Here is a 230,686-nt window from a genome sequence, read left to right on the forward strand (position 1 = left end):
CTTGTGTTCCAGGTTGAAAGGTTCATAACGGGCTGCTTTCTCGCGTGCAATTTGCAAAAGCTCGAAATCGGTTTCTTCGCCTTTTATAAAATCTATAAGTTTATGGCCTATAACTTCCTCGTTTTTAAAACCAAAAATTTTTTCCAAGGCTTCATTAATCCAAGTAACTTTGCCGTTCTCATCACAAATAGATACCCCTGCGTTGGTTTTACTCGCAACCAAAGATAAAAGCTCCAAACGCTTTTCAGATTCCTTGCGTTTGGTAATATCTAAAAGAATGGAAACTACGCTGTCCAACTTTCCTTCGTCATCTAAAACCACAGAATGGTGTAGAGACAGCCAAACTTTTTCGCCGCTTTTTTTGTAAGCCAGCAACTCTACCGATGCGAAATGTTTATTGCGGAGTTCTTCTCTGCTTTGCTCTATGTCGTCTATGCTGGTCTCAGGGCCGGCTAAAATATCACTTAAACGTTTATTGGCAACATCATCTGAGGTGTAGCCGGTAATTTTGGTGAAAGCGTGGTTTACCCACACAGCTTCTAGTTTGTGGTTGCTAATTACTATGCCGTTGTTAATTTTGCCGGCAATGGTAGAAAGCTGGTTTAGGCTTTTGTTGTTCTGGCGCTCTTGGGTAATATCTCTGCCAATTACAAACCAGCGCCTTTCTTTTGTTAAAACCTTCCAGCTAATCCACTTCGGGTCGCCGTTATTGCTGCTAACCCGGGTGTCTACATCAAAACTTTTTTTGCCATTTTTTAAACATGAAGTAGCCAGGGCTAGCACGCGTTTCATGTCTTCGGCATCTACAAACTTTGCAACGTTTAAGCCCTTGCATTCTTGCGGCGTAACTCCGAAAATAAGTTCTGCCGCATCGTTAATTTTTTGGATTCGCAACGCATCGTCCAAAATGCAAACTACACTGGTAGTAGCATTAAAAAAGGTCCTGCTGTCTTCAGCGCTTTGGTCCACCTGCCTGCGCTCTATCTTAAATTTACGTAGATCTAAAAGGTTTAACGCTTGTTTAGCTAAAATGCCGAAACTCCTTATCTGATCTGTATTTAGCGTTTTGCTTTGAGTATCTAAAACACAAAGTGTTCCTAACACAAGGCCATCTGCGGCTATAAGCGGAAAACCCGCATAAAAATTGAGGTTTTGCTGCAGTGCTTTTTCCACGCCTTTAACCTGCGGATGGTGGTCCAGGTTGCTGATTTGGACAAACGTTTCTTCGCTAACCGTGTTATAGCAGATACTATGCGCTAACAGATCTTGATTGGCAGGATAGTTTTTGGTGTATCTGATATTTTGCCATCCGTCATCAATGATTGAAAGGTAGGCAGCGCTACAGCCGGTTATGAAACAGGCTAAGGTTAAAATATCATCAAATTCTTCGTTAGAAGACGGTTCATATAATCCAAAACCATCCATAACTTGGCTAGGATGATTTTGGGTCATATGATGTTCTTCGAAGAAGTTCAAGTCGGTTTATTTATATAAAGGGAATTTTCCCATTAGTTCGTTCACTTGTTTACGTGTGCTAGCTAAGAAAGTTTCATCTTTGTGATTAACAATCACAGAATCAATTAATTCTACAATTTGTTCCATTTCTTTTTCTTTTAAACCACGCGTGGTTATTGCCGCAGTACCTAATCTGATACCAGAAGTTACAAAAGGCGATTTTTTATCAAACGGAACCATGTTTTTGTTAACGGTGATGTCGGCTTTTCCTAAAGCTTCTTCGGCCAATTTACCGCTAATATCTTTATTAGTCAAATCAATAAGCATCAAGTGGTTGTCGGTGCCACCAGAGATGATTTTGTAGCCCTTTGCCACCAACGCATTGGCCATTGCAGCTGCGTTCTTCTTCACCTGCTCAATGTAGGTTTTGTACTCGTCGCTTAAAGCTTCGCCAAAAGCAATTGCTTTAGCGGCAATAATGTGCTCTAACGGGCCTCCTTGAGTGCCAGGGAATACTGCGCCGTCTAAAATAGCCGACATCATTTTTGTTTCGCCTTTAGGCGTTTTTAAGCCCCATGGGTTTTCAAAATCTTTACCCATCATAATTAAACCGCCGCGCGGCCCTCTAAGTGTCTTGTGTGTGGTGGTAGTTACAATGTGGCAGTGCGGCAGCGGGTTTTTAAGCAAACCTTTAGCAATTAAGCCCGATGGATGCGAAATATCTGCCAATACCAAGGCGCCAATCTTATCGGCAACAGCGCGGATAAATTCGTAATCCCACTCGCGCGAGTAAGCCGAAGCACCACAGATAATTACTTTAGGTTTCTCGCGTAAAGCAACTTCTTCTAGCTGTTTGTAATTAATTAAGCCGGTTTCTTCTTCTACACCGTAAAAAAAAGGTTGGTATAATTTCCCAGAAAAGTTAACCGGAGAGCCGTGGGTTAAGTGGCCACCGTGTGATAAATCAAACCCTAAAATTTTGTCGCCAGCATTTGCAATAGCTAATAAAACGGCAGCGTTTGCTTGTGCGCCAGAGTGTGGTTGCACATTTGCCCATGCAGCACCAAATAATTCTTTTGCTCTTTCAATTGCGATGTTTTCAATGTCATCAACCACTTCGCAACCGCCGTAATATCTTTTTCCGGGTAAACCCTCGGCATATTTATTGGTTAAAACAGAACCCGCTGCCTCCATAACTTGCTTGCTCACGAAATTTTCTGAGGCAATTAGCTCGATACCGTTTTCTTGTCTTTCTTGTTCCTTTTGGATGAGATCAAAAATTAATTTGTCTTTTTTCATGTATTTATGAGATTATTTGATAATATTACAGCCTGATTCTGTGTATTTGTGCTATTACCCAGAATTTTAAGGGCCTAAATTAGTTATTTTTTATCGCAAAATTTGAAGAAAAACTTACATGGATAGTATTAAGTTCGTCATTATTGGCGCAGGTAATATTGGTAAAAAATATGTTGCCTTGTTAGATGGTTTTAGAGATGCCGAGTTGATTGCTGCGGTGGATGTTGACTTCTCTAAACATAAGACCATCAGTAAATTAATTCCGTTTTTTACTTCCGTTGATGATTTTTTAAAGGCAAATATCCCAGCGGATGTGGTTTGCGTTTGCAGCCCTAACGGATTGCATCCTGAGCATACCATAGCGTGTTTACAAGCCGGTTACCATGTAGTTTGCGAAAAGCCTGTTGCCTTAAAGCGAACCGACGTTTTACAGATGGTTGAGGCCGAGAAAGCATCTGGTAAAAAGGTTTTTGCGGTGATGCAGAACCGTTATAGCCCCGTTGCTGTTTGGTTAAAGAAACTGATGGAAGACAGGATGTTAGGCGACATCCGTTTATTGCAAATTAACTGTTTTTGGAACCGCAATGAAAAATATTATGCTGATGCGCCTTGGCGTGCAACTAAAGATTTGGGCGGGGGACCATTGTATTCGCAATTTAGCCACTTTATAGATCTGTTAATCTGGCTATGCGGAAAACCCGAGCAAGTTAACAGCGATTTATTTACCCTTAACCCAGCTGTAAAAACCGAATTTAACGACAGCGGTTTAATACGCTTTAACCTGCCAAACGGCGGTATCGGAGTTTTTAACTTTACTACCGCCAGCTATCAAACTAATTTAGAAAGCAGTTTAACTATCATCGGCTCGGAAGGAAACGTTAAGGTCGGGGGGCAATACATGGAAAAACTGGAGTCCGTAAATCTAAAAGATAGCTTTGAAATACCGGTTTTCAATCAGGTAACGCAGGCTAATAACTATCATTACTATCAGGGTTCTGCAGATAAACACGATGTTTTTTTAGCCCGAGTAATAGATTGCATCCAAAACGGCAAAAATCCCGAAATAGGTTTGGAAGATGAGCTAAACGTAATCGGTTTTATTGAACAGGCACTTCTTTCTCCTGCAACCAAAAATTATTATAACCCAGGCCAATCTGTATTTTAACCAGCTCTTGTTGTAAAAGCTCCAGCATCGCTAAAAAATTGTACACAAACTGTACGCGGTCTTTAGAAATGGCGAGCATGGCTTTAAAGTCGAGCTTTTTGTTGATTTCCAGTAAGTTAGTGATTTTTGATTTTTGTTCCTCAATAGTATAAGGATATTGCTCTACGGTGTGTTTAACTTCCTTCGCTCTAATCTCATACTGCCCCATTATCTTATGATAGGTTTTCAATAACTTATATAAATCAAAGGAAGTTAAATCTTCGCTGTGCTCTACATTGGCTAAAAGTTGCGTTACATCTTCTGCAATATTCCCACGTTTTAAGCGGTAAAAACGTTCATCTTCTAAAGCTTTAAATGTTTCAGAAGCTTCCTTAAAACGCTTATATTCCAGAAGGCGGTTTACCAAATCTTGCTTAGGATCAATTTCTTCACCGGCCTCATTAAGCTCTGGACGCGGTAAAAGCATTTTTGCCTTGATGCGCATCAAGGTGGCCGCAACAAAAATAAATTCGCTGGCCAATTCGATATTTAAAGCGTTTAAGCGGTGCAGGTAATTGAGAAAGTCATCTGTAATTTGCGCTATCGGAATGTTGTAAATATCCAGTTCATCGCGTTCGATAAAAAACAGCAGCAAGTCAAAAGGCCCTTCAAAAATGGGGAGTTTAATCGCAAAATCTTCTGGCTGTTCGGTTGTCATTGGTTTAGCGCTTGCTTATCTCATCTAAACTTAAAGAAACCAATTTTTTAGTTTTTAGCCAAGTTACTGCGGCCACAACCAAAGTCATGCTGCCACCAAAAACAATAGCTGGCACGGTACGCATCAATTTAGCGGTAAGGCCAGATTCGAATTGGCCAATCTCATTAGACGAGCCGATAAACATCGAATTAACCGCCGAAACTCGGCCACGCATATCATCGGGCGTAAGAAGTTGCAGAATAGTGGATCGGATAATTACGCTAACGCTGTCAAAAGCTCCTTCCAAAAATAAGAAGAAGAGGGTGACATAAAAATTAGTGGACAGCCCGTAACAGATGATGGAAATTCCAAATCCGGAAACGGCAAACAGCAAATTGCGCCAAGGTTTTCCCATGGGCGAAAAGCGTGTCATCAATAACATGGTGAGTACTGCGCCAACCGCCGGCGCGGCTCTTAAAATACCAAATTCCGTAGCACCAACGTGCAACACTTCTTTAGCAATTACCGGAATTAAAGCTACGGCACCTCCAAAAAAAACGGAAAACAAATCTAAGCTGAGCGCACCCAACAGCATTTTGGTTTTAAAAACAAAACGCAAGCCTTCTGATAAGCTTTGCCAGATACTTGTGGTTCGCACGTAAGTTGCAGGTCTGCTTTTAATGCGGAAACTGGCAACAAGCGCTATTGAAAGGCAAATTAAAATAAATATGAAGGTATTGTGGATGCCTGCAAAGCCGTAAAGCAAGCCCCCAATTGCCGGACCTGCGATAGATGCGGTTTGCCAGGCAGAGCTGTTCCAGGTGGATGAATTTCCGTAATGCTCGCGCGGGATCATCATCGCCATTAGCGAAAAGGAAGTGGGCGCGTAAAACCCGCGGGCTATTCCATTTACAAAAATCATCAAATAGATGATGTTGATGAGCGACGATTGGCCCACACTGTTGGTTACCGCGGGCAAAGTGGCCACGAACATCACCGTTGACGAAAACAAAATGAGCGCGACAACTTTGTTTAACAAGGTTTTTTTGTTGGATTTATCTGCAACATAACCGCCGTAAAGCGCAATGCCTATGGCAGGGATGGCTTCTGCCAGCCCTACTAAACCTAAAGAAAAAGGATCGCGCGTGAGGTTGTAAATGTACCAGCCAATAACTACGCCCTGCACCTGATAGCCGATGGTTAAAAAAAAGCGCATGAACAAGAACGAACGGAATTCGGGGTAACGTAACGCGATGTAAGGATCGGGTTTTGTGGGTGTAAAAGCTTCGCTCAAAATTTAATGATAGGAGGGCACAAAAAACGGAATTTATCGGTTAGTGTGCAAGCAAAATAGGTTTAAGTTTTTGGGTATGAGAACAAAAAACCCCGAAATCCTCGGGGTTATATTTAAAATATGGCTTTAGCAATTTCGTAGGTCTGCTCTGGCTTGCCCATAGTATAAAAATGCAATACCGGAACCCCAAACTCCACCAATTCTTTACATTGTTGAATCATAAACTCGGTGCCCACCTTTTTAACTTCTTTTTGGTTTTTGCAGGCATGCACGGCCTCGCTCAGCTCTTCGGGCAAATCAATATGGAAGCTTTTAGGCAAAGCCACCAATTGTCCCATGGCGCTAATTGGTTTTAAGCCGGGGATAATTGGCACATCGATACCGTTCTCTCTACATTTGTTTACAAAATCGAAATATTTTTGGTTATCAAAAAACATTTGGGTCACAATAAATTCGGCACCTAAATCGACTTTCTTTTTCAGATAACTGAAATCTGTTTTCAGGTTTGGCGATTCAAAATGTTTTTCGGGATACCCGGCCACACCGATACAAAAATCACTGTTATGCTCTGATGATACATCCTCATGCAAAAACTTTCCCGAGTTATGGTCTTTAATGTGCTGCACCAAGTCTGTTGCGTAGCAATGCCCGCCCGGCGTTGGCACAAAAGAGGCATCTGTACGGCGTGCATCGCCACGGAGCGCCAAAACATTATCGATACCCAAAAACTGTAAATCTATTAAAGCGTTTTCTGTTTCTTCTTTGGTAAAACCGCCGCAAAGCAGGTGAGGCACGGCATCAACCTTGTATTTATTCATAATTGCGGCGCAAATAGCGATGGTACCCGGACGTTTGCGGTACGATACTTTTTCTAAAAGACCGTTTTCTTTTTCTTTATAGATGTAGTCTTCACGAGACGAGGTTACATCAATAAACGGAGGTTTAAACTCCATCAAAGGATCTATGGCATCGTAAATTCCTTGTATGCTTTGGCCTTTTATCGGCGGCAACAGCTCAAAAGAGAAAAGCGTTTTCCCTTTTGCGTTTTTTATATGGTCGGTGATTTTCATTTTAGTTTGTTCGGTGTTAGGTGTCCGATTGTCAGTTGTTTAGTTTGTTGGCAACTTAGTTTTTAAGAAGCGAATGTAGCCGTTAATAAGTTTGCCCAAATTCTCAAGTTGTAACAATAAGTTGTCGGTTTCGGATTCTTTAATGAGTTTCAAATCAAAGGCAATAAACAGTTGGGTTTCTAACTCAAATAATGAACCTTTAGCGATATTTAAAAATTGTAGTGTTTCTTTTCTAATAATGGTAAATTGTTTGATCAATAAACGATTTATTTAGACGGCACTAATCGTGGTCAAATCTAATAAAATTGTGCGCCCTTACATCTAACCGCCTAACCCCTGACCAACTAGTACCCTAAGTTCGGGCTCATCCATCGCTCCGTAGTTTCTACGTCCATGTTTTTGCGCTGGGCATAATCTTCAATTTGATCTTTGTTGATTTTGCCTAAGCCAAAGTAGCGCGACTCTGGGTTGGCAAAGTAAAAGCCGCTTACTGCTGCGGTCGGGTACATGGCAAAACTTTCTGTAATTTTTAAACCGATTTCTTCTTCTGCATTCAGCAACTGCCAAAGGGTAGCTTTTTCGGTATGGTCCGGGCAAGCGGGGTAACCCGGTGCCGGACGTATGCCTTGGTATTTTTCTTTGATCAGTTCATCATTGCTCAAGGTTTCTTCACCGGCATAGCCCCAATATTCTTTACGCACCATCTCGTGCAGTTTTTCTGCAAAAGCTTCAGCTAAACGGTCGGCTAGGGCTTTGGTCATGATGCTGTTGTAATCATCAAAAGATTTTTGGAATTCGGCTACCAATTCATCTGTACCTATGCCGGCAGTAACCGCAAACGCGCCAAAATAGTCTTGTATACCACTTTCTTTAGGAGCGATAAAATCCGAAAGGGCATAATAAACTTCTCCTGCCGGTTTTTCTGCCTGTTGGCGAAGGGTGTGTATTATGACCTGGGATTTGAGATTTGAGATTTGAGACTCATTGATCGCCCGCTGTTGAACGCTGAGTGCCGAGTTCTCAACGTCTAACAGGATATCATCTCCTACAGAGTTTGCTGGCCAAAAGCCAAATACGGCGCTGGCTTTCAGTAGCTTTTCATCAACAATGCGTTTCAGCAATACCTGGGCATCGTTAAACAGTTTCTTAGCTTCGGTTCCAACAAACTCGTCTTCAAAAATGCGCGGGTACGATCCGCGGAGTTCCCACGTATGGAAAAACGGCGTCCAGTCGATGTATGGAAGCAGTTCCTCTAACGGATAATCCTCAATTACTTTGGTTCCAAAAAACTGAGGTTTTACCGGTTTAAGGTTCTCTAAATTTATCTGATATTTGTTTGCGCGCGCTTCTGCAATGGGTAAAAAGTTTTTAGCAACCTTCTTTTTGTTATAGTTGTCGCGCGTTTTTTCGTACTCTTCTTTAAAGTTTTTAATGTATGCTTCTTTAGTGTCTTTCGCTAAAAGCTGACTGCAAACGCCCACACTTCTGGATGCGTCTAAAACGTGAATTACCGACCCGCTATAATGTGGATCTACTTTAACAGCAGTGTGAATCCTAGAAGTGGTTGCGCCGCCAATTAGCAAAGGAATGGTAAAACCTTCGCGTTCCATTTCTTTGGCAAAATGTACCATTTCATCTAAAGAAGGCGTTATTAAACCGCTTAGGCCAATAATGTCAACATTGTGTTTGCGCGCTTCTTCCACAATCCGGTTGGGCGGAACCATCACACCCAAATCTATCACCTCAAAATTGTTGCAGGCCAAAACCACGCTCACAATATTTTTGCCGATGTCGTGCACGTCGCCTTTTACTGTAGCCATCAATATTTTTCCGGCACTGCTGCTGCCTTCAATTTTTCCGGCTTCAATATAAGGCATCAAAATAGCTACGGCCTTTTTCATTACACGGGCAGATTTTACAACCTGCGGTAAAAACATTTTTCCGGCACCAAATAAATCGCCCACCACATTCATCCCGTCCATTAAAGGGCCTTCAATAACTTCTATCGGTTGCGGATATAGCAGTCGCGCTTCTTCTACATCGGTATCTATATAATCTACGATACCTTTAACCAAAGCGTGCGAAAGCCGTTCTTGCACCGTTCCGCGACGCCATTCCTCATCTTTAACCTGTACTTTACCCTTGTTTTTTACGGTTTCAGCGTAATCCACCAAAATCTCGGTAGCATCCGGCCTACGGTTTAGCAATACGTCTTCAACTTTCTCAAGCAGTTCTTTTGGGATTTCCTCGTAAACTTCCAACATTCCGGCGTTTACAATTCCCATATCCAAACCAGCTTTAATGGCGTGGTAAAGAAAAGCCGAGTGCATAGCCTCGCGCACGGTATTATTACCCCTAAAAGAGAAAGAAATGTTTGATACCCCGCCGCTCACTTTCGCGTGTGGCAAGTTGTCTTTAATCCATTTTGTGGCGGCAATAAAATCAACGGCGTAGTTATTATGCTCTTCTAATCCCGTGGCAACGGTTAAAATATTTGGGTCAAAAATGATGTCTTGTGGCGGGAACTGCACCTCGTTTACCAAAATATCGTAAGAACGTTTGCAAATTTCTTTCCGGCGTTCTAAATTATCGGCCTGGCCTTTCTCATCAAAAGCCATCACCACGGTAGCCGCCCCGTACTGTTTAATTTTGCGGGCGTAAGCTTTAAAATTTTCTTCGCCTTCTTTTAAAGATATGGAGTTTACAATGCCTTTACCCTGCATACAGCGCAAACCCGCTTCAATTACAGACCATTTAGAGGAGTCGACCATGATGGGTAGTTTGGCAATATCCGGCTCTGATGCGATGAGGTTCAAAAATTTGGTCATCGCAGCCTCAGAATCCAACATTCCTTCGTCCATGTTTACGTCTATCACCTGCGCGCCGCCCTCTACTTGCTGGCGGGCAATGGAAAGGGCAGCATCAAAATCGCCACTTAATATAAGCTTGGCAAATTTAGGAGAGCCGGTAACGTTGGTACGCTCGCCCACGTTTACAAACATGGTATCGGGCTTTATGATGAAGGCTTCTAAGCCAGATAAACGCATGTGAGGTTCCACCTGCGGCACTTTCCTTGGCGGATATTTGGCGGCGATGGCAGCCATAGCGCCAATATGTTCTGGGGTTGTACCGCAACAGCCACCAATGATATTTACAAAGCCCGAGGCGATAAAATCTTCTACCAGACCAGCCGTTTGCGATGCGGTTTCGTCATACTCGCCAAATTCATTCGGTAAACCCGCGTTAGGATAAGCAGACACAAACATATCTGCCTTTTCGGATAGCTCGGCGATATGCGGACGCATTTCTTTGGCGCCTAAAGCACAGTTAAGACCTATGGACAGTAAATCGCCGTGGCGCATGGAATTTAAAAATGCTTCCACGGTTTGGCCGGATAGGGTACGTCCGGAAGCATCTGTGATGGTGCCGGAGATCATGATGGGAAGTGTCACCCTTGGCTCTTCTTTGGATGATAATGATGCTTGGCTTTGTGGATATACTGATGAAGAAAGTAGCTTTGGTAACTCCTCTCCGTTCTTCAATTTTTCGTTCAGCTCCTGCTCGTAACGTTTAATGGCAAAAATGGCAACCTTGGCGTTCAGCGTGTCAAAAATGGTTTCTACCAATAATAAATCGGCACCACCGTCAACCAATCCGCGGATTTGCTCATAATACGCTTCCTCTAAACCCTCAAACGTAATGGCGCGGAAACCGGGGTCGTTTACATCTGGCGACATGGAAAGCGTGCGGTTGGTAGGGCCAATGGCGCCGGCTACAAAACGCGGTTTTTCCGGGTTTTTAGCGGTAAACTCTTCTGCTACTTCTTTGGCTATGCGTGCACCTTCGTAGCTCAGTTCGTACGAAAGCTCTTCCATCTCATAATCGGCCATGGAAATTCTTTGCGTGCTAAAGGTGTTGGTTTCGATAATATCGGCTCCAGCAGCTAAATATTCGGCATGGACAGCTTTGATTACCTCCGGACGGGTGATGTTTAGCAAATCGTTATTGCCCTTTACGTCAACAGGATGGTTTTTAAACCGTTCTCCACGAAAATCCTCCTCGCTTAATTTATAGCGCTGTATCATGGTGCCCATTGCACCGTCTATCACTAAAATCCTTTTTTCCAGTTCTTTTCTGATGTCCATTTTTTTAAGATATGAGATGTGAGATAGGAAACACTAGACGTTTAAACGTGCTACATAAAAGTGTATATCTTTCCCGCATCTGTTTGTAAATTCGAAACGAAAAGTATTGATTTGTGCGCTCACTAGGCCTCAAATCTCCTGTCTATCATCTCAAATCTGTTACTGTTTGCTCTAGAAAAAGTCGGGGTAGGGTGTTTAATGCAGACTTTGACTTATCTTTTCCAGCATACTGCCGGATAGAATGTAGCACCTTGTTTGCGAACAGGTTGCTAAGACTTCGCTGGGTCTAATCCCTCCATCTTTCTCTATAAGCGCTGCAAAAGTCATCATATTTTTAATCAAAAGCAAATGTTAAGCACCTTGGCTCACACGTCTACAGGCCTTATTTAGAATTATTTTAAATAATTTTTGAAAGTTTACATTTCGCTTATATCTTTGCCGTATAAAGATTTAGTCTAAATAAGCAGATGACATTTAGAAAAATAAACAACTGGTTGCACCTCTGGCTCGGCTTAATTTCGGGGATTATCGTGCTGATTGTATGCGTAACTGGCTGTATCTGGGTTTTTAACGATGAAATTACCGCCTTGTTAAACCCGAAAACACGGATTGAGAAGCAGGATAAGCAAGTGTTGATGCCGTCGCAATTAGGTGCTATCGCACAAAAACAATATCCAGGTCAAAAACTGTCATACGTTACTTACCAACAAGGGCGTACAGCGCATATTGCCGTAGGCGCAAGAAGGGGCGGATCAAGTTTGGAAGTTAATCCGTACACCGGCGAGGTGGTGAGTACGAAAGATGTTAAAAAGGGCGATTTTGATTTCTTCCGCTTTATTTTAAACGGGCACCGTTTTTTATGGATGCCTTATAGTATAGGCAGGCCCATTGTTAATTACGGAACCCTGGTTTTTGTGGTAATGTTAATTACTGGGTTAATTTGGTGGTATCCTAAAAAATGGAACAAAAAAACGAGAGAGAAGAGCTTCAAGATTAAATGGAACGGTTCTTTTAAACGGGTTAACCTGGATTTGCATAACGTATTGGGTTTTTACTCTTTGCTGTTTTGTTTAGCCATTGCGCTTACCGGGATGGTTTACGGCATTCAGTGGTATAGCAAAGGTTTGTACTGGGTAACTTCTGGGGGGCAGTCTTTAGGAGAATACGGCAATTTACGGTCCGATTCTTTGCAAGCCAACAAACATTATACTCCAGAGCAGGCTATTGATAAGGCCTTTATGCTTGCGATGAAAGAGAACCCAAGCTCGGAAGGTTTTTATTACACCTTTCCGGATACATCAGATGCAAAATCAACCATTTACATTTCAGTTTACCCAAGTGCGGGGCAGTTTTACAATAGCCAGATTTACCAGTTTGATCAGCATACTTTAGAACGCCTAAAAGGCGATAGCCCAGTTTACGATATTTCTTACCAAGAAGCAGGTTTTGGCTCCAAGTTGCGTAAAATGAATTACGATATCCACGTAGGCAGCATTTTAGGGTTTCCGGGCAAAGTATTGGCCTTTTTGGTAACCTTAATTGGGGCATCTTTGCCCGTAACCGGTTTTATTATTTGGTGGAACAGAAAATTTGGCAAAAAGAAAACAGCTAAAAAAAGGAATGATGACTATTTGGGCAATGGAAACCGCATCCAAATTAAAGAAGTGAAAAAATTTGTACCGAAAAAAGCGGAGAAGAAAACAGCAGAAGAAGTGCCGGTACTGATGCAAACCTCAACTAACATATCATAACATAATGAACTACTTAAAATCACTACTGATTGTATTGTTAACAGCAATGGGCACAAACCAAGTTTTTGCTCACGCTTTATGGATAGAAACCGACGTGAACGGCAAGCTGAACGCCAAACACGAGGTAAAGATATTTTATGGCGAGTATGTAGCTAACGAGCGCGACTCGGTGCAAAAATGGTATTCTGATGTGAGAGACTTTACACTATGGTTAACCACGCCAAAAAACGAAAAAATTAAGTTAGAAACTAAAGCAGGTGCCAATTATTACGGCGCCAACTTTACGCCAACGCAAGAAGGCGTGTACCTGTTAACCGTGGTGCACGAAGCTAAAGAACTGGGTGGTACCACCAAATACGAGTTTTCTTCTGTAGCGCCGGTTGCAGTAGGTAAAAACGCCGTAATTTCCGGCAGCGCAATTGCCAACCCATTACATGCAATAGCTACAGAGGCCAAAGTTTATAAGGTAAACAGTGCTGTAAAAGTTAATGCTTATTTAAACGGAACCGCCGCGCAGGGCAAAACCGTTACTGTTTTTTCGCCCGAAGGTTGGAGCAAAGACTTTACAGTAAGCGCAGATGGCACCATTGAATTTTTGCCGCTGTGGCCGGGCCGTTATGTGCTTGAAGCAAGCAATTACGAAGAGAAAAGCGGTCAGCATAATGGCAAAGCATATACCGCTGCTTGGCAGGGCGCCACTTCTTCTTTTGTGGTAAGCAAATAACAATGAAACTAAGTCCTGTTTGCTCTTAGCTGGTTGCTTAGAGCATTCAGGCGCTAATGTCAAAAAAGCCGTACGGCGGCAACCGTACAGCTTTTTAACCGCTGAGAAGCGGCTTCTTTCAACGTCAATCAAAAGTAAATGCAATTTAAAAAATTTTTGTTGCTAGGGATATTGTGTTCCGTCTTCTCTGCAACTTTTTCGCAAAACAAAAGCGCAACAATTACCGGCAAAGTTTTAGATGAAGATGGCATTGCGCTACCCGGTGCAATTGTTAAACTCCAAGAGAAGGCAATAACCTTAACTACAGATGCAGACGGTGCTTTTACGCTAAAAAATCTAATTGCAGGAAATTACCAGCTAAATGTTTCGTCTGTTGGGATGCTTCCGCAACAGAAGCAGGTGACTGTGAAAGAGGGAAGTACCGTAAACGTGAAATTTGTGCTAAAGGCCAATGTACAAAATCTGCAATCGGTTAAAGTGTATGGCCGTACCGCATCGCAAGAAGTAAATCGTCAAGCTTTTGCAGTTACTGCCATAGATGCAAAAAAACTTTACAACACAACCCTTGATATCTCGGGCGCCTTAGACCGTGTTTCGGGTGTGCGTGTGAGAGAATCTGGTGGCGTTGGTTCTAATTTTAACCTGTCTTTGAACGGGTTTTCTGGAAATAATATCAAATATTTTATCGATGGGATACCGATGGATAATTTTGGTTCATCGTTCCAGATCAACAATATTCCGGTTAACATCGCCGAAAGGATTGAAGTTTATAAAGGGGTGGTACCCATGTGGTTAGGTTCTGATGCCTTAGGCGGAGCGATAAATATCGTGACCGGAGATAGATATAGAAATTATGTAGATGCTTCTTATTCTTACGGGTCTTTTAACACGCATCGAAGCGTTGTAAATGCAGCTGTAACTTCTAAAGGCGGTTTAACAGTTCAATTAAATGCCTTCCAAAATTACTCCGACAATAATTATAAAGTGCAGGTAGAGGCTTCTGACATCAACACTGGGGCATACTCGCCAAAGGCTACAATTCGTCGTTTCCACGATACCTATCACAACGAAGCACTAATCGTAAACGCGGGTGTTGTAGATAAGAGTTTTGCGGATAAACTTTTACTCGGGATTACGCTAGGGCAAAATTATAAGGAGATACAAACGGGGGCGCGTATGGTTAGCGTATTTGGGGGTTGGCACCGCCGTGGAAATACCATTATGCCAAGCCTGAAGTACAAAAAAGATAATTTGGTAAAAGGCTTAAATGTTACGCTTAACGCGAATTATAACTTGGGTACAGAACAAAACATCGACACCATGAACGTACGTTTTGATTGGTATGGCAACAGCATCCCAAACGGTACCAGCGGCGAACGCTCACGCACCTTGTATAAGTATAAAAATAATAACGGCTTGGTTACTGCAATGGCCAATTATAAAATTAGCGAAAGGCAGTCGCTAGCTTTAAGCAATGTTTTTAGCACTTTTGCCAGAGAGGGGAGCGATGCTGCAAATCCAAGTAACAACAATTTAGAGAGGCCTAACAAAACCAATAAAAACGTATTGGGTTTAGGTTATAATTACGATGTGAAAGATGTTTGGTCCGTTACCGTTTTTGGCAAACACTACCTGCAAAATACATCGGTAAAAGGTGGCCCTACTGCTACAACAAGTAAAGTTGGATATGGTACCGCGGTAAGCTATTTTGTAAAGCCAAACCTTCAGCTAAAATCATCATATGAACATACTAACCGTTTGCCAGATGCTATTGAGTTTTTTGGTGATTTAGAAAACCAAGAAGGTAATTTAGATTTAAAACCGCAAGCCAGCGACAATTTCAACATAGGTATTATGTACGATTTTGCGCTAAATGACAACCACCATTTTTCTGTTACTGGCAACGGAGCGTTAAGGCACGCAAAAGATTTTATTTATACCCGCCTCAACAATAACCAAAGCAAGTTTATAGCAGACAACCGAGATGGGGTAAGCACTTGGGGGGCAGATGCGGAGCTTCGTTATTCGTACAAAAACTGGTTGAATGCCGGCGCTACTGTTACTTATCAATATTTAAGAAATCTGCAAAAATATGAGATTGACCAAACTACCGGCAAGTATTATACGAGTGTAAGCCTCCTATACCTCAATCAAATGCCAAACATCCCTTTCCTGTTTGGCAATGTGGATGCCTCTGCTACGCTGAGAGATTTGGGGCAAAAAGGAAACAGCTTTACAGTGGGGACCAATTTGTTGTATGTACATGATTTTTGGCTGTATTGGCCGGCTTACGGAACCTCTAAAGGTAAGTATGGCATTCCTTTACAAATAGCTTTAGATGCCAACGCGGTTTATAGCTTTCATAACGGACGTTACAACCTAGGGTTAGAGGTGAAAAACATTACCGATGCTTTGATGTATGATAATTTTAGCCTCCAAAAACCTAGCCGAGGTTTCTACCTGAATTTTAGATATTTCATTAATAAACAATAATTAACAACAATAAATCAATATAATTTCACATGAAAACTACTTTCTCAAAAGCTATCGCAGCTGTTGCAATAACTGCAACCTTGGCTTCTTGTTCTAAAGATGACGGGCCTAAAAACCCCGGCAATTTTATATTAGCCGTTACGCCTGCAGCCTCTACCGGCGTAGCAGATTATCTGGTAACCGCGGGTAGTTTAGATACCGGAAAAGTTTCTATAATAGGTAACGGTCTTGAACAGGACGGAACTTATCGTTACTATTTGACAACAAACAACAAATTTTACAGCATGTTGTACGGGCAAGGTAATCCAGGAGCGGTAACTGCTTACAGCATTCAACAAGGCAGTTTAGTTAAGCTCACAAATTTCCAAACTGAAACTGTGCAGGCTTTTGCCCCTGTTAATAACGATATCTTGCTAACAAAGGTTCCGCGCTCAATTGGTGCAGATAGCACAGTTTACACCTATTACCAAGTTAATACTAGCACAAACACCATTGGTAAACGTGGAACCTTAGATGCCTTGGCTCCGGCAAACAATGGCGAAATAGCACATTTTAGCTGGTTGCAACAGGTGGGCAATAAAGTGTTTGCGCCATTTTTCCCAATTAAAAACAACAGTTTCGACTCAGATTTTCACGATCAGGCTTGGATCGCGGTTTACTCGTACCCAGACATGAAGTTGGAGAAAACCATTAAAGATGACCGTACAAGTTTTATAGGACGTTATTTTGTAAATGGTTTAGGCGTTGTAGAAAATGGGGATGTTTATGCGTTCTCTAGCTCGGTTTCTACTACTTCTGATTTAGTAGGAGATAAAAACGTTAAAAGGTTTACAGATACTAAACCTTCTGCTATCACTAGGATTAAAGCAGGTTCAACAGAGTTTGATAAGAGTTACTACTTCGATTTTGAAGCAAAATCCGGAAATTATTATATCACAAATTGGTTGTATATAGGCGGCGGAAAGTTTGTGGCTCATATCCAGCCAAAAGCAAAAAAAGGCGCTTATACTGCCGGTAGCGAATTAGCGATTGTTGATGTAAACGCCCAGAGCGTAACAAAAGTAACTGGTTTGCCTAAATTGGAAGACATTAGCGGGCTAACCACCAACAACTACACACCCAAAGACGGCAGAACCGCCTATATTGGCGTTAACCTAGCAAATACAAAATGCTATGTGTACAAAATTGATGCTTCTACGGCAACTGCAACGCAAGGTGTTGAAGTTATCGGAGGCAAAATTACTGCGGTACAACACCTAGACTAATCTTTAATCCCCGCAATGGCTTTTAAGCCATTGCGGGGTTTTTCTCCGCCGGACCCTTCATCTACCCGTGAATTATGTGCAACAAAGTAACGCTCAGCAAAAAAGGAGCGGCCCACATCAGCTACTGTGCGCAATGTAAACACATTTATATCTGGCACCGCAATTTGATGCTTACGTTTTCTGATGCGCAGTTCCGTTCCTTTAAAAAATATACCGAAAGTCCGGATTTTAACGAAAGCTTTTACCGTTTCCCGGATGGCGAAAGCAGGTTGATTTTGCATACCCCAAACGCCGACATTTGCTTCGCTTTTACCGAAGACGAATGGACAGATTTTTACGCTGCCATGGAAGAGGCAGAATATATGTGTGGCGTTTACCGATTGATTTATTGAGTGGCTTATAGCTCATAAGTTTGTTTGGGTGTTAGTTTTCGAGGTACAGTTGTTGTATTTTGCTAAACTAGTATGGATCTTTTTTCGAACACAGATACGCAAAACTTATTGCCTTATGACGGGGCACTTACCTATTACGGGCAAATTATGAGCCTTTCACAGGCTAATAATTTCTTATCGCATCTGTTGGCAGAAGTTCCTTGGAAAAACGATGAAGTGGTGATTTATGGCAAGCACATCGTTACCAAAAGACAAATTGCCTGGTATGCAGATGAATTGGCTACATATACCTACTCCAATACCGAAAAAATGGCTTTGCCATGGTCGCCCACTTTGTTAAGCCTTAAAAGCATGGTAGAGGATATTACTGCAAAATCGTTCAACTCTTGCCTGTTAAACCTTTACCATAACGGCGAAGAAGGCATGTCTTGGCATAGTGATGACGAGAAAAAACTGGGCAAAAACACCGCCATAGCTTCTTTAAGTTTTGGCGCCGAGCGGAAGTTTGTTTTTAAGCACAAAAAAACCAAAGAAAAAGTAGAGTTATTATTGCCTAACGGCAGTTTATTATTGATGCACGGCGAAACGCAAAGTCATTGGTTGCACAGCTTGCCTGTAAGCAAAAAAGTGAAGTTGCCGCGTGTTAACCTAACTTTCCGTACAATTATTAGTGCTACAACGTAACGTTTTTTGCGCCACAAACGTCTTATATTTGAAGCATTCTTTTAAGGCGCATGAAAATTTATCGTATCCTAGTTTTTTTTTCGGCAATACTCATTTTGCAGGCTTGTAGCAGCGGAAAAAAATCTTTGCAAAGTGGCAATTACGATCAGGCTGTGTACACGGCTATCAATCGTTTAAAAAGCAATCCTACAAAAAGTAAAGCGCTAGAAACCCTAAAAAAAGGTTACGATTTTGCGCTTAAAAGACATCTTAATCGTATTGCTGATGCAAAATTGAGCGACGATGTTTTTAAATGGGAGCAGGTGCTGGCAGAGTACCGGTCCATCAACAATTTGGCAAATGCCATTGGCGATTGTCCTGCTTGTTTGGCTTTAATCCCAAATCCCGAAAAATATATTGAGGAACAAAACGACGCTAAGTATTTTGCCGCTTTGGCGCGATATAATGAAGGACTAAGGTTGTTGGAGCTAAAAAATAGGGCCGATGCCCGCGATGCTTATTACCATTTTGAAACGGCGGACCAGCTTGTGCCGGGCTTTAAAGATGCAAAGTTAAAAATGGACGATGCTTATTGGGCTGCTGTAATAAGGGTACGGGTAGAGCCGGTGCAGGTTAACTCGCGCCTATACAAATTGAGCAACGAGTATTTCCAAAATAAGATAGATGAGTACCTAAAAAATTACGAGGCAAAAAGTTTTGTGCGCTTTTACAGTCCGGCCGAAGCGCGTATGGCTAAAGTAAAGTTTGACCAAGTGCTGCAACTCAGTTTTGATGATTTTTTGGTTGGGCAAACCTACGTGAAAGAGCGGATAGAGGATATCAAAAAAGACAATGTGAAAATTGGCGAAACGCGCGACTCTGTACGTAAAGCAATTTACGGCACCGTTACCGGCAAGCTCACCACTTTCGAAAAAACCATTACCTCTACCGGTTTGCTTGATTTTAGGGTTATTGATTTGGCTAGCAATAAGGTGATCCGCCAAGATAAACTGCCCGGTACTTATGTTTGGACAGATACCTGGGGCGCCTATCGTGGCGATGAACGCGCTTTAACAGAAAACGATAAAATCCTGCTCAGCCGCCGCGAAAGCAGACCACCATCTCCACAAGATTTATTTTTAGCCTTCACCAAACCTATTTACGATCAGTTGGTGCAACGCATCCACAGCTTTTACCGCGCTTACAATTAGTTTGTAATGGAATTGTAGCTTGTTGCCTATTTGTGTTTGCTTAAGCGTAGCATTTTTATCTTTGCGCCATGTCCAACACTTTGTACCAGCCTTTTAAAAAAATGACGTTTGATAACGCTCATTGTTTTTTAAGCGGAGAGGCGCTGTCCGCTCAGCAACAAGTTAACGTATTTCCTAAATGGCTTACAGATAGCTATAATTTAAGTGATGTGCCTTTTAAAATGCTGGACGAAAGCATGGTAACCTATGCGGCTATCACTTTGCCTTGCAGTGATGCGGTTCGCCAAAAGTTAGATGATTTAGAAAACACCATCCAAACCGCTTTTGAAGCGGGTTATCAAGCTGTAAAAAACCTAGACCCCGATTTGCTTTTTTTATGGGCGGCTAAAACTGTTTATGGCGTTATCTTTAAAGAAATACAGGTTGCAATTAGGCAGCAGCATACCTATGCCGAAGGCTTTAACATGTCGCAAGGCTTAATCCACAAGTTTTCTATGTTGCATACCATGTTGCAACAGTTAAACCACGAGCTTGTTTTCGAGAATTTTAAGCCTTATAGTTTGTTCTTATGCCCAGTAAAAAATGCCGAAAATGAATTCGCTTATCGCGATGAAATAAACACCCTAAGTTTTTCTTTACGGATAAAGGATTTTGGTTTGTTGCTTTGTTTGCAAGATAACGGCGCCAACAAAGTTTACCATCAAGATTTATGGGCTAAAATTGAAGGCAAAACCTTGCATCCAATTCAGTTTGAAGAACTTTGCGCCAAAGTGTTTTATTCGGCTTACCTATTTAACCGCTTGCCAGAGTATCAGGTAATCACTACGGATGACGCCATTTATTTAGAAACTATGCCACTGCGAGGCATGAGTGCCAAGCCTATTTTTGATGATTGGCAATTTAAAACTTACGGACAGGTGGCCGAGAATTTTTGGAAGCGCTGGGGATTTTTGCTCTTGGAAATCATCAAAAACCCTGATAAGCCAATGAGTTTTTTGTTAGATGACGATGGCAAGTTTAAACCCGCAGAAAGTATTGATTTGCCTTTAGCCTGAGCATTAGTTTAGATTTACGAAGTTTTTGAGACTTCGTAAATCTTAAAACGCGTCAAGCCTTAGCTTCTAATTTTACGCCTCAAACGTTTCTAATAATTTTGAATGATTGAATTTTGAATGAGTGAATATTGTTTCACCTTCTTACACCTTCAACCTCAAGCCTTTAACCTTACACCTTCAACCTCAAACCTTCCGCCTCTAACGCAGTTTCTCATTATCCCGATGCCTCTTGGCGTCCCGTACCGATTTTTTTTCTAAGTTTTTTTGCAAAGCATCTGTTAAATCGATGCCGGTTTGGTTCGCCAAACAAATTAAAACAAACAGTACATCGGCCATTTCATCGGGCAAATTCACTGCTTCATCAGACTTTTTGAACGACTGCTCGCCATATTTGCGCGCCATAATGCGGGCAACTTCGCCCACTTCTTCCATTAATATCGCGGTGTTGGTAAGCTCGTTAAAATAGCGGACGCCCGTGGTTTTTATCCACTCGTCAACCAGGTTTTGTGCTTCTTTTAAAGTCATTCTTTGTTTTTTGTGTCAATAGTGATGGTTACTGGGCCATCATTTACAAGGCTAATTTTCATGTCGGCACCAAAGATGCCAGTCGCAATTTTTCGGTTTAAGTGCTGTTCTAAAATAGCAATGGCTTTTTGGTACAAAGGCACGGCAATATCAGGCTTAGCGGCGTTTATAAAAGATGGCCTGTTGCCTTTTTTGGTTTGTGCAAATAAGGTAAACTGAGAAATCAGCAGAATATTACCGCCTACATCCAACACAGATTTATTCATTAAACCAGCTTCATCACTAAAAACGCGCAGGTTAACAATTTTCTGCATTAGCCAATCCAAATCGCTTTGGTCATCATCATTAGCAATACCCAACAGCACTAAAAAACCGTGTTTAATTTGTCCGCTTATTTCTCCGTTAACTGTGCATTTTGCTTCACTTACTCGCTGTATAACTGCTCTCATTAAAATAAAGATAAAACCAAAATATTAAATGTAGGGGTGAAATTTGCGCTAACGATTGAAACGGCATCCTTTTTTTGTCTTTCGGATGCGCGCTGGGTAAAAAAAGATACAGTGGAAAGCGTGTAAAAGCGCCCTAAATTTTTAAAAGAAACAATAAAGCGGATTAGCCAACCACGTGATACAGGCAAACACGGAAGTACCAAACCACTTAAACAAAAATAGGCCGCCCGATAAACGTGCAGCCTATTCAGCTTTTAAAACCACGGGTTACAAAGATTTAGAAAACGCTAAAATATGCTCAACCACAGCAGCCGACGGATTTTTTATCAATTGATCCAAAGCGGGTTTCAATTCATCTAAAAATTCAATCTCGTGGCGCAACAAGGCCTCGCCAGTATTTCTGAGTTCTCCGTTGCTATCTACAACCGGATTTAAAGTAGGAGTAATGGTTTCCATCATAAGCTTTTTTAACGTTTTGTTTAAGATAGAAACGCTAACTCCTACGGCTTAGTATTTAGTGGTGTAACAAAAACACTTACGCTTTTAGCAGTTGTTCTTTGTTGGTCATCATTTTCCGCAAATTGTTTAGCGCATAACGCATGCGCCCCAGCGCGGTATTAATGCTTACGTTGGTCAGCTCGGCAATATCTTTAAAGCTAAGCTCGCCGTAGTGGCGCATAATTAGCACTTCTTTTTGTTCTGATGGCAGGTAATGGATGAGTTTTTTTAAATCATCGTGCGTTTGTTGCTTCACCATTTTTTCTTCCATACTCTCGTCATGGATGCCCAAAACGTCAAAAATATCAAAGCCATCAGAGTTGGTGATGGTTGGGTTGCGCTTCTCTTTCCTAAAATGGTCAATCACTAAGTTGTGGCCAATGCGCAATACCCAAGGCAAAAACTTACCCTCTTCGTTATATTTTCCGGCTTTTAGCGTACGGATCACTTTGATAAAAGTATCCTGAAAAATATCTTCTGCTAGATATTCGTCTTTTACCAAAAGGTAAATGGAAGTGTAAATTCTGGATTGGTGACGGTTGATAAGTTCGGAGAGCGAAGCCTCGTTTCCCTGAATATAAAGGTGCACCAACTCTTGGTCGGTTTTTTCTTGAAAGCTCATAATAGATCCCTACTTTAAATTGTGAGTTTTAATAATTTATGTTAAGTAGTTTTCTATCTATATGCTTCCTTTTTAAATTCTCAATTTTGCCAAATGAAATGATAATTTTTAAAATTATCAACATAAATATAATGTTTAAACGGCAAATAAATTAATTAGCCAAAACAAAATAACATTACTATGATGCAGGTTTTATCCATATTCCATAAAGCCTTTGCATAATATACGAAAAATAATATCAAAAAGATTCAATAAGCGCCTGTGTTTGCCCTGTCTCATTTTATGGCCTTATGCCTAAAATTCTTAGGATTAGCCGTATTTTTGCAAATCCTTTTTTTTAAAGGTTTTTGATTTAGCAAGAGAATTGCAGAGAGACAAAGAATGAAAGAAGCAGCAGATCCGCAACACCATATATTAATTAAAGGCGCCCGGGTGCACAACCTCAAAAATATTGATGTTGATATTCCCAAAAACAAGCTGGTGGTAATCACCGGCATGTCCGGCTCCGGAAAATCATCCATAGCTTTTGATACCCTTTATGCCGAGGGGCAAAGGCGTTACGTAGAAAGTTTGTCGTCTTATGCGAGGCAGTTTTTGGGTAGGATGAACAAGCCTGATGTGGATTATATTAAAGGCATTGCGCCCGCCATCGCTATTGAGCAAAAGGTAATCACCTCTAATCCGCGATCAACGGTGGGCACATCCACAGAAATTTACGATTATCTAAAATTACTGTTTAGCCGCATTGGTAAAACTATTTCGCCTATCTCTGGCCAGCAGGTCAAAAAAGATTCGGTGAGCGATGTGGTCAACTATATTTCGGCATTGCCAGAAGACAGCGTAGTTACCGTTTTATGCCCGCTTTATCCGCACAACAACCGGACGCTTAAAGAAGAGCTTGCCGTGCTGTTGCAAAAAGGTTTTTCGCGGATTGTGATAGACCATCAGATACGCAAGGTTGAAGATATTCTGGAAGACACCAGCGTTGAAAACGTAGAGATTAAAGACGAGCATAAGCTTTTGATATTGGTGGACCGCATTGTCACCAATGAAGAAGATGAAACTTTAAGCCGTATGGCCGACTCGGCGCAGACTGCTTTTTTTGAGGGTAAAGGCGATTGTTATGTGGAGTTTGAAGGCGAACGCAAGCATTTTTCGGACAGGTTTGAGCTGGATGGGATGCGTTTTGAAGAGCCCACACCAAACTTCTTCAGCTTCAACAATCCATACGGAGCATGCCCTAAATGCGAGGGCTTTGGTAAAGTGCTGGGTATTGACGAAGATTTGGTAATTCCCGACAAGTCAAAATCTGTTTACGATGGCGCGATAGCGCCTTGGCGTGGCGAAAAAATGCGCGAGTGGTTGGATGAGCTGGTTAAACATTCGGCGAAATTCAACTTCCCCATCCATAGGCCGGTGAGCCAGCTAAGCGCCGCAGAACGCAAACTGCTGTGGACAGGCAATAAATATTTCAAAGGTTTAGATGCTTTTTTTGTTTACCTGGAAGAGCAAACGTATAAAATACAGTATCGGGTAATGTTATCGCGCTACCGCGGAAAAACAAATTGCCCCGATTGTTTTGGCAGCCGTTTACGGCCGGATGCGGCTTACGTCAAAGTTGCCGGCCAATCTATCACCGATTTGGTGTTGATGCCCTTGAAAGAACTGTTGCCGTTTTTCCAGAATTTAGCACTAGATGAGCGCGACCAAAAAATAGCCAAAAGATTGTTGCTAGAGATTAGCAACCGCATTTTGTTTTTAAACGAGGTAGGTTTGGGATATTTAACGCTTAATCGCTTATCCAACACCTTATCTGGTGGCGAATCGCAACGGATTAATTTAGCCACTTCATTAGGAAGCTCTTTGGTGGGCTCGGTATATGTTTTGGACGAACCTAGCATTGGTTTGCACCCCAAAGATACCAACCGCTTAATTGGCGTCTTAAAATCATTACGCGACGTTGGCAACACCGTTTTAGTGGTAGAGCACGAAGAAGAGATGATGCAGGCTGCCGACCATTTGATAGATATTGGTCCCGAAGCTGGAACTTTAGGTGGCGAGCTGATTTTTGCCGGTACTTACGATCAGATTTTGAACGATAAAAACAGTCTTACCGGCAAATATTTAAGCGGCCAAGAAAAAATCGAAGTGCCTGCAAAACGCAGAAAGCCGATAGATTTTATAACCGTAAAAGGCGCGCGGGAAAACAACTTAAAACATATTGATGTTAAATTCCCGTTGAACGTACTTTGTGCGGTAACCGGGGTTTCTGGCTCGGGAAAAACATCTTTGGTTAAACGGATTTTACTGCCGGCGCTACAAAAGTCTCTGGGCAATTACTCGGGCGAGCAAACCGGCGCTTATGACGGTATTGACGGAGCCATCGGTGAAATTACCGGAGTAGAAATGGTGGACCAAAACCCGATTGGCCGTTCGTCGCGCTCCAATCCGGTTACTTATGTTAAAGCTTGGGACGAGATCCGCTCGCTATACGCCGGACAGCCATCCGCGAAAGCGGCCGGATTAAAACCTGCAGCTTTTTCTTTTAACGTAGAGGGCGGCCGTTGCGAAGTTTGCCAAGGTGAAGGCGAGGTTAAAATTGAAATGCAGTTTATGGCAGATATATTTTTGCCTTGCGAAGCCTGCAACGGAAAGCGCTTTAAACAGCACGTGCTTGACGTTACTTACAGAGACAAAAGCGTGGCAGATGTGCTGGAGATGACGATAGATGAAGCGCTGCGGTTTTTTGCTGATGAGCCTAAAATCGCCTCTAAATTACAGCCTTTGGCTGATGTTGGCTTGGGTTATGTACACTTGGGCCAATCGTCAAACACGCTCTCGGGCGGTGAAGCGCAACGTATAAAACTGGCGTCTTTTTTAATTAAAGGCAACAATAGCTCTAAAACATTATTTATTTTTGACGAGCCCACTACCGGTCTTCATTTCCACGACATTAAAAAGCTTTTAAAATCTTTTGAAGCTTTAATTGCCCAAGGAAACACCATTATTGTGATTGAGCATAACATGGATGTTGTCAAATGCGCCGATTGGGTGATAGACATTGGCCCCGAAGGCGGAAACGAAGGCGGTGATTTGGTTTTTGAAGGAACACCCGAGGGATTGGCTAGTTGTGAAACTTCTGCTACAGGGAAGTATTTAGGGGAGAAATTATGATAGAGTTCATTAAGCTCATTGTTTATTGCAAATCGGAAAAGGAGTTCAGTAGTTCATTCTAATGTGGAAACTCATTAAGCATATAGAGCAGGATTTAGTTTTTTATAGTAGAATAAGACTAATGAGCCAATGTCTGATGAAACATAAACTTGTAACTAATGCCTAATCCAAATTAATTCGAGTTATGAGCTTCAATACCCTAGAGGATTTAGAAGTGTATAAGCGTGCTTTTGCGTTGTTAGATTTGATTTGGCAGGAAGTAAGTTCGTGGAAATATTTCTTTGCCAGAGATACAATAGAAAGGCAGTTAGTTAGGGCAGCAGATTCTATTGATGCAAATATTGCAGAGGGTTACGGTAGGTTCCATTTTAAAGAGAATAAAAACTTTTGTTATTACAGTCGGGGCTCATTGTTAGAAACAAAAGGCTTTATAAAAAAGTGCAAGGTGAGAGGTTTTATATCGTCAGAAAAAGCTGACTTTATATTGGATGAGCTAACACAAATTCACAAAATGTTAAACGCATACATTGCTTACATTGGTAGGCAAAAAAATGAGCTGTAGCTAATAATTAAACAATAATGGCTAATAAAGACTGAATTACCGGCTAACAATAACTAAAAACTACCAACCAATGAACTAGTGAATTAACATGGACAATGAACTAATCGCGGGTGAACTACTGACTATTGACCGATGAACTTAAATGGCCATTGAACTAATTACTAATGAACAAATGAACTGAATCAACTAACATATGAAAGAAGAATCCAAATTAATCCGCACCCAGGCAAAACGCTCAGAAAACCGCGAGCATGCGGTACCACTTTACCTTACCTCAAGTTTTATTTTTGATGATGCCGAGCAGGGCAGAGCTGTGTTTGCAGGCGAAGAAGAAGGGAATATTTATTCGCGCTACTCAAACCCCAACACTACCGAGCTAATTGATAAGATTTGTATGATGGAGGGTGCGGAAGACGGCTTGGTTTTTTCATCGGGTATGGCAGCGGTGTTTGCATCTTTTGCGGCTTTGCTAAAATCCGGAGATCATGTGGTGGCTTTCCGTTCCATTTTTGGTTCAACGCACCAGTTGTTAACTACGCTTTTCCCACGGTGGGGCATTACCCATACTTATGTTGATGCTTCTAAGCCCGAGGATTTAGAAAAAGCCATACAACCAAATACCAAAATGATCTTTTTGGAAACGCCATCTAATCCCGGTTTAGAGCTGGTAGATTTGGAGTGGCTTTGCAAAATAAAAGAGAAGCATCCGCAGCTTATTATTAGCGTAGATAATTGCTTTGCTACACCTTACCTGCAAAAGCCTATTGCTTACGGTGTAGATTTGGTGAGCCACTCGGCCACAAAATATATGGATGGGCAAGGTCGTGTTTTAGGTGGTGCCGTTTGTGGCCGTGCAGATTTAATTAAGGAGATGATGTTTTTTATCCGCCACACTGGGCCGGCAATGTCTGCCTTTAACGCGTGGCTTATCTCTAAAAGTTTGGAAACCCTGCCGGTACGTATGGATCGCCATTGTGCCAGCGCTTTAAGAGTTGCCCAAGTGTTAGAAGAAAGTCAGGATGTTTTGGAGGTCAGATATCCGCATTTGCCATCGCATCCGCAGTACGAGCTGGCTAAGCGCCAGATGAAGCAGGGTGGCGGTATTGTTACCTTTGTGATTGATGGGGGAGTTGAGCGCGCTCAACGCTTTTTGGATTGCTTAGAGATGTTTTTAATAACTTCTAATCTGGGCGACAGCAGAAGCATTGCCACGCATCCGGCTTCAACCACGCACTCCAAACTCGGTGAAGAAGAACGCCAAAACATCGGTATTTATCCCGGCTCCATCCGTTTATCCATCGGTTTAGAAAATATTGACGATATTGTGGAAGATGTGGTGAGGGCGTTGGAGAAATCGAGAAATTAGGTAATAGGTTTGAGGTTTAGGGTTTAAAGTGTGCCGGTTTTTAACGCTTTTGGGGCGTTCAAAGCCTTGATACTTGCTACTTTTGTTTTACTACTCAATACTAAAAAATATGAAAGTACAATTAAACAGATTAAATGATGCCGTGCATTTTGAAGCAAGCGGCATGGAAAATATTAAGGTACAGATAGACGGTTCAAAAGAAATTGGTGGCCAGGGTTTAGGTGCTCGCCCAATGGAACTGGTGTTAATGGCTCTGGGCTCTTGCAGTTCTTTGGATTTAATTAGCATTTTAAAGAAGCAAAGACAAGAGATTAGCGATTTTTCTGTAGAAGTTGACGGGCAGCGCAGAGACGAAGTGCCATCGATATTCACAAAAATTCATATCTTATTCCGCTTAAAAGGTAAGATAGATGAAGCCAAATGTGCAAAAGCTGCCGAATTAGCAGTTAAAAAATATTGCTCGGTGCATGATATGCTGGTTGCTGGCGGTGTGGAGATTACTTATTCTTTTGAAATAAGTTAAGGTTGAAGGATTAAGGTTTAAAGCGTAAGGCTGAAACTGAATTGAAGCGGTCAAAAGTGTTATTTTCCCGATCTAATGGATACTCAGAGAAATATAATATTCCATAAAAAATATTTTATTGAGTTTTATCTAGAACAACCAGAGAAAGTTCAGCAGAAAATTGAGTACGTTTTCAAAGTTTTTCGAACAGTGCAACAGGTACCGAGAAAGTTCCTTGAACACATTACAGGAACCGACGGGCTCTAGGAAATTAGAGTTGAAATGAACAGCAATATCTATCGGATATTTTGCTGTTTTGATAAGGGAGAAATAATTATATTATTTAACGCTTTTCAAAAGAAATCACAAAAGACGCCAAAAAGAGAAATTGAACTGGCTTTGAAGTTGAAAGATGAATATTTTAGTTCTAAAAGATATGGCAGAGAATATACAAGCGATAAAAGATGTCAATAATTTTGATGAATTGTTGGACGTAAAATATGGTAAAATAGGTACTACAGAGCGCGATACTTTTGAAGAAGGCGCACAATATTTTGTAATAAGCGAGATGTTAAAAGCAGCTCGTAAAGAAGCAAACATGACGCAAGAACAGCTAGCAACAAAAATTGGAGCAAATAGCCAATATATTTCTGAAATTGAAGAAGGAAGATGCGATATTCAAATATCGGCATTATACCGAATTTTTGAATTTGGACTAGGTAAAAAAATAAATCTTCTGTTTGGTTAACAATACTTTATTAGCGCGATCAAAATCCACTCATTCAAAATTGTTTAACGTTTGTTATCAAAAAAAACAAAATACGCCATAAGGGCATTAATGGCATTGGCAAAATCCTATGGCGGAGAGCCAATGAACATACTTTCCATTTCCCAGAGCGAACGTATCCCGAAAAAATTTCTGGAGCAAATACTGCTGGAGATGCGGAATGCAGGCTTTTTGTTTAGCAAAAAAGGCGCAGGCGGGGGCTATTCTTTATTAAAAGATCCGGCAGAAATTAATTTGGTGCACGTAATGCGCCTAACAGGCGGGCCAATTGCGCAACTATCTTGTGTAAGCCTAAATTTTTACCAAAGATGTGATGAGTGCCGCGATGAGGAATCTTGCGGTATTCGTGATGCTTTTCAGCATGTGCGAGACGCCACGCTAAAAATATTAACCGAAACCAGCATTGCCGACCTAATTTTGAAGGAAAAAGAGTTAGGCGATAAGTTCAAGCTTTAGTCTTATCACTGCTTTTGCTAGGATAAGAACTCAAGACATTCAAAGGTTAAAAAGCAGACTTCCGAAGTTTTAGAAACTTCGGAAGTCTATCTCAACCGTGTATAGCAGGGAATATCTTAATACTTTTTACTTACATCTTTATACTTTTAATGGATGCCTCTCAGCAATCTGTTCCATCTAATTTTACTAAAGAAAGATCCGTTTTCGTCCCAGCTCATCCAAATAAACAAGGCTTTGCCCACAATATGGTCCTCGGGTACAAAACCCCAATAGCGCGAATCTAAGGAGTTGTGGCGGTTGTCGCCCATCATCCAATAATAATTCATTTTAAAGGTGTACGAGTCCGTTTTTTGCCCGTTTATTTTAATTTCGGTGCCGTTAACGTCTAAAGTATTGCCTTCATAAACTGTAATTGCCCTTTTGTACAAAGGCAAAGTTAGGCTATCCAGTTTTACTGTCCAGCCTTCTTTGGGCACTATGATTGGCCCAAAATTATCTTGGTTCCATTGGTAATGCGGATCATTAGGGAAAACCTGTTGCTCAAAGCTTCCGGCTTGCGCAATTATCGGCGTTACCACTTTTACGTTAGAAAAAGCCTTGATTTTTTCTACCTCACCCTTTGGCATGTTAACTACGTATTCGTCGTTATTCACACGCTCAACATCGGCTTTTATGTTTTTTAAAGTTAGCGGATTAAACTCTGTACCGTCGGTTTTAACGTAATATGGTGTTTGGCTCATTTCGGGCAAATCGGCAGGTTTGCCGTTTACATAAACAACTGCATCTACAATTTTTAAAGTATCGCCGCCAATGGCCAAACAGCGTTTAATATAATTCTCGCGCTTATCCACCGGCCTATTTAGCGGCGGGTCGGCATCCATCGGATAATTAAATACGACCACATCATTACGTTGTACGTCACCAAATCCCGGTAAACGGTAATAGGGCAATTTTATGCCGTCCCAATAAGCTTTTGTACCGGTGATAGGCATGGTGTGGTGTGCAAAAGGGAAAGCAACCGGCGTGATAGGCGTGCGTGCGCCATAGCTCATTTTACTTACAAACAAAAAGTCGCCCACCAACAAAGAGCGCTCCATTGATGCCGTTGGAATGGTATAAGCTTCAATAAACAAGCCCCTAATAATCGTGGCCGCAATTACCGCAAAAACAATAGCGTCTAGCCATTCGCGGCTGGCGCTCTTCTTTTTCTTGTTTTTGTCTTTATTTTTTTTCCAGAATTTCCAGTTCATCTGCGTTTACCTTAAAGGTTAAAATTGTACATCTCTTTTACAGAGAAAAAGCCTGTTTTGCCTTTTAGCCACTCGGCTGCTAACACCGCGCCCAAAGCAAAACCTTGGCGGCCGTGTGCCACATGTTTAAATTCAATACGGTCAACATCCGAATCGTAAATTACCGCATGTGTGCCCGGCACCTCGCCCTCGCGGTATGAAGCAATGATTAGAGCATCGGGTTTTTGGTTTGTTACTGCTGCATCGGCATTTACATCCACCCATTCGGTTTTAGCCTTAAATTCGCCCAAAATATCTTCTGCAATGGTGATGGCCGTTCCGCTTGGCGAATCCAGTTTATGTACGTGGTGTATTTCTTCCATTGCCACATCGTACTGATCGGCAAAGTTGTTCATCATCTTCGCCAGCAACTGGTTCACCTTAAAAAAGATATTTACGCCAACGCTAAAATTAGAACCGTACATCAGGGCTGAGTTTGCGGTGATGCAATCATCCTTAACTTTTTGCAAATGTCCATACCAGCCCGTTGTGCCCACAACCAACGGAACACCGGCTTTTATACAGGTTTCGATATTGTTTAAAACGGTGTTGGGCGTGCTAAATTCTATCGCAACATCCGCTTTGCGCAGATTTTCAACGGTTAGCTCATCCGCATTATGCTGGTCTATAATTAAAACAATTTCATGATTGCGGTCTAAAGCAATAGCCTCAATCATTTTTCCCATTTTTCCGTATCCGAGAAGGGCGAGTTTCATTTATTTAAATTTTAGGTTTAAAGTTAAAGCCGGCATTGGGGCATAGCCACCGCCATTTGCATAAACAGGCGCGTAAACGCTAGGTTTTATTTTTAAAGATAAATCGTCGCTTACGTCAAAAGTTGCCAACTTTGCATCTATATAGGCATCTACCATTTGTAAAAGGTAAAAACCAAATGTACTATATAAAGTTAAATCGCGGTTGCGACGGTAAAAATCTTTTGCGTTGTAAATCTGATCGTCTGATATGCCTTTGTAACGCTCGTATTTGAAGCGCGAATCTAAAGGAAGGTTTTGATTGGCTTTACGGAACTGGCTTTCCGTTAATAGCTCTTTATAATAACGCTGGTTAAACTCGTAAACTAAGCCCAAACCTACAAAGCCGCCATAAACTAAAGGTACTTTCCACCACTTGCGGTTGCGTATTTGGCCCCAGCCGGGCAATATGGCCGAGCGTAATACCGCCTTACGTGGATTCTGAAGCTCAGAAGTGTCGCGGAATAAAAGGCCGACCTCTTTTGTGAAATCCCGGGCTTTGTCTTTGAAACCGATCTCTTTGGCGGCGTCTTTTACGGTGATAGTATCTTTTGTGGGTTTGTTGTTATTGCGGATGGTGTCCATTTGCTGGGCGTTAACCCGCAAAAACATCAAAAAAAAGGCACAAAAAACAACAAGCCTGAACATTTACCAATCCAAAAGTTCCAGAATTCGGTTTAAATCATCGTCAGACAAAAATGGGATTTCGATACTTCCTTTACCACCGTTTTGTACTTTCATTTTAATTTTAGTAGCAAATTTAGATGAAAGGTCGTCTTGTATTTTCTGGTACTGGAAAGAGATAGGAGCCGTTTTTTTATCTTTTCCATCTGGTTTTGCTGTGCCGTTTTTAATCTGGCGCACCAACTCTTCCACTTTCCTTACGGATAAATCTTTATCCAATATTTCTTGGAAGATGTAAATCTGCGCATCTGCATCGGCAACGTTAATTAAAGCACGGGCGTGGCCCATAGAAATCTTATTGTCGCGGATGGCAGCCTGTATGGTTGGCGGCAATTTTAGCAGACGCAGATAGTTGGTTACGGTAGATCGGTTTTTAGAAACACGGTCGCCCAGCTCTTCTTGGTTAATGTTGCACTCGTCAATCATCCGTTGGAAGCTTAAGGCCACCTCGATGGCGTTTAAGTTTTCGCGCTGGATGTTCTCTATCAAAGCCATCTCCAGCATCTGCTGGTCATTAGCGGTGCGGATGTATGCCGGAATTTCGGTGATGCCTGCAAATTTTGAAGCGCGCAACCTACGCTCGCCAGAAATTAACTGATAACTGTTACCGCCCATTTGCCTTACGGTGATGGGTTGGATGAGTCCCTGTAACCGTATAGATTCGGCAAGCTCTTTTAAAGCTTCTTCATCAAACTCAAACCTAGGTTGGTAAGGGTTTACCTCTACCTGGTTTATTTTGATGTGGCTAATGCTACCTAAAGCACCTGCCGATGTGGCCGCGCCGTTAGCATCGTGCCCAGTATTGCTTTGTCCTTTATCACGCCCCATATCGGGCGAATCGCTAAGCAAAGCACCTAAACCTTTTCCTAAACCAAACTTTCTGTCTTTGCTCATTTCTTCAATACCTTGGTATGATCATCGGGATTTTCTGTGCCGAGGTCGTTTTTATAGATAATTTCTCTCGCCAGGTTAAGGTAGTTGATGGCACCTTTTGAGTTTGCATCGTGCATAATTACAGAAACACCAAAGCTTGGCGCCTCGCTTAACCGGGTGTTACGCGCAATTATGGTGTTAAAAACCAAATCTTCAAAATGCGAACGTACCTCTTCAACCACTTGGTTAGATAGGCGCAGGCGCACATCGTACATGGTTAATAAAATACCTTCAATCTGTAAAGAAGGGTTTAAGCGGTTTTGAACAATTTTGATGGTGTTTAACAATTTGCCCAAACCTTCTAAGGCAAAATACTCGCACTGTACAGGTATAATTACCGAATGGGCCGCGGTTAAAGCGTTAATGGTGATTAAACCCAACGACGGCGAGCAATCGATAATGATGAAGTCGTAATCGTCTTTTACTTGGTCAAGCACGGCTTTCATCTTGTACTCGCGCTCGTGCAGGTTAATCATCTCAATCTCGGCACCTACCAAATCAATATGTGCAGGCAATAAATCTAAATTTGGTGTATCCGTTTTTTGGATAGCTTCTTTGGCGGTAACATCGTTTATGATGCACTCATAAACACTGTGCTTTATGGTGCGCGGATCAAAGCCGATACCCGAGGTTGAGTTTGCCTGAGGGTCGGCATCAACAATCAAAGTTTTAAACTCTAAAACGGCTAAGCTTGCAGCTAAATTTATGGAAGTAGTTGTTTTACCTACTCCTCCTTTTTGGTTGGCTATTGCTATGATTTTACTCATCTAAAAATAATCTCCGTTTTGAAACTTTTATTTGATTCGCTGTTTATAAAAAAATATCCGTTTTTTGTGGTTTAACGCAAAATTCAGCCTTTTTAACAGGGCTGCAAGATACAAATTTAAACAATATCTATTTCCACAGCTTATCGCAATTTATAAACAAATAAACATGACAATTATTGTTTCAGGCACCAACAGACCCAATAGTAACAGCGCGAAAATCTCAAAATATTATCAAAAAATTTTAGCCGAAAAGGGTTTGAAAACTGAGATTATTTACCTTACGGATTTGCCCGAGACGATGATCAATACCGAGCGTTTCAAACAGAATTACGAAGCTTTTAAGCCTTTTCAAGAACGGGTTAGTGCCGCCGATAAATTTATTTTTGTGGTGCCAGAGTATAATGGCAGTTTCCCAGGAATTTTAAAGCTTTTTTTAGATTGCTGTAAGTTTCCCGAGTCTTTTTACGATAAAAAAGTTGCTTTGGTGGGCCACTCTACCGGGCGTTATGGAAACATTAGGGGCATTGACCATTTAACCGGAATTTGTAATTATATGCATCTGCATGTTTTGCCCATGAAAATCCATATCCCGTCCGTTCATCAAGAGCTAAACGAAAGCGGAGAGCTGTTTAAAGAGGATACCCTAAAGTTTACGCACGAGCAGATGGACAAGTTCATCGCTTTTTAAAACAAAAAGAATTAGAATTTGGCAATCTCTGCTAAAATTGCCCGCTCTTTACCATCAGGCTTGCCACAGTAAAAATAATAGCTATTCAATTTTTCTTTGCAGGATGAAAGGGAAAATTGTTTATCGGTATTGCTTTGCAAGCGGATGGACTTGCTTAATGGAGCGCTAAACACCAAAGCAAAGTGTTTGTTGGTAAGTAACAAAGGTTGTTTCCGAAAGTTTTTGCAACGGTTTTTTGAGAATTTAATCTTTTGATTGCCGATTTGAAAAGTTGTGTCATCATTAGCAAAGCCAAGTGCAAACTTGAAACCTTTAGCAGGATTTTTAATTAGATAAGGGTCGCTTTTTAAAACAATAGCCTGATGAGGTTTTTGCATAAACTTTACAGCTAAATCTGCCTTGTTAATGATGACCCATAGCGAATCTGTTTCGAAAAAAACCGCGTCTAAATTCTGTGTAACGCGCAGGTTTAACGTTGTTTCTGTTTGTTTTTTTTGGATTGGGGAGGTGGCAATTGAATAATCAATTCTGATTAGGTTTGGATGACAAGCTGTTACGGCTAAGTTGCCGCTATCGCTACTTAAAAAAAGCGTATTGCCAAGCAATTCTTTTTGGTTGTAAATGGGGATAAGATAGTTGCTTTGCGCTTTTGCGTTTTGGAATAATCCTAACAAAAACCACAGCGCAAACAAGCTCCTAAGCATCTTTTTTTATCTGTAAAGTTTGGTTGCCAAAGTTGTGGTAAACCGTGTTAGACGGGAAAGCAAAATCGGCACCGTTTGCCAGCACAATTTCCATGATTTTAAAGTTAATCTCTTCTTTTATATTCATGTAAATGGCATAATCCACAATCTCTATATAGTATAATACCTGCACGTACAAAGCAAAATCGCCAAATCCGTCAAAATGAATATGCGTATCGGAATTGGTTTCAGGACGTTGGTTAATATAGGCTTTAATTTCTTTGGTGATTTTTTGTAAAACGGGCGCCGGCGTTCCGTAAAGCAAGCCCAAGCTAAGTTTTACACGGCGCAGGTTGCGCAAGGTGAGGTTCTCCAAGGGGCCCTCAATCATTTTTTTGTTGGGGATAATTACCAGCGTTTTATCCACTGTACGTACAATGGTGCTTCTGAAGCCAACTTTTTCAACCACGGCATCGTAACCTAGTACGTGTACAAAGTCGCCTACGACGAAGGGTTTATCTGCGAAAATGGTGAAGGAGCCTAGTAAATTTTGCAAAGTATCTTGTGCGGCTAAGGCAATTGCAATACCGCCAATGCCCAAACCGGCAATTATAGCGGCAATATTCATGTTAAAAACCGCGCCCAGTACCACAAACACGCCTATAATAATGACAATGATTTTAGTAAGCTCTTTTAAAAAAGGCACCATTTGGTCGTCTGTTTTTGATTCGGTAAAGCTGGCTTTATAGGCGTAAACGTGCGATACGAAATCAATCATCCGCAATAAAATACGGAATGCGGAAACAATAATGAGAAACAGAAATACCTTATCAATAAGCTGTATTAGGCGAATGGCATAGCTGGCTTTGCCAATGTTTCGCCTAAAAATTACCTCATGTAAGGGGTAGTTTAATTGGTTGAGGGCAGCGTACAGCACAACTACGGTAATCAGTAGCTCTATAGGTTTTAACAGCAGTTCTAAAAATTTTTCAACCTTTATCTCCTTTGAAAAACGCTGGAAAAAAATGAACAAAAGGCGCCCTAAATATTTTGATATTAGGCGTTTTAACAAAAGTCCGCCCAATAAAATGATTCCGAAAAGCAGATATGCTTTAATGGAATTTCCAAAAAAAGTTTGGTTTAAAATGCTAAAGTCCATTGTGCCCAATTTAAAAATAATAGGTTAGAGGCTGTTAAAATTTTGGCAAAAAAAAACCTCCCGAAAGTCGGAAGGTTTTGTATAATGTGTAAAAAGCTTAAACTCTTCTGGTTTTGATACGAGCCGCTTTACCAGTACGTTCGCGTAGGTAGAACAATTTAGCTCTACGAACTTTACCGTAGCTGTTTACTTCAATTTTTTCGATGTTAGGAGAGTTTACAGGGAAAATACGCTCAACCCCGATACCGCTAGAAATTTTACGAACAGTAAAAGTTTCAGTAGCATTAGCGCTATTTCTTTGGATCACTACGCCTTGGTAAACCTGAACACGTTCTTTGTTTCCTTCGCGGATTTTATAGTGAACACTTACTGTATCTCCAGCTTTAAATGCAGGGAAGTTTGATTTTACGATAGCCTGCTCTTCTACAAATTTTACTAAATCCATGACTTTTGCGATTTTTGCTACATGCCAATTGCATACAGCCCCCTAAATTTGGGAGTGCAATATTAGCTATTAATTTTTACAAATTAAAACGAATTTTAAAATAAGTTTTTTCATTTAGATTTTAACGCTTTTGGGGCAGATGGCGGTGATTTTAAAGTTTTAGGATATAATTATTCTTACTCCAGCAAATCTGGTCTTCGTTCTTGTGTCCGTTTTAGGGATTGCTCGTGACGCCAGTTTTCTATTTTGGCTTGGTCGCCACTTAAAAGTACATCGGGCACTTTATGGCCTTTCCAATCTGCGGGGCGCGAGTACACCGGGGCATCCAGCAAACCTCCTTGGAACGAATCGGACAGTGCAGATGTTTCATCATTTAACACACCTGGGATTAACCGAACAACGGCATCTACTACAATAGCGGCTGGAAGCTCGCCTCCGGAAAGCACATAATCGCCCACAGAAATTTCCCGTGTAACGTAAATATCGCGTATACGCTGGTCAATTCCTTTGTAATGGCCGCACAAAATCATGATGTTGCCTTTTAAAGCCAGTTCATTGGCCATATCCTGATTCAGAGTTGTTCCGTCTGGACTCATGAAAATAATCTCGTCGTAAACCCGTTCGGCTTTTAGTTTTTCTATACAGCTGGCAAATGGCTCAATTTGCATTACCATACCACTGCCGCCGCCGTAAGGATAATCGTCCACGCTTTTTTGCTTGTTGGTACTATAATCCCGCAAATTGTGGACTATAATTTCGGCTTTGCCTTTTTTTTGCGCCCTTTGTAAAATGGAGTGTGCAAAAGGACTTTCTAGCAAACCGGGCAGTACGGTTATAATATCAAAACGCATTTTTTGTTTGTTTTATGTTTGAGGATGGGAATTAGTTAAAAGATTTTTGATTTCTTATTTTGCGGAATAAATATCTTATTACAACGAAATCGAAAAAAATAATAGTGCACTCCCTTTAATCCATTAATCTTTTTGCCCAAACCGATAAAAGCGCTAATTTGTTCGGAAATTAAAAACCACGGTTACTATATCAAATCGCATTTTCGTTGTTTTTTTGCCAGTCTGATAAGGTTAAAGCGTATTCAACGTGGTGGCTTAAGGCTCCGTTTTCTTCTTTAGTAAATTCGCGGATAAATTGTGCGCCTAGCTTTTCTACCGCCTTGCGCGAGCGGAAATTGCCCGGTGCTACATGAAAAAGAACACGTTTAAAACCGTTGGAAAAGGCATAGTCTAACATCAAAGTTTTTATAGCTCTGTTGGTTCCGTTTGCCCAATAGGCGCGGCTGATAAACGTGTAGCCAATGCATACCTCACTTTTTTCGATGTCTTCATCATAAAAGCGTGTAGAGCCGATAGCCGTACCTTTTGTTTTATCCAAAATAAGGAAAGCTTTTCCGGAAGCTATGGCTTTATCAAAAAGTTTGGCAAAAACTTCGCGCTTGTACCTGTCCCAAGCGGGGTGCTGTTCCCATAACAAGGGATCCGATGCTACAGCGTACAAACTTTCAAAATCCGAAAGCTGCAAGGGCCGCAATTCTACCGTATCGTTACTTAAATGATGTGGTTGCCAATTGATTTCTTCCATTTAGCTATTCATGTATAAATCCAATAAACCGTCGGGCAAATTAAAGCGGATGAAGCGTTTATCAATATTTATTTCTGCAATAAAAGTTTCATTTAATGGGATAAGTACCTCTTTTTCTTGAATGTTTATCGTAGCTAAAAACTGTTGCGGGTATTCTTGCACATTCAAAATTTGACCCAAAGCACCAGCTTGCTCATCCTCGGCAGTAAAACCCAATAAATCCGTAAACAGAAACTCACCCTTTTTCCTTTTAGGTTTTAGGCGGTTGGGCAGGTAAATCTTTTTTTTGGTGATGGTGCTTGCCTGGTCTATATGTTCAATGTCTTCAAAATTGAAGTAGCCAATCATCGGCATCGGTATTTTATAATTGCTTACAAAATAAGGCACCAGCTTATGGTTCATCTCAATAAACACCGAACTGATTTTTAGTTTTTCCGGTTCGGGATAGGAAAAAGAAACCTGCACTTCGCCTTTTAAACCCCGTGTTTTGCTGATGTAGCCAATCTCAAAGCAATCTTCAATTTTCATGGGCGCAAAAATAGGCTTTTTTTATTCGTTGAATTTTAGTTTGTCAGGCTTCAGTTGGTTCGGCGTTCGAAGCTTACCGTTTAATCCCTAACCAACCAAACTAACAAACGAACCTATCGGTCCAAAGCATCGTTCACTAACTGCTCAAACTGCTCAAAAAGCTGCGCTTTATGGATTGCAGGGTAAACCTGTGTCATTAATATGGCTATAGATTTGCGTTCGGGATCTATCCAAAAAGTGGTGTTAAAAATACCGCCCCAGCTTAATTTGCCCGCTTTAGCACCGTTTTTTGCGCCGGCGGCCGTGGTTATTTCAAAACCCAGCCCAAATTTGTTTTGCCCTACATTTAATTCGCCAATTTGGTTGCTGGTCATTTGTGCAACGGTTTCTGGCTTTAGAATTTGTTTTCCGTTAAAACTGCCTTTATTTAAAATCATTTGCAAAAATTTGGCATAGTCTTCAACGGTAGAGCTTAAGCCCGAGCCGCCCGAGAAATAAGTACGTGCGCCAGCGATTGGGAAGTTTACGTTGTAGCCGTCCGTAATTGGGGCAACACGCTCTAAACGTCCGCTAGGTAATTCTTTATAAAGCACCGCCAACCTAAAGCGCTTTTCGGCAGGCAAAAAGAAATGGGTATCTGCCATGCCTAAGGGTTTTAAAATACGGTCGGTCACGTATTCGTCTAATTTTTTTCCGCTTGCAACCTCTATCACAGCGCCTAGAACATCGATGCCCAAGCCGTAATAAAATTTAGAATCTGGCTGTACGCCTAAGGGCAATTTCCCCAGAGCCTTCATCTTATCCAATACAAAAATGCTATCGGCGGAAGCTAAATCCGGAATTTTGTTTTTCTGGTAAATCAGTTTTAAACGTTTATCTGCAAAGCCGTAGCCAATACCAGAAGTGTGCGTCATCAAATCTTCAATGGTAATTTCTTTATTTGCCGGAACTGTGGTATAGCTGGTATCTTTTTCGTTGAATGAAGCCAAAACTTGCGCATTTGCAAATTCGGGGATGTATTTAGACACTTTGTCCGAGAGGTTGAGTTTGCCGTCTTCCACCAAAGTCATGGCAGCCGCAGTAACAATGGGCTTAGTCATCGAGGCAATGCGGAACTCGGTTGTTGGGCGCATCAGCGCTTTATATTCGCGGTCTCTAAAGCCAAAGCCTTTATCGTAAATCACTTTACCATTTACGGCAACCAGCGCGGTAGCACCTGCCATCCAATTATTAATTAGGGCAGTGGCCAGTAAGCTGTCAATACGGTCCAGGTTTTTTTCCTCGATCCCTAATTTTTTTAGGTTGCTGGCGGCCGTTAGCCCGTTGCTGGTTTTTTGGCTGCAGCCAGCTAACATAATCAAAGGCAACAAGGCCCATGCTAAAGCTTTTTTGTTAAAGTTTACGATGTTCATCTATTTTTCTTTACGTTCTTTTCGTCTTTTTACGCGCTCTTCCCGGCGTTTCTCGCGTTCCAATTTGGATTGCTTGTACTTATCTGCACGCTTTTTTAAATTGTCTTCTTTATCTTTTGTGATGCCTACGCTTGTTTTTAAGCCTTCAAAAACGGTCTTCCACATCAGGTTAAAAAACGAAGCGTCATGAGGTCTTTGGTACGATGGATGCGCCACCCTTAGTGGTTCATCGCCGTCAGGATTGGCATTTTTTACCAGCAAAGCATTGGCTAAAAAAGAAATTATTCCCGACTTTTTCAAGTGGTCTTCATCGTCTTTTTTCATCACTGCAATTTTAAGATCCTTATACTTCATCACTAAAGTTCCGCTTGCGCCGTTTACATTTCCTTTAATGTCGAAATCTAAACTTTGCAGCTCGCCACTTTTGGTGGCCAACATAGCCAAAGGCTTTGTAAGCGGGTTTAAGGTGTTAAAGCTCATGGCGCCCAATGTACCTTTATAAGAAAAAGCGCCTTTTGGATCTATCAGATTGAAAGCAATATGGATGTCTAAACGGCCTTCGCCCATTACACGCGCTTGTAAAAACGCATCGGCAGTAACATCTTTTTTAAGGTAAAGAGAATCGTTGGTGACGTGGAAAATACGCCCGTGCAGTTGTTTAAAGTAAACAGTGCCCTTTGCGTCTGTTTTTGGATTGTACTCGGCGTAAGCCACCTGCGTATTTTTGATGGTCACCGTATCTGCAATTACATCCCATTTTAAACGGCGCAAAGCCAAATGCGGATAGTTGACACCTTTGTCAATCAATTTAGGTGGCTTGGCCCGGCTCATAAAAACATCAAAATTTCCGTTTTGCAAAACCACGTTTTTGGTTTTGATGCGCCGGTTATCTACCAGTTCGTTAAAATTGAGCTGGTTAACCAAAACCGAATCAAAATATAGCTTATAGCGCTCTTGCTGGCGTTTAAACTGTGCAGCAAAGGCCATTTCGCCCAAACGAGGGGCAAGCTCCATACCGGCAATGGCTAACTGTTTTTTCTTTGACGATACAAAAGCGTGCTTAATTTTTATGAAGTAAAGCGAATCTGCCGTTGGGTAGCTGTAATTGTTTATTTCGGCAATAATGTCTTTGGCGTTAAAAATCCGCGTGGTATCGGTATGCGAAAGCGAATCGACCAAAATATCGTTAACACGGATGTTCATCTGGTCAAACTCGGTAATCTTTGGCTCTTTGTACGATTGGTCAATGTAGCGGAACTTTACATCGGTTAAAAACAGACTGTTGATTTTCAGCTCTTTTAAACTCTTTTTAATGCGTTCGTAAGGGCTTCTGTTGTCTTTAGGCTTCGATTTTTTATTGGCAATTTTAGTATAAAAAACGTCCAGTTCGGGGTTTTGGATAGTGATGTTTTTAATGTCGAGCTTTTTTTGCTGATAAACCTTTATGGGTTTCACGTTTTTAAGCGATAGCTTAAATATTTTTAAAGAGAAAAGGTTTTCGGGCGCATCGCCGCTGGCTTTCATTTTTTCGTAAACATTTAAATTAGGAATCAGCTGAATGCTGTCTACCGTAGCATTGCCGCTTAAAATGTTCACCTGTATATCAGAAAATTTTACGGTATAAAGGCTGTCGCTGGCATCTATCAAAGCATTTTGGATGGCATCGGTTAGCAAAGGTTTCCACTTTTTATTCACGTACCACGCGGCCGCAGCTAGCAATAAAATAATGATAGCCGCAACTACGGTAACCCACTTTAGTACACGATGTTTTTTTTTCGGTGTAGCGGTTTCTGTCATAAAGAATGATTTAGGGCAATAAAATCAATTACTATGCTACATTTTGGGGTGCACCAATAAATAAGCGCTAAACTGAACGTTTTCGGGTTGCTTGTTTGCTGTGCGGAAATAGCCGCTTAGCTGCTCAAACCGTAGTTTAAAAAGGTAATTCCCGCTCACTTTTTCTAATTGCATTTGTGCGTTGGGCACTTTGATAAATCCTTCTGTACTGGCGTTAAGCGCTTGGTTTTGATGCAGTTTTTGCAATAACTGTGCTACTGGAAAGCTGACGATGGCTTTGCCGTTTTCACTTAAAACCAACTGGTTTCTCTTATTTAAAGCCAGCTGAAACTTTTGTTTTTGCAGGTCGAAAGTTTTGCGCTCCGTTGTGTTTAGTGATGATGAGTTCACCTCAACCAATTTAATGGCCCCCTGTAAATCAACTTCGCCCGCTTGCGCATTGCTATAGTTTCTTTGGTATTGCATCCACAAATCTGTTTCTGCTGTTTTACTGATTTTTAGTTCGGTTAAAACCGTGTCCTCTAATTTTTGTTGTGCATCCCAATGGGCTAATTTTTTGTTTTTGAGTTTTTCTTGTTGCTGTTGCTCCAAACGGTTTAAGTCCATCTTCACAAAGGGCTGCAAGGTTTTTGCGCCATAGTTTTCATTAAGGTAACGCACCAAATTTCTTATTTCTACGTCGCGTTCTTTAGTAACTGGCAAACTCAGTTGCTTTGCTAGGCGCGCCGTTTGTGAGGCCTTTGAAACCGACTTGATGCCCCAGGGACCAAGCATGGCACACACAGAAACGATCAACAAACTGATGGGGATTATCCGGATGTGGTCGCGCCCTTTTATCAAAAAGTAAAGCGTGACAAAAGCAAGCCACAGGGCCAAAACAATTAATATATATCGGCTTTCTGTTATGCCATAATCTGCCACACGTTTCCAAATAGCTACCGATAAAAGCAACAAAAGAGGCAACATCAGCACGTAAAAACTTTTGCTGTAAAATTGTATCCACTTGTTTTCTTCTTGCTTGCGGATGGGGTGCACCAACAAAATAGATAGCATCCCGAAAACGGCATATCCCAAAACTAAAATTGCCACCGAGCTGTTGGGCAAGCTCCATTGCAAAAGGATTTTAACTTCGTACGCCAATAAAATCAATAAGTATATACTGGCCAGCGGGATTAAAACGTATTGGGTAAATATTTTTAAGGCCTTTGGGTAAGAAGGGTCCTGATTGAGCGGCGCAAGAGGTTGCGGAATACCTGCCAAGAAAAATATCGTGTTAAACAAACCTACAATGATAATCCATAAACGCAGGTAAATTTCGCTGTCCCATTTGATGTTGAAGAGCGTGTGGATACTTAACAGCGCGATGCTTAAACCGGCAAAAAGTACCGCACTGTAGAGTGCCGATGTGGCAAAGCGCAAGAAAAAAGTTTTGTTAAGTTGCCAAAAACCTACTTCGGTGTTGCTGCGGTTAAAAGCGGCCAAGGCTACCAATAGATGCACCGCGAAGCCAATGATGAGGAGCACGAAAACATCCGCCTGTTTTTGGTTAGGTGCTAATAAAAGGTAAATGAGCGCTAACAGAACAAGAATTATCACATGACTTAGGTAAAATTTAGCTTTCGGTAGCGGGTGCGTTTCTGCATATAAAGCCAAGGCTAGCGACATGGCCATGCCGAAATTTCCGAGATAAATAAATTTTATTAGTTGTTGTGCTGTTTCATCATCGCGCCAAGCGTAAGTTAACGCAAAGGCGGCTAAGGTGCCAATTAGTGCATAACAGATGGGAAAGAAAAAGCGCTTGTAAACCTGTGTAAAGGAAAGCCAAAGCTGGTTTAAGGAAGGAAATTTCATGGCGGTAATTTCCTTTAAAGATAAATTTAATTTACCAACAATTTATAGCCCCTGCCGTGCACATTTATAATTTCAACGTTGGGGTCTTCTTTTAAATATTTGCGCAACTTGCTTAAAAACACGTCCATACTGCGGCCGTTAAAGTAATTGTCATCGTGCCATATCTGCAGTAAAGCTTCCTCGCGGGTAAGCACATCGTTTTTCTTTAAGCACAAAAGGCGCAAAAGCTCGGCTTCTTTGGTGCTCACTTTTTGTTGCTGGCCGTTGTGGCTAATTTGTTGGCTTTGGTAATCAAAGGTGTAGGTGCCAATTTCGAAAAAAGTTGGTTTGGCTTCTTCGGTCTGGTTTTGTTGACCGCTGCGTTTTAAAAGGGCATTGATACGCAATAAAAGCTCCTCAATGCGGAACGGCTTGGTGATATAATCATCGCCACCTAAAGTAAACGCTTCGGTTTTATCTTCCATCATTCCTTTGGCCGTAGCAAATATGATGGGTACGTTAGGGTTTGCGTTGCGGATGTCTTTTGCCAAACTAAAGCCGTCTTTTTTTGGCATCATCACATCTAAAATGCAAATGTCAAAGCTTTTTTCTAAAAATGCTTTCAAACCCTCTTCGCCATTGGTGCATAGTTGTACTTCAAACTTTCCTTTTAAATCTAAATAATCTTCTAAAAGCATCCCCAAATTGGGGTCGTCTTCTACTAAAAGCACTCTTTTTTTTGTCATCTTTTAAATTTACTGATGCGAATTTTAAGCTAAGGGAAATTTGAGTTCAAATTCCGAACCTTTATCTTTTTCACTTTTTACGCTAATGCTGCCCTTCATTTTTTTTACCACGCTGTTAACATAGCTTAATCCTAGCCCAAAGCCTTTTACGTCGTGCAGGTTTCCGGTTGGGATACGGTAAAACTGCTCAAAAATTTTCTTCAGCTGTTCTTTGCTCATCCCTATGCCGGTGTCTTTAATTTTAATCAATAGCGAATTTCCATCGTTCAGCGTGCTGATGTCTATTTTAGACGATTCGGGACTGTACTTGTTGGCATTGTCTATCAAATTAAAAATAACGTTGCTCAGGTGCAACTCATCGCCCAGTATCACCGAGTTTTGGGCATTTAAATTTAGCGTTACGGTAGTGCCTTTTTTATGTAATTGCAGCTCCATGCTGTCTACCACGGCACTAATTAAATCGTTAACTTGTTGTGGCGAGTGCTCTAGTTTAATGTTTTCTTTTTCGATTTTAGCGATGTTCAATACCCGCTCTATATGGTTGCCTAAGCGTACGTTTTCATCGTAAATTACGCCCGCCAACTTATTCACCCTTGCGGTATTGCTGTTAATCTCGGGGTCTTTCAAAGCTTCACTGGCAATCATAATGGTGGCCACTGGGGTTTTAAACTCGTGGGTCATGTTGTTGATGAAATCGGTTTTCATTTCGGAAACTTTTTTCTGCCTTAAAATAGAGGAAATGGTGTAAATGAAACTACCGGCCAGCACCAAAAGCAAGCTTACTGATGAGAGCAATATAGAGCCCATATTTCGCAAGATGACGCTGTTTTTTTGCGGAAAGCTGACCATCAAATAGCCACCATCGCGCAACATATCTTTAGTGAATAGGGCGGTTTTGTAGGTGTTTTGTGGCAAAAACTGATTATTTTTTTGCGATGCGTTTGAAAAAATGATAGAATCGGCCTGTACAGAGCCTATGCGGTAGGTATAGTTTAAGTTAACGCCATTGTTTGCCAATTCTGTTGCCAAAAGCGAATCGATATTTTGTGCTTCAACCCTTTGGCGCAAAGGCACATTTACCTGTTGCATTTCTGACGCGATATCTTCAAATACACTGCTTTTATCTTTCACACGCTCTACCGAATCCAGGTAATTAGTTAATCTTTTGGCCTGTTTTTCATTTTGTTGCTGCCGCGATGCTAACTTAAGCTCACGCTCAGAAATGCCTGTTAAAAAATTTGGTTTTGGGATGGTTTTAAGCACCGTGCCTAAAATTGGGTCCTGCACCACATAGCGCCTAACCGTATCTACAACCGCGTTTCCCCTGCTAACCAAGCGAAGTTGAGGTTGGGCGGGCTGTGTTTCAACCAATGATTGTCTTTGGATGGTGTGTACATTTCCGTATTCGTCAATCACCTCATCAACATCAACTCTTAGGTTAAACCGCGGACTTTGGTTTTCTGCCTGCACTGGGCCGTTATAAACCAGTTTGTACGGATAGCGCGAGCGGATTAAGCTATCGCGCAAGCGGAAAATGCTATCGGATTTTGCTTGGTTTGCCTTCATTTTTTGTACAAAGGCAATGGTTGAGCTTTCTTGCGGACTTAGTTTTTGGTTGTTGGTTTTTCGGCTTTGCGCGATGCGCCTTTTGCGCGCAAGTTCTTCGTTGCGTTTATGGGCTAAATCTGCCTTGTGCGCCAAAAAAAGCAAGGCTTCTTTTTTCTCCAGCTTCTCCGAAACATTTTTTAAAGCCTCGTTCACAGACTGGTCAAAAAGCTGGGTTTTTAGCTCGTAAGATTCGCGGATGAAGTAAAACTGCATAGCCATCACCCCAACCAAAGCAAAACTCATCAAAGCCATTATCAGTACAATACTCTGTCTCTTCATCTCTTAACAAATATAAGTGTGTAGCTTTTAAGCCTTGTTGCTTTAACACAATTTAACATTCCTTAACAATAATTAAGTTTTATCCCTCGCACAATGCCTTACCTTTGAGACAATCACAGCGCACACCCCCGCGCATAAATTTATAATTGGTGATTAGTTTAGTTTTGGTTTAGAAAAGGTGTTAAGCAATTAGCACCTTTTTTATTTTACCAATATCTTAAAGTTAAGGGTTTATTTTAGGATAGATGAGACGTGGCGTTTGTTGGCGCTGTTTGGCGTTAATTGGCGTCCGTTGGCATGTTTGCGCCTTGAAAATTGAAATTGCTTTGTTCGCTAGTTCTTCGCTAATTGTCCGTACCTCCTTCGCAAAACCGGTGCTTTTTGCCAACAAGTAGCGAAGAAGGTACGAAAGAGGTGCGGAGGATGAATTCTGTAACAGCCGTGTAATTGTCGGTGTTGAATTTCCGTATTTGCCCTTAAATGACTTCAAAAATTTGCAAAATGTTGACATATAGGATAACTTTGAGTAATGACTCGGACAATAGTTTTTTATGGCCATTATTTTATTGACTTCTATCAGCAGCAGAATCAAAAAGTAAAGGATAAAATTCAATACGTCTTGGAATTGATTAAGCAGGTTGACCGAGTGCCAGAAAAGTTTTTAAAACATTTAACAGGAACTGAAGGCTTATATGAAATCCGAATTGAATATCAGTCCAATATTTATAGGATTTTTTGTTGTTTTGATGATGGACACCTGGTTGTTTTATTTAATGGTTTCGAGAAGAAAAGTAGGAAAACACCCGCCGCAGAAATAACTAAAGCGGAAAAAATCAGAATGGATTACTTTAAAAAGAAAAGCAATGGACAGGTATAAAAATGTAAAAACATTCGACGAATTGATTGAGTTGGAACACGGTAAAATAGGGAGCTCCAAGCGCAATAAGTATGAAGAAAATTCTCAGATGTTTATTATGAGTGAGATGCTGAAAACAGCGCGTAAGGAAGCTAAGTTGACGCAAGAACAATTGGCAGAAAGAGTTGGGACAAAAAAAAGTTATATTTCTAGGCTTGAGAACGGAAAGGGAAACATTCAACTTGCTACTTTAATTAGAATTTTTGAACAGGGATTGAACCGGAAAATTGGATTAACCTTTTTATAATGGTTTGAGCTCACATAATATCGAAGCTATGATATTCGATTGGTGAGTTTGCTTAATTGAAACCCCAAAGTGCACAAAGACCACAGAGGACGCTCTGTTTTCCCTTCGCAATCTCAGTTTCTGCACTGAAAATTGGTTGAAAATTAAACCACAAAGACACAAAGAACACGGGGCATTTAGCAATTTTAAAGCTTCGAGCCTCTTTGTGTTTTCTGCGGTTAACTAAATTGAAAAATTAACCACAAGGGCACAAAGAACGTGGGGCATTAGTAAGTTGTAACTCCGGTTCTCTGTGTTCACTGCGGTTAACTGAATTAAAAATCGACCACAAAGGCACGAAAATCCACTTTCCGCGCGCTCCAATGGTTTGCAATTACCAAAACCTTATAGCTCGCCTCTAATCCCAAGCTCTAGCCCGCGCAGTTCTGCCAAGCCCTTTAAACGCCCAATTATCGAATAGCCGGGATAGGTATTCCGCTTAAAATCGTCCAAAATTAAGTGTCCGTGGTCCGGGCGCATCGGGATGTTAATTGTTCCCGCTCCGCTTGCCAAGCGTCTTTTTTGCTCTTCAACAACAGCCTTCATGATTTGGTACATGCTATTGCTGCCTTCCAGATGTGGTGCTTCGTAGAAACTTCCGTCGGCCTCGCGCTCTACGTTGCGCAAATGCAGGAAGTGGATTTTATTGCCAAACCGAGCGATCATCTCAGGAAGCTGATTAGCAGGATTTGCGCCCAAAGAGCCGGTACAAAAAGTGATGCCGTTACTGTCGGAATCGATTGCATCCAAAATAAACTGCAAATCAGCTGCATCACAAACGATACGGGGCAAACCCAAGATGGGGAATGGGGGATCATCTGGGTGGATGCACATTTTGACCCCTTCCTGCTCTGCCGTAGGGATAATCGCTCTTAAAAAATAAGCAAGATTTTCGCGGAGCTCGCTTTTCCCGATTTGGCTGTACTTTTTTAAATGCTCCTGAAACTCGGGGATAGTGAAAACTTCATCTGTGCCGGGAAGGCCAGCCATAATGGTTTCTGTTAAGGTCTGTTTTTCTTCCTTACTTAACCCATCTAAGTACTGCTTGGCTTTTTGTTGCACCTCTTGGTTAAATTCTTCAAAGGCTTCGGGTCTTTGCAAAATATAAAGGTCAAAGGCTGCCAATGCAATAGCATCGTATCGGAGGGCTACAGCCTTATCTGGCAAGCTATAACGCAAATGTGTGCGTGTCCAATCTAGCACAGGCATAAAATTATAGCACACTACTTTAATCCCTGCTTGGGCTAAGTTTTTTAAAGTGCTTTTATAATGTTCGATGTACAAATCGCGCTCTGGAGCGCCGGTTTTAATGCTTTCGTGGATGTTTACACTTTCTACCACGCTCCAGGTTAGGCCGGCATCTTCAATCAGTTTTTTTCGTGCTAAAATATCTTGCCTGGTCCATACCTCTCCGCAAGGTATCTGATGTAAAGCGGTAACAATGCCGGTAGCGCCGGTCTGCTTTATATCGGCCAAGCTCACTTCATCCGCGGGGCCAAACCATCTAAATGTTTGTTCTAATTTTTGCATCATGTTAAAATTGGTTAAGGAGCAGCTAATGTAAGCGCTTTGTAGAGAATTAGGAAACTGGGGTATTACAGAAAATGAGAGGAGCAGGGTAAGAAAAACAGAAAGAATTTTCACCCCGCAAGCTCTGAACCCACGTTTTACAAATTTGCCCCTCTCTATAAATGAGATTATCCCCCTCGGTTTTATACAAAAGCCTCTAGTTTTGGGCAAAGCCAATAAACAAAAGGCTTTTTAATAACCAATTTTGTTAACCAAAACTTGTTTCGATAGTTTACTTGCGAAACATAAAAAAAACAATAACCTAAACATGATTAAAGCTGAAGAATAAACCGAAGACACTATGGGCGCTGCCCATATCCAAACCCTAAAACAACCAATTAAACTATTTTAAAATGATGATGAAAAAATACTTCTTTCATGGCATTGCCGGGCACACATGCGTGCCAGCCTTGCTGTTGTTACTATTTCTAATCTCCCCTTTCTGCGTGCAGGCACAAAACCGCACCGTGTCGGGTAAGGTTACAGATGCCGATTCTTCTGGCCCGCTCATCGGCGTAAGCGTTAAAGTAAAAGGGCAAAGCATGGGAACCGTAACAGACGTTAATGGTAATTATAGCATAAGTGTTGGAGACAACGCTGTGCTTGAGTTTAGTTATTTGGGCTACACCACCCAAAGCATAAACGTGGCAGGTAAAAACACAGTATCTGTAAAATTAACCGCAGACGATAAAGCCTTAAACGAGGTGGTAGTTGTTGGTTACGGTACACAGAAGCGCTCTGATATTACCGGATCCGTAGCTTCTGTACCGAAAGAGAGGCTCTCCAAGTTGCCGGTAAATAACGTAATGCAAGCCATTCAAGGCGCGGTTGCCAATGTTACGGTTTCACAGGCCTCATCTATCCCTGGCGATGCACCCTCGGCCCAAGTAAGAGGGCGTAATTCTATTAAAGCTACATCAGAGCCTTACGTGGTGGTAGACGGAATTCCGCTTACAAAAACAGACGGCTCCATCAATGACATTAACCCTAACGACATCGCATCGGTAGAAATACTTAAAGATCCATCGGCGGTGGCTATTTACGGTGTTAACGGCTCAAACGGGGTAATCCTAATCACTACAAAAAGGGGCACAACGGGCAAGCCCTCTGTAAAGTATTCTGGCTATGCCGGTGCAGAGGAAGCGGCACACATTTTAGAACCGGTATCCGGAGAGGAATTGCTTAACCGTTATGCGGAGTATGCACGTATAACCAAAACTAGCCTTTATAACGGTGGCCCAGTACGTAACCAGTTTGAGTTTGATAATTACAAAAATGGCGTTACAACCGATTGGTTAGATGCTGTTATGCAAACCGGAAACATCCAAAACCATAACGTAAGTTTATCTGGCGGAAGCGAAAATGCCAAATATTATGTGTCTACAGATTATCTAGGGCAAAATGGTATTGTTAAGGGTTACAATTATAAACGTTACTCTTTTAGGGCTAACACAGATTTTAAAGCAACAAAATATCTTTCTATTGGAACTTCAACGTTTTTTGTTGCGCATAACAAAGACGGTGGCCGCGCCAATTTATTGCAAGCCCTGGCCATGAGCCCTTATGCCAAAATGTATAATGACGACGGCACTTTAACACAGTACCCGATGTATTCGGAGCAATTATGGTCCAATCCTTTATTGCCAACTACCACAAACCCCGAAAGAAGACAGTTTAACGTTTCTTTAAACGGGTATGCCGAGGCCGATTTTGGGCAGATAGCTGATCCTTTGCAAGGCTTAAAGTATAAATTTAATGGGGGATATTCTTATGTGCCTGTAAGGGAAAATACTTATGAAGGTAAATCAGTCTACAACCTAAACGGCTTTGGGCGCATCATTAACAGAGAAACGCAAACCTATACCATGGAGCATATCTTAACTTATACCAAAGATATCGCGCAGCATCATTTTGATTTTACCGGTTTATATGCCTTAAAAAGTAAACATTGGCAAGAGAATGTGGCTAGCGGCCAGATATTTCCTAACGATGAGTTGGGCTGGGGGAATTTAGAATCGGCTACTACGCAAACCGTTTCTTCCGAGTCGGATTTGTATCGCACCATTTCGCAAATGGGTCGTTTAAACTATTCATTTGACAGCCGTTACCTATTCACTTTTACCGTACGCAGAGATGGTTCTTCGGTATTTGGGGCAAATCATAAATATGGCGTTTTCCCTTCTGCCGCTGTGGCGTGGAACATCCACAACGAAGCTTTTATGAAGCCCTACGAGAGTGTGCTTAACAATTTAAAACTGCGTTTATCTTATGGTATATCCGGTAACGAAGCCGTACCGATATACAGAACTCTAGCATTAATGAATTCGGGTTCTTTAACCATGGGCGGTAAATCTAACACCACGTTAAGAGTGAGGTCCAATATGGGTAACGATGATTTGCGATGGGAAAAAACTACCGGCTTTAATACCGGACTTGATTTTGGCCTTTGGAATAACCGGATTGACGGGAGTATAGATTTTTATAAATCGCACACCAATGATTTATTGCTAGACCAAAGTTTGCCTCGATTAACTGGCTACCAAACCGTTTTAACTAACATTGGCGAGGTAGAAAACACAGGTTTAGATGTTACTTTAAACAGCCGTAACATCAGCAAAAAAGATTTTAGCTGGTCCACCACCGTAGTTTTCTCGACCAATAAAAATAAGATAGTTGATCTTTACGGTAACGGCAAAAGCGATTTAGGTAACCGCTGGTTTATAGGCCAACCTATTGGGGTAATTTATGACTATACCAAAGTGGGTATTTGGCAAGAGGACGAAATTACGTCGGGCGCTAATTCAACTTGGGATGCCGCAGCGCAAGCAGGGGATTTAAAATTGGCAGACATCAGCGGTCCAGACGGCAAGCCAGATGGTAAGGTTGATGATAACGACCGCTCTATCTTAGGCCAAACTTCACCTAAATGGACCGGCGGTTTAACAAATACCTTCACCTATAAAGATTTTGCTTTAAGCATTTTCATCAATACCGTGCAGGGTGCATTGCGCAACAACCCACAAATCGGAGGAGCTTCTGATGAAATGGGACGCAGAAGCACCCCTGCGGCTTTAGGCTACTGGACCCCGGCAAACAAAAGCAACGAGTGGCGTTCTTTAGGTAACCACTCTAACAGTCACGGTTACGGTTTCCCAGAAAGTGCCAGTTACACCCGTTTAAAAGACATCACTTTAAGCTATACGCTAAACCAAAAATTAGTAGAAAAAATTGGAGTTTCTGGCGCACAGGTGTTCGCAAGCGGACGCAACCTTTACACCTGGACAAATTGGCTGGGTTGGGATCCGGAAGCACGGGATATTACAAGAGGAAGCGATAACGATAACATCAACTACCCAATGGTACGCAGCTTTATTTTTGGTCTTAACTTAACCTTTTAGTCTCATGAAATTCAACAGAAAAATAAATTACATCATGCTAGCGCTAGGTTTGTTAACTGTAGGTGCTTGCAAAGACAGCTTTTTAGATGAAAAACCCTACTCTGCCTACCGCGCTGGAGGAAACGATCCATCAACCATAGATAACCAGTTGTTAGGCTTGCACCATACGTTCGCCGAGCTATGGGGGTATAGCGGGCGCCAAGGCTTTTTGGCCTGTTGGCAAATAGGAATGGATATCACCAGTGCCGGCTCTACCGAGGGTGTAGAAAACCCGTTTTATCAATACAAAGATTTGAACCCAGAAAATGGTGGGGTAAACTATTTGTGGCAAAAGTGTTATGAGTTTATCAACAATGCCAATATTATTATTGAATCTGTGGGCGATAGCAACCCGAAAGCGGCCGCAGAAGCTCGGTTTTTCAGGGCTTATGCTTACAACATTTTAGTTACCCTGTGGGGTGATGTTCCTTTGCTAACTGTGCCTATCAAAGTGCCAACTTTTGATATTGAGCGCAAAGCAGTTGTGGATATTGATAAGGTAATTGAAGAGGATTTGACTTTTGCGATGGCGAACTTGCCAGATGTAGGCGCTGCAAAAACAGAATCGCGCATTAACAAAGATATGGCGAGGCAGTTAGCAGCAGAAGCTTTTTTACGGATGGGTATGCGCGATGCAAGCTATTATGCAAAAGCAGAAAGCGCAGCAACAGACATCATCGGCGGCAACAAATACAAGTTAATTGAAGCGCGGTACGGCAAATACCTTGCAGAAGGCGGCGATTATTACCGAGATATGTTCCGTCAAGGCAACATGAGGCGTTCTCAAGGTAATACCGAAGCCATCTGGACTTTTGAACTGGAATACAACCGCACCGTTAACGGAGGCACCATTGACAATCCGCAACACCGTAGGGTTTGGCAACCTGCCTACCATAAATGGGACGGTATGGTGAATGCCGACTCGCTTGGAGGGCGCGGTAACGGACGTTTGCGACTGAGCAACTTTATGAAATACACCGTTTGGACGGGTTTAAGTGGCGATATCAGAAACAGCAATTACAACATCCGCCGCACTACAAATTACAACCGTCCAGGTTTTAGCGCCGAGATTGGTATTGATGCAGACGGTTTCCGTGTAGCTAAAGATGCTTCCAATGCGGTTGTTGTGAAAACGATAAAAACAGGCGATAAGGTAGTACCTTTCCGTTCGGATAGTTTAGAAGTTTGGTACCCTTACCCAACAAAATGGGGCGGTTATGATCCTACCGATGATTTTGGCTATGCCTTAGTGAAAGATTGGCCGGTAATGCGTTTAGGTGAAACTTACTTGTTAAGAGCCGAAGCCCGTTTCCGTCAAAACAAACTGCAAGATGCCGCTGATGACATCAACGTGCTGAGAGACCGCGCTTTTAAAACGGCCCGGGCAAATAGCGGAAACGCAAATCTGGGTAAAGTAAATTCATCAGACATCACCCTAAACTTTATTTTGGATGAACGCGCACGTGAGCTGATTGCTGAAGAAAACCGACGGATGACCTTGGTGCGTACCGGGACCTTAAAATCTCGTATTGCAATGAATGGCGACACACAGCCTACTACAAAAGTGACCACAGGTTTCTCGGATTATAATGCCTTGTTGCCAATACCGTTGTCAGAAATTCAGTTGAACAATAAAAATGGCGATTTCTTAAAACAGAATCCAGGTTACCCGGGCGCAAAATAATTGCTAAAGGAAACATAAAAACACTATTAGTTGGTTTAGTTAGAAATGCTTGGAAACCATCCCCCCGGTTTCCTGGCTTTCTTATTTAATCTGCAACCTGAAAATTATTTTATCTTAGCACATCTTAAACCATTTAAGCCTAAAAAACTAAAAAATCAGATCCTAAATATGCAAACAGCCAAAAAGAACAAATTAACCGTTTTAGCCTTGCTCTGCGCTTTAAGCCTCGGCAACCTTAAAACGGCATTTGCTCAAAACAACGAGTGGGAAAACCCCACTATTTTAGACCACAACAAAGAAAAACCGCATGCTACCTTTATGCTTTTTGACAGCCAAAAAGATGTGGTGGCAGACGATTATAGTAAATCGCCGTATTACAAATTGCTTAACGGAAACTGGAAATTCACTTACGTAGATCAGTACAAAAACCGTAACCAAGAGTTTTACAAAACAGATTTAAACGATGCCAACTGGAGTAATATCCCAGTTCCGTCTAACTGGGAGTTGGAAGGTTTCGGAACTCCTATTTATACCAACATCGTTTACCCTTTTCCGAAAAATCCGCCTTTTATTGGCGAAAATAACCCGGTTGGCACTTACCGTATGCACTTTACCGTGCCAGCAAATTGGGATAACCGCGAAGTGCTGCTACATTTTGGTTCTATTACCGGTTACGCGCAGGTGTACGTAAATGGAAAGAAGGCGGGAATGACGAAAGCGTCTAAAACACCTGCCGAGTTTAATATCACATCCCTACTGCAAAAAGGCGACAACCAACTGGCGGTACAAGTGTTTCGTTGGCACGATGGAAGCTATCTGGAAGATCAAGATTTTTGGCGTTTAAGCGGTATCGAGCGCGACGTTTATTTGGTGGCATTGCCAAAAGTTACGGTTTGGGATTTCTTTGCCAAAGCAGAGCTGGATGCGCAGTACAAAAACGGAGTGCTAAACACTACCGTTGATGTACGCAAATTCGCCGGTGCCGGTAATCAAAGCGTAAATCTGGAACTCAGTGTGTTAGATGCCAGCGGTAAAACGGTTTTAAGCCAGCAAAAATCGGCCATAGCCAACAATGAAATTACCCAGCTTTCTTTTACAGGAAACGTAAATAATGTAAACAAATGGAGTGCAGAAACACCTTATCTGTACGATTTAATTTTAAAACTTAGCGACCAAAGCGGTAAGGTATTGTCCTTAACAGGCTCAAAAATCGGTTTCCGCAAGGTAGAAATCATCAATTCGCGCTTGTTGGTAAACGGCGTCCCGGTTTTGATAAAAGGGGCTAACCGTCACGAGCACGACGCCGTTAAAGGGCATGTCCCGGTTAAAGAAACTTTAATCCGCGATATGGAGCTAATGAAACAGTTTAACCTTAACGCTATCCGCACCAGCCATTATCCTAATGATCCTATAACGCTAAAGTTGGCCGATAAATACGGTTTTTACTTGGTAGATGAAGCAAACATAGAAACCCATGCAATGGGAGCTACTTTGCAAGGCAATTTTGACAAATCTAAACACCCGGCTTATTTGCCACAATGGGCGCCGGCACACATGGACCGCATCACCCGTATGTTAGAGCGCGATAAAAATCACCCTTCGGTAATTATTTGGTCTATGGGGAACGAGTGCGGAAACGGACAAGTTTTCCATGACGCTTACAAGTGGATAAAAGAACGAGATAAAAGTCGTGTTGTGATGTTTGAGCAGGCAGGCGAAGAAGAAAACACCGATATTGTAGGGCCAATGTATCCGGGCATCGGCAGTATGCAGAACTATGCTAACTCCAACAAAACCCGTCCCTACATCATGTGCGAGTATTCGCACGCTATGGGCAACAGCAACGGTAATTTTAAAGAATATTGGGATATCATCACCAACAGTAAAAATATGCAGGGCGGTTTTATCTGGGATTGGGTTGACCAAGGCTTAAAAACACAGACCGCAGACGGCCGTACTTTTTATGCTTACGGTGGCGATTTAGGAGGCTACTTATTGCAAAATGACGAAAACTTTTGTGCTAACGGCTTAATATCTGCCAATCAGGTGCCGCACCCGGGGCTGTACGAAGTGAAGAAGATTTACCAGAACGTTATTTTTACCGCTAAAGACCTCCAAAAAGGGATAATTACCTTGACCAACCGTTTTGATTTTACCAACCTTAACCAATACAATTTCCGTTGGGAGTTGCTAAGCAATGGCGAAAAAATAAAAGAAGGTATTTTTAAATTGGATTTGGCGCCACATCAGCAAAAAGATGTGAAGTTGAACGTTCCGGCATTGAAACTTGCGCCAGGCACAGAAATTTTCTTGAACATATATGCGTATAACAACAAAGCCACAGACTTGATGCCCGCAAACCACGAAGTTGCCCGCGAGCAGTTTAAGTTTGCAAATGACTTTTACGCCTTTGATCAAAAAACCGGCGGTAAATTGCAGGTAAATACAGACGGTGAGAAAGTTACCTTTAGCTCGGGCGCAACAAAAGGTGAGTTTAATACTAAAACAGGGGCGTTTACCCGTTACGAGAACGGCAAATCTTATATAGGCCAATTCCCAGAGCCGTATTTTTGGCGCGCGCCAACCGATAATGATTTTGGCAATAGAATGCCGGAAAGGTTAGGGGTTTGGAGAACTGCGCATGCCCGCAAAACAATTAAAAATGTGGAAGTTGGCCAGCAAAATGCAGATGGTTTGCCAATAAAAGTAAGCTATCTGTTAGAAAATATTGCTGTGCCTTACACGGTTGATTATGTTATCCAGAACGATGGCTCTGTAAAAGTAACGGCATCCATAGATATGACAGGCCGAGATTTGCCAGAGTTGCCCCGTTTTGGTATGCGGATGGATTTTCCGGCAAACTACCAGAATTTGAGCTATTACGGCCGTGGCCCGTGGGAAAATTACAGCGACCGTAAAACCGCCGCTTTTGTAGGTTTATACCAGGATAAGGTGGCCAAGCAGTTCACCTGGACCTACATCCGCCCGCAAGAAGCAGGTTATAAAACAGACGCGCGCTGGGTGAAACTCACTGATGATCAAAACCGCGGTATTTTAGTGAAAGGCTACCAGCCGATTAGCTTTAGTGCTTTGGATGTACGTACAGAAGAGCTAGACCCCGGCACCAACAAAAAACAGCAACATCCAACAGATATTAAAAAAGCGAATGCTACTATTTTACATATCGATTTAAACCAACGGGGCGTGGGTGGCGATAACAGCTGGGGCGCCTATCCGCACAGGCAGTATCGCCTAGAGGCACCAAAATACAGCTATACCTACAGCATTAAGCTGATAGATTAAGTTAAAGCTTTAAAGCCCATCCACAGAAAACGGATGGGCTTTTTTATGCGATTTTTGTAAATAATGTTTAAATGGCTTTGACAGTTATTTAAAGAGATTTATATTCCTCTTTGATATTTCATCATGCATTGAGCTGGCGAACATGAGGCGTTCTTGATTTTACAATTTACGCGGGTTAATGAGGTTTAATCCTCTGATATTGGCAAAATCTTTTTCGTTTGCCGTGATAAGCGTATAACCGTAAGCAATGGTGGTAGCGGCAATAATAGCGTCGGGTGTTTTTATCTTCCTGCCTCTGCGCAACGCTACACAGTGGGCAATTACATTCGGGCCGATATCGATTATATTGCTATCAGCAATAAATTCTTTTACAATTCTGGCAGTGGTTTCGTCGGTGTCCCAGCAAAGGAGTTCTATCTGCGAAATTACCGAAAGGTTGGGCGTTGCATCAATAACCGAATCCAAAAATTCAATACCTGAAAAAGATAGTGAGGCAGACAGATAATGAGAAACAATATTGGTGTCGATTAGATATTGTTCCATTCGCTGCGCATTTGCTGAATATGCTCATTAAGGTTTTGTCCTTGTTCTTTACTGAGAATGCCCTTATATTTTTCAGAAAGCGTTGCTTTAGCCGGAGCAATATTTTCTTTCAGTACTTTTATTAAACGCAATTCTTCCAGTTCGTGTAGTAAGCCTATGGCTTTTTCGTTGGTAAGCTGTATAAGCATCGTGTTATCCATAAAATAAAATTGTTTAAGTGTTTGGGTTTTCGCTCGCTCATTTTAGATGTAGCACTGTTCATTTTATATCATAAAAGTCCTCATCTTTTAGTAAATGCCTTGTAACAAAACATTATTATGCAATTTAATGCAAAAACCGTGCATCGACAAGGACTATTGCTTACGATAGTTTGTAACGGATTATAGTCTAAAGCCCATCCACAAAAAACGGATGGGCTTTTTTATGCGATTTTTAGCTGTAATGATGACAATTATTGCTACTTTAGTTTGCAACCAAAACCTTTATGTATCTTCCGAAAAAAAGTCAGTTAGTACTGCTCTTATTTTTGTTTTTCCCTTTATGGCTGTGGGCGCAGCAAATCCTAAACGTGCAAAGTTTAGGTATCCAAAACGGCCTTTCTAATAACTCTGTACGTGTAGTTTTTCAAGATCAAAACGGCTTTATGTGGTTTGGTACGCATGATGGCCTCAACCGTTTTGACGGCTACGATTTTGAAATTTTTCGCAACAGCATACACGATACAACTTCTATCCCGCATAACTTTATTTACTCCATTGCCGAGGGTAAAAAAGGCGAGCTTTATATTGGTACGGGGCAGGGCATCAGTTTGTACAAACCTTTGTACAATACCTTTTCGCCCGTTTTTATAAAGCCCTATTATGGCGGCGCATCGTACAAAATCCAAAATTCCATTAACTGCATAAAAACAGATGCGCAACAAAATATATTTATTGGCACCAACGGACTGGGTTTTTTAATAAAAGAGGCCGGGAAAAAGGAGTGCACACAGATTCCGCTGGTTAACGGGAAAAATATTTCTACCGGCTACAATGTGGCAGCAATAAGTTTTGATGCGCAACAACAGATTTGGGTTTTTATTGCCGATGTTGGATTGTTTCAATATGAAAAAAGATCCAAAAAACTAGTACAAATTAGCAATGCGCACCGTGATGTTTCGGCGATGATTGCAGACGGAAACGGCAATTTGTGGCTTGGCGCCGAGTCGGGTTTGTACCGTTTTGATATTAAAAACGGCCAATGGTCCCGGCCAAGTAAAAACAGCATTTTAAGCAATAACATTTCGAGTCTGCTTCTGGATAAAACGGGAAAACTATGGCTGGGTTTGCCAGGAAAGGGACTGGCAATTTTAAACCTACAAACAGATTCATTAGCGTTCATTGGCGGTGGCCACACCCAGCCCAGCTTAAGCAGCCAATCTGTAAGCCATATTTTTGAGGATAAAGAAGGGCGTAAATGGGTGGCAACACTAAACGGAGGGGTTAACATCATCCAACCCAAACAATCCAAATTCCGCACGGTTGCCAACAATCCCTTTAGCGAAAACAGCCTTACCGCAAATTTCGCTTCCACATTTTTTGAAGATGCGCAAGGGCAACTGTGGATAGGTACAGAAAGCAATGGTTTTAGCATCTGGAACCGGCAAGGCAACAGCTTTAAAAACTACCGGTACCAAGCGGGTAAAAATTCACTCAGCAACAATTGGGTCACCTCTATCAAAGAAGATTATCTGGGCAATAAATGGATAGGTACGTTTGGCGGCGGTATCAACAAATTTGATCCGCTAAGCGGTACTTTCAAACCTTATACTTGCTACAATCCATCAGCCAACTTTGTTAACCGAAACGTATTGCAACTGTTAGAAGATAAAAACCATGATTTATGGGCTTCTACTTACGGCTCGGGGCGCTTGTACCGCTTTAACCGGCAGTTGGATCGCTTTGAGGTGTTTGATCAAAGCTTGACGGAAATTTATTTTTTAACAGAAAGCAAGGGCGATTTGTTAGGCGGTAATGCCAGCCATCTGGTTAAAATAGATCCAAAAAACCGTAAGCACCAATTTTTCGACATCGGAAAACCTGTACGCGCCATCCACCGGGATACCGACGGAAAACTTTGGTTGGGCACAGAGGGCGGTGGCTTGTTGCAGTTTGATTTGGCAAAAGGCAAGGTGGTGAAACGTTATTCTACGGATGACGGTTTGGCAAATAACTCTATCCTAAGCATATTAGAAGATAGCCACCACAATTTGTGGATGAGCACCTTTAACGGCCTTATAAAATTTAACACCCGCAACAACAAAATAAACAATTACTATCAAGAAGACGGTTTGCAAAGCAATCAGTTTTTTTACCGCTCGGCAGAGAAATTACGCAGCGGCGAGATGGTTTTTGGTGGCGTTAGGGGATTTAACATTTTTTACCCGGATAGCATTAAAGCCGGCAGAAGCTTACAACCTTTGGTGGTTACGGGGATAAAGGTGAACGGCAAGCTTATTAGTGCCCAAAGCAATTATGTGGTTGCTACCGAGGCAGATAAAATAGAGAAGCTGCGCGTTCCTTATGATGATGCGGTAATTTCTGTAAACTTTGCAGCCTTGAATTATACCTCACCCGGTTCAATAGAATACGCCTATTATTTAGAAGGTTGGGATAAAAGCTGGAATTACGTGGGCAAGCAGCGTTCGGCAAATTACACCAGTTTGCACGAGGGGCATTATACCCTCCACATTAAATCAACCAATGCGGCAGGGCTTTGGAGCAATAACGAAAAGCTTTTGCACATTACCGTTTTACCGCCTTGGTGGCGCACCTGGTGGGCTTACCTTGTTTATGCGCTAATCATATTTTTAACCATACGCAAGTTTGTGCTATACCAGCGCGATAAGGAACGCCTAAACTTTGAGGTACAATTGGCCGCCAGCAAAATGGCGCAAGAAAAAGAACTGCACGATAAAAAGCTCTCGTTTTTTACCCATATCTCTCACGAGTTCCGGACACCTTTAACGCTCATCATCAACCCCATCAAAGAATTTTTAAACAGCAAAACCGGTCAGGTAGAAACCCGCGAGTTAATTGTGGTTTACCGCAACGCCAGGCGTTTGCTAAGTTTGGTGGATCAGCTTTTGCATTTCCAAAAAGCCAATCCCGATAAGTTGAAACTAAGCCGTTTTGATGCGCTGAATCTTTTTAAAGAGATATACCTGTGTTTTACGCAGCAGGCCAAATCTAAGAACATCGGGTTTGATTTTATCGCAAATGAAGAGCAAATTGAAGTAATAGCGGATAAGGAAAAATTAGAAATCGCCGTTTTTAACCTGCTCTCAAATGCATTTAAATACACACCGTCGGGTAAATCCATCAAAATCTCCATATCCCATGATCAAAATTGGGTGCAGGTAGCTGTAGCTGATACCGGCGCAGGCATATCCCCGGAAACGGGCGAAAAAATATTTAGCCGTTTTTACCAAGTTGGCGAAAAGGAAAACCATGCGGGAGGCTTTGGTATTGGACTGTATGTAGTGAAAGAGATTATGGAGAGCCATAAGGGCAAAGTAAGCTACGAGAGTGAGCTAGGCAAAGGTTCTACTTTTTCATTAAGTTTTCCTCAATACGCAGCGTTACCTGCCGATGAGCTTGTAACCGCAGAAGAAAGTTTGCCCTTGCATGTAGAAGAGCGGATGGAAGTAGAAACAGACGCAGAGCTTGCGACTGTGCAAACAGAGAAAAGCATTGCCCCCGCCCCAGAAGCGGATGTGGTGAGCGAGAAAAGCAGTATTTTATTGGTAGATGATAATGAGGAGATCCGCAATTACATCCGCAATATTTTTGAAAACGATTACCAGGTGATGGAGGCCAGCAGTGCCGAACTTGCTTTTGAAATGATAGAAACCGAGCTGCCGAATTTGGTAATTACGGATGTGGTAATGGGCGAAATGAGTGGGGTTGATTTATGCCAGCGCATTAAAGAGGATGCTGCGCTAATGCACGTGCCGGTAATTTTGCTCACCTCTGGCAGCACCGCCGAGCTAAAGCTGAAAGGCATTGAAAGCGGTGCCGATGATTTTATTACCAAACCCTTTGAGAAAGAGATTTTAGTGGCGCGCGTAGCCAATCTGTTGCGCAGCAGAAGCAATTTACACCAGCATTTTTATAACCAGATTACGCTTAAGGCGGATGATTATTCTGTTTCGCCAGATTTGAAGAAGTTTTTGGAAACCTGCATTGCCATAGTAGAAAGGCATTTAGACGATAAGGATTTTAACGTGAAACAGCTGGCAGATGAGCTGGATATGAGCCACTCTGCTTTGTACAAAAAAGTAAAGCTCATTTCGGGCAAATCTGTTAACGAATTTATCCGCTTTATCCGTTTGCGTAAAGTTGCACAGCTTTTTATTGATACCGATTGTAAGGTGAATGAAGGGGCTTATCAGGCTGGCTTTAATGATATCCGCTATTTTAGAGAACAATTTGCCAAAGTTTTCGGCATGAACCCTTCTGATTATATCAAAAACTATCGGAAGGTGGCGGGCACTTCCTACAAACTGGGCGATAAATTTAAGCAGGAGAAGGTTTAGGTGCCATCGAGGTGCATACTGGCCCATACTGGTCGTAGCGTCCTGCCACCGCTTTTCTATAATGTTTTTAATATTTGCCTAATCGGGATAAAGTATGCAATCGTACTTAGGAAATTTGGTGGTAGCGAGACACTACGACCAGCTGGTACAAAAATCCACAGACCCTATTTTATTTTAGCCTAACCATCTAGTAAAGTCTCCAAATCCGAATTTACCGCTCAATATTGCAAAACCTACCCCCCTTTAAATTTAAATCTTATGCACAATTTGCAGGCACAAATAAACCGTTGTGCTAAATTATGCGAAACAGGACTTCCGCATTTTTACTTTTAATTTGTATTGCCGCAAGCACCACTTTTGCTCAGCAACAAGCTATTGTGCCGGCGCAACCTTGGGCAGATACCGACGGCGTACCTATCAATGCCCACGGCGGCGGTGTTATTTTACAGAAAGGGAAGTATTATTGGTTTGGCGAAAAACGTGGAAGGTCCGCCTCTGAGGGTGTATCCGTTTATTCGTCCAAAGATTTGGTTAGCTGGAACAACGAAGGTTTGGCTTTGGCATTAAGAGACAACCCCAACAGCGACATTACCAAAGGTGCCATCATTGAACGTCCTAAGGTCATTTACAATCCCAAAACCAAAAAATACGTGATGTGGTTCCATCTGGAGTTAAAAGGCCAGGGCTATAAAGCAGCGCGTGCGGGCGTGGCCGTTAGTGATGCTATTACCGGTCCTTTCCAATTTATCGAAAGTTTTAGGCCAAACGACAATATGTCGCGCGATATGACTTTGTTTGTAGATGATGATGGCAGCGCTTACCACCTTTATTCATCCAACGAAAACTACGATTTACGCGTGGCGAAACTCACCGATGATTTTTTGCGCCCCACCACCCAAGATTCACTTCTGTTCAGTAAGCATCGTGAGGCGCCTGCAATTTTTAAGGTTGGCAAACAGTATTACCTTATTACTAGCGCTTGCACCGGCTGGGCGCCAAATAAAGCCAGCTTGCATAAAGCAAATTCCATATTTGGTCCTTGGGAATACGCAGGCGACCCGTTGCACGGCCCTCTGGCAGAAATTACTTACGGCGGTCAATCGACTTTTGTATTGCCAATAACCCAAAACAAGTTCGTTTTTATGGCAGATAAATGGAACCCGCAAGATTTAAAAAATAGCACTTACATCTGGTTGCCTTTACAGGTAAATGCTGAAGGTGAAGTTGCTGTGCATTGGAAAGAAAAATGGTCGCCGGCAGATCTGTAAATTTTGCATATTATTGGAAATGACTGCTATCAAAAAAGAAATATATTTCGCTTCAAAACTCGGCTTATTGCTTGGTTTGCTTTTTGCTTTTTCATTACCATCGCTGGCGCAAAATACTTGGGCTTATGGCAAAGAGAAAGTCGGGGCAACAGCTTTTAAAACACCGCTGAACCATCAAATAAGTCCGTTTACAGGAATGAGTCGCACGCATTGGAAAGAAGCCGGCGAATATCTGCTTTCGGGCGCGTTTTCTTATATCCGCCAGTTAGATGACCCAATGGAATTTCCAAAACAGCCCGGCAAAAGTTACCCTAAAGATGATTTGCCAAACGCCACCGAAAAACTGGAGGGCCTGTGCCGCACGCTTTTTATTGCCGTCCCTTTGCTCAAAGAAAACCCAGATTTAAAACTGCACAACATCGCGGTAGCCACTTATTATCGTCACCAAATTTCACATCTGCTTAATGCCAACAGCGATATTTATGTGCCACATCTGAAAAAAAATGGCGGACCCAGCCAAACCTTGGTAGAGTTTGGGGGTTTAGCGGTTTCTTTATTTGCCGCGCCAGAAATTTTATGGGATCCTTTGCCTCAAGCCACAAAAGATTCTTTGGCAGCCACCATGCTCAGCTACGGTAACGGTCCCACCATCGCCATGAACTGGCGTTTCTTCAACATTTTTATCCTCAGCTTTTTTCATAGCCGGGGCTACGCCATCCGCGAAGATTACCTGGATAAGTTGTTAAAAGAAACTTTAGCCGATTATCGCGGCCAGGGTTGGTATAACGATAGCCCTTATTACGATTATTACAGTATGTGGGCTTTTCAGATGTACGGGACGCTATGGTCGCAGTTTTACGGAAATAAATACAAACCCGCTATGGCTTCGGCTTTTGCCGAGAACTTAAATGCGTTAAGCGATAATTATCCCTTGCTATTTGGGCGTAATGGCGAGATGATCATGTGGGGGCGCAGCATAGCCTATCGTATGGCGGCCGCAGTGCCTTTTCCGATGATGGGTTTTTTGAATAGCCCCAATTTAAATTATGGCTGGATGCGACGGATAGCCTCGGGCACCATCTTACAATTTCTGCAAAACCCAGATTGGTTAAAAGATGAAGTGCCAACGCTAGGTTTTTATGGCGCTTTTGAACCGGGCATACAGCCTTACAGCTGTCGTGGTAGCGCTTTTTGGCTCGGAAAACTGTTTTTGGGATTGCTGGTGCCGGCAAATAATGCTTTTTGGACGGCTACCGAGAATGAAGGCGAGTGGGAAAAATTTAGTAGCAACAAGGCATATAACAAATATTTAGAAGGGTCAAACATCCTCATTACAGATTACCCGGCGATAGGCGCGGCGGAAGTTAGGGCTTGGTGTTACAGTAAAGACGTCGGCTATTATCAAGGTACCGAAAACTATAATCGCTTAGCTTACAACAGCGCTTTTCCTTGGCAGGCGGATGGAAAAAACGGCGAGGTGGCCATGAACTACGTTTTCAAAAACAACAATAAATGGGAAGCTCTGCGCATGTTTAAGTTTAACCGTTACCAAAACGGCGTCTATTACCGCAACGCGGTTTTAGCTTCGGATACCAGTGTAGCTATCAATCTGGCAGATATTACTTTACCTAACGGGATATTGCGGGTGGACCGCTACGCCGGAACTAAAACTATAGAAGCCCGTTTGGGGCATTATGCTTTGCCACAGCTGGATAAACCTATCGTGGAAAGTGTAAGAAAGGTGAAAGGCAAATTGGTAAAAATTATAGATAACGGAATTTACCAACTGGCTTTTGTGCCCATTGCAGGCTGGCAAAACAGCGAATTTGTTACCGCCGAAGGTTTACATCCGGTGAAAGATAAAAGTTGCACCATTAACGGCACAGCCGGTTTTTCCGGGACAAAAAAAGCAGTTTATGCAGTTGCCATGCTCTGGAAAAAATCTGGCGAACGATGGTCGGGTAAAGAATTATCGCCGGTTAAAGCTTTTAAGGTTTTGCCGGATGGCGATGTGGAGCTAACCGTAAATTCCGAGCGTAAAACCATTAGCTATCATCCCTAAAATACCTCAGAAAAATGATTAAATATTCTTTAAGCTGTTTGATGGTGTTATTTCTGAGCTTCAACGCACAGGCACAAAAAAATAAGAAAGAAGCCGATGGGCCTGCGCAACGGAAATACCTATTGCAGGCCATGCTTAAAATTGCCGACCCCGTGTTAGAGGCGCTAAGCAAAAACGAGCTAAAAAAGGCCATGTCGGTAGAAGCTGCGCCGGGAAAAGAAGCCGACCGTAGAACGGTAACTTATTTAGAGGCTTTCGGAAGGCTTTTGGGCGGTATGGCGCCTTGGTTAGAGCTAGGCGCAGATGACACCGAGGAAGGTCAAATTAGGCAGAAATATATTTTGTTGGCGCGCACCTGCATTAAAAACGCCACCGACCCTGCATCTCCCGATTTCATGAATTTTACAAAAGGTGGCCAGCCGGTGGTGGATGCGGCCTTTTTTGCGCACGCTTTACTCCGTGCGCCGCAACAGCTTTGGGAGCCTTTAGATGCAGCAACCAAAGCAAATGTGATAAATGCTTTAAAGTCGACCCGCGTAATTACGCCCTATTATAGCAACTGGTTGCTGTTTAGTGCCATGGTAGAAACCGCTATTTATAAATTTGACAGCGGAGCCGATTTTATGCGGATAGATTATGCGGTAAAATCGCACCAGAATTGGTATTTGGGCGACGGTACTTACGGCGATGGACCCGATTTTCATTGGGATTACTATAATAGCTTCGTTATCCAGCCCATGTTGTTAGACATTACGCGCATAGCCCTGAAAAATCCTAAGTTATACCAACAATTTCAATCGCGTGCCAGCCGTTATGCAGAAATTCAGGAACGCTTAATATCGCCGGAAGGCACTTATCCGCCTATCGGTCGTTCTTTAACCTACCGCTTTGGTGCTTTCCAGCTGCTGGCGCAGGTGGCTCTGCAAAAAAACTTGCCACAAAATATTTCTCCAGAGCAGGTGCGCTGTGCTTTGTACGCCGTAATTAAAAAGCAAATAGAAGCGCCCCACACTTTTGATGATGGAGGTTGGCTCACCATTGGCATGTACGGCCACCAGCCCGGTTTGGGCGAGGTTTACATCTCTACCGGAAGCCTTTACTTATGCGCACAGGCATTTTTGGTTTTGGGCTTGTCCGCTGATGACGCTTTTTGGACCAAACCAAACGCCGCCTGGACGCAAAAAAAATTATGGCAGGGCTTAGCTGTGCCTATTGATCATGCTTTACCTAATTAACTGATACACCTACATGAAGTTTACGAGTGTTTTTGCGCTTATTGCGCTAGTTCTTTTTTCCGGATGTGGCACCACGCGCAGCAAAACATCTGCAAATACCAAAGAGGATGTTTTGGGCATCATCAACAAGGTGAATACGCATTGGCAACAAAATAATGCGCCCCGAAACGCTTTTTGGGACGAAGCCGCTTACCAAACTGCCAACATGGAAGCCTATTTTGTTACAGGAAACCCCGAGTATAAAGCTTACGCAGAACGCTGGGCGCAAAAAAACAATTGGAAAGGCGCAACATCCAACAACAAGGCCGAGTGGAAATATTCATACGGCGAAAAGCCAGCTTATGTGCTTTTTGGCGATTGGCAGGTGTGTTTCCAAACCTATATCGATCTGTATAATTTAGATGAAGTTAAAGATTCGAAAAAAATAGCCCGCGCTTTAGAGGTAATGCAATACCAAATGAGCACGTCTAACAATGATTATTGGTGGTGGGCCGATGGTTTGTACATGGCCATGCCCGTAATGACCAAACTTTACAAACTGACCGGTGATAAGCATTACTTGGATAAAATGTACGAGTATTTTGTTTTTGCTGATGATTTGATGTTTGATAAAGAAGCGCACTTGTACTATCGAGATGGAAAATACATTTATCCCAAACATAAAACAGACCGTGGTTTTAAAGATTTTTGGGCCCGTGGAGATGGCTGGGTATTTGCCGGTTTAGCCAAAGTTTTGGCCGATTTGCCTAAAGACTATCAACACTACGATTTGTTTTTAACGCGCTTTAAACAAATGGCCAAAGCGCTTTCTGCTACCCAACAAGCTGAAGGTTATTGGACGCGTAGCATATTGGATCCTCAACAAGCGCCAGGGCCAGAAACCAGCGGAACCGCGTTTATTGCTTATGGCTACTTGTGGGGAATGAACAACGGCATACTAGATAAAGCAACTTACAAGCCGGTAAGCCAAAAAGCGTGGAAGTATTTAACAGAGGTAGCTTTACAGCCCGATGGTGATATAGGTTATGTACAGCCGATAGGCGAAAAAGCCATTCCCGGACAAGTTGTTGATCAAAATTCTACCTCCAATTTTGGCGTAGGAGCCTTTTTGCTGGCTGCTTGCGAGATGTACCGCTCTTTATAAAGCAGCACAAATTTAGGAGATTGGTTTTGATAATTAAAAGCGATTTGTATCTTCAAATTTAATTTAGTGTCATGCGTACACTTTATTTTGAGAGCGGTGCAAATCTGCTTGTTTAAAATTAAAACTTCTTACAACCAATGAAATCTAAAATCCTACGTATGGTGCTGGCGCTAATGGTATGCGCATGGCTAAATCCTGTTTTAGCCCAACAAAAAGCCGCGATACCTACAGAAAAAGACATGAGCGCCTATCTGATGGTTTACTTCAAAGATGATAGCCACAGCCTGTACTTTGCGCTTAGCAAGGATGGTTACACTTTTACAGATGTAAATAACGGAACGCCCATTATTGCCGGAGATACCATTGCCGAGCAAAAAGGCGTACGCGATCCTTATATCATGCGTGGACCCGACGGTTACTTTTATATGGCGATGACAGACTTGCACATTTTTGCCAAACAAAAAGGCTTGCGCGATACCGAGTGGGAGCGCGACGGAAAAGAGTTTGGTTGGGGCAACAACAAAAACCTGGTGCTGATGAAATCAAAGGATTTAATTCACTGGACACATTCTTTACTGCGCGTAGATAAAGCTTTCCCCGGCTGGCAACACATCGGCTGTGCTTGGGCGCCAGAATTAATTTATGATGAGCAAGCCGGCAAAATCATGGTGTATTTTACCATCCGTTTCCGCAACGGTAACACCCAGTTGTATTACGCTTACCTTAACAAGGATTTTAACGCATTAGAAACAGAACCTAAACTGCTGTTTCAGCACCCTAAAGCCAATATTCAATACTTAGATGCGGATATTACCAAAGTTGGCGATAAATTCCACATGTTTTACGTTTCGCAAGAGAATCCGGCAGGCATCAAACAAGCGGTTTCCAACTCCTTAACATCCGGTTACCTGTATGATGATAAATGGTACGATCCGGAACCGAAATCATGCGAAGCACCTAACGTTTGGAAACGCATTGGCCAAGATAAATGGGTTTTGATGTACGATATTTTTAGCATCCATCCGCATAACTTCGGCTTTAGCGAAACCACAGATTTTAAAAACTTCACCAATTTGGGCCGTTTTAACGAAGGCGTAATGAAAACCACCAATTTCAGTTCTCCAAAACATGGGGCGGTAATCCATCTCACCAAAAAAGAAGCGGAAAACGTGGCTAAAAACTGGAATTTAAAGATGAAATTTTAAATGCCCGCTATGCTCAAAAAAAACAATATCCTGTTGTTAATTGCGCTATGTGTAAATATTTCTGTCATCGCACAAAGCAAGTCGCGCTGGTTTTCAGAAAGCCGGCCCCTAGATTCTATCATCCTCAGCGACCCCTGCATCTTAGCTGATCAGCAAACGCGGACCTATTACATGACGGGCACAGGCGGCCAGCTTTGGAAGAGTAAAGATTTAAAACGCTGGGCGGGTCCGTATCAGGTAATCCAAACAGACAGCAGCTCGTGGATGGGCAAAAACCCGATGGTTTGGGCGGCAGAACTGCACCAGTATAAAGGCAAATATTATTACTTCGCCACCTTTACCAATAAAAACATCAAGATTGATAGCGTTAGGGGGAACGTAATTGAGCGCAGAGCCTGCCACGTTTTAGTAAGCGATAAAGCGGAAGGACCATACCTGCCTATGAAAGACAAAACCTACCTGCCCGCAAATATGCCAACTTTAGACGGCACTTTTTGGGTGGATGAAGACCAACAGCCCTATATGGTTTTTTGCCATGAGTGGCTGCAGAACTGGAACGGTACAGTAGAAAAAATTAGGCTAAAGCCCGATTTGAGCGGTACCCTTGGCAACGCCAAATTGCTTTTTAAAGCGAGTGATTCGCCTGGGAGCCGCGAGCGTACCAGCAAAGGCGACACTACTTTTAACAAAGTTACGGATGGGCCTTGGCTGTTTAAAACGCAAACTGGCAAGTTGGGCATGTTATGGACCAGTTGGATTTTTAACCTTTATACGCAAGGCGTGGCTTACTCGCAAAGTGGCACTTTAGACGGCCCTTGGGTACAGGAAAAAGAACCCATAACGCCGCCAAATTTTGGGCACGGAATGTTGTTCAAAACGTTTGACGGAAAACTTCTAATGTCTGTCCACAGCCATAAGAAAATTGACGGCCGTACCATCCGTATTCCGCATTTATTTGAGGTGGACGACTCGGGCGATAAGCTTGTATTTTTGAAACAGTACTTTAAGCCATAACTTTTATCCGCTCACTTAGCCTATATATTTTAACTGCACCATGAACATCCATAAATCGGTTTTAGCCCTAACAGTACTAAGTTTATTTTCGCTTACGCGGATAAATGCGCAACAAAAAACCGAACCTAAATACGAGGGTTACCTGTTTGCTTATTTTGAAGGTTCTGGCGATGGCTTTGCCCGCGAGCAACTTCGTTTTGGCGTAAGCGCCGATGCTAAAAACTGGTTTGCGTTAAATAACAACCAGCCCATCATCAAATCGTCCGAAATTTCGCAAACTGGCGGCATCCGCGATCCGCATATTTTACGCAGCCAGGACGGCAAACGCTTTTTAATTACCGCAACAGATATGTTTGTGGCAAAAAACGGGTGGGACAACAATCCGGGAATTGTGATGCTCAGCTCGCCAGATCTAATCAACTGGAAACACAGTATTATTGATTTAGAAAAGCAATATCCCAAAAACTTTTCGGGTTTAAAGTGGGTCTGGGCGCCGCAAACCATTTACGACCCGCAAGCTAAAAAGTACCTGGTATATTTTACGGTGCGCTACTATAAAAACGAAAAACTCGATTTTTATTCGGCGTATGCCAATAAAGATTTTACCGGCTTTGAAAAAGAACCTAAACTGATGTTTAGCGCTAAGTATGGTGCAATAGATGGCGATATTGTTTATAAAGACGGGCTTTACCATTTGTTTTTTAAAGGCAATACCAAAGATGAGAGCGGTAAAGAATTTAAAAATGGCATTCAGCAGGCGACCAGCAAGTCATTAAAAGGTCCTTGGAAAGAGGATTTTAAATATATGGATGCTTATGCAGGCACAAAAACAAACGTAGAAGGATCCAGCGTTTTTAAGCTGAACGATAGCGACGATTATATTTTAATGTACGATTTATACTCGAGCCAGCGCTACGAATTTCAGCGCAGTAAAGATCTGTTCAACTTTACAGAAAAGCCCGAATCATTCACCAAAAACTTTTCTCCGCGCCACGGCAGCGTCATCGGCATCACAAAAGAAGAAGCCCGGCGCCTGCAAGCAAAATGGGGCGGCGTGCCGGGCGAGTTGCTTTCGCCAAGTAAGCCCGGTGATCGCTACCGTTTCCAATCGGCGGGCAATCCCATCATTACCCACGAGTTTACTGCCGATCCGGCAGCTTTTGTTGAAGGCGATTCTTTGTGGTTGTACACCGGACACGATTTTGCGGGCAACCAAAAAGCTTATCGGATGAAAGATTGGTTAGTTTTTTCGAGCAAGGATCTAAAAACATGGACGCAGTACCCCGTGCCCTTAACAATAACAGATTTTGAATGGGCAAAAAGCGGCGATGCCTACGCCGGGCAGGTTATCAAACGCAACAACAAATATTATTGGTACATCAGCACCAATTGGAGCGGTATTGGCGTTGCCGTTGCCGATAGGCCAGAAGGACCTTTTAAAGACGCCTTGGGCAAGCCATTGCTCACCAACAAAGACTGTTTCGCATCTACCCACAGTTGGGCCTGTATTGATCCTAGCGTTTTTATTGATGATGACGGGCAGGCTTGGCTGTTTTGGGGCAACCGCGAGTGTTATTACGCCAAGCTAAAAGATAACATGATTGAAATTGACGGGGAGGTAAAGCAAATTAAGTTTCCAAACGAAGTCAATTTTACCGAAGCGCCTTGGGTTCATAAAAAAGACGGTACCTATTACCTTTCTTATGCTACCGGTTTTCCAGAAAAGATAGCTTATTCAACCGCAAAAAATATCGAAGGACCGTACCAGTATCAGGGCATTTTAAATGAAGTAGCCGGTAACAGTAATACCAACCATCAAGCTATCGTAGAATTAAACGGCCAGTCCTATTTTATTTACCATAATGGCGCGCTGCAAAATGGTGGCAGCGGTTATAGCCGTTCCGTTTGTATCGATAAGCTGGAATATCTGCCAAACGGTTTAATGAAGCGGGTACAAATGACTACCGAAGGGATAAATACGGCCAAGCCCTAAGCGCTTTTAGCGGTTTTTGAAACGCTATTCATGGTTTATTGATACGCTTTTCCTGTGTTCTCATGCGTTTAAACTGTACTTTTGAGGTTTCGGGGTTCCGATTATTTTACAACCAATAGAAAAATCAGATGTTCAAAAAATTGAGGTTTAAAACGTTTTTAAGCGTTTGCGTGTTAAGTTTTGTAACTGCTTTAAGCTTTGGGCAAACCGGCAGGGCAAAGTACAACTTTAACCCGGCTTGGAAGTTTGTTAAAGGGGATGTAGAAGGTGCGCAGGCGCTTAACTTTGATGACAGCAAATGGCAAGCTGTTACCCTTCCGAGTGCTTGGAACGAGGATTCGGCTTTTAAAGTTTTGATTAACAATTTGCCAACCGGTATTGCTTGGTATCGCAAACACTTTAAACTGCCAAAAGGTTCCGAAAACAAAAAAGTATTTATAGAGTTTGAAGGTTTACGCCAGGCCGGTGAAGTTTATTTAAATGGTGAATTTATCGGTCGCCATGAAGACGGAATTATGGCTTTCGGCTTTGATTTGAGCAATAAGCTGAACTACAAAGGCGATAACGTCATCGCCGTAAGGGTAGACAACTCTTGGGATTACCGCGAGAAAGCTACCAACAGCCGCTTTCAGTGGAGCGATAGAAACTTTAACGCCAACTACGGTGGCATCAACAAAAATGTTTGGCTGCACATCACCAATAAGCTATATCAAACTTTGCCTTTATATTCCGATTTACAGACTACCGGCGTGTATGTTTATGCCCAGGATTTTAACATTGATGCTAAAACAGCCACGGTGCATGTAGAAAGCGAAGTAAAAAATGAAACCGGCAAAGCCCAAACTTTTGGTTTTGAGGTAGAAGTGAAAGATGCAGACGGAAAAGTGGTGAAAACGTTTAAAGGCGAGAATCAAAACATCGCGGCGGGCGCAACAGCAACTGTAAAAGCATTGGCACCCATGCAAAATTTAAACTTCTGGAGCTGGGGCTACGGTTATTTATACACGGTAACCGCTAAATTAACCCAAAACGGCAAAGTTACAGATGAAGTGCCGGTAGTTACCGGATTCCGCAAAACCGCATTCAAAAACGGGATGGTTTATTTAAACGATAGGGTTTTGTTGATGAAAGGTTACGCCCAAAGGACCACCAATGAGTGGCCTGCGGTAGGGCAATCTGTACCGGCTTGGCTTAGCGATTACAGCAACCATTTAATGGTAGAAAGCAATGCTAACTTGGTGCGCTGGATGCACATTACGCCATGGAAGCAAGATGTAGAATCATGCGATAGGGTAGGTTTAATACAAGCCATGCCTGCCGGCGATTCTGAGGCCGATGTTACCGGTGTAAGATGGGAACAACGCGTTAAAGTGATGCGCGACGCTACAATTTACAACCGCAATGCGCCAAGCATTTTATTCTACGAAAGCGGTAACGAATCTATTTCCGAGGCACACATGGCAGAAATGAAGGCCATCCGCGATAAGTATGATCCACATGGCGGTCGTGCGGCTGGTTCGCGCGAGATGCTGGACAGCAAAGTTGCCGAGTACGGCGGCGAAATGTTATACATTAACAAAAGCGCTAACATCCCAATGTGGGCTACAGAATATTCCCGAGATGAAGGCTTGCGCAAATATTGGGACGAGTTCTCGCCCCCATACCATAAAGACGGCGACGGTCCATTGTACAAAAACGAATCTGCAGCGGTTTATAACCGCAACCAAGACAGTCACGCCATAGAAGATATTGTGAGGTGGTACGATTTCTGGCGCGAACGACCTGGGACAGGTAAAAGAGTGAGCGCTGGTGGCGTAAACATTATTTTTTCCGACTCTAACACGCACCACCGTGGTGCCGAAAACTACCGCCGCAGCGGCGAGGTGGATGCTATGCGTATCCCTAAAGATGGGTTTTATGCACACCAAGTAATGTGGGACGGTTGGGTAGATGTGGAGCATTTCCGTGCGCACATTATGGGCCACTGGAATTACAAGGCCGGTGTAGTAAAAAATATTTATGTGGTGGCTTCTGGCGAAAAAACAGAGCTTTTTATCAATGGAAAATCAAAAGGCTTTGGCGAGCGCAGCAGCGATTTCTTGTTCACTTTCAAAAACATTGCTTGGGAACCGGGCACTATTAAAGCCGTAACTTACAGCAAAGACGGAAAAGTTTTAGCCGAAGACGAAATTAAAACTGCCGGCGAACCTGTGGCTTTAAAACTAACGGCTATGACGCATCCAGACGGTGTAAAAGCAGATGGATCCGATTTAATTCTAGCGCAGGTAGAAGTGGTGGATAAAGACGGCAACAGATGCCCTACTGCCTTGAACATGATAAACTTTGACCTTAGTGGCGAGGCAACGTGGAGGGGCGGTATTGCGCAGGGCCCGGATAATTATATTTTATCTAAAAATCTACCGGTAGAAGGTGGCGTAAACCGTGTATTTATTCGCTCAAGCACAAACGCGGGTAACATCAAGCTATTTGCAAAATCAGAAGGATTACAGAGTGCCGAACTTAACTTCAAATCGGTGCCGGTAAAAGTAACGGACGGCTTGGCTACTGTTTTCCCTGCCGATGGTTTAAAAGGTAAACTGGAGCGCGGACCAACGCCTGCTGGCCCGTCTTACAAAAACATCAGAAAAACGCTGGAGATAGCTGATATAACGGCAGGATCAAACCAAAGCGAAGCTAGATTAAGCATAGATGATAACGAGCTGAGTGCTTGGGGTAATGACGGCAACTTAAATACCGCATGGATAAGCTATCAGTTCAAAGATGCCGCCCGTATTGATGGCGTGCAGTTGAAATTGAATAATTTTAGAACACGCACTTACCCTATTAAAATAAGTGTAGACGGCAATACGGTTTACGAAGGCGTAACCGCAAGAAGTTTAGGGTATATTGATATTCCTGTAAAATCTACCGTAGGCAAAAGCCTTAAAATAGAGCTGAAGGCCCTTAACTCTGGCAAAGACGACTCTAACATCCAAGAAGAAATGGGCGGCAAAAAGCTGGACGACGGTATAGGTGGAGATGATGCCAATAAAAAAGGTGTATTAAAGATTATTGAAGCAGAGGTTTACCAGAATTTGTAAACTGTAGTTTCAGTGTTGGCTGATAATCCCTCCAATGGTTTTGGAGGGATTTTTTAATGTTATGTTTCTTTAATTCTGTAAATTCAGCACACAAAACTTAAATAAAGTGTGACTTTGAAGTGTCCATTACTTTTTTTCTTAGTTCCATGGTTGTGGTTTAGCGTGGCTTTTGCACAGCAACCCAAACTTAAATTTGAACACATTACATCTGACGATGGTTTGCCTCAAAATACCGTGCATGGAATTGTCAAAGACAGATACGGATTTATGTGGTTTGGCACCTGGGGGGGGCTGTGCCGCTACGACGGATACAATTTTAGGGTTTATAAGCAAGATTCGGATAATCCAAAATCCATCAGCAGCAACCGGATTGACAATTTGTTGAAGGATGAAAAAGGCAATATTTGGATTTTAACCTTTGATTCAAAACATTTATGCCGCTACAATTATGAACAAGATAATTTTGATCGTATTACGTTAGAAGACGCTCCGCTAAGTATATCTAGCAAGATAAGTAGGCGTAAGCATTACGAAACTATAAATTACCAGTGGCAAAATACAAAGTGGCATTTTAATACACGTACAAACGAACTATTACAGACCGATTTACTCACTGGCGTTACCAAAAATTACAAGAGCAACCAAACTGATCCTTTGGCTTTGGCAGATGATTACGTGACGGACATGTATTTAGATAATACCGATATATTATGGTTAGGTACTTTTAGTAACGGTATTGAAAAAGCCAATCTGCGCGCTAAATCTTTCAATTATATTTACAGAGAGCCTTCTAAGCCAAATTCTATCGTGGATAATAATATCCGCGCTATTTGCGAAGATCAGGGCGGTAAAGTTTGGATTGGCACACGAGATAAAGGTATCTCGGTAATTTATGCAGACGAGGTACGTAATTATACTTTTGCTAACGGTTTGCCAGATAACCAAATACGTCGGATATTTTGTGACAACAAAGGCACGATATGGGTGGGGACTAAAACCGGAGTCGCGTTTTTTAACGAAAAAACAAATGCATTTACCGCTCTTCAGCAAATAAACACATCTGTATTTGGCATGGCACAGGCGCCAGACGGTAAAATTATTTTTGCCACCTGGCAAGGTGTTTACGCTTATGATAAAGTTACCAAACAGCTTGAACTAATTGGTGCAAGCAATGTTTTAAATAGCATACGCGTAAGAGTAGTTTTGTTTGATAAGCAACAACGCTTGTGGGTTGGTACAGAAGGAGGTGGAGCCAGCTTGCTGACATACAATCATGGCAAATTAAAGCTGTTAAGGCATTTTATCCATGAAAGCAAAAATAAAAATAGCATTAGCGAAAACCGGATAAACTCTATTTACGAAGACAGCACAGGGAAAATATGGATTGGCACCGGCAACGGTTTAGACTGTTATGACCCATCCGCAAAAACAATCAAATCTATCTCGGGCGAAAATGGTTTGGCAGATAAAACCATTGCCGGCATATTAGAAGATGATCAGGGCTTTTTGTGGGTGAGCCATAAAAAAGGGATATCGCGCATAAGGTTGAACAACGTGGCCATACACAATTTTACCAAGCAAGACGGTTTACAAGGCAATGAATTTTCTGACGGTGCCGCCTATAAAAGTAAGCTGAAGCCATTAATATACTTTGGGGGCAACAATGGCTACAATGCTTTTAATCCTAAACTAATTGTGGCAGACTCTTCCCTTCCCCAAACTGTTTTGGTTGATTTACGGATCCTTAATCACCAAATTAATGTACACGAAAAGTTTGACGACCGAATAATTTTAAAAAAGCCCCTTTACCTCAGCAAAAAAATTGAGCTTACTGCTGCCGATAAAAGTTTTGCAATAGAGTTTGCAGGTTTACATTTCAGCAATCCACAGGCGAACAAATACAAATATATGTTAGAAGGATTTGATAAAGATTGGATTAGCGCTGATGCAGATCGACGCATCGCTAGCTACTCGAACCTAAATCCTGGTACCTATGTATTTAAAGTTATTTCGGCAAATAACGACGGTATATGGAACACTAAGCCAGCCGTTTTGCAAATCGTGGTAAATCCACCATTTTACCTAAGTATTTGGGCTTATGTTGTTTATACAGCTGTGGCAATTGCAATATTTGCTTTGTATCATTTTTACAGTACCAAGTATAACCGCTTGCAAACCGAATTACGTTACGAGCAGTTGATGCACGAGAAAGAGAACGAGTTAAACTTAAACAAGCAACGTTTCTTCACCAATATATCTCATGAAATAAAAACACCGCTTTCGCTGATTTTAGCACCAATTGAAAATGTTTTCCGCCGTTATGCCAGTCATACAGAACTGTTGTCGCAAATGGAGCTTATCAAAACCAATGCTACAAGTTTGTTAAAACTGGTAAACCAGCTGTTGGATTTTGAGAGATTAAATTCTGGACACGCATCTGTAAATTTAAAATTCGGCTGTGTTACAGATTTCTTAAAAAATCGGACAAACGCATTTAAAACATTGGTAGAAGAGAAGAATATCTGCCTAACTTTTACTGCAACCGAAACAATTAATTGCCTCTTTGATGATGACAAGCTCGAGAAAATATTCAACAACCTCTTATCTAATGCTGTTAAGTTTACCGATAAAAACGGAGAGATAAGCGTAAACATAATTTCTGCCGACGGGGATTTTAAAATAGAGGTAAAAAATACAGGTGCAATTATACCAGCTGCAAAGCTTGAACATGTTTTTGAGCCGTTTTATCAGGCCGGGGATCAAGCAAGTGGTGGCACCGGAATAGGTTTGGCCTATTGCAAAACGCTGGTTGAAGCTTTAGGGGGGCGTATTTGGGTGCAAAGCAAAAGTATAGAAGGAACGTACGGCAATACCATATTTACCGTGTTGTTGCCCCAAACACAGCGTGATGCTAGTGCTTTAAAAGAGGAGGAACCGTTATCGGATGTGTTTGAACCAGAGGTTTTAGAGGATCTAGAGGTTCAAAATTTACCGAACCCTCTGGTTGACGCTAAAATATTTATAAACGGCCGGTTGCCCATTGTTTTGATTGTTGAAGATAACCCCGAATTGCGCCAGTACCTCTGCGAGCATTTTAAATCTTTTTACAGAGTACTATCTGCCGAGAACGGTTTAGAAGGGCTTGAGGCAGCAAAGAAAGATATTCCGGATTTGGTGATTTCTGATGTGATGATGCCGGAAATGGACGGTACAGACTTTTGCGCGGCGCTCAAATCAGACCAAAAAACAGCGCATATCCCGCTTATATTGTTAACCGCTAAATCGCTAAAGGCAGATTTGTTACTGGGATTAGAAATGGGCGCAGATGATTATCTTACCAAACCTTTTGAATTGAGTGTGTTAGAGGCTAAAGTGAGAAATCTGCTTCTCTCGAGAGAAAAACTTAAAAATACCTACCGTAAAAAAATAGAACTAAAGGTTGACGCAAGCCTACCTCAATCAGCAGATGATAAACTGATTGCTAAAGTGATGGAATTTATCGATGCTAATTTAGACAATACCGACCTCTACGTAGATGAAATTTGCAAAAATATAGGCATCAGCCGGTCCCAATTGTACCGAAAAATTAAATCTTTTACCGGTTTAAGCATAGCCGAGGTAATTAAAGAGATGCGTTTGAAAAAAGCAAAAATTTTGCTGGTGGAAAATAAATTTAATGTTAACGAAGTGGCATACATGGTGGGTTTTTCCGACGCGGACTATTTCAGGAAGTGTTTTAAAGCCGAGTTTGGACTGTCTCCTTCAGAATTTGCCAAGCAAAGCTAAAATGAAACCATTTACACGTTCCTATTTGAACCAAATTTCATGTTGTTTTGGTTTAAATATTATGATTCTTTAGGTTTTGCCAGCGTATTTTGTGTTGGTTTTCTTCTACAATAGTTACAAAATATCATGTGTAAATCTGTTTACTGTATAATCTTTTTTTTTCTAGTTTCGGCAAATTCGGTTTTCGCGCAATTATCCGGCGGTGATAAAAATTTACATCTTTATCTTTTGATTGGCCAGTCTAATATGGCTGGAAGAGGTGTGGTTGATGCCGAAAGCAAAGAAGTAAATCCTCGGATTTTAATGCTGGATTCATTGGGCCAATGGGTGCCGGCGACAGACCCCATGCATTTTGATAATTTAAAGTTAGTTGGCGTTGGACCTGGAATTGCTTTTGCAAAGGAAATGTTAGCAAATAATTCAAATATAAAAATTGGTTTGATCCCCTGTGCTTGGGGAGGTTCTCCAATTAAAGTATGGAGGCCGGGTGCAAAATATTTTAAAGCACGCCCTTATGATGATGCCATAACTAGAACCAAGCTGGCAATGTCGCAAGGTGTATTGAAGGGGATATTATGGCATCAAGGTGAATCAGACAATGATTCGTTGAAGTCTTCACGATATATGGCAAGTATTGAGCAATTGATTCAACATTTGAGAGAGGATTTAGAAATGCCAAAAATACCTTTTATCGCCGGTGAAATCGGATATTTCAATAAACGTGATTTTATCAATCCCGTAATTAATCAGTTGCCAAATAAAGTAAACCAAACTGCGGTTGTTTCTGCCGTCGGCTTAACGGATAAAGGAGATAGGTTACATTTCGATACACCATCAGCCCGTGAACTGGGTAAGCGATATGCCATTGCCATGAACCAGCTCCAGAAAATACAGAGATAACAATTCTTATGAAAAAACTATTATTCCTACTATCAGTAACAGTTTGTTGTTGGTTGAAAACCAGCGCACAAACAAAAGTTGGCCCGCCTTTAGTCGTACTCACTTTTGATGATGCCGAAGTGAGTCATTATCAAATTGTAGCGCCAATACTTAAAAAATTTGGCTTTCCGGCTACGTTTATGGTTTGCGAGATGCCTTGGAAAACGCCGGCAGATTCAGTTTTGTATATGAATTGGAAGCAGATTGCCAGTTTATATAAGATGGGTTTTGAAATCGGGAACCATACCGGGCATCACAAGAATATGACAAAATTGGATAGAGCAGGGATGATTGCGGAAGTGTCCTATATCGAACAAAAATGTAAGGAAAATGGCATCCCAAAACCTATTTCTTTCGCTTACCCGGGTAATCGTTCCGATTCCCTTTCTCAGGTGGTACTTAAAGAAATGGGTTATAAATACATTAGGGCAGGGAATAGCCAATATCTAAATCTGGCCGAGCCTACTTATGTGCTACCTAGCTTTACGATGGCATCTACAGAGAAACTAAAAATCCGTAGCCTAAACGCTTTAAAAAACCTAAAAGACGGTGAGGCACTAATTTTTACCATTCACGGTGTTCCGGATATTGCACATCCTGATTATACTACTGATCCCGAGTTTTTAGAAGAACTTCTGCAATATATTAAATCGCATGACTATCAAGTAATAGCCATGAAAGATTTGGATAAGTATTTATAACAAAATGAAATTGATAAAAGACATAGCTTATCGGGTATTTTTGCAAGCTACTTTGAGAGATGATTAAAACAACATAGTGCTTAGCGCACAATCTAAAGAATCGGAATCGGTTAAACTGATTTTGAAATTGAACCAATAATTTATTTTTAAAATGTATTGTATGATGTATCTAAGAAAATTAGCAGTATTTTCTTTGACTCTTTTTATAGGATTGCTTAATGTACAGGCTCAAACTATCAAACCACCTATTATGGGATGGAGTAGTTGGAATCACTATCATATTAATATCGATGAAAGCATCATAAAAGGACAGGCTGATGCTATGGTTTCTTCGGGAATGGCTGCAGCCGGTTATCAGTTTATCAATATTGACGATGGATTTTTCGGAGGAAGGGATTCCATCACCGGCAAGCTCTATTGTCATCCTGTAAAATTCCCCTCAGGAATGCGAATGTTGTCTGATTATATTCGTTCTAAAGGTTTGACTCCTGGAATTTATTCAGATGCAGGAGCCAATACCTGTGGTTCTAAATATGATAAAGATCCACACGGATTTGGTGTGGGAATGTATAAGCATATTAAAGAAGATGCCGCAACTTTTTTTGTTGATTGGAATTTTGACTTCATAAAAATAGACTGGTGCGGCGGAAAATGGCTCAATTTAAATGAGCAAACTGAATATACTTCAATCATAAATGGAATTAGAGCGGTAAAACCCGAAGCCCGTATCAACGTTTGTCGTTGGGAATATCCTGGAAAATGGGTTGAAAAAATAGCCGATTCCTGGCGGATTTCCGGTGACATTCGAGAAAATTTTGGTTCTATCAAAAAGATTATTGATTTAGCCGCTGATACTTATAAATACAGTTCGCCCGGACATTACAATGATTTGGATATGTTGCAAGTGGGCAGGGGAATGAGTTACGATGAAGATAAAACCCATTTTACGATGTGGTGTTTTATGAATTCGCCATTATTAGCAGGAAATGATTTGACAAAGATGTCGAAACAAACTATTGAAATTCTTACCAACAAAGAAGTGATTGCTTTAAATCAGGATGAAGGTTTTTATCAGGGAAGACGCTTGAAAGTGGATGAAAAAAGCGGTTTAGAAATTTGGGAGAAAAAGTTAGGTAAAGACTTAAAAGGACAGGCTATTGTATTGTATAATCCAACCGGAAAAGAAATCAACTATACTTTGGAGGCAAATGAAATAGGGCTAAACAAAAATGTAGTTCTAAGAGATTTATGGGCTCATAAAGATTTAGGGAAATTGAATCAAAATGGCAATTTTACGATTCCTAAACATGGGGTTGTTTGTTTGAAAGTGATTGATTAACAAAGAATAGTATAAAGGAATATTAAGTCAGAACACACAAACGGCTTATTTGTATGCCTTAAAACTCAAATTGTTTAATTCTGAAGAAGCAACTAAAACAGCAATAAATCATTTAATTGAATTAATGAGAAATAATGGAAATAAATTGTCTACCGGTTTTTTAGGAACAGCTATTTTAAATCAGACTTTGAGTGAAATAGGCGAGAGTGATATGGCTTATAATTTGGTTTTACAACGTGATAACCCTTCCTGGTTGTACAGTATTGACCAAGGCGCTACCACCATTTGGGAACGTTGGAATTCTTATACTTTAAAGGATGGTTTTGGTGATGCCAGCATGAATTCCTTTAATCACTATGCTTATGGCGCCGTGGTAGAATGGATGTATGCTTATATGGCAGGAATAAGAAGTGAAGATGCCGGTTTTAGAAAAATTATCATCGAACCACAACTGGATTTAAGAAAAAATTTACCCGAGGGGCAGGAACGTATTACTGAGGTAAAAGCGCAATATGCATCTGTCAATGGAATGATTAAAAGTCATTGGAAAGTTGATGGAGAAAAAGTAACGTATCATATCAATATTCCGGCAAATACTAAGGCAAAATTTATAGTTCCTGTGGCTATGAAAGGTTTTCCTAAAGCAGAAAATAGTATAAAATCAATTTCGCAAAAATTAGATAAAACAATTGTAGAGTTGGACTCCGGGGAATATAATTTTAAATTAAAAATAAACCAAAAATAGAATGGTCAAAAAAATCTTATCCTTTTATTTTTTAGGCATGAGTTTACTTTTTGCCCAGCAACCAAGAGAAAGCAAACTGTTCAATTTTGACTGGAAATTTATTCAGGAAGACAATGAAGAATTTGCCAAAGCCAATTATAATGATGCCAATTGGCAATCGTTGAATATACCGCATGACATGCAAATTAATATGCCTTGGGACAAAAATGCCAAAGCCGGTCGTGGATTTAAGCTCAATACTGTTGGCTGGTACCGCAAAACATTTAAGGCACAGGCCGACTGGAAAGGAAAACAGGTACTATTGGATTTTGACGGAATAGCCATTCATGGTGATGTCTGGGTAAATGGTAAAAAAGTTGGTGAAGCCGATTATGGTTATCTGGGTTTTGAATCAGACATTAGCGAACTTTTAAACTATGAAGACAATAATGTAGTGGCAGTTCGAGCCGATTGCAATACTTCAGGTTCGCGTTGGTACACCGGCGCTGGTTTGTATCGCGATGTGCATTTAGTAGTTCGTAATAAAATTAGCGTAGCCCGTCACGGATTGTTCATTAGTACTCCCGAGATTACAGCTCAAAATGCTAAAGTAGCCGTACAGGTAGAAATACAGGGTTTTCATACCGAGGAAGATTTGACTATAAAAACCGAAATTTTTGCACCAAATGGTGAAAAAGTAGGTGGCTCTGAAATGCTGGCTTTCAAAAGAACCCGTAAGCAAACTCAGGAAAATCAATTGCCGTTAATTAATATCAGTAAGCCGGAATTATGGTCTTGTGAAAACCCAAATTTATACAGAGCTGAAGTGAGTTTGGTTTTAAACGGCAAAATAGTCGATAAAGTAAGCGATCGTTTTGGAATTAGAACTTTGGAATTTTCACCTGAGTTTGGTTTTAAATTAAATGGTAAAAAAGTTTTTCTGAAAGGAAATAATACACACCACGATTTAGGAGCCTTGGGAGCAGCAGCTTTTGAAACCGCTATGGCGCGTCAGTTTGATGTTATGAAACAGTTTGGTTTCAACTGTATTCGTGCAGCCCATAATCCTTATTCGGAAGCTTTTTATGATTTAGCCGATGAAAAAGGAATTTTGATTGTTGACGAATTATATGATAAATGGAGCAATAAAGATTATTGGATTGGTCGTTATCCATGGACCGATTCATGGTACAAACACATTACCGAATGGATTAAACGCGACCGTAACCACCCTTCTGTAATTCTTTGGAGTTATGGTAACGAATTCCAGATGCGTGAAGATTTAGCTGGTTTCCCTACGAGTGATTGGGGAGTTACTTCTTATAAAATTTTAGACATTTTAGCCAAACGTTATGACCCAACCCGTAAATCAACTGTAGGTTTATATCCATCAAGAGCCAATGCACTAAAGAGACGTGATAAAGGTTTTGACGATGTAGAAAACATTGTACCACCAGAACTGGCTTCTGCGACAGAAATTACCAGTTTTAATTATCAGAGTCATAATTACAATCAGTATTTAAAACACAAACCGAACATGATTGTATTTCAAAGCGAAGCCACTACGAATGATTTGTTAAAGCCTTATTTTGATATGAATTATGATAAGATGGTTGGTTTAGCGTATTGGGGAGCAATAGAATATTGGGGAGAATCCAATGGCTGGCCTAAAAAAGGATGGAATTATTCTTTCTTTGATCACACATTGAATCCTTTACCCGAAGCTTATTTAATTAAAAGTGTTTTTTCTGAGACACCTTTGGTACAAATAGCAGTTTTAGAAGAAAATCAGGGCGAACAGGAAATTTGGAACGATATTGCCGTTGGTAAAAAAGTGACTTCGGCACACTGGAATCGTGAACCAGGAAAAGCCTACAATATATTTACTTATACCAATGCAGAGGAGGTAGAATTGTTGGTCAACGGAAAAAGTATTGGAATCCAAAAAAATCCAACCGATGTAAAATCAAAAAATATTATCGCCTGGAAAGCCGTGCCTTACGAAGCCGGAAAAATAGAAGCTGTGGCTCGTAATAAAGGAAAGGAAGTTGCCCGTCAAGTCATAGAAACTACCGGAAAAGCTGTGGCTTTGCAACTGGAAGTTGAAAACAATGGCGATTGGAAAGCTGATGGTATGGATCTGCAATATGTAAAGGTTTATGCGGTAGATGCAAAAGGACTTAAAGTGCCAACAACAACTGGAGAGGTTACTTTTAAAATAGAAGGAGCAGCAACTTTATTAGCTGTTGATAATGGCGATCATTACAGTAATGAATTGTTTAATATCAACAAAAGACAGTTGCATAATGGTTTTGCACAGGCTATACTAAGATCTAAACAGGGTACCGGAAAAGTGAAGCTAAAGGTTAATGTGGAAGGCTTAAAATCAAAACAAATTAATTTAGGTACAAAATAGTTTTTACGTTATAGGTTATGTACATATGCTTTTTTTATTTTTAAAGCTTGGTATTTTAGGGACAATACCAGAAACACATAATGAAAGCAGTAAACATTAAGGAGCTAAAAATCCTATTGCATGGAGGTACAATCCTCGTTTCAGAAAGTCGTTTAGTAAAGAACTAAGAACGTCTAATTCAAGGTTAAAGATACGACGGCATTATTGAGAGTTATTCGTCTCGTTTTTTGAACCAAATTTAATGGGTTTTTGGGTTGATTTTACGTGTCAACTCTTTTTAGAACAGGTAGTTTTGCTATTCCCAAAAACCAATTATCAACATTATGGTCAAAAACTGCCTGCTATTACTTTTGTTAGCTCTCACTTCTTTATCCGCAACTTATGCACAGCGAAGGATGGAAAATTTAGGGCGAGGTGTTGTAGCAAGCCGTACCGCAAACAATCAGGCCTTAGTAAGCTGGCGCCTGCTCGGTACCGAGCCACAAGACATCGCATTTAACCTTTATCGCTCAGAAAACGGCGCTGCCGCACAAAAATTAAATCCGCAACCCTTAACCGCCGGAACAAATTTCGTAGATAACACCTTAAAAACTACGGTTTCCAACAGCTACTTTATAAGGACAGTTCGCAACGGTGTTGAAGGTACGGCAAGTTTATCTTATACCTTACTGGCAAACACGCCAGTACAACCATACTATTCGGTGCCAATTATAGAAACTCCGGGTTATTACGTATTACATGTAAACGTCGGCGATTTAGACGGCGATGGCGAATACGATTTTGTGTTAGACAAACAACCTACGGTAGATGGCTTTGGGCCGCAACTTGTTGAGGCGTACAAGCGTGACGGTACGTTTTTATGGCAGATAAACCTTGGTCCTAACAGCTTAAATCGCGACAATATTTTGCCGGGTTCGTCAGCAATAAATATTGGCCACGCAGATAATATTACGGTTTACGATATCAATAATGACGGTAAGGCTGAAGTAATCCTGAGGACATCAAATGGTGTAACCTTTGCAGACGGCAAGAAAATCGTAAATCCAAATAATGATGTGCAATACATGACGGTAATTAATGGGTTAACAGGTACCGAAATCAGCAGTAGCTTATTTAACAACCCATACATATCACGCGGCCCAATGACAAGCCATTTGGGGATAGCATACCTAGATGGTATTAACCCCAGTGTAGTATGGGAGGCAAAAAACAGAAAAGCCGACGGAAGTTTTAACGAGCTTACTACCGCTTGGGACTGGAAAAATAATACACTTGAGCAAAAGTGGCAATATTATATGCCGGATACGGGCGCACAAAAATCTGGACATCAGATACGTTGTGCAGATTTAGATGAGGATGGAAAAGATGAGATAGTACCATTTGGTTACGCTATAGATGATGATGGAAAGCAATTTTTTGATCTTTCATTACAGGATATCTATCATGGTGATAGGTTTTTTATTTCTGATATGGATCCACATAGGCCAGGAAAAGAACTCTACGGAATCCAGCAAGGTTATAGTAAATCAGGTATGATGTGGCATTACATTGATGCCAGAACGGGCGAAGTTCTGCTAGCTCAGTATGATCCTGCAAACAGAGATTTAGGCCGGGGCTATGCAGGTGATCTGGATCCTCGTTATGATGGCTATGAATTTCACACTTTCGTGGACGGTTTATATAACGTGTCAGGAGCTAAGGTTTCAAATGCTATCCCTGGTTCTTATCCCAATCTGCGCATTTGGTGGGATGGAGACTTGTTAAGTGAAAACCTTGACGGCCAAAGATTGTCTAAATGGAATCATAAAACTGAAGCGGAAGAACGTCTTTATACAGTTTCGGGCGTGTTACTTGCTCCTAGGTCTGTTCCAGCTTATTATGGTGATATTATTGGCGATTGGCGTGAGGAAATGATTTTTGCCAGTTCGGACAATAAGAGCCTAAGGATTTATACAACCCCGCATCCGTCAGACTATAGACTTTATACCCTGCCACACAATCCGCAGTACCGTAACGACATGACAGCTAAAGGTTATAATCAGTCTTACATGGTTGATTATTACTTGGGGCACAACATGGAGCAACCACCTTTGCCGGCTATCCAAAAAGCAGACAAATATTGGGACGGGAAAACAAGCAACAGCTGGACGCCAACGGGTAACACCTGGATTAACGATACCAACCAAAGTGATAGCTACACCAATGGCGATGTGGTGATGTTTGACATAAGGGGAAACAGCGCCTCTGAAATAAATATATCTTCTGATTATGCACCTTCTAAAGTTTGGGTGGTTAACCCAGAAGGAAAAGATTATACGTTTGGAGGCTCGGGTAAATTAATCGGCGATATGGAGCTGGTTAAAATGTTGCGAGGTAACTTAACCCTGAATGGCAACCACGATTATACTGGTAACTCTGTGGTTGAAGAAGGAACGTTTACTGTTAATGGCATGTTGCAAAGCAAGGTTTGGCTAAAAACTAGAGGCAATGTAGCGGGTGTAGGGACTTTAAAAGGTGGGTTGCTACTACAAAAAGGGCAAAACGTTGAAGATGCCGGAATCAGGCCGGGTAATGGCTCGCTTCCAGGTACTTTGTCCATTATTGGCGATGTAGAGCTTCAGGGAGGTAACAATCTTGAGTTTGATATTGCACCAACTAAAGCTGGAATAAATGATTCTTTGAAAATTTCGGGCAATTTAAAAGCTTTAGGTTCTAACAATATCATTGTAAAATTCGAAAACAGCCAGCCCATTGCCGGGAGCTATACTTTGGTGCAGGTTGCTGGGAATATCACCGCAGATCTTTCAAATTTCGTGCTTAAAGGTTTAGACGCCTCACCGGCGAAGTTGGTTTTAGATGGTAAGCTTTTAAAACTGGTAATAGCGCCTCAAAGAGCTCCTGCTACGGTAAACTGGGTAGGATCTGTAAATGGTGCATGGGATTTTGAAACCGAAAACTTCAAATTATCAAATGCTAATACCGCATTTGTAGGTAAAGATTCTGTGGTATTTAATGGAGACGCCACTACTAAACAGTTAACGCTTAACAAAGCCGCGCTGACCTCCGGCTTAAACTTCCAGAGTGGGGAATATCAAATCCAAGGTGATGGCGCAATTGCAGGCGAGGGCGGTTTGTTAATAGGCAACAATGTTAAGCTGAATCTTGGATTAAGCCAGAACACCTATACCGGCGCAACCATTGTTGACGGCGCCGAGCTGAAGTTAGAAACCATGGGTATGGCAGGCAAGCCTTCATCATTGGGCTCAGCAAGCATTGATGCCTCTAATATCAGATTCAATAATGCTTCTATTACCGTAAACCAGCGTAGCGTAACAAACAGGGGCTTCAGTTTAAGTGGAACAAACAAGATTATAATACCTGCTAATCAGTATTTAAATATTACCACAGGTGATATAAAAGGCAACGGACAGCTGATCAAAGAGGGTGAAGGAGGACTATATATTCTTGGTAAAAAATCGTTCACCGGCACTACCCTCATCAAAAGCGGACAAGTAAACCTTCGAAGGAAAGAAGGAAATGAGATGGGTTTAGGTGGGGGAACCGTCACATTAGAAGGCGGTGCTTTGAATTTAGAAGACATAAGGGATTACGCTCAGATTAAGTGGAATATAATTGTACCTGAAGGAAAAAGCGCGTCACTGTCAGCAGATGGCAGAAGTACTATGTCTGGCACTTTAACCGGAGCAGGCACTTTGAGTATACAACTGCCTTATGTTCGTACAGATTTTGCAGGCGATTGGTCAGCGTTTAAAGGAACTTTGAATCTGTCCGGGTCTGATTTTAGAATTGGTAATAAGTACGGATACGGTAATAGCGAGATAAACTTAAAGAGCGGGAATATTTACACCATATCGGGCGCAGCCTCAAATATAGCAATTGGAGCATTATCTGGCGATGTCGGTGGCGCAGTGTACGGCGCTTCATATACCGTTGGTGCCAAAAACACCGATGCGGTTTTCTCTGGTAGCATCAGCGGAACAGGTTCTGTAACCAAGGTGGGTACCGGAACGTGGACGGTAAACGGAAGCAACACTTTCACGGGAGCTGTACAGGTGAATGCCGGTAGGTTACTAGTTAACGGGGCTACGGGTAAGGCGCGGGCAATCGGTTCTGGGGCGGTAAACGTAGCAAATGGTGCCCGCATTGGCGGTACCGGTACAATCAAAGGAGCTTTAACTATTGCTGACGGTGGAATTTTAGAGCTAGGTAGCGACGGTATCGGCACGCTCACAGACAGCTCATCTGTAACACTTGCCACAGGAGCGATAACCGAAGTAGAGATTAATAAGCCGGGATTTAAAAACGATAAATTGAAGGTTCTAGGAAATTTGGCTTACGGTGGTATATTAAAAGTTGCTAACGCTGCCAACAATACGTTCGCAGACGGTGATTCTTTTAAAATTTTCGAGGCTAATTCTTTTTCCGGAGACTTTGATTCGATACAACCAGAGAGCCCAGGCGCAGGGTTAAAGTGGGTGTTTTCTGCAAGCACAGGAGTGTTAAGTGTAGAAGGTGGTGCGCCTATTGTTTTGCCGGATAAGAACTTCACTGTCTTTACTACAGACGAAACCTGTAATATCAGCAACAACGGTAAAATAACTATTAGCGCAAAAGCCAATTTTACATATCAAGCATCATTAGCTACTAAAAATTACAGCTTTTCCAATGCGTCGCCTTTGGTGATAGAAAATTTGGTTGCAGGAAACTATACACTTATAATTACCATTCCAGGGCAGGATAAATTTGAACAGCAATATCAGTTGACCATCAATGAACCCAAACCCTTGTCCGTATTTGCAATGGTAGATAAGAAATCGAAAACTTTAGCTTTATCTATGGCCGGAGGCGCAAAATATCAGGTGGTTTTAAATGGGAAAGTTCTTGAAACTGCCGACAGCACGTTGACCTTAAATTTGGCAGATGGAAACAATAAACTATCTGTAACCACTGATAAGGATTGCCAAGGCATTTTTGAACAAACTGTTTTTGTCTCAGAAACGATTAAAGTGAGCCCAAACCCGGTAAAAGATAGGTTAACCATAGATGTGAGTGCCCACAAAGTTGGTGTAGCATCCATTAAATTATTTGACATCAGCGGTCGGACAGTTTTTGAGAGCAAGCAAGATTTTAATGCCGGAGTTGCTACAATTAACGTGGAGGCTTTGCCTGCAGGCCTATACAACTTACAGCTGAGCAGTGCAGAAATTAATACAAATGTTAAAATAGTTAAGCAATAAACGCCAAATAAAAGGCTTGTTTAAGCTTAACCAAGCCTTTGTTATAACTGAAAGCATTGTTTTAAAACGATAAACAACAAGAAATGAGAAGAATATTTTATATAATAATTGCCATAACCACTTTAACTGCCTGTAAAAAAACAAAAAAACAGATTGTTGAAGATAAAAAGCCTACGTCTGCAGCACTAGTTACACCGGCTAGCAACAGCGTTTGTTTTAGTGGCCAGGTGGTATCTTCTACAACAACCTCTGTCACCTTTAATTGGCAGGCGGCTAACAACACCGATAGTTACGAATTGGTATTAACTAATTTATTCTCTAAAGCCGTCACACGTAAAGCCACTACAGAAAACAAGTTGATCTTAGAACTGGATAGGCAAACACCGTACGCATGGTACGTAATCTCAAAATCAAATACCAGTTCCGAAACACCACAAAGCGATACCTGGAAATTTTACACCGCAGGCGAAGGTCAGGTTTCTTACGCTCCTTTTGCTGCCGGACAACTTTCACCAAGCATGGACCAAACAGTAAGCGCTTCGGGCGGTAAAGTAACCTTAACCTGGGTAGGCGAAGATGTAGATGGCGATATTAGCGGTTACGATATTTATTTAGGAAATAACAGAAATGCTTTGGCGCCGATTAAGGAGAACCACAATGCCACAAGCTTAGAAGTGGTTTTGGCCAGTGGGCAAACCTATTATTGGAAAGTGATTACGAAAGACCAAAAATCAAATACCAGCACAACGGCTATATATCAATTTAAAACGCAATAAATATAGTTTACTAACCAATTTTAACACTTAATTAAACAATTATGAAAAAACAATTACTTGGTTTAGTGGCTCTGCTGTGCGCAATATTGCCACTTTATGCCCAAACTACTTATTATTGGGTAACGGATGCCAGTGGTGACCAAGATTGGAGTGTGTCCTCTAATTGGAATACTGCGATGGACGGTAGCGGAACGGGCAGAACTGCACCGGCCACCAATGACATGTTAATTTTTGATGCTACCAGCTTTACCAATAAAACTATTTCTTTGATAAACATGCCCGAGCAAAGCATCGGCTCTTTACATCTAAAAGGAGGCGTAACCATGATTATCAAAGCAGTTGATGCATGGCCTGCCGCATCAAATGGTACCTTAATTTCAACGGCTTACGGCGGTAGTACCTATAAGGTAGTGGGTAGCGGAGCAGATTTTACCGGTCTTAAAGCTGGTGATGTATTAACCACTAGAGGCTCGTGGGCTAATGAGATACCTTACGGGGTTGTTTTGGCTGTAAAAGATGCTACCAACATGACTATATCAAAAGAATTGGGAGCTACGTTTGAAAACGCAACCGCATTTTACAAGGTAAAAACTTTGTATACCGATGACTTGCAAATTGAAGCGGGCTCTACATTACAGTTAGCTTATAATTCTAGCGCAGGCGGTTTTATCTCTTACGTGGTAAGTACAAAAGGCGGAACTGTAAATGGCACAGTTAATTTTGCAAGCAGAGGCGGAGGCTGTAAATTGATATGTACTACCAGAAACGATTTGAATGCTACCGCAGGTCTTAGATTTAAGAATGGATCTTTATGTTATATAAATACAAGTACATCTTCTAAAAGCAATTTTAACTTAGGTGCAACATTAGGTACTTACTCAGGCACAGATTTCATTATTGAAAACGGTACCGGAATTAATAACCAAACTCCCGGATTCCAAGGTGCTGCCGGGATAGTTTTTGAGGCAGGAAGTACATTTAAAATGGGGGCTGGAGGAAATTATACACCATTTGGGTCCTCTATATATGCTACTGCGCCATTGGTTTTTACTCCTGCGGTATCGTTCCTATCGGGCAGTAATTATATTCATGGCGGAGGCTTCTCTTCAACCCGGCCATATATGTATGTTGGAGACAAGGCATTTTATCCAAATCTAGAGATTAGTGCTGGCGCCCCAGATAACATGAGCCTTGGCCGTGTCGAAAATTTACTGATAAGTGGTACAACAGCAGAAGTTACAGCAAGTACAGGTACTATTCTGGTAACTGGCAACATTTCAAATACAACTGCAAACAGTATCAATTTCGGCAATATAATTATGGCCAATCAAAATAGCGGACAAACTATTGGTGGAGCAGGCCAAGGCAACATTGTTTTTGGCGATGTAATTATTGCCGACAAAGCTGTCGTAGATTTAGGTAGTAACATATCGACCACTAATGTACACCTTGTAGGCAAGATAAATTTTGGTGCAAATAAACTTACCGGTACAGGTAATTTCAGTACTTATGGCACCTATAATACGACTAGTACAAGTGATTTAACAAAGGGAGGTAACAATATAGGGGGAGGGATAAATAGCACCTCAAGCTTGAGTTTAACTCCGGGAGTTTCTACATATAATTTTCCGCTAGGAGCCAGCCTAACAAATGCGAACCTCCCTGCAAATACACTATACAGTTCTTACAGTGGTAGCGGTAGCGGTAAAATGAGCAATTATGCGGTTGCCGATGCAGCTGGCGAAACGCTTACATTTTCTACCGCGGGCTCCTCTTTCACAGTACCAACAGATTTGTCCACTTCCGCTCCGGGCTTCGCAAATTACTATTTAGATATTAACGGCCCTTCGGTTTTACCTTTGAAACTTGTTCGGTTCGATGGAGCGGTTGCCACAAACGGGGTGGCTTTGAAATGGGAGAGCTTAAACGAAGAAGCAGTGCGTGCATTTGTCGTAGAAAAGAGAATGTCATCTGACTCCGAGTTTTTGCCTATTACTACCGTGCCTGCACAAAACAAAACCATTAACAATTACAATTATACCGACTACAGTACTTTTGGTGACTTAGCCTATTACCGGCTAAAAATGGTAGATATGGACGGTACGTTTTCATACAGTAAGATTGTGGTTTTGAAGTTTTTACCTGGCACAGCCCAACTGACTGTTTTCCCAAATCCGGCAACCGCAGAAATATCAGTACAACATTCAGGTATTTCGAAGGGTTCAATCATTATCTCGGCCATGGATGGTAAAGTGGTAATGCGTCAAAATGCGAATAATAGCGGACGCTCATCGTTAAATATAAACCACTTAACACCCGGAGTGTACACCTTAACCATTTTCAATACTAATCAAAAAGAGACTGTCCGCTTTATAAAGCAATAACCTTAAAGGCGTTCATGAAAAATCTGCCCTTGCCCACCCGCAAGGGCAGATTTTTTTTGTGTCATTTTTTTTAATGTTAAACTGACAATTATTTTTTAGCTTTAAGCTTAACTAAAAAAGCTCATCCGCTTAAGCTGATAACCGATTGTAAAAATGAATTTTTCCCGAAAAACTCTCGCCGTTGCGTTTCTATTGTTTTCTGTATTTGCACAGGCACAGCAAAAACCCGCGTTATTTGCGTTAGAAGACGTTCAGCTACTGCCCAGCGTTTTTACCCAGGCTATGCAGGCCGATATGGATTACCTATTGCAGCTTAATCCCGACCGGCTGTTGGCGCCTTACCTGAAAGAAGCGGGCTTACAGCCTAAGGCAGAAAACTACGGAAATTGGGAGAACACGGGTTTAGACGGGCATATCGGCGGGCATTATCTTTCTGCGCTTTCGCTGATGTATGCCAGTACGGCCGACGCACGCGTGAAACAAAAACTCGATTATTTTTTGGGCGAGTTAAAGCGGGCTCAGGATGCCAGCGGAAACGGTTACTTGTGTGGCGTTCCGGGCGGTAAAGCCATGTGGCAGGATATTGCCCGTGGCAAAATTGATGCGTCTCTTTTTAGCTTGAATAAAAAATGGGTGCCTTTATACAATATCCATAAGATATACGCGGGCCTCAGGGATGCCTATTTACTGGGTGGCAGCGCCCAAGCAAAGTTGATGCTGGTGAAGCTGTCTGATTGGATGCTAAGCATTACCGCCAAGCTGAGCGACGAACAGGTGCAACAGATGCTGGTAAGCGAGCATGGGGGCTTAAACGAGGTATTTGCCGATGTTTACGAAATTACTGCAGATAAAAAATACCTCAACTTGGCACAGCGTTTTTCGCAAAAATCTTTGCTGGATATGCTGAGCGCACACCAGGATAAGCTTACAGGAATGCACGCCAACACACAAATTCCAAAAGTTATCGGATACCAAAAGATAGCCAGCTTAACCGGCGATAAAAGTCTAGAAAGCGCAGCGGAGTTTTTTTGGGATGAGGTGGTGAACAAGCGGTCGGTTTCCATTGGAGGCAACAGCGTACGCGAGCATTTCCATCCCATCAATGACTTTCACCCGATGATAGAAAGCGAGCAGGGTCCCGAAACCTGCAACACCTACAACATGCTGAAGCTTTCTAAAGACTTGTTTTTAAGCCGTGCGGATCAAAAATATGTTGATTATTACGAGCGTGCACTGTACAACCATATCTTGTCCAGCGTTAATCCGGCGCACCCCGGTTTTGTGTATTTTACCCCTATGCGTCCAGGGCATTACCGCGTTTACTCGCAACCACAAACCAGTTTTTGGTGCTGTGTAGGTTCAGGCTTGGAAAACCATGCTAAATATGGCGAATTTATTTATGCCCATTCCGGCGATAGCTTATACGTGAACCTGTTTATTCCATCGCAACTCAATTGGGAAAGTAAAAAAATCAGCATCGTGCAAAACACAAATTTTCCCGAGAGCGATAAAAGCAGCATCATTGTAAACCCTAAAAAGAAAAGCAGGTTTGTACTTAAAGTCCGCTATCCGAATTGGGTAACCGAAGGGCAAATGCAGGTTACAATAAACGGAAAGCCAGTTGAAGTTGGCCAAAGCCGAGGTTCTTACATAAATATAGATCGTGTTTGGAAAAAAGGCGACCGTGTGGAGCTTCATTTCCCCATGCAAACTACTTTTGAGCAGTTGCCAGATGGCGAAAATTATTACTCCATTTTGCACGGACCTATCGTTTTAGCAAGCGCTACTTCCACAACGGATTTGAAAGGTTTGTATGCCGATGATAGCCGGGGTGGGCACATCGCAGCAGGGCCAAAATATCCCTTATCCCAAATTCCGGATATTAATGCCAAGGTAAGCGAACTGCCCAATTTGGTGACAGCTACAGATGCCGGCGCTTTAAACTTCCGCCTGAGCAAATTTGGGAATGACAGCACGGCAAACCTAATCCCTTTTTACCGTTTGCACGATGCGCGCTACATCGTGTATTTTAAGGTGAATGATCCGGATAAAGCAGTCAGCGCAGACAAAAACTTTTCCGACAGTCTGCAGCAAGCGCTAAACCAACAAACCATTGATTTGGTTTACCCCGGCGAGCAACAGCCCGAATCGGACCATTTTGTGGCCGGTGAAGATAGCCAAATAGGTGTTTTTAAGGACCGCCACTGGCGCGATGCAAGAAAATGGTTCAGCTATCAACTAAAAAACCCGGAGAACGAAGCGGCGATATTGCGGATTACTTATTACGGAAAAGATCAAAACCGAAATTTTAAGATTTTGGTAAACGGTGCGCAGGTAGCCCGAGTTACGCTAAACGGGACAAAAGGCGACGGTTTTTTTGATGAAGATTATCAAATTCCTGCTGCGATAATTAACAAATCTGGAGGCATTTTAAAGGTTAAATTCGAAGCCGAACCGGGTTCTATTGCGGGCGGTGTTTTTGAAGTGCGGCTCTTGCGCCATGCCAAATAAATATTTAGAAATTGTAAATTGCGTTTACCATGCTAAAGCTTAACACAAACATTAAATCAGCACTGCTTTGTCCGCTATTGCTGATGTGTTTTTTTAGTTTTGCGGCTTCAAAACCCAAAAAAATACTTTTAATTACCGGCGGTTGCTGCCATGATTATGCTTTTCAATCTAAAGCAATTATGGATGCGGTTTCTGCGGTTGTTGATGCAGAATGGACGGTTAAAAACGAAGGCGGAAACGGAACAAGCGCAAAGATTGATTTGTACGAGGATGAAAATTGGGCCAGGCCTTACGATTTAGTTATCCATAACGAATGCTTTGCCGACACCAAAGACAGCACCTATATCCGTAAGATAACCAGCGCACACGCCAAAGGTGTTAATGCCATCTTTTTACACTGCGCTTTACACACTTATAGAAGCGCCGAGATTGACGATTGGCGCCAGCTCATCGGTATGACGAGTAAACGGCACGATCACCAAAGCAGATACCCGGTAACCATGGTTTCCTCAGGTAAACTCACCAAAGGGGTACAAAATACTTGGCTAAGTCCTAAGGATGAGTTGTATGTCATCGAAAAAATAGGGCCAAAGGCGGAAGTTTTGGCAGTTTCAAAAAGCGAAAAAGACGGCCGCGAATATCCGGTGGCTTGGACCAATAAATACGGTAAGGCCAAAATTTTTGGGATGAGTTTCGGGCACGGCAATGAGACCTTTACCGATGCAAACTTTATCCGGCTGTTGCAAAACGCAGCTCATTGGCTCTGCAAATAGCTACGCTTTTATTATCATGCCCGTTTTTCCGGTTGTTAGGCCATTAGTTAGCCCAGCACAGAAGCAATCAAGATATTTAGCTCTGCCTGTATCGCTTGGCCTTTGTTCACATTGTACCAATTTTGTAGCGCTAACTTAATGGTGTCAAAACTGGCTTTTTCTGCTAAAAGCGAATCATAAACTTTTTGGCAATCTGCCGGCCTAGGTCCCCAAACTGCCAAATCTTTATCAGTAGCATCCCTAATAACCAGCTTGGGGATTGATTTGGAGCCGTTTGTGAGGTAACGGTCAATGCTGAACGGTTCCGCATCGCGAAGTTCATAGCTAAGGTGGATGTTTGGGTTCAGGCGCGCAATCATCTCGATAAATGGCACCACATGCGCGGCATCCCCGCACCAAGGCTCGGTAATCACCAGCCAGTTTTGGGGTTCAGTAATTTTTGCAACGCTGGCGATTATCTCGTCTGTTAATTTCCCGGTTTTAAGCCATCGGTTAAACCGCGACCAGTTTAACCTGGTATAATCGTAATATAAAACATCGTTATAAGGCGCTATCTGTTCTGTGGCATCCGTTTTAACAATGTTTTCGAAATAGCTATGATAATTGATAAAATCCATCTTGATATTTTAATACGGCAAACTACGGGAAATGATTTTTATTTCTGCATGATATTGGTCACGTTTTACTTTTAGATAGGAATATGGGGTATCTAGCGCGTTGTGATTTGCTTTTTTCATACATTTTATTGTTTTTCAAAGGCATTCAAGAACTCCGCAAGCTCCGTTTCATTCTTTGAACTACTGATATTTACAACAGCCTCCTATTCTCTCTTAATGATTGTTACGCAGATGGTCCAGAAACGCCTGTCTCGAAATTAACCTCGCACCCATGCTTTCTAAATGCTCGGTGTAAACTTGGCAATCTATTAAACTGAGTTGTACATTTTGGCAAAGCCAGATTAAAGCTGTTTTAGAAGCATTGCTTTTTTTAGAAAACATGGATTCGCCACAGAAAACATCGCCTAGCAAAACCCCATACAATCCGCCCACTAGTTCTTCGTTTTCCCAAATCTCTATAGAATGCGCAAAGCCTTGCCGGTGCAGTTCGTTATAAGCCGAAATCATGTCTAAATTAATCCAAGTTCCGTTTTGCCCTTTGCGTTTTGCCATAGCGCATTCGGCAATTACATCAGAAAATGCTTGGTTGTAGGTGAGGGTGAACCTTTCGGAGTTTAAAACCTGGCGCATACTTTTGCTGATTTTTACCTCAGTAGGGTAAAGCACAAAGCGCTGAGGCGGGCTGTACCACATAATCGGCTCTTCTTCTGTAAACCAAGGGAAAATGCCGTTCTCATAAGCCAGCAACAAGCGTGGCACAGATAAATCGCCACCCACGGCCAACAAACCATCTTCCTCTGCCAGTGCGGGGTCCGGAAATATTAAATCTTCAATAAGTTGAAAAATCATACAAAAAGGGATTAAACCTTTTTTAAAGAAACCTGTCGTACCTAAAATCAACTTAGAAAGTTTTGTGTTGATATTTAGTTTTTGGTTTAAAACCACCTCAAAAGGGTGGTTTTTTTGTTTAATTAAGACGTTTGCTAAGCAACTCTTCTACTTTCTTAAAAAATTGTAGAGGTTTAAGCTGTCGCCAATTTAACTCGTCAAGCTGGCCTCCGAAGTTGACGTAATAGTCGATATTGTGCGCTTTAAACTCGTCAATCACATGTTCGCGGAAGTTTACCCCCGCAATCCAACCGTCTTCCACCTCCTGGAAAAGCTCTTCATAATAGCAATCATCAGAAGCGTGAAAGTTGAGCACGTTTTCACCGATGAAGATAAATTTATCAATCCCCTCGTCCATCACAGATTCCAGAATTTCGCGTTTTAACAACATAATGTCGTTTGTAATGGCATCATTCCACTCGCCAATAAACTCAATGATGGCATAATGCCTATCATAATCCACAAAAAGGATTTTTAGATATAAGGTGTTAGAGCCAAAGAAATCCCACTGCGGGTGCAACAAATAGTTGTACACCTGCTTGTCGTATTCAAATTCGTTATATTCTGTTTCATAAAATGGCGAGCGATCGTCTTCCGCTGCAACATAATCGTCTCTCCATTTGTAATAAGGCTCTATCTCGTGCATAAAATTTTATTGAAGGCTTGCGTAAAACTCTTCCACGGCTTTGCGCACGCTACCGTATTTTTGCAATAACTCGGCCGCTATTTCGCGTGTAGCACCGGTTTCGGCCATAATCATATTGGTGCCGCGGCTAAGCAGCTTGTTGTTGGTTAACTGCATATCCACCATTTTATTGCCTTTTACTTTGCCCATTTTTATCATTAAGGCAGTGCTAATCATGTTCAAAGCCATTTTTTGGGCGGTGCCGGCTTTCATCCGGGTAGAGCCGGTAACATACTCCGGCCCCACCACAATTTCTATCGGGAATTGCGCGGCCTGCGCTACCGGGCTTCCGTTATTGCACACAATGCATCCGGTTAATATTCCCTTAAGCTGGGCCTTTTTTAATCCGCCTACTACATAAGGTGTTTTTCCAGAGGCTGCAATGCCTAGCACAACATCTTTTTCGCTGATGCCGTGTTTCTTCAAATCTTTCCAAGCTTGCGCGGTATCGTCTTCTGCGTACTCAACGGCACGCCTAATCGCGGTATCACCACCGGCAATTAGCCCAACCACCAAATCAAAAGGGACGCCGAAAGTGGGCGGACATTCCGACGCATCAACCACGCCTAAACGGCCACTGGTGCCGGCGCCAATGTAAAATAAGCGGCCGCCTTTTTGCATTTTTGGTAAAGCAGCGTTTATAAACGCCTCAATCTGAGGCAGCGCTTTTTCTACCGCAAGGGCAACCGTTTTGTCTTCGCGGTTAATGTTTCTTAAAATCTCAATGGTCGATTTCTTTTCAAGATCGCTGTACAATGAATCTTGTTCGGTGGTTTCTAGGGCCATGATCTGCAAATTTTCTCTAAAATCGGAAAAAATGTGCATTTAGCGGTTTTTATTTTTTATCGGGAGCAGTATCACACTTTGGAAACATCGTTTTAGCGACGGTCCGACAATGGAATGTCATCTTTTAAAAAACAGCTAAAAACAGCCATAAAATTCGCATTATTATTGCATTCATACGTTTATTAGTCTTTACTTTGCGTCCCGAAATGAGTAAATCTCCCAACCATACTTTCAGCTATGTTTTAGTGGCATTGGTAGCCGCTTTTATAGGTGTGGTGTTGGGAGCTACCTATGAACAAAACCGCTCGGCAGGAAACAATTTGGGTTTGCCCGATTTTGCTTTGAGCGGCAACCAAAAGCTAGATAAAATTTTAAGGGTTATTAAAACCAATTATGTAGATTCTGTAAACACAGATTCTTTGCAAGCATTGGCCATTGATGATATTTTGAGCAGCTTGGATCCGCATACGGTTTATTTGCCACCTAAGCAAGCCAAATCTCAGAACGAAGATTTAGAAGGTAATTTTGACGGTATCGGGATAGAGTATTTTGTGTTGAACGATACAGTTTTAGTAACTTCTGTGCGCAAAGCCGGTCCATCCGCGAAAGCGGGCTTATTACCCGGCGATAAAATTATAGCCGTTAACGGCGAGAAGCTTTTGGTAAAAGGCGATACTGACCGTGCTGTAAATAAATTGCGCGGCAAAAGCGGCAGCAAGGTAAATGTAGCTGTTTTGCGCAATGGCCATAACAAGCCCATTTCGTTAGATATTGAGCGTGGCCGTATTGTAGTAAGCAGCATTGATGTGGCTTTGATGTTGCGCCCCGGAATTGGCTTTATTAAGATAAGCCGATTTGGCGCTAATACGGCCGAAGATTTTGCGGCACAACTGAATGCGTTACAAAAAAAGGGGATGAAAAGCCTGATTTTAGATTTACGCGGCAACGGCGGTGGCTATTTAAACGCCGCAACTGCTTTGGCCGATCAGTTTTTGCCCGACAATCAGTTAATTGTTTACACCCAAGGTTTACACGAGCCACGCACCGATTATCGTGCTACCGCGGATGGTAGTTTTCAAAAAGGGGATTTGGTAATTTTAATAGATGAAGGAACCGCGTCTGCGAGTGAGATTTTGGCGGGCGCCATGCAAGATTTAGACCGTGGGTGGATTATTGGCCGCCGTTCTTTTGGCAAAGGCTTGGTGCAAGAGCAGTTTGGCTTTCCGGATGGTTCGGCTATGAATTTAACCATTGCAAGGTATTACACGGCAAGCGGCCGTTCTATCCAAAAATCATACGCTAAAGGAAAAGAGAATTATAAGGAAGAGCTGAGTCGGCGTTTTAAGCATGGTGATTATGTTTCTTTAGACAGTGCTTTAAGCGACAGCTCTTTTTTAAGTCGGCAAGTAAAATACAAAACTTTAAAAGGACGCACCGTGTATGGCGGCGGAGGCATTATGCCCGATGTTTTTGTGCCTTTTGATACCACAGGTTTTTCGGCCTTTTACAAAAAAGTGAGTGCAAAAGGTTTGGTGCAAGGTTTTGTTTATGCCAAACTGATTAATGCAGTTACGCCCAACAGGTTTAAATCTGCGGCAGCGTTTAAAGAAGAGTTTCATTTTGGCGAGCAAGACTATCAGAAGTTTTTAAGTTACTGCGCCAGCAAAGAAGTGATAGGCGATAAAAAAGATGTCAAAACCTCGAGGCACTTGCTAGAGAGCCAGATAAAAGCTGTTTTAGCCCGATATTATTTTGGTGAGGAAGGCTTTTGCACAATCACCAGCACTTACGACGATTTTATTAACGCAGCGCTGGCAAAATTGCAGGAGGCTGTTTAGATCGCCCGTCTCTAAACAGCTACTCCAATCCCCGCTTCTACTTCTTAGGCGCCAAAGTATCTGCCACGGTGCTATCCACCGCAACATTATCGGTAGCAGTAGTATCAGCCAATGCCTCGTTTAACAATGAATCTGCAGCAGATTGGTTGATAGAGTCAATTTGCTCATCTGTTTTTTGCTGATTATTGCAAGCCACAAAAGTTAGGGAAGTTCCAATAGTTAATAGAAAGATTAGTTTTTTCATTTTTTGGTATTGAGTAATAAGTATTGCGTATTGAGACTTTACTATTTTTGTCTAAAAAACAATTGTACCGGCACGCCTTCAAAATCGAAGTTTTCGCGCAGTTTATTTTCAATAAATCTTTTGTACGGGTCTTTAATATATTGCGGTAAGTTACAAAAGAATGCGAACATGGGCGATGAAGCGTTGATTTGCGTAATGTACTTAATTTTGATATGCTTGCCTTTAATTGCTGGCGGCGGTGTTTTTTCTATCAGCGGTAAAAGCACATCATTTAATTTAGAGGTCTGGATTTTTTTGGTTTTGTTGGCATAAACCTTTGCTGCCGCCTCTATGGTTTTAAAAATACGCTGTTTTTCGGTTACCGATGTAAAAACGATAGGCACATCGGTAAATGGTGCCAATTTCTCTTTAATTTTATCAATAAATTCTGTAGCCGTTTTATGGTCTTTTTCCACTAAATCCCATTTGTTGACCACAATCACAATTCCTTTTTTGTTTTTTTCTGCCAAAGAGAAAATATTCACATCTTGTGACTCTAGGCCTTCCACGGCATCCAACATCAATATCACTACATCAGCCTCTTCCAAAGCTTTAATGGTACGCATTACCGAGTAAAACTCGATGTTTTCGCGCACTTTGGTTTTTTTACGTAAACCTGCGGTATCAATCAACATAAACTCGTGTCCAAACTGATTGTAATGGATGCGGATAGCATCGCGCGTGGTGCCAGCAATGTCTGTTACAATGTTACGTTCTTGGCCAATTAAAGCGTTAATCATGGACGATTTACCCACGTTAGGTCTGCCCACGATGGCATAAACCGGCAACTTGTTTTCTTCCTCGGCCTCGGTATCAAAGTTTTTGATTACCTCGTCTAAAAGTTCGCCGGTGCCCGATCCACTCATAGATGAGATGCAATAAATTTCTCCTAAACCCAAACCATAAAATTCTGTCGCGTCAGACTGTAGCTGGAAATTATCTACCTTGTTTACGGCAACGTAAACGGGTTTTTTGCTTTTGCGCAAGATTTGGGCAATAGCTGCATCCAAATCTGTAATGCCGGTGGTAACATCTACCAAAAACACTACGGCTCCCGCTTCTTCAATAGCAATATGCACTTGCTCGCGGATGGCGGCTTCAAAAACATCTTCAGAGTTGGCAACATAACCGCCGGTGTCAATCACCGTGAAACTTTTATCGGTCCACTCGGCAATGCCGTAATGCCTGTCGCGGGTTACGCCGCTAAAATCATCAACAATTGCTTTTCTGGATTCTGTTAAACGGTTATAAAAGGTAGATTTTCCTACGTTCGGTCTCCCGACGATCGCTAGTACGTTATTCATAATGTGTGGGTTTCCCGGTCTTATCTTACCGGCATAATTTTTTTGCAAAGGTATTTAAAAAATCGGGTTTTTAAGGTAGGCCGAGGTAAATATCGCTTCATTATCAATATGTTCAGGTTGTGAACCAAGGCGTGGCTATTGTAAACCCGCTGAACAAAAAGAAAGAGGCGTGGCTATGGAAAAAGCGAAAACTGCACATTAGCAGATTATTTGCCCGCTGAAAAAAGGGTTAAGGAATACTTGAAGAACTAAGTTCTTACGGTCATCTTACAATGATCCTTCGTTCATCCTCCGTTCATTTTCCATTTAAAAAGGCCTTTAAGAAATTTTTGTGAAGCCACCATTTTGTGAGTTTGTTAGCTTTTTTATGGCGCTAAGATGGGTACTTACAATTATAATGAATTTTATGATTACCTTCACCATCAGCCAATTAAAACAGCTAAAACCTACGCATGTTTACAAAACTGAGGTTCCAAGCGCCAAATGCTTACCATATTGATGCTATCAAAAATTTTGAAGGAACAGCATTAGTTGTAGATGGCGTTCTGCAATGTCTTGATTTTGCATTTAGCATGAGCTTTGGCCAAAAAGGCCATCACAGAAACCACAGGAGCGGCGGTACGGAAAAGCGGAAAAAGGGGGAGATTTTTATCAATGCATTCCAAGGAAAACTTGCCGAGTTTGCTTTTTACACTTGGTTGCAGGCGCATAAAATACCATCTGCGCCACCGAGTTTTGATGTTTGGGGAACGGGCATCTGGGACACCTGCGATTTCGAAGTAAAAAACCTCAAAGTCTGCATTAAATCTGCTGCCCATTTTGCTAGCCTGTTGCTGTTAGAGTGCCAAGATTGGGATGATTTTGGCGCTTATAAACCCAATCTGCAATCGGCCGATGCTGTGTATGATTTGTTTGTGTTTTTGCGCATAAAGCCCGACGGTAAAACGCTGATGCGCCAGAGTCGTTTGCTATTTAGTAACCAAGCGGATTACGAAACGCTTAAAAGCTTGCTGTTAAAAGAGCATTGGTACAGTGAGCTTTGCGGATTTGCGACTTGGGCCGATGTTATTGAGGTTATCAACCAAAAACAAATCATCCCACAAAAAGCGCTCTTAAACGGAAAAACACTGATGGATGCCGACAATTATTACATACATGCCAACGACTTAAAATCGGCAAATACATTGGAGGCATTGTTGTGGCAAACGTGTGTTATGTAGTTTTTAGTCAGTTTTTAAACCAGATTTACCAATTTTTAAACCTCTTTGTAAGCAATATAGGCTTAGCTTTGGCTTTCGTTTCCGGAGCGATAAACCTGCCGGCAACGTTTGCGTACATTTATTAGGTATATGGCTTTTTTATCGTGTCGTTTTTAGCTAACATTGCTAGAAATGGCTTTTCAGCTTACCTAGAATATTAAAGTAGCACGTTAAACATCCCAATTAAAACATAGAAAATAATGAAAACCGCTATTGTAGCCAGCACTTTACTGTTTAGTCTATCGATTGCACAAGCGCAAACCAAACAGGCTGACCCCAAGAATTACGTATCTAAAGTTTGGGTTTCTGATTTAGGAAATGGCAAATACAAAAATCCGGTGATTAATGCGGATTATTCTGATCCGGATGCCGTTCGCGTTGGCGACGATTACTATATGATTTCCTCCAGTTTTAACCATGTACCCGGTTTGCCTTTGTTGCATTCCAAAGATTTGGTCAACTGGACCATTGTTACCCATGTTTTGCAAGAGCAAATCCCGGTTGATGTTTTTAACAAAGTACAGCACGGCAATGGTGTTTGGGCACCTGCCATCCGTTACCATAATAACGAGTTTTATATTTATTATCCAGATCCTGATTTTGGCATTTACGTTACTCGTGCTAAAGACGTGATGGGGCCATGGACTGCACCCGAGTTGGTTTATGCAGGCAAAGGTTTGATAGACCCTTGCCCTTTGTGGGACGAGGACGGCAAAACATATTTAGTGCATGCTTACGCTGGGAGCCGGGCAGGCATAAAAAGCGTGATTGCCATAGCACCCATGAATACAGAGGGCACAAAAGTTACCGGTAACAGCGTAATTGTTTACGACGGCCACGAGACCGACCCGACCATAGAAGGGCCTAAGTTTTACAAACGCAACGGTTATTACTACATTTTTGCTCCGGCCGGCGGTGTTTCTACCGGATGGCAACTGGTGCTACGGTCTAAGGAGATTTATGGTCCTTACGAACGTAAAAATGTAATGGACCAGGGCAAAACTACGGTAAACGGTCCGCACCAAGGCGCTTGGGTGGATACTCCAAAAGGTGAAGACTGGTTTTTGCATTTCCAGGATAAAGATGCCTATGGACGCGTGGTGCACTTACAGCCGATGAAATGGGTGAACGATTGGCCGGTAATAGGTATTGATAAAGACGGCGACGGGCGTGGAGAGCCGGTGATGGAATACAAAAAACCTAACGTGGGTAAAAGCTATCCAATAGCTACACCGGCAGAGTCGGATGAATTTGATAGCCCGTTGTTGGGCTTGCAGTGGCAATGGCAGGCCAACCCGGACGGAAATTGGGCAATGGCCAGCAACCACGGGAATTTACGCCTATACACTAAACAAATTCCTCAGGATGCGAAAAGCTTGTGGGATGTGCCCAACATTTTAGGACAGAAATTTCCGGCGGATGAATTTATGGCAACCGCAAAAATGACCTTTAAGCCAAATGATAAACTCGAAAACGAACGTGTAGGTTTTATTGTTTTGGGTCAAGATTATAGCACCCTATCCGTTAAAAGTAAAGCCGACGGTTTATACCTGAATTACGGGGTATGCAATGGCGCCGTGAAAGGTAAAGAAGAAAAAGAAACACCTGTAACAAAGTTAAAAACCAATATGGTTTATTTGCGCGTAAAGGTTACCGCAGGCGGAAAATGCAATTGGTCCTACAGTTTCGACAATAAAAATTATATCAATGTAGGAGAAACTTTTACAGCCTTGCCCGGCAAATGGGTAGGCGCAAAATTAGGTTTATACGCGGTTAGAGATACGCAGATCAACGACTCGGGCTATGTAGATGTAGATTGGTTTAGGGTTGAACCCATAAAGTAAGATGAAGCGTAAAATTGTAACATACACCGTTTTTCTGTGCGTTATTGCGCTGTTTTGCTCTTTCACGCTGTTTAAAAAGAAAGTTGCGGTGATGTACCTGATCGGCGATTCTACTGTGGCAGATTATTCATTAGAAGCAAACTACAACACAAAACGTTTTCCTCTGGTGGGTTGGGGACAAATGTTGCAGCCCTATTTAGCTGCCGACAGTTTGTTCCAATATCGGCAACTTACAAACGCCGACAGTGTACGTGTGGACGACCGCGCTAAGGGCGGCCGCAGTACACGGAGTTTCTTTGAAGAAGGCCGATGGGAAGAGGTTTACAACAGCTTGAAAAAAGGTGATATTGTTTTAATCCAATTTGGGCATAATGACGCGGCAAAAGAAAAACACGAACGCTATGTGGATATTCCCGGATACAAACAGTTTTTAAAGCTTTACGTTAATCAAACCCGGCAAAAGGGAGCCACGCCGGTTTTGCTTACGCCGGTAGCACGTAATTACCCTTGGCAAAACGATAGATTAAGTAATGTACACGGTGATTATCCGCAGGCAGTAAAGGACGTTGCTAAAGAATTGAAAGTTAAATTGATTGATTTAAATGAGCTTTCGATGGCATTGTTTTCATCACTAGGAGAGGCTTATGTACGCAAAAATTACTTTATGAATTTAGACAGTGGGAAGTTTGTGGCCTATCCTAAAGGGCAAAAAGATGACACGCATTTCCAAACGGCAGGAGGTATTGCTGTGGCGCAATTGGTTGCCGATGCACTAAAATCGGCTAAGCACTAGAATAAATGATAAATTTTAAGTCGGTTTTTAGCCATTGTTGCTTAACACTGTTTGTTGCTTTTGCTGCAAATGCGCAGGTGCAAGTTCCCAGAGATACATCGTTTACCTTGTACGGTACCTATATTAAAGAAAAAAAATACCGTCCGTACATCCGCATTGCCGAGCCCGAGCTGAAAACCGGTGTTTTGGTAAAAAAGGATTTGGTTTACAGCGATTTAAACGGCCGGAAGTTGTTGGTGGATGTTTATTGTCCTCAAAATAGAAAGCAAAAATACCCTGGCGTTGTTTTGATTTTTGGTGGCGGATGGCGTTCGGGAGACAAATCTCAGATGGAAGCCATGGGGCGTGTGTTGGCGGCAAAGGGATATGTTGCTTTTGCGCCAGAATATCGTTTGTCTTTAGAAGCTATTTACCCAGCTGCGGTGTACGATTTGAAGCAAGCGGTGCGCTGGATGCGTTTGCACCACAAGGAGTTTAATTTGGATGTTTCCAAGATAGCTTCGTTGGGTACTTCTGCCGGCGGGCAGCTAGCTGCGCTTTTGGGCACTACCAATCATGATGAAAGATTTGAGGCCGACGATAGCAGCAGTGGGGCATCAAGTGCGATACAGGCTATTGTAGATATCGACGGCACTTTGGCTTTTCACCATCCCGAATCTGTAGAGGGGAAAGCGGCCTCGTGGTGGTTTGGCGGAGATTATCAGCAGAAGCCCGAGCTTTGGGAAGATGCCGCGCCGTTGAATCACGTAGATAAAAACACGGCGCCTATTTTGTTTGTAAATAGCTCTTTACCGCGTTTTCATGCGGGTCGTGATGATATGGTTGCCAAATTGGACAGTCTGCAGATTTATTCGCAGGTCAAAGAATTTCCGGATACGCCGCACCCGTTTTGGTTTTTCCACCCTTGGTTTGATCCGATGATGGAAACTGTTGTTGATTTTTTAGATAAGCAGTTTAAATAATTTTTTATTCAATAAATTTAGGCTTACATTCAGCGAAGACGATTGAAACCTCGTATCCAAGTAAATGCCTTTTAGCAAACAGATATTTCTTTTTTTAACCATCATAATTGGCACGTTTACCACAGTAAGCGCGCAAAACGTGGTGAGCATCAAAAACTACTCAACAGTAGATGGGCTTGCGGATAACAAAATAACATCGGCCATACAGGACCGTGACGGTTTTATGTGGTTTGGCTCTTGGGCGGGCATCAGCAGGTTTGATGGCGAAAACTTTGTCAATTACAAATCATACCCTGGCGATAAATCCAGCCTTAAAAGTAACCGTATAGATGTTATCGTTGAGGATAAGGAAGCCGGTTTTTTATGGGTAAAAGCTTACGACAACCAAATTTATCGTTTTGATAAAAGCCTGGGCGAATTTGAAGCACTTCCCAAATTGCTGGGCAATAAAGACCTATCAGATTTTAACTTCACCAAAATCAACAGTGTTGGCAAACAGCAGGTATGGCTAACATCTTCCAATAAAGGTTTGGTTTTAATCCAAGATGCTTTAGGCAAATATCCAAAGTTTAAACTATTCAATAATGATCAAACTGCCAGCCATAAGCTTCCGGTTACTGCGATAAATGCTTTCCACCAAGACAGGCGCAATGTAGTTTGGATAGCCACCAATAAAGGCGCTTTTAGGCTAAAACCAACAAATGATTGCGATTATAACGTTGAAACCGTAAAAGCTTTGCCGCGTAACAACATCCAGCTCATGGACGATGGCGAAAATTTGATGTGGTTTGCACAGGCAAACAAAGTTTTCGCCGTGGATTATAACGGAGAAAATAGCCGCTCTTTTACGGTAACCAAAGGCGAAATTTTAGGGGTTGAGTCTTCACCGGACCGTAAAGCCTTGCTTTGTAGCACCAGTTTAGGCGAGCTCATCTCCATATCAGAAGACGGGACGGTTAAGGTACTAGCCCAATTGGCAAATCCGTCTGCGCTATATGGAATTTTTAAAGCAAGCAAAGGAGATGTTTATGTACAGTCGAAACAATTTGGTGTAGTGCGTTATAGCTCAGCTGAGCGCGGTTTTAAACCTTTATTTCCTGTAGGCGCCTATCTTTTTGATGATCCCTTGCCCCCAAATTTCAGCATCTTTGAAGATGAAAGCAAAACAGTATGGATAGCGTTAGACAAGTTTAGTCTGATGTACTATGATTCTGAAACAGGGAAAATGGGAAGCCTAAATCCCGAACCTTTCAGCAACCAAAAGCTGAGCAAAATAGTTTACCATGCTTATTATTTTGATAAGGGCGTTATTTGGATGACTGGCGATAAAAAGGGTGCGGATAAGTTACTTTTAAAGCCCCTCTTGTTTTTCCAGCAATTGGTAACGCCTGTACCTAAATCGCAAACGGAGAATGAAGTTAGAGGAATGTTTGCAGACGGTAATAAGCTATGGCTTGGTACAAAAGCCGAACAGGTAAAGTTAATTGAAAACGGTCATATCGTTGATCAGCTATTTGATAAGCCAGTTCATTTTGATGCTGGTATTTACGCTATAAAACAAGATAACACGGGGGCGATGTGGTTTGGAACAAAAAAACATGGTTTGTTCAGAGCTGTTTCTTTAGATTCTGATAGCAACAAATACCTACTATCTAACACCTATTTTGAAAGTGGCATTATAAAAAAGAAATCAGAAAATTCTATTTACAGTATTTTTCAAGACAGCAAAAAGCGTTTATGGGCAGGTTCTTACGGAAGCGGAATAATTTTATTCCCGTCGCCCAGCCAACCGCAAATATATTATACGCTTGATAATGCCTTTAATAATTATCCGGACGGTAATTTTAGGAGAATAAGACATATTGCTGAAGATGGAAAGGGAAATATTTGGTTGGCTACTACAGACGGGCTGATTGTTTTTGACCCAAATAAGGGAACGCCAAAAAACTTTGAGTTTAAAGTTTACCAAAAAATTCCCGGAGATATCAGTAGTTTGGGCGGTAACGATGTCCAGTTCATTTTTAGAGACAGCAAAATGCAGATGTGGGTGCTTACTTCATCTGGCGGACTTAACCTAGCTCTAACAGAGGACCCACTAAAACAACTAAATTTTAAAAATTTCTCGGTGAAAAACGGACTGCCGAGCGATTACTTGTTAAGCTGTGCCGAGGATAATCAGCAAAACCTGTGGATTGCCACACAAAACGGTTTGTGCAAGTTTTCGATAAACACACAGAAAGTTCAAAGCTTCAACTATTTTGATGGTTTGTCTCAGAGGGCTTCATTTTCAGAAGCTGCAGTGGCTAAATTATCAAGTGGGGTTTTGGTTTTTGGTACAACAGAAGGCTTGCTAAAATTTGATCCCGCCAAAATCGAAAATGATACAAGACCTTCCAACTTAGTTTTTACGCAGGTTTTTGTAAATGGCGAAGATTTAAAACAGCAAGAACCTCGCTACTCCAAGAAAGACATCAGTTATCTGAAAAGCCTGAAGTTGAACCACGCACAAAATATACTCAGCTTTCAGTTCGCCGTTTTAGATTACTTTGATACCGAAAAACAAAATTTTGCCTGCCGGCTGATAGGTTACGATGGCATTTGGCGCAGTACAGATGGACAGCGTAAAATTACCTACACCAACTTGCCACCGGGCAAGTACAAATTTCAGGTGAAGTGCTTAAATGAGGAGCTGTATTCTCCCTCGCCAATCAGGAGCGTCTCTATTGTTATTATGCCACCGTTTTGGAAAACCTGGTGGGCTTACGCCATTTATTTCATCGTCTTTGTTGGCGTGCTGATAGCAGTGCAACGCACTATTATTACGATGTTAAAACTGCGACACGGGATTGAGCTTGAGCGAAAGATGGCCACTTTGAAAATGGATTTTTTTACGCAAATATCCCATGAACTTAGAACCCCCCTTACCTTAATCGTAAATCCAATTGCAGAGGTTTTACACCACGAGAAGCTTTCGGAACGGAGCCAAAAATATTTGGATCTGGTGCTAAAGAACGCAAAGCGGATGGCGCGCTTGGTAAACCAGCTGTTAGATTTGCGTAAAGTACAAAGCGGTAAAGTGCAGCTGCGTATCCAAAATATCGAGTTGGTCAGTTTTATCAAACATCAGCTCAGCTATTTTGAGGAGATAATTGCCAAAAAATCTTTGACCATCAATCTTTTTTGCCCACAAAAACATCTGAACGGGCATTGGGACCTGGAAAAATTGGAAATTGTACTGTACAACATCATTGGTAACGCCATTAAATATTCGCCACCTGCGAAAGCCATTTCCATTAACCTTGAACAAAACGAAGATGAGCAACAATGCACTATTAAAGTGCAAGATGAGGGGCCGGGAGTAAAGGCGCATGAATTATCGCAGATTTTTGATTTGTATTACGAAGGAGAGAATAAATCTGGGTCTAAAAGCACGGGCATTGGGCTGGCCTTGGCAAAAGAAATGGCAGAAGTGCACGGCGGAACGATAACGGCAAGTAACGCGTCGCCTAGCGGTTTAGTAGTCACTGTTCAGCTGCCTACAAATTTAGATTTAACGGTTCCGCTGTCGCAATCTGTGTCGGTAGCCGATGATGATGCTGGAAATGCTGATAATGATGCGTTTAAGGCTGATACCCATGAAAAAATGCGCCTGCTAATTGTGGAAGACAATGAGGAGCTAAGGGCTTTTATGGAACTGAAATTTGAAGCCTCATTTGCGGTGTCTACCGCTCAAAACGGCGCCGAAGGTTTAGAAAAAGCGCGTTCGTTGCATCCAGATTTGATTTTATCTGATGTAATGATGCCCGTTATGGACGGCTTAGCGTTTTTGCAACAACTGAAGGCAGATGACACAACCAGCCATATCCCCGTTATTTTGTTAACGGCAAAAACAGGAATAGAAACCCATATTTTGGGTTTGCGTTACGGCGCAGATTATTACTTGCCAAAGCCTTTTGATACCGAATTGCTGAACGAAACCATCCGCAAGGTTCTGCAACAGCGGGCAACATTTTTCAATACGGTACTTAAAAATCAGCCAGAAGAAGAATCTGTTGAAACCGAAGTAGTAATTACCGAAGCTGATAAGCTTTTTTTAAAAAAAGTAGTAGAGGTTGTTCAGCAGAATATTGCAGAAAAAGACTTTAACATAGATACCGTTGCAGATTTAATGAACATGAGCCGCTCGGCTTTTTTTAAGAAGTTTAAAAGCCTTACTAATTTGGCACCTGTTGAGTTTGTGCGCGACACCCGTTTGGATTTGGCCAGAAATCTATTAGCAGATAGCAGGAAGAATATCTCTGAAATTGCTTACGCTACTGGATTTAACAACCCAAAATATTTTAGTACCTGCTTTAAAGCTAAGTTTGGGCTAAGTCCTAAAGAATACCAAAACAGCAAGCCCAGCTAGCCCTATTTTTTTGCCTTAGGCCAATTATTAAACCCATTTTACCAAATTTTAAACCTGTGAAATGCGGTTTTAGTCTATGTTTGGGTTTTTCCAATCCGCACCAGAGGCGGGTGAGCTACAAATAAACCCGAAGCAATTTTTAAATGAGAATTTCAAAGCACCTTTTAGCAAGTTTTATCTTTTTATGCCTGCTTCCTTCCTTGGCCTTTTCTCAAGAGCGTGTACTGCTTTGGGAAAAAGGTAATATGCCAAATTCAAAGGGCTTAAACATAAAAGACAGTATCAGCAATGAACGCTTAATGGAGGTAGCAAGCCCCTATATACAGGTCTTTTTAACATCTAAACAAGAAAACAAGCGGGCCGCAGTATTGATTATACCGGGCGGCGGCTATCATCATTTAGCTTATGAAATAAGTGGCGTTACTTTAGCCAAATGGTTTAATACCTTAGGCATAAACGCTTTTGTTTTGGCGCACCGCTTACCAATTTCTAAAAATGTAAACATACGCGAGATTACACCATTGCAAGATGCCCAAAGAGGAATGAGAATCATTAGAGCAAACGCAATGAAATGGGGAATTGATAGCAATAAAGTAGGTGTAATGGGATCTTCGGCCGGGGGGCACTTGGCGGCTAGTTTAGGTACAATAAAAGACGATTACGCACGCGCAAACGATACAATGGACCAGCTCAGTTTTCGTCCAGATTTTATGATTTTAGTGTCGCCTGTTATTGATATGGGCATTTTTGCGCACAAAGGAAGTCGCGATAACTTATTAGGACCAAAGCCATCTCCGCAACTTATTGATAAGTTTTCTTTACAAAAACAGGTGAGCAGTTATACACCGTCTACGTTTATTGCCCAGGCATTTAATGATAAAAGCGTATCAGCAAAAAACAGCTTATTATTTTTTGACGCACTGTTAGAGAAAGGCATTCCGTCTAGCCTTCATGTTTTTCCGCAAGGAGGGCACAGTATTGCGCTGCGCAACAACCCCGGTTCTACCGCATTATGGGTAAATCTTTGTGAAGAATGGCTTGTAGAAAGTGGAGTTATCTCACGCTAGTTGCTTTAAAAACTCATCTATAATTTGTTAACAATACAATTCATGCGAAATCTAAAAAAAATGTACCTGTTGCTTGCCTTGGTAGTAGGAAGCAACCAGAGTCTTTTTGCACAAAACAACAGTTACAGCTGGCAAAACTTACCGAAAATAAACAGGCCAGTTTTTAAAGCCGATACTTTCAGCATCATTAATTATGGCGCCGTGGCAAACGGCAGCAGTTTAAATACCAAAGCCATAAATAATGCTATTGCCCAATGTAGCGCGGGCGGTGGCGGGGTGGTTTTAATTCCGGATGGATACTGGCTTAGCGGACCAATTTATCTAGAAAACAACGTCAACCTGCATTTGAGCAACAACGCTTTTTTGCAGTTTACGGCAGACTTTAACCAATATAAAATCATCGAAGGAAATTACGAAGGCAAACCTTCGGCGCGTAACGAGTCTCCAATTATGGCGGTAGGCTTGCAAAATATCGCTATTACGGGCAACGGAATTATTGACGGCAACGGTGATGCCTGGCGAATGGTAAATAGGGATCAGCTAACAGAACGCGAGTGGAAAGCTAAAATAGCATCCGGAGGTTTGGTAAGCACCGATAACAAAGTTTGGTTCCCCAGTGCGAAAACTAAAAAAGCCTATCTGGAAAAAAGCTCAGTGTTGCTTAGCGACAATAAAAAGCTGAGTGATTTTGAGCCGATTAAAGATTATCTGCGCCCAAATCTGGTACTGATAAGTAAATGCCAACAAGTTTTACTGGAGGGGGTAACTTTCCAGAACTCGCCGGCATGGAATTTACATCCTTTTATGTCGCAACATTTAACCGTAAGTAATATCAGGGTTAAAAATCCGGATTATGCGCAAAACGGAGACGGTATAGATATCGAATCTTGTAGCAACGTTTTGCTGGAAAATTCAGTTTTTGATGTTGGCGACGATGCCATCTGTATCAAATCTGGTAAAGATGAGGAAGGACGTAAAAGAAACACACCTACAGAGAACGTAATTATCAGAAACAATACAGTTTATGCAGGCCACGGAGGCTTTGTGGTGGGCAGCGAAATGTCGGGCGGTGCGCGCAATATTTTTGTGTCCGATTGTTCTTTTGTAGGTACGGATAAAGGTTTGCGCTTTAAAACCACGCGCGGGCGGGGCGGTGTAGTGGAGAAAATCTACATCAAAAACATCAACATGTCAAACATCGTACAAGAAGCTATTTATTTTGATATGTATTACTGGACCAAACCGCCATTGCCCAACCAAAAAGTTGAAGTCCCAACAGTGAGCGTTGAAACACCTCAATTTAAAGATGTCGAGATAGAAAACGTAGTTTGTAATGGTGCCAGCAAAGGGATTTTTATGAGAGGTTTGCCCGAGATGGCTGTTAAAAACATCAGTATCAAAAACACCTTTTTGAAGGCGAATGTAGGAATTGAATTGATTGATGTTGCAGGAATCAAAGTTGAGAATACAATAGTGGCGGACAGTGGCAGCAGTGCAAATATTTATGTAGAAAACGGAAGAGATATCCTGCTAAGTGGTTTAAAGTTTAAAACTGCGCCAAACATCTCGCTAGATATTAACGGTGAACGAAGTAGGAGTGTAGTGATGGAAAATTATGGATTGCCCAAAAGCAACGTTGAGGCCAAGTTTAGCCACGGTGCAAATAAAGAAGCGTTAAGGTATTAATTCATGTTAAGGCGATATAAGTTGATGAAAAGAGCTCTTTTAGTCAGTTTTGTTTTTTTGTTACTTTCTGCGCGTGGGTTTTCTCAGCAGAATTTGAAGTTATGGTATGACAAACCTGCCGACAACTGGAACGAGGCATTACCAATTGGAAACGGGCGTTTAGGGGCTATGGTATTTGGGCAGCCTGCAAAAGAGCAACTGCAGCTAAATGAGGAAACAATTTGGGCGGGCGAACCGGGTAATAACGTACCGAAGAATGTTTACCCACAAATTGAAGAAATAAGAAAGTTGCTTTTCGCCGGAAAAAACAAGGAGGCCCAAGAATTATCAAACCAAATATTCCCGAGGCAAGCACCCGATAACCTTAATTACGGGATGCCTTACCAAACAGCGGGGAGCTTATGGTTTGAGTTTAAGGGGCATGATCAATACACCGATTATTACAGAGATTTAAACATCGGCAATGCTTTAACTTCTGTAAGTTATAAGGTGGGTAACATTAGCTATAAACGCGAGGTTTTCACATCAATACCCGACAATGCAATTTTTATTAAACTTAGCGCAAGCAAAAAAGGTAGCTTAAGTTTTTCGATAAAAGCTAGCAGTCCGCAGGTAAAAAGCAATTTCAAAGCTGTTGGCAATAAACTGTATTTTGAGGGAACAAGCGGGAGCGTAGATAACAAAATTGGCAAGGTAAAGTATGTGGGTATAGCACAATGCACTTTAAACGGAGGAAAGCTGAGCACAAGTGCCGAGCAACTGGAGGTTAGCAATGCCGATGAAGTTATTATCCGCGTAGCTATTGCGACAAACTTTAAAAGCTATAGAGATATTTCAGCAAATGCGATGGAGAAAGCTGAGGATATTTTGCAAAGAGCTTCGGTTATAAGTTACGATCTTGCTAAGCAGAAACACGTACAAGCCTATCAGAACTACTACAACAGGGTGCAATTAAATCTGGGCAAATCGGCACAATCTGCAAAAACTACCGACCAACGCATTAAAGAGTTTGCCACACATCATGACCCTGAACTTTTGGCGCTTTATTTTCAGTTTGGTCGCTACTTATTAATCTCCAGTTCGCAACCCGGTACGCAGCCGGCAAATTTGCAAGGGATATGGAACGATAAACTTTCGCCCCCGTGGGATAGCAAGTACACTGTAAACATCAATACCGAAATGAATTATTGGCCGGCCGAGATTACCAACCTCAGCGAATTGCACCAACCTTTGTTCAGCATGTTACAAGATTTAGCCGAAACCGGAAAAGAAAGCGCGCGGGAAATGTACCGTGCCCGCGGTTGGAATATGCACCACAATACCGACTTGTGGCGGATTACAGGTGTAGTTGACGGTGGATTTTATGGTATGTGGCCAATGGGCGGGGCTTGGTTAACCCAGCATTTGTGGCAGCACTACCTTTATACCGGTAATAAAGATTTTTTGAACGATTATTATCCAATATTAAAAGGGGCGGCGCTTTTTTATTTAGATGTTTTGCAAGAAGAACCTACTCACAAATGGTTAGTAGTGGCACCTTCTATGTCGCCCGAGAATAGTTATGAGCCGGGGGTGGGGATTTCGGCCGGTACCACCATGGATAACCAACTGGTATTTGATGTTTTTAATAACTTAATTGACGCCGCACGCGTGCTTAAAGTAGATGCGAATTTTGCAGATTCTGTTTCAAATGCTTTAAAGAGGCTTCCGCCGATGCAGATAGGCAAGTACGGCCAGCTACAGGAATGGTTGCAGGATAAAGATAAACCTAATGATCATCATCGGCATATTTCCCATCTTTATGGCTTGTATCCTTCGGGGCAAATATCTCCGTTTAAACAACCCGAACTAACAAAGGCAGCAGAAAACACTTTAATTTCAAGAGGTGATAAATCTACCGGCTGGTCTATGGGATGGAAAGTGAATTGGTGGGCCAGACTGCTTGACGGAAACCGGGCTTATAAGCTAATTAAAGATCAGTTGAGTCCCGCACCAACGGAAACCAAAGGACAGTCGGGCGGTACCTACCCCAATTTACTAGATGCTCATCCGCCTTTTCAAATAGATGGAAACTTTGGCTGTACTTCCGGTATAGCAGAAATGCTGGTGCAAAGCTATGACGGCGATATTTTTATTTTGCCGGCATTACCGGATGAACTGGCTAATGGAAGTGTCTCTGGATTGAAAACCAGAGGAGGTTTTGAAGTGGCCATGAGTTGGGAAAACGGTGAGCTTAAAACACTAAAAGTTAAGTCTACATTAGGAGGTAACTGCCGTTTAAGGCTTACAGCGAACCTTAACTTACAAGGCGCCGTTAATTTACATCCCGCCCAAGGCGAAAATAAAAATCCCTTTTTTAAGGTCAACAAAATTAAGTCGCCGCTTAAATCAGAGGAGGCCGAGATAATTGCGAATACTTATAAAGCCACAAAGCTTTTAGATTTTGAAACTGTTGCAGGTAAAGAATATATTTTTAACGTAAAATAATGAGCAAGAAGAAAATTAGCATTTTATTGATAGGTTTTGCTGTGCTTGCTTCGGTACAGTTAATTGCACAAAGTAAAAGCCCCTCGGCCGCGCAACTTGCAGAAGACATGGCGACCACCATTATGCATAAGTGGCCAGATTCCTTGGCTCATGATCCTGGCAAACCCGCGAAATGGTCTTATGATTTAGGGGTGTTTTTTGAAGGTATGGCCAACATTTATGAGCGCAACCATGATCCAAAATACATCCAGTACATGGAGCATATCATGAGTCTTTTTATTAATGACGACGGCACCATTGAGCGTTATAGTATGCCAAGTTACAATATTGATTATGTGAAAAACGGCAGTACGCTTTTATTTCTGTACAAACAAACCGGGAAAAAAAAGTACAAATTAGCAGCATCGCATTTAAGGGAGCAGCTTAAAACCCATCCACGCACCGCAGAGGGCGGTTTTTGGCATAAAAAAGTTTATCCTCACCAAATGTGGCTAGACGGTATTTACATGGGCCAGCCTTTTTATGTCGAGTGGTGTGCGATGTTTAACGAACCGCATAACTTTGATGATATAGCCAAGCAATTCATCACTATAGCCAAACATACAACAGACCCCAAAACCGGCTTGCTTTACCATGGCTGGGACGAATCTAAACAACAAGCCTGGGCAAATAAAGAAACTGGAACCTCGCCTAATTTCTGGGGCAGAGCCATGGGCTGGTACGGAATTGCCTTAGTGGATGTGCTGGATTATTTTCCGAAGCAACATCCGCAAAGACCGGTTTTGGAGAAACTGTTAAATAATTTTGCCGAGGCTGTAGCAAAAGTACAATCAAAAGAAGGCTTATGGTACCAGGTGCTAGATAAGCAGACCCAAAAAGGCAATTACCCAGAGGCGTCCGCCTCAAATATGTTTGTATATGCTTTAGCAAAAGGCGTGCGGTTAAAAGCTTTACCGCAAAAATATTTAGCGATTGCAAAAGCAGGTTTTGATGGGATAAGGAGTAAATTTTTAGAACGCGATGCAGAGGGCTATTTGCATTTAAACGGCACGGTGCAAGTGTCGGGCTTAGGTGGCAAGCCTTACAGGGACGGTTCTTATGCTTATTATTTAAGTGAGCCGGTTATCCAAGATGACCCAAAAGGGATGGGCGCTTTTATTATGGCGGCCAATGAGATTGGGATAGCGAGGTAATTGCAAAAAGAACTCTGTTTTTCAAGCGTTTTTTTCAAGGCTGACTGCCCCTTTTCGTTATGGCTATTTTTCTTTAAGATCGATTGTAGAATATTATCATGATAAGCTTCCGGCAACGTTGCCGGCATCGATTGCGTGTTTTTTGTTTTTGTTTTGTAACAAAAAAGACACAATTAATAATACTTTTATCAAAACCAATATAAACTTCTGGGCCAAACTAGGACCAAATCTTTACTCAAATACACCATAATTTTAAGATATGGTAAAGAGGGCTCGGTTTAAAAAACTTAAAGAAAAATGAAAAAGCAAATCCTAAAGATTTATGTGCTATGCGTCATTTGTTTCTGCACCGCACAACTTTTTGCACAAAACGGTTCCGTAACCGGCAAGGTGACGGATAAGGAAACCGGGGAGGCACTTATTGGCGCCACTGTCAGCGTTAAAGGGGCTAAAGTCAGTACCTTAACTGACGTTAATGGCAGGTTTGTTCTGCAAAACGTGCCCAATGTAAACAATGCAACATTAACAGTTTCTTATCTTGGCTATCGCAGTGCAACTATAGCGGTTTCGGGCAATACTTCGGTTAACATAAGCTTACAGGCTGATGTCTCGTCTTTAAATGAAGTTGTAGTTATAGGATATGGGACCACAAAACGTTCGGATTTAACGGGTGCGGTATCCTCCGTTTCTGGTAAAGATATAGCTGCGGTACCGGTGCCGAATGCGGCGCAGGCACTTGCAGGTAAGTTGCCGGGCGTAAACGTGGTAACGCAAGATGGCCGACCAGATGCCTCTATTTCAATTCGAGTGCGTGGTGGAGGCTCAATATCCCAAAGTAATGATCCACTGTATATTGTGGATGGTTTCCCGGTTGGGTCTATCAGTGATATTCCCGCCAGTCAGATAGAAAGTATTGACGTATTAAAAGACGCTTCATCAACTGCGATTTACGGTGCCAGAGGAGCAAACGGAGTTATCATTGTAACCACAAAAGGCGCAAAAGAAGGCAAATTGTCCATCACTTACGACGGGTACGGCAAATTTAATACACCGGCAAAGTATTTTGATACGATGAATGCATATGATTATATCGCTTACAATTGGGGATATGCTAAAGCAATCAGTGATTCTTATGCAGATACTTGGGCTCGTTTGTGGGGTATCGGGTCCTTTGCATCAACTTACAATAATACGGCAGGCATTGACCATTATCGTAGCGTAGGGGCAACAAGTTTTGCTAAGCAGGCATACAACGATTCATTTTCACAGAGCCACAATGTCAATTTGTCTAGTGGTACCGAAAAAACCCGCTTCCTTTTAGCGTTTAACCATGTTGATGAAGATGGTATGAAAGTAAATTCTTTTTACAAACGCAGCAATGTGTCGTTAAAGCTGGACCAAACTTTAACCAGCACATTAAAGTTCTCCTTAGACACCCGCTATACTGATGTCAACTCCGTAAGTAATGAGGGCACAACCAATGGAAAAGGATCCATTTTATCCTCAGCTTATGCTTTTAGACCAATAGCTACCGCAGATGTTTTGGGCGAGTTAGATCCTAATGTAAATACCCAATTAGGCTTTTACGATAATGTCTTGCAGGATGATTATAATCCCGTAGCTTTAATGAAAGATTACATCCCCGAAAATAGAAACCGTGCTTTACGGGCCAATACTGCTTTGGATTGGACAATTATAAAGGGATTAGTAGCGCGGACAGACTTAGGGCTAAATACCAATTGGAATATCAATAGAACTTGGAGCGGCGCGGTTTATAATCATTATTTTGACAGTGACGGAAACAAAACCTTTGGCGGCAATGCTTCTATAAGCAACAACCAAGGGTGGAACATGCGCTGGTCAAACACATTGAATTATGATGTGCAAGGGTTAGGAAAAAAACATAGCTTGAACGTGTTGGCCGGTCAAGAAGTTTCAAACTCAGGCTCGCAAGGCACTAAAATTTTTGGAAATTATTATCCCGCGTCATTTGATAAAGACCGTGCTTTCGCAATTATGGATCAATACCTTGCAAGCACCACCACGGTAAATTCGGGTTTAAGTTCATCCTCCGGTACGCCAAATCGTTTATTGTCTTTTTTCGGACGAGCTAATTATTCATTTGCAAGTAAATACTTATTTACTGCCACTTTCCGTGCGGACGGATCATCACGTTTTGCACCTGCGAAAAGATGGGGTTATTTCCCGGCAGGGGCTGTGGCATGGCGTGCTTCCGAAGAAGACTTTTTGAAAAGTGTGGATTGGTTAGACAATTTAAAGGTGCGTTTCTCTTACGGTGCTGTTGGTAACGATGGCATCAGCGCCAACTTATGGAATTTCAACTGGAAATCTAGCGGATTAACTGGCTACTCTATCAATGAAACTCAACAACCTGCGTATGTACCGGGAAGTGATGAGATGCCTAATCCCAGCCTAAAATGGGAAACTACTATTACGCGCAACTTAGGTTTTGATTTTGGGATTTTCCGTAACAAACTGTACGGTTCAATAGAGTTATACAAAAATTCTACAAAAGACCTATTGATGCGTACCCCAGCTAGCCCTTACAGCGGTTTTCAATACACTTACGAGAATGTGGGAAGCACAAGCAATAAAGGTATCGAGATCGGATTGGCATCGGACCTAATCAACAAAGAGAACTTTAACTTAAATCTGGGATTAAACCTAAATATCAATAGAGGCAAAATTGAAGAACTGGCAGAGGGTGTTACGGGCTTGTACAAATCACAATGGGGATCAACTATGACCCAGCCAAACACCGGTGATTATATCTTTCAAGAAGGTAGCCCGGTGGGTTTAGTAAGGGGGTATACTTACGACGGCTGGTACACCGTAGACGATTTTGACTACGTAGGTGGGAAATATGTGCTAAAAACCGGGGTGCCTGATATATCGTCAGGAATAATTGGTACTGTATACGGGACAAACGCCAACAAGCCTGGTGGGCAGGTTGCTTACCCCGGCGTTATCAAATTTAAAGACCTAAGCGGGCCTGCGGGTGCACCGGATGGGAAGGTTGATGAGAATGATGTAGAAGTTATCGGAAACATGAACCCTAAATATACAGGAGGTTTAAATTTAAGCGGAAACTATAAAGATTTTGATTTCCGTATGGATTTCAATTGGAGCGTTGGCAATAAAATTTACAATGCCGAGTATCTAGCGGCATTTTATGGTAGCAAAGAAGATGGCCTCTACAAAAACCGGCTAAACTATTTGTCTAGCTCGTATCGTATCTACGACATCCAAGGGGGGCAAATTACACCAGTTACAGATCCGGCAGCTTTAAAGGCCCTTAATGCAAATGCCACAACATTTTTGCCTTATCATGAAAATCCAGTTGTTTCAACGTTAGGAATCCAGGATGGTTCTTATTTAAGATTGAATACGGTTACATTGGGTTACAAACTGCCAAAAACGCTAAGCAGTAAGGTAGGTCTTTCTACGTTTCGAATTTATGGGTCGGTTTATAACGCTTTATTATTTACCAACTATAAAGGAATGGATCCTGACGTAAATACAAATACGAGTCAGGGTGGCGCTCAATACCCAACAACTGGCTTAGATTGGGGGGCGTATCCGCGTGCAAGGTCGTTCGTGATTGGTTTAAACGCACAGTTCTAATTTTCACAACTGATGATGGGTTGACCTCTGGCAACTGTTTTCGCCGACATAAGGACATGCCTTCATCATTTATAAATACGTTAAAAAATAATCAGATGAAAAAGATATTTTGTTTTGTACTGAGTGTGTTGCTGGTTGCAAACCTCTCTTGTAAAAAAGATTTTTTAGATGCGAAAGCGTTATCAAGTGTGGATGAAGATTTTGTGTTTTCATCGCCAGAAGAAGCATATAAGGTGATTATAGGTTGTTATGACATCTGGCGCGAAGCTAACAACGGTTTGTTTTATGATATTGACGTTGTAGGCTCAGACGCCGAATGCCATCCTGAAACTTATGATGCACAAACCCGCCATATCCCTGAAGGGTTATATGCATCCGAAATCCCCATTGATTACGCAAACTCCACCAATGCAATATTGAATTTGTATAAGTTAGCCAACCGAGCTAACATTGTAATGGCGTCTATCGCAAAAAATGCGAATTACCAAAGCGCAGTAAAAGGCAACACAACTAACGCTTGGACCCAGCTTTACGGTGAGGCAGCAACATTTAGAGCTTATTGCTATTTTAATCTCATTAGATACTTTGGCGATGTACCATATTTTACCGAACCAATTTACGTAGCCAGCCAAACAGACGGCTCCACACTAACCTCTAGAGATATTATATACGACGGGGAAATTGCTAATTTGGAGAAAGTTGCACCGTTGATGTATCCCCTTGGGCAGGGAAGCGTGAATGCCGAGCGCTTTTCCAGAACTTTTGTCGAAGCTTTTATCGGAAAAATGGCGCTATTTGCGGGCGGTTATAGTTTGCGCAGGACAGATTTTGATTATGGAGATGTAACTTTTCAGCAACTGGGTACCGAAAAATGGGAAGCTAAATACGTTAGGCGTACAGATTATAAAAATTATTATAAAAAGGCGCAAACACATTTGCAAAATGCATTAACCTATGCCGGCTCTGCCTATTTGATTACAACTGACCCGCGCGGTGCAGGCTATAACAATCCGTTCCAGTACAATTTTCAGTACAATATGAATTTGGTGACAAGCCCAGAATCACTTTATGAAGTGGGTATCACGCGTGCTAACGGGGTAAGTGAAAGACCGTATGCTTTTGGCAGACCGTCAGGCGGTGGAGGTTCAAATGCGTATCCTTGTAAATCTTATGGACAAAGCAGGCTTTATCCGGCATTTTATTATGGTGACTTTGATCCAGCAGACTTGCGCCGAGATGTTACCGCAACCGTTACAGCTAATTCAGGCGCTTGTTCGGAAAAGCTGATATCATTTACGCCCGGATCTAGGGAGAAGGGTGGCTTGCCTAACAACAAGTGGGACGAGAGCCGAATGGCGGACCCTTACACTAAAGCCCAACGTAATTCTGGTATAAACTGGGTTCAGATGCGTATGGCAGATGTCATTCTAATGCTGGCAGAAGCACAAGCTGAACTGGGAGAGGAGGGCAATGCCAAGTTAGAATTAACGAAAGTTAGAAGTAGAGCGTTTTCTGCGGCAGACCAAGCTACAAAGGTAACCGCCTATATTGCCGGTCTAAGCGGTGATGCATTAAAAGAAGCCATACAGCAAGAGCGGAAATTAGAATTCGCTGGTGAGGGCTTAAGACGCTATGATTTGATAAGAACCGGAAAACTTCCTTCCAAAATTAAGGAAGTGAGAGATCAACAAATTGCTATGGTTAATGGTTTGCAAACAGATGGCTACTATACCTTCCCTAACGGGAATACCATATCTAAGTACATTTATGTGAAAGCTGTAAATGTTGCAGATTTAGGAATGAGTAAAATGTTAATTACTAGTACAGACGTGTCTAGCACCGATGCAAAATACCCCGTGAAATTCCCGGCTTGGCGTGGCAATTGCGATTTATGGACAGCCCAAGGTTTTACAGCAAGCTCTGGAAAACGTAACTTGGCAATTAAGGGTTTGTTCAGATATATAGACCCGGCTAGCACCGAAGCTGCTGCGTTATTAGCAGATGGCTATGTCAAAACCAATTGGGGTGCCGATATAATTACAAATAAAGACCAATATACTACCAGCGTATTTAAGGGTTATCCTGATAGTTATGTAGCGGGCGGTGTACCGCCTCGGTATCTATTGCCTTTATCTTCTGCTACTATAACACAATCGAACGGTTTAATTACAAACGGATACGGATTTGCCCAACAGTAAAAGTTACCGATAATTTACTTAGGCGTTCCCGAGAGGGAGCGCCTTTTTGTTTTAAGCCGTTTTTTAATAAATGCAATTTGATATAATTAGTCGTCCTAGTCAAATCCTTTTTTAAACAAGAAAACGACGTTGGAAGGCCTGAGAGGCGATAATTTACCAAAAATTAAACCTTTTGTACCAATTTTGAAACCCTTTTTGTTGCCCTTCTGGCTAAGTTTGTTTCACCAAGGCATCCGATTGCCGAGGGGAGCAACCATTATAAAACAAATACACTTTTGAACAAACTAGCCTAAATAAATATCGGCAGTTTAGTGCAAACGCATAAACCAAAAATTAAACATGTACAAACCAAACACCTTAAAAGATATCGCGCTTGAGTTGGGCTTGTCTGTTTCTACGGTTTCACGTGCTTTATCTGACAATTATCAAATTAGCGAGTACACTAAACGGAAGGTGAAAGAACGGGCGAACAAAATGAATTACGTGCCAAACCCCTTTGCCGTTAGCCTAAAAGTTAGCCGTAGCTTTTCTATTGGCGTTGTGATACCAAGCATCCGTAACACATTTTACGCGCAGGCGATAAACGGCATCGAGTCTGTTGCCTACAGCAAAGGCTACCATGTGGTTATTTGCCAAAGCCACCATTCCGCTGTACGCGAAGCAGAAAGTATTGGGCATTTAAAAGAAAAAAAAGTGGACGGTGTTCTAATGGCATTGGCCGCAGGTAGCCATAACTTATCCCACATTAAACAATATACTGACGGGGGAGATCCTCTAGTTTTTTTTAATTGTATTGCGGACTTGTCAATGGCAGAATGCGTTGTTGCCGACAATAAGAAAATCGCTGCAGAAGCTGCCGAGGAATTTATATCGCAAGGATGCCGGAAAGTTTACATTATCGCTTCGGTTGCGCATGCAAAAATTGTTCAAGATCGCGTTAGCGGATTTCGGGATGCATGGATAGCGAGCCGTTTGGATGCTAACGACATCAATACCCATTACTGCGGTACAGGAGAACAGATGCTTGATAGCTTAGCAGTAATTTTAGCAGACGCCCAAAAAGAAAGTCGCTTGCCTGATACTGTTTTTGGGCTTTGTGAAGAAACAACCCTGGCCATTTTACAAATTGTAAATAAGCTTTCTTTGACAAATGCAGTTAAAGTGGCCGGATTCAATAATTCAGAAATCTCACCTTTTATAAACCCGCCACCAACTTTGTTTCGGCAGCCCGCTTTTCAAATTGGGAAAACGGCAGCCGAGAAACTGATTTACGCGATTGAGAATCCCGACAAAAAATACAGTCTTTGCAAGAAAACGATTATAGCATCCGAGAAAACAACAATCAACAACTAAATAGCAAGCCTTTAAACAGAGAGAGGCAAATTGAACCATTTTGAATTTAAACCAACCAACTATTATGAGTAAAAAAATCCTACTGCTTTTATTTATTTGGTGCACAACAAATTTGATTGTTTTTGGGCAAACCAAAACAATTACGGGCACCGTAACAGACAAAACAAGTGGCGAAACCTTGGTAGGCGTTGTGGTATCTGTAAAAGGTACCTCTTTAGCTACGCAGACTGACATTAACGGCAAATACAGTTTGGCGAAAGTTTCGGATAACGCCACGCTACAATTCAAGTACCTGGGCTATAAAACCGCTGAAGTGCCGGTGAACAAACGCTCGGAAGTTAACGCAAAGCTGGAAATGGACGTTAGCAACCTTAATGAGGTGGTTGTTATCGGCTACGGAACGGTAGCCCGGAAAGACCTGACGGCTTCCGTAGGCTCGTTAAAAGGTACGGAAATCGAAAAAACACCTGTATCCAACATCGCCGAAGCACTCACCGGCCGAATCCCCGGTGTGAGGGTAGGTACAGTTGACGGTGCTCCGGGCGCAGAAATAGTTATTCGCGTGCGGGGAGGAAGTTCTATCACACAAGATAATTCTCCGTTGTATATTGTTGATGGGTTCATTGTTGACGATATCAGCAACATAGCCCCCACAGATATCGAAAGTATTGACGTATTGAAAGATGCGTCTTCTACCGCTATATACGGCGCCAGGGGCGGTAATGGGGTTATCATCGTAACTACAAAAAGCCCTAAAGCGGGGAAAACATCTATTTCATATAATGGCTACAGCCAAAGCAAGTTTTTGCCAAAAGAGCTAGATGTACTGTCGCCGTATGAATTTGTGCTAGCGCAGTACGAATACGCTTTATTGCGCGGTGAAACATCTTCGGACTTTAAAAAATTTACCCAATACTTTGGTGTTTATGATGACTTAGATCTTTATAAATACCAGAAAGGCACCAACTGGCAGGATAAACTTTTCGGCCAGGGGACAAACAGCCAGCAGCATAGTTTAAGCCTGACAGGTGGCTCGGAAAAAACAAAGCTGAGTTTTAACTCGACCTATAATAAAGACGAAGGTCTTTTAGCTACATCTGGTGTTGAGCGCCTTTACTTAAATTTTAAGCTTAACCACGATATTTCAAAAGCCTTAAGGTTTGACGCTGGAGTGCGCTACACGAATAATGAGATACGTGGCGCAGGTACATCGGGAAGCTCAAGTCTCCGTATTTCAGACGGCGTGGTGACGCGCCCTGTGAATGGTATAGCAGACAATATCGTGATAGACCCAACTTCTGCCGGAGACGATGACTACGATCAGTTTTTGAAAAGTTTGATTAATCCGGTTGATTTAGCAGAGCAAGATTACAGAAAACGAATAGATAAAGCGCTTAATATGAACGGGGCTTTAACATGGCACGTAATAAAAGGGCTGGACTTGAAAAGCGAAATAGCTACCTCTTATAATTTAAGAAATAACCAAAGATATTATGGGCCTTTAACCGGCGAGTCGCGCAACGTGGGCGGAAACCTGCCATTGGGCGAAATCACCGAAGGCGAAGGGCAAACCTACCGTTTTACAAACACGGCTAATTACAAATTTGGAATTGGCAAGGACCACGATTTTACGGCCTTATTGGGGCAAGAGATTTTATCTGCTTTTGGTAACGATGCCTTCCGCCGGGCTAAGTATTTTGATATAAGCGTAAGCCCGGAAGTGCTTTTTGCAAATATGCAGTTAGGTACGCCGGACCGTTCAGAAACCTCTGTTTACAAAGGACAGAATATATCATCGTTTTTCGGTAGGGTAAATTACTCTTTCAAAGACCGTTACCTTTTTGCGGCAAGTTTGCGGGCAGACGGTTCAAGTTTGTTTGCTCCCGGTAATAAATGGGGCTACTTTCCGGCAGCATCTGCCGGCTGGAGAGTGTCTGAGGAGGATTTTATGAAAGATATAACATTCATATCCGAATTAAAGCTCCGCGCCAGCTACGGTGCGTCGGGCAATAACCGAATCCCGCGCAACTCGTACCTCTTTACTTTTGAGCCGTCTACAAACAGGCCTTATGGCGCAGGCGATATCGCACAGCCATATTATGTGGTGGCCAACAAATCTTTGCCGAACCCCGCCTTGCAATGGGAAACCAACGTTACCAATGATATCGGTGTTGATTTCGGTTTGTTCAAAAACAAGCTTACCGGTACTTTCGATTTTTATTACAACACCACAAAAGGTTTGTTAATTGGGAACGCCATTCCATCTAGCACAGGTTTTACAGAACAGAACGTAAACCTCGGCAAAACCAGAAACAGAGGGGTGGAGTTGTCTTTGAACGGAAACCTCATCAACAAAAAAGATTTTTCATTATCTGCAACGTTCAACATCGGGGCAAACCGTCCGAAAATTTTAAAGCTGGACGGCAATGACAGCCGTCCGCTACAGTCTAACTGGGCAGGTACCGACTTAAAAACACAGGACGATTACCTGTTTGAAGTTGGGAAAACAATTGGGTTGATGTACGGCTACGTTAGCGACGGCTTTTATACTGCTGATGATTTTGAATCTTATGACCCGGTTAAAAACACTTATACGCTTAAGCCCGGCGTGGTTAACAGCGGAAACCTGGGAGGCGGTATTCTTGGCGTACGGCCGGGGGTGATGAAGTTTAAAGATTTAAGTGATGACGGAACGATCAGCGCGGATAAAGATCGTCAGATTATCGGAAATGCTATCCCGAAACATACCGGCGGATTTGGTGTAAATGCCACCTACAAAGGCTTTGATATGTCAACTTTCTTTAACTGGTCCTACGGCAATGATGTTTACAACACCGGACGGATATCTTTTAATATGTATTACAGGAGCAGTTATGGCAATTTATTGCAGCGCATGAACTACGCGGACCGCTATAAATATATTGATGGAGACGGAGCGTTAGTTACGGATTTGGCAGCACTTAATGAGCTGAATAAGGACGCCAAAGTTTGGTCGCCTTTTTCATCGGGCTCGGCATCTCCGGTGTTTTCTTCAGATGCAGTAGAGGATGGCTCGTACCTTCGTTTAACCTATGTAACCCTAGGCTATACTTTACCAAAATCCTTTACTTCAAAGTTCGGTGTGTCCAAACTGCGCATATACGCTACCGGTTATAACTTGTTTGTTTTAACCAATTACAGCGGTTATGATCCAGAAGTAAGTTCAACCAGGAGCAGCGCTTATGCACAGTTAACACCAGGAGTTGATTATTCATCGTACCCAAAAAGCAGGACTTTCACTTTTGGCGTAAATCTTAACTTTTAATTTGATTAATAGAAACAGTATGAAAACATATTCAAAATACATTTTACTACTTGCGGCTGTTTGCCTAAGTACGGTTTCTTGCAAAAAATTCCTAACAACAGATGATTCTGCTTCAGATTTTACACAAGAATACATCTTCAGCAACCAGTCCGATGCTAGCAAGGCAGTTTACAGCGTATATGCACTTTTCAACCAAGATGCCTTTACCTCCAGGCTGTCCAACAATTTTACGGGCAACAGTGATGTAGAGGTTGGCGGCGTTGGCGCCAGCCCGGATAACTCGCGCCGCGACATCTGGTCTTTTGAGGCAACGGATGCCAATAACGATTTAAGAACGGTTTGGAACAATGCCTATAGCGCTATAAACCGCGCAAACTTATGCGAGGAGGGTTTAATGCAATCTTCTTTGGCAGAAACGCCAGGTTTTCAGCAATTATTAGGAGAAGTTAAAACTTTGAGGGCCTATTGGTATTACGCATTAATGAACCATTGGGGCGACGTGCCTTTTAGCCATAAGCCAACACGTGCCGGAGACAATTTTTATTTGCCGCGTACCGGCCGTGATACCATTTTAACATTTTTAATTGACGATTTAATCGAGATTGAGCCTAAGATGATGTGGGCAGACCAGTTGGACTATGGGATTGAGCGCATAAACCGCGAGTATGTGATGGGTATGATAGCTAAGTTAGCATTAATGCGCGGAGGTTATTGGTTATACCCAGATAACCAGATGCGCCGGAAAGACGATTATCTGAAATATTATAAAATAGCAAGTGACTATTGCCAAAAGTTGGAGACACTAAAACCTCATATATTAACACCAAGCTTTGCGCAGATATTTGAGAACGAAAACAAATATAAAGTGGTTAACAATGAGGACGTGCTGTTTGAAGTTGCTTTTCAGCCCGGTTTTGGAGATGTGGCTTGGTGCAACGGGGTACGTGTTGATGGTGGCGACCATCCTTACGGCGCCGGATCCAATTATTTAAGTCTTACGCCTACATATTACCACTCTTTTGATACCTTAGATACAAGGTTAGAAGCAACCTGCTCCATCATCTATTACGATAAATTTTTACAGCAGACACCTACGGCGGTAACCTCTATTGCACCCAACAAGTGGAACCGCTTAAAAGTGCCAACCCCGCTGGGTTCTGCATCGGCAAAAGGGACCGGTATCAATTGGCCGATGATGCGCTACTCAGACGTGCTGTTAATGTTGGCAGAAGCCGAAAACGAGTTGAACAACGGCCCCAACAGTATAGCAACTGCAGCTTTAAAACGCGTGCGCACCAGAGCTTTTGCAGGTGTTTCATCAACAGTAATGACAGAGAAAGTTGATACCTACGTCAATAATCTAACTACTAAAGAGGCGTTTTTCAATGCAATAGTAAACGAGCGTGCTTGGGAGTTTGGCGGCGAGTGTATCCGTAAATACGATTTAGAGCGCTGGAATTTATACGGAGAAAAGGTTGCTGAAACCCGCAACGCATTAAAGCAGATGGGAGAAGACGCCAATGCAGGTGTGGGCGCCTACTCGGATTTGCCGGATTATCTGTACTACAAGATCAACTCTGATAGAACCGTTACTTTCCTAAACCGTTACAAAAAAATCGCACAGCCGGCAAACATGAAAGATGTTCCCAATAAAGGCGACAACCCCGAAGGGTATTTGAAAGCCACTTGGTTAAAAGGATTGTATGACACAAAGACATCAGGCCCGGCTTCTTACGTATTGGTAAGCTGGAGGGGCTACCAAGACGATACCGGCCAAGCGCCATTGCGTTATATACTACCAGTGCATAGCAGTGTGATATCAGGCAGTTTAGGCGTAATAAACAACAGCGGATACGGCTACGACTAGACAACCGAATTACAAAAAAACACAAGCTTTTGATAACTGTAAACAAACAAAACAACAAACATGAAACAGTTGAAAAATATCCTAGGATTTTGCCTGTTAAGCATCATCCTATTGTCTGCCTGTAAAAAAGAAGAGATGGCAGACGCACCGCGTATTTTTAGGCCAACCTTGGCTAAAGACGGCTTAGTTTCCCCTAGCAATTACATCGAGGTAAACTGGCTATCTTCAAAAGATGCCGTAGCATATAACGTGCAACTGAGCATTGATAGCTTTAAAACAATTGCGGCTACTATGGACGTAGACACAAATTACGCATTGTTCGAAAACTTACTGTACGATCAGCTCTACCAAGTAAGGGTGAAAGGAATTGCGGCCGATACCAGTAAAAGCTCTGCTTACGCCGATTTAGGTGAGATTAAAACGCCAAAGTTCCCCACTATCTTGAACGACCCTGTATTAGCCGACGTTTCTGATGCGGCCGTGAAGATGAGCTGGAGAACGGAAGGCGCCGCGGTAACCTCCATAAAGGTGTATCAAGAAGATAAAACTACCTTAGTGAAAGAGGTCGCGCTGACTGATAACGACCGGAGTAAAGGCTACCGCTTAGTATCGGGCCTGCAAGCCGCAACAAAATATTATTTGGAACTTTACAGCGATGCCAAACTGCGGGGTTATAATTTTTATACTACCAAAGCCTCTTACGCTGGCACCTTAGTAGATTTAAGAGAAATTGAAGGAAGACCTAACGTATTAATAGACACCCTGCCAAAGGTTGAATCAGGCAGTACCATCATCTTAAAGAAAGGCGAGACCTACAATATCACAAGCGCTTACCAGATAGACAAAACTTTAACATTTGTTGGGGGCAGCGATCCGGTAAACCCAGAACCTGCGATTATTAAGCTGCCATCTAATTTCGACTTCAAAAGTGGTGCAACAGTAGATTCTGTAATCTTTAGGGACCTTACATTAACCACAGATGACGGTTATGCTTCTGCATATGTTTTAAACATTAGCCAATCCTGCAATGTAGGCACCATAAAATTTGACAACTGCATTGCTTCAAATTTTAGAGGTTTAATGCGTATTAAAACCGGCGGAGTAACGGTAGATAACTTCGTTATCAATAATTCAACGGTAACCAGAATAAGCGGTTATGGAGTGGCAAACGCAGATAATGCGGGCGCGGTTATTAACCATCATGTGTATACCAACTCAACTTTTGCAAAAATCGAGAAGTTTGTGGCCAGCAAAAGTGCCGCACAATCAATTTTAGTAGAAAATTGTACGTTTAACGAAGCTCCATCTGGCGGTAATTACCTAATAGACATGGGCTCTTTTAACGTTGCACAAGGCATAAAAATTTTAAATTCGATTTTTGGGATAGGCTATGATGTGGGAAAAGGAGTTAGCGTTAAAGGTTATAGAGCAGCAAGCGGGGTCACGGTTGACATCAGCAACAGCTTTGCGCTGTCTGATTTAGTTACCGATACCAGCTTCTCGGGTTTGACCGTCCACTCGCGCCCATCAACTGAAGTGTTTACAGACCCAGCTGTGTTTAACTTCAAAATTAAAGACAACGGTTTTGCCGGGAGAAGTAACGCCGGAGATCCACGCTGGAGGTTGTAAATGAAAGCTAATGGCGCCCGGTTAAACGGGCGCTTTTTACATCCTATTACCCCAGCCTGCATTTTAACCCTAAAAAAGTTTATATATGAAACATTATAATGCCCTCGCCAAAAGTTTGGGTACTTTGCTTAGCGTATGCCTATTTTTAACAGTAATCGCCTGCAAAAAGAAACAAAGTACAAAAGAAGAACTCCCTGCAATTCCAGACGATAAACCTGTGCAAGTGCAAGAACAAGCGCTGGCTTTTCCCGGTGCCGAAGGTTTTGCCAAAGATATCACCGGTGGCCGTGGGGGCAAAGTGATAAAAGTTACCAACCTTAACGACAGTGGCACCGGAAGCTTGAGAGACGCAATTAACCAAAGCGGCAAACGGATAATCGTTTTTGAAGTTTCGGGTACAATTATGTTAAAAAGCCGCTTGCAAATTAAAAACGGCGATTTAACCATTGCTGGGCAAACGGCACCAGGCGATGGCGTTTGCATAGCAAATTACGACGTAGTGAATGACGCCGATAATGTAATTTACCGCTTTTTGCGCTTTAGGATGGGCGATGCCGGCAAAGTAGAGGGCGATGCTTTTGGCGGAAGGTTCCATAAAAATATTATGGTGGACCACTGCTCTATGAGCTGGTCAACAGATGAATGTGTGTCTTTTTACGCCAACGAAAATTTCACCATGCAGTGGTGTATCATTGCAGAAAGCTTAAGAAATTCTGTTCATGATAAAGGTGCGCATGGCTACGGAGGCGTATGGGGCGGTAAAAATGCATCATACCATCATAATTTAATGGCCAACCATGATAGCCGTAACCCACGCTTTGGTGAGTATGCCGGAGATATTTTCGCTTTAACAGATTTGGTAGATTACCGCAATAATGTTATCTACAACTGGGGCAATAACAGCTCCTACGGTGGCGAGGCCATGAACATTAATCTGGTAAATAACTATTACAAGCCCGGGCCAGCTACCGCAAAAAAGGACCGCATTTTTTCTATCGATAAAAATAAAAATGAGGGAACTGCGGTTTACGACATTTGGGGCAAATTTTATATCAGCGGCAATGTAGTAGAAGGAAGTACAAACGCCAGCAATGACAATTGGACATACGGCGTTTTTAATCAGTTTCATAGTAGTTACGGCACGGTTTCAGAAGCTGATAAAGCTAAAATGAAACTCAGCTCGCCGCATCCTACCAATAATAACGTAAGCACTCAAACCGCACAAAAAGCATTTGCCAGCGTTTTGGATTTTGCAGGAGCCTCGTTAAAACGCGATGAAGTGGATGCCAGGACTGTTTTACATACACGCAACGGCACCTTTTATAAAAATGGTTCTAACGGGAGCAAAAACGGTATTATTGATACCCAAACAGATGTTGGCGCTTGGCCGGACTTAGCTTCTGCCCCGGCACCTAAAGATACTGATCATGACGGGATGCCCGACGACTGGGAAATTGCAAACAAGCTGGATCCTAAAAAGGCAAACTCTTCCGATTTTGATTTGAGCACAGGCTACACCAACATTGAAGTTTATATCAATAGTTTAGTTAAACATATTGTAGATAAGCATTATCAATAAATTCACTTAGTATATCCATAACTTAAATGCTACGTCCAAATTTAGTGCTTACCTGCCTTATCGTTTTTTTGGCAAAATTCGCTTGCGCGGATATTAAATTAATTGTGGCCAAAGACGGTAGTGGCAACTATAAAACCGTACAAGCTGCCATCAACGCTGTGCCAGATGACCCTGCCCAACATACAGTGATTTTTATCAAACCCGGAGTTTACAAAGAAAAGATCACGGTTCCCGAGCGGAAAAACAACATTAAACTCTTGGGCGAAGATCCTTTTAAAACCATATTAACTTATGATGATTATGCATCAAAAAAAGACCGCACCGGTAATAATATAGGTACGTCTGGCTCTGCCTCGTTTTTAGTGTATGGCGAAGGTTTTAGTGCAGAAAATATCACTTTTGAAAATTCCGCAGGCCCGGTGGGGCAAGCTGTAGCCATGCGTGTAACAGGAGATAAAGCGCACTTTAAAAATTGTAGATTTTTAGGTTTTCAAGACACGCTGTATACCCATGGCGACAGCTCTAGGCAATATTATGATCACTGTTACATTGAAGGTACTACAGATTTTATTTTCGGGGCGGCAACAGCTTTATTTAAAGACTGCCAAATTTATTGTAAAACCGGCGGGCAGTTTATCACAGCGGCCTCAACTCCGCAAAGTTCCAAATTCGGCTACGTTTTCTTGAATTGTAAAATAAGTGGCGATAAAGGGGTGTCTTACTTTCTTGGTCGCCCGTGGCGCCCTTACGCCAGCGTTGTTTTCATCAACTGTAATTTGCCTGCGTTAATAAAGCCCACAGGCTGGGATTTTTGGGGTAAAGAGGCTAACAAACAAACTGTCCGCTACGCCGAGTATAAAAACTTTGGAGAAGGATTTATTCCAAATTCGCGCGTAAATTGGTCCAAACAGTTGACGGATGCAGAGGCTGAAGAGTTTACAGCATCCAATATTCTAACTGGTTGGCTTCCTTAGTATAAATACTTGTATAACAATTGTTTATAAAGAAGTTGTAGGTGTGAAGTTTACCAGTTTTTTATCCTAAAAATACCAATTATTGTACCTCGTGCATAGCCCTTGTATTTAGTTTTGTTTATCCAATTAAAACTAAATTTTTAAAACTATAGCTAACCAACCGGGGCTTTTTATTGTCCCGTTAAACCATTTATATGAAAATAAAGCTACTCGGCATTTTATGCTTGTTTTTTTGCACCAGCACTATTTTAAAAGCGCAAACCAAGGCTTTCCCAGGTGCAGAAGGCGCCGGTGCCTACACCTCCGGAGGCCGCGGAACACCAACAGTTGCCACCACTGTTTTTGAAGTAACCAATTTAACCGATGTTAACAGCCCGGGGAGCTTACGCTACGCATTAACAGCTGCTGCTACCTATCGCACAATTGTATTCCGTGTTTCCGGAACCATCCATCTCACTTCTAAACTTAGCATAAAAGGAAATACCACTATCGCTGGGCAAACCGCGCCTGGAGGTGGTATTTGTTTGGCAGATTATCCGGTTTCTATCGGTGGCGATAACGTGATTATCCGGTATATGCGTTTCCGTATGGGAGATCGCTACCAGAACAAAGGAATGGTTGACGGTGCAGGCAGCGACGATGCCCTAGGCGACTTAGGGCATAAAAATATCATCATCGACCATTGTTCTGTAAGTTGGAGCACGGATGAGGCACTAACCGTTTACCGTGGCGATAGCGTTACCTTGCAATGGAACTTAATATCCGAACCTTTAAACTACTCTTACCATTTTGAAACGGGCGATACGGATTTTGAACACCACGGGTACGGAGGGATATGGGGAAGTAGGCATGGTTCTTTTCATCATAACTTAATTGCAAGTGTTAAAAACAGGGCGCCTAGGTTCTCGGGCGTTTATAATGGCATTGCCGATACCTGCGATTTCCGCAATAACGTAATCTACAACTGGGGGATAAACAATATTTACGGTGGCGAGGGAGGTTTTTACAACGTGGTGAATAATTATTTTAAAAAAGGACCCAGCACCACCAGCAGACCTTACCAAATGGTAGGCGTTGATTATAGTGATACCCAACCCTATGCAAAATACTATCTAACAGGGAACTATATGCACGGTTCGCCGGTAAATACCGCCTCAAACTGGAAAAGCGTAACCATGAAAAGCGGCTCTTTGGCCGATACCGTGTTGGCTAAAGTTTATACGCCATTTCCGGCACCTGTATTGGCTTCGGAAACAAGTGCCGAACAAGCTTATATTGACGTGCTGAATGGTGTGGGAGCTATTTTGCCAATGCGGGATACGCTAGATCAGCGTATTATTAACGACGTGCGCAATGGAACCGGAAAGCTGATTGATGTACAGGGCGGGTATCCGCACGGAACAGATTATGCCCTAACTGTAAATGCCTGGCCAACCTTAATATCTACCACTGCACCGGTTGATACGGATAAAGACGGGATGCCTGATGCTTACGAAACCGCTAATGGACTAAACCCAAACAGCGCGGCAGACCGTAATACACGCAACAGCGAAGGCTATACCGCTTTAGAAGTTTATTTGAATAGTATTGTTGCCAATACAGGAACAGATCCCGATCCGGTAGGCGGCACAGCATTTTCTGCTACATGGCCTTTAGTTTCAGATCAGGAACCTGCTCCGGTAACCGGCAGTGTGATTGCAACTGCCCAAACCATGGATCCTAATATGACGGTGCGAGACTATAGGACCTTTACCGCCGGAACTGCAAACGACGGAACTTTTGTTCCTTATACTGCACAGCGGATTTACCCTAACGGTGGCAATATCAGTTCGCCAGTGGGCTGGCCAGCAGATCAATCTGGCAATGTAAGCAACCAATGGGTAGAGTATAAAATTGAACCTGCTAGCGGTAAAGATTTAAAAGTAACCGATGTAAGTATAGATTTTGGCCCGGCCGGAAGCACCGCCACTATGCAGGCAAATGTAGAATACTCTTTAGACGGTTTTGCTACTGCAGGCATTAAACTGAACGGGGCTACACCTATTGTTTTACCAGCTTTGGTAAAAAACGACAACAGTTATCTGACCATTGCCTACGCGGGACTAGATATCAAGGTAAAAGCCGGAAAAGCCTTTTCGTTGCGTGTATATCCTTGGTGGCCTTCTGGCAGTGGTAGCGACACGAAATATCTGGTAGAAAAAAATGTGGTTATCTCAGGCGAAAGCTCGGTTACACTGCCACTCGATTTTTTAAGTTTTGATGCCACATTACGCAAATCGGGCATAGAAACTAAGGTCGATCTAAACTGGTTAACTACCAACGAAGTTAATGTATCAGCTTTTGAAATCCAGAAAAGTACAGACGGCAAAACTTTTACTACCATTGGTACTGCCAGTGCAAAAAACACGCAGGGCGAACATCGTTATTATTTTTCTGATAAAAAACCTGCTGTTGGCGTGGCATATTACAGGATAAAACAAATAGATATAAATGGCGATTTTAAATACAGTAAAACCGTTTATGTCAGCAATAACGAAGTTAAAAGTTTAAGCCTTTACCCAAATCCGGTACAAAATGGTTTCTCTTTAAACCATCAGCCTTCGTCGGCCGGAGCCATTATTAAAATTACCGGAATAGAAGGAAAAACTTTGATGAAACTTAGCTCCAAAACCGGAAGCCTGGTTGATCAGGTAGATGTTTCTGCCTTACCGGCAGGCTATTATATATTATCGTTTATCAACCAGCAAAAAACGGAATCACTTGAATTTATCAAACAGTAAAAGCTGTTAGCAATAAACAAAACCAACCATTATCAACCAATTATTAAACAATTATGAAAACAAAACTTTACTTGTTATTCTTCTTTTTCCTTTGTGTAGGAAAACTGAAAGCGCAGGAAGAAAAACTCCTGTATTCAACCGATTTTCAAGATTGGGATGCTGTAACGTCCACTACAGAAAAAACAGTAGAGAAAGCAACAGATTTCTCTAACGAACAATTATTCTTTAAATTTTTTCAGGTGAATGTAACGCCAACCGGTGCAGATGCAACCCGGTTCGTTTATCCGCCCAATACTCCAGCGGTTGGTGGCACACAAGTTAGCTTAGGTTATGCCCAGTCGCAAAAGAACCAACCTTCGTATATCATACTTTCGCCTTTAAACTCTATTACTAAAGTAGTGTTTAAACATGGTGCCACCGGTGGCGGTAGAGGATACAAGCTCTGGAAAAAAAACAGTACCGATGCGGATTGGGTGTTAGTTTCATCGGCTGCGGCTAACCCTGCCGCCGGGCAAGAAGTTACCGCCAATATTAACGAAAGCAATGTTGCCTTAAAATTTACAAATATCAACGAGTCGCAAAATGGCTATCTGTTTGATCTAAAAATCTACGGGAATTACACTTTTGTAGACCCTCAGGTATTAACCACTTCGGTTAACATAGCAAATTCGGGAACGGTTGACCGTCTTCCAAACAGCGATAAATATGAGAAAGGGATGCTAACAAAACTAACAGCCAATGCAAATATTGGATATGAGTTTGTAAAATGGGTAGATGCTGCAAATGGTGATGCCGATTTATCTACCGACAATCCTTATACCATAACAATGGATGCGGCCAAAAACATTAAAGCTGTTTTTAAATCTGTGGTACTCCGTAATTTCACGCTTAATGTTGTTGGCTCAAATTGGGGAAAGGTACAGCTTAGCCCCGAACCCGTTGGCGGACAATACCAAGATGGCACTGAAGTTACCATGACAGTTGTTCCGAATGCGGTAACCACTTTTAGTTATTGGGAAGACAATTCTACCGCCCAGCAGAGAACTGTTACTATAAACTCTGATGTAACTTATACCGCAACTTTTGACGAGATTCCCTTTATAGTTGGTTGGGATTTTAAAGATCAGGCTACCAAGCAAAATAAAACTGCTGATTTTTACTCTGAAAGCACCAATACAGGGATAATCTCTGTTTACGAACCTACTGGCAGTACAGTCAACTGGCTATCCAATGCCGGAAGTTTTTCACCTACTTATCCAAATATCAGGCTTTGGACAGCCGGTGCCGATTTTGCAACTACCCGTCGGTATCTGAAAGCTTCATTTTCAACAGAAGGGTATAAGAATATTCAGGTAAAATCATTAGTTACGGCAAATTACCAGGCTTATTCCGTCCAAAAGCTTCAATACTCATTGGACGATATAAACTATACAGATATTGCTTCGGTTGACATAACAAATGCTTATAACGCCGGGACCTGGGAAGAATTAAACATTACTTTGCCGGTTGCTGCAGAAGATCAAACCCGGGTGTACCTGAAATGGATCGGAGATGCCTCAAGCCCTGTGTTGGGTGGCAACGATAATGATGGAACAGCCTACACCAATATTTTTGTATATGCCGACAAGGAAATTATAAACGATACTGATGCGCCACTTTTGGTATCTACAGTACCGGTCGAAAATTCGAATACAGCCACAGTAAACGGATCTGTAGTGCTAACCTTTAACGAAAAAATGAAAGCAGGCACAGGAGATATCACCTTAGATGGAAAAACGCTTACAGGTGTGTTCGGCTCTAAAACAGTAACTTTTGGCTACGAAAAGTTGAATTACGATACCGAATATACATTAACAGTTCCTACTGGTGCTTTAACAGACCAATCTGGAAATGCTTTTGCTGGCACAACTTTAACCTTTAGAACTGGAGTAAGAGCGGAACCCACAAAAAAACTATTTGACGCAGTGGTAGCTAAAGACGGCTCGGGAGATTATCTATCTGTAATTGATGCCATTGCGGCGGCACCAGCCGGACGCACCACTCCATGGTTGATATACATCAAAAACGGAAAATACACAGGGCATCACGATATTCCTTCAACCAAACCTTTTATCCATTTAATTGGGCAAAGCAGGGATGGGGTTATTATTTCTGATAATCGCTTATCGGGCGGAGAGAATGCCGTTCATGTAAGTATTGGAGCAACAATGGTGGTAAACTCAAAAGACTGTTATTTTGAGAACATTACTTTTGAAAACAGCTGGGGGTACGAGCAGCAAGCAGGGCCTCAGGCCTTGGCATTATACTCGATAACAGATAGGTTTACCATGAATCATTGTTACCTAAGAAGTTATCAAGACACTTATTTAACAGCTTACAGTAGTATTGCAGACAGACATTATATCAAAGATACCAGAATTGAGGGTGCGGTGGATTTTATTTACGGCGGCGGAGATGTGTTTTTTGATAAGGATACCATTACCACCACGCGTTCCGGAGGATATATTGTGGCGCCAAGCCATGGCGCAGGTACAGCGTGGGGTTATGTTTTTAGCAATTGTATCATAAACGAATCAAAAGGAAATAACCTAACTACCTATTTTGGTCGCCCGTGGCAAAATGCCCCTAAAACAGTTTTTATAAATACAAGGCTCTATACCGGTATTAATGCTACCGGATGGTACTATAAAATGGGCGCAATTCCGGCAGTTTTTGCGGATTATAATACCATGGATGCAAACGGCAACCCGGTAGATTTAAGTCAGCGTATTTCTGATTATGAATATGATGTAAAAGACGGAGGAGGAAATGTAATCAACACCGTACACGGCACCGCCAAAAGTAGCCTTACAGATATCGAAGCGGCAAGTTACACTTACGAAAACGTAATTTTGCGCAGTGGCGATACTTGGGACCCGCGTTTAATGGCCGAAGCGCCAAACCAGCCACTTAATCTACAGTTAAGCGGTACAAACCTAACGTGGGATGCTGTTGCTTATACCAGACTGTACATTGTGTTTAGGGACCAAGCAGTATTAGGCTTTACTACCAATAATCAATTTACAGATGCCACTGCTTTACCGGCAACAAGCTACAAATACACTGTACAGGCAGTTGGCGAATTTGGAGCGTTGAGTAAACTGGCCGATCCGGTTGAAACTTTACCTTTAAAATTCCTGACTTTCAAAGCAACGGTTGCCAAAGAACTGGCTCCAAAGGTAAACCTGACTTGGTCAACCACAAACGAGGTAAACACCTCCAAATTTGAAGTTGAACGCAGTGTTGATGGCAAGGTATTTACAAAAATAGGAACGGTTAACGCCTTAAATACCGCAGGCATTCACAACTACAGCTTTACAGACCAAAGCCCGCTTGATGGCGATGCTTATTATCGTTTAAATCAAATTGATTTAGATGGTAAAAATGCTTACAGCGATTTAAAAGCGGTAAATATATCCAGTGGCATTAGCTTAGCGCTTTACCCAAACCCTGTTTCAGATGAGCTTAATATCAGCCATGCGAAAGCAAAGGTTAACGCCACCTTAGAAGTTGTTGCCACAAATGGTAATAAAGTGCTGCATCTGTCCATTCCATCAGCATCAACAGATACAAAAATTGATTTGACAGGGCTGTCGGCTGGCACTTATATCCTGATATTTAAAAACGGATCTGAAAAACAGGTTGCAAAGTTTGTGAAGAAATAGATAAGGGTTTCGTTAAAATAAAGGTGGGTGCGTTAATAGCGCATCCACTTTTTTTGTTTCCATCTAAAGCTAAAAGTCTTCAAATCTCCTCAAAATGAAAAAGGAAGCGATGGGCGCTTCCTTTTTACTAAACCTAAACCTAAACGTATGAAATTTGTCTCTTCGTCAAAGACAATAACAGTATTACAAAGGCAGTGCCAAACTTTTTGGTGAGCGAATTTATTTTACAAACAGCGCTTAATGGATGTTTGGGGCTGTTTTTTAGATGGGATGTAAGCTTTGGTGGGTCAAATCCAGAAAATTGGACACAAAAAAAATGCCTCAGAATTTGTACAATTCTGAGGCATTTAAAGGTTTTGCTAAAAAAACTACAAACCTTTAATCCAGTCTACAACTTCATCTCTGGTTTTCCCTAATTTTTGTTGTAATCTTCCAACGGTTTCGTCGGCTTTCCCTTCTTCGTAAGCCAAATCGTCATCGGTTAACTCACCGTAAGCTTGTTTGGCTTTTCCTTTTATTTCGTTCCAACTTCCTTTAAATTCTAACTTGTCCATGTCTTAATATTTGTTTTTAGTAAATAGATTAATTACTGTAAACTAACCAAGCTTCGTGCCACTGCGCGTAGAAAGGAGTAAAGATGAAAGACAAAAGACGGCACCGTCACAGTTTTCCTTTTTTAATTTCTTCTACCACCGCCGGGTCCAACAAGGTAGAAACGTCGCCCACGTTTGCCATATCGCCTTCGGCAATTTTACGGAGAATGCGCCTCATAATTTTTCCCGAACGTGTTTTAGGTAAACCGCTCACAAACTGTATTTTATCCGGCTTAGCTATGGCGCCAATAATCCGGCTCACTGTCATTGATATATCTTTTTTGGTCAGCTCTAAATCGTCCGACTCTTTATCTAAAATCACGTAAGCGTAAATGCCTTGCCCCTTAATTTCGTGCGGGTAACCTACCACGGCAGATTCTACCACATCGGTAAACATGTTTATCGCATTTTCCACTTCGGCGGTTCCAATCCGGTGGCCCGAAACGTTGATTACATCGTCCACACGGCCGGTGATACGGTAGTAACCGTCTTCATCGCGTAAGCAACCGTCTCCTGTAAAGTACATATTTTCGTAGGTGGAGAAATAGGTTTGCCTGCACCGTTCATGGTCGCCATAAGTGGTACGTAACATTCCCGGCCACGGAAATTTGATGCACAAATTACCCGATACGCCGTTACCTTCAATCACGTTGCCGTTTTCATCTACCAATACCGGTTGCACGCCCGGCAATGGGAGTGTGGCATAGCAAGGTTTTGTTGGTGTTACGTTGGCGATTGGCGAAATTAAAATCCCGCCGTTTTCTGTTTGCCACCAGGTGTCCACAATCGGGCATCTGCCTTTCCCAATATTATCGTTATACCAGTGCCAAGCTTCTTCGTTTATGGGTTCACCTACGGATCCCAAAACTTTTAAGGAAGATAGGTTTTTGTCTTTTACATAATCCAACCCAGATTGCATTAAGGAACGGATTGCGGTTGGGGCGGTATATAAAGTGTTTACCTCGTATTTATCTACAATGTCCCAAAATCTGCCTGCATCCGGATAGGTTGGGATACCCTCAAACATTAAAGTAGTTGCGCCCTGCGCCAGTGGGCCATAAATAATGTAAGAATGCCCTGTAATCCAGCCAATATCTGCGGTACAGAAATAAACATCCTCGGGCTGGTATTGGAAAACATTCTGGAAAGTGTATGCCGTATACACCATGTAGCCGGCGGTAGTATGTACTACCCCTTTAGGTTTGCCGGTTGAGCCGGATGTGTAAAGGATAAATAGCTCGTCCTCGGCATCCATTTCTTCCGCCGGGCAATCAATCATCCCCAGTGTTTCCACTTTATTTATTTCGTCTTGCCACCATTTGTCGCGCCCTTTTATCATTGAGATAGGTGTTCTGGTGCGGGTTAAAACAATCACTGTTTTTACAGAAGGGCACTGTACCAGCGCGTCATCAATCACGTTTTTTAAAGGGATGTCTTTAGTGCCTCTAAACCCGCCATCGGCGGTAATTACCATTTCGCATTGTGCATCATTAATGCGGTCTGCGATAGACTGTGCCGAAAATCCGCCGAATACTACCGAGTGCACGGCGCCAATGCGGGCGCAGGCCAAAACGGCAATAGCCAGTTCTGGCACCATAGGCATGTAAATGCACACTTTGTCGCCTTTTTTCACGCCGTTGCTTTTTAAAACATTGGCAAATAAGCAAACTTTCTCGTGCAGTTGTTTGTAGGTTAAAATACGGTGATGCTCTGTAGGGTCGTTAGGTTCCCAAATAATTGCGGGCTGGTCCGCCTTGTCTTTTAAATGGCGGTCTAAGCAGTTTTCTGTAATGTTTAGCTTGGCGCCTTTAAACCATTCAATTTTGGGTTCTTTAAAATTCCATTCTAAAACTTTGTCCCATTTTTTTTTCCAGCTAAAGTTTTCGGCTATAGAGGCCCAAAATTCTTCCGGCTGTTCAACACTTTTCTTGTACGCTTTTTTATACTCGTCAAAAGACGAAATTGTAAAGTTCATTATGTGGTTAAATTGGTTATTAGGGCGAAATTTAGAAATTTTAATTTAGAAACCGGAACTTGTTGGGTATAAAACGTGAAGTTTTGAGAAGCATTATCTTTTTTAATACAGTGTTTTGCTGGATTAAGTATAATGAATAAAGAGAGAGGTTAGTATCCCAAAATCGGCTCCTGTCTGTTGTCCCAGAAAAACAATAACACTATAGTAGTTTCTGTAACTTTATAAAATAGTGAACATTGTTTATTTAGCGTTGCGACCCGCACGTTGATATTTAGTTCTGTTGATTTAAACATAAAGGGTTGTTTCGCTATTAAGGATATAGTTTTTCTGCTTGATCAACAAATTTATCGGCTGATTTCTTCCCAAATTTATGAAGAACAAACTCGTAAGTAGTTACTAATGTCTCCCTAGAACGTGGGGTATAAAACACAGTCAGATTCATTTTTTGTCAAGCATGTCCTTTATTCCTGAAAAACGGATTAACTGTTCTTTATCTGCTTGGATTAACGACTCCCTAACACCCTGCGCAACGTGTTCAGGATAGGTTTTCTTTTTCTTGTTCAAAAGTTACCTTCATAGCTTTCATCACAGATTTTAGGGCGGTAAGCTGTTCTTTGTTTTTAGGATAAACAATTAACTTTTCCATATAGTACGAATATAAGGAATTGTATAAAACGTACAAAAGACATACACCATACGTGCATTTCTGAATCAAAAAAACTTTTCAAAAATATTTCCACGGCTCTATTGTCTATTCAGATTTATTTTGTGATATTTGCAAACTCTTTGTAAAACTGAGTTTTAATAGGAAACACAACATATACAGTCATGTCAAGAATTTGTGATTTAACAGGAAAAGCAACAATGGTTGGTAATAGGGTGTCGCACTCTAACGTAAAAACGAAACGTAGATTTTACCCAAACCTACACCTTAAGCGTTTTTATATTCCTGAAGAAGATCGTTGGATCACTTTAAAAGTGTCAACATCAGCAATCAAAACAATCAATAAAATCGGTATTACCGAGGCAATCAACAGATTCGTTGAAAAAGGATCTATTTAATTAAAGAATTCAATACCGCTTAAAAATGGCAAAGAAAGGAAACAGAGTTCAGGTAATTTTAGAATGCACCGAACACAAGGAAAGTGGAATGCCTGGAACTTCTAGATACATTACTACTAAAAACCGTAAAAATACTCCTGAGAGATTAGAGCTTAAAAAGTTCAACTCAGTTTTGAGGAAGGTTACTGTTCATAAAGAAATTAAATAATCTCGCTATTCTGTAGCATAAATCGTATTTAACATGGCAAAGAAAGTAGTTGCAACATTAAAAACCGGTACAGGTAAAGAGTACTCAAAAGTTATTACTTCGGTAAAATCTGCTAAAACAGGTGCTTACTCTTTCAAAGAAATGATTGCGCATAACGATCATATCAAAGAAGCAATGGTTGTTGCTAAAGAAAGTGTAACTGAATAAGTGCATTTAAAAAAATAGGTGAGCCGTCCTGATTAATTAGGATGGCTTTTTTTGTTTAAATTTAGCCACATGGGATTATTTGATTTCTTTAAGAAGAAAGAAAAAACAGCTGAAGAACAAGAGGCCTTAGATAAAGGTCTGGAAAAAACCAAAGACACTTTCTTTTCTAAAATAAGCAAGGCGGTGGTAGGTAAATCTACTGTTGATGATGATGTTTTAGATGAGCTGGAAGAAATTTTGGTTACTTCCGATGTGGGCGTAGCTACTACTTTAAAAGTGGTAGAACGCGTGCAAAAACGCGTAGCTCGCGATAAATATGTAAACACCTCCGAGCTGAATAACATTTTGCGCGAAGAGGTGCAGGCCTTGTTAGAGGAAAATAACAGTGCCGATTTCCAAAACTTCAATTATACTGATCATAAACCTTATGTGATTATGGTGGTGGGCGTTAACGGCGTAGGCAAAACAACCACTATCGGTAAGCTTGCGCATCAGCTTAAAGCGGCTGGGCAAAAAGTGGTGATCGGTGCTGCAGATACTTTCCGCGCTGCCGCTGTAGAGCAGATTCAGCTGTGGGGACGCCGTGCGGATGTGCGGGTGGTTTCACAAGGGATGAATGCCGACCCCGCATCAGTAGCCTTTGATACTTTACAATCTGCGGTAGCAAATGGCGAAGATGTAGCGATAATAGATACTGCAGGCCGTTTGCACAACAAAGTGGGTTTAATGAACGAGCTGAGCAAGATCAAAAACGTTATGCAAAAAGTTGTGCCCGGCGCGCCGCATGAAATTTTGTTGGTTTTAGACGCATCTACTGGGCAAAATGCGGTGGAGCAGTGCAAACAGTTTACGCAGGCTACAGACGTAAATGCATTAGCGCTAACCAAATTAGATGGCACCGCAAAAGGAGGCGTAGTTATCGGGATTTCGGACCAGTTTAAAATTCCGGTAAAATATATCGGGGTAGGTGAAAAGATGACTGATTTGCAGTTGTTTAATAAAAAGGAGTTTGTGGATAGTTTGTTCGGGAAATGATTTCACAGATGTGATAAATGATTTCACAGATTTCGGGATTTCACAGATAGCTTTTAGATTTATTTACAATGGAAGAAGAAATAATTTCTGTCAGAGATCCCTTTACTTATAGAATCATCAGTTGTTGTTACGAAGTTCATAAAGAATTGGGGCCGGGCTTTTTAGAAAGGATTTATTCAAAAGCGTTGATGATCCAGTTCAGAAAAGAAAACATTCAATTTGAGTGCGAGAAAGATTTTAACGTTTACTTTAAAAGTGAGTTTACCGGTAGATTTAGGTGCGATTTTTTTATTGAGCAAAAAGTAATCCTTGAAATAAAATCTGTGACAGGCATCCAGCCAAAACTTTTTCAAACACAATTAATATCATATTTAAAAGCGGGCAAAATAAAAACAGGAGGTTGGTCAATTTCGGAAATGGCAGCTGTGAGGTGAAGCGATTGTCTGTTTAACGCTCTTTAAACTAATTAGAAAATAATGCGTAGTGTCAAATTCGCATAAAAATTCAGAAAAACATTCAGAGGGTCAATTCAGTTAACCTCCACAAAAGCAACCTATAGGATAAGATACTCTGTGAAATCACTTAGATCGGTGAAATCACTAAATCGGTGAAATCACTTAAATTGGTGAAATCACAAAAAAAAATAAGAAACATGAAAGTAAAACCTGTGCAACCCATAACAAAACCCCGCGTAAACGTTATCACGCTGGGTTGTTCAAAAAACACTTACGACTCTGAGGTGTTGATGGGGCAGCTTCACGGAAATAAACTGCAAGTGGTGCATGAAGCCGGCAATGTACAATCAAATGATATTGTAGTGATTAATACCTGCGGGTTTATTGATAATGCTAAGCAAGAATCGATAGACACCATTTTACAGTACAGCGAGCTAAAAGACCAGGGTAAAATTGGGAAAGTAATTGTTACCGGCTGTTTATCTGAGCGTTATACACCCGAACTTTCTAGCGAGATTACCAATATAGACGCTTGGTTTGGCACCAACGATTTGCCGGATATTTTAACAAGCATTGGCGCCGATTATAAATATGAGCTTTTAGGCGAACGTTTATTGACCACGCCATCGCACTTCGCCTATTTTAAAATTGCCGAAGGCTGCAACCGGCCCTGTTCTTTTTGCGCTATCCCGCTGATGCGTGGGATGCACGTGTCAAAGCCGATTGAAGACTTGGTTAAAGAAGCGAAGTTTTTAGCTAAAAACGGTACAAAAGAACTGATTTTAATTGCGCAAGACCTTACCTATTACGGCTTGGATTTATATAATCAGCGTAAATTGGCAGATTTGCTTCGCCATCTTTCAGACGTGGACGGTATAGAGTGGATCCGTTTGCAGTATGCTTATCCGTCTGGATTTCCGATGGAGATTTTGGATGTGATGAACGAGCGTTCAAACATCTGCAACTATCTGGATATGCCTTTGCAACACATATCGGATCCGATGTTGCAATCTATGCGCCGCGGTACAACCAAGCAAAAAACCATTGATTTGGTAAACAAAATCCGAGATAAAGTGCCAAACATTGCTATGCGCACCACCTTAATATGTGGTTATCCCGGCGAAACCGAGAGAGATTTTGAGGAGATGAAAGAATGGGTTGCCGAAACTCGATTTGACCGTTTGGGATGCTTCACCTACTCGCATGAGGAGAAAACGCACGCATTTGATTTGATTGACGATGTTGCGCAAGAAGTTAAAGAACAACGTGTGGAGGAGGTGATGGAAATTCAGCAAGACATCTCGTTCCAATTAAACCAAGAAAAAGTGGGCAATAGCTACAAGGTTTTGGTAGACAAAATGGAAGGCGACTTTTTTATTGGCCGTACCGAGTTTGATTCGCCAGAGGTGGATAACGAGGTGCTGTTAGATGCTCGGGAGAACTACGTAACGCCCGGCAGCTTTGTAAACGTAAACATTGATAGGGCAGAGGACTTTGATTTGTATGGAACAATTGTAAAATAGGTGAAATGAGGGGTTGTAGATGCAGAATTTGATTATTTTCGCTTCCCTAGCATGAAAGTAAGCACAATTGATTATGAAGAAACCGGTTGTTTTTCTGCAACGGTAACGCGTTTGCTCGGCCATGACGGAAGCTTGGCGCCCTTTGTTAACGGTTTTGCCAGTTTACAGCAGTTTCAGCAAATTATTGCACAACGTAAATTTAGCGGCAACCGCGGTGTGTTGCACGATGTTTTAAGCGGGCAGTACAAAAATCTTGAATTAAGCCCGGCGCTACAAAACAATATCGCATCGCTCAAAAATCAAAATACCTATACGGTTACTACAGGTCATCAGTTGAACATTTTTGGTGGTCCTTTATACTTCATTTTTAAGATTGTAAGCACTATTAAACTGGCGCAAGAACTTGCACATGCATATCCAGAGCAACATTTTGTACCAGTTTACTGGATGGCTACCGAGGATCATGATTTTGCGGAGATTAACCACACTTATTTATCCAACGAAAAAATCAGTTGGGAGTACGACGTTAGTGGCGCTACCGGCAAAATAAGTACCGATTCCATCGCGCAAGCTTCACAGCATTATATTAGAATTTTAGGAATTTCGGCGAACGCGAGTACGCTGGCGGAGATGCTGAAAAATGCTTATGCGGGTCGGAAAACACTGGCGGAAGCTACTCGTATCTTCGTGAACGAGCTTTTTGGCGAGTATGGGTTGGTTATTATCGATGCGGATGAACCGGCTTTAAAGCAATTGTTTGCGCCAATTATTGAAAAGGATATTATCGGACAACATAGCTTCCGATGTATTGAAGAAACATCGGCTAAACTTGCAACTGTCGGAATTTCGGCGCAAGTGAACCCTCGTGAAATCAATTTTTTTTACCTGAAAGATAGTTCCCGCGAACGTATTGTTTTTGATGCGGGGCGTTATAAGGTATTAAACTCAGCTATTTCTTTTTCAGAAGAAGAGCTAAAAGCAGAAATAGAGAAATATCCGGAAAGGTTTAGTCCAAATGTGGTGATGCGCCCGCTTTACCAAGAATATATTTTGCCCAACCTGGCTTATATTGGCGGAGGAGGCGAACTGGCTTATTGGCTACAGCTTAAAAGTACATTTGAGTATTACCAAACAGACTTCCCACTGTTAGTTTTGCGTAACTCCGCAATGTTGCTAAACGATAAAATACTGCGCAAAATGAGCAAGTTACGGCTCAAAACTGCAGATTTGTTTAAATCCGCGCAAAACCTGCAAACCGAATTGATTGCTTCGCACACAGCGCATCGGCTCAATTTAGTTGCAGAGAAAGAAGCCTTGTCCCAAATTTTTCACAGTCTAAAAAACCGCATTGCGTTGATAGACGTGACTTTGCGCGACAGCACCGAAGCAGTAGAAACGCGTTTGCAAAAAGCCATGGATAAACTGGAGAAGAAAATTCTTCGGGCAGAAAAAAGAAATCATGCCGAGGTGATGGGTGATATTGAGCAATTAAAAAACCAGCTTTTCCCTGGCGGAGGTTTGCAGGAACGCAAAGAAAACTTCGGACTTTTTTACGTTGAGCATGGCAAAAACTTTATTCCCCAACTGCTAGCCAGTTTTGACCCGCTTGCTTTTAAATTCAGCGTTTTAGCTTAAGCGTCCCAGTTTTTTCTGCCCGTGAATGCGCACGATGAAGATTCTCGCTAACTAACTAAAACGCACGCATGTTCTTATCAAATCATTTTAGTATTCGGCCAAGCTGTAGACGTTGTTCGAGTAAGTTTCTAACTGTTGCCAGCCGTTTAAAAAGCGCAAGGAAACGATAAAAGAATAGCCCACTACCTCTCCGCCCATCTTTTCTATCAGCATTGAGCTTGCCATAACCGTGCCTCCGGTTGCCAATAAATCGTCATGGATTAAAACTTTTGCGCCAGGTTCAAAGGCGTCTTCATGTATCTCTATAACAGCCGAACCATATTCTAACTCGTAAGCCTGTTGGATGGTTTTATGCGGGAGTTTACCCACTTTACGTATAGGAACAAACGGCTTGTTTAAGCGGTTCGCCAGCATCAAGCCAAATAAAAAACCTCTACTCTCTATTCCGGCAATTACATCAAACTGTAAATCACCTATTTTTTCTACAAAAGCATCAACGATGGCCGAGCATAAACTTTGTTCCTTTAAAATCGGAGTGATGTCTTTAAATATAATTCCGGGTTTGGGGAAGTCGGGAATATCGCGGATGTGGCTTTTAATGCGCTCTTCAATCATCTGTATGGAAATAAGGGGCGATTTTTCTGATGGTTTCGGCGTCCAATATCGCAATTTTATTTAAGTCGGCAACACTGCTATACCGTCCGTGTTGGTTCCTGTAAGCGATAATTGCAGTCGACTGCTTATATTTTAAATATGGGAAGTTTTTAACGTTTTCAAAAGTACAACGGTTTAGGCTGATGCGTTCTATGTTTTCAGCATCAACCCTGAGCTGTGGCGCTAGTTGCGCGTACTTAGCAGAGTCGACCCCGTAAATTTCTTTCAATTGCGCCAGTGCGACAAAACCGCCCAGGCGCTTGCGGTATTTGATAATACGTGATGCAAACGCAGGGCCAACGCCTCTTAATTCTGTCAGTGCAGAAGAATCTGCGCTGTTTATAGCCAATACTTCGGCCGCCTTAGTTTTATGGATGGATGAGTTTTTATAAGTATCGAATTTCTTAGCGCTGCTATTTTGCTCGGGTAAGTCAATATAAGGCATTAACCGTGCAAACATTTCATCGCTAATGGCGTACATCTTTTTAACGTCTTTTATACTGCGGAACCTACCTCCTTTACTTTCGTAGTTTTTAATGCTTTGCGCCTGCTTTTCGCTTAGGCCCAGTTTCATCCAGCTTTCAACAGGAAGCTGGTTGGGGTTAAATCTGAAAAGCTCGGCTACTTGTTGTGGTTCATGCGCTCTATCGTAATTAAAATTGTTAGCTGTTTTTTTGTGTTTGTCCAGCTCTGACAATTTAGGGCTTATGGTTTCAATCACGATGTAGCTGGGGCGCGCCATCAGTTTTTCATAAACATAAGGCGCCAATGCAATAAGTGAGAGGATAACAATAAAAACCACCATCCCGCGGAATTCACCGGGCGAAATTTCGACGTATTTCTTAAGTTTTTGATACATAGGCAGGTAGCAGTACCAAATATAAATAAGATGCTTTTAAAATAAAAAATTAAATGCAATAAAAAAGCCCACTAATTTAGTGGGCTTCAATGCATTATAGCTTGTTAAAGCTTTATTTCCTCGCCTTTTGCGCTTAGGAAATGGAATTCTGTTAAGTGGTACGATGATACCTCGCGCACTTTGATCCACTGGTTGTATTTGAAAAACCACTTCATTTGCAAGGATAAAAACCCTTTTTTAATGAAAGCCCCAATGTACGGATGTACGCAAAGCGTTATCCCTTTTTCGGCCTGCTCGTTTAGTACGTAGTCTAAATTGGCAACAATATCATCCAGCAATACAATACTGGCTTTAATTTCGCCGGTACCGCCACAGCTCGGGCACTTTTCATTAGTTACAATGTTCATCTCTGGCCTTACCCGTTGGCGGGTAATTTGTACCAGCCCAAACTTGCTTGGTGGTAAAATGGTGTGTTTAGCGCGGTCCAAATTCATCTCCGACCTCAAAAAGTCGAACAGTTCTTTGCGGTTTGGCGCTTTGTGCATGTCAATAAAATCTACCACCACAATGCCGCCCATATCGCGCAAGCGCAATTGGCGTGCAATTTCTTTGGCCGCTTCCTTGTTCACCATCAGGGCGTTTTCTTCCTGATTTTCGGGGTTAGCCGTACGGTTGCCACTATTTACATCAATAACGTGCAGGGCTTCGGTGTGCTCTACAACCAAATACGCACCACCGGCCAAGTTTACGGTTTTTCCAAAAGAAGCTTTAATCTGCTTTTCGATACCAAAGTGCTCGAAAATAGGATCTTTGCCTTTATAAAGTTTTACGATTTTTTCCAGCTCGGGCGATATCTCATGCACATAAGATTTCACCTCTTCGTAAATTGCTGGGTCGTTTACATAAACATGCGTAAACTCGTCATTCAGTAAGTCGCGTAGGATGGTAGAGGCGCGCCCCATTTCTCCTAATATTTTTTTAGACGGATCTGTATGCGGTAACTTCTTCATAAAAGTTTCCCACTTAGAGATGAGGTCTAAAAGATCTTTCTGAATTTCTGTAACGCCTTTGTTTTCAGAAACAGTTCTAATAATTACGCCAAAATTTGCCGGCTTAATGCCTTCAACAATTTTCTTTAGGCGTGTTCTTTCTGTGTTGCTTCTAATCTTTTTTGAGATAGATATTACATCAGAAAACGGTACCAAGACCACAAAGCGGCCCGCTATGGATAAATCTGAACTTAAACGAGGGCCTTTTGTAGAGATAGGCTCTTTGGCAATTTGAACGGGCAACAACTGGTTTTTACTCAGTACAGACGAAATTTTTCCGCCTTTATCAATATCCGCTTCCCTGGTAAAATGATCCAGCAAACGGTCTTTGTACGAGTTGCCTCTAACCTGTTTATTAAGTTTTAGTAAAGATTGTACCTGCGGTCCAAGGTCTAAGTAATGCAAGAAAGCGTCTTTCTCATAACCCACATCAACAAATGCTGCATTTAAACCGGGCATAATCTTTTTGATACGGCCCATGTAAATGTCGCCAACAGCATAGCTGTTGTTGATTTGTTCTTTGTTAAGCTCAACGAGTTGCTTGTCCTGCAGTAACGCAATCGTAACCCCACCAGGGTTCGAATTGATAATTAACTCCTTTACCAACAGAAAAAATTTAAGAAAAGATTGTAGTTAACAATCTTTTAGTTAACAAAGAAAAAATAAAAAAACAAAGTATTGCAGTTGGACGCGTTGCCAAAGCAAATACTTTGTTAAAAGCTTTTAAAGCCTAATTATTTTTTCTTGTGTCTGTTTTTTCTTAAGCGTTTTTTGCGCTTGTGGGTAGCCATTTTATGTCTTTTTCTTTTTTTACCGCTTGGCATAATCTTGTGATTTAATGTTTTATAAAATTATTTTAATTACTTAATTCTTTGATCTTACGATCAACAAATGTGGTCAAATTAGGGTCTGCTGCCAGTTCTTTAGCTTTGGTATAAGCTAAAACAGCTTCCGGCTTTTGGCCTAAATTTTCATAGCTTGTACCCAAATAAAACCAAGCTTCGGGCGTAGGCTTAACCTCTAAAACAGTTTTAAACCTTTCTACCGCTTTTTGGAACTGGCCAGATTTCATAGAGAACAAGCCTAAATTCATGTTGGCTTTTTGGTTCTTTGGGTCTTCTTTTACCACACCTAATAAAAGCTGTATGCCCTGCATAGGGTTTTGGGTGCCGGATACGTAGGCTACGCCTAATCCGGTTTGTGCGTCGAGGCTGTTTTTGTCAAATTCTAACGCTTTGTTGTAAGCTTCAATCGCTTTTTGTACCAAGCCCACGGTTACGGTGCTATCTGCATAGTTTTGGTAACCCTCGCTGTAACGGTCGGCGGTTTTAAGCCAATTTGCGTAGTTCGGATTTGCTTTTGCAACCTCTTCGTAATAAAAAGCAGCTGCGGCGGGTTGGTTTACGTCATCCCACTTTGTTGCTAGTTGTTGTTGCAGTTCGGTCTTTTTTGTGCCGTCGGCAGCTTTCGCCTGTTTCTCCAATTTTTCAATATCCGCCGCAAGGCTGGCACTGATCATTTGTTTAGACACCGAGGTTACGTCTTCTGCCTTTAATGCTGCTGCGTTAGCGCCACCTGCCGTTGCTGTAGATTGCATTTCGGCCTGTTGCTCGCCTTCGTTTTCCTGTTTTACTAAACCTTTAATGTCTAAACTATATAACACAACCATTAACAGCCCTACTAGGCCTATTGCAATATATTGTTTAGCTTTTAACATCATTAGGCAGTTACAGATGTTTTGTTACCTGATTTTACTTTGTCAACAAACACTTTTGCCGGCTTAAAGCTAGGCACGTAATGCTCAGGGATAATTATCGCAGTGTTTTTGGAAATATTTCTTGCAGTTTTTTCGGCCCTCTTTTTAACCACAAAACTACCAAAACCGCGTACGTAAACGTTTTCTCCGCCTACCATAGCATTTTTTACCACTTTAAAAAAAGCTTCAACAGTCTCCTGTACATCAACCTTCTCAATTCCGGTTTTGTTAGCAATTTCTGCTATAATTTCTGCCTTTGTCATTTGATCTATTTTCTTTTAAAAATTATTATGTTGTGCAAAGATTTGGGGTTGCAAAAGTATTGCTTTTAAATGTATTTGGGAAATAAATAACCTAAAATTTTATTTCAATAGCTTATTATCCAACATTTAAGCAATTTGGGCCTCCCAAGAATAACATAAAAAACAGTAAATGAACTTTAATGAGGAGCTAATTTGTTGGTACAGAAAACATAAACGCGATTTGCCATGGCGCGATAATCGTGACGCTTACCGGATTTGGCTTTCGGAAATTATTTTGCAGCAGACTAGGGTTGAGCAGGGAATGCCTTATTTTTATAAGTTTTTAGATGCTTTCCCTCGGGTGGAAGCTTTTGCCGCCGCCAGTGAAGATGAAGTTTTGCGCTTGTGGCAAGGTTTGGGTTATTACTCGCGCGGGCGCAACATGCTTAAAACCGCACGCAAAGTAGTGGCAGATTTTGAGGGTATTTTCCCCGATAATTATGATGATTTACTGAAACTGGTGGGTATCGGCGACTATACCGCGGCAGCAATTGCATCTTTTGCGGGCGGGCAAGCTAAAGCCGTAGTAGATGGCAATGTGTACCGTTTTCTATCGCGCTATTTTGGCATAGCTACTCCAATTAACAGTACGGCGGGTAAAAAAGAGTTTCAGGCTGTGGCCGATGAACTGCTGGATGCACATAACCCCGGCGAACATAACCAAGCGATGATTGAGTTTGGAGCGTTACAATGCAAACCTAAAAACCCCGATTGTTCCGTTTGTCCTTTTATGGCCGGCTGTTATGCTTATCATCATAATGCTGTGGACACCTTGCCTAAAAAAGTAAGAAAACTGAAAATTAAGGAGCGGTATTTCTTATACCATCTCATAAAAAACCAATATGGCGAACTGGTGATTAAGCGCAGACCCAATACAGATATTTGGGCCGGTTTGTATGATATGCCGGTTTTTGAGCATTCGGAAACTGACGACCCTGTGGTTATTGCGGTCCAGGTACATAAGGTCTTTAAAAAAGTTTATCCTTTAAGCCCGGTTTCGGCCCCAGTTAAACATATATTAACGCATCAGCGGCTGTTTGTGCGTTTTATCGAGCATCAGGTTTTAAAAGAAGATGTAGTGCTCCAAAACGGCTGGATGTGGGTTAACGCAGCAGATTTAGCTCAATATGGGATGCCTAAAATTATTTTTGACTTCTTGAAAAAAGTCATAAATTGAAGAAAAATTAAAAGAAATTATGTCCGGAGTTAACAAAGTTATTTTAATAGGTCATTTAGGTAAAGATCCAGAAGTGAGGCATTTGGATGGTAACGTGTCTGTGGCAAGTTTTCCTTTGGCAACATCAGAATCATATAATAAAGATGGCAAACGCATAGAACAAACGGAGTGGCATAATATTGTAATGTGGCGCGGTTTGGCAGATGTGGCCGCTAAATATCTGCAAAAAGGTAAACTGGTTTACATTGAGGGCAAGCTGCGCACCCGCTCTTTTGAAGATAAAGAGGGGCATAAAAAGTATAGCACAGAGATAGTTGCAGAAAACTTCACTTTATTGGGCCGTAAAACAGATTTTGAACCCAATAACAACTCGGCAAGCAGCAGCACAGCAGCAGAGCCTTCGGCAGAAGCTAATAAAAACTTGGGGACGGGCGAGTTTGGCAAGGATGAGGATGAACGGGATTTGCCGTTTTAACCAGCTGTACGCTTTTTAGACATTATAACGTTGATTTTAGATGATTTCTGCTACGTTTCGCCTTTAATTTCTTCATGGTAAGATGTAGCATAAATAATTGGCTAGAGGGTGCCAAGAAAGCTTAAAGAGTACGGAGCCAGATTATCGGCTATTGATTAGCATGACGTTAAGAAGTTAATGCGCCCCTGTTGCGAAAGTGGTTTTTAAGCATTTAAATTTTGAGAAAGAACTGCCGATAGATTTATAGACCATCTATAGTTTGAAAACGTATTATGCCAAGTGTTTTAATTGAAGTAAGAAAAGAATATTCCCAAGAAGAGGAAATAGGGATTATGAATGCCGTGCACGCGGCATTGGTGGCGGCCTTTAAAATACCACCAGGCGATAAAATAATTAGGCTAGTGGTTCATGCTCCGCATAAATTTAATGTGCCACCTGCTAAGCTAAAGCCAGAGTACTATACCTTGGTTAGTATAGACGCTATTTCGGGACGGTCAATTGAAGCTAAAAGGAAACTTTACGCCGGAATTGTAAAGAATCTGGAGCCATTTGGCATTCCCAATGATCATGTGATGATATTATTGCGAGAAAGTATAGCCGAAAATTGGGGTATTAAAGGCGGTAAACCAGCAAGCGATGTGCATCTTGATTTTGATGTAAACGTATAAATTTAACATCAGCAAGTTTCGGGTTTTAAGAACGTAATGTAATGGAGAGATTTGCTATACATCAGGTTTAAAAAACGTGGAAGAGCAACAGGCAATCAATTACCAACGTATCGCGGAAGCAATAGCATACATCAAAAACAATTTTAAAAAGCAACCTAATCTGGACGAAATTGCAGACGCGGTGCATCTGAGTCCTTTCCATTTTCAGCGCTTGTTTAGCGAATGGGCCGGCACTACGCCCAAAAAGTTTCTCCAATACCTAAGCGTGCAGCACGCGAAAGCACTACTTAACCGGCAGGCTACACTTTTTGATACAGCTTATGACACCGGACTTTCTGGCACGGGGCGCTTGCACGATCTTTTTGTTAAAATTGAAGGAATGACACCGGCCGAATATAAAAATGGTGGTAAAAATCTTTTGATCAATTACAGTTTTGCGCACAGCCCTTTTGGTTGCCTGTTGATAGCTTCCACCGAAAAAGGGATTAGTTGTATGGCTTTCGCCGATGAGGAGCGTAGCGCAATAAGTCAGCTCACCCAAAAATTCCCCAATGCAACGTTTCGGCAAAAAACAGACGGTATGCAACAAAATGCTCTGTCGATTTTTAATGCGGATTGGGGTAAACTGAAAGAAATAAAACTCCACTTACGGGGAACGGATTTTCAGCTAAAAGTTTGGGAAACGCTTCTGAAAATACCGATGGGAAAGCTTTCCACCTACGGAAATATCGCAAAAGAAATTGGCCAGTTTAGTGCGTCCAGAGCTGTTGGCACAGCTATAGGCAACAATCCGGTTGCCTTTCTGATTCCATGTCACCGTGTGATCCAATCAACCGGCGGTATTGGTGGCTACATGTGGGGCGAAACCCGTAAGTCGGCCATTATCGGTTGGGAAAGTGCAAAAACTGAAACGTTAGAAGTGAAGAGTCCATAGTCGATGGTCGATAGTCCATAGTCCATGGTCCATAGTCGATAGTTTATAGTTGATAGTCCGTAGTCCATTGCTCAATCTAAAGTTTATCCGTTTCGGCAAGCTCGTGCTAGATTAATTTTTATCTTTACCGCAAAAATTAAATGACTATGCTTTCTAAAATCAATTTTACGCAGACTAAAGCGTACGAGTACCTTTCGAGCCATTTGGTTGATATTTCTGAAAAACACATGAAAGAGCTTTTCGCGGCAGATCCGGCACGTTTTGAAAAGTTTTCTGTACAGTTCAACGATATTTTTGTTGATTTTTCTAAAAACCGCATCAATGACAAAACTATGGCCTTATTGGTGCAATTGGCTAAAGAATGCGATTTAGAAAACGCTATAAATGCCATGTTTAACGGTGAGGCAATTAACGAAACCGAGAACCGGGCAGTATTACATACCGCTTTGCGCAACCGCAGCAATACGCCGGTGTATGTTGACGGTAAAAACGTAATGGAAGATGTGAACGAGGTTTTGGGCAAGATGAAGAAATTCTCTGAAGCTATTATCTCTGGCACTTGGAAAGGCTATACCGGCAAAGCCATTACCGATGTGGTAAACATTGGCATTGGTGGATCTGATTTGGGTCCGGTAATGGTTACCGAAGCTTTAAGATCCTACAAAAACCATTTAAACCTGCACTTTGTTTCTAACGTTGACGGTACGCACATTGCCGAAACGTTGAAGAAGGTAAATCCGGAAACTACTTTGTTTTTAATTGCGTCTAAAACATTTACCACGCAAGAAACCATGGCCAATGGGCACAGCGCACGTAACTGGTTTTTGGCAAGTGGCGCAACAGAGGCAGATGTGGCCAAGCATTTTGCGGCGCTATCTACCAATGCAGAGGGCGTATCTAAATTTGGTATCGACACCGAAAATATGTTTGGTTTTTGGGATTGGGTAGGTGGCCGCTACTCTCTATGGAGTGCTATCGGGATGCCAATTGCACTTTCTATAGGCTTCGATAAATTTGAGGAGCTTTTAGCCGGTGCGCATGAAATGGACAAGCATTTTAGAGAAACGGAGTTTGAAAAAAACATCCCGGTTATTTTAGCATTGATAGGCATTTGGTACAATAACTTTTTCGAGGCAGAAACGGAAGCCATTTTGCCTTATGACCAGTACATGCATCGTTTTGCAGCTTACTTCCAACAAGGCGATATGGAAAGCAATGGCAAACATGTGGACCGCAGCGGCAACGAAGTAAATTACCAAACCGGCCCTGTGATTTGGGGCGAGCCAGGCACAAACGGCCAGCACGCGTTTTACCAACTAATCCACCAAGGAACTAAATTGATCCCATGTGATTTTATTGCACCGGCACAAAGCCATAATCCGCTGGGCCAGCATCATCAAATGCTGCTATCAAACTTTTTTGCACAAACAGAAGCTTTGATGAACGGTAAAACCGAAGAAGAAGTTTTAGCAGAGCTAAGCGGTAAAAGCGAAGCAGAAAAATCTAAAATTGCTCCGTTTAAAGTTTTTGATGGCAACCGTCCAACCAACTCTATTTTGGTGAAAAAAATTACGCCAAAAGTGTTAGGATCCTTAATTGCGATGTATGAGCATAAGATTTTTGTACAAGGAGTAATCTGGAACATCTTTAGTTTTGACCAGTGGGGTGTTGAGCTAGGCAAACAATTGGCAGGTAAAATTTTACCTGAGTTAAAAGATGATGCGGATGTTACGTCGCACGACAGCTCTACCAATGGCTTAATTAATTTGTATAAAGCCTGGAGGTAATTCTCCAAGGGAGAATATTTCAAATCCCGTTGCGCGCCTTGGCGCAACGGGATTTTTTTATTTACTAAACAATAAATCGGGGTTGCTTAGGTACTGGTTGTAAATCATCAGCAGTTTATAGCGCGATACATAAGCGGTTACCTGTCCGTTCTTGCGCACTAACAAATGTTCATCGTTTATAATAGAAGGTTTAGTGGCCAGTTTCTTTCGCAGTGCATTAAATTCTACTACCTCAAAATCGGTGTCCATAATTTCTTTTGCTGTTTTAACATCATAAGCTTCAAAATCTTTGAGCAAAGAACGCATCGCTTTAAGCTCAACAATACCAACAATTTTATTATCTGCATTTATCACTGGCACCAGCGCATGTTCAAATACCGAAAAATGCTCTATAATTTCGCGCAAAGTATCGTCCTCGTTCACAAACTCTTTCACAGGGTCCACAATGTCATTTAAGTTGATTTGATTGATAATGAACTTCTCCATTTTAATGGTTCCATGCCCGGCGCTCACCAGCGGGTTCATTTTGTCGAAATAATTTTTTACGGTGTAGGCCACAGCCGTCACAATCATCAGCGGAACAATAATGGTGTAGCTTTCGGTAGTATCCGCAATTAAAAAAATAGCTGTTACAGGTGCGCGCATTACGCAGGCAAACGTTGCGGCCATGCCCAAAAACACAAAAGTGTTTGGTGCCAGGCCCGCCAAATCGCCGGATACTACATAAACCGTTTTAAATACCACGTAGCCCATTAAACCGCCAGCTACCAATGATGGCGCAAAATAGCCACCTTCGCCACCTGCGGCCAAACTTAGTCCCGTGGTGATGGGCCGTAAAAGCAGGAGTCCTAAAATTAATAGGAGTCCGTTAAACGGCTGAAAAACCGGATTAGCCAATAAAGAATGTTTCCACAAAGCAGGTTCTTGGCCGTGCAACAGTTTGTTGATAGAAACATAACCCTCGCCATAAAGGGATGGAAAAAAATAGATTAAAGCGCCTAAAATAGAACCGCCCGCCAATGCAATAAGCCAAGGGTTGCCCAAACGTGCCAGTTTGCGGTAGCAAAAACTATAAGCTTTGGTCATGTAGCTTGCGGTAAGCATCCCGGCAATGCCGATAATGATGACATAGGGCATACTTTGGTACGAAAATTCATTGATGTGCACATCAAAACGAAGGTTTTCGCCCATAATTAGCTCGAACAAGATTTTTCCGGCAGCAGAAGATATCAGCAAAGGAATTAAAAGAGCCGGGGTAAAGCCCGGCAACACCACCTCCAAGGCAAACAAGAAGCCGCCGATAGGCGCGTTATACATGGCCGAAATGCCCGAAGCAGTACCGCAACCAATTAATAAAGTGCGCAGCTTATAGCTTAAACCCAAGCGCCTGCCTAAGTTTGAGCCGATAGAAGCGCCGGAGGTAATTATTGCCGATTCCATCCCCGAGCTGCCGCCGAAACCAATGGTTACCGCAGCACTGATCACTTTGGTGTAAATCAGCTTTAGCTTAATTAAAGATTGATGGTTTTCTATGGCATCAATCACGTTGCGCATCCCTTTAAAATAGCTGGTTTTTTTAAACAGCGTTTGGTTAAGCACGTTTACCAACAATAAACCCACTAATGGCACTAAAAACAAAACATAGCCAGGAAAAAAGCTTACCGCGTAATTTTCTATGGCATAGGTAATTTGTTTAATCAGAATAGCGGCCAGGCCAACAGTAAGCCCCACTATCGCGCTTAGCAAAACAATGGTGAAATTCCTGTTTTTTTGCGTGTCTACAATGCGGCCAAGTTTTATCCTTAGCTTTTTTAACTTTGTATGGTAACGATGGCCGGATTTAGGCATGGTTTAAAATAATCAAAATAAATACCAATGAGTAAAAAGCCAAGGATATTGGTGGTGAACGACGACGGAATCACCGCACCCGGGATAAAATGTTTAATAGAGGTGATGAAAGAAATTGGTGAGGTAACGGTGGTTGCGCCCGATGGACCACAGTCTGGAATGGGCCACGCCATCACTATTGGTAAACCTTTGCGCTTAGATAAAATTAATTTGTATGAGGGTGTGGATATGTACAAATGCTCGGGCACGCCGGTAGATTGCGTGAAGCTTGCTGTAAACAAGATTTTTAAAGGTAATAAGCCAGATTTATGCGTTTCGGGTATTAATCACGGCCTAAACAATTCTATAAATGTCATTTACTCTGGCACCATGTCGGCCGCGGTAGAAGGTGCTATAGAAAACATCCCATCCATTGGGTTTTCTTTGGATGATTTTACTTGGGAAGCCGATTTCTCGCACTGCCGTAAATATGTGAAAGACATTTGCCTGCAAACCCTTAAAAATAGCTTGCCACAAGGCGTTTTGCTCAATGTAAACTTCCCAAATAACAGCAAGCCCTTAGCGGGGATTAAAATTTGCAGGCAAGCCAATGCTAAATGGGCCGAGGAGTTTGATGAGCGTGTAGATCCGCACAAGCGTAATTATTATTGGTTAACAGGGGTTTTCCAAAACCATGATAAAGGCGAGGATTCTGATGTTTGGGCACTTGAACATCATTATGTTTCTGTGGTGCCGGTGCAGTTTGATATGACGGCGCATCACGCAATTTCTAATTTAAATGGCTGGAATTTCAATGTTTAAAAAAGATAGTGTTTGGCTGGGCTTAGGCGCAGGCCTGCTTTTTCCGGGGCTGGCCTTTGTGGTGGTAGAAATCATCAAAAAAAATGTGGTAGTACTGCAAAAAGATGATTTGCTGTATATAGGTTGCGTAGCCATAAATATGCTTTTGCTTAAATACGCCTATAAACGGGATATGGAATTAACGGGTAAAGGAATCATCTCGGCCACTTTTGTATGCGCCTTTATTTTCTTTTATTACAAGTTTAATCAGTAAAGAAGGAAAAATTGGGGCGAAGCTTTTTTAATAATGGCGTTCCCCAAAAAAGGGGTCGGGCTTTGCGCTGTATCTTTTTTTGCTAAAACACTAAGTCTAAAAAAGCAAAAAAAGGATGCCGCTACAATCCCTAACGCATATACCGAGTCGCTTTTAAAAAACACGATTATGAAATACTACCTTATAGCCGGTGAAGCTTCAGGCGATTTACACGGATCAAACCTAATGAAAACTTTGAAACAACAGGACGGTGAAGCCCAGTTTAGGTTTTACGGAGGCGATTTAATGCAGGCACAAGGTGGCACTTTGGTAAAGCATTACGCGGAGATGGCTTTTATGGGTTTTGTAGAAGTGGTGATGAATTTGCGTACGGTGTTGCGTAATATTAAAAACTGCAAAGCTGATATTTTAAGTTATCAGCCCGATGTTCTGATTTTAATTGATTTTCCGGGATTTAACCTTAAAATTGCTGAATTTGCCAAAAAACAAGGCATTAAAGTCTTTTATTACATCTCTCCAAAAATTTGGGCTTGGAACCAAAAACGCGTACTTAAAATTAAAAGAGACGTAAACCGTATGTTCTGCATTTTACCTTTCGAGGTGGAGTTTTATCATAAATGGGGCATGCAGGTAGATTATGTGGGCAACCCCCTATTAGATGCCAAAGCGGCCTTTAATCCGCAGCCCGATTTTTTACAGCAAAACACTATTTCTGCCTCTAAACCTATCATTGCTTTGCTGCCGGGCAGCCGTAAACAGGAGCTACAATATATCTTGCCTGATATGCTGGCGGCGGCAGATAAATTTCCGGATTACCAGTTTGTTATTGCTGGCGCGCCAACGTTTACACCCGATTTTTACACGCAATTTTTAAAAGATAAACAAATCCCCGTTGTTTTTGACGCTACTTATGATTTGTTAAACGTAGCCAAAGCGGCATTAGTGGCTTCTGGCACTGCCACTTTAGAAACAGCTTTATTTAAAGTGCCACAGGTGGTGCTGTACAAAGGAAACGCACTCAGCATCGGCATTGCTAAAATGCTGGTGAAAATTAGATTTATCTCTTTGGTAAACCTGATTATGGATAAAGCAACGGTGGCCGAGCTTATACAGCAAGATTGCAACCCCACGCGTATTGAAACTGAGCTCCAAGCTATTCTCTACCATCCAAAACGGGAGGAAGTGCTACATGATTATGAAATACTTGCAGAAAAAATGGGTTCGCCGGGCGCTTCAGAAAAAACGGCTAAGCTTATGTACCAGTATTTGAAATAGCTGGTGCAATAATGCAAAAGCGCTTATTAATGCTTATTTTCAGCCATCTTCCTTTTGTAAATTACAGTTAATCTAAAGCAATGGAAACGCATAAAGTACAAATCATCCAAACCGTTCTTATTTTATTGGTCTATATTATCGTTTATTACATTAATAAAAACGTTGTAAATACTTCTTTAAAACAAACGCACATCCAGCGTGGGCGAAGAAAAATGATTGTGAAAACCATTCAGTTGCTTTCGTCTACCACTGTGTTGGTGTTGCTGGCTTCGGTTTGGGGCGTAAAGCAAGGTGATATTGCGGTTTTTGCAGGTACAATACTTGCGGCCATAGGTATCGCGCTTTTCGCACAATGGTCATTGCTTTCCAATATCACCTCTAGCGTTCTGTTGTTCTTCAATCATCCTATGCGGATAGGAGATAGAATAAAAGTGCTGGATAAAGATTTTCCGCACGAGGGCATGATAGCCGACTTAACCTATTTCTTTGTACACATCAGAACAGATGACGGCGAAATTGTCACCATCCCAAATTCTTTGATTTTCCAAAAATCCATTGTGGTTGTACAGAACGAGGAAGTTTGACTGTTGTTGGAACAAGGCGCTGATTAATTTAGTATTGCGCGGTTAGATAAAGCCTGCTTTTTTAAAAAGTTTATTTGAGTTAGGATATTTTTATATCCCAAATCTTAACAAGCTTTTAATCCTCATTGTTATAAAATTTTGCTTCAATCCTTTTATCGGGCACCAGCCAAATTAGCGCTACACCAATATAAATGGCTATCGCTAACCATTCGATAAAAAAAGACGAAACTATCGCCGATAGGTAAAGAAAAGGGGAAGCCTTGCCTTTCCAATCTTTCCCAATTGCGCGCGCCAACACAGCCGTTTTGCCATGTTCGCGGATAATAAGCGTTTGTAAAAGCCAATAAGCAAACGCGGCCATTAACAATACAAAACCATATAAAGCTAAGGGCAATGCGGTAAGATGGTTTTGCCCTAGCCAAGCGGTAGTAAACGGAATTAGGGAAAGCCAAAACAACAAATGCAGGTTTGCCCACAGGATTTTCCCGTCTACATTTTTAACGGTTTGCATCATGTGGTGATGGTTGTTCCAGTAAATGCCTACATAAATAAAACTTAGCACATAACTTAAACCAACCGGCGCCAATTTAGTGAGGGCATTTAAATCGGTATCATGCGGTGCTTTAATTTCTAACACCATAATGGTAATAATGATTGCCAAAACGCCATCACTAAAAGCTTCCATGCGGGCTTTGTTCATGTTTTAAAATTTATATTTCTCGTTCTACCCAGTTCCCGTCTTGTTTAATAATTTCAATCAACTCGTTCAGCGCATTTTCTGAGCTTACGTTCTTTTTCACCACCTCTTTGCTGCGGTACAAAGTAATTTTGCCCGGCCCGGTGCCAACATAGCCGTAATCAGCATCGGCCATTTCTCCGGGACCGTTTACAATACAGCCCATAATCCCAATTTTAATCCCTTTAAGATGGTCGGTTTTGCTGCGGATCATCTGCGTGGTTTCTTGCAAATCAAATAAGGTACGGCCACAACTAGGGCAACTGATGTATTCTGTTTTCGATATCCGCGAACGTGTGGCCTGCAAAATCCCGAATGAAGTGGATACTCTAAATTTAGTGGACACTTGTGGTGCATCTAACCAAATACCGTCGCCTAAGCCATCTAAAAGTAAAGCTCCTAAATCTGTAGCGCCATAAAGTTGGGTTTTTAGCTCTTTATTTTCTAAGCTTTCTGTTTCATCAAAACGGTACGATCTTTTGATGATTACGGGCGTATCAATGCCTGCGTTTAGGAGTTTGAAAAAGAATGCCCGCTGATCTGCCATGCCATGGGTTTTGGTAGTTTCTAAAACAAACACCAATGTTTTATCAAACGGTAAGCTAGCAAATAAATCGCCTTCTAAATCATCGTGGTAAACACGCACTAAATTTAAGGCTTTGTCTTTTTCTGTAGCTTGTATGTACTGTTCTAAAGTATAAAGTGGGTGGCAGTTGGTTTTGTTTTGGAGCTTTAACCAAGTGTTGTAATTATAAAGCTGTTTTAAATTGCCCGGAAAAGTAAAAGAAGGAAGTTCATCTGCCAAATAAGCAAAATCTATGGATTGGTCGCCCATGTTATATTTATCCAAAATTGGCGAATAATTATAACCTGCCGGCGCTAAGATTTGTGGATCTTTTAAATTTTCTTTAGATAAATCTAAAATAACGCGCGGTACCTGATGCCCGCCAATGAAGGTGTTAAGTTCTGCGGATGCGCGTTTGTTATATTCAAAAGGCGAAAAATTAGGAGGTAACTCAAAATCCGGATTTTCAACTTCGCTTTCCGGTACAGATGGCCTTTCCTCGTAACGTTTTGCCAGCGCTTGCGCTACCGGAATTTCAAATTCCGGCTCTTCGGTTAAAGAAACGCGAATGGTATCACCCAGTCCGTCTTCTAATAAAGTTCCAATACCCACGGCAGATTTGATGCGGCCATCTTCACCATCCCCAGCTTCGGTAACGCCTAAGTGCAGCGGATAATTCATCCCTTCGGCAACCATGGTTTGCACCAATAAACGGTAGGCTTGCACCATCACCTGCGTATTGCTAGATTTCATGGAAATTACCAAGTCATGATACTCCATATCGCGGCAAATGCGGATAAATTCCATTGCCGATTCTACCATGCCTTTTGGCGTATCGCCATACCAGCTCATAATCCTGTCGGAAAGCGAGCCGTGGTTGGTGCCAATGCGCATGGCGGTTCCGTGTGCTTTGCAAATTTCAACCAGTGGCGCAAACTTTTTGCGGATCCGCTCTAGCTCTTTTTGGTAAGCTTCCGGCGTGTAGTCTATCTCTTCAAATTTCTTTTTATCGGCATAATTGCCGGGGTTAACGCGCACTTTTTCCACAATTTTTGCAGCGAGTTCGGCAGCGTTCGGCGTAAAGTGGATATCGGCAACCAAAGGCGTATGATAGCCTTTTTCGGCTAATCCTTTTTTAATTTCGGCCAAATTTTGCGCTTCTTTCATAGATGGCGCGGTAATACGTACATATTCGCATCCGGCATCAATCATCCTGATACTTTGCGCCACCGAAGCCTCGGTATCCATGGTGAAAGCGGTAGTCATAGATTGCACCCTTATAGGTTGAGCACCGCCCATTTTAACGCCGCCAATGTTTACTTCTCGGCTATTAAAACGGCTATATTGAGTTAACGAGTTACAGTAAATTCCTTTTAAAACTTGCTTTGCGTCCACATCCATCACTAAAAAATATTTTGGTAAAAATACGGGTTTTTGGATGATGTGACGATTCAGATTGCTAAATCTTAGACATGAAATTCTACCTCATGACTTTAATGCCGCAGCGCTTTCTTAATTTTGCACCAAACTAATTGGTTTATGAAAAAACTCAACCGCAAAAGCATCATCATTCTGGTTTCCTTAATCATTATTGGTGCAATGCTTTACAATAGCCTTTCGCAGCCGGGGATTGATAGTTTAAAAACGGACTTTAAGCAAATTAGCTTCACAAGAAACGAGCAGAACGACGGGCCCGTTTTGCGCGCTTATGTGGTAACAGTTGATACGCTGATTTTAAGCGAACTGGAAACTTATGGCAATTTTATGCCGCATACCAAATACGGCAATACAAAAGTGTACTTTTTTAATAAAAACGCGGCGTATCCTAGTTCCGTAAAGCTTGCGAAGCCGGTTTTTGATGAACGATACCTGAAAAATTGTTTAGCCGTTTATGAAAAAGACGGCATGGGCAATGTTAGCCTAAATCAATCATCATCTGCTATGCGATAGTATTGAGCTATACTTTCTTTCTAAATATAACGCCGAGAAAAATCGCGTAAGCAAAACTGAAAACGCCAATCAGCAGAAAAGGATAAACAATCCAATCCTGATGTTTGGTGTAAAAAGTAAGCTCCGAGTTTAGATTAATATCTTGCTTAATTACCGCTTCTTTCCACCATTCGGTTTGTTGTACCACATCACCGCGCTGGTTAATAAAAGCAGAAATGCCGGTGTTTGCCGAGCGCGCCACCCACCGGCGGTTTTCTATCGCGCGTAAGCGGGCATAATCCAAATGTTGGTCTTTGCCAGAGGTATTGCCCCACCAACCGTCGTTAGTAATTACGGCGATAAACTGCGCGCCTTTACCTACCGCTTCCGCCACCCAATCGCCCCAGATAGATTCGTAACAGATTGCGGAAAACACACCAATACCGCTAGATGCGTAAAGGTTTGTGGGTTGCGCCTGGCCGCCATAACCGCCTGTGGTGCCGCCAAATTTTTCGAAAAGCGGGTTGAGCACGCTTAAAAGTTTTGGGAAGGGCATTTTTTCTACGCCGGGCACCAGCTTTGATTTGTGGTAAAATTGCAATTCGGGCGAGTTTTCTATCGCAACAGCCGTATTAAAGCTGTCCCAGTAAAAGTTATTCTCTTTACTAAAACGTGCGGAGCTTGTTTTTTTATCCGGATATACGGCGTACGTCTCGGCACCGGTAATTACAGTAGCGTTTTTAAAGCTATCTAAAAAATGGCTTACGGCTTTGAAATTCGGGCTTAAAAAAAAGTCTTTTTCCTCTGTATATCCAATTAATGCGGTCTCGGGCCAAATGAAAAACTCGGTATTTACCTGCCCTTTTTGCTGGCTTAATTTAATCAGCTTGCTCAGCTGTTCTTGGGCAGTGTAGGTATAATTTTTTCCGTAAGGATCTATATTTGGTTGCACCACCACGATGTTTGATGGGTTTACTTCCTCCTCATAATCGTTGTAAATGTACAGCGACGCGGTAATGGGCAACACCACCCAAAGCCCCAGCGCAATCAGCAAAAACTGTACGTTTCTTTTTTGATAGCTTGGTTTCGGCGTTTCTTTTTGTTGCGATGCTTTTGTGCGCCAAATCATCCACAACCTAAAAATCAAAATATTGCTCACCAAAATCCATAGTGTGCCGCCGTAAACGCCGGTGTACTCGTACCATTGTATCAGTTGTGCCGAGGTAGAAAAACCGTTTCCCAGAGTCATCCAAGGGAATTTTAAATCCCAAGTTTGGTGCAGATATTCATAACTCATCCATAAACCTATCAAAGATATATCCGCCAAAAAAGCGGGAAACTTAAGCGATATTTTTCGGTAGGCCCAAAAACTGAGCGCCATTAAAAAAGCGCCCAAGCCAAATGGGATTAGCGAGAGTAAACAAGCGGCGATGGTGGGCATTACTGCGTTTAGCGAATTAAAAACCCAGTAAATAGAGGCGGTGTTCCAAACTAAAAAGCTTAAACCCGCAATTAAAAATAGGGTTTCTTTTGTTCGTTCGCTCTCGGCCAATTCTTGCAAAGCCATCATTAAAGGCACCAATGCAAAAAGCAGGATAAAGGATGTGTAAGGGATTGGTGGCCAAGCCAGCCACAATAAAAAACTGGAAAGTAGTGCCAGCCAGATAATTCTTTTCATTTATTTACGTCGTTGCTCTTTTAAAAAAGCTATTTCTTATAATATTTTTCGTCTTTTTTTGGTGCAGGCTTTTCACTTCCCGCAACCACCATCACAAACTCGCCTTTTAATACGTTAGTTTCAAAATGCTGTTTAACTTCTGCCAAGGTACCACGCACGGTTTCTTCAAATACTTTTGTTAGCTCGCGCGAGATAGAAGCCTGTCGTTCTTCCCCAAAAACTTCAATAAACTCTTCCAAAGTTTTTAGCAGTCGGTGTGGCGATTCGTAAAATACCAACGTTCTTTGCTCGTATTCCAGCTCTTTAAGCCGGGTTTGTCGCCCTTTTTTTACAGGCAAAAAGCCTTCAAACACAAAACGGTCGTTGGGCAAACCCGAGTTAACTAAGGCGGGTACAAAAGCCGTTGCGCCGGGCAGGCATTCAACTGCTAAACCGTTTTTTAATACTTCGCGCACCAGTAAAAAACCCGGGTCGGAAATTGCCGGTGTGCCCGCATCAGAAATTAAAGCAATGTTTTGGCCTTCCTTTAAAAAACGGATAATCTCTGCAACGGCCTTATGCTCATTATGTTGGTGGTGCGCAAAAACTTTTTGTTCAATACCAAAATGCTTTAACATAGGTGCAGATGTGCGTGTGTCTTCTGCCAAAATTAAATTCACTTCTTTAAGTACGCGTAAAGCTCTAAGGGTAATATCTTCAAGGTTGCCAATAGGCGTTGGCACCAGGTAAAGTTTGCCGTGCATAAACCGTTTTTTGTTTCTCTGTACAAATCTAAAATTGCCAAGCCCTATAAGCTAAGCAATACTATATTTGTAAAAAAAATTTAGAGATGCTGCAAGTTAGTTATATCCGCGAAAATAAAGAGGAAGTTTTAGCCCGTTTAGCTGTAAGAAATTTTGCCGAGCCTCAGCTGGTAGAAGAAGTGATACATTTAGATGATCAGCGGAAGCGCACCCAGGCCCAAGCTGATGAGCTTTTGGCCAAAGGAAATGCAGCGGCCAAGCAAATTGGCGAGCTGATGCGTAACGGAAAAAAAGAAGAAGCAGAAGCTATTAAAGCAGAAACATCGAGCAATAAAGAAGAGGTAAAAGCTTTGCAGGACGAACTTGCACAGATAGAGCACGATTTACAGCAAAGGCTGGTGCAACTGCCAAACTTACCACACAAAAGTGTGCCGGCCGGCAAAACGCCCGAAGATAATGAGGTGGTGTTGGTAAACGGCGATTTGCCAAGCCTGCCAAAAAGCGCATTGCCACATTGGGAGCTGGCCGCAAAGTATAATTTAATTGATTTTGAGCTGGGCGTAAAAATTACGGGGGCGGGTTTTCCGGTTTATAAAGGCAAAGGCGCGAAGTTGCAAAGGGCTTTGATCAACTTCTTTTTAGCCGAGGCAGATAAAGCCGGCTACGAAGAAATGATGGTGCCGCATTTAGTGAACGAAGCGTCGGGTTTTGGTACCGGCCAGTTGCCAGATAAAGAGGGGCAAATGTACCATGTTGGTTTGGATAATTTGTTTTTAATCCCAACGGCCGAGGTTCCGGTAACTAATTTATACCGCGATGTTATTTTAAAAGAAGAAGAACTGCCGATTAAAAACTGTGGTTATACACCTTGTTTCCGTCGCGAAGCAGGTTCCTACGGTGCACACGTTAGAGGTTTAAACCGTTTGCACCAGTTTGATAAGGTAGAAATTGTGCAGGTGGTGCATCCGGACCATTCTTACGATGTTTTGGAGCAGATGAGTGCGCACGTACAAGGCTTGCTACAGAAATTGGGTCTGCAATACCGCGTGCTACGGTTATGCGGTGGCGATATGGGCTTCACGTCTGCCTTAACTTATGATATGGAAGTGTTTAGCGCGGCCCAAGAGCGCTGGTTAGAGGTTTCTTCTGTTTCAAATTTCGAGACCTTCCAAAGCAACCGCTTAAAACTTCGTTTTAAAGGAAAAGAAGGCAAAACACAATTGCCACATACTTTAAACGGTAGTGCTTTAGCTTTGCCGCGTATATTAGCATCTATATTAGAAAATTTCCAGACAGAAAGCGGCATTAAAGTGCCGGCCTGTTTGGTGCCTTATACCGGCTTTGATTTCATTAACTAAAAAAAGAATAAAGATTTAGAACATACAAAGCGGTATAGGTTACCGCTTTTTTTTGTGGTGTTGCTTTTGCATAACATCAAATATTAAAACCAATTGGCTAAGCGATAGAATATTTTTGTTTTATTTGCAGCCACAAAAATCACGTTAAAGCGCTCATTATCAAAAATGAATAAAAAATCTGCGGTTCCTGTTTTCTTTTGCATACCAGACATCACAGGTTTCACCCGTTTTGTAACCACTACAGACGATGCCGACTTTGCCAACCGGGTTATAAGTACCGTGTTGAACAAAGTTGCCGAAGCCAATATTTTGGCGATGGACATTGCCGAGATAGAAGGCGACGCCATTTTTTTCTTTAAAATTGGGCGATTGCCTGCCATAAAAAAAGTCGCCCAGCAATGCCAGCTCATTTATGAAGTTTTTTTAGACGCTATTTCAGGTTTTGAGCAAACCGACCCGGATTTGTACCATAAATATTTATCGGCAAACCAGCTTGGGATGAAGGTGATAGTGCACCACGGCCAGGTTACCCCAACAAAAATTGGCAAACGGACCAAATTAATGGGCGAGGATGTTATTTTAGCGCACAAACTTTTGAAAAATAGCGTGGTTGATCCGTGCTATATCTTACTTACCCAAAAATATTTAGTCAAGCTAAAAGATAAAAAAGTGGTTAAAACCTGGTTTAACTGGGATAGGTTAAAACATGGGAAAGATGAGTACGAGCATTTCGGAATTGTAGAATATGCGTACATCTCTTTACCCGATTGTAAACCGCTTAGTAAGAGTAAATAATTATCCCGATAAAGCCTACGGCACACAAAATTAAGCCGGCCATAAATATATTGTAGGACCAGGTGAGCAATTTATACTTCTTCACCAATACACCGCCCAGATGGTAAATGTCTACCGACATGCTATCATACAACTCGTTTTTCTCGCCTTTTAAAGCCCTAATCTGGTCCACAAACTCTTTCAGTTTAATTTGCGAAAAGTTGCCGAAGAACAGAATGCTGCTGTTTTTGTTGCTTAGCTCGTATTTTTCTTTAGATGTGATATTGGGCCTTGCCGATAAAATAGCGAAAGTTACCGATACCAAACTGCTTACTACCAGCAATAACATCGGGAATACAAAACGCATGTGTTTAAAATCTTGCGAATCGGCAAAGGTGTAGCCCGAACCAAAAAGCGTGATAATTACGGAAACCACAATGGTGTTGATGCTGATCATGATATTCGCTTTTTGATCGGCCATGGAACTTAAATCCATGTGGTAACCGTAAACAGAACGGAAAAGCGTCTCAATCCCCCGGCCTTCTTTAGCCAATTTAGCGGCGGTGCTGTCTTTTTTAAGCTGTACTTTATACTGGTCGGTTTTAAGTTTTTCTATCAGCTTCCTTTGTTGCTCGATGTTTTTCTCGCGCCGTTTTCCGTACAGTTCAAGCGCCGGTTTTGTTTTAAACCTCTTTCTTATCAGAAAATCAAGCTGTAGCTCGGCCCATTCCCGGCTATCATAAATCTTGTTGTTTATTTTTTCCCACTCGCAGCGCAATAATTCGGCACGTTCGCTAAAATTCTTTTTACCAATGCTAATGTAATCCGCGTCATGCAAAATTTCCTCTAATAAACCCTCGGATAAATGCCCATAACGGGTACTCAAAATCAGCTGTTTAATCTTTTCAAAACGGCTGTTTTCCAATTTGTTCCCAAAATAAGCTTTCAAAATATTTACGCTCTCTTCCTCGTGGTTTTCATAGTTTTTGGTGTATCCGGTATCATGAAACCAAGCTGCCACAATAACATTCTCAAAATCCTCGCTCGGCAAGTTTAGCGCCTCGGATAGTTCCTTGGCGGCAGCAACGGTTTGCGTGGTGTGCGCAAAATTATGGTATAAGAGATCCTCGGGCAGTTTTTCTTTAAACAGCTCAAATATGTATTTCTCAATTTCTTCTTCGGCAAATAGCTTGTTCATATAATTTTTGTCAAATAGCGAAAGAATCTAATGGTATAGGTTTTGATTATTTGTTCATCATAAACTGGTTAACAAATTTAAATCCAAAAATGAACAAACTCTTACTAGCTTTCTTAATTATCGCCTGCGCATCTTGCAAAAACAAAAAGGAAAGGGACGAGCGCAAAGGACCGGTTTTAGATTCGGTAAGCAATGTAATTGAGGTGCCAAAGGATTTGAAAGAAATTTCGGACCTCACTTTTGTGAGCGATAGTTTGGTAGCCGCCATTGAGGACGAAAAGGGTATCCTGTATTTTTTTGATTTAAGCAGCAAGAAGATTGTGCGCGAATTTGTGTTTGCCGATGATGGCGATTACGAAGATCTGGCGCAAAAAGGAGATACCATGTACGTGGTTAAAGCTAACGGTACCATCTATGAGATTGCGAAATTCATGAGCGAGCATCCGCAGGTAACTTATTACAAAACGCCTTTAAAATCTAAACATGATGTGGAAGGCTTGGCGTACGACGCTAAAAATAACCGCTTACTGCTCTCGGTAAAAGAGAAAAATCTGGACAAAAACCACGACGAAAAAGAATTTAAGTCTATTTATCAGTTCACTTTAAAAGATATGAAGTTCCATGAGGAACCTGCCATCAAAATTTATTTGAAAGATATTGAAGCACAATTTAAAGGAGATGAGCTGCTGGAAGCATCAAAAGATTTCTTAAAAGCAATAGGCAACAAAAACCTGAACGAGGTAATTAAGCCATCAGCACTTGCTTTTCACCCAAAAACTGGGCAACTGTATGTGTTGTCATCCATCAACAAATTCATTTTAGTACTAAACGCGGATGGAAGTTTTTCTTCTGTGAAGCGCTTTAATGGCGCAGAATTTATACAGCCCGAAGGGATTGCTTTTAACGCTAAGAACGAATTGTACATTTCTAACGAGGGGCGCAACAAAAAAGGAAACATCGTAAAATTAATTGACTAAATGCGTAAAATATACATCTACTTAACCGCAGGGCTTATCACAGCCCTTTTTTATACTTCGTGTACTACTTATAAACCTTTTTATGCCAAAAGTGAGCGCGATTGGCAAAAGGCAAATAATCCGGATTCTTTGACGCTAGATTATACCGTTTTTCTAATCGGTGACGTGGGCAATCCTTCGCTTAGCAAACAAGAGCCTACCTTAAAACTGATGGAAAGCCAAATTTACCGACTGGATACGGTGATTAACAAAAACACAGGCGATACGGTAATCAACAAATTATCCAGCAAAAAAGACGCGGTAATATTTATGGGCGATAATATTTACGAGCATGGAATGCCCGAGCCGGATGCCAGCGACCGCAAAGAAAAAGAGAAAAAGATTATTGAGCAGATGAAGGTGGTGGAGAATTTTGAGGGCAAAAAGATTTTTATTCCCGGCAACCACGATTGGAACCGTAGCGGATACGGTGGTTTAGAAGCCGTTAAACGGCAGGAGGCTTTCGTAGAAAATTATTTAGACAGTGCTGATGTTTTTATTCCGAGTAACGGATGCGCGGGTCCGGTAGAAATACAGATGAACGGGAACCTGGTAATCATCGCCATAGATAGCGAGTGGTGGCTAACCAAGCACGACCGCTCTGACCGTTACGAAGAAGGTTGCTCTGTTGAAAATGAAAATCAGCTGATAGCGCAAATTAAAGACATCGTGCTGCGCAACAAAAACAAAAACATTGTTTTTACCATGCACCATCCGCTATTCTCTAACGGTAAGCACGGAGGCTATTTTACGCTGTTAGACTATATGTTCCCTTTAACCCTGGTTTATCCTAACGCTTACATCCCTTTGCCGGTAATTGGCTCTATTTATCCGCTAATGCGGCAGTATGGGCTTTCTAGGCAAGATATATCCAATAAAAAATACCAGCGTTTAAGAAACGAGCTGATGGCTTTGTTTGAAGAAAAGCCCAATATTGTGGTAGCGTCGGGACACGAACATGCCTTAATGCTGACAAAATTTAAAGGTCAAAATTACATAACCAGTGGCGCCGGCAGTAAAAATAGCGCTTTGTTTAAAGGTAACGATGCACTTTTTGGTCACGGCACAAAAGGCTTTGCACGTTTAAATTACTATAAAAATGGCCAGTGCTGGGTGGAGTTTTGGGAACCCGAAGGCGATGGGAGCAAAGGCAAGTTGGTGTACCGTTCGCCACTCTATGCTTTGCCGGCAACCAAACAAAAAGTTAGGCAAGAAGCCCTAACCAACTACGCCGATTCTACTAAAACAATGGCCGTTGGCGCACACTATAAAGCATCTGGGTTTAAACAATGGCTTTTTGGCGAGCACTACCGCTCGGTTTGGGCAACGCCGATAGAAATTCCGTATTTGGATTTAACCAAGTTTGCCGGCGGCCTTACGCCTTTGCAATTGGGTGGCGGCAAGCAAACCACTTCTTTAAGGTTAGAAGGGAAAGATAAAATCCAGTACCAGTTCCGCACCATTGATAAAAACCCATCGGCGCTGTTGCCAGAAGGTTTGAGGCCAACCTTTGCCGGAGATTTTGTGCAGGATCAAATTTCATCTGCACATCCTTACGGTGCGTTGGTAATACCGGATTTAGCCGATGCCATTGGAGTTTTCCATACCAACCCGCAGGTGGTGTATATGCCTTACTCTAATCTTTTAGGGCCTTATATCCAGGAAGTGGGTGGCAGGGTAGGTATTATCGAAGTACGCCCAGATGAAGATTTATCTCAGTTTAAAGATTTCGGTTACACCAAAAATGCGGTGAGTACGCGTACCATGTACGAAAAAATCAGAGAAGACAATGATAATTCGGTAGATCAGCAAGCATTTTTGAAAGCACGGCTGTTTGATATGTTCATTGGCGATTGGGATCGCCACGAAGACCAATGGCGCTGGGCCGAGTTTGAGAAAAAAGGGAAAGGGGATTTGTATAAACCTATCCCACGTGATCGTGATCAAGCTTTTACAAAATTCGACGGCTTGCTGCCGCGCATTGCCAGCAAAGCCATTCCAGATATCCAATCTTTTGAAATGGAAATGCCCGATCCTAGAAAGCTTTCCATCGCCTCGCGCAATATGGACCGCAACCTGTTAAACGGGCTCACCTATTCTGATTGGATAGAAACCGCAACCTTTATGCAAGAAAACCTGACTGATGCGGTAATAGAAAAGGCGGTTGCACAAATGCCCGCCGCAGCTTACCAACTTACTGGCAAAGAGTTGATAGAAAAATTGAAATCGCGCCGGGGCCAACTGTTAGATGTAGCTAAAAAATATTACCGGGTTTTAGCAGACGAAGTAACCATTACCGGATCTAACAAATACGAATACGTGGAGGTGCAAAGAGGAAAAGACAGCACCGAAGTTACCATGTACAAAACCAAAAAAGACGGTAAAATTGACAAGAAAATTTACTGGCGGGTTTTTGATAATAACCTCACCCGCCGCATCAATTTTTATTTGTTAGATGAGAACGACAGTTTGGTGGTGAGAGGAGAATCCAGCAGGCCTATTAAAATTACCGTGGTTGGCGGTCCACAGAAAGACTATTTAGCCGATGAAGGCGAAAATGGCCGCACCGTGTTTTACGATACACCAAAAAACACCTTTGTAGATGGTGCCAACACACGCGTGTACGACTCAAACGGTACGTGGGTAAACGAGTTTATGCCCGATAATTTTGAGTATAATAAATCCAGCATTTTACCAAACGGCGATTATAAAAACTCTAAAGATGGTATTCTACTAGGCTTGGTTTATTTGAACAAAACTTCGGGGTTCCGCAAAACGCCTTGGGCTGCCGAACAAAAATTATCTTTATTGCACTCTGTACAAACCAAAGCCATTGTAGGGAAATACCGCGCAACTTTTTACTCGCTATTTGCCCATAAATACGATTTGGTGGCCAGTGCAAACTACGCGGGTCCTGCTTATAGCTTTAATTTTTACGGTTTAGGCAACGGCACTGCCAATATTAATGACGATATCGATTTTTACCGCGTACGTTCCGAAGCTTTTGACGCACAGCTTTATTTTCAACGCCGCATGTCGGATAAGGTGAAGTTCGGCATAGGTCCCGGATTTCAGTTTGTAAAAATTATCCAAAGAAATGAAGCTAATTATTTGGGCACGCAAACTTTCAACTATCAAAATCCTGGAAGGTTTGCCACGCTAAAATCTTATTTTAAAATCTCTTTGGTTGATAGCAAGCTTAAACCGCAAACCGGCTTAACTTGGGATAACACGGCAGACTATTACCATGAGTTGGCCGGCGATAAAGACCGTTTTGTGCGCTTAAGTACAGATTTATCCGCTTTTGGCACGCCAAACATAGGCTTGCCGCTAACCGTTGCTTTGCGTTTGGGTGCGCAAACCAACATTGGAGATTATAAGTTTTACCAAGCCAACAGCATTGGCAACAACGAAAATCTGAGGGGTTTCCGCAACCAGCGTTTTTCGGGCAAATCGGCTTATTACGCCAATTCAGAAGTGCGTTTTCCGGTGACTACTTTCCGCAGTTATATCCTCACCGGCGATTTTGGCTTGTACGGTTTTTACGACATTGCCAAGGTTAACAACAGCTTCCCCGAATCAAAAACTTGGCACCAAGGCTACGGACCAGGTTTGTGGATAAACCTTTATAACAAGTTTTTGGTGACTGCCGGTTACGGTTTCTCTAAAGAGAGCAAGCTAATATCCGTAGATCTTGGATTTAGATTTTAGTGCACGATGATTGCTAATAGCAAGCAAAGCTTTGTTCACAGGTTTGATGACGAGATTATCGCAGACAAGATGTTTATGAACATGGATAAGTAAGAATTTGACAAATGCCTGGGTTATGATTTCTGTCTGTTGCGTGCAGGGCTTCATCACCAAAAAAACAAAATAAGCAGATGAAAAACATGCCCAATACCTTTAAAAAAGATGTAATTGTAGGACTAAGTGCCAAAGAAAAGTACCTCTCTTCAAAATATTTTTATGATGATGAAGGCAGCCGTATTTTCAAAGAAATTATGGAGATGGCCGAGTACTATCTGAGCGATTGCGAATACGAAATTTTGGCCACCCAAGCAGATAAGATTTTTGAAAGTTTGGCCTTTGACCAACCCTTTAACATCATAGAACTGGGTGCCGGTGACGGTGCCAAAACCTTTAAACTTTTGGAGTTTTTGCTGAGCAAAGGCGTCAATTTTGATTATATCCCAATTGATATTTCGCAAGAGGCCATGAATATGCTTAGCCAACAACTGCAAAAGAATTTGCCTTCGCTTAAAATAAAACCTGCCGTAGGCGATTATTTTGAAGTACTTGGTCAATTGAAGAAAACAAATAAACATCAAAGCTTGTTACTTTTTTTGGGAGGCAATATTGGTAATTACCCCAAAGAAGAAGCTTTTAGGTTAATGGATTTGTTTAACCAATCTATGAAAGCCGGCGATAAGCTATTGATGGGGATTGATTTGCAGAAGAACCCCCAGGTTATTTATCAGGCTTATTCGGATCCGCATGGCATTACCAAGCGCTTTAACTTAAATTTGCTTAAGCGGATGAACCGTGAGTTGGGGGCAAACTTCAATTTAAACGAATTTGATTTTTATTGCTACTACAATCCACGCAATGGCGAACTGCTTAGCTATTTGGTAAGTTTGAGCGACCAAGAAGTGCGCTTGGCAAACACCGATTTTAGTTTCCATTTTGCTAAAGATGAACTGATTTGGACAGAGCAATCAAAAAAATACTCATTTAAAGAGATAGATATGTTGGCTAAGCATAGCGGTTTTGAAGTTAGTCACCGTTTTATGGACAGCAAACGTTATTTTACAGACAGTTTGTTCGTTAAAAAGTGAAAAGTAAAAAGTAAAAAAATCAAAAAGGTAAATCACAATCAAAAAGGGTTAAGATGGCAGAGCAAATAGAAGTGACAACTTTGGCTGGCGGGTGCTTTTGGTGTACCGAGGCCGTAATGCAAAGGTTAAAAGGAGTTTTAAAGGTAGAGTCGGGTTACGCAAATGGCTTAATCCCTAACCCAAGTTATGAGATGGTTTGCAGTGGCGTTTCTGGCTATGCGGAGGTGGTGCAAGTAACCTTTGATGCGTCTGTCATCAGTTATGCGGATTTATTGAAGGTTTTTATCACCAGTCATGATCCTACCAGCTTAAACCGCCAAGGGGCAGATGCGGGTACGCAGTACAGATCGGGCATTTATTATCATAACGAAAGCCAGAAAGAAGTAGCTGAAAAGGTTTTAGCAGAACTGGCGCCGGTGTACAGCAAACCTATCGTTACCGAGCTGGAGCCCTTACACAATTATTTTTCGGCCGAAGGCTACCATCAAAATTATTATAACCAAAACCGCTACGCCGGCTATTGCAGGGCGGTAATAGATCCTAAGGTAAATAAGCTGAGGGCTACTTACGCGCAGTTGTTAAATAAAGAAGCTTTAGAGGAAGATTAGAAATTGCGTTTTGCCAGATACTCATCTTCTTTGGCAGTCATCTGCTTTTTATCGTTCGGGTTTTTGTCTTTATAACCCAGCAAATGCAAGGTGCTGTGCGCCATTACGCGGTGCAGCTCATCAACGCTTTTGCTTTTAAAGGTTTTGGCATTATCGCGCACACGCTCAATGCTGATGAAAATATCGCCCACAATTAGGCCGTCTTTATCAGAGTTGTCAAAGGTGACGGTATCCGTGTAAGTATCGTGGTTTAAATATTCCTGATTAATTTTTAGCAGGTAATCATCAGAACAAAAGATGAAATTCAGTTCGCCAAGCTGGTGCTTTTCCGCATTTATCATGTCGCTCAACCACACACGTAATGCGCCAACCTTTTTAGGTTTAAACGGCGTTTCTTCAGAAAAAAAATAAATAGCGGTGGCGCTCATTAATATCTAAAGTGCAGTTCTACCTCGTTGCCGCGTGTGTTAAAAATGCACTGGTCTGCCAAACGTTTCATAATAAATACGCCACGGCCGGTTAATTTTTCTAAATTTTCTATATCGGTAGGGTCCGGGATATTGTTAAAATCAAAGCCTTCGCCTTCATCAGTAATGGTAAAAACCAACCGCTTATTTAAAATCACATCCAAATTAACATAAACCTTTTTGTTGGGGTCTTGCTTGTTGCCGTGGTAAATAGCATTGGTTAAAGCTTCATTTAGGCAGGTCATTAAATTGGCGTAAACATCTTCACCAATCCCGAGTTTTTGCACAAGGTCATCAATAAAATTTTCCAGCACGGCAACGCTTTCGCTATTTGATGGCAATTGAAGAGAATATAACTCGTTATCCATGATTGTCTCTGTGAAATTGTTCATACTTACTCTCCCAAATTTAATGTTTTAAAGTATTCCGTTATTTTATTCCTGTAAAAATAATTCAAGGTTGGCGGCAAGGTTTTAATCTGCTGCAATTCCTTGGCTTTCATTTTTCGGTAGTCTTCCAAAATTAAGTTATAATTCGGAGAAAATTCTTTCCCCGCTTTACTTTCTCTTTTCTCGTCCTGCTCCCTTTCTCGCTCTGCTTTTTCGGCTTCCAGCAGTCTGGTTTGTATTTCCTGCTGTCTGGTTATCGCTTCTTGTGTAATACGTCTGTTTACGAGATCGGTCTCCGTTTGTTCCATTTGTTTCATTATTTTTTCCAAATTGCCCAAACTTCCTTTGCCGTCTTTGTTCAAATTATTGTTAATCTCTTGCAAAGCCTGCCGTATCATTTGCTGTTGTTGCGCCATTTTTGCCAAGCTTTCCGAGAGTTCTTTAGAGCCTTTTTGCCCCGGTTTTATACCTTGCTGTTGCATGGCATCTTTAGCCTTTTGCATATTTTGGTTCAGCTGTTTTTGCATTTCAGAAAGTTGGCCTAAGCTGGGCTGAGGCTTGCCGCCTTTACCGCCAGATTTTGCGTTTTTCATGGCGTTTTGCAATTGCTGCAAAGCTTCGCTTAACATTAAAGCCAAGTTGTTGATGCCCGTAAGTGCATATTGCTGGCTGCGGTTTGCTTCGGCAATTTGTTGTTCGGTAATTTGCTCAATGGCGGTATTTATTTGCTGGTTAATTTGCTGTATCTCTTTATTTACCGTTGCTTGTATCTGCGGTACTACCTTGCTTAAGCTGTACAGGCTGTCTTCCACAATTTTTAGATTCTCTTTAATCTCCAGCTGTTTTTGTCCCAACTTTAGAAAACCCGGATCGCCCGGGTTGGCTTTTGAAAAATCAAGCATCAGCTTTTCCTGGTCAAAAGAGGTCTTCAACAAATTCTTTAAAATCATACGCAACTGGCGCTCGCTCACCATATTTTCTTGCTCCATGCCTCCTTGCATATTGCTTTGGAGCTTCTGCGCCAGCTGCTGCATTTTTTCTGATGCATTGCGCTGAGATTTTGATGCGCCCTGCTTTTGGTTTTTGTCTAAATTTTGTTGTGCATCGTCCAAATCTTTATCAATTGCGTCTAGGTCTTTTTGCTCTAGCCCCAATTCTTGCGGATTTTCCAGCAATTCATTTTCTTTCTTAACGTCTTTTAAGTCCTTTTTAATATCGTTAAAATCTTTTTGCAGCTGTTGTTGCTCTTTTTTTAGCTCCTCGGCCGGTTTTGATTTATTGCCGCTCAGCTGTTCTTGCTTTTTCGCAAGGTCCTGCAACTTGTCAATGGTGTTAGTTAGTTTTTGCTCAAGTGCCAGCTTTTTGTAAAGCTCCAAAATGCGGTCTAATTCTTTTTGTAAAGATTTATTGTCCATTTGCATCTTCTGCAGCTCGCTTTGGCTCATTTCTTTCTGGTTTTTTTCTACCAGTTTCTGTAAGTTTTGCAGCAGCTCTTTGGTTTTATCGTCCAGCACATTTTCAAATAAATCTTGTATCTGCTTCTGTTTTTCTAGTAAAGCCTCATTTTGCTCGCGCAATTCTTTAGATTGTTCTAAATTCTGCTTACCCTCTTTTTGGATGTCTTCCACCAGTTTTTCCAGCTCTTTCTTTTGTGCTATCAGCTGATCAATGCGTTTCTTTTGCTCGTAATCCAGGTTTTTCTGTTGCAATAAATCCTGACTTAATTTTTTGGTTTCTGTTTGTATTTTCTCGGCTTTTCTAATGGCCTGCTCCATTTTATTTTGGATGCTTTCGGTGCTTTTTTCTAAGCTGTTCAGCTGTTCTGTTTTGCTGGGCAAGCGGTAAACGCGCGTGGCCGATCGGGTATGTTTAGCTCCCTGGACACCGTCGTTATCTGCCACATCAAAATAATAGCTAATTTCTTCGCCCGGTAAAATGCCTACTTGTTTTAAAGGCCAAGCGTGTAAAAAGGTGCTCTGTAAAAGATGTTTGTCAAACTTAATGGCAGTTTCAAAAGCCTTTCCTTTCCGTTTCGCATCGCTTGTTTTGCTAATTTGGTAGTGGAACTTCAATTGGCTAAAGCCATAGTCGTCGCTAATTTTCCCTATAAAGTAAAGCACGTTTACGTTTGCCGAATCGGGCTTTTCTTCCACCTCAATTTTGGGATACTGGTCTTTGATAATGTTTAGCGCATAACTCACCGAATCATAAACCGGCGAATCTGCATTGCTAAAAGCCAAAGCGTAAGTTCCGGTTTTCATCAGCCTATGCTCAACTATAAAGGCATTTTTTTTCTGCGGTTCTGCGTTTTGTGCTATCCCGTTTAACGAGAGCAAAAACTTTTTTACATGCTCTGTTTCAACAAAAAACCTAGCTATGGTGCCTTCCGGAACGGTCAAATCGCCGGGGTTTTTTAGCATTTCCTTTGCTTTGCGCAGATAAGCTGGATATTGCAAGTTAACCGAGTAGGAGAGCAGTTTCGGCTTTGCCTGCACGGCCACGGTAAATTCATCAGAAGAAAATTCGCCGGCCTGCAAGCGGTAATTTTTGGTGTTCTGCAAATTTTTAAAATCGTAACTAAAGTGTATAATATCTTTTTTATCCAGCTTAAAAATATGGGCGCCGTCTATCAAATACACTTCGGCCGGAATTTGTTCTCCGCTCATCATCACCTCTAAACTTAAATCATCGCCCTGCCTTACGCTTAGGTTTTTATTGAGGATATTAAACTGAAATGGCGCTTTCTTTTTATAAAACACCTGGTGGTTGATAATACGCTGGCTGCCCTGTTTTAAAATGCTGGGCGTAGCAAAAGCCATAACTAAAACCACAAAAATGGGCACCAGCGCATAAACCAAATATTTTTTGTTTTGGCCAAGGTTTACCGCTTTAATAAAAGGGATAGGTTTAAAATTGTTGATACGCTGTTCAATACTGGCCTCAATTAAATCGCGCTGTTCTGGGTTTTCCTCTGCTAATTGATGCAGCTCTAGGGTGTTTAACAGGCGATCTTTAATTTGCGGAAAATGCTGGCCAATAATTACGGAAGCCTGTTGATGGTTAATGTGTTTGCCTAAACGGAAATAAGCGGCCAAATGCCGGGCTATCAGCATCCACAATAATACCAGCTGGGTTACAATAAAGCCATAGAAAATAATGCTGCGCGTTACAATAGCAAAATAGCCATAATACTCAGAAACGGTAAAAATTAAAAAGCTGATGACAAAGATGGCGGTCCACCAAATTAGGCCTCTTACCATTTTGTTTAAATAGTATCGCCTAACAAAATCATCTATTTTGCTTAATAATTGTAGGTAGCCCGCGCTCATGCTTTAAAGCCTAAACTTAATAAACAGCCTGCTATTGCACAAATCCTCTAAAAAAATTAGGCAAGCTTAAAAAAGATTGCATCCGTTTGGGGTAAAAGCTTCATTCTGAGGCGTATTTAAAAACAGACAGTCAACAGGCTTTACCTGTATTTAAACGGCATTTGGGGCATTTTGCACAACTATTGTAGTTTGCAGAGCATTAAAGAAATTAAAATTCAGAGTTATGAAAGGAAAATCAATATTGACAGTGGCAGGCATAGCTTTAATTATGGCCTCTTGCTCGGCTCCGCGTAAACTGAGAGAGGCGCAAGCCGAAAACAGACGTTTAGACAGTTTGTACCGCGATTTGCAAAACCAGTTGCTGGCCTGCGAAAACGCGCGCAAAAGCAGTGCATCTGATTATGAGATGCGCATTAAAAATTTAAATGATCAACTGGAGAATGTTAAGACCAGCAATAACCAAATGGTTAACCAGCTGAAAGATTTGTCGGTAATTTCGGGCAAACAGGCCGAAAGCATTAACAAATCATTGGAAAACATTGGTGCTAAAGACAGCTACATCCGCGATTTACAATCGGCTATAGCCCGAAAAGATTCGCTAAACATGGCTTTGGTGATGAACCTGAAAGGAGCCATCGGAAACTTGGATGATAAAGACATTAATATCAAAGTAGATAAAGGCGTGGTATATATTGATATTTCTGATAAACTGTTGTTTAAAAGCGGCAGTTATGAGGTTAACGAGGGTGCCAAAACCGTGTTAGGAAAAGTAGCTAAGGTATTGCTTAACCAGCCTGATATCGAATTTATGGTGGAAGGCCATACGGATAACGTTCCGTACAAATCTAACGGGGTACTGCTAGACAATTGGGATTTAAGCGTAAAACGTGCAACCTCTGTGGTGCGGATATTACAAAACCAATACAACATTCCGCCAGCTAAAATGACTGCTGCCGGACGTGGCGAATATGTGCCGGTGAGCACTAACAGTACTGCCGAAGGCAAAGCTGCCAACAGAAGAACACGTATTGTGATTTTACCACAGTTAGATCAGTTTTTTAAATTACTGGAAACCCCACAGAGAAGATAATTTTCAGGTGGTAACTAAAAAAGGGCATCCCGAAAAATTTGGGATGCCCTTTTTGTTTTTCAAGCAAAAAAAGCTATATTAATACACTCAAACCCAATTATAGACAAAAGCTATATCCGATAAATATTATCGCTTTTTTTCGGCTAAGCTTTAGCCTTAGCTTTGGTTACACCTTAAATAATTGAACATGGATAATCAACAAAACAAAAAGTTAACAACACGCACCGGAACGCCTGTTCCAGACAATCAAAACATCCAAACCGCTGGCGTGCGCGGTCCCGCTTTATTGCAGGATTTCTGGTTTTTAGAAAAAATGGCGCACTTCGACCGTGAAGTTATCCCCGAGAGGCGTATGCACGCAAAGGGCTCTGGCGCTTTTGGCACCTTTACCGTAACGCATGATATTACGCAATACACCATGGCCGATTTATTTTCGGAAATTGGAAAACAGACAGACATGTTCGTGCGTTTTTCTACCGTTGCCGGAGAGCGTGGCGCAGCAGACGCCGAGCGCGATATACGCGGTTTTGCCATGAAGTTTTACACCAAGCAAGGTAATTGGGATTTGGTGGGCAACAATACACCGGTATTCTTTTTCCGCGACCCTATGAAATTCCCAGATTTGAACCACGCCGTAAAAAGAGACCCACGTACCAACCTGCGTAGTGCGGATAATAACTGGGATTTTTGGACACTTTTGCCAGAAGCTTTGCACCAAATCACCATCGTAATGAGCGACCGCGGGATTCCGAAAAGTTATCGCCACATGCACGGCTTCGGTAGCCATACCTTTAGCTTAATTAACAAAGATAATGTGCGCCATTGGGTAAAGTTCACCTTTAAGTCGCAACAGGGCATCGAGAATTTGACCAACGAAGAGGCCGTGCAGATTATAGGTACGGATAGGGAATCGCATCAGCGGGATTTGTTTGACAATATTGAGCAAGGCAACTTCCCGAAATGGAAAATGTACATCCAAGTAATGACGGAAGAGCAGGCGCAAAACCACCCGCAAAACCCTTTCGACTTAACTAAAGTTTGGAAACATGCAGATTATCCGCTTATCCCGGTAGGGGAGTTTGAGCTAAACCGCAACCCCGATAACTACTTTGCCGATGTAGAGCAAGCCGCATTTAACCCGGCGCATATTGTTCCCGGCATCGGTTTTTCGCCTGATAGAATGTTACAAGGCCGTTTGTTCTCTTATGGCGATGCCCAGCGTTACCGTTTGGGCGTAAACAATGCTCAAATCCCGGTGAATTCGCCGCGTTGCCCTTACCACAGTTTTCACCGCGATGGGGCTATGCGTGTGGATGGCAATTTCGGCTCCGCCAAACATTACGAACCCAACAGTTTTGGCGAGTGGCAAGAGCAAACGCAATATAAAGAACCGCCTTTATCTTTATACGGCGATGCCGGCGCTTGGGACCACCGCGCAGACGACGATGATTATTACAGCCAACCGGGCGATTTGTTCCGTTTAATGACAGACGAGAAAAAAGAATTGCTTTTTAAAAACACCGCTGCCGAACTGGGCAATGCGCAAAAGTTTATTCAGGTAAGGCACATCCGTAACTGTTACAAGGCCGACCCTGCCTACGGCGAAGGTGTAGCTAAAGCTTTAAAATGGAGCATGGACGAGGTAAATACCTTTAAGCTATGACAGATTTTTATAGGAATGAAAGCCGTTTTCTAATTGAAGACGGCTTTTTTTATGTTCAGGTTTACGCTTTTGATGAAAACACGATAATATAACAACGGTTTGTGCGTGTTCTTTTACGTAAAAGAATATTGAGTGCGGGTATTTATGGAGCTTAACAGATCGTATATTCTTATGCGCTATGTTGAAAAATGGATTTATGCTCAGGTTATTATAACATTTTTTCAAATTACTAACAAACCATCGGCCGCGCGTTCGCTACGACGTAAGTAATATTGATGTATTTCTTCAATTTCTAATTGCGCTTTCGGCGATACAATTATTTTGAAAGGCATTTTTATCGAGTTAGTCGATTTAATGACTCTTCCAATTAGATATAAGAAGCTTGGCTTTCTTTCAGAAAATTTTGAGCAAATAAAAACAGACTATTCAATAAAAGTCAAAAGACGTCGTCCTTATTCCTTACTCCCCTCAGCCACCAACCTAATCCCGCTGTACATCCATCGCAAATGCGGATGAAAGAAATTTCTATAGGTGTGGCGTGCGTGCCCCTCGGGCGTAGCAATTGACGCCCCCCTCAACACTTTTTGGTTGACCATAAACTTGCCATTGTACTCACCGATAGCGCCTGGTGCCCTTTTAAATCCCGGATAGGGCAAATAAGCACTTTCTGTCCACTCCCAAAGCTTGCCCCATTTAAACTTTTCAGACGCAACCTCCCACTCGAATTCCGTAGGCAAACGCTGGTTTTTATATGCCGCAAAAGCGGCCGCCTCGTAATAACTCACATGGCACAGCGGTTCTTTTAAGTTTAAAGCTTGTAACCCACCCAAGCCGTATTTCAGCCATTTTCCGTCGACAATGTGCCAATATAGGGGTGCATTTATGTTATTGTTGCGCACCCAGTCCCAACCTTCGGCATGCCAATAATTAAAATTTTGGTAGCCTCCCGCATCTATAAATTCTAAAAACTCGCCATTGCTCACCAGGTTAGTTGCAATCTCAAAATCCTGCACATAAACTTTATGACGGTTCAGCTCATTATCAAAACAAAAGCTTTCGCCGCCGTTAAAACCTACCTCGTAAACACCCTCTTCAACCGCCACATAGCCGGGTTGGCTGTTTGTCAGGTTGCGCTCTATGTTTTCTGGGGCATAAGCCGGAAAAAGAGGGTTATGTCCCAAAATATATTTGATATCGTAACAAAGTAATTCTTGGTGCTGTTGCTCGTGGTTTAAGCCTAGTTCCAGCAGCGGAAGCAGTTCGGGTTTAAAATCGCAACGCAAAAAATTGTTCATGGCCTCGTCCACATAGGCGCGGTAGCGGTAAACGTCTATCACAGTTGGTCTGCTTAAATTGCCACGGTCCGTACGTATAACCCGCGCGCCAACGCTTTCATAATAGCTGTTAAAAACGAAATTATAATCTGCATTAAACGCCTTGTATTGAGGCACGTGTGGCAGTAAAATAAAGGTTTCAAAAAACCATGTGGTGTGGCCCAAATGCCATTTAGGCGGACTAACATCCACCACCGGTTGCACCACGTAATCTTCTGTTTGCAATGGTTCGCAAATGGCTTCGGTATTTTTTCTTATGCTTAGGTATTTCTCTGATAAATTCATAGGTTTTAATCTTGTTTACTGTGTTTAGGCAAATTTTGATGAAGCTTTCCGCCTTTCGCTTTCCGCCTTTCGCCTTCGGGCCTCCACCTTATAATGGCGTTCCCTACGGTCGGCGTATGCCGCACTCCGCTTCGCTCCGGTTTTTTTGTGCGAAAAAAAAGCACAAAAAGAACAGGCTTTTTCCGGCGCCGGTGCTTTGCGCAAAAGCCTTGCTTTATCCGCCTAACGCAACCAATATTGCGCCAGAAAAATATTTAGATAAGTGTAGACTCTCCATTGATTACAGCGGGACGCTGCGACCAATGGAGCATTCGGCAGTAGTTGCTAGCACACGCGCCAGTGCGCAAGCTTAAGGTGTTTGGGTTTTATGGTTTTCTCCTGCATTTCTCCCACACTTCTACCAGATCCCTTCGGGAAAACGGGGGTGTTTCTCGAAGAAGTCTCGAAGCGGTCCCGAAGAAAGTGCGGAAAATGTGGCAAAACCCGGCAAAACTCGGCAGTGATTTCCCGATAGCGTCGGTTTGCAACCGGTGCTAAATAAAAAAACAAGGGTCTCTGCGGTTTTAATATCCAATATAGAAGCAGGGTTGTCTGCAACAAACCCTGCTTGGACAGACTGGTGAATTTAACCTTATCCCTTAACCCTTCAAAAACGCAATCAGTTTTTCTACCGCTTTAGCGCGGTGGCTAATTTTGTTTTTCTCATCCAGGCTCATCTCCGCAAAAGTGATGTCATAGCCTTCGGGTTCAAAAATAGGGTCGTAGCCAAAACCTGCTGCGCCACATTTTCCGTTACGGATGTTGCCGTTTACTACGCCTTCAAATAAATGTTCGTCGCCATCCAAAACCAAAGATATTACCGTGCGGAAGCGTGCGCGCCTATCCTTAATGCCCTGCATTTTTAGCAGCACCAAATCCATGTTTTTGTCAGCGTCACGGTCGCCGGCGTAATGTGCCGAATCTACTCCGGGCTGGCCGTCTAAAGCAAAAATCTCAAGGCCCGAGTCGTCCGCAAAACAGTTTTTGCCATAGTTTTTTACAACGTGCTGGCTCTTTAAGCTGGCATTTGTCTCCAAGGTGCTCCCCGTTTCCGGTATTTCTTCCGAACAGCCAATCTGTTGAAGGCTTACCACTTCAAACTGTTCGCCTATTTTAGATTGTATTTCGCTTAATTTATGTTGATTGTTGCTGGCGAAAACCAAGGTAATTTTGTCCATATTTATAAAGGTTTAAGCTGGTTCCAAAAAACAGTTTTTTTGGCTTCATCTTTTTGTAGCTTATCCAAATCCCAAGTGCCTAAAATGGTAACTCCCTTAAATTGCATGGCTTGGTTGGGCTTTATGCCGGTAATTTGGAGTAAGGCGGGGTCGAACCCAAAAGTGAAAATTTTGCTGCAAGCAAAAAAGTCTTTCAGTCCGTCAAAATTTAAATCCGGATAGGTAGCGTAATTTACAATGGCTACATCATCCAAACTCCATTTTTTAGCTTTTAAAATTTTGCTCAAGAAATCTAAATTATCTTTACCCAAAAACTGGTGCGCTGCGTTTTTTATGATGATTAGGATGTACTTATTGTTTTCGCCCAGGTAATCATAGCTGTTTGGTGTGGCTTTAGAAGAAACAATAACGTTTTCTGTTGTATTTAACGCTGGTGTTGCTTGCGTATCTTCAGCTACGGCATGTAGTTCCGGCCCTTTCACTAAAGCCTGCTTTTCCTCAATGTTAGCAGGTTTTGCTACATCGTTAAACACATAAATCTGCTCATCCAACAATAAACTTAAGGCAATTAAATTATCGGTTTGTAGCGGGTTCATAGCTACAAATGTGTTCAATTTTTTGTTAAAAAAGGTTAACCATAACCGTTTTACGCTAAAAAGACTTTACTTTCGTTTATAAAATGATGCATTTTTCCAGAACGCTAGCCCTTGTATTGGTGCTAGGTATATCTTTAACTTCCTGTATCAATTTTGCCGATGACAAAGGCCAACCCGTTGCAAAAGCTTTTGATAAATATCTGTATCCTTCAGATCTGGAGGGGCTTGTTCCGAAAAATACGCATGGGAACGACAGTGCCGCTATTGTTAAAGCTTTTATAGACCAGTGGCAGCACGAGCAGGTGATTTTACACCAGGCAGAAAATAACGTAAACATTGATGAGAAGGCGATTGAAGAGAAGTTGGAGGTGTATAGGAAATCGCTAATCAGGTTTGAGTACGAGCAAGAGCTGATTAGGCAAAAACTGGACACCGCCGTAAACGACCAAGAAATTCAGAAATATTATAGCGATAACAAAGATAATTTTCAGCTAAAGAAGCCTATTTTAAAGGTTTCTTACATTAAACTGCCAGAAAATGCACCTAAGGTAGCCATGGTAAAAAAGCTTTTTGCATCTAAAGATATGCGCGATATAGACTTGCTAGAAAAATATTGTTTTAAATACTCACCAAATTTTTCTTTGTTAGATACCGCCTGGCATTATAAGGATGAGCTAAAGAAGATTTTGCCAATAGATGAAATTCCAGAGCATCGATATGATAATTTAAACCGTATTTTCGAAATTTCTGATAATAATGCATTATATCTTATAATTTTGCGAGATTCAAAATTTCGGGACAGCCTATCGCCTTTGGCATTTGAGAAAGAGAATATCCGCAATTTAATTTTAAATCAGCGGAAGCTGGCATTGATAAGCCAGATGGAGACCGAAGTTTTTAAAGAGGCACAAAAAAATAACGAGTTAGAAATATACGAAAATTGATAGAAAAGAATGGCGGTGATGATGAGTTTTAATCCATTCATTCATTCAAAATTCGCTTCATCAAAATTAAACACACGCAGATAAATGAAAAAATACTTAGCCCTAGTGGTAATGTTATTTACGGTTGCTTTAAGCTTTGCGCAAGAAAAAGTGGTAGACAAAGTGGTGGCAGTAGTGGGCGATAACATCATCTTAAAATCCGAGGTCGACCAGCAATACGCGCAATATATTGTGCAAGGAAACAAACCCGACGAGGAAACCAAGTGCGCGTTTTTGCAAAACATGCTGAGCCAAAAATTGTTAACGCAACAAGCGGTTTTAGACTCGATAACCGTTGATGAAGAGGATGTGGACGGCGAAATTGATCGCAGAATGCGCGTAATGACGCAAAGAGCAGGCGGGCAAGATAAATTGGAAGGCTTTCTGGGCCGGTCTTTAATCCAATATAAAGATGAAATCCGTCCGGATATACGCGAGCAGTTGGTAGCGCAAAAAATGCAGGCTAAGATTACCGAGAAGGTAGAAGTTACCCCTTTAGAGGTGAGACGTTTTTTTGAGAAATTCCCGAAAGATTCTTTGCCAGAATTTAATACCGAGGTAGAGATTGGCGAAATTGTAGTTTATCCAGATTTGACGAAAAAAGAAAAAGAGGTTTATAAAGACAAAGCCGAAGCCCTGCGGTTAAGGGTAAAAGGTGGCGATAATTTTGGCACTTTGGCGCGTTTATACTCTCAAGATCCCGGTTCGTCACGCGAAGGTGGCGAACTGCCGTTTTTCGACCGCCAAACTATGGCCAAAGAATTTACTTCTTGGGCATTTAAGCTTAAAGAAGGCGAGCTATCGCCCGTTTTTGAGACCGAATTTGGCTTTCACTTTTTAGAAGTTTTAGAGCGCCGGGGCGAGCAAGTACGCGTAAGACATATTTTGATTATCCCAGAAACACCGCCAGCGGCTATGGAGCGTGCACGGGTAGAAATCGATTCGATATACCAAAAGGTTAATAGCGGAAAGATGGATTTTTCTACCGCGGCCTCGCTTTATTCTGATGAGAAGGAAACTAAGTTTAACGGTGGAATGATGCTCAACGCGGAGAACGTACAATCGCGCACCACTTTTATCCCCACAGATAAATTGGATCCTAAAGTGTTTTTAACTATCGATACCATGAAAGTGGGAAGCTACTCTATGCCCGCATCTTTTACAGATGCTCGCGGAAAATCGGGCTACCGCTTTTTGTATCTAAAAAGCAAAATACCACCTCATGTGGCCAATCTTGATCAGGATTTGCCGAAGATTAAAGATGCGGCTTTTGAAGATAAAATTAACCGCACAGTAGCCAAATGGTTCGAGAAGCGGAGAAAATCTACCTATATTAAAATTGATAAAGAGTATCAGAGTTGCGATATGCTAAAAGATTGGGTCTCTGACAGCTCTACAGCACAAAATTAAATGAATTACAACTCGGACGCAGAAGCGATAGACGCCTTTAGCAAGGTTTACGAAGACGTAAGGAAAGAGATTTCTACCGTTATCGTTGGGCAAAATGAGGTGGTTAAGTCTGTGCTGATTTCTATTTTCAGCAACGGACATTGTTTGTTGGTGGGCGTTCCGGGTTTGGCAAAAACCTTATTAGTGCAAACCGTGGCAAGTGTGTTGGATTTGTCTTTTAACCGCATACAGTTTACGCCAGATTTGATGCCTTCGGATATTGTGGGTTCGGAGATTTTAGGAGAAGACCGCAACTTTAAATTTATAAAAGGGCCAATTTTCTCCAATATTATTTTAGCGGATGAAATTAACCGGACACCGCCCAAAACGCAGGCAGCGCTTTTAGAAGCTATGCAAGAAAAATCTGTAACGGCTGCCGGTATTACGCACACCTTGTCCAAACCGTTTTTTGTGCTGGCAACCCAAAACCCTATAGAGCAAGAAGGAACCTATCCTTTACCAGAGGCGCAGTTGGACCGTTTTATGTTTCATGTTGATTTGGGCTATCCTACTTTTGAAGAGGAGCTGAACATCGTTAAAAACACCACCGGAAACGTAAAGCATCAAACAAAGCATATTTTAAACGGTGAGCAAATTAGCTTTTTTCAAGATTTAGTGAAAAAAATTCCCGTACCCAACCAGGTGTTAGAATATGCCGTAAAATTGGTTGCTAAAACGCGACCACAAACGGATTATGCGCCAGAATTAATTAACAAATATTTATCTTGGGGCGCTGGGCCACGGGCATCGCAATATTTAGTAATTGGTGCTAAATGCCATGCGGCCATTAACGGGAAATATTCGCCAGATGTGGAAGATGTGCAAGCCGTGGCAAGCTCTATTCTAAAACATCGTATCGTAAGAAATTACAAAGCCGAAGCGGATGGCTTAAGCGCGGAAAGCATCATCCAAAATCTTTTTTAACTAAAATCCTACGCGGTTGTCTTTTGGATCCATGTTATGCTCTACAATTTCCACGTCGCTCATAAATTTTGTTTTTTCCGCATCGGCATACATCCCGTAAGCATCAATAACCAAACCTTTAGAACCGTCGTTAGCCTCAACAGCATACAAAACAGAGCTGTCTTCCGGGTCGGTAATGCCTTCAAAACGGTGTATTTCTACAATTTTTAGTTCGTTGGCGCCGTATTCGCGTTTTTCCGATGCGCAACATAAATGCTGATCTTTAAAGTCAAATTCGTAGTTAAAACCTCTTTCTTTCAATTTTGTCATCGCTTCAACAAGCGTGTCGTAAGTTCCGTGTGGTAATTTCATAGCGGTAATTTTTTGTTTGGATAGGTAAAACAAAAGTCATACCTCAATCCAAGCTCTTTAAGCAATTCCACACGAGTTTGTAATATATCGTTTAAGCAATCGGCACAAGAGCCCAAGTTTTTTAGAAAATCCAAACAAATGATTTTCGTCACATCTAATCCCATCTGTATTACTTACCTTCGCTACTTATCTTTAAAGGCAACGCATGTACATCATCCTGTTTTTTATTGCGCATTGGTTTGTTTCATTATTTGTGCAAACGTTTTTTTTGCATCGTTATGCATCGCATAAAATGTTTCACCTCAACAATTTTTGGTACCGGTTTTTTTACATATTAACTTATGTAGGGCAGGGCGCATCGTACCTAAAGCCTAAGGCATACGCCATTATGCACCGTATGCACCATGCGTTTAGCGATACAGAAAAAGATCCACACTCGCCGCATTTTTTTGAAGATGTTTTTCAAATGATGTGGAATACGCGAGGGCAATATGTAATTTACGAGAAGGACCTAGAACAGCCCGAACCGCAGTTTAGGGGCGATTATGCCGAGTGGAAGTTTATTGATAAAATTGGTACGTCGATGACCTCCCGAGTGTTGTTTTCTTTAGGATACGTGGCGTTTTATGTTGTTTTTGCCACCCAATGGTGGATGTGGCTTTTTTTGCCTTTCCATTTTATTATGGGACCTTTGCACGGGGCAATTGTAAATTGGTGCGGACATAAATATGGCTATGCGAATTTTGATAACAAAGACAAATCAAAAAACACCACACCCTTTGATTTTTTGATGCTGGGAGAACTTTTTCAAAACAATCACCACAAATTTCCTAACAGTGCGAATTTTGCCAAACGCTGGTTCGAGTTTGACCCGGTTTACCCAATGTTGAAAGTAATGCATTGGTGTCGTATTATCAGGTTAAGAAGCGCTTAGGACGCTTTTTTTTTGTTTAAAAGCAACGCGTTATCGGTTTAAAAACTTTATATAATTTCTTTGGCTTTATTTCTGCACTGTAAAATTGAAGGGTAATTGCGTAAATTGTTGTAATTAAAAAAAATTATACGCTCTTTTGCGTTGCAAAACAGGCTTAGGGTCTGTGCTTTAAAAAAAGATGAAACAAAATAATTTACATACAAAATTGGTTGATGCAGCACCTCAGTTGCGTCCTGGTTATATGTTTATTTGTTTACCTTCTTTAAGAACAACTACGCTGCGACGAAGACCGCTATCTGTTCACAGATTTTGATTAAGCTGCGAATAGAAATAACCCCCCTTCGCCATCGTATCCGGATGGTTTTTTATCAAAAATTCATTGTTGTTTTAAATTTTAATGTGGCTCTGTGGGCTACTTCAATAAATGCATAGTTCCGATTTTAATATATTAGTTGCCGGCGTACAGCACGTTGGTTTTGCAGATACCATCTGCACCGAAATGGCGGAATCCGCGAAAGCGAGAGGTACAGGGATTGCCAAACGTTCGCCAGAATATATTGCCAACAAAATGTTGGAAGGCAAAGCTGTTATTGCCTTGCACAAAGACGGTACTTGGGCCGGGTTTTGTTATATAGAAACTTGGAGCCATGGCGATTTTGTGGCAAACTCGGGCTTAATTGTAAATCCTGCGTTTCGCAAAGCGGGTTTGGCCAAGGCAATCAAGAATAAAATATTTGAACTATCCAGGCAAAAATATCCAGATGCAAAAATCTTTGGCTTAACCACTGGTTTGGCGGTCATGAAAATTAATTCCGATTTGGGTTACGAGCCGGTTACCTACTCGGAATTAACCCAAGACGAAGATTTTTGGGCGGGTTGCAAAAGCTGTGTCAACTACGATATTTTGATGAGCAAAAACCGGCAGAACTGCATGTGCACCGCAATGCTGTACGATCCGGCAGATAAAAAGCAACAAGAAGAAGAGCGTTTTAAGCAGTTGACCAAAAAAGCTAATCTTTTTAAAAGGATAGAAGCTAAGTTGAAGAGCTTCACAAAAATTATTGCCGTAAGTTTTGCAAATTAATAAGACGTGAGACAGGAAATATTAAGGTTAAAGGAATGCTTTTACGTTAACCCAATCAATCTCACATCTCAATACCCATATCTGAATAAAAATGAAGAAAAAAGTTGTTTTAGCGTTTAGCGGAGGTTTAGATACCTCGTTCTGTTGTATTTATCTTTCCAAAGATCTGGATTTAGAGGTACATTCTGTAATTGTAAATACCGGTGGTTTTTCTGCCGAAGAACTAAAACAAATTGAAGAGCGGGCATATAGCTTGGGCGTAAAATCGCACCACGCGGTTGACGCGGTAAAAGGTTATTACAACGATTGCCTAAAATATCTGGTATTTGGCAATGTGCTTAAAAACAACACTTACCCCTTGTCTGTAAGTGCCGAGCGCGTTACGCAAGCAACCGCCATTGCCAACTACGCTAAAGAAATTAATGCCGATTTTGTGGCACACGGAAGCACCGGAGCCGGAAACGACCAAGTGCGCTTTGATATGATTTTTAACATCTTGGTGCCAAAGGTTGGAATTATTACGCCTATCCGCGATTTAAAGCTGAGCCGTGAAGCCGAGATTGAATATCTACATAAGCACGGTGTTGAGATCAATGCCGAAAAAGCGAAATATTCTATCAATAAAGGAATTTGGGGAACATCTGTGGGCGGTAAAGAAACTTTGCTGTCGAAAGGAATGTTGCCAGAAGAGGCTTGGCCTACTCCGGTAAGCAAAAGTCAACCCGAAGATTTAGAGCTAGAATTTGTAAAAGGCGAATTGGTAGCGGTTAACGGTAAAACATACGCTCACCCGGCAGAAGCCATCCAAGCTTTGCAAGAAATTGCCGCACCGTTTGGCATTGGGCGGGATGTGCACGTTGGCGATACCATCATCGGTATTAAAGGTCGCGTTGGTTTTGAAGCCGCAGCGCCCATGTTGATTATTAAAGCACACCACGCATTAGAAAAACACACCTTAACCAAATGGCAGTTGAGCTGGAAAGACCAACTTTCTATTTTTTACGGTAATTGGATGCACGAAGGCCAGTTTCATGACCCGGTAATGCGAGACATTGAAGCGTTTTTGAGCAATACTCAAAAAACAGTTAACGGAAAAGTGTTTATCCAACTAATGCCTTACCGATTTGTGGTAATCGGTATCGAATCTGAAAACGATTTGATGAGTAGCAAATTTGGCAGCTACGGCGAGATGAACGAAGGCTATACCGGAGATGATGTGAAAGGTTTCTCTAAAATTTTTGGAAACCAGGTTGCCATTTGGCATAAAGTGAATAACGAGGTATAAGGTAAAAGGTGTAAGGTTTAAGGCATTAAGTTTTAAACCTTAAACCTCGGTCCGTAAACCTCAAACCTTAAAAATATGATTAAGATTAAAGTAGGAATAGTGGGCGGGGCCGGTTATACAGGGGGCGAATTATTAAGAATCCTGGTTAACCACCCTAATGTGGATATTGCTTATGTGCATAGCAACAGCAATGCGGGCAATTTGATATCAGATGTGCATACCGATTTATTAGGCGATACAGAGCTGCAATTTACAAATCAGCTTTCGCAGGATATCGACGTGCTTTTTTTATGCGTTGGCCACGGCGATGCACGGAAGTTTTTGGAAGCAAACAAATTTGATGCGCACATCAAAATCATTGATTTATCCCAAGATTTTAGGTTAAAAGCTAAATCCACTATTGACGGTAGGCAGTTTACTTACGGCTTGCCCGAACTGAATAAAGAGCAGATCAAATCGGCAAGCAACATTGCCAACCCGGGTTGCTTTGCTACCTGTTTGCAGTTGGCTGTTTTGCCATTGGCAAAAGCGGGTTTATTAAAAGCTGATGTTCATATTTCTGCTACAACAGGCTCAACCGGGGCAGGTCAAAAGCCGGGGCCAACTTCTCATTTTAGCTGGCGCAACAATAACCTTTCTGTTTATAAGGCTTTTGAACATCAGCACCTAAATGAAATTGGCGAAAGCTTATTGCAACTGCAAAACAATTTTAGCGCAGACATTAACTTTATTCCGTACCGTGGCGCTTTTCCGCGTGGAATTATAGCGTCGGTTTATACTGAATGTGATTTAAGCTTGGAGGAAGCCGAGGAATTATATGCAACATATTATGCTGATGCAGCTTTCACGCATTTGAGCAAGGCCAATATAGATTTGAAGCAAGTGGTAAATACTAATAAGTGCCTGCTTCATCTCGAAAAGCACGGCAATAAGCTGATGATTTTATCAATCACAGACAACCTGTTGAAAGGCGCATCTGGCCAGGCCGTGCAAAACATGAACTTGATGTTCGGTTTAGATGAAAAAGCAGGATTGAGGTTGAAAGCTTCTTATTTTTAGCCTCACCCTAACCCTCTCCAAGGGAGAGGGAATTAAAACGGGTAAAGGCGGGATGTTCAATGGCTTTTGGGATTTTAGAGCAGCATTAATTCGTAATTTAAAAGTAGATATTAATAGCTTGAGTTTGCTAAATAAAGCAAATGGGCCGATTATCAACTTAATAATTTTTTATAAACATTAAAGTACTCCCTCTCCTTTGGAGAGGGCTGGGGTGAGGCAATATGAAACTCTTCGACGTATATCCAATTAACCATATCAACATCGTTAAAGGACAAGGATGTTTGGTATGGGACAATCTCGGGCAAGAATATTTAGATCTTTACGGCGGACATGCTGTAATTTCTATCGGCCATACGCATCCGCATTACGTGGCGCGTTTAACAGAACAGCTCAATAAAATCGGCTTTTATTCTAACTCGGTAGAAGTGCCTTTACAGGTACAGCTTGCAGAAAAATTAGGTAGAATTTCCGGAAGAGAAGATTATCAGCTTTTCCTGTGCAACTCGGGCGCCGAAGCAAATGAGAACGCTTTAAAACTGGCTTCATTTGCTAACGGACGTAAGAAAATTGTTGCTTTTACTAAAGCTTTTCACGGGCGTACTTCTTTAGCGGTAGCAGCAACAGATAACCCTAAAATTGTAGCGCCTGTTAATGAAAATCCTAACATTATCCGTTTGCCTTTTAATGATAGCGATGCGTTAAAAGCTGTTTTTGACGATGAAGGCGAAGAAATATGTGCGGTAATTATCGAAGGCATACAGGGCGTTGGCGGTATCCAGGTAGCAAGTGCCGAATTTTTGCAGGCTATCCGTAATTTGTGCAACCAGCACGGCGCCTATTTTATAGCCGATGCTGTGCAATGTGGTTACGGACGTAGCGGTAAATTTTATTCGCAAGATTACGCCGCTGTTGATGCAGATATTTATTCGATGGCAAAAGGCATGGGCAACGGTTTCCCAATTGGCGCCATCAGCATTAGCCCAAACCTGAAGCCTTGGCACGGTATGTTAGGGACTACCTTTGGTGGCAACCATTTGGCTTGCGCAGCAGCTTTGGCGGTACTAGACGTAATGGAACAGGAAAATTTAATGGCTAACGCAAGTAAGGTGGGTGATTATCTGATTACTGAACTAAAGAAATTTGATAAAGTTTTAGAAGTGCGCGGCCGCGGTTTAATGATTGGTATTGATTTGCCTCCGGAACTTTCGCACGTGAGGAAGGAACTGTTAGAGAAGCACCATATTTTTACGGGAACAGCCAGCCCTAACGTAATCCGTTTGTTGCCACCTTTAAATTTAACCCAAGCTTACGCAGATAGGTTTTTAGAAGCATTCGCGAAAAGTATCTAGGCTTTTTAAGTATATTTGTTACATGACAGTAAAGTATATAGTGGATGAAAATGGTAAAAAAACCGGAGTTCAATTGAGCTTGGAAGATTATTACCAACTTTTAGAATCAGCTAATATATTACCGGAACATGTGAAAAAAGGGATTGAACAAGGGCGGAGAGAAGGCTTGTTGGGTTTAACGAAATCGACAGATGAAGTGATGAAAAAATATTCATCATGAATTTAGAGGTTCGTTGGTCGGATAATGCAGAACTCACGTTCGACGTGATTTATGATTTTACCGCTACTCAATGGGGATTACACACGGCGGAAAAATTGAAGTTACAAGTGATTAAAATATTAAAACTTATTTCTGTTCAACCTTATTCCTTTCAAGAATGTTCAATAAAAGCTGTTCGTAAAGCAGTTGTTTCTAGGCACACTTCGTTCTTTTACGAAGTTTTTGATTCACATATCTTAATTCTTTTTTTCTGGGACAACCGCCAACAACCTATTATTTAAATCACCTTATCCCTTAACCCTTTTTTAAGATGAAAATATTTTCTTCAGTTAACGATGTCGCAGATGTACAAAAATTAGTTTCTCAAGCAATATCGTTAAAGAAAAAACCTTTTGTAGATGAACAGTTGGGCAAGCATAAAACCCTTGGGCTAATTTTTCTGAATCCTAGTTTGCGCACCCGTTTAAGCACCCAAAAGGCGGCTATGAACCTGGGTATGCAGGTTATTGTGATGAACTTAGATAAAGAGGGCTGGGCATTAGAAACACGCGACGGGGTAATTATGAACGGCTCTACCGTTGAACATATCCGCGAGGCGGCCGGTGTAATGGGCCAATATTGCGACATCATCGGTTTCCGCTCTTTTCCTAGCTTGGTAAATAGGGATGAAGATTATGCCGAAACCATCTTCAATAAATTCGTGAAATTTAGCGGTGTTCCGGTAGTAAGTCTAGAGTCGGCAACGCGCCATCCATTGCAAAGTTTGGCAGATTTGATTACCATAGAGGAGCTAAAGAAAACTGCTAAACCTCGCGTTGTTTTAACGTGGGCACCGCATGTTAAGCCCTTGCCACAGGCCGTTGCCAATTCTTTTGCAGAGTGGATGAACCGCGCAGATTATGATTTTGTAATTACCCATCCGCAAGGTTACGATTTAGCGCCTGAGTTTGTTGGAGATGCCATTGTTACCAATAACCAGGATGAAGCCTTAGCCGGTGCCGATTTTGTGTATGTGAAAAACTGGTCCTCTTATAATGATTACGGCAAAGTTTTAACAGATGGCGAAGGCTGGGCCATCACTAATGAAAAGCTCAAATTAACTAATAATGCCGGCGTAATGCACTGTTTGCCGGTGCGCAGAGGTTTAGAGCTTTCGCACGAGGTGCTCGACGGCCCAAATTCATTAGTGCTTAACCAAGCAAATAACCGTGTTTGGGCGGCACAGGCAGTATTAAAAAATATGTTGGAGGGCTTAAGCCTCACCTAAACCCTCCGCCAGCTGGCGGAAGATTTTCCTTAATTGGCGACTCCAAACGTAGTCGGAAATTTCATTTATGGATTCAGTAAGTACTCAAAATATGTCAGGTTCTGCCTCCCTCTCCTTCGGAGAGGGCCGAGGTAAGACACTGTATATCATCAAAATTGGCGGAAATGTAATCGACAATTCCGAAAAGCTTCACCAATTTTTGAAATGTTTCGCATCGCTTAAAGGCAACAAAATACTGGTGCACGGAGGGGGTAAAATGGCAACCAAGCTGGCCAATGAAATGCGGATAGAAGCTAAAATGGTAAACGGTCGGCGTATCACAGATATCGAAACTTTACGTATTGTTACCATGGTTTATGCGGGTTTAATCAGCAAAAACTTGGTGGCGCAGTTGCAAATGTTTGGCTGTAACGCCTTGGGATTAAGCGGTGCCGATGGTAATTTAATTACTGCACAGAAACGTGCGGTTCAGCAGGTATTTTCAAAGGCAGACGGGATTACCCAAAAAGTCGATTTTGGCTTTGTAGGTGATTTAGATGATGCGTCTGTTAACAGTGAAAGTTTGTTGAAATTACTGGACAACGGTTTTATCCCCGTGTTTTCTGCCATCACCCATGATGGTGCCAGTCAACTTTTAAACACCAATGCCGATACTATTGCTTCTGCTTTGGCTGTGGCAATGGCTAAATATTACCAAACGCAACTGGTTTATTGTTTTGAGAAAAAAGGAGTGTTGATTGATGTAGATGATGAAAGTTCTGTGATACGGGAAATTAACCCCGAAAAATATGAAGATTTGAAGGCAAAGGGTATTGTTGCTGATGGAATGTTGCCTAAATTGCATAATGCTTTTGAAGCCATCAAAAACGGTGTCTCGGCGGTTTATATTGGCAAAGCCGATGATTTGGACGATTTGGATGACGGACAAGAATTTGGGACAAAATTGGTTAAATAGGCTTATAAAAAGAAGATCACCTAACAAACTAACACCTAACAGAAATGAAAAAATTAACCATCATAGGCAGCGGAAATATGGGTTTGGCTTTAGCCAAAGGTTTGGTGAAAAGTGGACTTTATAAGGCATCGTCCATTACGTTAACGCGACGCAACCTTGGCGGATTAAGCGAATATGCCAGCCAAGGTTTTATAACTTCAAACAATAATGCCGAAGCGGTAAAAGATGCCGATATTATCGTGTTAGCCGTGCTGCCACAACAGGTTAATAAAGTTTTAGACGAGGTTAAGCCCTCAATCAATCCCGAGAGCCAGCTTTTTACTTCGGTAGTATCTGGCGTAACCTGCAAAAACATTAAAGAAAAGCTATACCCTAACCTGCAAGTGGTGCGCGTTATGCCAAACACGGCAATCGCAATACAGCAGTCTATGACTTGCTTTGCAACAGATAACGCATCGGAAGAAAACCTGAGTTTAGTGAAAGAAATGTTTGATACCGTTGGTGTTTCCATCCAAATCCAAGAAGAACTAATGACCTCTGCTACTGCGCTATGTGCCTGTGGCATAGCCTTCTTTTTGCGCTCTATCCGTGCAGCATCACAAGGCGGGGTAGAGGTAGGTTTCCATGCGCATGATGCGCTGATGATGGCGGCACAAACTGCAAAAGGCGCAGCAGATTTGCTGTTGCAACTGGCATCGCACCCTGAGCGGGAGATTGATAAGGTTACTTCGCCAAAAGGCTGCACTATTGCCGGCTTAAATGAAATGGAACACAACGGTTTTAGCTCGGCAATGATAAAAGGCATCAAAACATCGGCAAAAATTGCCGGAGAACTTTATGTGAAAGAGTGAGGAACATAGAATAAAGAGTGAGGAGCAAGGAAGAAAAGAGCAAAAGAAATTGGATTATGACAGAAAACACACTTTATAATGAGGCGGTTGAGCTTTTAAAACGTTTAATTTCTACGCCGTCTTTTAGTAAAGAGGAAGCAGATACGTTTAAAATTCTTTGCGATTTTTTCACCCAGAAAGGTGTTGTCTTCCATACCAAAGGCTATAATATTTGGGCCTATAACAAATATTTTGACGCCAATAAACCAACGCTTTTACTCAACTCGCACCACGATACCGTAAAACCTAATAAGAGTTATACGCGCGATCCTTTTTCGCCAGATGTGGAGGACGGCAAACTTTACGGTTTAGGAAGCAATGACGCAGGTGGCTGTTTGGTTTCTTTAATAGCTATTTTTCTTCATTTTTATGAAGCGCAAAACCTAAAATACAATATTGCCATTGCCACCACTGCAGAAGAAGAAAACTCGGGTAAAGGTGGTTTGGAATCTATCATTAAAGAACTGGGAAAGCTGGATTTTGCCATCATCGGCGAACCCACTTTAATGGATTTGGCCATTGCAGAAAAAGGTCTTTTAGTGCTGGATTGCTATGCCAAGGGAAAATCTGGACATGCCGCGCGTGATGAGGGCGACAATGCGATTTACAAAGCTTTAAAAGACATACAGTGGTTTCAAAACTACCGCTTTACCAAACAGTCGGAAACTTTGGGCCCAGTGAAAATGACGGTAACCATCATCAACGCGGGTACTTTGCATAATGTGGTGCCGGATAATTGCACCTTTACGGTTGATGTTCGCGTAACGGATGCTTACAGCAACCAAGACGTGTTAAAAATCATCCGCGAGTTTGTAAGTTGCGAAGTTGTTCCGCGTTCTATCCGTTTAAAACCTTCCTCTATTCCAAAAGAGCATCCTATTGTGCAAGCGGGCATAGCTATGGGTAAAAAAACATATGGCTCGCCAACAACTTCAGATCAATCGCTGTTAGATATCCCTTCGTTAAAATGCGGTCCAGGAGATTCTGCGCGTTCGCATACGGCAGATGAGTTTATTTATCTGGAAGAGATAGAAAAAGGAATAGCAGATTATATCCAGATGATTAATCAAGTGGTAAAATAGCCCTCGACTTCAAAGGAGCTGTTGCAATCCCTATTGCGCAGAAATCGCGACCTAAAATTATTCTTTTAAACATGTCCATTCAATCGACACGTTTATTTTTTCATGTCGATTTTTTTTGATTTTTTCGACACGTTTGTTTTTCATGTCGATTTTTGTGGTTATTTTCGATACGTTTTTCTCGGTCTAAATTTTAACGAACACATCCAAAATGAAAGGATTTGATAAGAATAAGCCTTTTAATGCCCTTGCTCCGCTTCCGCCGAAAGCAGATTTAGAGAACGTGGAGGTTTTAAAAGCGACCATACAAGCAAACAAGCTTTTGGCAGAGCTTAAAGGCTATTGTCAAACCTTACCTAATCCTAATTTGTTGCTAAACACCATTGTGTTGCAAGAAAGTAAAGAGTCTAGTGCGATAGAAAATATTGTGACCACACAGGATGAGCTTTACAAAGAGACGTTGCGGATTTCTGATACCTTGAAAAATGCGGCCGCAAAAGAGGTGATCCAATACCGCGAAGCCATGTATTGGGGATTGGAACAGATGCACAAAAGCGGAATCATCAGCACCAATTTATTGGTGGGCGTAATGCAAAGACTGAGGAATACCGACGAGAACATCCGTAAAACTACGGGAACAAAATTGGCTAATCCTAGCAACAATCAAGTGGTTTATACACCGCCAGAAGGTGAGGAGGTAATACGCGAAAAGCTAAAGGCACTGGAAAACTTTGTTAATGATAATGGCCTTTCTGATTTAGATAGTTTGATAAAGATGGCCCTAATTCATTATCAGTTTGAAGCGATACATCCCTTCTCTGACGGGAATGGGCGTACCGGGCGGATTTTAAATGTGTTGTATCTGATTAATCAGAATCTAATTAATTTACCGGTTTTGTATCTAAGTTATTATATCATCCAAAATAAATCCGACTATTATCGTTTGCTTCGCGAAGTTACGGAGCTGGGAAATTGGAAAGAATGGGTATTGTTTATTGTTAAAGGTGTCGGAGAAACTTCTGCCCTCACGTTGAATAAAATAAATGCAATTTTAGAGTTAAAAAGCGCTTCGGAAGAAAAAATCAAGAAAGCTTTAAAAGCCTCTTACTCCAGAGAATTGTCAGATTTGTTATACAGCTATCCTTACATTAAGATAAAAATTTTGGAGGAAAATGGTATTGCTAAACGGCAAACGGCATCAGAATATCTTAAAAAGTTAGAAAAAACGGGCTTCTTAGAGTCGGTAAAAATCGGTAAAGAAACCTACTATATAAATAAAGGATTGATGCAAATTCTTTCAAAATGATATGTCGATTCAATCGACATGTTTGTTTCTCATGTCGATTTTTTTTGATTTTTTCGACACGTTATTCTTTCATGTCGATTCAATCGACATGAAAGAATTGTGGTAAATCATCGTTTTTTGTCTAGGTTTTTACTTCCCGAGAGTGCGTATCGCAATGAAAAAGCTTGCTGACTGTCGATAACACCATTCAAAAAGTGGGACGAGAATACAAAGCCTCCTTCAATATTTTTATACTTAATGGGTTTCCAACTAACATCTAAACGATCATATTGTTTGGCGCTGTAAAACATATCACCATTAATCAGGTGATGACCTTCACCCTTGTAAAAAGTATTTTTCACAGCAAACTGTTTATAGGCGGCGTAAAGATAGGTAATTAAACCCGCTGGAGTTTGTATGCCGGTAACGTTACGCGTGCGCTCTATAGTAACCAACGGTCCAGCGCTAATGGTTAGTGAATCCAAAAAAGTTTTTTTGCTAAAATCTAAGCCCAATAGCAATTCTACCGCGCCGTTATCTTCTAAATGCTGGTTGGGTGGCGAATTAGCTGATAGCGCATTATGAAACATGTAGGCGTAATGGCTTAAATAAAATAGTCCCGGTTGATATTTACCCGAAAAGCCGAAAAGGAACGTTTCGCGGTCGGTAGCGGTTTGTTTGCCTGTCCAATCTATCCACAGGTTTTGCTTAAAGTTTGCGGTTTTATATTGGTAAAACATGCCTTCTATGTTTGGCCTAAAATAGTTTAGGGTATCAGAAAGTAAGGCAATAGGATAGTCATCAATCAGGTTTAACCGCGGAAAAGCTCCAATAAAAAAATTATGCTTCTGTTTTTGGTATTGATAATAAATAACGGGGCTTATTTTATCTGCAAAATCTTTTGAGCCAAATTGTTTTAAAATATTTACTCCGATACGGAAACGATGTGCACTATCTACCAAGATACCAACCTCTGGTGAAAAACGGGCGCCAAAATACGTAGGAGAATAACGGCTAGATTTGGCATATTCCCGGTTATCTACAAAGCCGTGAAAATTAATAGCGCCTTCCAATTGTTGCGCACTTGCCGTTTTAAACATCGCGCAAGCAAATAAAAACAGCAAAAATATATTTTTCTTCATCTGGTGATTTTTCGCTAATAAAACAAAACCTCTGGACTTTTTGGGTGCAGAGGTTTCTAAATTTTGAAATATTTATCTTAGATGCCCAACAACAAACGTGCTGGATCTTCTAATAACTGTTTTACTTTTACCAAGAAACTAACCGACTCGCGCCCGTCAATTACCCGATGATCATAAGAAAGTGCTAAATACATCATTGGGCGAATGACCACTTGGCCGTTTTCCGCAACCGGACGCTCAACAATATTGTGCATACCTAAGATAGCGGATTGTGGCGCGTTAATGATTGGCGTAGACAGCATAGAGCCAAAAATACCACCGTTAGTGATGGTGAAAGTTCCGCCGGTCATTTCATCAATACCTAATTTACCTTCGCGCGCACGTATGGCCAAGCGCACCACTTCTTTCTCGATTTCTGCCATGCTCATGCTTTCTGCATTTCTAATAACAGGAACCACTAAGCCTTTCGGGGCAGATACCGCAATAGAAACGTCGGCAAAATTGCTGTAAACCAACTCTTCGCCTTCGATGCGAGCGCCCACCGCAGGAAAATCTTTTAAAGCCTCGGTTACCGCCTTGGTAAAAAAAGACATAAAGCCTAAGCCTACGCCGTGTTTTTCTTTAAAAGAATCTTTATACTTTTTACGCAACTCCATAATTGGTGCCATGTTCACCTCGTTAAAAGTGGTTAACATTGCCGTCTCGTTTTTAACGGTCACCAAACGTTTAGAGATGGTTTTGCGTAGTGACGTCATTTTCTCGCGGCGCTCGTCTCTTGCTCCGGCTGTAGCAACCGCTGCTGTTGAGGTAGAACCGCTTGTTGTTGAAGCAGTTTTTTCGGTTTTGGCTTGTGAAGTGGCTGGTTTTTGTGCGTTCAGAGCATCTGCTTTGGTAATACGACCATCTACCCCGGTGCTGTTTACAGATTTAGGGTCAATTCCTTTTTCTGCTAATATTTTAGCCGCCGCCGGTGAAGGCGATTTATCTGCATAAGAAGAACCAGATTTTTCGGCTTTTGCAGATTCTGTGTTTTCTTGTTTTGGTTTTTCGCTTTTCGCTTTCCCTGCACCACCGCTAATGGTAGCAACCACAGCACCAATTTCTAAAGCATCACCTTCATTAGCCACGGTATGTAAAATACCGGCGGCTTCGGCAGGCAATTCAAAAGTTGCTTTGTCAGATTCTAACTCGGCAATTACCTCATCTAATTCTACGGCTTCGCCATCTTGTTTTAACCATTTGGTTAAGGTGACTTCCGTAATTGACTCGCCAACAGCAGGTACTTTTATGGTAGTCTCTGCGCTTTCGGCAGCATCCGAATTTGCAGGTTCGGGCGCTGTTTCTTCGCTTTCAGCTTCCGGTTTTTCACTTTTTGTCCCAGCGGTACCGCCTTCTTCTATGCTACAAACCGCTTGGCCTATTTCTAGCGTGTCACCCTCTTGCGCTAAATGCTTTAATGTACCGGCACTTTCTGCTGTAAGTTCAAAAGTTGCTTTGTCCGATTCAAGCTCGGCAATAACTTCGTCCATTTCCACTTGTTCGCCGTCTTGTTTCAGCCATTTCGATAAAATTACTTCGATAATAGATTCGCCTACTGCAGGCACTTTCATTTCTAAGCTCATAAATATTTTATTGTATTGCCCCTGTAACCTTAATCTACCTTAGCGGTTTTCGCTTTAGAGGCTTTTTTTACTATTTCTTTTACTTCTTCGATGTTTTTAAGCTCAAAAGCTTTCGCAACAATATGGGCTTGTTGGGCCAAGTGTTGTTTTGCAAAACCTGTTGCCGGACTGCTCGCCGGTTTTCTGGAAATTACATCAAAATCAAATTCAGATTTCCTAAATATACGCGAAATAAATGGCCAAGGTCCCATATTTTCTGGCTCTTCTTGCACCCAGATAAAGTGAGCGTTTTTGTATTTTGCTTTTATAGCGTCCATTTGTTTGTACGGCGTTGGGTACATTTGCTCTAAACGCACCACGGCAACGTCTTCACGCGCATCTTTTTCTTTCTCCTCTATTAAATCGTAGTAGATTTTGCCCGAGCAGAATAACACGCGTTTCACTTTTTCGGCTTTAGCCGATGCGTCATCTATTACTTCCTGGAATTTTCCGTCTGTAAAATCCTTCAGAGGTGATACGCATTTAGGATGTCTTAACAGGCTTTTTGGAGAAAAGTTAATCATCGGTTTGCGGATATCGCGTTTTAATTGGCGACGCAATGCGTGGAAAAACTGCGCTGGAGTGGTGCAGTTAAGCACCTGCATATTGTACTCGGCGCAAAGCTCTAAGAAACGTTCAATACGCGCCGACGAGTGTTCTGGTCCCTGGCCTTCGTAGCCGTGAGGCAATAAAATTACCAAGCCGTTAGCACGTTGCCATTTTGTTTCGGCAGATGAAACGTATTGGTCTACAATAATTTGAGCGCCATTAAAGAAATCTCCAAACTGTGCTTCCCAAATGGTTAGAGCGTATGGGTTGGCCATTGCATAACCATATTCGAAACCTAAAACCCCATATTCAGATAAGTGCGAATTGTAGATTTCAAAGCTAGCCTGCCCTTCTGCAACATGTGCCAATGGCGTGTATTCTTCTTCAGAATCTTCAACTTTAACTACTGCATGGCGGTGCGAGAAAGTACCGCGTTCCACATCCTGACCGCTGATACGTACTCGTCGGCCCTCTTTAACCAATGTTCCGTAGGCCATCAACTCGGCCATGGCCCAATCAAAAACATGTGTTTCTGTGGCCATTTTTAATCGTTCGCCAAATAAGCGTTCAATTTTGGATAAAAACTTTTTATCTGATGGCAAATGCGAAATTGCTTTCGCTACGTTTAATAATTCGTCTTTTTTTACTGATGTATCCGGAGAGCTTTCAAAATCCTTTTCTGAAGAAAACCTAAACTCGGTCCAGGCTCCAGAAAACGCTGGGTTAGTTGGTGCTCCCGGGTCTTCTTTAGATTCGTTTAAACGCTCTTGCAAAAGGTCTTTAAACTCTTTTTCCATTTGCTTGGCCAACTTTTTATCAACCGCCCCTTGCGATAGTAGTTTTTCTACATAAATCTCGCGCGGATTAGGGTGTTTTTCAATGGCTTTATAAAGAATTGGTTGTGTAAACCTAGGCTCGTCAGCTTCGTTATGGCCAAATCTGCGGTAGCATAAAATATCGATAAATACGTCGTTATGGAAACGTTGGCGGTATTCCATCGCCATATTAATGGCATAAACTAAGGCCTCAACATCATCGCCATTTACATGGAAAACCGGTGAAAGGGTAACTTTCGCAATATCGGTACAATAAGTAGATGAGCGCGCGTCTTTGTAATTGGTGGTAAAACCAACTTGATTGTTAATTACCAAATGGATGGTTCCGCCGGTGGTGTAAGCATCCAATTTAGACATCTGTAAAACTTCATATACCAAGCCTTGGCCAGCAATGGACGCGTCACCATGCAACAATATCGGAGCAATACGTTTATAATCGCGCTGATATTTCATGTCCATTTTAGAGCGGGTGATCCCCTCAACAACCGCAGCAACTGTTTCCAAATGCGACGGGTTAGGGCAAAGGCTTAAATGCACTTTTTTGCCCGAAGAAGTTTCTACATCGGTAGAAAAGCCTAAGTGGTATTTTACATCGCCTCCGAAAGGCAAATCTTTATTGTATTTACCTTCAAATTCAGAGAAAATATCTTTGTAGGTTTTGCCCATGATATTGGCCAGCACGTTTAATCTGCCGCGGTGCGCCATACCAATTACAAATTCCTCAATTTCTAGGTCAGCCCCTTTTTCAATAACAGAATCCAGCGCCGGAATTAATGCTTCTGCACCTTCTAAAGAAAAACGTTTTTGGCCTAAAAATTTAGTTCCTAAAAAGCTTTCAAAAGCAACTGCTTGGTTTAGTTTGTTAAGGATGCGTTTTTTTGTCTCGACATCAAAAGCCGGTTTGTTGCGGTTTTTCTCCATGCGTTCTTCAAACCATTTTAGTTTGATGGGGTTACGCATGTACGTATATTCAATGCCGATAGACTGGCAGTAAGTTTCTTCTAAAAGCTGGTAGATGTCTCTGAGTTTGGCAGGACCTAAGCCTACCTCAACGCCTGCGTTAAAAACGGTATCCAAATCTGCCTCAGAAAGCCCGAAAGTTTCCAGCTCTTTTCCTGGGAAGTACTTGCGACGTTCGCGCACAGGGTTGGTCTTGGTGAAAAGGTGGCCACGGCTACGGAAACCGTAAATCATACCAAGCACGTTAATTTCTTTTAAAGCATGTGCCGCGCTCTCTGGGCTTGCATTTTCGCCACCCGGACTCTCGCTTTGCTGACCGAAATCAAAGCCTTCAAAAAATTTTTGCCATCCAAAATCTACAGATTGGGGGTCTTGCTTGTATGATTGGTAGAGCGAATCAATATAAGCGGAATCTGCGTTGCTGAGATAAGATAAATTATCCATCTAAAAATAAATCTGTTTGCCAGCAAAAGTAAACAAAATAGGTTGGGAAAACACGAAATAATTAGGATTTATGGCGCTTTGTGACGGGCTTATGCCAATGAGAAATATGGCTTTGCCAACTTAGTAAAATAGCGCCTCATCAAACACTAAGAATGTTACAAAGAGTTGCGACTTCCTTATTGGCGAAGGCAATTTTTGTTCGTTAATATAAGCCATCGAAAAATTAAATCAATGTATCATCTTCTTAAAAGCTTCAATACCCGGTAATACATGCAAGTGATGATGAGAAAATTTAATATCCTGCAAAACAGCATAACCGCTTACTAAAAGTGGGGCGTTTAAAATATTACAAAGGCTTTTTAAAATATCTTCAACAGTCGCATAACTGTAAGCACTAGTTAAAACAGTAAGGGCGTAATCTGGTTTAAAAAAGTCGCTAGCTTCTTGCAAAATCGCATAAGGTAAATCGGCACCGAGGTACAGCACTTTGTGTCCGGCTTTTTTTAATAAATATTCGGCATATAAAAGGCTAAGTTCATGCTGTTCTTGTGGTGGCAAAAAAAGCAGATATTTTCTTGCATCCATTCTCTCAGTGCTTTTCAGAGAACGTGTTTCTACACTTATTTTTTGGGCAATTTTGTGGCTTGCAAAATGCTCGTGCGCAACGTTTATGGTTTTACTTTGCCATAAATTGCCTATCTGATGCAAAAAGGGGAAAACCACTTTCTCCATCGTTTGTTGCATTCCCATTTCTAAAGTGAAAGTATCCAAACTTTCATCAAACGCGTTGGCGTCCATAGCTACGGTAGCATTTAACAGCTGTTTAATTTTAAAATCAGGTTGGGCAGCTCCGGTGTTGATTTGATGCACCAATGCATCTATATCCTTTTCGGGCATTTTAGATATTTCGCTGATCTTAAAACCGTTGTGGCTTAAAGTGGCTACATTTAAAAAGAAGCGGAGGTCTTCGCTGTCGTAATAACGTATGTTGGTGCCGGTACGTTTGCAGCGCGACAGGTTGTAACGCTGTTCCCAAATGCGTAAAGTATGGGCCTTAATGCCTGTTAAACTTTCGATATGGCTAATCGATAATTTGTCCACCGTTGCTGATTTTTATCCATACTGATAACAAAGGTGTAAGCATTTTGTTTTTTTATGAATTATTTTCGCTCCAAAGTTTCACATACGCTCCGTGCGGGTCATATTCTGCAGCTTGTTTTTCAATGTTGAAGTAACGCTCATCCCGCGGATCATTGCCTACGCCTGCAATGTATGCCCAGTTTCCCCAGTTGCTTGCGGGACTGTAATCTATCAGCATCTCTTCAAAATAAGCAGCGCCCCAAGTCCAGTTAACTTTTAAATCATTTACAAGGTACGAGGCTACATTTTGTCTGCCGCGGTTGCTCATGAAACCGGTGTGTTTCAGTTCTTGCATATTAGCATCTACAAAAGGCACACCCGTAACGCCGTTTTTCCATTGCTCAAACAGCTCTTTTTGGTTTGGTGCCAGTTCGTTTTCTTTGCCTTTTATCCCATCTTCCATAAAATAGCGTGTTCCGTGCTTTTTAAACATAAACCGGAAATAATCTCGCCATAGCAATTCAAAAATTAACCAATAGGTAGAGTCATTGGCGCCCCGTTCTTTCTCGTAGCGCTTTACTTCCCAATAAATTTCGCGCGGTGATAAACATCCGGCTGCCAGCCAAGGCGAAAGTTTGGAACTATAGTCGGCGCCAAGCAAGCCGTTGCGCGTTTTCTTATAGGTTTTTAAAGCCTCGCTTTCCCATAAATAATAATTCAATCGTTTTAACCCTTCGGTTTCGCCCCCTTTAAACTGTAGTACGCTTCGTTTGTCTACTTCGGGCTCGGTTAAACCTAGGTCTTGGAGCGTGGGCACTTCGCTTTTTTCAAAATTGGCAGGGATGTTTATTTGCGTTGGTGTTTCAAAAGAAGGACGTATCTCGGCTTCACGCTCTACCTTTTTCCTAAACTTGGTAAAAACATCCGGAATATCTTTAATAGGAAAAGGCAAATCCTCTTTGTGGTGCATGGTGTGCCCAATAAAATGCTTCAAATTAATCTGCATTTTCCAAAGTGCGTCTTCCACGTTAGAAGAAACCTCAGTTTCTTCCGCAGCTACCTCGCGGTGATGGTAAACCTCGTTCACCTCATATTTTTTGCATAATTCTGGTAAAATTTCCTCCGGTATACCTTTTAATATCAGTAAATCGCCACCTAATTTTTGTAAGGATACTTTTAAGTCTTCTAAACTCTCTAAAATAAATTTTGCTCTAAAATTGCCCGTCTTCTGTGTGCCATAGGGCGCTTCGGTAAAGTGACGCGGGTCCACGCAATAAACCGGGACAATTGTTGTCGCTTTTTTAGTAGCCTCCAACAACATCTCATTGTCATGAATACGTAGGTCGTTCCTAAACCAAACCAGAATTGTTTTTCCGCTCATTTTTATGGAAAGATTTACAAAAAGGGCATTTTTTGCAATATTGGACAATATTTAAGAGCAACGCAAATTGCCACCTTTATTTTACTTCAAATTTACAGATGATAAACGGTTTAAATTTTGCTTTAAGTTAACACAATGAATCAAGATTAATATCTTTGCCAACAGAGGAAGAAAAATGCCGAGGAAAAAATTTTACGATACAGAAGTTAAGCCCGAGCGCGTGGTTTTGGTTGGGCTGATTACCGCTAACCAAACTGAGGCCGAGGAAAACGAATATTTAGATGAGCTGGCATTTTTAGTAGAAACTGCCGGAGGAGTTACCGAAAAGCGCTTTACACAAAAAATGCAAAAGCCAGAGCGCGCCACTTTTGTAGGCACGGGTAAACTGGAAGAAATACGTGATTACGTAAAAGCCGAGGAGATCGACATTGTGGTTTTTGATGACGAGCTATCACCAATGCAGTTGCGGAATATAGAGAACGAGCTGAAGGTAAAAGTGTTGGACCGCAGCAATTTAATATTGGATATTTTTGCAAAACGGGCACAATCTGCCCAAGCAAAAACACAAGTAGAGCTAGCGCAGTTACAATATTTATTGCCACGCTTAACGCGGATGTGGACGCACTTAGAACGCCAAAAAGGCGGTATTGGAATGCGTGGTCCCGGTGAAACACAAATTGAGAGCGATAGAAGGATGATCCAGCAAAAGATTTCTTTGTTGAAAGAAAAGCTAGAGCTGATAGATAAACAGAACGAAACACAGCGCAAAAACAGGCGCGAGCTGGTGCGGGTGGCCTTGGTAGGTTATACGAACGTAGGTAAATCTACCATCATGAACATGCTCTCCAAATCTGAAGTGTTTGCAGAAAACAAGCTGTTTGCCACGCTTGATACCACCGTGCGTAAAGTAGTGCTAGAAAACGTGCCTTTCTTACTTTCGGATACCGTAGGTTTTATTCGCAAATTGCCGCATCATTTGGTAGAGTGCTTTAAGTCTACTTTAGATGAAGTTCGTGAAGCGGATATTTTAATTCATGTAGTGGACATATCGCATCCTAATTTTGAAGATCATATCCGTACGGTAAACGAAACCTTAAAAGAATTGGGAGCTATCGATAAAGAAATGATAACGGTTTTTAACAAAATTGATAATTACCGCGAAGTAGAGGCAGCGCAAGATTGGGAAGTGGAAAATGAAGATGTGCCCAGCATGACTTTATCCGATTTCAAAAAAAGCTGGATGGCAAAACACAACAGCCCGGCCATATTTATATCTGCCTCTAAAAAAGAAAATGTAGATGAACTGCGCGAGCGCATTTACGAAAGCGTGAAAGCGGTGAACCAGCAGATTTATCCTTACAATAATTTTTTATATTAATAAAGGAGTAAGTATCAAGACAGCGCCGGTTAAGTTCTGATCTATTTAATATTATTAGCTTCATATCTAAATAACCATGGAATCAAAAAGACAGCAGAAGTTTGCACGAGTAATACAAAAGGATTTAGGAGAGATTTTCCAGAGAGAAGGAGCATCTTTTGTGCCCAATGCCATGATTACAGTAACAAAAGTTAGGGCTACGCCAGATTTGGGCATTGTGAGGGTGTTTTTAAGTTTTTTTGCTGTGGCAGATGCTAAAGATGCTTTAAAGAAAGTACAATCAAAAGCCACAGAAATACGCTATATTTTGGGCAAACGTATTAAAGACCAAGTAAAAGGCGTGCCTCAGCTCGAGTTTTTTTTGGATGATACTAATGAATATGTCGACAAAATGGACCGTATTTTTAATAACATCCAGCAAGATGATACCGGCGAGCTATAGGCTGTCGCGAAAACATCAGCCAATTTACCGCATTTTTTTGCGCCTTTGCAGGCGCTAAGGCCAATTGTAAAAGCAATTACATAAAAAATATTTTTAACTTATATTCGCAAATTATTTGCCCTTGAGGGCTTTTTCCAAAATTTAGCATCATGCACAGAACACACACTTGCGGTGAATTAACCATAAAAAACCTAGGCGAAGAAGTTTTGTTAAGCGGTTGGGTCCAAAAATCCAGAGATTTGGGTGGCACCACTTTTATTGACGTTCGTGACCGTTACGGTTTAACGCAGCTGGTGGTAAATACAGATGACGAAGCCACCTTGCGCGCCAAGGTAAAAGATTTGGGACGCGAGTTTGTGATAAAAGTAAAAGGCACTGTTTTAGAGCGTTCCAACAAAAACCCAAAAATCCCTACAGGTGAAATAGAAATTAAAGTTTCTGATTTGGAGATTTTAAACGAGGCAAAATTGCCGCCGTTTATGATAGAGGATGAAACCGATGGTGGCGATGAGTTAAGAATGAAATATCGCTACTTGGATCTTCGTCGAAACCCCGTGCGTAACAATTTAATTTTGCGTCATAAAATGGCGCAAGAGATTAGAAAATATTTAGACGCCCAAGACTTTTTAGAAGTAGAAACCCCGGTTCTCATTAAATCAACGCCAGAAGGAGCGCGTGATTTTGTGGTGCCTAGCCGCATGAATCCCGGAGAGTTTTATGCTTTGCCACAATCGCCGCAAACTTTTAAGCAGTTGTTGATGGTATCCGGTTTTGATAGGTACTTCCAAATTGTGAAGTGCTTTAGGGATGAAGATTTACGTGCCGACCGCCAACCGGAATTTACCCAGATAGACTGCGAGATGGCTTTTATTGAGCAGGAAGACGTGTTAAACATTTTTGAAGGTTTAACGCGCCACATGTTTAAAACGGTAAAAGGTCTGGAGTTTGAAAACTTTCCGCGTATGCAATACGCAGATGCCATGAAATATTACGGTTCTGATAAGCCCGACATCCGTTTTGAGATGAAGTTTGTTGAGCTTAACAACGTAGTTAAAGGACAAGGCTTCGGGGTTTTTGATAACGCAGAACTGGTAGTAGGTATTAACGCAACGGGCGCCGCAAGCTACACCCGCAAGCAAATTGACGAGCTTACAGATTTTGTAAAGCGCCCGCAGATTGGCGCAACCGGTTTAATTTATATGCGCCATAACGAGGACGGTAGCTTAAAATCATCAGTGGATAAGTTTTATAATGAAGAACAACTACAAAAATGGTCTGCCGCTTTTAATACCGCTCCCGGCGATTTAGTACTCATTTTAACCGGCGCAACCGATAAAGTTCGCAAACAACTGAACGAACTGCGTTTAGAAATGGGCAACCGCCTTGGTTTGCGCGATAAAAACCAGTTTGCACCACTTTGGGTTGTTGATTTTCCTTTATTAGAGTGGGACGAAGAAAGCGGACGCTACCACGCTATGCACCACCCTTTTACGTCGCCAAAGCCCGAAGATATCGATTTACTGGATAGCAAACCAGGCGAAGTGCGCGCAAACGCGTACGATTTGGTAATAAACGGAACGGAAATTGGCGGTGGCTCTATCCGTATCCACGATAAAAAGCTCCAGTCAACAATGTTTAAACATTTAGGTTTTACAGAAGAAGAAGCACAAAAGCAGTTTGGCTTTTTGTTAGAAGCGTTTGAATATGGTGCACCTCCTCATGGCGGTATTGCCTTCGGTTTTGATAGGTTGGTGTCTATTTTCGCCGGATTAGATTCTATTCGCGACGTTATTGCTTTCCCTAAAAACAACTCGGGCCGCGATGTAATGATTGATTCGCCATCAACCATTGACGATAAGCAGAAAAAAGAGTTGTTTATAGAAACAACCGTAGAGCAATAGATAATAATGATAAATAAAAAACAAAGGCTGCTTCAACGCAACCTTTGTTTTTTTGGCAATCTTTAATCTTTGTTCCTTATTCTTTACTCTATAACCACCGCTGTTCCGCTTGCAGAAACCATTAACATGCTGCCGGCACTGCCCATAGTTTCATAATCTAAATCAATCCCTATAACGGCGTTTGCGCCCAAACGTGCAGCATAGTCTTGCATCTCTGCCATGGCAATGTTTTTGGCTTCGCGCAGGCCTTCTTCGTACGAACCTGCACGTCCGCCTACCACGTCGCGGATGCTTGCGAAAAAGTCTTTCACAAAATTTGCCCCTATAATTGCCTCGCCAGATACTATGCCTAAATATTTCACTACTTTTTTTCCTTCAATGTTATTAGTTGTTGTTACAATCATGATAGTTTTTTTGGTTTAGATAGTTTTTACAGTTGGATGTTACAACGTAAGCGGAACTTAAACCGAAATCCTTGCCACAAATCTCATATCTCAGGTCTCAAATCTCCCATTTCTTCATCTCTCATCTAATTTATTCTCCCATCCAAAAGCCTATATTTGTCCTAAATGAAATACTTTTCTTTTACAGACGAGCCTACGATAAGCGAAGACGAATTTTTCATGAATGAAGCGCTAAAGGAAGCGCATTTGGCATTGGAAGCAGATGAAATTCCTGTAGGTGCGGTAATTGTGTGTAAAGGGCGTATCATCGGGAAAGGCCATAATCTTACGCAGCAGCTAAATGATGTTACTGCCCATGCAGAAATGCAGGCTTTTACTGCCGCATCCAATTTTTTAGGAGGAAAATATCTTACAGACTGTACGCTTTACGTTACTTTGGAGCCTTGCGTAATGTGCGCCGGCGCGGCCTATTGGACACAAATTTCCAGAGTGGTTTTTGGTGCTTATGACCCACAACGTGGTTTTTCCCGTTTGGCAGATAATATTCTGCATCCGAAAACGAAACAGCTTGGCGGAGTTTTTGAGGAAAAATGTGCCGAGTTGGTCCGCACCTTCTTTAAAACAAAGCGATTTAAATCTTAACATTAATCTGAACTTTGTTAAAGTGCAGATTCTTATATTTATCCATCATTTATTAACAACCTTAAATTTTTAAAATTATGGCTTTTGAATTACCTGCGTTACCATACGCATCAGACGCATTAGAACCACACATTGATAAAGCAACAATGGAAATCCATCACGGTAAACACCATGCGGCTTACGTTAATAACTTAAACAAGGCTTTAGAGGGTAAAGACGATTCATCTTCTATCGAGGAGATATGTAAAAACGTTTCAAAATACCCTGCGGCGGTAAGAAATAACGGAGGCGGGCATTTTAACCACTCTTTGTTTTGGACAGTAATGAAACCCAACGGCGGTGGCGAACCAACAGGCGAATTAGCAGATGCTATTAATAGCGCCTTCGGTTCATTTGAAGATTTTAAGAAAAAATTTGCCGACGCAGGCGCAACTCGTTTCGGTTCTGGCTGGGCTTGGTTAATTGTTGATGCAGACGGTAAGTTGGCCGTAACCTCAACTCCAAACCAAGACAATCCGCTAATGGATGTTGCAGAAGTGCAAGGCACGCCAATTTTGGGTGTAGATGTTTGGGAACACGCTTACTACCTAAACTACCAAAACAGACGTCCGGATTATCTGGCAGCGTTTTTTAATACCATCAACTGGGACGAAGTGGCAAAACGCTATGCCGCTGCAAAATAGTTTGGCATAATTTTGAATTATATTAAAACGGGAAGAAATTCATCTTCCCGTTTTTTTATGCAAAAAATGAAAAGATTTACACTACCTCTGGTGATGCTGCTTTTGATGTCATTAAGCAGTTGCTCGGCCATTGAAGGCATATTTAAAGCAGGCTACTATGTTGGAATTTTTGTAGTAGTTTTTGTGCTATTCGTTATTGGCTTTATTTGGGCAAAAGTGCGTAAATAATAAAAACAAATGCTATGAATTTAAAACGAACTTTTGGAAGCATATTAACCGTACTGGGCATTATAGGGTTAATATATACTGCGGTCTCTTTTATTCAACACAGTGGAGATACCAGAACAGTTATAACTTTGGGCGTATTAGGAGTGATATTTTTTTTCACCGGCATTAGTCTGGTGCGTACTACTAAAGATGAAACCTAAAAAATCCCGCTCGGGGGCGGGATTTTTGAATAAGGTTAATCGTTGTTTAGCTGGTTTTTAAGGCTTTCAAGCACGCGGCCGCCTTTGTAAAAATATTTTTGCCAATAAGGCTCGTCCAAGTTGCTAATCATAACGCCACGGCTTGATGATGCGTGTGCAAATTTATGATCGCCAATATAAACGCCAACATGGCTAATGGATTTGCTTCTGATTTTAAAAAACACCAAATCGCCTTCTTTTAAATCCATTTTATTAATGGGATTAACCATGCTGAAAATGTTGCGAGAATTAGTGCCAATGATAGTATTGAAAGTTTTGTTGTAAAGCTCATAAGCAAAGCCAGAGCAGTCAATGCCTTTTTTAGTGTCGCCGCCTAAGCGGTATGGTGTACCTAACCAATCGTAAATAAATTGGTACATTTTGGTATTGCTGGTGGCAGATATAGCTACGCCCATCACTTGCGAAAAAAATTGGCTCGCCAGATTATCCGGATCCGAAACTTCTGTTTTTGCGCTTGAGGCAGATGAGGTTGATTTAGAATTTTGAGCGTTTGCTGTTAGGAAGAAGCTAACTAAAAAGGTAAAAATTAAAATTTTCTTCATTACTGACTACGTTTTGGGCTATAGATCAATTACAAACGAGCTATACAAGCTTTTATTTTGTACGGTTGCGAAAGTAATACTAATGTTTGTTTTACGCAACAGTTCAATTTTGGTTTTAACTCTTTTTAACAAATTTAACATAGTCGCCTTAGGTCGCTCACAAATTTTTTCCACAACATTTACTTTTTGCACAAGCCCGCGCTAACGATTGCAGTGGCATCCTTTTTTTGTTGCGTGGCAATACCGGGTTTGAGGCACAAAAAAAGATATAACGGAAAGCGTGTTAAAGCGCCCACATTATTAAGCCGGGCTTTTATGTGCTCAATATTTTTATGTTAATTAAAGGGTTAACGGGTTTTATTTTTGACAAGTTATTGATAGCTTTGCTGACCATAATTAGAATTTACAAATGAGTTCAATTGCGATTACAAAAGAGACATATCTGTACTGGTATGAGTTGATGTTGCTGCTTAGGCGTTTTGAAGAGAAAGCGGGGCAGTTGTACGGGCAGCAGAAAATCAGAGGTTTTTGCCACTTATATATTGGCCAAGAGGCGGTTGTAGCAGGAGCAATGTCGGCCAGTAAAAAAGGCGACAGCATGATTACCGCTTACCGCGACCACGCACACCCTATTGCAATGGGCATGTCTCCAAATGTAGCAATGGCCGAACTTTATGGTAAAGCCACAGGTTGTTCTAAAGGAAAAGGTGGCTCTATGCACTTTTTTGATAAGGAAAACAAGTTTTTTGGAGGCCACGGCATCGTTGGCGGTCAAATTCCGGTTGGTGCAGGTGTAGCTTTCGCAGAAAAATATTTGGGTACAGATAATGTAAACCTATGTTTTATGGGCGATGGAGCTGTACGTCAAGGAGCGTTAAATGAAACCTTTAACATGGCCATGAACTGGAAGTTACCGGTAGTTTTCGTGGTGGAGAATAATGGTTACGCCATGGGAACATCTGTTGCGCGCACGTCAAACACTACGGATATTTATAAGTTAGGTTTAGGTTATGAGATGCCTTGCATGCCGGTTGACGGTATGGACCCAGTTGCGGTGCACAACGCAATGGACGAGGCTATCCAAAGAGCCAGAAGAGGCGAGGGGCCAACTTTCTTAGAAGTAAGAACCTACCGTTACAAAGGACACTCCATGTCCGATCCGCAAAAGTACCGCACCAAACAAGAGGTAGAAGAGTATAAAGCGAAAGATCCAATCGAGATTGTAAAATCGCACATCCAAAAGGAAAAATGGGCAGATGAGGCTTGGTTTGATGAAATTGCAGCAAAAGTAAAAGCGCAAGTTGAGGAAGCGGTGAAGTTTGCAGAAGAATCTCCATGGCCAGATGCATCTGAGCTTTACACAGATGTGTATGCAGAACCAAACTATCCTTTTATTAAAGATTAATTTTAAATTACCTAACAGAAATATAAGATGGCTGAAGCGATAAAAATGCCGAAGATGAGCGACACCATGACAGAAGGTGTTTTAGCTAAATGGCATAAAAAAGTTGGCGATACAATTAAAGCGGGCGATGTTGTTGCGGAGATTGAAACGGATAAAGCCACGATGGATTTCGAATCTTTCCAAGAAGGCACCTTGCTTTACATAGGTGTTGAAGAAGGGAAAGCAGTGCCGGTTGATAGCTTAATTGCTGTAATTGGCGAGAAAGGTGAAGATTATAAATCTGCTTTAGAAGGCGAAAAACCTGCAGAAGTAAAAGAAGAAAAAAGTGAAGCGCCAAAAGCTGAAATAAAAGAAGATGCGAGCAGCGCGGCACCAGTTGATACTTCAAATATTGAAGCTACAGTAATTAGAATGCCTTTGTTAAGTGACACCATGACAGAAGGTGTAATTAACAAATGGAATTTTAAAGTTGGCGATAAAGTAAAAGCTGATGATAGCTTAGCAGATGTTGAAACCGATAAAGCCACGATGGAAGTTGTGGGTTATGAGGAAGGTACTCTGCTTTATTTATCTGTTAAAGAGGGTGAAGCGGTTCCGGTTAACGGCATTATTGCTATTGTTGGTAAAGAAGGTACAGACATTACACCATTGTTGAAAGACGGTGGTCAAGCGCCTGTTGCTAAAGAAGACAAAGCTACCGAAGAAAGTAAAAGCGTAAGTACAGATGCTGGAACAGCGCCAGTTAAAGAAACTGCTCCGTCATCTGATGATAGCCGCATAAAAGCTTCTCCTTTAGCTAAAAAATTAGCCGAAGATAAAGGCATTGATTTAAGCGAAATAAAAGGAAGCGCAGAGGGTGGCCGCATTGTTAAAAAAGATGTAGAAGGTTATACGCCGTCTGCTAAAGCAGAAACAGCAGCTGCCAAAGCGGATGCGCCAACTTCAAACGCAGGAGCAGCGGCAGCAGCACCGGTATTGCCAACTTATGTGGGCGAAGAAAAATACACCGACAAGCCTGTTACACAAATGCGTAAAGCTATTACACGCAGCTTAACGGAAAGCCTCTTTACTGCGCCACATTTCTATTTAAATGTTACCGTGGATATGGACGGCGCTATTGCGGCACGTGCACAAATTAATACGGTTGCACCGGTAAAAGTTTCGTTCAATGATATTGTGATTAAAGCTGTCGCAATAGCTTTAAAGCAACATCCAGCAGTTAACTCATCTTTCAGAGGAGATAAAATCCGTTTTAACGAGCATACCAACATTGGGGTGGCTATGGCGGTTGAGGACGGTTTGTTGGTGCCAGTGGTGCGTTTTGCAGACGGTAAAAGCTTATCACACATTTCTGCCGAGGTAAAAGAATTTGCGCAAAAAGCGAAAGCTAAAAAACTGCAGCCTAAAGATTGGGAAGGTTCAACCTTTACTGTATCTAACTTGGGTATGTTTGGTATTGATGAATTTACTTCTATCATTAACGCTCCAGATGGTGCAATTTTATCAGTAGGCGCTATACAGCAAGTGCCGGTGGTTAAAAATGGTGCAGTTGTTCCGGGAAATATTATGAAATTGAGCTTAGGTTGCGATCACCGTGTGATTGACGGCGCAACAGGAGCTAAGTTTTTGCAAACTTTAAAAGCTTTATTGGAAGCTCCAATTACGCTATTGGCTTAATTAGTTTTTAAACTACAAAAAGTCCCGTTACGAATAAGTGGCGGGATTTTTTTTGTTTTTTTCCAACGATTTTTATTGCACTTTTCTCACAATTTCATCATAATCGTAGCCGGCTCTTCTCAAAGCTCTAATGGCAGACTGCATGGCGATAGGGGCAGGGTTAGGCAAATGGAGTGGAACCTCGTCTGTGGCTTTAAGTTGATTTAGTAGTTCTTCCGTTTGTCCTTGCGTTAGTTCTTCGCATATCTCGTATAATCCTCCGGGCTGTTCTTCTGCAAGGTCGTGGACGTCCACTAAATACCTGATTACTTTTACTAAAAGCGCAGTAGGCGGTGGAACCATCAAAGCGGTGATTGCGCCATGTTCAAGCCGGTATCTGGGTATAATTTGTTCTGCAATGATGGGATTGGCTTTCTTGGCAGCGGGGAAGAGTATTTTTTCTTCCATTTTGATATGCCTCAACAGCTGTGCCCTAAACTGGTAATATAAATCTAAGTTTATTTCGCCAGCCTTTTCGGTAGCTTTTTCTAATATGCCATCAATACGATGGTGGTCATCTGTAAAAAATTGATGCAGCGTCATGCCCTTAAAATTTATTCGTCTGCAGTTTTGTTCAATTTACTGTTTTTATAACTGTAACCAAAATAGATGACTAAGCCTATACCGAGCCAAATTAAAAAGCGTAGCCAATTAACGTAGCCTAGCTCGGTCATTAGGTAGCCACAACTCAATAAACCTAAAACGGGGATTAAAGAAAGACTCTTAGTAAAGGAAAGAATGCTGATGATTAATGCCAGGATTAAATAAACGTATAAAGGTAATTTCTCTCTAACCACTAACCAGCCATCGCTAAAATCAAAATGGTTAAGTAAGTTATCGTGAAATACGGTTACTCCTATCAAAAACAATAAGGGCACAATCCATTTTCCGTTTATATACGGCATGCGGAAACGTTTATTGGTTTGAGCGGTTTCCTCTTTAGGCAACAACAAAACTCCACCACAAACCAAAACAAAGGCAAACAAGGTTCCAATACTGGTTAGGTCGGTTACTTCGGTTAGGTTCATAAATAAAGCGGGTACCGCTACCGCAATGCCGGTTACAATGGTCGCAAAAGACGGTGTTTTATATTTTGGATGTACGCGCGCAAAAGCTTTCGGCAATAAACCATCTCTGCTCATGCTCATCCAAATACGGGGTTGCCCCATCTGGAAAATGAGCAACACGCTGGCTGTAGCAATTACTGCGCTGATAGAAATTACGTAGCTAATTTTGTTTAGCCCTACACGCTCAAACACAAAAGCTAAAGGATCTGCAACGGCTAGTTCACGGTAATTTACCATTCCTGTTAAAACCAGCGCAACTAGGATGTATAGCACCGTACAAATGATTAAAGAATAAACCATCCCTCGGGGCAAATCGCGTTGAGGATTTCGACACTCTTCCGCAGTGGTAGATATCGCATCAAAACCTATGTACGCAAAAAATACTCCGGACACGCCTTTCATCATCCCACCAAAACCATTAGGCAAAAAAGGATGCCAGTTTTCTGGCGTAACATAAAAAAAACCGATGGCGATAACAGCTAGTACCACGCCGATTTTTATAACAACCATAACGTTGGTTGCGCGTTTCGTTTCGCGGATGCCAACGTAAACCAAGACGGTGATAAGGAGAACAATGAGTAACGCGGGTAAATCTGCTATCAACCGCAGATTTCCAATGGCAGGTGCGGTTGCCCAAGCCTCAGCGGCGGTTTTAGCGGTTTCGCTTAATTTTGCTATATCGCCCCCGTTTCCTAGCAGCGTTTTGTGCGCTTGGTATGCACTTAAATAGTCGAGTGTGAGGTAAGCAGGCATTTGTATGTTAAATCCCTTCAAAAGATTTACAAAATAGCCGCTCCAAGAAATAGCTACCGCGATGTTCCCGATGGCATATTCCATCAGCAAATCCCACCCGATAATCCAGGCAATCAGTTCTCCAAAAGATGCATAAGCGTAAGTGTAGGCACTGCCAGAAACCGGTATTCGAGAAGCAAACTCGGCATAACATAAAGCCGAAAAACCGCAGGTGATGGCGGTGATGATAAATAAAATACTTACACCTGGACCGCCGTTAAATGCTGCCTCGCCAATGGTAGAAAAAATTCCGGCACCAACTACGGCGGCAATCCCCATAAAGGTTAAATCTCTGACGCCTAAAACTTTGCTTAACGAGTGGTGCGTGGCGTCGCCGAAGCCTTCGTTACTGTCTTTTAGTATTTTTTGGATTGATTTTTTTCTGAATAAGTCTTTTTGCATCCTATTTGGCTTGCTTAGATAGGCAAATTAAAAATAATCTGATAAAAAGAGGCCGTTATCGCATCACTTGGTAGTTTGGATCCTCTATAATATTTACATCAATCAGGTTGTCTGCATTTTGTAATAAACGCAAGCAATCTGGGCTTAAATGGCGAAGACGCAAGGTTTTTCCAGCTTTCCGATATCGTTCTGTAAGTTTATTCAGTGCATCTATCGCAGACATGTCTGTTATTTTGCAGTCTTTAAAATCGACAATTACATCTTCTGGATCTGCGGAAGGATCAAACTTTTCGTTAAAATTGCTTACAGAGGCAAAAAACAAGGGACCATAAATCTCGTAATGTTTTACACCATTTTCATCCGTAAACTTTCGTGCCCTGATGCGTTTAGCGCTCTCCCAAGCAAAAACTAAAGCCGATACAATTACCCCGACCAAAACCGCCAAAGCCAAGTTATGAAGCCACACCGTAACTACCGCTACTAAAATGCCCACAAAAATATCTTGTTTAGGCATTTTGTTGATCACGCGGAAGCTCAGCCATTCAAAAGTACCGATGGCTACCATAATCATTACGCCTATGAGGGCTGCAATTGGCAATAAACCTATCACTGGTGCGCCAACCAAAATAATAGTGAGTATGGTGAGCGATGCTATAATGCCAGATAATCGGGTTCGTGCGCCTGCAGATAAATTCACCAGTGTTTGCGCAATCATAGGGCAACCGCCCATGCCTGTAAAAAAGCCATTTAAAATATTTGCGGTTCCTTGCGCTACGCATTCGCGGTTGCTATTGCCGCGTGTAGCAGTTATTTCATCAACCAAATTTAGCGTAAGCAGGCCTTCTGTTAAACCCACGCCCGCCATTACAAAGGCATAAGGCGCTATAATTTTTAAAGTTTCCAGCGTAAGCGGTATCTGCGGGATATGGAAAGGAGGAAAGCCACCTGCTACAGAAGCTATATCGTTTACATTTTTAGTGTCTAAACCAAAACCAAGTACTATTAAAAAAACAATAACTATGGCTACAAGTGAAGAAGGGACGGCTTTGGTGAGTTTTGGGAAAAAGATCACAATTGTGATGGTAAGCGCTACCAATGCAGCCATGGTGTACAAAGCTGGACCGCTAAGCCAAACACTTTCTCCGTTCTCTATTATTTTAAACTGATTAATTTGCGCCATAAAAATGATGATAGCTAAACCATTTACAAAGCCATACATCACAGGTTGGGGCACTAAGCGTACAAATTTGCCAAATTTAAAAATACCTATCAGTATCTGAACGATACCTGCTAAAGCCACCGCGCCAAAGACATACTGTAAACCGTGGCTTTGCATTAAGGCAATAAGCACCACAACCGTTGCTCCGGCACCGCCGGATACCAAGCCCGGGCGGCCGCCCAATATTGAAGTTACCAAACCCATGATAAACGCCGCATATAAGCCGGTTAGTGGCGGAAAGCCGGCCAAAATTGCAAAAGAAAGCGACTCGGGCATCATAGTCATGGCTACGGTTAGGCCGGCCAATATTTCTACCTTATAATCTATTGTATGGTTAGGATTGAAGAAGTTGAGCAGTTTATTCATGTTTTTTCTTCTGCGAGCATTATGTTCTGAAACAACAAACGAGCTTGTGAAAAAGCTCGTTGTATTGCTACTTTTTTTTAAAGCGCGAAGATAAAAAAAACAATTTTAAGCGTGGTTCTGCAAATCAAAAACCTCGGCTAACAACTCATAAGAGCGGAACCGGTCTTCAGCATTTTCTGTGAAAGTGGAGATAATGATTTCATCGGTATCAAAATCATCGCACAGTTTTTCTATCTGTTGCTTCATCTGCGCTGGTGTGCCCACTGCCATCCGTTGCCGGTTAAACAGAATGCGTTGCTGTTCTTGCGCATCGTACAGCTCGTCTTTTATGTCGTCGTAACCGTAAATTTGGTCAAACTTTCCCCGCTCAAAGCTCAAAAGGCGATAGTCCATCAAAGCTTGCGCGCGTTTTACTTTTTCTTCATCATCGCTACAGAAAGCGAAAATGCCCACGCTGGTTTGGGGCTCATTAAGTTCTGCGGAGGGTTTAAACTGTTTTTTGTAGTTGGCAATTGCGTTGGCACAACCCACCGGATTTATAAATTGGGCAAATGATAGCGCCATGCCAAAATGCGCCGCAATAAGTGCACTTTCGCCGCTTGATGTTAAAATCCATAAATCGGGATTGGTATTTACAATCGGAATTGCGCTAACCTTTACTTCACTAATACCTTCTAGAGGCTCATCGTTTAGCAGCTGCTGTAAATCGCGCAGTTGTTGTATATAATCTTTTGGTGCAAACTGGTTAGACGGGTTTAGCAGATGAGCAGTTAAACGATCTGTCCCCGGGGCACGTCCCATGCCTAAATCTATGCGGTTTGGATAAAGGCCTTCCAAAACTTTAAAATTTTCTGCCACTCTAAAAGTGCTGTGGTTAGGCATCATCATACCTCCAGAACCTAATCTAATCCGCTCGGTTTCTGCACCTAATCGCGCTATCATAATTTCTGGCGATCCACTTGCCAAGGTTTTTGAGTTGTGATGCTCGCTTAGCCAATAACGGGTATAGCCCAACCTATCGGTAAGCTTGGCCAGCTGTATGCTTTCCTGCAAAGATTCGCTGGCGTTACTTCCTTTACGGATGGGTGTTTGGTCAAGTACACTAAGTTTTATCTTTCTCATGATAGAAAATCTATTAATTAAATTGAAGAAATTAAAAAAAAATCCCGCCCTAAAAATGCTAGAGCGGGATTTTTGATGGGAGCCAAATTTTGCTCTTGTGTTGTAAACGATGCTTATTTTTTGTCTTCGTCTTTCACTTCTTCAAAGTCAACATCGGTAACATCATCTGCAGCGCCGCTAGCCTCGCCACCGGCTTCTCCTTGCGGAGCACCTTGCGCGCCTGCGTCTTGCGTTGCTTTGTACATATCTTCCGATGCGGCAGCCCAAGCCGTGTTCAATTTTTCTGAAGCAGCGTCTATATCGGCAAAGTTTTTAGAAGCATGTGCATCTTTTAAAGACTTAAGCGCTTCTTCAATCGTGCCTTTTTTGTCTGCCGGAATTTTGTCTCCGTACTCTTTCAGTTGTTTTTCGGTAGAGAAAATCAAAGCATCAGCGGTATTAATTTTGTCTGCTTCTTCCTTAGCAGCTTTATCCGCTTCAGCATTTTTCTCTGCCTCTTCCTTCATTTTCTTGATTTCGTCATCAGAAAGACCAGAAGATGCTTCGATTCTGATTTTTTGCTCTTTGCCGGTAGCTTTATCTTTAGCACCCACGTGCAAAATACCGTTGGCGTCAATATCAAAAGTTACTTCAATTTGAGGCACGCCACGCGGTGCAGGTGGTATTCCGTCTAAGTGGAAACGACCGATGGTACGGTTGTCTTTCGCCATTGGACGCTCACCTTGCAAAATGTGGATTTCCACAGAAGGTTGGTTGTCTGATGCGGTAGAGAAAGTTTCCGATTTTTTTGATGGGATGGTGGTGTTAGCTTCAATTAGCTTGGTCATTACGCCACCCATTGTTTCGATACCTAAAGACAGCGGGGTAACATCTAATAACAATACGTCTTTTACCTCGCCGGTTAATACACCGCCTTGGATAGCTGCACCAATTGCTACAACTTCATCTGGGTTTACACCTTTTGAAGGCGCTTTACCGAAGAATTTCTCAACAGCCTCTTGGATAGCTGGAACACGTGTAGATCCACCTACCAAGATAATTTCGTCGATATCTGAAGTACTTAAACCTGCATTTTTTAATGCTGATTTACATGGATCGATAGTTCTTTTGATTAAATCTGCTGCTAAAGATTCAAATTTAGCGCGTGATAAAGA

The 230,686-nt window shown here is 41.8% G+C and carries 179 protein-coding genes and 1 riboswitch (2 of these 180 only partly in view); of the genes, 110 read left to right on the forward strand and 69 right to left on the reverse strand.

What is annotated here, in order from left to right:
- Both BCY91_RS07110 and glyA read right to left on the reverse strand, forming a co-directional pair.
- Nucleotides 1-1,425, reverse strand: the 5' portion of a protein-coding gene (locus tag BCY91_RS07110; RefSeq protein ID WP_182995327.1) for a PAS domain S-box protein. 1,287 nt of this gene lie to the left of the window's left edge; only the first 1,425 of its 2,712 coding nucleotides appear in the window; the start codon lies at nucleotides 1,423-1,425; its stop codon lies beyond the left edge, outside the window.
- Between the two features lie 57 nt (nucleotides 1,426-1,482).
- Complete coding sequence (gene glyA / locus BCY91_RS07115; protein ID WP_120181271.1) at nucleotides 1,483-2,754, reverse strand: serine hydroxymethyltransferase; 1,272 nt, start codon at nucleotides 2,752-2,754, stop codon at nucleotides 1,483-1,485.
- 118 nt (nucleotides 2,755-2,872) lie between these two features.
- Between glyA and BCY91_RS07120 the strand changes: the two genes are divergently transcribed.
- Nucleotides 2,873-3,919 (forward strand): Gfo/Idh/MocA family protein, encoded by a 1,047-nt coding sequence (locus BCY91_RS07120; protein WP_120181272.1) that lies wholly within the window; start codon nucleotides 2,873-2,875, stop codon nucleotides 3,917-3,919.
- On the opposite strand, the gene BCY91_RS07125 is transcribed toward BCY91_RS07120, so the two are convergent.
- The 5 genes from BCY91_RS07125 to metH form a co-directional block, all read right to left on the reverse strand.
- Nucleotides 3,852-4,616 (reverse strand): segregation and condensation protein A, encoded by a 765-nt coding sequence (locus tag BCY91_RS07125; protein ID WP_120181273.1) that lies wholly within the window; start codon nucleotides 4,614-4,616, stop codon nucleotides 3,852-3,854. The two genes, BCY91_RS07120 and BCY91_RS07125, sit on opposite strands and share 68 nt — an antisense overlap.
- A gap of 4 nt (nucleotides 4,617-4,620) precedes the next feature.
- Nucleotides 4,621-5,889: an MFS transporter gene (locus tag BCY91_RS07130; protein ID WP_245989022.1), complete on the reverse strand. Its 1,269-nt coding sequence runs from the start codon at nucleotides 5,887-5,889 to the stop codon at nucleotides 4,621-4,623.
- A gap of 113 nt (nucleotides 5,890-6,002) precedes the next feature.
- Nucleotides 6,003-6,959: a methylenetetrahydrofolate reductase [NAD(P)H] gene (gene metF, locus BCY91_RS07135; protein WP_120181275.1), complete on the reverse strand. Its 957-nt coding sequence runs from the start codon at nucleotides 6,957-6,959 to the stop codon at nucleotides 6,003-6,005.
- 39 nt (nucleotides 6,960-6,998) lie between these two features.
- Nucleotides 6,999-7,217 (reverse strand): four helix bundle protein, encoded by a 219-nt coding sequence (locus BCY91_RS07140; RefSeq protein ID WP_182995328.1) that lies wholly within the window; start codon nucleotides 7,215-7,217, stop codon nucleotides 6,999-7,001.
- An 86-nt stretch (nucleotides 7,218-7,303) separates the two neighbouring features.
- Nucleotides 7,304-11,104: a methionine synthase gene (gene metH / locus BCY91_RS07145; RefSeq protein ID WP_120181277.1), complete on the reverse strand. Its 3,801-nt coding sequence runs from the start codon at nucleotides 11,102-11,104 to the stop codon at nucleotides 7,304-7,306.
- A 209-nt stretch (nucleotides 11,105-11,313) separates the two neighbouring features.
- A riboswitch (SAM riboswitch) is annotated at nucleotides 11,314-11,418 on the reverse strand.
- Between the two features lie 153 nt (nucleotides 11,419-11,571).
- Here metH and BCY91_RS07150 point away from each other — a divergent pair.
- From BCY91_RS07150 to BCY91_RS07185, 8 genes are all read left to right on the forward strand, one after another.
- On the forward strand, nucleotides 11,572-12,855 hold the full coding sequence (locus tag BCY91_RS07150; RefSeq protein WP_120181278.1) for a PepSY-associated TM helix domain-containing protein: 1,284 nt from the start codon (nucleotides 11,572-11,574) through the stop codon (nucleotides 12,853-12,855).
- A gap of 4 nt (nucleotides 12,856-12,859) precedes the next feature.
- Complete coding sequence (locus tag BCY91_RS07155) at nucleotides 12,860-13,579, forward strand: DUF4198 domain-containing protein (RefSeq protein WP_120181279.1); 720 nt, start codon at nucleotides 12,860-12,862, stop codon at nucleotides 13,577-13,579.
- A gap of 138 nt (nucleotides 13,580-13,717) precedes the next feature.
- Nucleotides 13,718-16,072, forward strand: a complete 2,355-nt coding sequence (locus BCY91_RS07160) for a TonB-dependent receptor (protein ID WP_120181280.1) — start codon at nucleotides 13,718-13,720, stop codon at nucleotides 16,070-16,072.
- A gap of 29 nt (nucleotides 16,073-16,101) precedes the next feature.
- On the forward strand, nucleotides 16,102-17,337 hold the full coding sequence (locus tag BCY91_RS07165) for a DUF4374 domain-containing protein (RefSeq protein ID WP_120181281.1): 1,236 nt from the start codon (nucleotides 16,102-16,104) through the stop codon (nucleotides 17,335-17,337).
- Between the two features lie 74 nt (nucleotides 17,338-17,411).
- The gene (locus tag BCY91_RS07170; protein WP_120181282.1) at nucleotides 17,412-17,729 is read left to right on the forward strand and encodes a DUF6686 family protein; all 318 of its coding nucleotides are present in this window, start codon (nucleotides 17,412-17,414) and stop codon (nucleotides 17,727-17,729) included.
- A 72-nt stretch (nucleotides 17,730-17,801) separates the two neighbouring features.
- Nucleotides 17,802-18,413: an alpha-ketoglutarate-dependent dioxygenase AlkB family protein gene (locus BCY91_RS07175; RefSeq protein ID WP_120181283.1), complete on the forward strand. Its 612-nt coding sequence runs from the start codon at nucleotides 17,802-17,804 to the stop codon at nucleotides 18,411-18,413.
- 50 nt (nucleotides 18,414-18,463) lie between these two features.
- Nucleotides 18,464-19,603, forward strand: a complete 1,140-nt coding sequence (locus BCY91_RS07180; protein ID WP_120181284.1) for a hypothetical protein — start codon at nucleotides 18,464-18,466, stop codon at nucleotides 19,601-19,603.
- Nucleotides 19,604-19,671: 68 nt separating this feature from the next.
- On the forward strand, nucleotides 19,672-20,658 hold the full coding sequence (locus BCY91_RS07185) for a hypothetical protein (RefSeq protein WP_120181285.1): 987 nt from the start codon (nucleotides 19,672-19,674) through the stop codon (nucleotides 20,656-20,658).
- A gap of 198 nt (nucleotides 20,659-20,856) precedes the next feature.
- Here BCY91_RS07185 and BCY91_RS07190 read toward each other — a convergent pair whose 3' ends face one another.
- The 4 genes from BCY91_RS07190 to BCY91_RS07210 all read right to left on the reverse strand — a co-directional run bounded on the left by BCY91_RS07190 (nucleotide 20,857) and on the right by BCY91_RS07210 (nucleotide 22,752).
- Nucleotides 20,857-21,183, reverse strand: a complete 327-nt coding sequence (locus BCY91_RS07190) for a nucleotide pyrophosphohydrolase (protein ID WP_120181286.1) — start codon at nucleotides 21,181-21,183, stop codon at nucleotides 20,857-20,859.
- A complete protein-coding gene (gene dtd, locus BCY91_RS07195; protein ID WP_120181287.1) occupies nucleotides 21,180-21,632 on the reverse strand; it encodes a D-aminoacyl-tRNA deacylase in 453 nt (150 codons plus the stop codon). Before dtd ends, BCY91_RS07190 begins: the two co-directional genes overlap by 4 nt.
- A 267-nt stretch (nucleotides 21,633-21,899) precedes the next feature.
- The gene (locus BCY91_RS07205) at nucleotides 21,900-22,091 is read right to left on the reverse strand and encodes a hypothetical protein (RefSeq protein WP_120181289.1); all 192 of its coding nucleotides are present in this window, start codon (nucleotides 22,089-22,091) and stop codon (nucleotides 21,900-21,902) included.
- Nucleotides 22,092-22,167: 76 nt separating this feature from the next.
- Nucleotides 22,168-22,752 carry an RNA polymerase sigma factor gene (locus BCY91_RS07210; RefSeq protein ID WP_120181290.1) on the reverse strand — a complete coding sequence of 195 codons (585 nt, stop codon included), beginning with the start codon at nucleotides 22,750-22,752 and terminating at the stop codon, nucleotides 22,168-22,170.
- Nucleotides 22,753-23,133: 381 nt separating this feature from the next.
- Here BCY91_RS07210 and uvrA point away from each other — a divergent pair, with 381 nt between their 5' ends.
- The 7 genes from uvrA (at nucleotide 23,134) to BCY91_RS07245 (ending at nucleotide 29,599) form a co-directional block, all read left to right on the forward strand.
- The gene (uvrA, locus tag BCY91_RS07215) at nucleotides 23,134-25,926 is read left to right on the forward strand and encodes an excinuclease ABC subunit UvrA (protein ID WP_120181291.1); all 2,793 of its coding nucleotides are present in this window, start codon (nucleotides 23,134-23,136) and stop codon (nucleotides 25,924-25,926) included.
- A gap of 184 nt (nucleotides 25,927-26,110) precedes the next feature.
- A complete protein-coding gene (locus BCY91_RS07220; protein ID WP_120181292.1) occupies nucleotides 26,111-26,488 on the forward strand; it encodes a four helix bundle protein in 378 nt (125 codons plus the stop codon).
- A 193-nt stretch (nucleotides 26,489-26,681) separates the two neighbouring features.
- On the forward strand, nucleotides 26,682-27,854 hold the full coding sequence (locus tag BCY91_RS07225) for a trans-sulfuration enzyme family protein (protein WP_120181293.1): 1,173 nt from the start codon (nucleotides 26,682-26,684) through the stop codon (nucleotides 27,852-27,854).
- Nucleotides 27,855-27,963: 109 nt separating this feature from the next.
- Complete coding sequence (locus BCY91_RS07230; protein WP_120181294.1) at nucleotides 27,964-28,377, forward strand: OsmC family protein; 414 nt, start codon at nucleotides 27,964-27,966, stop codon at nucleotides 28,375-28,377.
- A gap of 249 nt (nucleotides 28,378-28,626) precedes the next feature.
- Nucleotides 28,627-28,830, forward strand: coding sequence for a type II toxin-antitoxin system RelE/ParE family toxin (locus tag BCY91_RS17865; protein ID WP_317124682.1), 204 nt, complete (start codon nucleotides 28,627-28,629; stop codon nucleotides 28,828-28,830).
- Nucleotides 28,769-29,104 (forward strand): helix-turn-helix transcriptional regulator, encoded by a 336-nt coding sequence (locus tag BCY91_RS07240; RefSeq protein ID WP_245989024.1) that lies wholly within the window; start codon nucleotides 28,769-28,771, stop codon nucleotides 29,102-29,104. Before BCY91_RS17865 ends, BCY91_RS07240 begins: the two co-directional genes overlap by 62 nt.
- A gap of 51 nt (nucleotides 29,105-29,155) precedes the next feature.
- The gene (locus tag BCY91_RS07245) at nucleotides 29,156-29,599 is read left to right on the forward strand and encodes an RrF2 family transcriptional regulator (RefSeq protein WP_120181296.1); all 444 of its coding nucleotides are present in this window, start codon (nucleotides 29,156-29,158) and stop codon (nucleotides 29,597-29,599) included.
- A 146-nt stretch (nucleotides 29,600-29,745) separates the two neighbouring features.
- Here BCY91_RS07245 and lepB read toward each other — a convergent pair whose 3' ends face one another.
- From lepB to BCY91_RS07270, 5 genes are read right to left on the reverse strand one after another with little or no spacing between them, the layout of a single operon-like run.
- A complete protein-coding gene (gene lepB, locus BCY91_RS07250; RefSeq protein ID WP_120181297.1) occupies nucleotides 29,746-30,849 on the reverse strand; it encodes a signal peptidase I in 1,104 nt (367 codons plus the stop codon).
- Between the two features lie 11 nt (nucleotides 30,850-30,860).
- A complete protein-coding gene (dapB, locus tag BCY91_RS07255) occupies nucleotides 30,861-31,604 on the reverse strand; it encodes a 4-hydroxy-tetrahydrodipicolinate reductase (RefSeq protein ID WP_120181298.1) in 744 nt (247 codons plus the stop codon).
- Nucleotides 31,605-32,288 carry a DUF5683 domain-containing protein gene (locus BCY91_RS07260; RefSeq protein ID WP_120181299.1) on the reverse strand — a complete coding sequence of 228 codons (684 nt, stop codon included), beginning with the start codon at nucleotides 32,286-32,288 and terminating at the stop codon, nucleotides 31,605-31,607. It lies immediately after the preceding gene.
- The gene (locus BCY91_RS07265; protein WP_120181300.1) at nucleotides 32,289-33,218 is read right to left on the reverse strand and encodes a ParB/RepB/Spo0J family partition protein; all 930 of its coding nucleotides are present in this window, start codon (nucleotides 33,216-33,218) and stop codon (nucleotides 32,289-32,291) included. It lies immediately after the preceding gene.
- Nucleotides 33,215-34,024 (reverse strand): ParA family protein, encoded by an 810-nt coding sequence (locus BCY91_RS07270; RefSeq protein ID WP_120181301.1) that lies wholly within the window; start codon nucleotides 34,022-34,024, stop codon nucleotides 33,215-33,217. Before BCY91_RS07270 ends, BCY91_RS07265 begins: the two co-directional genes overlap by 4 nt.
- Nucleotides 34,025-34,190: 166 nt before the next feature.
- Here BCY91_RS07270 and BCY91_RS07275 point away from each other — a divergent pair, with 166 nt between their 5' ends.
- Complete coding sequence (locus BCY91_RS07275; RefSeq protein ID WP_120181492.1) at nucleotides 34,191-34,712, forward strand: NADPH-dependent FMN reductase; 522 nt, start codon at nucleotides 34,191-34,193, stop codon at nucleotides 34,710-34,712.
- A gap of 11 nt (nucleotides 34,713-34,723) precedes the next feature.
- Here the strand turns inward: BCY91_RS07275 and BCY91_RS07280 are convergent, their stop codons facing one another.
- The 11 genes from BCY91_RS07280 to BCY91_RS07330 all read right to left on the reverse strand — a co-directional run bounded on the left by BCY91_RS07280 (nucleotide 34,724) and on the right by BCY91_RS07330 (nucleotide 46,795).
- A complete protein-coding gene (locus tag BCY91_RS07280) occupies nucleotides 34,724-35,416 on the reverse strand; it encodes a DUF4968 domain-containing protein (protein ID WP_120181302.1) in 693 nt (230 codons plus the stop codon).
- Nucleotides 35,409-36,554: a mechanosensitive ion channel family protein gene (locus tag BCY91_RS07285; protein ID WP_120181303.1), complete on the reverse strand. Its 1,146-nt coding sequence runs from the start codon at nucleotides 36,552-36,554 to the stop codon at nucleotides 35,409-35,411. Before BCY91_RS07285 ends, BCY91_RS07280 begins: the two co-directional genes overlap by 8 nt.
- Before the next feature lie 97 nt (nucleotides 36,555-36,651).
- Entirely contained in the window at nucleotides 36,652-36,999 is a 348-nt protein-coding gene (gene rplS, locus BCY91_RS07290; protein ID WP_120181304.1) for a 50S ribosomal protein L19, read from the reverse strand.
- 176 nt (nucleotides 37,000-37,175) lie between these two features.
- Nucleotides 37,176-37,850 carry a tRNA (guanosine(37)-N1)-methyltransferase TrmD gene (gene trmD / locus BCY91_RS07295; RefSeq protein ID WP_120181305.1) on the reverse strand — a complete coding sequence of 225 codons (675 nt, stop codon included), beginning with the start codon at nucleotides 37,848-37,850 and terminating at the stop codon, nucleotides 37,176-37,178.
- A 190-nt stretch (nucleotides 37,851-38,040) separates the two neighbouring features.
- Nucleotides 38,041-38,595, reverse strand: coding sequence for a GNAT family N-acetyltransferase (locus BCY91_RS07300; protein WP_120181306.1), 555 nt, complete (start codon nucleotides 38,593-38,595; stop codon nucleotides 38,041-38,043).
- On the reverse strand, nucleotides 38,596-39,123 hold the full coding sequence (gene rimM / locus BCY91_RS07305; RefSeq protein WP_120181307.1) for a ribosome maturation factor RimM: 528 nt from the start codon (nucleotides 39,121-39,123) through the stop codon (nucleotides 38,596-38,598).
- Between the two features lie 113 nt (nucleotides 39,124-39,236).
- A complete protein-coding gene (locus BCY91_RS07310; protein WP_245989025.1) occupies nucleotides 39,237-40,535 on the reverse strand; it encodes a serine hydrolase domain-containing protein in 1,299 nt (432 codons plus the stop codon).
- Nucleotides 40,536-42,332 carry a hypothetical protein gene (locus BCY91_RS07315; protein WP_120181308.1) on the reverse strand — a complete coding sequence of 599 codons (1,797 nt, stop codon included), beginning with the start codon at nucleotides 42,330-42,332 and terminating at the stop codon, nucleotides 40,536-40,538.
- Between the two features lie 36 nt (nucleotides 42,333-42,368).
- Nucleotides 42,369-44,183: a DUF4153 domain-containing protein gene (locus tag BCY91_RS07320; protein WP_120181309.1), complete on the reverse strand. Its 1,815-nt coding sequence runs from the start codon at nucleotides 44,181-44,183 to the stop codon at nucleotides 42,369-42,371.
- 26 nt (nucleotides 44,184-44,209) lie between these two features.
- Nucleotides 44,210-44,908 (reverse strand): response regulator transcription factor, encoded by a 699-nt coding sequence (locus BCY91_RS07325; RefSeq protein WP_120181310.1) that lies wholly within the window; start codon nucleotides 44,906-44,908, stop codon nucleotides 44,210-44,212.
- A 24-nt stretch (nucleotides 44,909-44,932) separates the two neighbouring features.
- The gene (locus tag BCY91_RS07330; RefSeq protein WP_245989026.1) at nucleotides 44,933-46,795 is read right to left on the reverse strand and encodes a sensor histidine kinase; all 1,863 of its coding nucleotides are present in this window, start codon (nucleotides 46,793-46,795) and stop codon (nucleotides 44,933-44,935) included.
- A gap of 529 nt (nucleotides 46,796-47,324) precedes the next feature.
- Between BCY91_RS07330 and BCY91_RS07335 the strand changes: the two genes are divergently transcribed.
- Entirely contained in the window at nucleotides 47,325-47,672 is a 348-nt protein-coding gene (locus tag BCY91_RS07335) for a type II toxin-antitoxin system RelE/ParE family toxin (RefSeq protein ID WP_120181312.1), read from the forward strand.
- Nucleotides 47,659-47,958: a helix-turn-helix domain-containing protein gene (locus tag BCY91_RS07340; RefSeq protein WP_120181313.1), complete on the forward strand. Its 300-nt coding sequence runs from the start codon at nucleotides 47,659-47,661 to the stop codon at nucleotides 47,956-47,958. The genes BCY91_RS07335 and BCY91_RS07340 overlap by 14 nt, the downstream gene beginning before the upstream one ends.
- Nucleotides 47,959-48,342: 384 nt before the next feature.
- Here BCY91_RS07340 and uxuA read toward each other — a convergent pair whose 3' ends face one another.
- Complete coding sequence (uxuA, locus tag BCY91_RS07345) at nucleotides 48,343-49,527, reverse strand: mannonate dehydratase (RefSeq protein WP_120181494.1); 1,185 nt, start codon at nucleotides 49,525-49,527, stop codon at nucleotides 48,343-48,345.
- Between the two features lie 392 nt (nucleotides 49,528-49,919).
- On the opposite strand from uxuA, the gene BCY91_RS07350 reads away from it, so the two are divergent.
- The 3 genes from BCY91_RS07350 (at nucleotide 49,920) to BCY91_RS07360 (ending at nucleotide 57,990) form a co-directional block, all read left to right on the forward strand.
- Nucleotides 49,920-52,964 (forward strand): SusC/RagA family TonB-linked outer membrane protein, encoded by a 3,045-nt coding sequence (locus BCY91_RS07350; RefSeq protein ID WP_220699449.1) that lies wholly within the window; start codon nucleotides 49,920-49,922, stop codon nucleotides 52,962-52,964.
- 4 nt (nucleotides 52,965-52,968) lie between these two features.
- A complete protein-coding gene (locus BCY91_RS07355) occupies nucleotides 52,969-54,687 on the forward strand; it encodes a RagB/SusD family nutrient uptake outer membrane protein (RefSeq protein WP_120181314.1) in 1,719 nt (572 codons plus the stop codon).
- A 168-nt stretch (nucleotides 54,688-54,855) separates the two neighbouring features.
- Nucleotides 54,856-57,990: a glycoside hydrolase family 2 TIM barrel-domain containing protein gene (locus BCY91_RS07360; RefSeq protein WP_120181496.1), complete on the forward strand. Its 3,135-nt coding sequence runs from the start codon at nucleotides 54,856-54,858 to the stop codon at nucleotides 57,988-57,990.
- Nucleotides 57,991-58,149: 159 nt separating this feature from the next.
- Here the strand turns inward: BCY91_RS07360 and BCY91_RS07365 are convergent, their stop codons facing one another.
- Complete coding sequence (locus BCY91_RS07365) at nucleotides 58,150-58,533, reverse strand: type II toxin-antitoxin system VapC family toxin (RefSeq protein WP_120181315.1); 384 nt, start codon at nucleotides 58,531-58,533, stop codon at nucleotides 58,150-58,152.
- A complete protein-coding gene (locus tag BCY91_RS07370) occupies nucleotides 58,518-58,733 on the reverse strand; it encodes a hypothetical protein (protein WP_120181316.1) in 216 nt (71 codons plus the stop codon). The genes BCY91_RS07365 and BCY91_RS07370 overlap by 16 nt, the downstream gene beginning before the upstream one ends.
- Before the next feature lie 284 nt (nucleotides 58,734-59,017).
- Between BCY91_RS07370 and BCY91_RS07375 the strand changes: the two genes are divergently transcribed.
- The 20 genes from BCY91_RS07375 (at nucleotide 59,018) to BCY91_RS07470 (ending at nucleotide 97,738) form a co-directional block, all read left to right on the forward strand.
- Nucleotides 59,018-63,109, forward strand: coding sequence for a hybrid sensor histidine kinase/response regulator transcription factor (locus tag BCY91_RS07375; RefSeq protein WP_120181317.1), 4,092 nt, complete (start codon nucleotides 59,018-59,020; stop codon nucleotides 63,107-63,109).
- 299 nt (nucleotides 63,110-63,408) lie between these two features.
- Entirely contained in the window at nucleotides 63,409-64,377 is a 969-nt protein-coding gene (locus BCY91_RS07380) for a glycoside hydrolase family 43 protein (RefSeq protein WP_120181318.1), read from the forward strand.
- Nucleotides 64,378-64,396: 19 nt separating this feature from the next.
- Nucleotides 64,397-66,439 carry a DUF2264 domain-containing protein gene (locus tag BCY91_RS07385; RefSeq protein ID WP_120181319.1) on the forward strand — a complete coding sequence of 681 codons (2,043 nt, stop codon included), beginning with the start codon at nucleotides 64,397-64,399 and terminating at the stop codon, nucleotides 66,437-66,439.
- A 14-nt stretch (nucleotides 66,440-66,453) separates the two neighbouring features.
- Nucleotides 66,454-67,674, forward strand: coding sequence for a DUF2264 domain-containing protein (locus tag BCY91_RS07390; protein ID WP_120181320.1), 1,221 nt, complete (start codon nucleotides 66,454-66,456; stop codon nucleotides 67,672-67,674).
- Between the two features lie 13 nt (nucleotides 67,675-67,687).
- Nucleotides 67,688-68,818 carry a glycoside hydrolase family 88/105 protein gene (locus BCY91_RS07395; RefSeq protein WP_120181321.1) on the forward strand — a complete coding sequence of 377 codons (1,131 nt, stop codon included), beginning with the start codon at nucleotides 67,688-67,690 and terminating at the stop codon, nucleotides 68,816-68,818.
- Between the two features lie 137 nt (nucleotides 68,819-68,955).
- Nucleotides 68,956-70,023, forward strand: coding sequence for a glycoside hydrolase family 43 protein (locus tag BCY91_RS07400; RefSeq protein WP_120181322.1), 1,068 nt, complete (start codon nucleotides 68,956-68,958; stop codon nucleotides 70,021-70,023).
- Between the two features lie 9 nt (nucleotides 70,024-70,032).
- Nucleotides 70,033-71,037, forward strand: coding sequence for a glycoside hydrolase family 43 protein (locus BCY91_RS07405; RefSeq protein ID WP_120181497.1), 1,005 nt, complete (start codon nucleotides 70,033-70,035; stop codon nucleotides 71,035-71,037).
- A gap of 40 nt (nucleotides 71,038-71,077) precedes the next feature.
- The gene (locus BCY91_RS07410) at nucleotides 71,078-73,030 is read left to right on the forward strand and encodes a family 43 glycosylhydrolase (protein ID WP_120181323.1); all 1,953 of its coding nucleotides are present in this window, start codon (nucleotides 71,078-71,080) and stop codon (nucleotides 73,028-73,030) included.
- Between the two features lie 128 nt (nucleotides 73,031-73,158).
- On the forward strand, nucleotides 73,159-76,131 hold the full coding sequence (locus tag BCY91_RS07415) for a sugar-binding domain-containing protein (protein ID WP_120181324.1): 2,973 nt from the start codon (nucleotides 73,159-73,161) through the stop codon (nucleotides 76,129-76,131).
- Between the two features lie 114 nt (nucleotides 76,132-76,245).
- Nucleotides 76,246-79,917, forward strand: coding sequence for a hybrid sensor histidine kinase/response regulator transcription factor (locus BCY91_RS07420; RefSeq protein WP_182995329.1), 3,672 nt, complete (start codon nucleotides 76,246-76,248; stop codon nucleotides 79,915-79,917).
- Between the two features lie 126 nt (nucleotides 79,918-80,043).
- Nucleotides 80,044-80,817 (forward strand): sialate O-acetylesterase, encoded by a 774-nt coding sequence (locus tag BCY91_RS07425; protein ID WP_120181326.1) that lies wholly within the window; start codon nucleotides 80,044-80,046, stop codon nucleotides 80,815-80,817.
- Between the two features lie 8 nt (nucleotides 80,818-80,825).
- On the forward strand, nucleotides 80,826-81,557 hold the full coding sequence (locus BCY91_RS07430; protein WP_120181327.1) for a polysaccharide deacetylase family protein: 732 nt from the start codon (nucleotides 80,826-80,828) through the stop codon (nucleotides 81,555-81,557).
- Between the two features lie 160 nt (nucleotides 81,558-81,717).
- Nucleotides 81,718-82,896, forward strand: a complete 1,179-nt coding sequence (locus BCY91_RS07435) for a glycoside hydrolase family 27 protein (RefSeq protein WP_120181498.1) — start codon at nucleotides 81,718-81,720, stop codon at nucleotides 82,894-82,896.
- A 19-nt stretch (nucleotides 82,897-82,915) separates the two neighbouring features.
- Nucleotides 82,916-83,641, forward strand: a complete 726-nt coding sequence (locus BCY91_RS07440) for an alpha-L-rhamnosidase-related protein (protein ID WP_120181328.1) — start codon at nucleotides 82,916-82,918, stop codon at nucleotides 83,639-83,641.
- 37 nt (nucleotides 83,642-83,678) lie between these two features.
- Nucleotides 83,679-86,036, forward strand: coding sequence for a glycoside hydrolase family 2 TIM barrel-domain containing protein (locus BCY91_RS07445; RefSeq protein WP_220699451.1), 2,358 nt, complete (start codon nucleotides 83,679-83,681; stop codon nucleotides 86,034-86,036).
- A gap of 395 nt (nucleotides 86,037-86,431) precedes the next feature.
- Nucleotides 86,432-91,294: a rhamnogalacturonan lyase family protein gene (locus BCY91_RS07450; RefSeq protein WP_182995330.1), complete on the forward strand. Its 4,863-nt coding sequence runs from the start codon at nucleotides 86,432-86,434 to the stop codon at nucleotides 91,292-91,294.
- Between the two features lie 83 nt (nucleotides 91,295-91,377).
- Nucleotides 91,378-92,070: a hypothetical protein gene (locus BCY91_RS07455; protein ID WP_120181331.1), complete on the forward strand. Its 693-nt coding sequence runs from the start codon at nucleotides 91,378-91,380 to the stop codon at nucleotides 92,068-92,070.
- 41 nt (nucleotides 92,071-92,111) lie between these two features.
- Entirely contained in the window at nucleotides 92,112-94,454 is a 2,343-nt protein-coding gene (locus BCY91_RS07460; RefSeq protein ID WP_120181332.1) for a T9SS type A sorting domain-containing protein, read from the forward strand.
- A 153-nt stretch (nucleotides 94,455-94,607) separates the two neighbouring features.
- Nucleotides 94,608-96,965 (forward strand): glycoside hydrolase family 127 protein, encoded by a 2,358-nt coding sequence (locus tag BCY91_RS07465; RefSeq protein WP_120181333.1) that lies wholly within the window; start codon nucleotides 94,608-94,610, stop codon nucleotides 96,963-96,965.
- Between the two features lie 29 nt (nucleotides 96,966-96,994).
- A complete protein-coding gene (locus BCY91_RS07470) occupies nucleotides 96,995-97,738 on the forward strand; it encodes a ThuA domain-containing protein (protein ID WP_220699452.1) in 744 nt (247 codons plus the stop codon).
- A gap of 47 nt (nucleotides 97,739-97,785) precedes the next feature.
- Here BCY91_RS07470 and BCY91_RS07475 read toward each other — a convergent pair whose 3' ends face one another.
- The 4 genes from BCY91_RS07475 to murQ form a co-directional block, all read right to left on the reverse strand.
- The gene (locus BCY91_RS07475; RefSeq protein WP_120181334.1) at nucleotides 97,786-98,355 is read right to left on the reverse strand and encodes a thioredoxin family protein; all 570 of its coding nucleotides are present in this window, start codon (nucleotides 98,353-98,355) and stop codon (nucleotides 97,786-97,788) included.
- Between the two features lie 213 nt (nucleotides 98,356-98,568).
- Entirely contained in the window at nucleotides 98,569-99,204 is a 636-nt protein-coding gene (gene aat, locus BCY91_RS07480; RefSeq protein WP_120181500.1) for a leucyl/phenylalanyl-tRNA--protein transferase, read from the reverse strand.
- A gap of 118 nt (nucleotides 99,205-99,322) precedes the next feature.
- Nucleotides 99,323-99,889, reverse strand: coding sequence for a hypothetical protein (locus BCY91_RS07485; protein ID WP_120181335.1), 567 nt, complete (start codon nucleotides 99,887-99,889; stop codon nucleotides 99,323-99,325).
- 6 nt (nucleotides 99,890-99,895) lie between these two features.
- Nucleotides 99,896-100,753, reverse strand: coding sequence for an N-acetylmuramic acid 6-phosphate etherase (gene murQ, locus BCY91_RS07490; protein ID WP_245989028.1), 858 nt, complete (start codon nucleotides 100,751-100,753; stop codon nucleotides 99,896-99,898).
- Nucleotides 100,754-100,920: 167 nt separating this feature from the next.
- On the opposite strand from murQ, the gene BCY91_RS07495 reads away from it, so the two are divergent.
- A complete protein-coding gene (locus BCY91_RS07495) occupies nucleotides 100,921-102,552 on the forward strand; it encodes a S41 family peptidase (RefSeq protein WP_120181337.1) in 1,632 nt (543 codons plus the stop codon).
- Nucleotides 102,553-102,589: 37 nt separating this feature from the next.
- On the opposite strand, the gene BCY91_RS07500 is transcribed toward BCY91_RS07495, so the two are convergent.
- Nucleotides 102,590-102,796 carry a hypothetical protein gene (locus tag BCY91_RS07500; RefSeq protein WP_120181338.1) on the reverse strand — a complete coding sequence of 69 codons (207 nt, stop codon included), beginning with the start codon at nucleotides 102,794-102,796 and terminating at the stop codon, nucleotides 102,590-102,592.
- Between the two features lie 41 nt (nucleotides 102,797-102,837).
- The gene (gene der, locus BCY91_RS07505) at nucleotides 102,838-104,139 is read right to left on the reverse strand and encodes a ribosome biogenesis GTPase Der (RefSeq protein ID WP_120181501.1); all 1,302 of its coding nucleotides are present in this window, start codon (nucleotides 104,137-104,139) and stop codon (nucleotides 102,838-102,840) included.
- A gap of 452 nt (nucleotides 104,140-104,591) precedes the next feature.
- Here der and BCY91_RS07510 point away from each other — a divergent pair, with 452 nt between their 5' ends.
- From BCY91_RS07510 to BCY91_RS07600, 19 genes are all read left to right on the forward strand, one after another.
- Nucleotides 104,592-105,359, forward strand: coding sequence for a hypothetical protein (locus tag BCY91_RS07510; protein ID WP_120181339.1), 768 nt, complete (start codon nucleotides 104,592-104,594; stop codon nucleotides 105,357-105,359).
- Nucleotides 105,360-105,598: 239 nt separating this feature from the next.
- The gene (locus BCY91_RS07515; RefSeq protein ID WP_120181340.1) at nucleotides 105,599-107,242 is read left to right on the forward strand and encodes a glycoside hydrolase family 43 protein; all 1,644 of its coding nucleotides are present in this window, start codon (nucleotides 105,599-105,601) and stop codon (nucleotides 107,240-107,242) included.
- 1 nt (nucleotide 107,243) lies between these two features.
- Nucleotides 107,244-108,035, forward strand: a complete 792-nt coding sequence (locus tag BCY91_RS07520) for a rhamnogalacturonan acetylesterase (protein WP_120181341.1) — start codon at nucleotides 107,244-107,246, stop codon at nucleotides 108,033-108,035.
- 5 nt (nucleotides 108,036-108,040) lie between these two features.
- Nucleotides 108,041-108,997, forward strand: coding sequence for an alpha/beta hydrolase (locus tag BCY91_RS07525; protein ID WP_120181342.1), 957 nt, complete (start codon nucleotides 108,041-108,043; stop codon nucleotides 108,995-108,997).
- A 64-nt stretch (nucleotides 108,998-109,061) separates the two neighbouring features.
- Nucleotides 109,062-113,405 (forward strand): two-component regulator propeller domain-containing protein, encoded by a 4,344-nt coding sequence (locus BCY91_RS07530; RefSeq protein WP_120181343.1) that lies wholly within the window; start codon nucleotides 109,062-109,064, stop codon nucleotides 113,403-113,405.
- 143 nt (nucleotides 113,406-113,548) lie between these two features.
- Nucleotides 113,549-114,472 (forward strand): alpha/beta hydrolase, encoded by a 924-nt coding sequence (locus tag BCY91_RS07535; protein ID WP_120181344.1) that lies wholly within the window; start codon nucleotides 113,549-113,551, stop codon nucleotides 114,470-114,472.
- Nucleotides 114,473-114,514: 42 nt separating this feature from the next.
- Entirely contained in the window at nucleotides 114,515-116,158 is a 1,644-nt protein-coding gene (locus tag BCY91_RS07540) for a glycoside hydrolase family 28 protein (protein ID WP_220699453.1), read from the forward strand.
- A 24-nt stretch (nucleotides 116,159-116,182) separates the two neighbouring features.
- A complete protein-coding gene (locus BCY91_RS07545; RefSeq protein ID WP_245989029.1) occupies nucleotides 116,183-118,645 on the forward strand; it encodes a glycoside hydrolase family 95 protein in 2,463 nt (820 codons plus the stop codon).
- Nucleotides 118,645-119,838: a glycoside hydrolase family 88/105 protein gene (locus tag BCY91_RS07550; protein ID WP_120181347.1), complete on the forward strand. Its 1,194-nt coding sequence runs from the start codon at nucleotides 118,645-118,647 to the stop codon at nucleotides 119,836-119,838. Before BCY91_RS07545 ends, BCY91_RS07550 begins: the two co-directional genes overlap by 1 nt.
- 297 nt (nucleotides 119,839-120,135) lie before the next feature.
- Entirely contained in the window at nucleotides 120,136-123,483 is a 3,348-nt protein-coding gene (locus tag BCY91_RS07555) for a SusC/RagA family TonB-linked outer membrane protein (RefSeq protein WP_120181348.1), read from the forward strand.
- A gap of 95 nt (nucleotides 123,484-123,578) precedes the next feature.
- Nucleotides 123,579-125,681, forward strand: a complete 2,103-nt coding sequence (locus BCY91_RS07560) for a RagB/SusD family nutrient uptake outer membrane protein (protein ID WP_120181349.1) — start codon at nucleotides 123,579-123,581, stop codon at nucleotides 125,679-125,681.
- Nucleotides 125,682-126,020: 339 nt separating this feature from the next.
- Nucleotides 126,021-127,034, forward strand: a complete 1,014-nt coding sequence (locus BCY91_RS07565; RefSeq protein WP_120181350.1) for a LacI family DNA-binding transcriptional regulator — start codon at nucleotides 126,021-126,023, stop codon at nucleotides 127,032-127,034.
- Nucleotides 127,035-127,098: 64 nt separating this feature from the next.
- Nucleotides 127,099-130,338 carry a SusC/RagA family TonB-linked outer membrane protein gene (locus tag BCY91_RS07570; protein WP_120181351.1) on the forward strand — a complete coding sequence of 1,080 codons (3,240 nt, stop codon included), beginning with the start codon at nucleotides 127,099-127,101 and terminating at the stop codon, nucleotides 130,336-130,338.
- Nucleotides 130,339-130,357: 19 nt separating this feature from the next.
- Nucleotides 130,358-132,205 (forward strand): RagB/SusD family nutrient uptake outer membrane protein, encoded by a 1,848-nt coding sequence (locus BCY91_RS07575; RefSeq protein ID WP_120181352.1) that lies wholly within the window; start codon nucleotides 130,358-130,360, stop codon nucleotides 132,203-132,205.
- A 60-nt stretch (nucleotides 132,206-132,265) separates the two neighbouring features.
- On the forward strand, nucleotides 132,266-133,834 hold the full coding sequence (locus BCY91_RS07580; protein WP_120181353.1) for a DUF5123 domain-containing protein: 1,569 nt from the start codon (nucleotides 132,266-132,268) through the stop codon (nucleotides 133,832-133,834).
- Between the two features lie 85 nt (nucleotides 133,835-133,919).
- Entirely contained in the window at nucleotides 133,920-135,413 is a 1,494-nt protein-coding gene (locus tag BCY91_RS07585; protein ID WP_220699454.1) for a pectate lyase family protein, read from the forward strand.
- 26 nt (nucleotides 135,414-135,439) lie between these two features.
- On the forward strand, nucleotides 135,440-136,387 hold the full coding sequence (locus BCY91_RS07590) for a pectinesterase family protein (protein ID WP_120181354.1): 948 nt from the start codon (nucleotides 135,440-135,442) through the stop codon (nucleotides 136,385-136,387).
- A gap of 194 nt (nucleotides 136,388-136,581) precedes the next feature.
- Nucleotides 136,582-139,167: a T9SS type A sorting domain-containing protein gene (locus tag BCY91_RS17585; protein ID WP_182995331.1), complete on the forward strand. Its 2,586-nt coding sequence runs from the start codon at nucleotides 136,582-136,584 to the stop codon at nucleotides 139,165-139,167.
- A 53-nt stretch (nucleotides 139,168-139,220) separates the two neighbouring features.
- Nucleotides 139,221-142,871, forward strand: coding sequence for a pectinesterase family protein (locus BCY91_RS07600; RefSeq protein WP_120181355.1), 3,651 nt, complete (start codon nucleotides 139,221-139,223; stop codon nucleotides 142,869-142,871).
- Between the two features lie 368 nt (nucleotides 142,872-143,239).
- Here the strand turns inward: BCY91_RS07600 and BCY91_RS07605 are convergent, their stop codons facing one another.
- From BCY91_RS07605 to BCY91_RS18055, 3 genes are all read right to left on the reverse strand, one after another.
- Complete coding sequence (locus BCY91_RS07605; protein WP_120181356.1) at nucleotides 143,240-143,425, reverse strand: CsbD family protein; 186 nt, start codon at nucleotides 143,423-143,425, stop codon at nucleotides 143,240-143,242.
- A 106-nt stretch (nucleotides 143,426-143,531) separates the two neighbouring features.
- Complete coding sequence (acs, locus tag BCY91_RS07610) at nucleotides 143,532-145,478, reverse strand: acetate--CoA ligase (protein ID WP_262696788.1); 1,947 nt, start codon at nucleotides 145,476-145,478, stop codon at nucleotides 143,532-143,534.
- A gap of 496 nt (nucleotides 145,479-145,974) precedes the next feature.
- Entirely contained in the window at nucleotides 145,975-146,085 is a 111-nt protein-coding gene (locus tag BCY91_RS18055; RefSeq protein ID WP_394341549.1) for a DUF2683 family protein, read from the reverse strand.
- A 182-nt stretch (nucleotides 146,086-146,267) separates the two neighbouring features.
- Between BCY91_RS18055 and rpmB the strand changes: the two genes are divergently transcribed.
- The 7 genes from rpmB to bshC all read left to right on the forward strand — a co-directional run bounded on the left by rpmB (nucleotide 146,268) and on the right by bshC (nucleotide 151,564).
- Nucleotides 146,268-146,501: a 50S ribosomal protein L28 gene (gene rpmB / locus BCY91_RS07615; RefSeq protein ID WP_120181358.1), complete on the forward strand. Its 234-nt coding sequence runs from the start codon at nucleotides 146,268-146,270 to the stop codon at nucleotides 146,499-146,501.
- Between the two features lie 25 nt (nucleotides 146,502-146,526).
- Nucleotides 146,527-146,709 carry a 50S ribosomal protein L33 gene (gene rpmG / locus BCY91_RS07620; protein WP_120181359.1) on the forward strand — a complete coding sequence of 61 codons (183 nt, stop codon included), beginning with the start codon at nucleotides 146,527-146,529 and terminating at the stop codon, nucleotides 146,707-146,709.
- 33 nt (nucleotides 146,710-146,742) lie between these two features.
- A complete protein-coding gene (locus BCY91_RS07625; RefSeq protein WP_120181360.1) occupies nucleotides 146,743-146,916 on the forward strand; it encodes a DUF4295 domain-containing protein in 174 nt (57 codons plus the stop codon).
- Between the two features lie 69 nt (nucleotides 146,917-146,985).
- Nucleotides 146,986-147,951 carry a signal recognition particle-docking protein FtsY gene (gene ftsY / locus BCY91_RS07630; RefSeq protein ID WP_120181361.1) on the forward strand — a complete coding sequence of 322 codons (966 nt, stop codon included), beginning with the start codon at nucleotides 146,986-146,988 and terminating at the stop codon, nucleotides 147,949-147,951.
- Nucleotides 147,952-148,019: 68 nt separating this feature from the next.
- Nucleotides 148,020-148,385 carry a GxxExxY protein gene (locus BCY91_RS07635; protein ID WP_120181362.1) on the forward strand — a complete coding sequence of 122 codons (366 nt, stop codon included), beginning with the start codon at nucleotides 148,020-148,022 and terminating at the stop codon, nucleotides 148,383-148,385.
- 218 nt (nucleotides 148,386-148,603) lie between these two features.
- Nucleotides 148,604-149,929, forward strand: coding sequence for a 30S ribosomal protein S12 methylthiotransferase RimO (rimO, locus tag BCY91_RS07640; RefSeq protein WP_120181503.1), 1,326 nt, complete (start codon nucleotides 148,604-148,606; stop codon nucleotides 149,927-149,929).
- Nucleotides 149,930-149,980: 51 nt separating this feature from the next.
- On the forward strand, nucleotides 149,981-151,564 hold the full coding sequence (gene bshC, locus BCY91_RS07645) for a bacillithiol biosynthesis cysteine-adding enzyme BshC (RefSeq protein ID WP_120181363.1): 1,584 nt from the start codon (nucleotides 149,981-149,983) through the stop codon (nucleotides 151,562-151,564).
- An 87-nt stretch (nucleotides 151,565-151,651) separates the two neighbouring features.
- Here the strand turns inward: bshC and BCY91_RS07650 are convergent, their stop codons facing one another.
- From BCY91_RS07650 to BCY91_RS07670, 5 genes are all read right to left on the reverse strand, one after another.
- A complete protein-coding gene (locus BCY91_RS07650) occupies nucleotides 151,652-152,179 on the reverse strand; it encodes an adenine phosphoribosyltransferase (RefSeq protein ID WP_120181364.1) in 528 nt (175 codons plus the stop codon).
- Complete coding sequence (locus tag BCY91_RS07655; RefSeq protein WP_120181365.1) at nucleotides 152,172-153,077, reverse strand: ComEA family DNA-binding protein; 906 nt, start codon at nucleotides 153,075-153,077, stop codon at nucleotides 152,172-152,174. Before BCY91_RS07655 ends, BCY91_RS07650 begins: the two co-directional genes overlap by 8 nt.
- 104 nt (nucleotides 153,078-153,181) lie before the next feature.
- A complete protein-coding gene (locus tag BCY91_RS07660) occupies nucleotides 153,182-154,732 on the reverse strand; it encodes an Rne/Rng family ribonuclease (protein ID WP_120181366.1) in 1,551 nt (516 codons plus the stop codon).
- Nucleotides 154,733-154,982: 250 nt separating this feature from the next.
- Nucleotides 154,983-155,846, reverse strand: coding sequence for a tetratricopeptide repeat protein (locus BCY91_RS07665; protein WP_245989031.1), 864 nt, complete (start codon nucleotides 155,844-155,846; stop codon nucleotides 154,983-154,985).
- Entirely contained in the window at nucleotides 155,846-156,145 is a 300-nt protein-coding gene (locus BCY91_RS07670; RefSeq protein ID WP_120181368.1) for an HU family DNA-binding protein, read from the reverse strand. The genes BCY91_RS07665 and BCY91_RS07670 overlap by 1 nt, the downstream gene beginning before the upstream one ends.
- A gap of 169 nt (nucleotides 156,146-156,314) precedes the next feature.
- On the opposite strand from BCY91_RS07670, the gene mutY reads away from it, so the two are divergent.
- The 5 genes from mutY (at nucleotide 156,315) to pgi (ending at nucleotide 161,225) form a co-directional block, all read left to right on the forward strand.
- Nucleotides 156,315-157,361: an A/G-specific adenine glycosylase gene (gene mutY / locus BCY91_RS07675; RefSeq protein ID WP_120181369.1), complete on the forward strand. Its 1,047-nt coding sequence runs from the start codon at nucleotides 156,315-156,317 to the stop codon at nucleotides 157,359-157,361.
- A gap of 19 nt (nucleotides 157,362-157,380) precedes the next feature.
- The gene (locus BCY91_RS07680; protein ID WP_120181370.1) at nucleotides 157,381-157,836 is read left to right on the forward strand and encodes a single-stranded DNA-binding protein; all 456 of its coding nucleotides are present in this window, start codon (nucleotides 157,381-157,383) and stop codon (nucleotides 157,834-157,836) included.
- A 272-nt stretch (nucleotides 157,837-158,108) separates the two neighbouring features.
- On the forward strand, nucleotides 158,109-158,504 hold the full coding sequence (locus BCY91_RS07685) for a tautomerase family protein (protein WP_120181371.1): 396 nt from the start codon (nucleotides 158,109-158,111) through the stop codon (nucleotides 158,502-158,504).
- A 76-nt stretch (nucleotides 158,505-158,580) separates the two neighbouring features.
- Complete coding sequence (locus BCY91_RS07690) at nucleotides 158,581-159,438, forward strand: bifunctional helix-turn-helix domain-containing protein/methylated-DNA--[protein]-cysteine S-methyltransferase (protein WP_120181372.1); 858 nt, start codon at nucleotides 158,581-158,583, stop codon at nucleotides 159,436-159,438.
- Between the two features lie 146 nt (nucleotides 159,439-159,584).
- Nucleotides 159,585-161,225: a glucose-6-phosphate isomerase gene (pgi, locus tag BCY91_RS07695; RefSeq protein WP_120181504.1), complete on the forward strand. Its 1,641-nt coding sequence runs from the start codon at nucleotides 159,585-159,587 to the stop codon at nucleotides 161,223-161,225.
- 57 nt (nucleotides 161,226-161,282) lie between these two features.
- Here the strand turns inward: pgi and BCY91_RS07700 are convergent, their stop codons facing one another.
- Entirely contained in the window at nucleotides 161,283-163,073 is a 1,791-nt protein-coding gene (locus BCY91_RS07700; protein ID WP_120181373.1) for a chloride channel protein, read from the reverse strand.
- A gap of 27 nt (nucleotides 163,074-163,100) precedes the next feature.
- On the opposite strand from BCY91_RS07700, the gene surE reads away from it, so the two are divergent.
- The 4 genes from surE to BCY91_RS07720 all read left to right on the forward strand — a co-directional run bounded on the left by surE (nucleotide 163,101) and on the right by BCY91_RS07720 (nucleotide 165,986).
- Complete coding sequence (surE, locus tag BCY91_RS07705; protein WP_120181374.1) at nucleotides 163,101-163,874, forward strand: 5'/3'-nucleotidase SurE; 774 nt, start codon at nucleotides 163,101-163,103, stop codon at nucleotides 163,872-163,874.
- Nucleotides 163,867-164,127, forward strand: coding sequence for a stationary phase survival protein SurE (locus BCY91_RS07710; protein WP_120181375.1), 261 nt, complete (start codon nucleotides 163,867-163,869; stop codon nucleotides 164,125-164,127). The genes surE and BCY91_RS07710 overlap by 8 nt, the downstream gene beginning before the upstream one ends.
- A gap of 168 nt (nucleotides 164,128-164,295) precedes the next feature.
- Nucleotides 164,296-165,402: a lipid-A-disaccharide synthase gene (gene lpxB, locus BCY91_RS07715; RefSeq protein ID WP_120181505.1), complete on the forward strand. Its 1,107-nt coding sequence runs from the start codon at nucleotides 164,296-164,298 to the stop codon at nucleotides 165,400-165,402.
- 80 nt (nucleotides 165,403-165,482) lie between these two features.
- The gene (locus tag BCY91_RS07720; RefSeq protein ID WP_120181376.1) at nucleotides 165,483-165,986 is read left to right on the forward strand and encodes a mechanosensitive ion channel domain-containing protein; all 504 of its coding nucleotides are present in this window, start codon (nucleotides 165,483-165,485) and stop codon (nucleotides 165,984-165,986) included.
- A gap of 115 nt (nucleotides 165,987-166,101) precedes the next feature.
- On the opposite strand, the gene BCY91_RS07725 is transcribed toward BCY91_RS07720, so the two are convergent.
- Both BCY91_RS07725 and ispG read right to left on the reverse strand, forming a co-directional pair.
- A complete protein-coding gene (locus BCY91_RS07725; protein ID WP_120181377.1) occupies nucleotides 166,102-166,686 on the reverse strand; it encodes a TMEM175 family protein in 585 nt (194 codons plus the stop codon).
- A 10-nt stretch (nucleotides 166,687-166,696) separates the two neighbouring features.
- On the reverse strand, nucleotides 166,697-168,688 hold the full coding sequence (ispG, locus tag BCY91_RS07730; protein WP_182995332.1) for a (E)-4-hydroxy-3-methylbut-2-enyl-diphosphate synthase: 1,992 nt from the start codon (nucleotides 168,686-168,688) through the stop codon (nucleotides 166,697-166,699).
- Between the two features lie 138 nt (nucleotides 168,689-168,826).
- Between ispG and BCY91_RS07735 the strand changes: the two genes are divergently transcribed.
- Nucleotides 168,827-169,237 (forward strand): hypothetical protein, encoded by a 411-nt coding sequence (locus BCY91_RS07735; RefSeq protein ID WP_120181379.1) that lies wholly within the window; start codon nucleotides 168,827-168,829, stop codon nucleotides 169,235-169,237.
- Between the two features lie 7 nt (nucleotides 169,238-169,244).
- Here BCY91_RS07735 and lnt read toward each other — a convergent pair whose 3' ends face one another.
- Together lnt and rsmI are read right to left on the reverse strand one after the other, a co-directional pair.
- Complete coding sequence (gene lnt / locus BCY91_RS07740; protein ID WP_120181380.1) at nucleotides 169,245-170,894, reverse strand: apolipoprotein N-acyltransferase; 1,650 nt, start codon at nucleotides 170,892-170,894, stop codon at nucleotides 169,245-169,247.
- A 29-nt stretch (nucleotides 170,895-170,923) separates the two neighbouring features.
- Nucleotides 170,924-171,637: a 16S rRNA (cytidine(1402)-2'-O)-methyltransferase gene (gene rsmI, locus BCY91_RS07745; RefSeq protein ID WP_120181381.1), complete on the reverse strand. Its 714-nt coding sequence runs from the start codon at nucleotides 171,635-171,637 to the stop codon at nucleotides 170,924-170,926.
- An 86-nt stretch (nucleotides 171,638-171,723) separates the two neighbouring features.
- On the opposite strand from rsmI, the gene serS reads away from it, so the two are divergent.
- Together serS and BCY91_RS07755 are read left to right on the forward strand one after the other, a co-directional pair.
- Complete coding sequence (gene serS / locus BCY91_RS07750; RefSeq protein WP_120181382.1) at nucleotides 171,724-172,995, forward strand: serine--tRNA ligase; 1,272 nt, start codon at nucleotides 171,724-171,726, stop codon at nucleotides 172,993-172,995.
- Between the two features lie 165 nt (nucleotides 172,996-173,160).
- Nucleotides 173,161-173,790 (forward strand): DUF2652 domain-containing protein, encoded by a 630-nt coding sequence (locus BCY91_RS07755; RefSeq protein WP_120181383.1) that lies wholly within the window; start codon nucleotides 173,161-173,163, stop codon nucleotides 173,788-173,790.
- Here the strand turns inward: BCY91_RS07755 and BCY91_RS07760 are convergent.
- Complete coding sequence (locus BCY91_RS07760; protein WP_120181384.1) at nucleotides 173,774-174,967, reverse strand: Pycsar system effector family protein; 1,194 nt, start codon at nucleotides 174,965-174,967, stop codon at nucleotides 173,774-173,776. The genes BCY91_RS07755 and BCY91_RS07760 overlap by 17 nt on opposite strands.
- Before the next feature lie 89 nt (nucleotides 174,968-175,056).
- Here BCY91_RS07760 and BCY91_RS07765 point away from each other — a divergent pair, with 89 nt between their 5' ends.
- From BCY91_RS07765 to msrA, 4 genes are all read left to right on the forward strand, one after another.
- Nucleotides 175,057-175,944 (forward strand): SdiA-regulated domain-containing protein, encoded by an 888-nt coding sequence (locus BCY91_RS07765; protein ID WP_147387921.1) that lies wholly within the window; start codon nucleotides 175,057-175,059, stop codon nucleotides 175,942-175,944.
- Nucleotides 175,945-179,694: a metallophosphoesterase gene (locus tag BCY91_RS07770; protein ID WP_120181386.1), complete on the forward strand. Its 3,750-nt coding sequence runs from the start codon at nucleotides 175,945-175,947 to the stop codon at nucleotides 179,692-179,694.
- Between the two features lie 170 nt (nucleotides 179,695-179,864).
- The gene (locus tag BCY91_RS07775; RefSeq protein WP_245989032.1) at nucleotides 179,865-180,818 is read left to right on the forward strand and encodes an L-histidine N(alpha)-methyltransferase; all 954 of its coding nucleotides are present in this window, start codon (nucleotides 179,865-179,867) and stop codon (nucleotides 180,816-180,818) included.
- Between the two features lie 53 nt (nucleotides 180,819-180,871).
- Nucleotides 180,872-181,426, forward strand: coding sequence for a peptide-methionine (S)-S-oxide reductase MsrA (gene msrA / locus BCY91_RS07780; RefSeq protein ID WP_120181387.1), 555 nt, complete (start codon nucleotides 180,872-180,874; stop codon nucleotides 181,424-181,426).
- Here msrA and ybeY read toward each other — a convergent pair.
- The 3 genes from ybeY to BCY91_RS07795 are packed head-to-tail and all read right to left on the reverse strand — an operon-like array spanning nucleotide 181,423 to nucleotide 185,611.
- Entirely contained in the window at nucleotides 181,423-181,854 is a 432-nt protein-coding gene (gene ybeY / locus BCY91_RS07785) for an rRNA maturation RNase YbeY (protein WP_120181388.1), read from the reverse strand. The two genes, msrA and ybeY, sit on opposite strands and share 4 nt — an antisense overlap.
- Nucleotides 181,854-182,261 carry an ATP-binding protein gene (locus BCY91_RS07790; protein ID WP_120181507.1) on the reverse strand — a complete coding sequence of 136 codons (408 nt, stop codon included), beginning with the start codon at nucleotides 182,259-182,261 and terminating at the stop codon, nucleotides 181,854-181,856. The genes ybeY and BCY91_RS07790 overlap by 1 nt, the downstream gene beginning before the upstream one ends.
- 26 nt (nucleotides 182,262-182,287) lie before the next feature.
- On the reverse strand, nucleotides 182,288-185,611 hold the full coding sequence (locus BCY91_RS07795) for a DUF4175 family protein (RefSeq protein WP_120181389.1): 3,324 nt from the start codon (nucleotides 185,609-185,611) through the stop codon (nucleotides 182,288-182,290).
- A 223-nt stretch (nucleotides 185,612-185,834) separates the two neighbouring features.
- On the opposite strand from BCY91_RS07795, the gene BCY91_RS07800 reads away from it, so the two are divergent.
- The gene (locus BCY91_RS07800; RefSeq protein ID WP_120181390.1) at nucleotides 185,835-186,701 is read left to right on the forward strand and encodes an OmpA/MotB family protein; all 867 of its coding nucleotides are present in this window, start codon (nucleotides 185,835-185,837) and stop codon (nucleotides 186,699-186,701) included.
- Between the two features lie 187 nt (nucleotides 186,702-186,888).
- Nucleotides 186,889-188,364 carry a catalase gene (locus BCY91_RS07805; protein ID WP_120181391.1) on the forward strand — a complete coding sequence of 492 codons (1,476 nt, stop codon included), beginning with the start codon at nucleotides 186,889-186,891 and terminating at the stop codon, nucleotides 188,362-188,364.
- Between the two features lie 452 nt (nucleotides 188,365-188,816).
- On the opposite strand, the gene egtB is transcribed toward BCY91_RS07805, so the two are convergent.
- The 3 genes from egtB to BCY91_RS07825 form a co-directional block, all read right to left on the reverse strand.
- Nucleotides 188,817-189,983 carry an ergothioneine biosynthesis protein EgtB gene (egtB, locus tag BCY91_RS07810; protein ID WP_120181392.1) on the reverse strand — a complete coding sequence of 389 codons (1,167 nt, stop codon included), beginning with the start codon at nucleotides 189,981-189,983 and terminating at the stop codon, nucleotides 188,817-188,819.
- Nucleotides 189,984-190,621: 638 nt separating this feature from the next.
- Nucleotides 190,622-191,200: an RdgB/HAM1 family non-canonical purine NTP pyrophosphatase gene (rdgB, locus tag BCY91_RS07820; protein ID WP_120181394.1), complete on the reverse strand. Its 579-nt coding sequence runs from the start codon at nucleotides 191,198-191,200 to the stop codon at nucleotides 190,622-190,624.
- A 2-nt stretch (nucleotides 191,201-191,202) separates the two neighbouring features.
- On the reverse strand, nucleotides 191,203-191,796 hold the full coding sequence (locus tag BCY91_RS07825; RefSeq protein ID WP_120181395.1) for a hypothetical protein: 594 nt from the start codon (nucleotides 191,794-191,796) through the stop codon (nucleotides 191,203-191,205).
- 83 nt (nucleotides 191,797-191,879) lie between these two features.
- Here BCY91_RS07825 and BCY91_RS07830 point away from each other — a divergent pair, with 83 nt between their 5' ends.
- From BCY91_RS07830 to BCY91_RS07840, 3 genes are all read left to right on the forward strand, one after another.
- Nucleotides 191,880-192,740 (forward strand): hypothetical protein, encoded by an 861-nt coding sequence (locus BCY91_RS07830; RefSeq protein WP_120181396.1) that lies wholly within the window; start codon nucleotides 191,880-191,882, stop codon nucleotides 192,738-192,740.
- An 84-nt stretch (nucleotides 192,741-192,824) separates the two neighbouring features.
- On the forward strand, nucleotides 192,825-194,189 hold the full coding sequence (locus tag BCY91_RS07835) for a peptidylprolyl isomerase (protein WP_120181397.1): 1,365 nt from the start codon (nucleotides 192,825-192,827) through the stop codon (nucleotides 194,187-194,189).
- Nucleotides 194,190-195,152, forward strand: coding sequence for an AAA family ATPase (locus BCY91_RS07840; protein WP_120181398.1), 963 nt, complete (start codon nucleotides 194,190-194,192; stop codon nucleotides 195,150-195,152).
- Here BCY91_RS07840 and BCY91_RS07845 read toward each other — a convergent pair whose 3' ends face one another.
- Nucleotides 195,153-195,503 carry a phosphoribosylpyrophosphate synthetase gene (locus tag BCY91_RS07845; RefSeq protein ID WP_120181399.1) on the reverse strand — a complete coding sequence of 117 codons (351 nt, stop codon included), beginning with the start codon at nucleotides 195,501-195,503 and terminating at the stop codon, nucleotides 195,153-195,155.
- Between the two features lie 205 nt (nucleotides 195,504-195,708).
- Between BCY91_RS07845 and BCY91_RS07850 the strand changes: the two genes are divergently transcribed.
- The 12 genes from BCY91_RS07850 to BCY91_RS07905 all read left to right on the forward strand — a co-directional run bounded on the left by BCY91_RS07850 (nucleotide 195,709) and on the right by BCY91_RS07905 (nucleotide 206,931).
- On the forward strand, nucleotides 195,709-196,437 hold the full coding sequence (locus BCY91_RS07850; protein ID WP_120181400.1) for an acyl-CoA desaturase: 729 nt from the start codon (nucleotides 195,709-195,711) through the stop codon (nucleotides 196,435-196,437).
- A gap of 424 nt (nucleotides 196,438-196,861) precedes the next feature.
- Nucleotides 196,862-197,521, forward strand: coding sequence for a GNAT family N-acetyltransferase (locus BCY91_RS07855; RefSeq protein ID WP_120181401.1), 660 nt, complete (start codon nucleotides 196,862-196,864; stop codon nucleotides 197,519-197,521).
- A 91-nt stretch (nucleotides 197,522-197,612) separates the two neighbouring features.
- The gene (gene argG / locus BCY91_RS07860; protein WP_120181402.1) at nucleotides 197,613-198,806 is read left to right on the forward strand and encodes an argininosuccinate synthase; all 1,194 of its coding nucleotides are present in this window, start codon (nucleotides 197,613-197,615) and stop codon (nucleotides 198,804-198,806) included.
- A 75-nt stretch (nucleotides 198,807-198,881) separates the two neighbouring features.
- The gene (gene argC, locus BCY91_RS07865; RefSeq protein ID WP_120181403.1) at nucleotides 198,882-199,865 is read left to right on the forward strand and encodes an N-acetyl-gamma-glutamyl-phosphate reductase; all 984 of its coding nucleotides are present in this window, start codon (nucleotides 198,882-198,884) and stop codon (nucleotides 199,863-199,865) included.
- 221 nt (nucleotides 199,866-200,086) lie between these two features.
- Nucleotides 200,087-201,214: an aspartate aminotransferase family protein gene (locus tag BCY91_RS07870; RefSeq protein ID WP_120181404.1), complete on the forward strand. Its 1,128-nt coding sequence runs from the start codon at nucleotides 200,087-200,089 to the stop codon at nucleotides 201,212-201,214.
- A gap of 22 nt (nucleotides 201,215-201,236) precedes the next feature.
- A complete protein-coding gene (locus tag BCY91_RS07875) occupies nucleotides 201,237-201,434 on the forward strand; it encodes a hypothetical protein (RefSeq protein ID WP_120181405.1) in 198 nt (65 codons plus the stop codon).
- Nucleotides 201,431-201,715 (forward strand): type II toxin-antitoxin system RelE/ParE family toxin, encoded by a 285-nt coding sequence (locus tag BCY91_RS07880; RefSeq protein ID WP_120181406.1) that lies wholly within the window; start codon nucleotides 201,431-201,433, stop codon nucleotides 201,713-201,715. The genes BCY91_RS07875 and BCY91_RS07880 overlap by 4 nt, the downstream gene beginning before the upstream one ends.
- Before the next feature lie 29 nt (nucleotides 201,716-201,744).
- Nucleotides 201,745-202,701, forward strand: a complete 957-nt coding sequence (locus tag BCY91_RS07885) for a Rossmann-fold NAD(P)-binding domain-containing protein (RefSeq protein WP_120181407.1) — start codon at nucleotides 201,745-201,747, stop codon at nucleotides 202,699-202,701.
- A 91-nt stretch (nucleotides 202,702-202,792) separates the two neighbouring features.
- The gene (gene argB / locus BCY91_RS07890) at nucleotides 202,793-203,656 is read left to right on the forward strand and encodes an acetylglutamate kinase (RefSeq protein WP_245989041.1); all 864 of its coding nucleotides are present in this window, start codon (nucleotides 202,793-202,795) and stop codon (nucleotides 203,654-203,656) included.
- 44 nt (nucleotides 203,657-203,700) lie between these two features.
- Nucleotides 203,701-204,507 (forward strand): pyrroline-5-carboxylate reductase, encoded by an 807-nt coding sequence (gene proC, locus BCY91_RS07895; RefSeq protein ID WP_120181409.1) that lies wholly within the window; start codon nucleotides 203,701-203,703, stop codon nucleotides 204,505-204,507.
- Between the two features lie 56 nt (nucleotides 204,508-204,563).
- Nucleotides 204,564-205,628 carry a M20 family metallo-hydrolase gene (locus BCY91_RS07900; protein ID WP_120181508.1) on the forward strand — a complete coding sequence of 355 codons (1,065 nt, stop codon included), beginning with the start codon at nucleotides 204,564-204,566 and terminating at the stop codon, nucleotides 205,626-205,628.
- A 208-nt stretch (nucleotides 205,629-205,836) separates the two neighbouring features.
- A complete protein-coding gene (locus tag BCY91_RS07905; RefSeq protein ID WP_120181410.1) occupies nucleotides 205,837-206,931 on the forward strand; it encodes a Fic family protein in 1,095 nt (364 codons plus the stop codon).
- A 107-nt stretch (nucleotides 206,932-207,038) separates the two neighbouring features.
- On the opposite strand, the gene BCY91_RS07910 is transcribed toward BCY91_RS07905, so the two are convergent.
- The 5 genes from BCY91_RS07910 to BCY91_RS07930 all read right to left on the reverse strand — a co-directional run bounded on the left by BCY91_RS07910 (nucleotide 207,039) and on the right by BCY91_RS07930 (nucleotide 214,963).
- A complete protein-coding gene (locus BCY91_RS07910; protein WP_120181411.1) occupies nucleotides 207,039-208,052 on the reverse strand; it encodes a hypothetical protein in 1,014 nt (337 codons plus the stop codon).
- Nucleotides 208,053-208,129: 77 nt separating this feature from the next.
- A complete protein-coding gene (gene odhB / locus BCY91_RS07915) occupies nucleotides 208,130-209,674 on the reverse strand; it encodes a 2-oxoglutarate dehydrogenase complex dihydrolipoyllysine-residue succinyltransferase (protein WP_120181412.1) in 1,545 nt (514 codons plus the stop codon).
- A gap of 29 nt (nucleotides 209,675-209,703) precedes the next feature.
- Nucleotides 209,704-212,502, reverse strand: a complete 2,799-nt coding sequence (locus BCY91_RS07920) for a 2-oxoglutarate dehydrogenase E1 component (RefSeq protein WP_120181413.1) — start codon at nucleotides 212,500-212,502, stop codon at nucleotides 209,704-209,706.
- Between the two features lie 228 nt (nucleotides 212,503-212,730).
- The gene (locus BCY91_RS07925; RefSeq protein ID WP_120181414.1) at nucleotides 212,731-213,603 is read right to left on the reverse strand and encodes a MerR family transcriptional regulator; all 873 of its coding nucleotides are present in this window, start codon (nucleotides 213,601-213,603) and stop codon (nucleotides 212,731-212,733) included.
- 52 nt (nucleotides 213,604-213,655) lie between these two features.
- Nucleotides 213,656-214,963: a DASH family cryptochrome gene (locus BCY91_RS07930; protein ID WP_120181415.1), complete on the reverse strand. Its 1,308-nt coding sequence runs from the start codon at nucleotides 214,961-214,963 to the stop codon at nucleotides 213,656-213,658.
- Between the two features lie 175 nt (nucleotides 214,964-215,138).
- Here BCY91_RS07930 and hflX point away from each other — a divergent pair, with 175 nt between their 5' ends.
- The 3 genes from hflX to aspS all read left to right on the forward strand — a co-directional run bounded on the left by hflX (nucleotide 215,139) and on the right by aspS (nucleotide 218,684).
- Complete coding sequence (hflX, locus tag BCY91_RS07935) at nucleotides 215,139-216,341, forward strand: GTPase HflX (protein ID WP_120181416.1); 1,203 nt, start codon at nucleotides 215,139-215,141, stop codon at nucleotides 216,339-216,341.
- Nucleotides 216,342-216,417: 76 nt separating this feature from the next.
- The gene (rbfA, locus tag BCY91_RS07940; RefSeq protein ID WP_182995333.1) at nucleotides 216,418-216,783 is read left to right on the forward strand and encodes a 30S ribosome-binding factor RbfA; all 366 of its coding nucleotides are present in this window, start codon (nucleotides 216,418-216,420) and stop codon (nucleotides 216,781-216,783) included.
- Between the two features lie 149 nt (nucleotides 216,784-216,932).
- Nucleotides 216,933-218,684 carry an aspartate--tRNA ligase gene (gene aspS / locus BCY91_RS07945; RefSeq protein WP_120181418.1) on the forward strand — a complete coding sequence of 584 codons (1,752 nt, stop codon included), beginning with the start codon at nucleotides 216,933-216,935 and terminating at the stop codon, nucleotides 218,682-218,684.
- A gap of 83 nt (nucleotides 218,685-218,767) precedes the next feature.
- Here aspS and BCY91_RS07950 read toward each other — a convergent pair whose 3' ends face one another.
- On the reverse strand, nucleotides 218,768-219,088 hold the full coding sequence (locus tag BCY91_RS07950) for a heavy metal-binding domain-containing protein (protein WP_120181419.1): 321 nt from the start codon (nucleotides 219,086-219,088) through the stop codon (nucleotides 218,768-218,770).
- Between the two features lie 165 nt (nucleotides 219,089-219,253).
- Between BCY91_RS07950 and BCY91_RS07955 the strand changes: the two genes are divergently transcribed.
- The 3 genes from BCY91_RS07955 (at nucleotide 219,254) to BCY91_RS07965 (ending at nucleotide 220,641) form a co-directional block, all read left to right on the forward strand.
- Nucleotides 219,254-219,730, forward strand: coding sequence for a nucleoside deaminase (locus BCY91_RS07955; RefSeq protein ID WP_120181420.1), 477 nt, complete (start codon nucleotides 219,254-219,256; stop codon nucleotides 219,728-219,730).
- 77 nt (nucleotides 219,731-219,807) lie between these two features.
- On the forward strand, nucleotides 219,808-220,413 hold the full coding sequence (locus BCY91_RS07960) for a superoxide dismutase (RefSeq protein WP_120181421.1): 606 nt from the start codon (nucleotides 219,808-219,810) through the stop codon (nucleotides 220,411-220,413).
- A 66-nt stretch (nucleotides 220,414-220,479) separates the two neighbouring features.
- The gene (locus tag BCY91_RS07965) at nucleotides 220,480-220,641 is read left to right on the forward strand and encodes a phosphatidate cytidylyltransferase (protein ID WP_120181509.1); all 162 of its coding nucleotides are present in this window, start codon (nucleotides 220,480-220,482) and stop codon (nucleotides 220,639-220,641) included.
- A 235-nt stretch (nucleotides 220,642-220,876) separates the two neighbouring features.
- On the opposite strand, the gene BCY91_RS07975 is transcribed toward BCY91_RS07965, so the two are convergent.
- Complete coding sequence (locus BCY91_RS07975; RefSeq protein WP_120181423.1) at nucleotides 220,877-221,443, reverse strand: C40 family peptidase; 567 nt, start codon at nucleotides 221,441-221,443, stop codon at nucleotides 220,877-220,879.
- A gap of 409 nt (nucleotides 221,444-221,852) precedes the next feature.
- Here BCY91_RS07975 and pdhA point away from each other — a divergent pair, with 409 nt between their 5' ends.
- Both pdhA and BCY91_RS07985 read left to right on the forward strand, forming a co-directional pair.
- On the forward strand, nucleotides 221,853-222,848 hold the full coding sequence (gene pdhA, locus BCY91_RS07980; RefSeq protein ID WP_120181424.1) for a pyruvate dehydrogenase (acetyl-transferring) E1 component subunit alpha: 996 nt from the start codon (nucleotides 221,853-221,855) through the stop codon (nucleotides 222,846-222,848).
- Nucleotides 222,849-222,875: 27 nt separating this feature from the next.
- On the forward strand, nucleotides 222,876-224,525 hold the full coding sequence (locus tag BCY91_RS07985) for a pyruvate dehydrogenase complex dihydrolipoamide acetyltransferase (RefSeq protein WP_120181425.1): 1,650 nt from the start codon (nucleotides 222,876-222,878) through the stop codon (nucleotides 224,523-224,525).
- Nucleotides 224,526-224,597: 72 nt separating this feature from the next.
- Here the strand turns inward: BCY91_RS07985 and BCY91_RS07990 are convergent, their stop codons facing one another.
- From BCY91_RS07990 to dnaK, 5 genes are all read right to left on the reverse strand, one after another.
- Complete coding sequence (locus tag BCY91_RS07990) at nucleotides 224,598-225,107, reverse strand: hemerythrin domain-containing protein (RefSeq protein WP_120181426.1); 510 nt, start codon at nucleotides 225,105-225,107, stop codon at nucleotides 224,598-224,600.
- A gap of 11 nt (nucleotides 225,108-225,118) precedes the next feature.
- Nucleotides 225,119-226,825: an APC family permease gene (locus tag BCY91_RS07995; RefSeq protein ID WP_120181427.1), complete on the reverse strand. Its 1,707-nt coding sequence runs from the start codon at nucleotides 226,823-226,825 to the stop codon at nucleotides 225,119-225,121.
- A 55-nt stretch (nucleotides 226,826-226,880) separates the two neighbouring features.
- A complete protein-coding gene (locus BCY91_RS08000) occupies nucleotides 226,881-228,410 on the reverse strand; it encodes a SulP family inorganic anion transporter (RefSeq protein WP_120181428.1) in 1,530 nt (509 codons plus the stop codon).
- Between the two features lie 105 nt (nucleotides 228,411-228,515).
- The gene (locus BCY91_RS08005) at nucleotides 228,516-229,532 is read right to left on the reverse strand and encodes an LLM class flavin-dependent oxidoreductase (RefSeq protein ID WP_120181429.1); all 1,017 of its coding nucleotides are present in this window, start codon (nucleotides 229,530-229,532) and stop codon (nucleotides 228,516-228,518) included.
- 113 nt (nucleotides 229,533-229,645) lie between these two features.
- Nucleotides 229,646-230,686 carry the 3' portion of a molecular chaperone DnaK gene (gene dnaK, locus BCY91_RS08010; protein WP_120181430.1) on the reverse strand. It continues 876 nt past the right edge of the window, so the window shows 1,041 of its 1,917 coding nt (coding positions 877-1,917); its start codon lies off the right edge, out of view; its stop codon occupies nucleotides 229,646-229,648.

It is taken from the genome of Pelobium manganitolerans (genome assembly GCF_003609575.1).
Taxonomy (GTDB): domain Bacteria; phylum Bacteroidota; class Bacteroidia; order Sphingobacteriales; family Sphingobacteriaceae; genus Pseudopedobacter; species Pseudopedobacter manganitolerans.

Coding starts and splice junctions, on each gene's coding strand:
- glyA (WP_120181271.1), bottom strand. CDS start 2,754: ATGAAAAAAGACAAATTAATTTTTGATCTCATCCAAAAGGAACAAGAA.
- BCY91_RS07120 (WP_120181272.1), top strand. CDS start 2,873: ATGGATAGTATTAAGTTCGTCATTATTGGCGCAGGTAATATTGGTAAA.
- BCY91_RS07125 (WP_120181273.1), bottom strand. CDS start 4,616: ATGACAACCGAACAGCCAGAAGATTTTGCGATTAAACTCCCCATTTTT.
- metF (WP_120181275.1), bottom strand. CDS start 6,959: ATGAAAATCACCGACCATATAAAAAACGCAAAAGGGAAAACGCTTTTC.
- metH (WP_120181277.1), bottom strand. CDS start 11,104: ATGGACATCAGAAAAGAACTGGAAAAAAGGATTTTAGTGATAGACGGT.
- BCY91_RS07150 (WP_120181278.1), top strand. CDS start 11,572: ATGACATTTAGAAAAATAAACAACTGGTTGCACCTCTGGCTCGGCTTA.
- BCY91_RS07155 (WP_120181279.1), top strand. CDS start 12,860: ATGAACTACTTAAAATCACTACTGATTGTATTGTTAACAGCAATGGGC.
- BCY91_RS07160 (WP_120181280.1), top strand. CDS start 13,718: ATGCAATTTAAAAAATTTTTGTTGCTAGGGATATTGTGTTCCGTCTTC.
- BCY91_RS07165 (WP_120181281.1), top strand. CDS start 16,102: ATGAAAACTACTTTCTCAAAAGCTATCGCAGCTGTTGCAATAACTGCA.
- BCY91_RS07170 (WP_120181282.1), top strand. CDS start 17,412: ATGTGCAACAAAGTAACGCTCAGCAAAAAAGGAGCGGCCCACATCAGC.
- BCY91_RS07175 (WP_120181283.1), top strand. CDS start 17,802: ATGGATCTTTTTTCGAACACAGATACGCAAAACTTATTGCCTTATGAC.
- BCY91_RS07180 (WP_120181284.1), top strand. CDS start 18,464: ATGAAAATTTATCGTATCCTAGTTTTTTTTTCGGCAATACTCATTTTG.
- BCY91_RS07185 (WP_120181285.1), top strand. CDS start 19,672: ATGTCCAACACTTTGTACCAGCCTTTTAAAAAAATGACGTTTGATAAC.
- BCY91_RS07190 (WP_120181286.1), bottom strand. CDS start 21,183: ATGACTTTAAAAGAAGCACAAAACCTGGTTGACGAGTGGATAAAAACC.
- dtd (WP_120181287.1), bottom strand. CDS start 21,632: ATGAGAGCAGTTATACAGCGAGTAAGTGAAGCAAAATGCACAGTTAAC.
- BCY91_RS07205 (WP_120181289.1), bottom strand. CDS start 22,091: ATGATGGAAACCATTACTCCTACTTTAAATCCGGTTGTAGATAGCAAC.
- BCY91_RS07210 (WP_120181290.1), bottom strand. CDS start 22,752: ATGAGCTTTCAAGAAAAAACCGACCAAGAGTTGGTGCACCTTTATATT.
- uvrA (WP_120181291.1), top strand. CDS start 23,134: ATGAAAGAAGCAGCAGATCCGCAACACCATATATTAATTAAAGGCGCC.
- BCY91_RS07220 (WP_120181292.1), top strand. CDS start 26,111: ATGAGCTTCAATACCCTAGAGGATTTAGAAGTGTATAAGCGTGCTTTT.
- BCY91_RS07225 (WP_120181293.1), top strand. CDS start 26,682: ATGAAAGAAGAATCCAAATTAATCCGCACCCAGGCAAAACGCTCAGAA.
- BCY91_RS07230 (WP_120181294.1), top strand. CDS start 27,964: ATGAAAGTACAATTAAACAGATTAAATGATGCCGTGCATTTTGAAGCA.
- BCY91_RS07240 (WP_245989024.1), top strand. CDS start 28,769: ATGAATATTTTAGTTCTAAAAGATATGGCAGAGAATATACAAGCGATA.
- lepB (WP_120181297.1), bottom strand. CDS start 30,849: ATGAACTGGAAATTCTGGAAAAAAAATAAAGACAAAAACAAGAAAAAG.
- dapB (WP_120181298.1), bottom strand. CDS start 31,604: ATGAAACTCGCCCTTCTCGGATACGGAAAAATGGGAAAAATGATTGAG.
- BCY91_RS07260 (WP_120181299.1), bottom strand. CDS start 32,288: ATGTTCAGGCTTGTTGTTTTTTGTGCCTTTTTTTTGATGTTTTTGCGG.
- BCY91_RS07265 (WP_120181300.1), bottom strand. CDS start 33,218: ATGAGCAAAGACAGAAAGTTTGGTTTAGGAAAAGGTTTAGGTGCTTTG.
- BCY91_RS07270 (WP_120181301.1), bottom strand. CDS start 34,024: ATGAGTAAAATCATAGCAATAGCCAACCAAAAAGGAGGAGTAGGTAAA.
- BCY91_RS07275 (WP_120181492.1), top strand. CDS start 34,191: ATGACAATTATTGTTTCAGGCACCAACAGACCCAATAGTAACAGCGCG.
- BCY91_RS07280 (WP_120181302.1), bottom strand. CDS start 35,416: ATGCTTAGGAGCTTGTTTGCGCTGTGGTTTTTGTTAGGATTATTCCAA.
- BCY91_RS07285 (WP_120181303.1), bottom strand. CDS start 36,554: ATGGACTTTAGCATTTTAAACCAAACTTTTTTTGGAAATTCCATTAAA.
- rplS (WP_120181304.1), bottom strand. CDS start 36,999: ATGGATTTAGTAAAATTTGTAGAAGAGCAGGCTATCGTAAAATCAAAC.
- trmD (WP_120181305.1), bottom strand. CDS start 37,850: ATGCGTTTTGATATTATAACCGTACTGCCCGGTTTGCTAGAAAGTCCT.
- BCY91_RS07300 (WP_120181306.1), bottom strand. CDS start 38,595: ATGGAAGAAATCAATTGGCAACCACATCATTTAAGTAACGATACGGTA.
- rimM (WP_120181307.1), bottom strand. CDS start 39,123: ATGAAAATTGAAGATTGCTTTGAGATTGGCTACATCAGCAAAACACGG.
- BCY91_RS07310 (WP_245989025.1), bottom strand. CDS start 40,535: ATGAACATCGTAAACTTTAACAAAAAAGCTTTAGCATGGGCCTTGTTG.
- BCY91_RS07315 (WP_120181308.1), bottom strand. CDS start 42,332: ATGACAGAAACCGCTACACCGAAAAAAAAACATCGTGTACTAAAGTGG.
- BCY91_RS07320 (WP_120181309.1), bottom strand. CDS start 44,183: ATGAAATTTCCTTCCTTAAACCAGCTTTGGCTTTCCTTTACACAGGTT.
- BCY91_RS07325 (WP_120181310.1), bottom strand. CDS start 44,908: ATGACAAAAAAAAGAGTGCTTTTAGTAGAAGACGACCCCAATTTGGGG.
- BCY91_RS07330 (WP_245989026.1), bottom strand. CDS start 46,795: ATGAAGAGACAGAGTATTGTACTGATAATGGCTTTGATGAGTTTTGCT.
- BCY91_RS07335 (WP_120181312.1), top strand. CDS start 47,325: ATGACTCGGACAATAGTTTTTTATGGCCATTATTTTATTGACTTCTAT.
- BCY91_RS07340 (WP_120181313.1), top strand. CDS start 47,659: ATGGACAGGTATAAAAATGTAAAAACATTCGACGAATTGATTGAGTTG.
- uxuA (WP_120181494.1), bottom strand. CDS start 49,527: ATGCAAAAATTAGAACAAACATTTAGATGGTTTGGCCCCGCGGATGAA.
- BCY91_RS07350 (WP_220699449.1), top strand. CDS start 49,920: ATGATGATGAAAAAATACTTCTTTCATGGCATTGCCGGGCACACATGC.
- BCY91_RS07355 (WP_120181314.1), top strand. CDS start 52,969: ATGAAATTCAACAGAAAAATAAATTACATCATGCTAGCGCTAGGTTTG.
- BCY91_RS07360 (WP_120181496.1), top strand. CDS start 54,856: ATGCAAACAGCCAAAAAGAACAAATTAACCGTTTTAGCCTTGCTCTGC.
- BCY91_RS07365 (WP_120181315.1), bottom strand. CDS start 58,533: ATGGAACAATATCTAATCGACACCAATATTGTTTCTCATTATCTGTCT.
- BCY91_RS07370 (WP_120181316.1), bottom strand. CDS start 58,733: ATGGATAACACGATGCTTATACAGCTTACCAACGAAAAAGCCATAGGC.
- BCY91_RS07375 (WP_120181317.1), top strand. CDS start 59,018: ATGTATCTTCCGAAAAAAAGTCAGTTAGTACTGCTCTTATTTTTGTTT.
- BCY91_RS07380 (WP_120181318.1), top strand. CDS start 63,409: ATGCGAAACAGGACTTCCGCATTTTTACTTTTAATTTGTATTGCCGCA.
- BCY91_RS07385 (WP_120181319.1), top strand. CDS start 64,397: ATGACTGCTATCAAAAAAGAAATATATTTCGCTTCAAAACTCGGCTTA.
- BCY91_RS07390 (WP_120181320.1), top strand. CDS start 66,454: ATGATTAAATATTCTTTAAGCTGTTTGATGGTGTTATTTCTGAGCTTC.
- BCY91_RS07395 (WP_120181321.1), top strand. CDS start 67,688: ATGAAGTTTACGAGTGTTTTTGCGCTTATTGCGCTAGTTCTTTTTTCC.
- BCY91_RS07400 (WP_120181322.1), top strand. CDS start 68,956: ATGAAATCTAAAATCCTACGTATGGTGCTGGCGCTAATGGTATGCGCA.
- BCY91_RS07405 (WP_120181497.1), top strand. CDS start 70,033: ATGCTCAAAAAAAACAATATCCTGTTGTTAATTGCGCTATGTGTAAAT.
- BCY91_RS07410 (WP_120181323.1), top strand. CDS start 71,078: ATGAACATCCATAAATCGGTTTTAGCCCTAACAGTACTAAGTTTATTT.
- BCY91_RS07415 (WP_120181324.1), top strand. CDS start 73,159: ATGTTCAAAAAATTGAGGTTTAAAACGTTTTTAAGCGTTTGCGTGTTA.
- BCY91_RS07425 (WP_120181326.1), top strand. CDS start 80,044: ATGTGTAAATCTGTTTACTGTATAATCTTTTTTTTTCTAGTTTCGGCA.
- BCY91_RS07430 (WP_120181327.1), top strand. CDS start 80,826: ATGAAAAAACTATTATTCCTACTATCAGTAACAGTTTGTTGTTGGTTG.
- BCY91_RS07435 (WP_120181498.1), top strand. CDS start 81,718: ATGATGTATCTAAGAAAATTAGCAGTATTTTCTTTGACTCTTTTTATA.
- BCY91_RS07445 (WP_220699451.1), top strand. CDS start 83,679: ATGAGTTTACTTTTTGCCCAGCAACCAAGAGAAAGCAAACTGTTCAAT.
- BCY91_RS07450 (WP_182995330.1), top strand. CDS start 86,432: ATGGAAAATTTAGGGCGAGGTGTTGTAGCAAGCCGTACCGCAAACAAT.
- BCY91_RS07455 (WP_120181331.1), top strand. CDS start 91,378: ATGAGAAGAATATTTTATATAATAATTGCCATAACCACTTTAACTGCC.
- BCY91_RS07460 (WP_120181332.1), top strand. CDS start 92,112: ATGAAAAAACAATTACTTGGTTTAGTGGCTCTGCTGTGCGCAATATTG.
- BCY91_RS07465 (WP_120181333.1), top strand. CDS start 94,608: ATGAATTTTTCCCGAAAAACTCTCGCCGTTGCGTTTCTATTGTTTTCT.
- BCY91_RS07470 (WP_220699452.1), top strand. CDS start 96,995: ATGCTAAAGCTTAACACAAACATTAAATCAGCACTGCTTTGTCCGCTA.
- BCY91_RS07475 (WP_120181334.1), bottom strand. CDS start 98,355: ATGGATTTTATCAATTATCATAGCTATTTCGAAAACATTGTTAAAACG.
- aat (WP_120181500.1), bottom strand. CDS start 99,204: ATGATTTTTCAACTTATTGAAGATTTAATATTTCCGGACCCCGCACTG.
- BCY91_RS07485 (WP_120181335.1), bottom strand. CDS start 99,889: ATGCACGAGATAGAGCCTTATTACAAATGGAGAGACGATTATGTTGCA.
- murQ (WP_245989028.1), bottom strand. CDS start 100,753: ATGCACATTTTTTCCGATTTTAGAGAAAATTTGCAGATCATGGCCCTA.
- BCY91_RS07495 (WP_120181337.1), top strand. CDS start 100,921: ATGAGTAAATCTCCCAACCATACTTTCAGCTATGTTTTAGTGGCATTG.
- BCY91_RS07500 (WP_120181338.1), bottom strand. CDS start 102,796: ATGAAAAAACTAATCTTTCTATTAACTATTGGAACTTCCCTAACTTTT.
- der (WP_120181501.1), bottom strand. CDS start 104,139: ATGAATAACGTACTAGCGATCGTCGGGAGACCGAACGTAGGAAAATCT.
- BCY91_RS07510 (WP_120181339.1), top strand. CDS start 104,592: ATGTTTACAAAACTGAGGTTCCAAGCGCCAAATGCTTACCATATTGAT.
- BCY91_RS07515 (WP_120181340.1), top strand. CDS start 105,599: ATGAAAACCGCTATTGTAGCCAGCACTTTACTGTTTAGTCTATCGATT.
- BCY91_RS07520 (WP_120181341.1), top strand. CDS start 107,244: ATGAAGCGTAAAATTGTAACATACACCGTTTTTCTGTGCGTTATTGCG.
- BCY91_RS07525 (WP_120181342.1), top strand. CDS start 108,041: ATGATAAATTTTAAGTCGGTTTTTAGCCATTGTTGCTTAACACTGTTT.
- BCY91_RS07530 (WP_120181343.1), top strand. CDS start 109,062: ATGCCTTTTAGCAAACAGATATTTCTTTTTTTAACCATCATAATTGGC.
- BCY91_RS07535 (WP_120181344.1), top strand. CDS start 113,549: ATGAGAATTTCAAAGCACCTTTTAGCAAGTTTTATCTTTTTATGCCTG.
- BCY91_RS07540 (WP_220699453.1), top strand. CDS start 114,515: ATGCGAAATCTAAAAAAAATGTACCTGTTGCTTGCCTTGGTAGTAGGA.
- BCY91_RS07545 (WP_245989029.1), top strand. CDS start 116,183: ATGAAAAGAGCTCTTTTAGTCAGTTTTGTTTTTTTGTTACTTTCTGCG.
- BCY91_RS07550 (WP_120181347.1), top strand. CDS start 118,645: ATGAGCAAGAAGAAAATTAGCATTTTATTGATAGGTTTTGCTGTGCTT.
- BCY91_RS07555 (WP_120181348.1), top strand. CDS start 120,136: ATGAAAAAGCAAATCCTAAAGATTTATGTGCTATGCGTCATTTGTTTC.
- BCY91_RS07560 (WP_120181349.1), top strand. CDS start 123,579: ATGAAAAAGATATTTTGTTTTGTACTGAGTGTGTTGCTGGTTGCAAAC.
- BCY91_RS07565 (WP_120181350.1), top strand. CDS start 126,021: ATGTACAAACCAAACACCTTAAAAGATATCGCGCTTGAGTTGGGCTTG.
- BCY91_RS07570 (WP_120181351.1), top strand. CDS start 127,099: ATGAGTAAAAAAATCCTACTGCTTTTATTTATTTGGTGCACAACAAAT.
- BCY91_RS07575 (WP_120181352.1), top strand. CDS start 130,358: ATGAAAACATATTCAAAATACATTTTACTACTTGCGGCTGTTTGCCTA.
- BCY91_RS07580 (WP_120181353.1), top strand. CDS start 132,266: ATGAAACAGTTGAAAAATATCCTAGGATTTTGCCTGTTAAGCATCATC.
- BCY91_RS07585 (WP_220699454.1), top strand. CDS start 133,920: ATGAAACATTATAATGCCCTCGCCAAAAGTTTGGGTACTTTGCTTAGC.
- BCY91_RS07590 (WP_120181354.1), top strand. CDS start 135,440: ATGCTACGTCCAAATTTAGTGCTTACCTGCCTTATCGTTTTTTTGGCA.
- BCY91_RS17585 (WP_182995331.1), top strand. CDS start 136,582: ATGAAAATAAAGCTACTCGGCATTTTATGCTTGTTTTTTTGCACCAGC.
- BCY91_RS07600 (WP_120181355.1), top strand. CDS start 139,221: ATGAAAACAAAACTTTACTTGTTATTCTTCTTTTTCCTTTGTGTAGGA.
- BCY91_RS07605 (WP_120181356.1), bottom strand. CDS start 143,425: ATGGACAAGTTAGAATTTAAAGGAAGTTGGAACGAAATAAAAGGAAAA.
- BCY91_RS18055 (WP_394341549.1), bottom strand. CDS start 146,085: ATGGAAAAGTTAATTGTTTATCCTAAAAACAAAGAACAGCTTACCGCC.
- rpmB (WP_120181358.1), top strand. CDS start 146,268: ATGTCAAGAATTTGTGATTTAACAGGAAAAGCAACAATGGTTGGTAAT.
- rpmG (WP_120181359.1), top strand. CDS start 146,527: ATGGCAAAGAAAGGAAACAGAGTTCAGGTAATTTTAGAATGCACCGAA.
- BCY91_RS07625 (WP_120181360.1), top strand. CDS start 146,743: ATGGCAAAGAAAGTAGTTGCAACATTAAAAACCGGTACAGGTAAAGAG.
- ftsY (WP_120181361.1), top strand. CDS start 146,986: ATGGGATTATTTGATTTCTTTAAGAAGAAAGAAAAAACAGCTGAAGAA.
- BCY91_RS07635 (WP_120181362.1), top strand. CDS start 148,020: ATGGAAGAAGAAATAATTTCTGTCAGAGATCCCTTTACTTATAGAATC.
- rimO (WP_120181503.1), top strand. CDS start 148,604: ATGAAAGTAAAACCTGTGCAACCCATAACAAAACCCCGCGTAAACGTT.
- bshC (WP_120181363.1), top strand. CDS start 149,981: ATGAAAGTAAGCACAATTGATTATGAAGAAACCGGTTGTTTTTCTGCA.
- BCY91_RS07650 (WP_120181364.1), bottom strand. CDS start 152,179: ATGATTGAAGAGCGCATTAAAAGCCACATCCGCGATATTCCCGACTTC.
- BCY91_RS07655 (WP_120181365.1), bottom strand. CDS start 153,077: ATGTATCAAAAACTTAAGAAATACGTCGAAATTTCGCCCGGTGAATTC.
- BCY91_RS07665 (WP_245989031.1), bottom strand. CDS start 155,846: ATGATGTTAAAAGCTAAACAATATATTGCAATAGGCCTAGTAGGGCTG.
- BCY91_RS07670 (WP_120181368.1), bottom strand. CDS start 156,145: ATGACAAAGGCAGAAATTATAGCAGAAATTGCTAACAAAACCGGAATT.
- mutY (WP_120181369.1), top strand. CDS start 156,315: ATGAACTTTAATGAGGAGCTAATTTGTTGGTACAGAAAACATAAACGC.
- BCY91_RS07680 (WP_120181370.1), top strand. CDS start 157,381: ATGTCCGGAGTTAACAAAGTTATTTTAATAGGTCATTTAGGTAAAGAT.
- BCY91_RS07685 (WP_120181371.1), top strand. CDS start 158,109: ATGCCAAGTGTTTTAATTGAAGTAAGAAAAGAATATTCCCAAGAAGAG.
- pgi (WP_120181504.1), top strand. CDS start 159,585: ATGCTTTCTAAAATCAATTTTACGCAGACTAAAGCGTACGAGTACCTT.
- BCY91_RS07700 (WP_120181373.1), bottom strand. CDS start 163,073: ATGCCTAAATCCGGCCATCGTTACCATACAAAGTTAAAAAAGCTAAGG.
- surE (WP_120181374.1), top strand. CDS start 163,101: ATGAGTAAAAAGCCAAGGATATTGGTGGTGAACGACGACGGAATCACC.
- BCY91_RS07710 (WP_120181375.1), top strand. CDS start 163,867: ATGTTTAAAAAAGATAGTGTTTGGCTGGGCTTAGGCGCAGGCCTGCTT.
- lpxB (WP_120181505.1), top strand. CDS start 164,296: ATGAAATACTACCTTATAGCCGGTGAAGCTTCAGGCGATTTACACGGA.
- BCY91_RS07720 (WP_120181376.1), top strand. CDS start 165,483: ATGGAAACGCATAAAGTACAAATCATCCAAACCGTTCTTATTTTATTG.
- BCY91_RS07725 (WP_120181377.1), bottom strand. CDS start 166,686: ATGAACAAAGCCCGCATGGAAGCTTTTAGTGATGGCGTTTTGGCAATC.
- ispG (WP_182995332.1), bottom strand. CDS start 168,688: ATGGATGTGGACGCAAAGCAAGTTTTAAAAGGAATTTACTGTAACTCG.
- BCY91_RS07735 (WP_120181379.1), top strand. CDS start 168,827: ATGAAAAAACTCAACCGCAAAAGCATCATCATTCTGGTTTCCTTAATC.
- lnt (WP_120181380.1), bottom strand. CDS start 170,894: ATGAAAAGAATTATCTGGCTGGCACTACTTTCCAGTTTTTTATTGTGG.
- rsmI (WP_120181381.1), bottom strand. CDS start 171,637: ATGCACGGCAAACTTTACCTGGTGCCAACGCCTATTGGCAACCTTGAA.
- serS (WP_120181382.1), top strand. CDS start 171,724: ATGCTGCAAGTTAGTTATATCCGCGAAAATAAAGAGGAAGTTTTAGCC.
- BCY91_RS07755 (WP_120181383.1), top strand. CDS start 173,161: ATGAATAAAAAATCTGCGGTTCCTGTTTTCTTTTGCATACCAGACATC.
- BCY91_RS07760 (WP_120181384.1), bottom strand. CDS start 174,967: ATGAACAAGCTATTTGCCGAAGAAGAAATTGAGAAATACATATTTGAG.
- BCY91_RS07765 (WP_147387921.1), top strand. CDS start 175,057: ATGAACAAACTCTTACTAGCTTTCTTAATTATCGCCTGCGCATCTTGC.
- BCY91_RS07770 (WP_120181386.1), top strand. CDS start 175,945: ATGCGTAAAATATACATCTACTTAACCGCAGGGCTTATCACAGCCCTT.
- BCY91_RS07775 (WP_245989032.1), top strand. CDS start 179,865: ATGAAAAACATGCCCAATACCTTTAAAAAAGATGTAATTGTAGGACTA.
- msrA (WP_120181387.1), top strand. CDS start 180,872: ATGGCAGAGCAAATAGAAGTGACAACTTTGGCTGGCGGGTGCTTTTGG.
- ybeY (WP_120181388.1), bottom strand. CDS start 181,854: ATGAGCGCCACCGCTATTTATTTTTTTTCTGAAGAAACGCCGTTTAAA.
- BCY91_RS07790 (WP_120181507.1), bottom strand. CDS start 182,261: ATGGATAACGAGTTATATTCTCTTCAATTGCCATCAAATAGCGAAAGC.
- BCY91_RS07795 (WP_120181389.1), bottom strand. CDS start 185,611: ATGAGCGCGGGCTACCTACAATTATTAAGCAAAATAGATGATTTTGTT.
- BCY91_RS07800 (WP_120181390.1), top strand. CDS start 185,835: ATGAAAGGAAAATCAATATTGACAGTGGCAGGCATAGCTTTAATTATG.
- BCY91_RS07805 (WP_120181391.1), top strand. CDS start 186,889: ATGGATAATCAACAAAACAAAAAGTTAACAACACGCACCGGAACGCCT.
- egtB (WP_120181392.1), bottom strand. CDS start 189,983: ATGAATTTATCAGAGAAATACCTAAGCATAAGAAAAAATACCGAAGCC.
- rdgB (WP_120181394.1), bottom strand. CDS start 191,200: ATGGACAAAATTACCTTGGTTTTCGCCAGCAACAATCAACATAAATTA.
- BCY91_RS07825 (WP_120181395.1), bottom strand. CDS start 191,796: ATGAACCCGCTACAAACCGATAATTTAATTGCCTTAAGTTTATTGTTG.
- BCY91_RS07830 (WP_120181396.1), top strand. CDS start 191,880: ATGATGCATTTTTCCAGAACGCTAGCCCTTGTATTGGTGCTAGGTATA.
- BCY91_RS07835 (WP_120181397.1), top strand. CDS start 192,825: ATGAAAAAATACTTAGCCCTAGTGGTAATGTTATTTACGGTTGCTTTA.
- BCY91_RS07840 (WP_120181398.1), top strand. CDS start 194,190: ATGAATTACAACTCGGACGCAGAAGCGATAGACGCCTTTAGCAAGGTT.
- BCY91_RS07845 (WP_120181399.1), bottom strand. CDS start 195,503: ATGAAATTACCACACGGAACTTACGACACGCTTGTTGAAGCGATGACA.
- BCY91_RS07850 (WP_120181400.1), top strand. CDS start 195,709: ATGTACATCATCCTGTTTTTTATTGCGCATTGGTTTGTTTCATTATTT.
- BCY91_RS07855 (WP_120181401.1), top strand. CDS start 196,862: ATGCATAGTTCCGATTTTAATATATTAGTTGCCGGCGTACAGCACGTT.
- argG (WP_120181402.1), top strand. CDS start 197,613: ATGAAGAAAAAAGTTGTTTTAGCGTTTAGCGGAGGTTTAGATACCTCG.
- argC (WP_120181403.1), top strand. CDS start 198,882: ATGATTAAGATTAAAGTAGGAATAGTGGGCGGGGCCGGTTATACAGGG.
- BCY91_RS07870 (WP_120181404.1), top strand. CDS start 200,087: ATGAAACTCTTCGACGTATATCCAATTAACCATATCAACATCGTTAAA.
- BCY91_RS07875 (WP_120181405.1), top strand. CDS start 201,237: ATGACAGTAAAGTATATAGTGGATGAAAATGGTAAAAAAACCGGAGTT.
- BCY91_RS07880 (WP_120181406.1), top strand. CDS start 201,431: ATGAATTTAGAGGTTCGTTGGTCGGATAATGCAGAACTCACGTTCGAC.
- BCY91_RS07885 (WP_120181407.1), top strand. CDS start 201,745: ATGAAAATATTTTCTTCAGTTAACGATGTCGCAGATGTACAAAAATTA.
- argB (WP_245989041.1), top strand. CDS start 202,793: ATGTCAGGTTCTGCCTCCCTCTCCTTCGGAGAGGGCCGAGGTAAGACA.
- proC (WP_120181409.1), top strand. CDS start 203,701: ATGAAAAAATTAACCATCATAGGCAGCGGAAATATGGGTTTGGCTTTA.
- BCY91_RS07900 (WP_120181508.1), top strand. CDS start 204,564: ATGACAGAAAACACACTTTATAATGAGGCGGTTGAGCTTTTAAAACGT.
- BCY91_RS07905 (WP_120181410.1), top strand. CDS start 205,837: ATGAAAGGATTTGATAAGAATAAGCCTTTTAATGCCCTTGCTCCGCTT.
- BCY91_RS07910 (WP_120181411.1), bottom strand. CDS start 208,052: ATGAAGAAAAATATATTTTTGCTGTTTTTATTTGCTTGCGCGATGTTT.
- odhB (WP_120181412.1), bottom strand. CDS start 209,674: ATGAGCTTAGAAATGAAAGTGCCTGCAGTAGGCGAATCTATTATCGAA.
- BCY91_RS07920 (WP_120181413.1), bottom strand. CDS start 212,502: ATGGATAATTTATCTTATCTCAGCAACGCAGATTCCGCTTATATTGAT.
- BCY91_RS07930 (WP_120181415.1), bottom strand. CDS start 214,963: ATGAGCGGAAAAACAATTCTGGTTTGGTTTAGGAACGACCTACGTATT.
- hflX (WP_120181416.1), top strand. CDS start 215,139: ATGCCGAGGAAAAAATTTTACGATACAGAAGTTAAGCCCGAGCGCGTG.
- rbfA (WP_182995333.1), top strand. CDS start 216,418: ATGGAATCAAAAAGACAGCAGAAGTTTGCACGAGTAATACAAAAGGAT.
- aspS (WP_120181418.1), top strand. CDS start 216,933: ATGCACAGAACACACACTTGCGGTGAATTAACCATAAAAAACCTAGGC.
- BCY91_RS07950 (WP_120181419.1), bottom strand. CDS start 219,088: ATGATTGTAACAACAACTAATAACATTGAAGGAAAAAAAGTAGTGAAA.
- BCY91_RS07955 (WP_120181420.1), top strand. CDS start 219,254: ATGAAATACTTTTCTTTTACAGACGAGCCTACGATAAGCGAAGACGAA.
- BCY91_RS07960 (WP_120181421.1), top strand. CDS start 219,808: ATGGCTTTTGAATTACCTGCGTTACCATACGCATCAGACGCATTAGAA.
- BCY91_RS07965 (WP_120181509.1), top strand. CDS start 220,480: ATGAAAAGATTTACACTACCTCTGGTGATGCTGCTTTTGATGTCATTA.
- BCY91_RS07975 (WP_120181423.1), bottom strand. CDS start 221,443: ATGAAGAAAATTTTAATTTTTACCTTTTTAGTTAGCTTCTTCCTAACA.
- pdhA (WP_120181424.1), top strand. CDS start 221,853: ATGAGTTCAATTGCGATTACAAAAGAGACATATCTGTACTGGTATGAG.
- BCY91_RS07985 (WP_120181425.1), top strand. CDS start 222,876: ATGGCTGAAGCGATAAAAATGCCGAAGATGAGCGACACCATGACAGAA.
- BCY91_RS07990 (WP_120181426.1), bottom strand. CDS start 225,107: ATGACGCTGCATCAATTTTTTACAGATGACCACCATCGTATTGATGGC.
- BCY91_RS07995 (WP_120181427.1), bottom strand. CDS start 226,825: ATGCAAAAAGACTTATTCAGAAAAAAATCAATCCAAAAAATACTAAAA.
- BCY91_RS08000 (WP_120181428.1), bottom strand. CDS start 228,410: ATGAATAAACTGCTCAACTTCTTCAATCCTAACCATACAATAGATTAT.
- BCY91_RS08005 (WP_120181429.1), bottom strand. CDS start 229,532: ATGAGAAAGATAAAACTTAGTGTACTTGACCAAACACCCATCCGTAAA.